Here is a 222,999-nt window from a genome sequence, read left to right as displayed (position 1 = left end):
CCACGCGCGGGGGCCCGGCTTTGGCCCCCCGGCCCCCCCCCCCCCCGGGCGGGGGGGTGGTGGGGGGGGGTGGGGGGGGGGGGGCGCGCCCCCCGGGGGGGGGGGGCCCCCCCCCCCCCGCCCCCCCCCCACCGCGCCGCCGTGGAGTACCGGAAGCCCGTCACCGGCTCTCGAGCCGCACGTGCAGCTCCCGCTCCTGGTCCCCCGACGCGGACGAAAGATCCCGCACCGTGAACGTCGAGTCCAACGTCTTCCGAAGCTTCTCGATGGCCCAGTACCCGCCCTGCGCGTCGATCTCGACGGAGGACGACAACGGGGCGGGCGGCGGGCAGGAACGCGCTTCGGTCACCTCGAAGGTCCCCAGCCACACCATCGGCCGCGACTCATGAAGCTGCTGCGGCACCTCGTCCGCACCCCGGTCCGACTCGAAACACGCGGCCAGCGTGTCGAAGACGATCCGCGCGTCCTCCGCGCTGCCTCCGCTGATCTCCAGGGAGACGGACTCCTCGTGCGCTTGCTCACGATCCATCGTGGTCGCTCCTCTCGTGGCGATGACCAGTCCGCCGGGTTCCCCGCGAGCCGCGCCACACCCCCAGAAAAGCACCACGTTTCCCGAAGCACTACCGACGGCGGTGTCAGCGGGTCCTCCGAGGCGGGCACGGGACGCGGCGGTCAGGAAGGCGCCGGGACGGTTGTGCCGCCGTCACATCCGGCCACAGGGGCCCCGCCATCGGTGCCGACCCCCATTCCGAGGAGGGCCGGCACCCGCCCGTCAGGGGCTCAACTCCTGGTGAAGCGGTACGTCTTGCTGTCCGTCAGCACACAGAAGCCGGGCGAGACGACGATCACACGCAGGGTTGCGGTACGGCGGTCGTAGTCGATGCCCTCCGCCTCGAACTCGCCCGAGCAGGAGCTCCTGAGGGGCAGCTGACGCAGTGCCGTGACATGCCCGGAGACGTTCGCCGAGCCGGTCGGGGCGGCGGACAGGTCGATCTGGAGGAGCGGCTTGGTGTAGCCGAAGAGCGTGCCCGCCGGGTCGTCGGAGGAGCACAGCAGCTGGGTGGCGCTCAGGAAGTCGCAGCCCTGTACGTCCCGGACGGCGTGGTCGAGGGTGACGGTGGCCGCCTGCGGAAGGTTCGCCGAGGGAGAGGTGCTCGCGTTGACGCCGGGCGTGGGGAAGACCAGGAAGCGGGTCATGGTGCCCCACTCACCGGACAGCATCCACTGTCCGTCGGGTGAGATCGCCACCCAGGAGTTGTTGAGCGCCTCGCCGGGGCTGAGCGAGTGGACGTACTCGGACCAGGTCCCGTCGGGCGCCTGCACCCGGAACATCTTCGCGGTGCCGGAGTCGGCCTGGTAGGGCTCGACGTAGTGGCCGTCGTAGGAGGCGTCCGGGTCGCCCACGTGGTTCCAGCCGCGGCTGGAGACGCCGATGGGGATGGTGCCGATGCCGGTGTACCGGTTGGCGGATCCGGCGGGGACCTCGACCGAGGTGAGGCCCTGGCTCTCGGTGAGCGGGTTGGCCCGGTCGGAACCGGTCTCGGTCCAGGTGTCGGCGGCGGAGGCCGGCGGTGCGGCGGCCAGGAGGGCCGTCGCGGTGAGGGTGACGAGGGCGGCGAGGAGCGCGTGACAACGCTGTCCGGCGCGCAGGGGCATGAAGGACTCCCGGGGCTCCTGGGGCGGGGGTGCGGTCGGTGACAGTCTGACGTGCCCACGACAGTCATGTACATACCAATCGAGCGGTCATGTACAGACCGACCGAACGAACGAGCGGCCTTCGTCACCCCGGCGCACTTCACCGGACGCGCGCCCCCGTGTTGAGGGATGGTGGAAGAACACGACCGCGTGGTCACGGAGACGGTTGAACGCGGTAGAACAAGGGGAGTCGGCACGGGGGTACGGCGTGCCGCGAGGACGGTCTAAGGCGGTTCGTGCAATGGGTGCAGCCGGAATACCCGCGTCAGAGGGCGGAGACCCCCCGCGCGGGGCGGTACGGCCGAGCGGGCTGCTCGACGAGTTGGGCATGGCCTCGGTGGTGCTGGACGCCCAGGGCCGCATCGTGCTGTGGAGCCCGCAGGCCGAGGAACTGTTCGGCTACACCGCGCCGGAGGCGCTGGGGCAGTACGCGGCTCATCTGATGATCCACGAGCAGCACGCCGACCTGGTCGTCAAGCTGTTCGCCGACGTCATGGAGACCGGCCAGAGCTGGGCCGGCGCGTTCCCCGTCCGGCGCAAGGACGGCTCCACCAAGCTGGTGGAGTTCCGCAACATGCGGCTGCTGGACGACCACGGTGACGTCTACGCGCTCGGGCTGTGCGCCGACCAGTCGACCGTGCGCCGCCTGGAGCGGGACGTGGCGCTGTCCGCCCGGATGGTCTCCCAGTCCCCGATCGGGCTGGCCGTGCTGGACACCGAGCTGCGGTACGTCTCGGTGAACCCGGCCCTGGAGCAGCTGAACGGTGTGCCGGCCGAGGAACACGTCGGCCGGAAGATCGGCGAGGTGCTGCCCCATCTCGACGTGGCCGCCTTCGAGGCCGCCGCCCGCGAGGTGCTGCGGACCGGCAAGCCACTGGTCGACCAGCACACGATCGGCCGTACACCCGCGGATCCCGACACGGACCACGCCTGGTCGGTCTCGCTGTACCGCCTGGAGGACGCGCTGGGGACCGTCCTGGGGGTGGCGGGCTCGGTGCTGGACGTGACGGAGCAGCATCTGGCGACCGTGGAGGCCGAGACGGCCCGGCGCCGCCTCGCGCTCGTCGCCGACGCCTCCGCCCGCATCGGCACCACCCTCGACCTGGACCGCACCGCCCGGGAGCTGGCCGACGTGGCCGTGCCGGAGCTCGCGGACGTGGCGGCCGTGGACCTGCTGGAGGCGGTGGTGCAGGGCAGGCCGAGCACCCTGCGGCCCACCGAACCCGCCGTGATGCGTCCCCTGGCCGTCGAGGCGGCCGGCGCCCCGGACGCCCTGGCCGCGGCCGATCCGCCCGGACAGGTCGCCCGGTACGCCCCCGAGCGCCTGGTCACCGAGTGCGTGCGCACGGGGAACCCGGTCCTGGTGGCTCAGGTCGGGCCCGAGGACCTCGTCCGCATCGCCCGCTCACCCGAGGCCGCCGCACAGCTGGCCAGGGCCGGCCTGCACTCCTATCTGGCCGTGCCGCTGATCGCGCGCGGCGAGGTGCTCGGCGCCCTCGACCTCAAGCGCATCCGCAACCCGGAGCCGTTCGGCGAGGACGACGTGCTGCTGGCGCGGGAGCTGGCGGCCCGCGCGGCGGTGCAGATCGACAACGCCCGCTGGTACCAGGACGCCCGCAACACCGCTCTGACCCTCCAGCGCAGCCTGCTGCCCAGCCACCCCTCCGTGACCGGCGGCCTGGAGGTCGCCTCCCGCTACCAGCCGGCCGGCGCCACCGCCGAGGTCGGCGGCGACTGGTTCGACGTGATCCCGCTGGACGAGGGCAAGACCGCGCTGGTCGTGGGCGATGTGATGGGCAGCGGCATCAACGCCGCCGCGACGATGGGCCGGCTGCGCACCGCGACGAACACCCTGGCCTCCCTCGACCTCGACCCGGCCAGGCTCCTCGAACACCTCGACCGGATCACCGAGGAACTGGACCACTCCATCGCCACGTGCGTGTACGCCGTGTACGACCCGCGGCTCTCGCAGTGCCGTATCGCCAACGCCGGGCACCTGCCGCCGGTACGGCTGCGCCCCGGCCGTCCCCCCGAGCTGCTCGAACTCCCCACGGGGGCGCCGCTGGGCGTGGGCGGTGTCGCGTTCTCCACGACCACTGTCGACCTCGCGCCCGGTGACCGGCTCGTGCTGTACACGGACGGTCTCGTCGAGACCCGCCAGCATCCGCTCGACGAGCGCCTGGACGCGCTCCTCGACCTGCTCGACACCCCCGACGGCCCGCTGGAGGACATCTGCGACCTGCTGCTGCGCACCCTGCACCAGCCGGACAACTCCGACGACGTGGCACTGCTGATCGCACGGGTGCAGACGCCTGTGACCTGAGGGCCGTGCGCCCGGCATACGGGGCGGGGGAAACGCACTCCGGTCGATCACCTGCGCCGGGGCCCCGGACGGGCTCCGACGGTACGACTCCGGGAGACCGCCTGGCGGTCCGGCGTCGTTGCCCTCGTCGGCGGCGGCACCGGGAGGACCGCCGCCCGGGTCCTCAGCGGCACCAGGGAGGCCCGGGCGCCCGCCGTCACGGGGACCCCGCCCGGGAGGGCAGGGCGTCCTGACTCGCGTCGGGTACGGCGGTGGGCCGCCGGGGCAGCAGCAGCGGGGTGGCCAGCAGCAGGAGGCCGGCCAGCGCGATCGCCTCACGCGTTCCGGTCAGCGTGGCCAGCAGGCCCCACAGCGCCGTCAGGGCCGCGGTGGTCAGCTTGCCCGTCACCGACCAGGCGGAGAGGGTGCGGACCACCCGGTTCGTCGGTGTCATCCGCAGCCGGTGGGTGGAGAACACCGGGTTGAAGACGGCACAGGAGGTGATCACCCCGAGCTCGACGGCCATCACGAGGAGCAGCCCGGCCGTACCGGGGCCGATGAAGGCCAGGCCGAGGGGCCAGCACGCGCGCAGGATGCCCGAGGTGATCAGGACGCGGTACTCACCGAACCGGGTGACCAGAGGGCGTGCCATCCGTGAGCCGAGCAGGCCGCCGAGGCAGGGCACCGAGAACGCGAGGGCGTACTGCCAGGGGGCGAAGCCAAGCGGGCCCAGCATGAGGACGGTCAGCAGCGGCACCGGCACCATGATCAGGGCGTTGACGAGGACCGTGTTGAAGAACAGGGGGCGCAGGGTGGGGCCGGCGAGGATGTGACGCCAGCCCTCCAGGAGGGACCCCTTCGCCGCCCCGGCGGTGGGGACGGGCCGTGGCTCGCCCGCGCCGATCGCGCGGATCCCCAGGGCCGACAGCAGGTAGCTGACGGCGTCTGCCAGCAGGGTCGTCACGGGGCCGAAGAGCCCTATGGCGGCCCCGCCGAGGGGAGGTCCGATCACGATGCTGGTCCAGTTCGTGGCCTCGAACCGGCCGTTGGCGACCAACAGGTCGTCCGGGCCGACAAGCGACTTGAGGAAGGCCCCGGAGGCGGCGGTGAACGTGATGTCGGCCGCCGCGACGACCACCGACACGGCCAGGAGCTGGACATAGCCGAGCGCACCCAGCGCGTACGCGGCGGGCACGCTCAGCAGGGCGGCGAAGCGGACCAGGTCCATCGCGACCATCACCGGTCTCTTGCGGCGGAACTCCACCCAGGGCCCGAGCGGTACGGCCACCGCCGCCCCGACCGCGAGCCCGGCGGCCGCCAGCGCGGACACCGCGGCGGGACCGGCGTGCAGCACCAGGACGGCGATGAGGGGAAAGGCGCCGAACGACAGCGAGGTGCCGAACGCGCTGACCGCGTAGGCCGCCCACAGCCACCCGAACCGCCGCCCCAGCGACCGTCTCGCACCCACGCCCGACCCCCCTCGCCGACAACTCCACGTTGACCGACGCCATCCAACCGAGTGCCGGGCCTGCCGATCAAACAACTACGGCACCGACCGGTCACAACCCCTGGTTGTGTCATGACGGCCTAGCCTTGCGTGCATGGATCTCGAGGCCGTACGCACCTTCGTCGCCGTGGCGGACGCGGGGCGGTTCCAGGAGGCCGCCGACGGGCTGGCGGTCACCCAGCAGGCCGTGTCGAAGCGGGTCGCCGCGCTGGAGAAGGACCTCGGGGCGCGGTTGTTCACCCGTACCCCGCGCGGGGCGCGGCTGACCATCGACGGACAGGCGTTCCTGCCGCACGCCCGCGAACTGCTCCGGGTCGCGGAACGGGCGGCCGCCTCGGTACGACCGGGCAGCCGGGCCCTGCGCGTCGACGTGATCGGCCGCCGGCTCGCCCCCGCGGAGCTGCTGCGCGCCTTCCACCGCGCGCACCCCGGGGTCGAGCTGGACGTCGTCACCCTCTTCGACGCCGACGCGGCGCTCACCGCCCTCCGGTCCGGCACGATCGACGCCACGTTCCGCGCCGTCCCGCACTCCGCGGGGCAGTCCACCGACGGCATCGAGTCCGTGCGGGTCTACGACGAACCGGTCCAACTGCTCACCGGCCCCGGTCACGCGTTCGCGGGAGCCCGCTCGGTGGAACTCTCCCGGCTGGCCGGGCACCGCATCTGGATGCCCGGCCTGGTCACCGGAACCGAGTGGGGCACCTACTACGACGACCTCGCCGCCGCCTTCGGCCTGACCATCGAGGTCACCGGCCCCGACTTCGGCACCGACCCCCTGCTCGACACCATCGCCGACTCCCCCACCCTCGCGACCCTGGTCGGCGAGCTGACCCGGCTGGTCTGGCTGTCCGACCAGGACCTGCGCCGCATCCCGGTCCACCGGCCCACGCCGGTCTACCCGCACTCCCTGCTCTGGCGCGCCGACAACCCGCACCCGGCGCTCGCCGCCCTCCGGGCCCATCTGCACACCACACGTCCCGACCCGCCGGATGTAGGGACGTGGGCCCCGAGCTGGGCCTAAGCCGCCCTGGTGCCGATCACGATATGGGCGTACAGCTCCTCCGAGACCGCCAGGCGGGGCGTCAGGCCACTGCGGGTGAAGGCGTCGAGGGCGGCGGCGGACTGGCGTTCGCTGGTCTCGACGAGGAGGCAGCCGCCGGGGGCGAGCCATCGAGGGGCCTCGGCCGCGACCCGGCGCAGGATGTCCAGGCCGTCCGTGCCCCCGTCGAGGGCGACCAGGGGCTCGTGGTCGCGGGCCTCGGTGGGGAGGAGAGCGACCTCGTCGGTGGGAACGTAGGGCACGTTGGCCGCGAGGATGTCGATACGGCCGCGCAGGTCGGCGGGGAGGGCCTCGAAGAGGTCGCCGGTGTGGACCCGGCCGCCCGCGTCGGCGGTGTTGCGCCCGGCGCAGTCCACCGCGGCCGGGTCGATGTCGGCGGCGTGCAGTTCGACCGGGCCCAGCGCGGCGGCGAGCGCGGCGCCGACCGCACCCGAGCCGCAGCACAGGTCCACGACGACCGAGGCGTCCGGCACCCGGGCGAGGGCCTGGTCGACGAGGAACTCGGTGCGACGGCGCGGCACGAAGACGCCGGGCGCCACGGTGATGCGCAGTCCCCGGAACTCGGCCCAGCCGACGACGAGTTCGAGGGGGTGGCCGATGACCCTGCGGTCGACCATGTCGGCCAGTTCGGCCGGGGTGCGGGCGGCGGCGAGGATCAGCCGGGCCTCGTCCTCGGCGAAGACACAGCCCGCGGTGCGCAGGGCGGCGACGACGGAGTCGGCGGAGGTGAAGCGGGGAGAGAGTGCAGGCATGAAGCCGGGAGCCTTTCGAGAGCCGAAGGGCGCTCCCGCGGTCACCTGGGCCTAACGGCGGTGATCCGCGCCGGTTCGAGGAGAGAGCACCCGATCTGACACAGCGTTGATGGGTCTCACCTCCTCGGTACCTCACGACTGGGACCGCCCTCAGCCGGAGGGCCACCCTACCCCAGGGCACGGCGAGTTGTACTCTGCAACCAGTCCTGCGAGGGAGGTCCGGTGGAAGCTGCAACGGCCGTGGAGACGATCCAGCGCGAGATGACGGTCTTCGCGCGACGGGCCCGGGCCTCGGCGGGCCGTCTGCATCCCGAGTTGTCGCTGGTGTCGTACACACTCCTCGGGCATCTGGAGGAGCGCGACGGCTGCCGCGCCACCGACCTGGCCGCCCATTACGCCCTGGACAAGTCCACGGTGAGCCGGCAGGTCGCCGCTCTGGAGCGGGCCGGCCTGATCGAGCGGCGCCAGGACCCGGAGGATCACCGGGTCCAGGTGCTGCATCTGACCGAGGCCGGCCGGCGCATCCTGGCCCGGGTCACGGTGAGCCGCCGCGTGGCCGTCGGCGAGCGGCTCGCGGAGTGGTCGCGGGAGGACCTGGAACGGTTCGCCGGGTACCTCGTGCGCTACAACGCCTGGTCCGGTCCGGAGGACGACGATGTCTAGGAGACCGCCTCCGGCAGCCGCTCGGGAGCCCGTGCGGCGAGGAACGCGGTGGTGCGCCGCAGGCGGAAGCCGAGGGACTCGTAGAGCCGGATGGCAGAGGTGTTCGCGGCGCTGGTGTGCAGGAAGGGCGTCTCGCCGCGCTGTCGTATGCCGTGGGCGACGGCACGGATGAGCCGGGTCGCGAGGCCCTGGCCGCGGGCGGCGGGGTCGGTGCAGACCGCGCTGATCTCGGTCCAGCCCGGCGGATGCAGCCGCTCCCCCGCCATCGCGACGAGGGCGCCGTCCCGGCGTATGCCCAGGTAGGTGCCCATCTCGATGGTGCGGGGCAGGAAGGGTCCGGGCTGGGTACGGGCGATCAGGTCGAGGATCTCGGGCACGTCGGCGGGGCCGAGGCGGACCGCCTCCGGGTCGGGCGCGGCGTCGAGACCGTCGTCGACCAACTGCACGCCCTCGATCTGGAAGGTGATCTCCCAGCCCTCGGGCACCTGACCCGCGTAGCCCGGCAGCGGCACCTCCGCGCCGGCACCCGCGAGCGCCGCGAGGTCGGCCCAGTCGCCGGCGTCGGGCTCGTCGGGCAGGGCGAGCCACGGCGAGACGTCGGTGGGGTAGCGCAGCACCCGGCCGCGCTTCTCGGCGAAGTGGGCGTGCGGGCCGGTCAGGGAGGCGAGGGCCGGGTTGTCGAGGACGTGCCGTGCGCCGGCGCTCATCGGGTGACCTCGATGACCGTCTTGCCGCGGGCGTGGCCTTCCTCGACCGTACGCAGCGCGTCGCCCGCCCTGTCGAGGGGAAACGTCTCGGTGAGGTGCGGGTCCAGGTCCCCCTCGATCACGAGCCGGGCGACCTCCTCCAGTACGGCCGCGTTGCGGGCCCGCGCCACCCGCGCGCCGCCCAGCCGCCGCACCTCCTCCTCCGGGGCGCCGGCGGTGATCAGCTTCGTGCGGTCGGTGAGCAACTCGGCGGCCTCGGCGAGCACCTGACCGCCCACCAGGTCGTAGACGGCGTCCGGTGCGCTCGCCCGGGCCCGCTCGGCCCAGCCGGGACCGGAAGCCACGTGCTCGGCGCCGAGCGACTCGACGAAGGCCTTCTTGCCCTCGCTCGCGACGCCGACGACCCTCAGGCCGAAGGCGCGGGCGATCTGTACGGCCGCCGCGCCGACTCCCCCGCCGGCGCCGGTCACCAGCAGCGTGGCGCCCGAGGGCAGGTCGAGCTGGCGGACGCCGTCGTACGCGGTCGCGGCGGCGACGGGCAGAGTGGCGGCCGCCGTGTGGGACAGCTCCGCGGGCTTGTGCGCGGCGATGGCGGCCGGCACCAGGGTGTACTCGGTGTAGCCGCCGGCCAGGGCGGTGCCGAAGACCGCGTCCCCGACGGCGAACCCCTCGACGCCGTCCCCGATGTCCTCGACGACACCGGAGACCTCGTTGCCGAACACGACGGGGAAGACGCGCTCATCGCTCTCGCCGGGGCGCCGGTAGCCCGTGCGCTGCTTCCAGTCCACGGGGTTCACGCCCGCCGCGTGGACGGCCACCAGAAGCTGTCCGGGGCCGGGACTCGGCCGGTCCACGTCCACGAACGCCTCGGTCTCCGGTCCGCCGTACCGCGTGAAGACGTACGCCTTGGGCATCTGCTTCCTCACTCTCTCGCGCTGTCACCGGGACACCGGCCCGGCACTCCAGCGCCAAGGAGCGGTGCGCGGCGGCTATTCCCGGTGGCGCACAGTGTTCATACGGCCGCAACGATCGGGGCACTGACCTGGGACGGAGCACGTCGCGACGACAGCGTACGGTTGATGCATGAACGTCACCCGAGGCTTCACCGGGCGCCCCCGCGTCCCGAACGGCGGGCTGCCACCCGGCCAGTACGACGCGGGCGACGACTGGCCCGTCCTGTCCGCGGAGGTCACGCCGGATCTGTCGCCGGCCGACTGGACGTTCCGGGTGGACGGACTGGTCGAACGACCCCACACCTGGGACTGGGACGAGGCGCACACGCTGCCCGCTTCGGCCTACGAGGGTGACATCCACTGTGTGACGAGCTGGTCGAAGTTCGGGGTGCGGTTCGCGGGTGTGTCACTGGACGCGTTCTTGGCTGTGGCGCGGCCACATGGGTCCGCCACCCATGCCGTCGCGTACTCGCACACCGGGTACACCACGAACCTGCCGCTCGCGGACCTGACCGGGGGGCGGGCCTGGATCGCGTGGGAGTACGACGGGAAGCCGCTGCCCGCCGAACACGGCGGCCCGGCGCGGCTGTTGGTGCCGCATCTGTACTTCTGGAAGAGCGCCAAGTGGGTCGCGGGACTGACCCTGCTCGACCACGACGAGCCGGGTTTCTGGGAGCAGAACGGCTATCACGCGCGGGGCAACCCGTGGGAGGAGCAGAGGTACTCCGGTGACTGAGGCGCTCTCCTCCCCCGCCTTCGCTCCGGTCACGCGGTTCGCGGTGCCCGGGCGGATCGCCGTCAGCAACCGGGCCGCCTCCGAGTGGCAGACCGCCACGCTCACCGAGGTCCGCCGCGAGACCCCCTACGCGTCCACGTTCCGCTTCGCCGTGCCCGGGTGGCAGGGGCACCTGCCCGGCCAGCACCTGATGCTGCGGCTGACCGCCGAGGACGGCTACACGGCCCAGCGCCACTACTCGCTCGCGTCGCCGCCGGAGGACTCCGGGCACATCGAGCTGACCCTGGACCATGTCGAGGGCGGCGAGGTCTCGACCTGGTTCCACACGGTGGCCGAGCCCGGTGACGAGGTCGAGGTGCGGGGGCCGCTGAGCGGTTTCTTCGCCTGGCCCGGCGACCGGCCCGCGCTGCTGATCGGGGCCGGTTCCGGGGTCGTACCGCTGATGTCGATGGTGCGCCACCACCGGGCGCGCGGGCTGTCCGTGCCGCTGCGGCTGCTGGTGTCGGCACGCAGCCCCGAGGAGCTGATCTACGCGCGGGAGCTCGGCGACGAGACGACCCCGGTGTTCACGCGGAGCGCCCCGGACGGGGTGCCCGTGGGACGTATGTCGGCCGCACATGTGGCGCCACTCCTGGCCGATCAGCCGGAAGCTGGATGGGAGGCCTATGTGTGCGGTTCCAACGCGTTCGCCGAGCATGCCTCGCGGCTGCTGGTGGAGGCCGGTCAGCCGGTGGACCGTATCCGGATCGAGCGCTTCGGCTGACGGTGGTGCGCAGGCGCACCGGACGCATATGTGCGCCCCACCACACGTGAACGACGTGGATGGAGGGGTACTACATCTGTAGGCCCACTCGCAGGGGTGCGGGGTGCGGAGGTCGACATGCGAACCCGGGTGCGCGGCTGGCGCTGGCGGCGCAATCCGCTCAGGCGCCGGTCGGACGTCGTCGAGGCGTGGACGGTGCTGGCCGTCGCTGTACTGATGCTGGTGGCTGCGCCGCTGATCGGCGCGGTGGTGGGCTGGTGGGCGCATGACGACGCCCGCGCGGTGGCGGCCGAGCAGCGCTCCGAACGCCATCGGGTCCGCGCGGATGTCGTCGGCAGGGTCCCGGAATCGCCGCCCACGGTCCAGGGCGGCCGGGAACGCTCCTACCGGGTGACCGTGCGCTGGACGGAGGCGGGCGGCACCACGAAGACCGCCACGGCCCGGGTCCCGGCGGGTACCGACCGGGGCGACACGGTCGACGTGTGGTTCGACTCCCGGGGCCGGAGCGTGACCGCACCTCCGGACGAGACGGCGATCTGGCAGCACACCCTGGTGATGGGCGCCTGTGGCGCGGGCGGCACGATCGCCGTGATCCTTCTCGGTCACTCGGTCGTCCGCGGTGTGGCGGACCGCCGCCGGCTCGTCGAGTGGGAACGCGACTGGGCTCTCACCGAGCCGCAGTGGACCCGCCGCCGGGCCTGACCACGTGGGCCCCGGGGCGCCCGCAAAAGCCTGGCGATTCGTCCGACGACACACGTACGGTGTGATCATCCGGCCCTGTCCCTTCGCAAAGGCGGTCCTGCATGGCCCTGTTCGACCTCCCCATCGACGAGTTGCGCGAGTACCGCAGCGACTCCACCGAGCCCGAGGACTTCGACGCGTTCTGGTCCAAGACCCTTCAGGAGGCCCACGAGCACGACCTGGACGCCCGCTTCGAACTCGTCGACACGGGCCTGTCCACCGTGAAGGTGTACGACGTGACGTTCGCCGGGTTCGGCGGCCACCCGGTCAAGGGCTGGTTCACGATCCCCGCCGAGGTCTCGGCGCCGGTCCCGGTGGTCGTGGAGTTCATCGGGTACGGCGGCGGCCGCGGTCTGCCCCACGAGCATCTGCTGTGGGCCTCCACGGGCCGTGCGCACTTCGTGATGGACACCCGCGGTCAGGGCAGTGCCTGGGGCGGCGGCGGTGGCACCGCCGACCCGGTGGCCGGCGCGCCCGCGTACCCGGGATTCATGACCCGGGGCATCGACGCGCCCGAGAACTACTACTACCGCCGCGTGTTCACCGACGGGGTGCGTGCGGTGGAGGCGGCCCGTTCCCACCCGCTGACCGACCCGGCCCGCACGGTCGTCCTCGGCGGCAGCCAGGGCGGTGGCATCTCGATCGCGGTCGGCGGCCTGGTCCCGGACCTGGCGGCGGTCGCCCCGGACGTGCCGTTCCTGTGCGACTTCCCGCGCGCGGCGACCCTCACGGACCGGCACCCGTACCGGGAGATCGCCCTCTACCTGAAGACGCACCGCGGCCGCTTCGAGGACGTCCTCGGCACCCTCGCCTACTTCGACGGCGTGCACTTCGCGAGCCGAGCCCGCACCCCGGTGCTCTTCTCGGCGGCCCTGGAGGACCAGACCTGCCCGCCCTCCACCGTCTTCGCGGCCTTCAACGCCTGGGCCCACGACGACAAGGCGATCGAGGTCTACGACTTCAACGACCACGAGGGCGGCGGCCCCTACCAGGAGGCGGCGAAGCTGCGCTGGCTGCGCGCGTACGCCTGAGTCCTGCCGGGCATCTTCCCTCCGGCCCGACCAGTCGGTATGTTCTCGGGACCCGGATCGCAGTGTCGCGGTCCGGGCTTCCGGCGACGACGGAGGGTCCATGTCCGAGCACCGGCCGGCTGTCCACGGCCACTGCGACGAGCGCTTCGCGGCAGTGCGGGCGGCGTTCGAGGAGAACTTCCGGGACCGAGCCGAGCTGGGCGCCGCGGTGAGCGTCACGGTCGACGGCGAGACGGTCGTGGACCTGTGGGGCGGCTGGGCCGACGCGGCCCGCACCCGCCCCTGGGAGCGCGACACGCTGGTCAACGTGTGGTCGACGACGAAGGGCCCGACCGCCCTGTGCGCCCACCTCCTCGCCGACCGGGGTCTGCTCGACTTCGACGCCCCGGTGGCCGCCTACTGGCCGGAGTTCGCCGCCGCGGGCAAGGAGAAGGTTCTCGTGCGGCACCTGTTGTCGCACCGGGCCGGCCTTTCCGGACTGCGCGAACCCCACACCCTCGCCGAGCTCTTCGACTGGGAACTGACGACACAGCGGCTCGCCGCCATGGAGCCCTGGTGGGAGCCCGGCACGGTGTCCGGGTACCACGCGTTCACGTACGGTTTCCTGGTCGGGGAGGTCGTCCGGCGGGTCTCGGGGCTGCTGCCGGGCGCCTTCCTCGAGCGGGAGGTGACGGGGCCGCTGGGCATCGACTTCACCATCGGCCTGCCGGAGAAGGAGGCCGGGCGGGCAGCCGAACTGGTGCATCCGCCGCTCGCGTCGACCGGTGAACAGGCCGCGGTCTTCGCCCAGTTGGCGCCCGCGGCGATCGCCGCCCTGACCAATCCCTTCGCGGGCGCCGCGGAGGCGAACACGCCCGAGTGGCGGGCCGCCGAGATCCCCGCCGCGAACGGCCACGGCACCGCCCGGGCCGTCACCGCGCTCTATGGGATCTTCGCGGGCCGGGGCACCCTCGACGGTCGGCGCATCCTGTCCCCGGAGGCCGCCGAGCGGGTCCGCGAGAGCCAGGGCAGGTGCCGTGACCTGGTGCTCGGCGCGGGGCTGGACAGCGAGACGGAACTCGGGCTCGGCCTGTGGCTCAGCGGGCCGAACGGCTCGTACGGGCCCAACCCTCGGGCCTTCGGGCACGACGGTTTCGGTGGGTCGTGCGGGCTGGCCGATCCCGAGGCGGGGGTCGCGCTGGGCTATGTGATGAACCGGATGGGGCCGCACATCGCCGACGATCCACGGAAGATGGCGCTGATCGAGGCGTTGTACAGCGCCCTGTGACAGACGGCCGCCAGGGCAACCGCGGCGACCGGTTAGAGGGGCCGCCTGGCCACGACCATCCGGACCCGCGGACTGCCGTCCCGGCGCACGCCGAACCCGGGCAGGGCGTGCAGCTCCACCTGAAGGCCGGCCCATTCCAGTTCCCGTCGTACGTCCCCGAGTCGGAAGGCCCGGTAGTACATGACGAACGGCGGTCGCCACAGGGCGTTGCGCACTCGCATCACGGCGTCGAAACCGAGGAGCATCCAGTAGGCGGGCGACGACGGCCGGGGTGGGGCGACGATCGGGAAGGCGAAGCAGCCGCCCGGCCGCAGCACCTCGCGGGCCTGGCCGAACAGGCCCGGCAGTTCGCTGGGCAGGAAGTGACCGAAGGCGCCGAAGCTCACGACAAGGTCGAAGGAGGCGGGGGCGAACGGCAGTGCGCGCGCGTCACCCCGCACCCAGGAGACGCGCGGCCCCCCGGACCGGGTCCGCTTCCGGGCCACGTCGAGCATCCCGGCGCTGAAGTCGATGCCGGTCACGCTCTCCCGGCAGACCCGCGTCAGCACCCGGGCCCCGGCACCCGTGCCGCAGCACAGGTCGAGGCCCGCATCGAAGGGGCCCATCCGGCGCAGCGCGGACGCGACGGCGTCCAGCACCGAGTCGGGCGTACGGAAGGGGGTGTGGTCGAACTTGGGGGCGAGCAGGTCGTAGCCGCGCTCGACGGAGGACAGCGCCTGGACGGCGAGTTCGCGGAGGCTGGGGCCTTCTGGGCTGAACATCCGGGTCAGCTTAGGGGAGCGCGGCGTTTCAGGATGCCGAGCGCGCGCTCGCACCAGCGGACGGTGGCCGTCTCCAGGGCGATTCCGCCCATGAGCGTGACGTAGGGGCCGATGCGGTCGGCCTCCGCGAGGTACCGCTCCTCGGTGCGGCCGTCGAGGAGCCGGTCACGCAGGCGCTCGTAGCGGGCGAGCTTCCCGCGCGCCCACGACATGCGCTCCTCGACCAGCGCCCGGGTGACCTCGGGGTCGACGGTGTCCATGGCCTGGATCTTGATCAGGAACTCGTCGCGGAGGGCGGCCGGCCTGCGGGGCGGCTCGGCGGCGAACGCGCTCAGCTCGTGTCGGCCGGTCTCGGTGAGGGTGAACAGCCGCTTGTTGGGCCGTCGTTCCTGCTGCACCACTCGCGCCTCGATCAGCCCGTCCTGCGCCAGTCGTTCGAGCTCTCGGTAGAGCTGCTGAGGGGTCGCGGGCCAGAAGTTCGCCAGCGAGACGTCGAAGGCCTTGGACAGTTCGTAGCCCGAGGCCTCGCCCTCCAGGAGGGCGGCCAGGACGGCGTACTTGAGCGACATGTGGACACGCTAGCAGCGGGTGATTAGTCTACTCCACACCTACTCAACAAATTGACTATGGAGGCGGCGTGCGAGCGTTCCGAGAAGCGGTCGAAGCGGGTGACCTCGGCGCTGTGGAGGCCTTGCTGGCCGAGGACGTGGTCTTCACGAGTCCGGTGGTGTTCAAGCCGTACCAGGGCAAGGCCATCACGGCGGCGATCCTGGGCACGGTCGTCGAGGTCTTCGAGGACTTCCGCTATGTGAGTGAGCTGAGCAGTGAGGACGGCCGTGACCACGCGCTGGTCTTCGCGACCCGGGTCGGCGAACGGGCGCTGGACGGCTGCGACTTCATCCACCTCGACGACGACGGCCTGATCGACCGGCTGATGGTGATGGTCCGTCCGCTGTCGGGCGCGCAGGCCCTCGCGACGGCGATGGGGGCGCGGTTCGAGGAGATCGCGAAGGAGGCCGCGACGAGGGCCGCCGCCTCCTGAATCCACGCCCATGGGGTCAGGGCGCCGCGTCGGAGCGATCATCCCCGCCGACAGGTCGACATCCGCCCCGCACAGGCCCGGCGTCGCGAGCATCGCCGGACCGGCGTCGTCCACCCGGTCACCAGGGCTTCCAGTACCGACCCCGGCCTTGGTGCGACGAACGCTCCTACGCCGACCGGCACTCCGCGAGCCGCCTTTCGAGGAAGTGCCGCTCGGCGTCGTTCTCCACCAGCTCCAGGGCCCGCTGGTACGCCTGCGCCGCCTCGGTCGTACGGCCGCTGCGGCGCAGCAGGTCGGCGCGCGTGGCCGGGAGCAGGTGGTAGCCGCTCAGCTCGCCCTCCCGCTCCAGTTCCGCGACGAGGGCCAGCCCCGCCTCGGGGCCCTCGGCCATGCCGACGGCCACCGCGCGGTTGAGGCGGACCACGGGCGAGGGCACGAAGCGGAGCAGCTCGCCGTACAGGGCGGCGATATCGGCCCAGTCGGTGTCCTCGGCCGTGGCGGCGGTGGTGTGGCAGGCGGCGATGGCGGCCTGGATCTGGTACGGACCCGGCCGGCCGCGGCGCAGCGCGGTCTCCAGCAGGGCGGCGCCCTCGTCGGCCTCGGCGCGGTCCCACGCGGTGCGGTCCTGGTCCTCCAGGGTCACCAGTTCGCCGTCCGCGTCCACCCGGGTCCCGCGGCGGGCGTCGTGCAGGAGCAGCAGCGCGAGCAGGCCGAGGGCCTCGGGCTCGTCGGGCATGAGGCGGGCCAGGACCCGGGCCAGCCGGATCGCCTCCGCGCACAGGTTCCGTCGTACGAGATCGGCGCCCGAGGTGGCCGCGTAGCCCTCGTTGAACAGCAGGTAGATCACGCCGAGCACGCCCGTCGTGCGCTCGGGCAGCAGGTGGGCGGGCGGCACGCGGTAGGGGATGCCGGCGTTGCGGATCTTCTTCTTGGCGCGCACCAGGCGCTGCGCCATGGTCGCCTCGGGGACGAGGAAGGCGCGGGCGATCTCCGGTGTGGTCAGTCCGGCGAGGGTGCGCAGGGTCAGGGCGACCCGGGCCTCGATGTGCAGCGCGGGGTGGCAGCAGGTGAAGATCAGCCGCAGCCGGTCGTCCTGGACACCGCTGTCGTCGTACGGCTCCCCGGGTGCCGTGAGCATGGCCGCCTCCCGTAGTTTGCGTGCTCCGACCGCCTCCCGGCGCAGTACGTCCATGGCCCGGTGGCGGGCGGTGGTGGTGAGCCAGGCGCCGGGGCGGCGCGGGACGCCGTCGCGCCGCCACCGGTCGAGGGCCTGGGCGAAGGCGTCCTGCGCGCACTCCTCGGCGAGGTCCCAGTCGCCGGTCACCCGGATCAGGGTGGCGACGACCTGGCCCCACTCCTCGCGGAAGGCGGCGGCGACCGCCTCTTCGGCGGTCACTCCCACACGGGCCGTACTTCGACGGAGCCGCCGCCGAGTGCCGCCGGATGCCGGGAGGCGAGGGAGATCGCCTCGTCCAGGTCGGCGACCTCGATGATGTCGATGCCGGCGATGTACTCCTTGGACTCGATGAACGGGCCGTCGGTGAGCAGGACCTCGTCGCCCCGGACGCGCACGGTGGTGGCGTCGGAGGCGGGGCGCAGGCGGGCTCCGCCCTTGACGAGGTCGCGGCCGCGGATCTCCTCGATGTAGGAGGTGAAGCGGGGGTCCTCGGCGATCTCGGCGGGGCTGAGTTCCTCGCCGGCGACGGGGGTGCAGATCAGCAGGGCGTACTTCATGACGTGGCCTCCGTGACGTGCTCGTGGACGATCAGCCAGCGGGGGCCGATGTCGCGGTAGCCGGTGGTGACGCGCAGCAGTGTGCCGTCGCTGCGGACGAGGGCGTGGCCGAAGGCGATGCTCTCGTCGACGTGGATCCGGAAATCCAGGACCTCGCGGATGGCCGGCCCGGTGGGCGTTTCGGCGAGGGCCTTGCGGAGCGCCTCGACACCCTTGTGGTGCCGGCCCTGCGTCACGACCTCCGCGTCCTGCGCGTAGCAGGCGATCCTCCGCTCGGTGTCCCCTGTGCGCGCCGCCTCCGTCAGTTCGGCGTCGAGGCGGCGGATCTGCCCCTCGGCGTCCTCGTCCTCCCAGAACGGCCGTACCTCCATGGCGCCGATGGTCGCCACGGGGTGCTTCGCGGCCGCCTCGATGGCCTCCTGAAGGCTGTCGCACTCCAGGATGTCGAAGCCGGCGACGTACTCCTTGGTCTCCGCGAAGGGGCCGTCGGTGCGCAGCACCTCGCCGCCGCGCACCCGCACGGTGACCGCGTCGGCGGGCTGGGCGAGCCGGTGCCCGTGCAGTCGTACGCGACGGTCGCCGAGTTCCTCGACCCAGGGTTCGACGGGGGCCATGCCCGAGGCGTCGTTGGTGTCGTCGCCGCAGACGAGCAGCATGTACTTCATGGTTCCTCCCGGTCCTCATGAGCTTCCTACACCCGGCCGACGAACGGGACCGGACCGAATCGACACCTGCGCGCAGAAAAAATGTGGGGCCGGATCTGCCGGGTGCGCGGTTGGATGGCGTCATGACGTCCGACGAGCACGCGCGGCTGATGCGGGTCAACCAGGCCAACTGGGACGCCCGCACCCCCGTCCACCTCGCCAGCCGGTTCTACGGCCTCGACCAGGACCTCGATCCCGAGCGCTGGTTCGCCGCCTTCGAGTGGGAGGACCTCGGCGAGCTCACCGGCCGTGATGTGCTCCACCTCCAGTGCCATCTGGGCACGGAGACCCTCGCCCTCGCCCGCCGCGGGGCCCGGGCGGTGGGCCTCGACTTCTCGGAGGCTTCCGTCGCGGCCGCTCACGGGATCGCGGAGCGGGCGGGCGTGGACGTCGAGTACGTGCGGGCGAACGTGTACGACGCCGTCCAGGCGCTGGGAGGACGGCAGTTCGACGTCGTGTACACCGGGAAGGGCGCCCTGTGCTACCTCCCCGATCTGGACCGGTGGGCGGCGGTGATCGCCCGACTGCTGCGCCCGGGTGGCCTGTTGTACGTCGTCGAGTTTCATCCGCTGCTCAACTCGCTGGGCCCCAAGCCCGCGCCGGACGAGGGGCCGGAGTTGCTGCTGCGCCACGACTACCTGGGCGGTGACGGTCCCGTGCACCGGGACGCGACCCACACGTACACCGACGGCCCGGCTGTCGAGGGCGCCACGGCGAGCTACGAGTGGATGCACGGAATAGGAGAAGTCGTCAACGCGTTGACGGGGGCGGGACTGAGGGTCCGGCACCTCCGCGAGAGCGACGAGCTGCCCTGGCCGCGTTGGCCGCAGATGGTGCGTACACCGTCCGGCTGGTGGCGCCTTCCCGCCCCGCGGATCCCGCTTCTGTACGCCCTTGCGGCCCACCACTGAGCCAACCTGTGCTACTCTCCGGCTAGCACTTGTGTACGCCTCATCTTGGGCGCCGGTGCCGATTACCACCTCCCGCTGACGGTCAGGTCAGCTCTTCTTCAGCACCACCTCGTGATCAGGGCTTCCACAGCCGTACCCGAGGCGCTGTCTCCCGCCGCCGAAGGCGTCGTCCGCCTTCCTTCTCGCGGCTTCCCCCCTTCCTTCCGCATGTCCCATGCCTTCCGTCCTCGAAAGGACAGACCATCATGACCACCACTCTCGAACGCCCCCCGGTACAGCAGCAGCCCCCGGTCCGCGCCGTCACCGGCGTCCTCGACATCGACTCCGGCGGGAAGGGTCACCTGCGCGCCGCGAGCCTGCTGCCCTCGCCCTCCGACCTCCAGGTCTCCCCCGCGCTGATCCGCAGGTTCAACCTGCGCAAGGGAGACGTCGTCGACGGCGTGCGCGGCACCCAGCGCGCCCTCACCGAGGTCGCCCGTGTCAACGGCCACGACCCCGACCGCAACCGGCGGAACTTCCACGACCTCACACCACTGCACCCGCGCGAGCGGATCCGGCTCGAACACCCGGCGTCCGCCCTGACCGGGCGGGTCGCGGATCTGATCGCGCCCGTCGGCAAGGGGCAGCGCGGGCTGATCGTGGCCCCGCCCAAAACCGGCAAGACGGTCCTGCTCCAGCAGATCGCGGCGGCCGTCGCCGGCAACCACCCCGAGTGCCGCCTGATGGTGGTGCTGCTCGACGAACGCCCCGAGGAAGTCACCGACATGCGGCGCTCCGTGCGCGGTGAGGTGTACGCCTCGACGTTCGACCGCACGCCCAAGCAGCACATCGCGCTGGCCGAGCTGGTCATCGAGCGGGCCAAGCGGCTCGTCGAGGCCGGTGAGGACGTCGTGATCCTGCTCGACTCCCTGACCCGGCTGTGCCGGGCCCACAACAACGCCGCCCCCGGCAACGGCCGCACCCTCAGCGGTGGCGTGGACGCGACCGCGCTGATCGGGCCGAAGAAGTTCTTCGGTGCCGCCCGGCTCGCCGAGGAGGGCGGCTCGCTCACCATCCTCGCCACCGCCCTGGTGGAGACCGGCTCGCGCGCCGACGACTTCTACTTCGAGGAACTCAAGAGCACCGGCAACATGGAGCTCCGCCTGGACCGCGACCTCGCCAACCGCCGCGTCTTCCCGGCCGTCGCGATCAACCCTTCGGGCACCCGCCGCGAGGAACTCCTGCTGGCCCCGGCGGAGTTGACCGCCGTACGAGGGCTGCGGCGGGTTCTCCAGAACGGAGACGGCCAGGGCAACCTCGAGACGCTCCTACAGCGGATGCGCGAGACGCCGGACAACGCGACCTTCCTGCGCCGCATCCAGCCGACCCTGCCCGCCGGCTGACGGGCCATCCCCCGTCCGGGTGCTCACGGGCCCCGCACGGCCCGGGCAGCGCGATGTACGGCGGGTCCGTTCCTAGCTTTGCGGTATGACTATCGGTTTTCCTTCTCGGATGGCCGTCTCGGCCTGCGCCCTGTGCACGACGGGCCTGCTCGTGTTCGCTTCCGCGGCGGCGGCCGCCGACCCGGGCTCCGACCCCGGAGCGCCCGGCGCCCCACCCGCCGCGGCCGCGCCGCCCGCCCTGCTGTACCGACCCGGCATCCAGGTCCGGCCGCACCCGGGCGTGCCCCCTGTCCCGGAGGTGTCCGCACTGTCGTGGGTGGTGGCCGACGCCCGCACCGGCGAGATCCTCGCGGCACACGACGCCCACCGCCGGCTGCCCCCGGCCAGCACGCTCAAGACCCTGTTCGCCCTGACCGTCCTGCCGGTGCTGCCCGGCGGCCTCCGGCACACGGTCGGCGAGGAGGAACTCGCCGGCATCGGGCCCGGCAGCAGTCTCGTCGGGGTCGCCGAAGGAGAGACCTACCAGGTGGCCGACCTGTGGCGCGGGGTCTTCCTCAACTCAGGCAACGACGCCGTGCACGTCCTGGCCGGGCTCAGCGGCGGCTGGAGCACGACGGCCGCCCGGATGCAGGCCAAGGCGCTCGCCCTGGGCGCCCGCGACACCCACGTCCGCTCCCCCGACGGCTACGACACCCCGGGCCAGGTCTCCTCGGCGTACGACCTCGCGGTGTTCGGCCGGGCGGGGCTGCGCAACGCGGACTTCGCGCGGTACTGCGGCACGGCCGAGGCGCAGTTCCCCGGCCGGGGCGGATGGTCGTACGGGATCCGGAACACCAACCGGCTGCTGACCGGTGCCGACGGGGTGGAGCCCTACTACGGGCTGATCGGCATCAAGAACGGCTACACGAGCCATGCCGGCAACACGCTCGTCGCCGCCGCCCGCCGGGGCGGGAGGACGCTCGTCGTGACGGTGATGAATCCTCAGTCGGGCGGTGGCCTCGCCGTCTACGAGGAGGCGCGCGCGCTGCTCGACTGGGGGTTCGGCGCGGCCGGGCGGGTGGACCCGGTGGGCTCGCTGGACGCGCTGCGGGTACGGCCCCGGCCGGGGCCCGAGGCCGCCGTGCCGGTCGCGGCGGCGGTCTCGCCGCAGAACGACGGGACCGGCCCCGGCTGGCTGGAGACCTGGGCCATCCTGGGCGCCGCCGGGCTCGGCGCGGGATCGATGGCCGTGGCGCTGCGGTCCCGGCTCGGGCGTCCGGCGCGGCGCTGACGCGCCGGGAGCCACAGCAGCAGGTGGAGGGTGATCCAGGTGCAGGCGTTGCCGCCGAGGATGCCGTCGACGCCCGACGCGTCGTCGAACCACAGCCACACCAGGTGGTGCACCCAGGTGATCGGGCACCGGTCACACCCCGGCCGGCACCCCGTCGCCTTCCAGCCACCCGCCACTACGACGCTGTCCGGCGCTCAGGGCGCCTCAGAACACGGACAGACCCGTCAGCGTCGTGAACCTGTCCAGGGCCGCCACCCCTGCCACGGAATTGCCGCGCTCGTCCAGGCCCGGGCTCCAGACACACAGCGTGCAGCGGCCCGGTACCACCGCGATGATCCCGCCGCCCACTCCGCTCTTGCCGGGCAGGCCCACCCGGTAGGCGAAGTCGCCCGCCGCGTCGTACGTGCCGCAGGTCAGCATGATCGCGTTGATCTGTTTGGCCTGGCTGAGGGTGAGCAGGCGGCTGTCGTCGGCGCGGATGCCGTGGCGGGCCAGGAAGCTGGTGGCCAGGGCCAGGTCGGCGCAGGACGCCCTGATCGAGCACTGACGGAAGTACTGGTCGAGCAGGACCGGGATGGCGTTGTCGATGTTGCCGTACGCGGCCATGAAGTGGGCCAGGGCGGCGTTGCGGTCACCGTGGGCGGACTCGGAGGCGGCCACCTCCTCGTCGAAGGCCAGCGCCGGGTTGCCGCTCTCCTCGCGCAGGAAGGACAACAACTCGCCCGCCGCGTCTCCGGTACGGCTGTGGAGGCGGTCGGTGACGACGAGGGCGCCCGCGTTGATGAACGGGTTGCGCGGGATGCCGTTCTCGTACTCCAGCTGCACCAGGGAGTTGAAGGGGTTGCCGGAGGGTTCGCGGCCCACGTGCTCCCAGAGTGCGTCGCCCTCACGGGCCAGGACGAGCGCGAGGGTGAAGACCTTGGTGATGGACTGCGTCGAGAACGGCTCGCGCCAGTCCCCGACGCCGTACACCGTGCCGTCCAGCTCCGCGACGGCCATGCCGAAGCTGCGCGGGTCGCAGGCGGCGAGCGCCGGGATGTAGTCGGCGGCACGGCCACGGCCCGGGCTGCGTCCGATCTCCTCGGCGATGCGCTCCAGGACCGGCTGGAAGGTGAGCGACGAGGTGGTTGTCATGATCACTATTGTGCCTCCGGGCCGGTCCTGGCGCGTGTCTCCACGGGTGGGGCCGTCAGGCCAGGGTGGAGCCGCTGCCCGCAAGGACCTCCGGGCGCAGCAGCTCGGCGAGGGTTTCGGCGGGCAACAGGCCCTTCTCCAGGACGAGTTCGGCCACTCCACGACCGGTGGCGAGGGCCTCCTTGGCGATGTCGGTGGCGGCCGTGTAGCCGATGTGCGGGTTGAGGGCGGTGACCAGGCCGATGGAGTTCTCCACGCTCGCCCGCAGCGCCTCGGTGTTGGCGGTGATGCCGTCCACGCAGCGCTCGGCGAGGGTCAGGCAGGCCGCCCGGAGGTGCGTGACGGACTCCGAGAGGGAGTGCAGGATGATCGGCTCGAAGGCGTTGAGCTGGAGCTGTCCGGCCTCGGCGGCCATGGTGATGGTGACGTCGTTGCCGATGACCTCGAAGGCGACCTGGTTGACGACCTCGGGGATCACCGGGTTGACCTTGCCGGGCATGATCGACGAACCGGCCTGTACGGGCGGCAGGTTGATCTCACCGAGGCCGGCGCGCGGCCCGGAGGACAGCAGCCGCAGGTCGTTGCAGCTCTTCGAGAGCTTCACGGCGATCCGCTTGAGCACGCCGGACATCTGGACGAACGCTCCGCAGTCCTGGGTGGCCTCGACCAGGTTGGCGGCGGTGACCAGCGGCAGCCCGGTGATTTCCGCGAGATGGCGGCGGGCGGACTCGGCGTATCCGGCGGGAGCATTGAGCCCTGTCCCGATGGCCGTGGCGCCCAGGTTGATCTCATGGATCAACTGGACCGCCTCGTCAAGACGGTGGCGGTCCTCGTCCATCATGACGGCATAGGCCGAGAACTCCTGACCGAGCGTCATGGGCACCGCGTCCTGCAACTGTGTACGGCCCATCTTGAGCACATCGCGGAACTCGACGGCCTTACGTGCGTACGCGTCCTGCAGTACAGCCATCGCGTTGAGCAACCCACGCACGGCGAAGACCGTGGCCACCTTGACGGCGGTCGGGTAGACATCATTGGTCGACTGGCCCAGGTTGACATCCTCGTTGGGGTGCAGGAACGAGTACTGCCCCTTCTCGTGGCCCAGCAGCTCCAACGCCCGGTTCGAGATGACCTCGTTGGCGTTCATGTTGGTGGAGGTGCCGGCCCCGCCCTGGATCACGTCGACCACGAACTGCTCGTGCAGCTTGCCGTCCCGGATCTCCCGGCAGGCCTCGACGATCGCGGCGGCCTTCCTCGGCTCCAGCAGCCCGAGCTCCTCGTTGGCGAGCGCGGCGGCCTCCTTGACGGCGGCCAGGGCGTCGATGAGGTGCGGGTAGGCGGAGATCGGGGTGCCGGTGATGGGGAAGTTCTCGGTGGCCCGCAGGGTGTGGACACCCCAGTAGGCGTCGGCGGGGACGTCGCGGTCGCCGAGGAGGTCGTGCTCACGGCGGATGACGGCGGCGGTCATGAGGGTACGGGTCCTTGTCTGCAGGGGATCAGGTGAGTTTGTTCAGGAGCCCGGGGCTGCCTCGGTATGCGGCTCCGCCGTGTGGGCGCGACCAGCCACCGACCCGCAGCCGCCGAGCGACAAGTGCGCCCGGGCCGCTAGGCGCAGGCCGACGCGGCAACCGGCTCCAGCGATCGAACGGGCCGCACACGCCCGACCTCGACACCGCCCCCGAGCAGCGCCTCCCCCTGGAACTCGGTGAGCAGGTCCGGCGAGACCCCGGACCACGCCAACGCCGCCGCAGCGACCGGCACCCGCGCCCGATTCGCCCCGTCGGAGATCTTCACGGCGACAGCGCGGCCGTCCGGCAGCGCGGCGACCTGGACGCCCTCGAAGCCGTCCTTCGCGAGCAGCCCGGGTACGGCCTTCATCAGCGCGGCAACGTCCCGCCCAGCCCCGGACGCCATCTCCGCGTGCTCCCGCATCGCATCGGCGACCCGGGCCTCGGGCGTACCGGGAGCCGCCGAGGTGATCCGTGCGGCGGCCCGGGCGAGACCGTGCAGCGAGACGGAGAACAAGGGGGCACCGCAGCCGTCTACGGTCACCCGCGCGATCCGCTGCCCGGTCAGGTCCTCGACGATCTCGGCGATCGCCTGCTGGAGCGGATGCGCGGGGTCGAGGTAGCCGTCGAGAGGCCAGTCGTTGAGCACGCACGTGTAGAGCATCGCCGCGTGCTTGCCGGAGCAGTTCTGGGCGAGCCGCGAGGGCCCGCGGCCCTCCCGGATCCAGGTGTCCCGGACGGCCGGGCCGAACGGCATGTCCGGGACGTTGCGCAGGTCGTCCTCGGACACACCCGCGAGCTCCAGGATCCGCCGGGCCCCGGCGAGGTGGCGTTCCTCGCCGGAGTGGCTGGCCGCGGTGAGCGAGAGGAGCTCGCCGTCGAGCGGCAGTCCGGCCCGGACCATGGCGACGGCCTGGACCGGTTTGAGCGCGGACCGCGGATAGAACGCGGCCTCGATGTCGCCGAGTTGGAAGCGGACGTCCCCGTCGCCGTCGAGGACGACGACGGAACCGTAGTGGGTGCCCTCGATCAGCCCACCGCGGATGAGGTGGGCGACGGGAGCGTGGAGGGGTTCACGGACCAGGGGTGCGGCCGCGACGGGACTGCTGTGCATCACTTCCTGCTTCTCCGGATGTCACGCGGATCACGCGTGCGTGCCGGTCGGTTGGGGCTCGGATTGCGCGCGTGCGGTCACGCGCTTGTCGATTCGCTCTCGGTGGAGGTACGGGACACCCTGCCGCGGACGGCGAACCAGCCCGCGACCAGGGCGGCGACGATCAGCGGGAGGCACAGCACGGTGGTGCGGCCGGCGCCGCCGTCGGCGTACATGAGGACCAGGACGGAGGCGAGGAAGGCCAGCGTCACGAGTTCGGTCCAGGGGGATCCCGGCAGTCGGTAGCCGGGGCGGGTCAGATCGCCCTTCTCGGTCTTCTGCCAGAAGAGCAGGTGACAGACCATGATCATGCCCCAGGTGGCGAGGATGCCGATGGCGGCGAAGTTCAGCACGATCTCGAACGCGTCGGCGGGGACCACGTAGTTGAGGCCGACACCGAGGACGCACATACCGCTGGTGAGCAGGATGCCGCCGTAGGGGACCTGGCTGCGGCTCATCACACCGGTGAACTTCGGGGCGGAGCCCGACATCGCCATGGAGCGCAGGATGCGGCCGGTGGAATACAGGCCGGAGTTGAGCGAGGACATGGCCGCGGTGAGGACGACGAGGTTCATCACGCCGCCGGCCGCCGGGATGCCGATGTTCGACAGGACGGTCACGAAGGGGCTCTCGCCGCCCGTGTACTTGTTCCAGGGCAGCAGCATCGACAGCAGGAGGACCGAGCCGACGTAGAAGACGCCGACGCGCCACATGATCGAGTTGATCGCCTTGGGCATGATCTTCTCGGGGTTCTCGGTCTCGCCCGCGGCGACGCCGACCAGTTCGACGGAGGCGTAGGCGAAGACGACACCCTGGATGATCAGCAGCATGGGCAGCAGGCCGTTGGGGAAGACGCCGCCGTTGCCGGTGATCAGGGACGGGCCGGGGTGGTGGCCGTCGATCGGGTGCCGGGTGGCCAGCAGGAAGACGCCGATCAGCATGAACGCCACGAGCGCGCCCACCTTGATGATGGCGAACCAGAACTCCAGCTCGCCGAACATCCGCACCAAGATGAGGTTGACGGTGAGGACGACCGCGAGCGCGACGAGGGCGATCACCCACTGCGGGATGTCGGAGAACATGCCCCAGTAGTGCGTGTAGAGGGCGACGGCGGTGATGTCGGCGATGCCGGTGGTGGCCCAGTTGAGGAAGTACATCCAGCCGGCGACGTAGGCGCCCTTCTCGCCGAGGAACTCCCGGGCGTACGACACGAAGGCGCCGGAGGACGGGCGGTACAGGACGAGTTCGCCGAGGGCGCGGACGACGAGGAAGGCGAAGACTCCGCAGACCGCGTAGGCGATGAACAGGGAGGGGCCGGCGTCGGCGAGGCGGCCGCCGGCGCCGAGGAAGAGGCCGGTGCCGATCGCCCCGCCGATGGCGATCATGTTGACGTGCCGTGACTTGAGGGACTTGCTGTAGCCCTGGTCTCCGGCGTCGACATGGCCGGAACGTTTCTGCACGCCGTCGTGCAGGGACTGCTCGCTCACGCCTGGGACTCGCCTTCCGTGGAGGTGTTCGTGCCCGTGGTCGGGGAACGCACGATGTCGGTGAGGGTGGTCTCGACGCGGTCGAGATGGTGGGACATCGCCTCTACCGCGTCGTGCTCGGAACCGTCGATCAGCGCCTCGACGATCGCGCGGTGTTCGCGGTTGGACTGTTCCCGGCGGCCGCCCAGTTCGTTGAGGAAGGCCGACTGACGCGCCAGTGCGTCCCGGATCTCCTCGATGACCCGGCGGAACACCGGGTTCTGAGCGGCCTCGGCCACGGCGAGATGGAAGAGGGTGTCCATCGCGACCCACGCCGTGGTGTCGGTCTCCCGTTCCATCCGGTCCAGGAGGTGGGCCAGGTGGTCGAGGTTCTCCGGGGTCCGGCGCAGGGCCGCGTACCCGGCGACCGGGATCTCGACGTGGCGGCGCACCTCCAGGAGGTCGCTGGCCGCGTAGTCGCCGAAGGTGGGGTCCTCCACCGCGTTGGCCACGACGAAGGTGCCCTTGCCGGTCTTGGAGACCGTCAGGCCCATGGTCTGCAGGGCCCTGAGGGCCTCGCGCAGGACGGGCCGGCTGATCTCCAGGGTGCGGCAGAGCTCCGCCTCGGAGGGGAGCTTGTCGCCGATGGCGTACTCCCCGCGCTCGATGGCGCCACGCAGATGCGCCAGCACCGCCTCCATGGCACTGATGCGCCGCGGAGGCTGACTGGCTGTCCGGCTGTCTGACAGGTTCACGTGAGTGATACTCCGGGCGACGGGAGGGTGCTGTCAAGGGGGGTGACTGAAGGGGTGCGGGCAACCCGGGGGCGCGTCACACCCGTGACGGCCACTTCTTCGGTGCCGCGACGGTCGTGCGCACCCCGCACCCCGCACCCCGCACCCCGTGACGGCCACTACCTCGGTCCCACGACGGGGTCGTGCCCGCACACCGCAACCAGTGACGGTCGGCACCCCGGCCCCCTGGCCGTCGCCGCCCCGCACCCCCGCAGCGCTCAGCTGTCGAGGGCCCCGGTCGTGAGCAGGCCGAAGAGGAGCAGGCCCACGATGATGCGGTAGATCACGAAGGCGTTGAAGGAGTGCTTGGCCACGAACTTCAGCAGCCAGGCGATGGAGCCGTACGCGACGACGAAGGAGACGGCCGTGCCGACGGCGAGCGGGGCCGCGCCCACGCCCGCGCCCAGGGCGTCCTTGAGCTCGTAGATGCCGGCGCCGGTGAGGGCGGGGATGCCGAGGAAGAAGGAGAGGCGGGTGGCGGCCACGCGGTCGAGGTCCAGGATGAGCGCCGTGGACATGGTGGCGCCGGAGCGGGAGAAGCCGGGGAAGAGCAGTGCGAGGATCTGCGAACTGCCGACCAGCATCGCGTCCTTGAACGAGGTGTCGTCCTCACCGCGCTTGTGCCGGCCCATCTGGTCCGCCGCCCACATCACACCGCTGCCGACGATCAGGGAGCCCGCGACCACCCACAGGGAGGCGAGCGGCCCCTCGATGAGCGGCTTGGCGGCGAGGCCGACGATGACGATCGGGATGGTCGCGGCGATCACCCACCAGGCGAACTTGTAGTCGTGGTGGTACCGCTCCTCCTTGTTGACCAGCCCTCTCCCCCACGCGGAGACGATCCGCACGATGTCCTTGAAGAAGTACACGAGCACGGCGGCGATCGCGCCGACCTGGATGACGGCCGAGAACCCGACGACGGCGTCGTCGTCGACGGGGATGTTCATCAGCCCCTCGACGATCTTCAGATGACCGGTGGACGATACGGGCAGGAACTCGGTCACCCCCTCGACGGCTCCGAGGACGACGGCCTGACCGACGCTGATGACGCTCATGGGATCCAGTTCTTCTCAGGGGAAGGCAGGTGCGGAGCCCACAGTCTTACTACACGCGGGCGAGAACGGATTCGCTACGCCCACACCACATCCGCCAGCGCCACCCCCGCGAACGCCGCCCCCAGCCCCGCCACCACGCTCGCCACCACGTTGGCGGCGGCATAGAAGCGTGCCCCGGTCTCCGTCAGCCGCAGCGTCTCGTACGAGAACGTCGAGTACGTCGTCAGCGCCCCGCACAGGCCGGTGCCCAGCAACAGCTGGAGGTGGGATCCGGCAGCCCCCGCCGTCACCGCGCCGGTGAGCAGGCCGAGGATCAGACAGCCCGTGACGTTGACGGCGAAGGTGCCCCAGGGGAAGACCGAGTCGTGCCGTGACTGCACCGCGCGGTCGGTGAGATAGCGCAGCGGGGCGCCGGCCATGGCACCCGCGACGACCAGTAGCCAGTTCACAACGACTTCTTACCCTTCATGCCCGCTTTGCCCTGGGTCTCGTCCTGGTTCGCGTCGCGGCCGACGTACCGGATGACCTCGCACGCGTCGAGGGTCACCAGGCCCTCGGTGACGAGCTCGTCGAGCTGCGGCAGAAACTCACGCACGCGTGGCTCGGTGTCGACGATGACGACGGCCACCGGCAGGTCCTCGCTGAGGGAGAGCAGCCGGGAGGTGTGGATGCGGGAGGAGGCGCCGAAGCCCTCGATACCGCGGAAGACACTGGCCCCGGCGAGACCGGCGGCGTGGGCGCGGTGCACGATCTCGGCGTAGAGGGGCTTGTGGTGCCAGGTGTCGTTCTCGCCGATGTGGACGGTCAGGCGCAGGGCGTTGCCGGTCAGCCTTGTCATGGCTGCCTCCACTTCAGGACGCGGCGGGCCGCCGTGGACGCGAGCCACACCGCTGTGAGGGCCGCGAGCAGGGTCGCGGCGAGGTAGGCCAGGCCGGTGCCGGGCCGGCCGTGGTCGACGAGTTTCTGGATGTCGACGGCGTAGGTCGAGAAGGTGGTGAAGCCGCCGAGGACGCCGGTGCCGAAGAAGGGGCGGACCAGGCGGTGGGCGGCCCACACGTCGGTGATGACCACCATGAACACGCCGATGACGGCACAACCGACGACGTTGGTCCAGAACGTCGCCCAGGGGAATCCGCCGGGCGGGGTGGGCCAGTGCAGGGCGAGGGCGTACCGGGCCGTGGCGCCCAGGGCGCCACCGAGCGCGACCACCGCGACAATGGGTGCCTGGCCCTGCAGGAGGGAGCGGCGTGGGGCTCTGGCGGGGGCTCGCACGCTCTCCGGGGCTGTCATCGTCGTGCTCTCCTACTCGCCGGGGCCCGGGCGTACGGGCACGTTCCCTCGCAAGTAGGGACCGTTGGCGGCGCCTTCGCCGCGGTTCGGGTACGGCGGGCCCCACCGCCGGTGTCGCGAGGGTGATCGCGACCGAGGACCAGGGTAACGCCGGGGCGCCGCCGGGGTCACTCCACGACGGCCGGCCCCCACAGGGCCTCGCAGACGCTGGTGACCATGCGCAAGCAGGCACCACCGGTGCGGCCGCTACCAGCCCTTCTCGAACATCCGGGCCACCTCGGCGCTGCGCATCTCGTCGCGCCGGTAGTACGTACGCCACCGGATTCTCCTGGTGCGCAGCAGACCGATGTCCACGAGGAGGCCGAGATGGGTCTGCGCGACCGAGCGGGACACGCCGAGCTTGGCCGCTACCGCGTGCGCGGTGACTCCGTCCTGGGCGGGATCGCCGTGCCGCTGCGGCGGGAAGTGCGCGGCGGGATCCTTCAGCCACTCAAGGATGTCCAGGCGCCTGTGGTTGGCCGGAGTCCTCAGCATCTCGTCCCCTCCGCCCCTCCTTCTGCGTGTGTCCACTGTCCCGCAGGAGAAGCCGCCCTGTCCCGGAGTCGCCGAGCTTGTCCGAGATCGATCGAACTCCCCTGTGACAGAAGGCCGTTCGCGCGTACCCGGGGCCGGGCCGGAGGCCGTGAAGGGGGTCCGGAGGTGAGGCCCCCTCCGCCCGCGGCTCGTGGTCTCGCGGGCGGAGGGGAGTCGGTTCAGCCGTCGAGTCGTACGACCCGCACGGCGCCCGCCGGGACGGCGAGTCGGCCCGCGGCACGTTCGCCGGTCAGCAGTTCGGTGCCCGCCGCGTCCAGGGGCACCTTGGCCTCCGACGCGGTGTGGTTGATCACGAAGACGTAGGAACCGGTCTCTCCGTTCCGCCGGACCACCTCGACGTCGTGGGGCAGGTCGGCGCGCGAGGGGAGCTGGGCGTCCTCGGCGGCCCAGCCGAGCAGCGCGTCCAGGCCCTGGGCGGCCAGGCGCGTGGAGACGTACCAGGCGGTGCCCTCGCCGTGCCGGTGCCGGGTGACGGCGGGGTGGCCGGCGGCCAGGCCGTCGGCGTACGTCCACACGGTCTCGGCCCCGCGCGGCACCACGAACTCGGTCCACACGTCGCCGGTGAGCTCGGAGCCGTCGGGGCCGGTGATGCGGACCAGCTGGTCCGGCAGCAGCGGCGAGAACTCCTCCACGGTCAGGCCCAGGACGTCCCTGAGCGCGCCCGGGTACGCGCCCGCGTGGACGGCGTCGTACTCGTCGACGATGCCGGAGAAGTACGACACGACGAGGGTGCCGCCGTTCGCGACGTACTTCTTGAGGTTGTTCCCCGCGGTCTCCGTCATCAGGTACAAGGCAGGGACGACGACAAGGGGATAAGCCGACAAGTCGGCTTCCGGGTGGGCGAAGTCGACCGTGAGGTGGCGGTCGTAGAGGGCCTCGTAGAAGGCGTCGGCGCGCTCGCGGGCGTCGTGGTCCTCGCTGGGGCGCCAGTCGAGGTTCTGTGCCCACCAGGAGTGCCAGTCCCACAGGACGGCCACGTCCGCCTGAGTGCGAGTACCGCGGATGGTGCTCAACGAGTCCAGAGAAGCGCCCAGTTCGACGACCTCGCGCCACACGCGTGTGTCGGTGCCGCCGTGCGGGACCATCGACGAGTGGAACTTCTCGGCGCCGCGCCGGGACTGGCGCCACTGGAAGAACATGGCGCCCTCGGAGCCGCGGGCCACGTGCGCCAGGGAGTTGCGGGCCATCTGACCGGGCGCCTTGGCGGGGTTGCGGGGCTGCCAGTTGACGCCCGAGGTGGAGTGCTCGAGCAGGATCCAGGGGGCACCGCCCGCGACCGAGCGGGTGAGGTCGGCGGCCATGGCGAGGTTGACGTGGGTGCGGCGGCCGTCGGTGATGAGGTAGTGGTCGTTGGTGACGATGTCCACCTCGCGGCCCCAGGCCCAGTAGTCGACGGAGTCGCACTGGCTGAGCGCGGTCATGAAGTTGGTGGTGACCGGGACGCCCGGGGAGAGCCGGTGCAGGATGTCCCTCTCCATACGGAAGTTCTCGCGCATGGTCGCGTCGGCGAAGCGCTTGTAGTCCAGCGCCTGGCCGGGGTTGCCGACGGTGGCCGCGGTGCGCGGCGGGTCGATCTGCTCGACGCTCGTATAGCGCTGGCCCCAGAAGGCGGTGCCCCATGCCTCGTTGACGCCGTCGACCCCGCCGTACGTCGTCTCCAGCCAGCGGCGGAAGTGGGCGGCGCAGGACTCGCAGTAGCAGGCGGAGACGGGGACGCCGTACTCGTTGTGCACGTGCCACATCGCGAGGGCCGGATGGTCGGCGTACCGCTCGGCGAGCCGGGTGGTGATGTTCGCGGCGGCCGCGCGGTAGGCGCTGTTGCTGTGGCAGATGGCGCCGCGGGAGCCGAACGCGAGGCGGGTGCCGTCGGCCGTGACGGGCAGCGCGTCGGGGTGGGCGCGGTAGAACCAGGCGGGCGGGACGACGGTGGGCGTGCCGAGGTCGACGCGGACGCCGTTCTCGTGCAGCAGGCCGAGGATCCGGTCCAGCCAGCCGAAGTCGTACACACCCGGTTCCGGCTCCAGGAGCGCCCAGGAGAAGATCCCCACGCTGACCATGGTCACCCCGGCCTCGCGCATCAGCCGGACGTCCTCGTCCCAGACACTCTCGGGCCACTGCTCCGGGTTGTAGTCCCCGCCGAAGGCAAGCCTGGTGAGGCCCCTGGGGGTGGTCTCCGGCATGACTCTCTCCCGTTTCGAGTAGGTGGGAACGTGCACACACGGCTCCTACAGCGTGCGCCCCAAGATAACCGCATAGAGGCAAAGCTTGCCAAGTGCCTTACGTGGGCCATTCCTGTGCACGATCCCAGTCTGTTCGCAGTCCTCGGGAACCGTCCCGCCGTACGAACGCCCCTCCTCGCCCCGGAGAGCCTTAGAGTCTTGACCATGAACAATGCGGGGGGCCGGCGCAAGCCACCGACGATCCACGACGTGGCCCGCGAGGCCGGGGTCTCGCGGGGCACGGTCTCGCGCGTGCTCAACGGCGGACACTACGTCAGCCCTCCCGCGCTGGAGGCGGTCAACGCCGCCATCCGCAAGACGGGGTACGTCGTCAACCGGCACGCCCGCTCGCTGATCACCGGCCGCTCCGACTCGGTGGGCTTCCTGCTCACGGAGCCCCAGGAGCGGTTCTTCGAGGACCCCAACTTCAACGTGCTGCTGCGCGGCTGCACCCAGGCGCTGGCCGCGCACGACATCCCGCTGCTGCTGATGCTGGCGGGGACCGAGGACGAGCGGCGCCGGATCAAGCGGTTCATCACGGCGGGCCACCTCGACGGCGTCCTGCTGGTGACCAGCCACTCCGCCGACCCGGTCGCCGAGGAACTGCACAAGGCGGGCGTGCCCGTCGTGCAGTGCGGCAAGCCGATGAGGTCCGGCTCGAAGGTGAGCTACGTGGCGGCGGACGACCGCGACGGCGCCCGTGACATGGTGCGCCATCTGCTGTCGCTGGGCCGCCGCCGGATCGGCATCGTGACCGGGCCGCTGGACTCGCCCGGCGGCGTCGACCGTCTCGCCGGCTACAAGGAGGTGCTGACGGAGGCGGGTGTCGAGATCGACGAGCGGCTCGTCGTCTCCGGTGACTACAGCCGGGCCGCCGGAGAGGCGGGCGCCGAGCGGCTGCTGGCCCAGGCCCCGGACCTGGACGCCGTGTTCGTCGCCTCCGACCTCATGGCGCTCGGCGCCCTGACAGCCCTGCGCCGGGCGGGCCGCCGGATCCCCGAGGACGTGGCCGTGGGCGGTTTCGACGACTCCATCGCGGCCACGGAGGCCACCCCTGCCCTCACCACGATCCGCCAGCCCTACGACCGCATCAGCGCCGAGATGGTGCGGGTGCTGCTGGCCCAGCTGGGCGGCGAGGATCCGTCGGCGGTGATCCTGCCCACGGAGCTGGTGCGACGCGAGTCGACGTGAGCCGGGAGTGAGGGTCGGGACGGGGCACACCACTCGGTCAGCGGCGCGGGCGGAGAGGCTGCCGGGCAACGGCGCGGGCAGCCCGAGGCACGACGATCAGATCGGCACGCGCGAGCACGCTCTCACGGGTCGGCCCGGGCGGGGGCGGTACGTCCTACGGGGGTGATACGTCCTACCGGGGCGACAACGGGGCGTGACTCCGCCAGAACCCGGTAGGGCTCGGTCGGTGCGGGAAGCACCGGCGCCGGCGCAGTAGCCCTGCATGCTGCGGTCCGCGAGGACAGTGCGCAGGCGGCCGAGGAAAGTGTCGGCCGTCCCCTGTCGCCCGGTCATGGGCGCGTCGGCCGCACGACGGGCATGGAGGCCGCCGTACGACATTCCGCGCTGCTCCGGCAGGCCGCCGCGGCCGAGACGTGACGTGACGTGACTGGTCAGGATCGGAGAAGCGCCTCTCCCCTCCCCCGGCCTAGCGTGAAACCACCGACACAGACCCGTCGGGGACACCACACGAGGAGCACACCATGACTGCCGGCCTCAAAACGATCATCTACCCCGTCAAGGACCTGGCCGCCGCGAAAGCCCTGTTCAGCGCACTGCTGGGCGTGGAGCCGTATGCGGACGAGCCGTACTACGTCGGCTTCAAGGACGCGGGGCAGGACGTCGGCCTCGACCCGAACGGGCACGCCAGGGGCATGACCGGCCCGGTGCCGTACTGGCACGTCGACGACATCCGGGCGACGCTCGCGGCGCTGGTGGCGGCCGGGGCCGAGACGCTGCAGGACGTCCAGGACGTCGGCGGCGGCAAGCTGATCGCCTTCGTCAAGGACGCGGACGGCAACCTGGTGGGGATCACCCAGGACCCGCAGGCCTGAGACTTAGTTGCATACGCAGTAGTTGCACAGGCAACAATGAGCGGATCGGTGTTACCGTGCATGTATGGCGGTGAACACGGTCTCGACCGGCCTCGAGCAGCGGTGGCGGGACATCCTGTCGGTGCACGCGCGCACGATGTGCGAGATCGACCGCGCGCTGCACCCCTACGGGCTGGGCGCGAGCGATTTCGAGGTGCTCGACATCCTCGCCACCGAGTCGCCCCGGGAGGGCGACCAGTGCCGGGTGCAGAACCTCGTCGGGCGGGTGCATCTGAGCCAGAGCGCGCTGTCCCGGCTGATCGGCCGCCTGGAGAAGGACGGCCTGGTGGAGCGGTCCATGTGCGCGGAGGACCGGCGGGGCGTGTGGGTGTCCCTCACCCGCAAGGGCCGTGACCTGCACGCCGAGGTGCTGCCGCTGCAGCGTGGTGTGCTGGCGGAAATGCTCCACGACTAGCAGGCCGTCCCCGCCGGATGGCCCGGTCTACGCCAGCAACTCCCGTACGGCGGCGAACGCGGCCTCGACGGTCGCCGGGTCCGCGCCCGGGCGGGCGAGCGCGCTCATGGGGATCGGGGTGACCTCGGGCAGGCCCTCGTACGGGGTCAGCCCGTCGGGCGCGGGTCCGACCGCCGCCAGCAGTGCCACTCCCTGCCCAGTGCGGGCGATGTCCAGGACCCCCGCGAGATAGCCCGCGTCCCCGACGACCGCGGCGGGAACCCCGCGCGCGGCCAGCGTCGCGATCGCCCGGCGCCGGATCGCGCACGGGTCCTCGATGGCCACCAGCGGCACCGGCGCGGGAGCCTGCGGCGGCTCCCAGCCGGGCATGGCGTGCCAGGTCAGCGGGAGCCCGCCCACCCGGGTGCCCTCGGTCGCGGCGGCCTCGGTGACGTACACCGCGACATCGACGCTGCCGCGCTCCACGGCCTCCACGAGCCGGGCGGAGCGGTCGATGCGGAAGCGGACGCGGCAGCCGGGGCGCACCTCCTGGACGGCGGCGGTCAGCCGGGGCAGGAACTGGTCGGCGGCGTGCTCCGTGGAGCCGATGGTCACGACGTCGCCTTCGGCACCGAGGAGTGTGCGTACGGCCTCGTCGTGGACGGCGAGGATCCTGCGGGCCTGTTCGAGCAGCAGGCGCCCCTCGGGGGTGAATCGGGTGCCGCGTCCCTCGCGCTCGACGACGGGACGCCCCAGGGTCTTCTCCAGCTTGCGGACGTGCTGGCTGACCGCGGACTGGCTCAGGGCGAGGACCTGGGCGGCGCGGTGGAAGCCCCCGCAGTCGGCTATCGCGGTCAGACTGCGCAGGGCTACGAGGTCCAGGACGGGCTGGGGCATGCCGCGACACTAACCGCTCGACGCGATCGATCTCGATTGCTGATCGGTTTCGATGCGGAATCGTCGTTGGACGCGATCCGTCACGGCCGGTCATGATGGGCGCATGCACACGACCGCTTCTGCTGCCTTTCTGACGCAGCGCCGAGTCATCGACTTCGGCGTGGCGTGCAGCGCGCGCTGTCGCTGACCTTCCCCGCGGTGCCCGCTCACCGCTGAACTGATCACGCATTCCTTCCGTCGCATTGCCGCGCTGACACGTGACAGCTCTCCCCGTCTGCTTTTCCCTCTGCCTCCTTTTCCCTGCCTTCTCAAGGGAGTTGCCCCCTCATGCCCTCACCCTCCTCCTGGGACGAACCCGAAGGTCTCGCCGCGCGCGGCACGCTGATCGTGCTGGCCGGCCGGGGCGAACACGGCGGTGTGTACGAGCGGTTCGGCCGCCGGCTCGCCTTCGACGCCTACCGGGTCCGCGCCCTCGGTGACGCGTCCGCCGATCCGTCCGTGCTCGACGAGGCGGCCAAACTGCTCGCCGACGAGTCGCTGCCCGGCCCGAAGGTGCTGGTCGGATCGGACACCGGTGCGCTGTACGCCGGCCGGCTGGCCGCCGAGCGGGCCGGGGACGTCGACGCCCTGATCCTGGCCGGCCTTCCCACCTCGCCCTGGAGTGGGGGCAGTTGGGAGGTAGAGGCCGAGGCCCGCACCGCCTGCCCGACCCACCAGGGGCGTCTGACGAACGACCCGGACTTCCGGCGCGGCGCGCTCGCCTCCGTCCCGGAGTTGCCCGCACCGCGCCTCGACCGGGTCACCGTCCCCGTCCTGGCCCTGCACGGCGAGGACGACGTGGTCAGCCCGCTCGATCAGGCACTGAGCGTCTACGGCGACGCGCGGACCGTGGTCTTCCACGGGGGCCGGCACGACGTCCTCAACGACGCCCTGCACCGCACCGCCGCCGCCACGGTCGTCCTCTTCCTGGAGCGGCTGCGCCTGTCCCCCGAGCTGCCGCTGATCGCCGAGGAGCGGGCATGACCGTCACGACCACCGTCGCGGAGCTCCGCGAGCTGCTCGCCTCCGACACTCCCCCGGTTCTGCTCGACGTCCGCTGGGCGCTGGGCGATCCGCACGGACGCGCGCACCACGCCGAAGGACACATCCCGGGCGCGGTGTACGTCGACCTGGACACCGAACTGGCCTCCGCCCCGAGCCCCGAGGGCGGCAGGCATCCCCTGCCCGCGATCGAGGACCTCCAGGAGGCGGCTCACCGCTGGGGCATCCGGCAGGACCAACCGGTCGTCATCTACGACGACTCGGGCAACACGGCGGCCGCCCGCGCCTGGTGGCTGCTGCGTTACGCGGGCCTGAGCCGGGTGACCTTGCTCGACGGCGCCCTCGGCGCCTGGCGTGCGGCCGGGCTGCCCCTGGAGTCGGGACCGCCCACCGGTCCGCCGCCGGGTGACGTCGTCCTGCGGGCGGGTGCGCTTCCCGTCGTCGACGCGGACGGAGCCGCCGAACTCGCCGTCTCCGGACTGCTGTTGGACGCGAGGGCGGGCGAGCGGTATCGCGGTGAGGTGGAGCCGGTCGACCCTCGGGCGGGCCACATCCCGGGCGCGGTCTCGGCGCCGACCGGTGAGAACCTCGCGGCGGACGGGACCTTCCTGCCGGCTGAGGAACTGCGCAAGCGGTTCGAGGAACGCGGCGCCGGTGCCGCGGACCGCATCGGCGTGTACTGCGGCTCGGGTGTCACTGCAGCCCATCAGATCGCCGCGCTGGAGATCGCCGGATTCGAGGCCGCCCTCTTCCCCGGCTCCTGGTCCGCCTGGTCGGCGGATCCCGGCCGCCCGGCGGCGACGGGAGGCCGGCCATGACGACGAAACCGCTGGAACTGCCCGCCCTGGAGACGCCCCCGCCCTCCACCCGGGTCACCATTCGCGGCGTCACCAGGAGCGACCGCCGCTTCACGCTCCCCCGCTCAGTGCGCCGGGCCGCCGGCCCCGTGGGACTGGTCCTCCTGTGGTTCCTGACCTCGGCCACCGGAGTCCTGCCCGAGTCCGTACTCGCCTCCCCGGTCGACGTGATCAAGCAGGCCGTCGAGTTGACCAGGAACGGTGAACTCCCCGACGCCATCGCCGCGTCGGGCCGCCGGGCCGCCACCGGCTTCCTGATCGGAGGGACGGTCGCCCTGGGACTGTCCCTGCTGGCCGGGCTGTTCCGGCTCGGCGAGGACGTCATCGACTCCTCCATGGGCATGTTCCGCGCGATTCCCTGGGTCGGTCTGATCCCGCTGTTCATCGTCTGGTTCGGCATCGAGGAGACCCCGAAGATCGCCCTGGTCGCACTCGGGGTGACCTACCCGCTGTACTTCAACATCTACGGCGGCATCCGCTCCACCGATTCCCAACTCGTCGAGGCCGCACGGATGATGGGCCTCGGCAGGCTCGGTCTCATCACGTACGTGATCCTGCCGAGCGCGCTGCCCGGCGCCCTCGTGGGGCTCCGGTACGCCCTGTCCACCGCCTGGCTGGCGCTGGTCTTCGCCGAGCAGATCAACGCGGACGCGGGACTCGGCTATCTGATGAGCAACGCCCAGCAGTACTTCCGCACGGACGTCATCGTGCTGTGCCTCGTCGTGTACGCGCTGCTCGGGCTCGCCTGCGACTTCGCCGTACGGATCCTTTCGCGCCGCCTGCTGACCTGGCGGGCCAACTTCGAGGGCGGGGCGTGAGTCTCATGGCCAACAGCGTGGAGATACGGGGCCTTTCGCGGGCCTTCGACGGCAACACGGTCTTGCACGAGCTCGATCTCGACATCCGTGAGGGCGAGTTCGTGGCCCTGCTAGGGCACAGCGGCTGCGGCAAGTCGACGCTGCTGAGGATCCTCGCCGGTCTCGACGAGGAGATCGGCGGCGAGGTGACCGTGCCCGCACGGCGCAGTGCCGCCTTCCAGTCCCCGCGGCTGCTGCCCTGGCTGAAGGTGTGGCGCAACGTGGTCCTCGGCCTGCCGGGCCGCCCGGACCGGGCGCTCGCCGACAAGGCGCTGGACGAGGTCGGCATCGCGGACCGCGCGACCGTCTGGCCCAAGACGCTCTCCGGCGGCCAGGCCCAGCGGGTCTCCCTGGCCCGCGCCCTGGTCCGCGAGCCCGAACTGCTGCTCCTGGACGAGCCGTTCGGCGCCCTCGACGCCCTGACCCGGGGCCGGGTGCAGCAGTTGGTGGCCGAGCTGTGGAAGCGGCACGGCTGCGCGATCCTCCTGGTCACCCATGACGTCGAGGAGGCACTGCTGCTCGCCGACCGTGTCCTGGTGATGGACGAGGGCCGCATCGCCCACGAGCTCACCGTCGACCTGCCCCGCCCCCGTGACCTGACCGCCCCCGAGTTCGTGACCCTGCGCGCCCGCCTCCTGAACTGGCTCGGCGTGACCCGCACCCTGGAAGGAACCCCCTCGTGATCCGCAGAATCGCCGCTGCCGCGCTCGGCTTCTCCGCACTGCTGACGCTGACCGCCTGTGGCGCGGACTCCTCCGCGGAGGCCTCGTCCTCGAAGCAGGTCACCCTCACCATCGGCGACCAGGCCAAGACCCTCCAGACCATCGTCGCCGCCTCCGACGCCCTCAAGGGCGCCGACTACAAGGTGAAGTGGGCCGAGTTCGAGGGCGCCGCCCCGCTCTACCAGGCCGTGCAGGCGGGTGCCGCCGACACCGGCTACTCGGCGGACCTGCCGGCGCTCCAGGCGCTCAGCGGCGGGGTGCGCGTCAAGAACGTGGCCGCGCTCCAGAACGACGGCAAGCATGTCGGCATCGTCGTCCGCAAGGGCTCCGGCATCGACAGTGTGAAGGACCTCAAGGGCCAGAAGGTCGTGGTGTCCTCGGCCAAGGGCAGTATCGCGGAGTATTTGCTGGCCAACGCGCTCAAGCAGAACGGCCTCAGTTACCAGGACGTCCACGTGCAGTACCTGCTGCCGACCGACGCCCAGGCCGCCTTCGCCTCCGGGAAGATCAAGGCCTGGGCCACCTTCGGGGTCTACCAGGCCGTCGGTCTGGAGCAGGGCGGCAAGCTCCTGGTCGACGGTGCGGGCGGCCGGGTCAGCGGCATCGGGTTCATCAATGCCTCCGACGACGCCCTCGCCAACTCGGCCAAGAAGGCCGCGCTGGCCGATTTCCTCAAGCGCCTCGGTACGGCCCTGCAGTGGACCAGCACCCACCAGGAGGCCTACGCGAAGGCGATCCAGGAGCGCAACGGTGCCGACGCCTCCGTGGCGAAGACGCTGGCCTCGGCGGCGTACGGCAAGGTCCTGCCGATCACGGACGACGTGAACCGGACCGTCCAGGGCGTGGCCGACCTCATGAACGGCATCGGGGTCCTGGAGCCGAACGTCGACGTGGCGAAGTCTGCCGACACGTCTCTTCTCAAGTAACCCTCACGACACGGGAGTTCTCCATGCCTGTCGAGTTCATCAGTGCCGTCCACACCGACTCCGGGGCCTCGGGTCCCGCCGCCGCGAGCCGTGCCGGCTTCGATCCGGTCTACCTGCGCAAGTACGCCCGCGCCCTGGACGACGGCAGCTTCGACCACACCCTGGTCGCCTACCACTCCGCCTCGCCGGACGCCTTCCAGGTCGCCCAGTTCGTCGCCACCCACACCGAACGCGTCAGCCCGATCCTGGCGCACCGGCCGGGCGTGATCTTCCCTACTCACGCGGCCCGCGCCCTGGCGACCCTGGACCGGATCAGCAACGGCCGGCTCGCGCTGCACATCATCTCCGGGGGCAGTGACGAGGAGCAGCGCCGCGAGGGCGACTACCTGGGCAAGACCGAGCGGTACGAGCGTTCGGACGAGTACATCCAGATCCTGCGGAAGGTGTGGCAGGCCGACGGACCGGTGTCGCACGAGGGCAAGTACTTCAGGTTCGAGGGCTACTACTCGGACGTGAAGCCCGTGAACGGGCTGATCCCGGTCTCGGTCGGCGGCTCCTCGCAGGACGCCTACCGGGTCGGCGGGCAGCAGGGCGACATCTTCGGCCTGTGGGGCGAGCCGCTGAAGGAGACCGCCGAGCAGATCGCCGCCGTGAACGCGGTCGCGGACGCGGCCGGCCGTCCCCGTCCCCGTATCTGGGTGTCCTTCCGCCCGATCATCGCGCCCACCGACGAGCTGGCCTGGGAGAAGGCGCACCGCACGCTCGGGGTGCTCAAGGACCAGGCCGCGAGCACCGGGTCGCTGCGTCACTACCGCACCGCCGGCCGCCCGGACAACGTCGGTTCGCAGCGGCTGCTCGACATCGCCGAGCGGGGCGAGGTCCACGACCGCTGCCTGTGGACCGCGCCCGCGGTCGCCACCAACGCGGCCGGCGCCTCCACCGCGCTGGTCGGCTCCCCGGAGACGGTGGCGAAGGCCCTCCTCGACTACGTCGACATCGGCTGCGACCTGCTCTCTATCCGCGGCTACGACCCGCTCAACGACGCCATCGACTACGCCCGTCACGTCCTGCCGCTGGTCCGGCAGGAACTCGCCCACCGCGCCGTCGGCGCCCACGCAGCCTGATGGAGACCCCGTGTTGTTCCGCCGTTCTCTGCGCACGTCCGCCGCCGCCCTCGCCCTGCTGCTGCCCTTCGCGGCGGCCTGCGGGGGCGCCGCCCAGGCCGAGTCCCCCACCGTCACCCTCACCGTGGGTGCCACGGGCTGGAAGGTCGAGGAGGCGGTGCTGAAGTACGCCCACCTCGACGATACCCCGTACAAAGTCAAGTGGAACCTCTTCCAGGGCGGGGACAAGCAGCTTCAGGCCATCCGGGCAGGGGCCCTGGACCTCGCCTCCTCCAGTGAGATCCCGCCGATTTTCGCCGCCGCCGACGGCAGCCCCAACTTCAAGGTCGTCGCCGTGCAGAAGGGCGCGACCCTCAACCAAGAGGTCGTCGTCCCCAAGGGCTCCGCGGTCACCGACATCGCCGGTCTGAAGGGCAAGAAGGTCGGCTACGTCCAGAACACCACCGCCCACTACTTCCTGTACGAGCTGCTCAAGCAGGCCGGCCTGAAGTGGTCCGACATCGACGCCAAGCCGCTGCTGCCCAACGACGGCCTGGCCGCCCTCAACGGCGGCGGCATCGACGCCTTCGCCTCCTACGGCACCTCGATCATCACCGCCCACCAGCAGGGCGCCACCACCGTCGGCTCGGGCAAGGACATCCTGTCCGGCAACTTCCTCTGGTCGGCGCGGGACAGCGTGCTGAAGAGCCCGGCCCAGAAGGCGGCCGCGGCCGATCTGATCGCACGGATCACCAAGGCCTACGCGTACGTCCGCGACGGGCACCTCGACGGCTTCGCGAAGGTCACCGCCGACGCCACCCACCAGCCACTCGCCCAGGCGAAGAAGGACCTCACGGACGCCCAGGCACAACGCCCGACCCAGGCCCGCACGGTGGGCGCCGACACCATCGCCTCGCAGCAGAAGGTCGCCGACGCGTTCACCGAACTCGGAGCACTGAAGGAGCACTTGGACGTGAAGTCGTTCTGGACCACCGCCCTCGACGCCGACCTGAAGAAGGCGCTGTGACCGAGCGCATCGCCGAACTGGCCGCGCAGTACGACCGATCGGCCGTCTTCCCCGCCGAATCCCTGCGCGTCGCCCACGAGGCGGGCCTGCTCACCGCCACCATCGGCGAGCGGTACGGCGGCCGGGGCGCGGGCGTCGAGGAGAGCGCGCGCATCCTGCACTTGCTGGGCCGGGGCGACCCGTCCGTCGCCCTGATCGCGGCAATGACGCTCGCGGGCCACGCCCGTCAGGCCGTACGGCCGCACTGGCCCGAGGAGTTGTACGCGCGGGTGGTCAAGGAGTCGTTCGCGCGTCCCGTGCTACTCAACCACGCGCGCGTGGAGCCCGATCTGGGCTCCCCCGCGCGGGGCGGGCTGCCCGCGACCCGGGCCAGGCGCACCGCCGACGGGTGGGCGGTCAGCGGCACCAAGCGGTTCGTGACGGGGGCCGAGGGGCTCGACTGGTTCCTGGTGTGGGCGACCACGGACGAGGAGGAGCCGCGGGTGGGCACCTTCCTGGTGCCCGGTGACTCGCCCGGTGTCGAGATCACCGGCCGCTGGGACCAGTTGGGGCTGCGGGCCAGCGGCAGCCACGATGTGACCTTCCGGGACGCCGAGGTGCCGTACGAGCACGTGATCGGGCTCGCGCCGCACGGACCGGCCGCCGAACAGGACAACCGGGCGGGCGCCGCCCTCCATCTCCCCCTTGCCGCCCTGTACTTGGGTGTGGCGCGGGCCGCGCAGGCGTTCTTCCACACCTTCGCCCACGCGCGGGTGCCCGCCAACCTCGGTCATCCGGTGGCCCGTACGGAACGCTTCCGCCGCACGGCCGGGGAGATCGAGGTCCTCCTCGCCGCCGCCGAGCAACTGGTGTTCGACGGTGCCGCGAAGCTGGACGCCGACGACCCGACGTACACCCCCGAACAGGCCCTGGGCGCCCGGGTGCTGGCCGACCGGCACGGGGTGCGGGCCGTGGAGCTCGCCGTACGGCTGCTGGGGAACCCGGGCCTGTCCCGGGGCAACCCGTTGGAGCGGCACTTCCGGGACATCCAGTGCGCACCCGTGCACGCGCCCCAGGAGGACATCTCCCTGCTCGCGATCGGAACGAAGGCACTGAACCCGTGACAGCAGCACCGGAAACCACCGTGTCCGCGCAGTTCCTGGGCCTGCTCGCCCGCGATCTGCCGCCCGACCGGCTGACCACCGACCCGGACGTGCTCGCCGCCCACGCCACCGACCGATCCGGGACGGCACCGGGCGGCGAACCCCTCGCGGTCGTGCACGCCCGGCGCACCGAGGACGTCACCGTCACGCTGCGGCACGCGCACGCCCTCGGGGTGCCGGTGGTGCCGCGCGGGGCGGGCACCGGCCTGTCGGGCGGGGCGACCGCGGGCGACGGCGTTCTCGTCCTGGACCTGTCCCGGATGAACCGCATCCTCGACCTGTCGGCCGACGACCAGCTCGCCGTCGTCGAACCGGGCGTCATCACCGCCGAGTTGGACCGGGCGGCGGGCGCGCACGGCCTGCGGTACGCGCCGGACCCGGCGAGTGCGGCTCTGTCCACGATCGGCGGGAACATCGCGACCAACGCCGGCGGCCTCAGATGCGCGAAGTACGGGGTGACCCGGGACAGCGTGCTGGGCCTGGAGGCGGTGCTGGCCGACGGGACGGTGATCAGCACCGGTCGCCGTACCGTCAAGGGGGTCACCGGCTACGACCTCACCGCGCTGCTGACCGGCTCGGAGGGCACGCTCGCGGTGATCACCTCGGCGACCCTGCGGCTCAGACCCGTTCCGGTCGCCACGGCCACGATCGCCGCGTACTTCGCCTCCTTCGAAGCGGCGGCCGAGGCGTCGTACACCCTCGCTCGGGCCGGGGTCGAACCCGCCCTGGCCGAGCTCGTCGACGGGCCCGTGCTGCACGCCGTCGACCCCGCGCTCCGGGAGCGGGGCGCCGCGCTGCTCGTGGTGCAGTGCGACGGTGCGGGCGCGGCGGCCGAGGCGGCCGCGGTCGCCCGGCTGCTGGGGCCGCTCGCCTCGACGGTGGAGGTGACCGAGGACCCGGCCGAGGCGGAGGCCCTGCTGTCCGCCCGCCGTCTCGCGCTGCCCGCGCTGGAGCGGCTGGGCCGCCCGCTGATCGAGGACATCGCGGTGCCGCGCTCCCGGCTCGCCGAGGCGGTGCGGGAGATCCGGGCGATCTCGGCCCGGCACGACGTGCCCGTGTTCACCATCGCGCACGCGGCGGACGGGAACCTGCATCCGATCATCGTCGTCGACCGGTCCCTGGACCGGCTGCCGGACGCCGCGTGGGAGGCGGCCGGCGAGATCTTCGCGCTGGCGCTTCGGCTCGGCGGGACGCTGACCGGCGAGCACGGGGTGGGGGTGCTCAAGCGGCAGTGGGTGGCCGAGGAACTCGGGCCCGCCGCCCACGCGTTGCAGCGACGGATCAAGGAGGTGTTCGACCCGCGGGGCATTCTCAACCCCGGGAAGGCGTTGTAGTCCCGGCTTGGGGTCATGCTGGACAGCAGACGCCGAAGACGCCGAGCTGGGAGGGAGTTGGGGACGCCGTGGCCGTGGGAGCAGACCTGGCGGCCGAGTTCAGCAGTTACTCGACGAACTCGCTGGACGAGGCGCACGACGCCATCGCGGCCCACTACTACGACCTGCGGCTCGAAGTCGTCGGTCACGCCTCGGAGTTCGCCACCCGGCTCAGTGTCGTGGAGCTCGGCGCGCTCACCGTCGGCGACATCCGGTTCGGCGCCGAGATGCGGATGAGCTTCGGCGAGCCTGGCGTGTACCACGTCGCCGTCCCCTTCGGCGGCCGCTTCAGCCTCCAGGAGGGGCGCGGGGACGTGGGGTTCGCCGACGAGCGGCGGGCGCTGGTGTTCGATCCGGCGCGGGACATCTACATCGACGCCTGGTCCGCCGACTGCCAGGCACTCACGGTCAAGATCGACAAGGCGGCCGTGCTCCGGCAGCTGGAGGTCCTGCTGGGCCGGTCGGTCCGGCGCCCGCCACGCTTCGGGCCCTGCATGGACGTCTCGCGGGGGCCGGGCCTGAGCTGGGTGCGCCTCGCGCTGTGGAGTCTGCTGGAGCGGGACGTCCCGCTCGGGCTGCTGAGCCATCCGATGATCCGTGGCCGTCTGGAGCAGACCTTGTTGGAGGGCATGCTGCTCGCCACCGACCACACCTTCCGCGCCGCGCTGGAGGCCCCTCCCCCACCGATGCGCCCGGCGTCGGTGAAGCGGGTCATGGACGCCGTGCAGGAGCTGCCCGCCGAGCCGTACGACGCGAACCGGCTCGCGGCCATCGCCCAGGTCAGCCTGCGCACCCTGCAGGAAGCTTTTCGCAGACATGTCGGCATGTCGCCCATGGCGTACGTCCAGGAGGTGCGGCTCCAACGCGTCCACCGGCAGCTGCGGGCGGCGGCGCCGGGGACGACGACCGTGACGGACGTGGCCCACGCGTGGGGGTTCGTCCATCTGGGCCGGTTCGCGCGGCGGTACCGGGAGCGCTTCGGGGAGGCGCCCTCGCAGACACTGCGCGCCGCCTGAGCCGGCCCGCCCGCCGATCCGCCGCGTTTTGCGGACATGCGCCACGTTTTCCGGAGCGACGGCCTGCCGGATCGGTCCTATGGTCGGGTCACGGCGATCGCACGGCGCGCGGGGATGAGCAGAGTCGGCGCCGCTCATCTCTGTTTCGCACGCGAGGACCACGGTGCGGCAGCGGGAGCAGGCCGCACCCCTGCGGGCCCGGCCGCTCCCTCTTTGTCGCACGTGGTGGCCGGGCCCCACTGTGGGGAGCCCGCGTGCGGCTCAGCCCTGGGGCCGCGCCAGCAGCGTGCGCACGCCCTCGGACGTGAGCGTCAGCGGGTGCGTGGAGCTGGCGTCGATCGACAGCGAGAGATCGCCGTCCGGCCACTGCGCGGCGAGCGCGCCCAGCGGCACCAGACGGTAGCGGGAGACGAACGGAAGCAGTTCGGCCATCTCCGTCTCCGAGGTGAACACGGGCACGATGGGAGCGCCGTCCTGCTGCTCCAGAACGGGCAGCGCCACGGTCGTGTCCTCGTCCGCGGCGTCGTCGGGCACCGGGATGAGCACGTCACTGGTCGCGAGCGTGTCCAGCGCCGTCACGTCCTCGGTGTTCTGCGTCAGCGCGTCCAGTGCCCGCTGGGCCGGTGTGGCGCTGTGGTCATTGGCGGGTGTGTCCATGGCAGATCCCCTGGTAGCGGCGGTCGTGCGGCCCGCCCGTGGGCATGATCGCCCAGGGCGCGGTGCTGCTCGCGTACCCGAGGGTGCCGAGAGCATGCGTGCGGGACGTCAGGGAATCAGCGCGATGTGCTCCGAGGGCAGACCGAGGGTGTCGCATCCGACCCGCCGCACGAGGGGCTCGTACATGCCGGGTCCGACATGGGTCCAGTACGTGGCCGCGTCCCGGAAGTAGCGCTGCATCCGTTCGCCGTCGCGCGCGTGGCGGGAGCCGGCCGTGCGGAACAGGATGCCCTGGAGGACGTCCCAGGCCATGCGGCCGGCGTTGAGGAACGTCAGGGCGAGCCGGTTGTCCTCGGCCGCGGTGAAGGGTGCCTCGCCGCTCACGTTGCGGCGGCAGGCCTCCATCCAGTCCTCGGCACTCTGCCTGAGGGCCGCCTCGGCCAGGTGGATCATGCCGAGGGCCTCGCCGAGGTGGCGCTGGTAGTCGGGCAGGTCCGCGCGGGTGCGCTCGGGTTCCAGGAGCAGGGGGCGGGCGGCGACGATCCGGGCGTACTCGTCGGCGGCGGCGTACGCGGTGCCGATCATGACGGCGGCCAGCTCGCCGTGGAAGAAGCTGGGCGCGCGTCCCGCGTACATCGCGTTGCCGTGCAGCTCGGAGCCGACGCTGCCGCCTTCCACCGGCAGGTCGAGCAGGCTTGTCTCGCGTGTGAAGTGCGCGGGGACACGGGCCTGTGCCATGCGGATGCTGTTGGATCCGGTGCCGCGCAGACCGAGCGAGCCGCGCCAGTCGTCGAGGACCGTCCACACCGAGCGCGGGGCGACGAACAGGACGGGCGGGCCGGGCGGGTCGCCGGGCTTCTCGGGGGCGCGCAGGGTCTGGCCGAGGTAGTGCGTGGAGTAGGGGGCGCCCGAGGAGTAGGGCCAGGTGCCGTCGAGGATGACGTGGTCGAGGCCGTCGGGCTGGGCGACGCCCACCGGCGCGGCGGTGGAGGCGGCCCGGAAGTCGCCGTCGGTGCAGAAGAGTTCGTCCTGGGCCTTCTCGTCGAAGACCGTGCAGGCCTGGAGCACATGGGCGGCGGTCAGGGACAGCGCCCAGCCGGTGGAGGGGCAGCCGCGGGCGATCTCGACGACCACGCGGTAGAAGACGGGCAGGCCGAACTCGTGGCCGCCGTAGCGGCGCGGCTGGAGGATCCGGTAGAACCCGGCTCTCAGGAAGTCGTCGTGGGTGGCCTCGGGGTAGTGCGTGAGCCGCTCGGTCTCCGCCTGGCGGGCGAGCAGCGCGGGCCTGAGGGCCACGGCCCGTTCGATGATCTCCCGCTCGGTGGGGCCGGGTCGGGGAGCGGCTGTCACGGTTCCTCCTGACAGGTGGGGCCGTCCTTCCGTGCTGCGCTACGAGTGATTCAACACGGCCGAGTGCCGTCCGGTACCGACCGGATATCGCCAAGTGCCGTCAGTTTCCGATCAGTTGATCCACCGTGACGACCCGGATCAGCGGCCCGTACGCCGCCATCACGTCCAGCGCCCTGGCGTGCGAGTCGTCGTCGGCCCCGGCGCAGGCGTCGGACACCACCAGGGTCTCGACGCCCGCGTCGGCGGCGGCGAGGGCGGTGGACAGGACGCAGCAGTCGGTACTGACACCGGCCAGGACCAGACGGCCCTCGGGCCCGACACGGGCGGCGAGTTCGGGGGTCCACTTGCCGAAGGTGGTCGCGTCCATGATGTGCGGCGCCCGGTCGGCGAAGTCGTCGGTGAGGCGCCACAGCGGGGCGTGCGGCGGCCGCAGGGCGAAGGGCCACCGCGCGTAGTAGGCCCGCCAGGCGCCGCTGGGCTCGGCCGGGGCGACGAAGCGGGTGAACGTGACCCGTTCGGCGAAGGCCGGCAGCAGTCGTCGTACACCTGCCGCCGCCTCGGCGTAACGAGGGGCGGCCCAGGGGCTGTCGGGCTCGGCGAAGGCGCGCTGCATGTCGATGACGGCGAGCGATCCCGTCGTCATACGCCGCCTTCCTGTGCGCGGACCCGCCCGCGGCCGAGGGCCAGCGTGCCGAGGAAGCCGACCGCGAGCGCGGCCAGCACGCCGAGGTTGGCGTACGCCCAGGCGCCGGACGTGCCGCCCAGGCCGAACGGGTCGAGGAGATAGCCCTGCCAGTCCAGCCAGCTGGCGGCCGAGTTGGTGACCAGGCCCCAGCCGAGGGCGGTGGCGAGGAGGGTCAGGATCAGCGGGGCGGGCGGTACGTCGCCGTAGCGGCCGCTCGGGCGGTAGAGGTCGGCGTCGTCGTAGTCACGGCGGCGCAGGCAGAGGTCGGCGAGCATGATGCCGCACCAGGCGGCGATGGGGACGCCGAGCGTGGTGAGGAAGCCCATGAACTGGCCGAGGAAGTCGTCGGCGAAGAACACGATGTAGATCGAGCCCGCGATCATCAGGACGCCGTCGACGAGGGCCGCCAGCGGGCGCGGGATCCTCAGGCCCGCCGAGAGCAGGGCGAGGCCGGAGGAGTAGATGTCGAGGACCGCGCCGCCGACCAGGCCGAGGACCGCGACGACGGCGAAGGGCACCAGGAACCAGGTGGGCAGGAGGGTGGTGAGCGCGCCGATCGGATCGGCGGCGACGGCGTCGCTGAGCTTGGTGGACGATCCGGCCAGCAGCAGTCCGAAGACCAGCAGGAGCAGCGGGGCCACGGAAGCGCCGAAGCTGGTCCAGCCGACCACGCCCCGGCTCGACGAGGTCCGGGGCAGATAGCGGGAGTAGTCGGCGGCGGCGTTGACCCAGCCGAGCCCGAAGCCGGTCATCATGAAGACCAGCGCGCCGATGAAGTCCTGGGCGGAGCCCGCCGGGAGGGCGCTGACGGTGCTCCAGTGGATGTGGTCGGCGACCAGCCCGACGTAGACGACGGTCAGTACGCCCGTCACCACGGTGATCACGGTCTGCAGCCGCATGATCAGGTCGAAGCCCATCACCCCGCCGACGACGGTGAGCCCCGCGACCACGACCAGGGCGATCACCTGGGTCTCGGTGCCCCCGCCCCAGCCGAGCCGTCCGAAGACGGTCGCCGTGGCCAGGGTGGCGAGGGCGCACAGCACGGTCTCCCAGCCGACGGTCAGCACCCAGGAGACGACCGACGGGAGGCGGTTGCCGCGCACTCCGTAGGCGGCGCGGCTGAGCACCATCGTCGGGGCGGAGCCCCGCTTTCCGGCGACCGCGACGAACCCGCACAGCAGGAACGAGAAGACGATCCCGATCACGCCGGCGACCAGCGCCTGCCAGAAGGAGATCCCGAAGCCGAGCACGAACGAGCCGTAACTCAGGCCGAGGACGGACACGTTGGCGCCGAACCACGGCCAGAACAGGGTCCGCGGGGTGCCCTTGCGTTCGGCGTCACCGATCACGTCCAGCCCGTGCGTCTCCACCTGGAGCTGCCGGGCGGTGGATCTGTTGTCGGGGGATCCCGAGGAGTCCGTCATCGTCGACCTGCCTGTTCGGACGTGTTGGGGCGACGGTAGGCAGGGGGCGCGGGGGCGTCAATCACGCGATCCCGTATCGCCGCGCCCGCACCTGTGCCAACTGCGGTGGCCGACCGGCGGGTTGGATGCCGGTGTCGGCGGTGTCCGTCCCGGGCCGGCTCAGCGGTGCTTGACGCCGGCCTCGGCGCCCGGGGCGAGGGTCGGTTCGGTGACGGGGACGTCACCGAGAGCCTGGTCGACGGCGGCGAGCAGGTCGTCGGAGAGTTCCACGCCGGAGGCGGCCGCGTTGGCGTGGACCTGGTCGGGCCGGGAGGCGCCGGTGATCGCGGAGGCGACCTCGCCGCGGCGCAGGACCCAGGCGAGCGCCAGGGTGGGCATGCTCAGTCCCGCCTCCTCGGCGATGGGCACGACGCGCTGGACCGCTTCGAGGATGGCGTCGTTGTAGACCAGGTCCTTCGAGACCGCCATGTCGGCGGAGGCGAACCGGCTGCCCTCCGGTACCGGCTGCCCCGGCTTGTACTTGCCGGTGAGCACGCCCTGGGCCAGCGGCGACCACACGATCTGCGAGATGCCGTTGGCCGCGCACAGACCGAACACCTCGGCCTCGGGGGCCTGCCACAGCATGGAGTACTGCGGCTGGGAGGAGACGAACAGTTCGGGACCGGCGAGGTCGATCGCCGCCCGGATCTGCTCCGGGGTCCACTCGCTGAAGCCGATGTAGCGGGCCTTGCCCTGTTCGACGACCTTCTGGAACGCCTCGACGGTGTCCTCGATCGGCACGGTGGAGTCGAAGCGGTGTGCCTGGTAGAGGTCGACGTGGTCGGTCTTCAGGCGGCTGAGGGAGGCGTCGATCTGCTGGGCGATGTGGGCCGGGGACAGTCCCCGGTCGGCCGGGTCGTCCGACATCGGGAAGTAGACCTTGGTGGCCAGGATGTAGGAGTCCCGGGGGTGGGCGGAGAGGATCTCGCCCCAGGCCGTCTCCGCGGCCCCCCGGCCGTAGGCGTTGGCGGTGTCGAAGAAGTTGATGCCCGCGTCGAACGCCGCCTCGGTACAGGCGCGGGTCGCGTCCGCCTCGACGCCGCCGGAGTAGGTGAGCCAGGATCCGAGCGAGATCTCCGAGACGCTCAGGTCCGAACTGCCGAGTGTGCGGTACCGCATGGTTGTCGCTCCTTGTTCCGGGCCGGCCGCCGTCGATGACCATGCCAGGCTCTCATCGATCCGGTCGGCCTGATTCACTCGGCTCGGCCTGTTTCACTCGGCGTCGAGCTGGTGGTCGGCCCAGACGTAGCTCTCGGGCAGCAGGTCGGTGATGCGCACGGTCCGGATGCGGGCGTCCGAGCCGACGATGACCTCGATGTCGGGGAAGTAGTCGAGCAGGACCTGCCGGCAGCGGCCGCACGGGGGAACGACCCCGCGGTCGCGGTCTCCCACGGCGACGATCGTGTCCAGCTCGTAGGCGCCCTGGGCGGCCGCCGCGCCGATGAGGACCAGTTCGGCGCACGGGCCTCCCGTGAAGTGGTAGGCGTTCACGGCGGTGACGATCCGGCCGTCCCGGACCCGGGCCGCGGCCGCCATGGTGTGGTTGTCGCCCCGGCACCGCGTGCGGGCGACCTGCGCCGCGGCCTGGACGAGTTCGTGGTCGACGGGGTCGGTCTGCGTGGTCAACTTCTCCTGCTTTCGTCGTGGGTCAGCCGACGTTGACCCGTGTGACGCGCGCCTGCAAGCGAATAAGGAGCGGCTCGAGAGCCGACCCCGCGCATGCCGCACGTGATCTTCACGCCTACTCTTCCTCTGTTCGAAACACCCAGGGACACGGCCAAGGCGGGGGACGACACATGGCTTATCGGCGCGCGGTGATACCGGCTCTGGTCGGCGGGCTGCTGATCACCCTGTTGCTGTGGTGGGCGGGAGCGAGCGCGCAGGCACTGCAACTGCGCGGCAGCACAAGCGTGTTCGACGTGGACTCGGTGAACGAACTCCGCCGCTGGCTCACGCCCTGGTCGTACGACTCCTCGGCGGCCCTCGGCTCCGACGGCGCCGCGGCCACGGCCCAGGGCACCCGGTACGCCGATCTGTACAGCACCGGGATGCAGATCAGGTTCGTGGCCCTCTTCGCGTTCTTCCTGGCCGGCGCACTGCTCCTGCTCCGCAGGATCCCGCCCGTGCAGGGCCGTACGCCGGCCACGCTGCTCGCGCTATGGGCCTGGGCGCCGGTGGCCGCGACCTCGGCCGTGACGGTCTCCGCGCCCTGGCTCATCGCGTCCCGGGGGCGCGGCGGCTACCGGGTCCTGCCGCAACTGGCGAGTGTCATCGCATCGAGCGGGCCGGTCGCGGTGTTCGCGGGCCTGGTGACCGCCCTGCTCACGGTGGTCGTGGCGCGTGTCACCGGCAAGGGCGCGGACCCACTGCCCCGGCGCAGTGGGCCGCCGGGTGCCGCGCGCCTGTCCGCGAGCGTCGGAACGGCGGTCGTCGCGCTGTCGCTGGTGGTTCTGTCGTACGACTCGGTGGCGGCCCGGATCCAGACGACGTTCAGCGGCGCGGGCATCCTGTCCGAGCCCGGTGACCTGCTGCGTCAGTGGCTCCTGCTCGGCGCCTGGAGCGGCCCGGCGACCACATCGCCCGTCCGGTGGCTGCTGTACCGGGCCGCCGACGTGCTCCTGCTGGCGGTGGTGTGGTGGTCGCTGCGCCTGCTGCCCGGCCTGCTCACCCGGACCACCGCGCCGGCGATGGCGGTGGGAACGGTCTGCGCGACCGTGCTGGGCCTGTTCGCGAGCCAGGTCCTGCACATGGCGATCGACGACACCGCCTCCGTGTGGGGTCCCGTGCACATGCTCTCCCCGCTCGGCGGGGGCGTCCCCGCAGCCCTCACCTTCGGCCTCACGGCAGGACTGGCGGCCTTCGCGACCCTGCGGCTGACAGGGGACCGAGACCCCGCCCCCTCGCCCGTTGTTCCTGCCTGAGTCCGCCGGCAGCATGCCGTGATGCGCATCAACACCGCCTACGAAGGCGCCCTCGGCGACCACTTCGCCGACAGCGCGACCGACGGCCCCTGCAACGCCCACACCGACCGGCCCGCCATGTTGGCCCTGGCCGGTGAGGTCACCGGGCTGCGCGTCCTCGACGTCGGTTGCGGCGCCGGGCACTACATCACGGAACTGCGGGCACGGGGCGCGGCCGAGGTGGTCGGGATCGAGGGCAGCGCGACCCTGTTGCGCCACGCCCGTGATCGCGTGGGCGACGACGACGCCGTCACCCTGCACCGCCACGACCTGGAGGCCCGTCGGGAACTGCTGGCCGAAGTCCACCGCGTCCTGCGTCCCGGCGGGCCCCTGCTGGTCTCCACGCTCCACCCGACCGCCGACCGGGTCTGGCACGGCGGCTCCTACTTCGACGAGGACCGTGTCGAGACGCGGTTCGGGGACAGCGGCACCACGCACTCGTACCGCCGTATGACGATGCAGACCTTCCCGGGCGAACTCCTCGATGCCGGGTTCGCCCTGGAGCGGTTCGTGGAGCCACGGGCCACGGAGGCGGCCCGCCGCGTGGACGAGAGTCGCTACCTCAAGACCCACCGGACGCCGTTCTTCGTCGCCGTCCGCATGCGGAAGCCCCCCCCCCACGCTCTCGTCTCCTGATCAGCCTGACAGCGGCCGTGGCGCCGGGCCACTCACCGCGGACCGCCTCACCGTCCGTCGTCCAACAGCGAGGCGGCGCGGCCGCACAGGGCGGCCTCCGCGTCAGGTCGTGGCCTCGCCGACCGTACCGTCCCGGTCCGCGGTGGGCTTGGTGGCGCGGACCATGGCCGAGTGCAGGCCGTCGGCGACCGGGTGGGTGGGGACGATCTCGACGCCGGTGAAGCCCGCGGCTTCCAGGCCCGCGCGGTACTCGGCGAAGGACAGGGCTCCCGCGATGCAGCCGACGTCGTCCCCGCGTCGTGCCCGCTGTGCGGCGGTGAGGGCGTCGTCGGCGACGACGTCAAAGACCCCGATGCGGCCGCCGGGCCTGAGCACGCGGAAGGTCTCCGCGAAGACGGCGGGTTTGTCGACGGACAGGTTGATCACACAGTTCGAGATCACGACGTCGACTGTGTTCGCGGGCAGCGGGATGGCCTCGATGGTGCCCTTGAGGAACTGCACGTTGGTGGCGCCCGCCTTCGCCGCGTTGGCCACGGCGAGGGCGAGCATCTCCTCGGTCATGTCCAGCCCGTACGCCCTGCCCGTCGGTCCGACGCGGCGGGCGGAGAGCAGGACGTCGATGCCGCCGCCGGACCCCAGATCGAGGACCCGTTCCCCCTCGCGCAGTTCGGCCACGGCGGTCGGGTTGCCGCAGCCGAGGGAGGCGGCGACGACCTCGGCGGGCAGCGTGTCGCGCTCGTCCGCGCCGTACAGGGTCGAGCCGAAGTTCTCGTCGGCCTCGACCGGCTCGGGCCCGCAACCGGCGTTGCCTTCTTCGGTGACCTGGGCGGCCGCCGCGGCGTACCGTCGGCGGACGGTCTCGCGCAGGTCGGTGGACTGCTCGCTCATGACCTCTCCTCCCCGCTGACTGCGTGGTCGCCGGATCAGCCGCCGTGCCGGGCGCCCTGGACATGGAAGTTGAAGTCGCCGTGGCCGAGCGTGCCGTACAGGCGCAGCCAGATCGGCAGGAGCATCTCCACGCCGCGGGCGCTGGTGATGTCGCCCAGGTCGATGACGCTCGCCTCGGGCCATCCGAAGGAGCCGAGCAGCGCGGTGACGGACTTCTTGGCGCCGGTGTCGTCGCCGCCGACGAACACGGTGTGCTCCCCCGGCACCCGGGACGGATCCACCATGACGAAACAGTTCATGGTGTTGAGCGTCTTGACGACCTTGGCCTCGGGAAAGGCGCGCTGGATGCGTTCGCCGAGGCTGTCGGTGTTGACCGGGTCCAGCGTCGGCGGCATCCCGGCGGAGAAGTCCAGCGGGTTGGCGACATCGATCAGGATCTTGCCGCTCAGATTGGCCGCGCCCGCCGACAGCAGTGCGGTGAGGCTCTGCCCGCCTGCCGTGGTGTTGACGACCGTCTCGCCGAACGCTGCGGCCGCCTCGAAGGTCTCCAGACGCACCTGGCCGTGGTCGGCGTGCCACTGGGCGAACGGCGGATTGCCCATGCCGTCGGGTTCGGTACGGGCGAGAGTGGACTCCGGATCGCGAGTGCCGATGACGACGTCGTGACCGAGGGAGGCGAGCTTGCCGGCGATTGTCCGGCCGACGATGCCGGTACCGAGGACTGCGTAACGCATACGAGTGGTCCTTCCGGGACTCGGGCGATCGGCCCCAGGGGCCGCGCCCATGACAATCCGAGCCAGGTCGTTCGCTGCCGCGTGATGACGGTAGCTGTCGAGACGTCGGCACGATCCCCTCTATCGTGGAAAATCACATCATGATGGCTCGTGTCGAGGCAGGCTGCACATGAGGAATCCGCAGATCGACTACGCGGCGGTATTCCGGGCCCTGCCCGGCATGATGGCGCTACTGACGCCCGAACTGGTGTACGTCGACGTCAACGACGACTTCGTACGCCTCACCGGTCGCGCCCGTGAGCAGCTACTTGGCCGCTACATCTTCGACGTCTTCCCCGAGAACCCCCATGACCCGGCCGCGGCCGGGATGCGGGAGACACGGGAATCGATGCTGCGCGCGGTGACCACCGGCGAGCGCGACACCATGGCGGTGGTCCGCTACGACATCGAGGACCACCAGCGTGTGGGCCACTGGCAGGAACACTTCTGGAGCCCGGTCAACGCCCCCGTCCTCGGCACCGACGGGAAGGTGACCCTCATCGTGCACCGGGTGGAGGAGGTCACCGAGCTCATCCGCGCCCACGGCGGACTGGGCGAAGGCGGCCGGGCCCGCGTGCTGGAGGCCGAGCTGTACACCCGGGCGAGGGAACTCCAGGAGGTGAACGAACGCCTGCGCAAGGCCCACGCCCGCGAACGCGAGGTCGCCCTGGCTCTTCAGGAGGCCATGCTGCCCGCCCCCAGACCCGTGGGCCACCATCAGGCGGCCGTCCGCTACCGGCCCGCCGTCGGCGCCCTCAACGTGTGCGGTGACTGGTACGACCTGGTCGACCTGCCGGGCGACCGGCTCGCCGTCGCCGTCGGTGACGTCGTGGGGCACGGTCTGGCGGCCGCCTGTGTCATGGGCCAGCTGCGCAGCGCACTGAGCGCCGCCGCCCGCGTCGCCGACGGCCCGGCCCGGGCCCTGGAGGCGCTCGGGCTGTACGCCCGCTCCGTGGACGGCGCCGAGTCGACCACGGCGGCCACGGCCTTCATCGACTGGGACGACCGCACCCTCACCTACAGCAGCGCCGGCCACCTGCCGCCCGCCCTGCTGCACCCGGACGGCACGGTGTCCTTCCTGGACCGGGCCACCGACCCGCCGCTCGGCGCCAGCCCCGAACACACCACCCGTCCGGAGGCGGTCTCGCCCTTCGACGAGGGCGCCACGCTGGTCCTCTACACCGACGGTCTGATCGAGCGCCGCACCGAGGACATCGACACCGGTCTGGCCCGTCTCACCGACGCGCTCACCCGCCACCGCCACGCCGGCCCCGAGGACCTGGCCGACGCACTCCTGACTGACCTGCTCCCGCCCACCGGCAACTCCGACGACACCGCTCTCGTCGTCATCCGCCTCTGAACGGACCCGCCGCGGCGGCCCGACGTCGTAGGGGCCCTCAGTTCTCCGCGGGCATCACGCGGGTCACCTTGCCCTTGGGGGTCGCGTCCAGATAGCCGGACTGGCTGTACTCGTTGCTGAGGTAGACGGCCATGCCGAGGGGGGTGTCGAAGGTGTCGTTGGGCTGTCTCACCAGCACGTAACGGGTGTTCGGGTGATCGACGTTGAGTTTCTTGCGGGCCTCTTCGAGGAGCTTGGGCACCTTGTTCCAGTCGAAGCCGTCGAGGTCGAAGGGCTGGTCGCCGCCGGACAGGGTGCCCTTGATGATGCCCTTCTCCACGCCCGTCCCCAGGCGGTAGGTGTAGGTGTCGTACTTGCTGTCGCTGCCGTCGACCATCATTTCGGCCGACGCGAAGTCGTCGTAGACGGTGAAGTCGCCGAACCTGTCCCGGCCGCTCTCCTGCTGCAACGCCTTGATGGCGGTGCGGATGCCGTCGGGGGTCAGCAGGGTCGTGGCCGTCGTGTCCTTCGACTGCCGGGCTGCCGGGGCCGCGGCCGGCGAGCCGGTCGACTCCGGGGCCGAGGAGGCGAAGGACGAGGCGCCGGTGCCCGTGGTGCCGCCCGAACCGCCCGAGTCTCCTCCGGAGGGCAGCAGCCACCACATCAGGAGCAGGGCGCTCGCGACGGAGGTTCCCGCGACGCCGAGCAGGAGGCCCGGTCCGGTCCGGTTCCCGCGGCCTGCCCGGACGGGTGAGGTCACCGGCCGGCCCGTTCCGGCGGGGGCACCGACGAAAGGAGTCGTGGGCTGATGCCACGCGGTCACCGGATCGCCCCGCCCCGACTCGATCTCGGCCAGCCACCGGTCCAGCACGGCGGACGACGGTCGCGCCGCTGGATCGCGTACGAGCACGCTCATGAGTACGTCGCCCAGGGCGCCGGAGCGCACCGGTGGCGGCACGCTCTCGTTGAGGACCGCGGCGAGGGTGGCGAGGGTGCTGTTGCGGCGCAGCGGGTGGTGTCCCTCCACGGCGGTGTACAGCATCATCGCGAGCGACCACAGGTCGGAGGCGGCTCCGCCCTCGTGGCCGGAGATCCGCTCCGGTGCCATGAAGTCGGGGGTGCCGATGATGGATCCGGTGGCGGTGAGGCTGGTCGTCTCGCGGATCGCGGCGATGCCGAAGTCGGTCAGGACGGGGCGCCCGTCGGATCTCAGCAGGACGTTCGCGGGCTTGACGTCCCGGTGCTGGATGCCGGCGTCGTGCGCGGCGGCCAGCGCGGCCAGCACGCCCCGGCCGATCCGTGCCGCCTCGGCCGGCGGCATCGGCCCCTGGGCGAGCCGGTCGGCGAGCGAGCCGCCGCTGACCAGCTCCATGACGATCCAGGGATAGGTGCCCTCGCCGCCGTCGACTATGTGGTGGATGGTCACGACGTTGGGATGGTCGATCCGGGCCAGGGCCCGTGCCTCGCGCAGCACCCGTTCCCGCAGCATCCGCGCGCTGACGGGGTCGTACTCGGCGAGGTCCCGGTCGGGCGGGCGGACCTCCTTGACCGCGACCATCCTGTGCAGCACCAGGTCCCTGGCCCGCCAGACCGTGCCCATCCCGCCGCCCCCGAGACGGGCCTCCAACTCGAAGCGCCCGTCGACAACTCGTCTGCCGGGGCCCTCGTCTGCCTCACTCATGGGCGGGAGCTTAGTGGCCCCCACCGACAGCGTTCGCCGCCTCCCCGATCACGACCGCGGAGCGCGGGAGGAGTCGGCGTTCGCGTGTTCCGGCTCGGGCGCATCCGTCCTCAAAGGCCTGGCCGACGGGCGGGTCAGACGGCGTACAGGAGCTCAGTGAGCCGGATTGGCCTCGGCCGTCCGCTGTGCTGCCGTCGGCTCTCCGGGCGCGGCCTGAACGGCCTGTGCGCTCTGCTCGGCGGGGGCGGCCGGGGCGGCGGTGCTCTGTGCGGTGCCGTCCTCCTTCATGGCCTTGGCCTCGCTCTTGAGGATGCGCATCGACTTGCCGAGCCCGCGGGCGGCCTCGGGCAGCTTCTTCGAGCCGAACAGCACGATGATCATGATCGCCACGATCAGCAGGTGCCAGGGCTCCAGTCCGTTGCGCAGCATGCCGCACGTCCCTTCTCGACGCTCATTGTTGCCAGCTTGCGCAACTGTACAACCACGGGCCCGGTCCCGGCCTCACTCGTCGGAGTCCTTCTTGTCGGTCGCCTCCGCGTACGCCTGTGCCGGTGTCATCGGCACCCCGTTGAGGGAGACCGTCTTGTAGGGGCTGACCTCGGCGCACTTCTTGGCCTCGTCGGCGGTCTGCGCGTGGGCGTTGGACACCGCGGCCTTGGTGTCCGTGGGCGCCGGGGAGGACGAACCGCCCGGAAACGTGCTGCCGCTCGTCCAGTCCCCGCCGATCACCAGCGTCAGGCCGGTTCCGGTGCCCTCCTTGACGTGCGAGGTGGGCAGTCCGAGCGCCTTGGCCGCCGTCTGAGCCTCGGCCTTCTGGCCGGTGCCGTAGGTGAGAGTGGTGGTCGTCGCGGGGCTCGGCGCGTTGGCGGTGGTCGTGGCGGAGCTGAAACCCTGGCCGGTGAGCGCGTTGGCGATGTCGGAGGCGCGGCCGGTGATCTCGGTGCCGTTCTCGACGGTCACGGCGATCTCGGAGGCCGGTACCGCCCTGGCCGTGGCAGTGGCAGTGGCGGAGGCCACCACGGACTTCTTGCCGGAGCCGGTGGTCAGGGACTGGTCGTCGGCGATGCTCGAGAAGAGGGCCTTGGCACCCGCGCCCACCACCACCCGGTTGGTGTCGTTCGGATCGGCGGCGGTCTGCATCGTGGTGAAGGTCATCCGCTTGGTGGGGACCTTGTTCACGTCGGCCGCGAGCCCGATCAGCTTCTTGACGCTGCCGAGACCGTCGTCCACGGTGAGCGCCTTGGTCGCGGCGTCGGCGAGGGCGTAGACCGCGGTGGGGTCGGTGAGCGTGCCCGCGCTCTTGAACTTCCGGATCATCGCGCTGAGGAAGATGTGCTGGGAGACCGTACGACCGAGGTCGCTGCCGTCCCCGAACCCGTGCCGGGAGCGGACGAACTCCAGGGCCGCCTCACCCTTGAGGGTGTGGTCGCCTCTGGACAGTTTCAGGTGGGAGTAGGTGTCGTACACGTCGTTGTTGACGCACACGGAGACACCGCCGACCGCGTCGGACATCTTGACCACGCCGGAGAAGTCGAGCTTGACGAAGTGGTCGATGGGGATGCCGGTGAGCTGGTGGATGGTGGCCACCTGGCAGGCGGGGCCGTACCGGAGGGCGCTGTTGATCTGGCCGTAGTAGCCGGACGTGGACTCGCCGTTCTCGGTGTCCTTGCAGGCCGGGACGTCGACCATGGTGTCGCGGGGGATGCTCATGACGGTGGCGTTGGAGCGGTCGGCGGATATGTGCACCACCATCTGTACGTCCGCGTTGCCGTTTCCGGTCTGCACGCCGGTCTGGGAGCAGCCGCCGCCCAGCTTGCAGTCCGCCTTGCTGGTCCGGCCGTCCGAGCCCATGACCAGGATGTTGATCGGAGTACGACCGAACGCGTCGGCCTTCTCCGAGCCGCCCTTGCCGTTGAGCGCGACGCTGTTGATGTTGCCGTTGAGGTGCTGGTAGAACCACCAGCCGGCCCCGGCCGTGCCCAGGACGAGGATCGCCAGACATATGCCGACGATCTTCAGCACCCGCCTGCCGCGCCGTACCGGACGAGCCCGGCGACGCGACCGCTTGCCCCCGTGCGAGCGTGCCGCCTCCCGGGCCGCGGCACGGCCGCCGGACCGAGATGCCGCGCCGGCCTCGTCCTCCCGCTGCCCCGGCACCCGGCCGGTGCGGCTGCGCGTGGCCTGACCGCCCGGGCTGTCCCACCGGTCGCTCATCTACCACTCCCACGAAACGGTCGGGCCCCTCAGGCCGGGCCATGGAGTGGGCGGCCGGGCGTGCGCGGCGGTGTAAAGCAGGCAGAGCGGGAAACTCGCCTAGGTTGCGTAGTTGCGCAATCTAACAAACCCCTGGCCCTGCCAGGACGGACACCATCGCATTTCACGGGTGAGAGATCTCATGGAGAAACGCGGCAACCTCCCAGACACCTCAGCCTTCGCCCACGGCTCTTGCCGCCTTCGCCCAGTTGGCACGCAGTTTGTCGAGGTAGGACTGGGCCTGGTTGCCGGGGGTGACGCCGCGCGCGAAGGCGAGCATGTTGCCCGCGCCGGTGTTGTAGCCGAGGGCCAGCAGCTCGTCCTCGGTATACGGGGCGGACCAGGTGGCGGGCAGTGCGGCCGCCAGGTCGTGCAGGTACCAGGCCTCGGCCTCGATGGCGAGGTCCCGGTCGTCGGGCAGCTCCTCCCAGCTGCGGTGCACGAAGTCCCGGCCCTTCTTGACCTCGTCGAACGTGGCGCGGTGCATGTTGGCGATACCGAAGGCCGCGTCCGGCTTGACCTTCTGCCAGGCCCGCTCCAGGGACGGGGCATGCGGTTTGTACGCCTCGTTGTAGAGGATCGCCATCAGCAGCCGGGCGTCGACACCGGCCCGCCGGGCACGGCTGCGGACCTGGGAGGCGTAGTCGGCGGGGTCGTACCGCGGAGAGGTTTTCGTGGAGACCGAAGGCGCCGCCGACGACGCGACCGAAGGCGGGGCTGAAGGCGGGGCCGAACGCGTGGTCGCGTCTGCCGTCGGGGTCGGTGTGGGGGTGTCCGTCGGAGCCGGAGCCGAGGAATCACCCTGCGAGTTGTTCGCCGCGCGCACGATGACGTACAGCGCGAGAGCGAGGACCACCACCGGGATCCAGCGCCGGAGCCTCGATACCCGGGCATCTTCCATGCCTCGCCCCCTCTCCCGCACCCTTCGTACAGGAGGCGGACTAAGAGCCGCGTGAGGCGGTGCTGTGCGCGCCGAGCGGTCCGGTACGGGCGGTGAGTTGGCCGACCATGACGCGGACCACGGTCACGATGTCGGGGTCGTCGATGTAATAGATCTGCCTACGGCCCTCGCGGCGGGACCGCACCAGCCCCGCGAGCTTCAGCTTGGCGAGGTGCTGGCTGACCGCGGGGAGCGCGCCGCCCACCCGGTCGGCGAGGTGGGTGACATCGCTCTCGCCCTGGGACAGCGCCCACATGATGTGCAGACGCGCAGAGGAGGCGAGGAGCCCGAACACCGCGGCCGCCTCGGTCAGCACCTCGACGGACGGATCCTCGAAGCCACCGGCGAGTGTCGCCACGGTCCCCTCCCCCTGCCCCGCCCCGGTCACTGTCGACGCACGTGTGCTGTCTCAGTGTAAGGGGCCGGGGCACAGCCCACGCGAACACCTCCACTTCATCGCTTGCGCAATGTAATAAGCGTGTGAGAGAACATCGACGACTTGTCACCAGCACCCCACGAGCCACTTTCCTCCCTGGTGCTGATCCATAAGCTTGCGCAATCAGGCAACTCAAGCGTCAAGGCCCCGGTGGATCCCGCCCGGCCGGACGCGACTGGAGGACTACCACGTGGGCATCATCGGCTGGATCATTCTGGGTCTGCTCGCCGGAGGCATCGCCAAGATCCTGCTGCCCGGCCGCGACCCGGGCGGCCTGATCGGCACCACCCTCATCGGGGTCGCGGGAGCGTTCATCGGCGGCTGGCTCTCCGCGCGTCTCCTCGACCGCCCGGTGGAGAGCCACTTCTTCGACCTCTACACCTGGGGCGCGGCGATCGGCGGCTCCCTGGTGCTGCTGATCGGCTACCGCCTGCTGTTCGGCAACTCGCGGAACTGAACCGCGAGTTGCACTCGGTGCTCCGGCAGGGTCTACCGGTCCGGGTGGTGCCGCCGCTCACGGGCCCGCTCCCCGCTGTTCGCCCCGGATGCCCGGCGCACAGCCCAACTCACCGGCGCACAGCGGCCGAAGCCCGCGGTGAGGACGACGAGGAGGGCGAGCGTCCACCCGGCCGTGGTCACCGACGGGCTCAGTCCACGACCGGGCCGGCGCGAATACGGCGACGGCGGACCGTGCGATTCCGTCGGCGGTGGGACATCTCGCGCGCGGCACCCCTCTTGGCTGCCCTGCGGCGCGCGCGGCCGTCGGCGGGCGAAATCTCCCGGTCCTCCTCGTTCGGCCCGAACGTGCCGCCGACGCAGGCTTCTTGCGCGGCGATCAGATGCTGACGCCGCGGTGGGACTCGTGAGCCGGCCCCCAGTAACGGGTTGACGCCTGTGCGGGCAAGGCCGTGGCCAAGGCTGTGGAGTGTGCCCCCGTTCGGCGGGCACTCGGGCGTCACCAACTACAGATGGGGTGACACCGCATGGAGATCTCAGGCGTGATCAGCGCGATTGTCATCGGCATCGTGATCGGTGTCCTCGGCCGACTCGTGGTCCCCGGGCGCCAGCACATCGGCATGCTGTGGACGATCCTGATCGGCATCATCGCCGCCTTCATCGGCACGGGCATCGCGGCAGGGCTCGATGTCGCCAACACCAAGGGCGTCGACTGGATCGAATGGCTGATCCAGATCGCCGTGGCCGCGCTCGGGGTGGCCGCCCTCAGCAAGGTGAAGGTGCGCCACTGACGAGCCGCCCGCAGGGCGTGACCGTCAACTCGGCGTCGCCTGCCGGGTCGTGCCGACCGTGCAGACCCGGCAGGCTCGCCCCGGCGGCCCGGCGGCGCGTTCACCCGTCGAGCACGGCGCCGGCCTTGAGTTGGCCCCTCTCCCTGCCGGTGCTCTCGACGAGGAACAACTGGTGCTCGTCCTACGGCAGGTCAGGGCGACCAACTCCGCCACCGCCGGACCCGGCCCTGTTCGAGGCCGGCGCGGCAGTGATGGGTGATTCTGGAGTCGCGTTCCCCCAGCCACTCAGCCATGTCCGTCACCCCGGACTGTCAAGGCACACGGCCACTTCCTCGATTACATGGCGATATGTCCCTTGCCCCCCGGGCAAGGGACTAGCCCGCAGTCCGTGGGCCAACAGCCAACGTCCGGGAGGAAGACCGTCCTCACCGCGATCACCCTGCCTGGACTCGCGTCCGGTGAGACCACGGGGAGCGGGAAGGGCGATGGGTGTGGAGGACGAGCAGCGCCAGGGCGCCGGTCGCTGCGGACCAGGTGAGGGAGAGCAGGCCGTGGGACCAGGGAATGTGCGGGGTGAGGGCTGAGCTCAGCGCCAGCTGGTTCACGCCGTACAGAGGAAGCGCGGACACGCCTGCCACATTCATGAGTGTGTTGAAGACGGGGTTCTGCAGTCCGGTGTCGATCAGGCTGAGCATGATGATGAGGAAGAAGCCCTCCAACTCGCCGTGGACCAGAGAGCCGAGCAGAAGACCGATCCCGCCGTAGGCGAGGCCCGCGCCTGCAAGGGCCAGTCCCAGGGCGCCTGCGTGGCGCACGGGCAGGGAGATCCACAGCAGGATCGTGGTGTAGAAGGCCAGCAGGGCGGCGGTGAGGGCGACGGCAGCAAGTTTGGCCAGGAGCATCGGAAGCCGAGGGTAACCGGCCAGCAGCAGACGGCGGTCCATCTGCCGGGACTGAAAGGTCTCCGTGAAGGTGATGAAGCCGGCGACCATGGTGACGGCGCCCAGCGCGCTGGCCACCTGACCCACCTGGCTGGCCGGGGCGGAGGCGGAGGCGCTGATGGCGGCCAGCCAGATGCGCACCAGTGCGTCGGAGGTGCACAGGCGTGCCACGGCGATCCAGAGCGGGATGAACGCCACCGCCAGTGCCAAGGCCAGCCGGTTGCGCAGATGGCCCAGCAGAGTGCAGCGCAGCAGTTCGGTGAATGCCGTCCAGGAGAGCCTCAACGGTCGATCTCCTCGAAGTGCAGACGCCCTTGGCGCAGATGAGCGATCGCGTCGAAGTGGTGCAGTTCGTGCAGCAGGTGCGACACCACGATGATCGAACGACCCTGATCACGCAGATGGGCGGCCAGGGTCCAGAACCGCTGATGGGTGTTCCAGTCAAAGCCCTGGTAGGGCTCGTCCAGGACCAGCAACTGCGGATCGTGTATGAGAGCGATCAGCAGGTTCAGCTTCTGTCGCGTTCCGCCACTGAGCTCGCCGACCTGCCGTCGTCGGCAGCCGGTCAGTGCCAGTAGTTCCATCAGCTCGTCGACGCGCTCCAGCGTCGGCAGCCGGTAGGCCATCTGGAACAACCGCAGATGCTGACCGACGGTGAACGCATCGTTCAGCACCGCTCGTTGCGGGCAGTACCCCACTGACCCGGCCCGTGTCACCGTTCCTCGGTCGGGTGCGAGGTGTCCTACAGCGATCTGCAGCAGAGTGCTCTTGCCCGCCCCGTTCTCACCGACGACTCCTACCAGTGTCCCGGCGGGCACATCGAGGTCGACGTCGCGCAGGACCTGCCTGCCGCCGTACTTCTTGCAGACTCGGCTGATCCGCAGCCGTGGCCGGTGGCGCGTCATTACCATCTGCACATAAGCCCCTCGTAAGATCGGACAGGCGTAACGCATCGGCTCGCAGAGGGCACCGGCAGACCAACACCTACCTGCCTCATCCGGGTCCTGGCCGGTCAGCTGCGCTCGGTGCGCGCTGCTGCGCGGTTCAACGAGTCCTTACCTGTGGTGTAACGGCAGCCACCGCATCAGCATCGCCACTCCACAGGCTTTATGCCTCCCAGTGGGGCGTGACGTGAGGCGCCATCTGCCGTTGTAGAAGGCGATGCCCCCGACACCACAGCCAGACTTCCACGTGTCCACGATCGTGATCGGAGCCGGTCCCCACGGCCTCGCGGCTGCCGCGCTACTGCGCCGCGCCGGCGTGGCGACCGTGATCCTGGAACGGGCGGACCTGGTGGGAGCGAACTGGACGCAGCGGTATGACCATCTGAGTCTGCACACCACCCCCGGCGCCTCGAAACTCCCCGGCCTGCCGGTGCCCCGCCGGGCGGGCCCATGGGTGAGGCGGGACGACTATGTGCGATACCTGAAGGACTACGTCGCCCATCACCGACTCGACGTCCGGGTGAGCACCCCTGTGCAACGCATCGAACGGGCCGAGCCCGGTTCGGGAGCACAGTGGCTGGTCCACACCCCGGACGGTCCCGTGCCCACTGGCGCGGTCGTGGTGGCCACCGGCCGCTGTCATACCCCGAACCTCCCCCATTGGCCCGGGCGTTCGACCTTCACCGGCACGCTGCTGCACTCGGCCCACTACCGCTCTCCGGTCCCCTACCGCGGGCAGCACGTCCTGGTGGTCGGCGCCGGCAACAGCGGTACCGAGATCGCGAGCGTCCTGGCCGGGGCCGGAACCGATCGGGTACGGATCGCGGTCCGTACCCCACCCAACATCCTGCCCCGCTCCAGCGCCCGATGGCATGCGGTCGGCCGGCTGACGGAGGTCCTCCCGCTCGCGTGGCGCGACCGCACCTCCCTGCTCACGCAACGTCTCGCGGTGCCCGACCTGACCTCGCGGGGACTGCCACGGCCCCGCACAGGCCTGTACACCCGCCACGCCCGCGAAGGCGTCAACCCGGTGCTCGACCACGGCTTCGTGGACGCCGTCCGGTCCGGGCGGGTCGAGCCTGTCGCGGCCGTCCAGGCGTTCGACGGCCCCGACGTGTTACTGGCCGACGGCACCCGACTGCGACCCGACGCGGTCATCGCAGCCACCGGCTACCGGCCCGACCTCCACGACCTGGTCGGGTCCCTGGGCGTACTCGACGAAGCCGGGCAACCCCTCGTCGTAGGGGCACAGACCCATCCCGAAGCCCCGCACTTGTACTTCGCCGGATACACCAATCCCCTCACGGGTGTCCTTCGCCAGGCGGGCATCGAGGCGCGCGCCATCACCCGCGCACTTCGACGTGAGACGGCGCAGGCACCCGTTCTCACCGCCCAGGCCGGTGACCGTACAGCCGACACGATGCTTCAGCGCCATGAGGGCACGTCCGTGCCGTCCACCGGCGTGATCCGATCGTCCCGGGGCGACCACTGCGGACGCCCCGCTCCGTCGAGAAGAAGAGATCACGCAGGCAATGGATCAACCCCTTCCGCTCTCCGGGTAACGTTCAAGGTATGAGTCATCCACACCCCGAACTGAAGGCCGCCCCGCCTCTTCCCGAAGGAGGGTTGCGGGTCATCGCCCTGGGCGGCCTGGGTGAGATCGGCCGCAACATGACCGTCTTCGAGCACGCGGGCAAGCTGCTCATCGTCGACTGCGGCGTGCTGTTCCCGGAGGAGACCCAGCCCGGCGTGGACGTCATCCTGCCGGACTTCACCTCGATCCGGGACCGGCTGGACGACATCGTCGCCGTGGTACTCACCCACGGCCACGAGGACCACATCGGCGGCGTGCCGTACCTGCTGCGCGAGCGGCGCGACATCCCCGTCGTCGGCTCCAAGCTGACGCTGGCGTTCCTGGAGGCCAAGCTCAAGGAACACGGCATCCGGCCCCGCACGGTGCGGGTACGGGAGGGCGACCGGCGTACCTTCGGGCCCTTCGACTGCGAGTTCGTCGCGGTCAACCACTCCATCCCGGACAGCCTCGCGGTCGCGATCCGCACCCGCGCCGGGATGGTGCTGCACACCGGCGACTTCAAAATGGACCAGTTCCCCCTCGACGACCGCATCACCGATCTGCGTGCCTTCGCCCGGCTGGGCGAGGAGGGCGTGGACCTCTTCCTCACCGACTCCACCAACGCCGAAGTACCTGGCTTCACCACCTCCGAGCGCGAGCTGAACCCGGCCATCGAGCAGGTGATGCGCACCGCGCCGCGCCGGGTCATCGTCTCCAGCTTCGCCAGCCATGTGCACCGCATCCAGCAGGTCCTCGACGCCGCCCACCAGCACGGCCGCAAGGTCGCCTTCGTCGGCCGCTCGATGGTCCGCAACATGGGCATCGCCCGAGACCTGGGCTATTTGAAGGTCCCCTCCGGTCTGGTCGTGAGCACGAAGGAGCTGGAGAAGCTCCCGGACCACAAGATCACTCTGATCTGCACCGGCTCCCAGGGCGAACCGATGGCCGCGCTGTCACGGATGGCCACCCGCGACCACCAGATCCGCATCGGCAAGGGCGACACCGTCCTGCTCGCCAGCTCCCTCATCCCCGGCAACGAGAACGCCATCTACCGGGTGATCAACGGGCTTACCCGGTGGGGCGCCCACGTGGTCCACAAGGGCAACGCCAAGGTGCACGTCTCCGGGCACGCCAGTGCCGGTGAACTCGTCTACTGCTACAACATCGTCAAACCCCGCAACGTCATGCCCGTGCACGGCGAATGGCGCCACCTGCGGGCCAACGGCGACCTCGCCATCCGTACCGGCATCGACCCCGACCGGGTCGTCATCGCCGAGGACGGTGTCGTCGTCGACCTCGTCGACGGCCGCGCCTCCATCACCGGCAAGGTCCCCGCCGGCAACGTCTACGTGGACGGCATGGAAGTCGGCGGCGCCACCGAAGCGTCCCTCAAGGACCGCCTCACCCTCGCCGAGGAAGGCGTGGTCACGGTGGTGGCGATCGTCGACGCGGACACCGGCGCCCTGGCCGAGGCTCCCGACTTCCTGGCCCGCGGCTTCGTCCACGACGAGACCACCTTCGAGCCGGTGATCCCCGTCATCGAGAAGACGTTGGCCACCGCTGCCGAGGAAGGCGTCGGGGACGCCCGTCAACTCGAACAGCTCGTTGCCCGCGCCGTGGGCAACTGGGCGTTTCGCACCCACCGCCGCAAGCCCCTCATCATCCCCGTCATCATCGACGCCTGAGCCACGGCCGGGCAGCACGGTCCCCGGTTCCGCTCGCGGTCTCGCCGGCATCGCAGCCGAGCACAGGAGTCGGCAGCAACCCTGGGAAGCCGGGGCGGCACCGAGCTTTTGGCGCCGCCCCTTCGCGCCGCCGGGAGACGGTCGTACGCACCGCCGGCGGCGGCGAGCAGCCGCACGATGCGCGTTCACTCCGCGACTTCGGCCGGGCCTCGCTCATGCAGCAGGCTCCGGCCCGCCGGGGCGACGGCACGCAAGCCAGGTGACCCGACGGGCAAGGCCGTGCGGGTCACCTGTGAGCGAGGGAGGCGATCAGGCCCAGGGGCTGACCGCCGTGAAGGAACTGTCGGCGCGGAAGGTGGCGTTGTCCTGGTAGGCGTCGACGCGCAGTTCGTAGTTGTAGTGGCGGAGGTAGCGGCCGGGGTAGTTGTAGGACTCCAGGCTGACCGAGCCGGTGGCCGAACCCGGCCGGGCGCAATAGGTGGCGTCCTTGTTGAAGAGCACTGTGCCGTTGCTCGCGTCGAAGCGGATCCGGAAGTCCTTGTGGCGCAGGTAGCGGCCGGAGGAGTCGCGGAACGAGTAGCAGTTGGAGTCGGCCAGGCCGGGGATGACGGTGAAGGTGGCGCTCTGCTTGACCGCGGCGGTGCTGGTGGAGGTCACCGGGTCGAGGTAGCCGAGGCTGTCGGTGCGGACGGTGGCGTAGCGGCCGGGGAAGTTGACGGACTGGAGTGAGCGGGTGGTGTTCACCGGCAGGGTGGTGCCGCCGGAGACCGGGGTGATGCTGCTCAGGGTGGGGACGACTTTCTTGATCAGGCCGTCGGAGTCGAACTCCATTTTGTCGATGGTGGTTTCGCGGTGGGTGCCGTCGCCGCCGGGGATGGCGAACCGGTGGTAGGCGATGTACCAGTCGTCGGTGCCCGGCACCTGCACCACGGAGTGGTGGCCGGTGCCCTTGATGCCGAGGGCGAGGTCCTTCTCCAGGATCACGCCTCGCTTGGTCCAGGGACCGGTGGGCGAGGACCCGGTGGCGTAGGCGACGCGGTAGTTCTCGTCCCGGGTGTCGTTCTCCGACCACATGAAGTAGTAGGTGCCCTTGCGCTTGACGACGAAGGAGCCCTCACGGAAGCCGCTGGTGGTGATGTCGGTGACCTTCGAGGCGTCGAAGGAGACCATGTCGTCGTTCAGCGGAACGACGTACGCCCGGCCGTTGCCCCAGTAGAGGTACGACTGGCCGTCGTCGTCGGTGAACACCGCCGGGTCGATCATCTGACCCGTGAAGGCGCCGCGGGCGATCAGCGGCTTGCCGAGCGGGTCCGTGAACGGGCCGGTGGGCGAGTCGGACACCGCGACACCAATGTTCGTGTCGGCGGAGTAGTAGAAGTAGTACTTCCCGTTCTTCGCGGTCATCGTCGGGGCCCAGGCCCGGGCGTCGGCCCAGCTGACGTCGGGTCCGAGGTCGAGGATGACGCCGTGGTCCGTCCAGTGGACGAGGTCCTTGGACGAGTAGGCCTTGAACTGCGTACCGCTCCATCCCGCGAAGCCATCGGTGGTCGGGTAGAGGTAGTAGGTGTCGCCGAACCGGACGATGTTCGGGTCGGCGGTCAGCCCCGGCAGGACGGGGCTCCTCATGATGAGCGCCGACACGGTCCAGGTGCGCTTCTGGCCGTCGGAGCCGGTCACCTCGTACGTCACGGGCGCGGTGAAGTCGCGCGGCGTGCCGGAGGCCGGGCTGATCGACGCGCCCTGGGCGAGGGTGAACTGCGGGGCGAGCGCGGTGAGGTCCGTGCCCTCCTTCACCGGCAGTGTGATCTTGCTGTTGGCGTCGTCGATGACGGCCGCGATCTTCAGCGAGGGGTGGGTGGCCGCGGCGATGCCCGTGGTGTTCCCGCTGACCTCGAGGACCTCGCCGGGAGTCAGCGCGCGGTTGTAGACCCGGAAGTCGCGCATCTTGCCCTTGAAGAACTTGTCACCGCTGTAGAGCGACTTGCCGATGGAGTTGGCCGTGGTGATGCCGGACCCGATGGAGCCGGGGGTGAGGGTGAGCGACGTGTTGCGGGCCACCTCCACGCCGTCCTGGTAGAGGACGCCCGTTGTGCCGGTCTGGGTGTAGGTGACGTGCTTCCATACCGACCGCGGCAGCGCGGCGGAGGCCTGGGTGTTCTGCTCGGTGGAGAAGCCCCCGGAGGCGATGGCGGTCCGCAGCGAGTTGCCGGTGGCGAACAGATACCCGTTGCCGGCGCCGTTGCTGGTGTTGCCGAAGCCGTAGAGGAAGTACGGCGTGGCCTGGGCGGCGTCGATCTGCACGTCCATCGAGACGGTGATCGAGTTCATGCCGCTCATGATGTTGTCCGGCACCTTGATGTAGGTGTCGGAGCCGTTGAACGAGAGCCCTTCGCCGGCCCCCGACCAGCCCGCGGTGCCGTTGACGGTGCCGTTGCGGCCGTTGCCCGAGGCGTCCACCGCCACGGTGCCCGAGGAGGCGTCGAGTTTGTACCAGAGAGCCAGGCCGTCCGTGATCTCCGCCGCCCGGGCGGGGGCCGCCGGGCCGACGACGGCCGCCAGGAGCGAGGCGGCGGCCGCGGCGGCCAGAGCGCCCGGCAGGAATCTTCGGCGGCTCTGAGGTCTGACGCTGCGCATGGGTTCACTTCCCCTGAAGAAGACGGCTTGCGAACAAAGCCCGATATGACGAACGACTTCTTCCGGCTCGACGACTCGCCGCGCCTGCGGGGCTCCTGACACGTTCGCCCGCCGGACGGTACGAGAGGTCTTCACCGTCGTTCGCTCTCGCTCACGAGGGCACTCGTGGTGGGGATGCCGGCGCCTTCCCCGTCGGCGGGTGGGAGGTGGCCCCGTGAGGGCGCCGGCATTCCTGTTGGCGCGGGTCAGCTCGTCACGCGGAAGGTGGCGTCGCTTCGCCCCGTCGCGGTGGTGATGGGGTCGAGCTTGAGTTCGTAGGCGTAGTGGCGGATGTAGCGGTCGGGGTAGTTGTAGGACTGGAACGACGACCATGTGGAGTCGGCGAGTCCGGCGACCTGGCGGAAGCTGGCGTCCGCGGCGAACCCGGCGGTGCCGTCGTTGTAGACGAGCTGGAAGTCGAACGCGGAGTGCCGCAGGAAGTACCCGGGGAAGTTCACCGACTCGAAGGAGACGGTGCCGGTCCCCGCCAGGCCGGTCCGCATCCGGAACTGGGAGTCCTCGCTGGTGCTGACGTTCTGGTCGATGCGCACGTCGAAGTTGGTGTGCCGCACGTACCGGTCCTGGAAGTTGAACGACTGGAGCCGGTTGGCCGGCGTGTTGGGCCAGCGGGCAAGGACGCGGCTCTCCTCGGCGGCCGTCAGGTTCATGATCCAGCCGTGGCGCTTCTTGGTGCCGCCCATGTTGTAGCTCGTCGACGCCTGCTTCTGGTAGGCGGCCGGGTTGGAGGGGTCGGTCGTCAGGACCGGCATGTAACCGCCGCCGGTGGCGTACTGGTCGAGGTAGAGGGCCCACTGGTTGGTGCCGTTGAACTTCATCCACATCGGGCCCTCGACCTGGGAGCCGCTGAGGCCGACGCCGGAGAGGTCGCCGAGGGTGGTCCACGTGCCCAGGATCGAGTTGCTGCCTTCGAGCGTGATCTGGCCGTCGCCGGAGGCCCGTACGTAGCGGTAGTTGCCGACGCCGGACGGCACCTCGATGATCTGGGTGTCGATGATGCCCTGGGTGCCGGGGCGGTCGATGTAGACCTGCGGGGTGGTGACGGTGCGGAAGTCCGTCGTGTGGGCGGAGTAGATGCGGTGCTTCGTCACGCCGTTCAGCGGCGCGTTCGTCGCCCAGTACAGGACGTAGTCATTGCTCGCCGGGTCCCAGATCGCCTCGGGCGCCCACGCGTCACCGGCGCCGGGGATCGCGTCGGCGACGTTCAGAAGCCGCGGCTGCGACCAGGTGACCAGGTCGGTGGACTCCCACACCACCAGGTTGCGGCTGCCGCTGGTCTGGGAGTCACCCCATCCCTGCCCGCAGCCGATGCACAGGTCGGTCGCGATGATCCAGTACTTGCTGCCGTCAGGGGACCTCACGAACGCGGGGTCGCGCACCCCCTTGGTGCCGACCGTGGAGCGCAGGACCATGCCGCCGCCGTTGAGGTCGTTCCAGTGCAGGCCGTCCGTGCTGTGTGAGAGGTACATCTGCTGATTGGTCGACCCCTCCCCGGTGAAGTGCACCATCAGGTAGCCCGGATCAGCGGCGGCGGCCTGCTGGGCTGTAGTCAGCGTCTGGGAGGTGAGGAGCAGGCCGACGGCGGCCAATACCGCCGCCAGCCGTGCGAGAAGAGCGCGCATGTACGTTCTCCGGTCTTTCTGCGGGTGCCCTGATCGGGTGAAGGTGGGGCAGAGGGGAAAGCTCGCGGTCGCGGTGCCTGCGGGACAGGACCTGCTGTCGCGTGACGCGGAACGTCGCGTGGGGCCCGGCAACGGCCGAGGAGCCGGGGTCATCGCCCGGGCGGGGCGGCGACCGCGGACAGCGCAGCGGCGGGCTGGGGGACGACTGAAGCGAGCAGGGCCGGCACAGGAGCCGAGAGAGTGAACCAGTAACGGGTGCGGTACAAGGACGTCCCCTTTGACGGCCAGCGGGTTCGACATTTCGAACGCCGTGCGTAACTTCGACAGGAAGATAAGTTTCGGCCAAGACCACGTCAATGGAAGTGGCCAAATCTGCTGACAAATATCCTGTGGGCGCACCTGGGGCCACGGCGCTCAGGCCCGGAAAGGGCCCTGTTCGCCCTTCACCCGAGCCCGCGAGCCCAGGAAGTGTGCGGGCTGTCGTCGGGCCCCCGTATGGGCGGGACCTTCGACGTTGCCGTCGCCGGTTGCCGACCGTCGATGGCGAGTCCCGTGGAGCGGTTGACGACGGGTGGGCGCCTCTCAAGCAGCCGCAAGACGGCGACCGGGTGGTAGCGGTCGGGCGTGAGCTGCGCGATCGCCATCGTTCCCGCCCCGTGTTACTGATACGACCCCGGGGCGGCGGGCCGTAGGCGTGCGGCCCTTCGAAGCGCCGGTTGTTGATCGAGGCCCCTACCCGGAGATACGGCACATACTGGCCAGTTTGTGCCACCGCCGACCCCCTACCGCCCCCTCCGGAGTCTGCCGTCCTCAGGACGTCACGTTCGGCGCCCGGCCCGGGTCCGCCGACGGTTCGGTCTGCCTGGAGTCGTGCGACTCAGGTGCCCGGACCGAGGGCCTTCCATCACTGCGCTTGACCTCGTCGGCGCCTCGGATCCGATCCGTCGGCCGGTCGCCGCCAGCACAGCATCGGCGGGGGGTCCCGTGACGGTTTGGTGGGCGTTCAGGTGGGTCTGGGTCACCGTGTTGCCCTGCCGGTCGACGAGAGGGCCTTGGGGCTGACCTTTCTGGGCTTGGCCGGGTGGGTGAGCCTCATGTGCCGCTTGCCGTTCGCACCGGTGTGCCCGCTGGCGTTCTTCCAGGGGTGGCCGCCGCCGTGACCGGACGGCGCACTTGGCGGCTGCCGGGCCCTGACCTCGATCGGGACGGTGAGGCGGGTGCCCGCCTTCGCCATGCCGCTGAGGCTGAGCCGGGGTGTGAGGCGGCCACGGACGACGGCAGCCGGGCGAGCGTGATGCCGGGAAACCTCGGTGGTCCGCGCCACCGGCCGGACAGCGTGGCCGAGGGTCCGGCCGACGCATGGACGACGCCCGCATCTGTCGGACACCCGCACTGGACGACGTCCCGATCCGCGCTTCGAGCCCAGCCCGCTCACGCCACGACGACGGCACCCCGCGCAGGCGCCAAGGGCGTGCGCGGGGCTGGGCCGGCCGGTGGCGGTCAGCTTACGCCTTGCCCTTGCTGACCACCCACTTGCCGTGGACCCAGTTGCCGACCGTCTCGTAGCCGGAGCGGAACGAGCCGAGCCAGTTCAGGGTCAGGTTCGCCTCCGCCGTGGACAGTACGGGGGTGTAGCTGCTCGCCTCGTCCGCCGGTTCGCCCGTGGTGTTCGTGGCGACGTACGGGAAGGGGTACGTGGGTCGGGTCGCGGTGGTCTTGCCGGTGCTGTCGACCGCTGTGGTGAGGAGGCTGTCGGGGGCCTGGCCCTCGGTGACCCAGTCGACGATCGCCGTCAGCGCGTCCAGCTTGTCCGGCCCCTGTCCACCGCCGCAGTGCGCGACACCCGGAAGCAGGAACAGCCGGGCGAAGCTGCTGGTGGCCGCCGCGCCGCCCATGACCTTCTGCACCGCCTTGTAGTACGCCATCGTGCCCACAGCCGGGATGTGCTGGTCGCCCAGACCGTGCCAGAGGATCAGCTTGCCGCCGGCCTTCTTGAACGCGGTCAGGTCAGGGTCGGTGGCGTCATACATGCCTTCGTTCGACTGCATGATCTTCTTGAAGTAGGCCGACGTGAACTTGACGTCCCTGTAAGTCAGTTCGGGGTGCGGCTCGTCGAAGACCTGGTAGCGGACGGTCTCCCGGACGAAGCTCATGTCGCCGGTGGTACCGGTCGCCGTCGTGGGCACGATGATCCCGGCCCAGTTCAGTTCCGAACCGCGCAACTGGTAGCCCGGGTAGAGGAGTTCGCCGTGCTCGTCGGTCGGACCGCTGTAGATGCGGCGCAAGGTGGTGACCTGGTCGGCGGTGAGGCAGAAGTCGGAGGCGGTGGAGGCCTGTCCTGCCTCGCACTTGATGCTCGCCGGGTCCCAGTCGCAGGCCAGCGGGTCGGCGACAATCCCGTCGGCGGGGGCGTCGCAGCCCTTGAGGACGGCCGCGTGGAGTGTGGCGAGGTCGGCCGTGGTGATGGTCGCCGGGCCGCCGTTCAGAAAGACGGACTGGGCAGTCCAGGCGTGCGAGAAGGTGTTCAGCGCCGTGAAGTTGTTGGCGGGAGCCCCGGCAACGATGCCGTCGAAGTCGGTCGGGTAGCGCTGGGCCTCGGTCAGGGCCTGGTGGCCGCCCTGCGAGCAGCCGTCGAAGTAGGAGTGGGTGGGGGGCCGGCCGTAGTACTGCTTGACGAGGACCTTGGCGACCTGGGCGAGCAGGTGGTCGGACTTGTACCCGAAGTCGGCGCGCAGGGTGGGGTCGGTGGAGAAGAGGCCGCCGCCCTGGTAGTGGCCCTCGTCGCTGGAGCCGACCGCGAAGGCGCCGTCGGTCAGCGGGACGCAGCCGTACGACGCGGCGGCGTTGCCCGTGTTGACGTTGCCGCACAGGCCGCCGCAGCCGAGCTGCAGATAGTCGGCCTGCCAGCCGGTCTGCGGCAGGCGCAGCTGGAAGTGGATCTGCGGGGCGATCACGCCCTGCACATTGCAGTACGCCCAGTTCCCGAGCGTGTTGTCGGCTGCGGCCACCTCCGCGGCCGAGGTGATCTCGAACGGCACACCGGGCACGGCGGCCGCCAGGTCCAGGGACGCCACCTGGGAGCAGGGAACGGCCGGCGCTGTACCGGACGTGGTGCTACTCGCCGCGCGGGCATCGACCGCTTCGACGGTCTGCGCAGCACCCGGGGAACCGGAGGCGAGCGCTGCGCTCCCACCGGTCACGAGGGCGAGCACGGTGGCCACAACGGCGGGAAGGGTGGCGGTTCTCCTGCGACACCAACGGGTGAATACGGGCATGCTTGGTCTCCGTTCCAACTCGGTGCGTGTGGGGGGCAATTGCGGCGCCTGTGCCGGGGTGCACTGCGCGGTCCGTCAGTACTCCGTGGCCTGGGAAAGCAGGTAGGCCTTGGGGAAGGCGAGCTGCGCCTCGCTGTCGGCGTGGGATCGGCGCGAAGCCGTCGCCGAGTTCCATCGACAGCGGCTTGCCGGTGCGCAGGGCGGCCCGTCGGAAGGGCGCGGCCGTTGGGGTTTCCGGTGGCGGCGAAACGGGCGGCGTACGAGGACGTGGTGTCGGCGATCTCGTGGTCCTGGTCCGTCCAGAGCCGGTCGGTGCCGTACAGGCTCCCGAAGAGGTAGTACTTCTCCGCCCGGCAGTAGGCACCCGCGCCGTCCGCCGACTCGATCGGGTTGGTGGTGTCCGTGCCCCGGGGGCGCGTGCGTACACCAGTAGTTGTAGGCCGGGCCGCGGTAGTGCCTGGAGTGCGTCGCCGACCAGCGCCTGACGCGCCTCGGCTTCGCGCCGGCCCTCGGCAGCACCGGCTGAGTCCGGCACGTGGGTCGACCGCACCTGCGGACCGGCCCGCTCTCTCACGGAATTGACCGGCTCACTTCTTCTTCTGCTCGAAGAGCCAGTCCCGGATTCCTTCGATGGTGTAGGCGGCCCGCCAGGTGCAGACGTGGTTGTCGACGGAGTTCTCCGTCAGGCCGGGCCAGACCACCGTGCCCTTCTTCAGCGCCACGAAGTTGACCGGGGTCTTCTTGGCCCGCATCCGGGCGGCGTACGGAGCGAACTCACCCGGTGTCAGCTGGCCGTCCCAGACCGCGCGGCTGATCCTCGCGCCCTCCTTCTCGATGGTGTCCATGATGCCGGTCATGCCGGGATATGCCTGCTCGTCACCCTCGGACACCACGGCCCAGATCTTCTGCTTGGCCAGCGGCTTGACCTGGGAGAGGTCGCCCCACTGGCCGGCCACGAGGAAGGAAGCGGCGAAGAGGTCGGGATAGGTGAAGTCGAGTGCGATCGACGTGATCGTTCCGCCGGACTGGCCGGTGGTGTACAGCCGCTTCTTGTCGATGCTGTACTTGCCGGCCAGCGAGTCGATGAGCCCCTTGATGGTCTTCAGGGCCGGTGCGTTGCCGTCGCTGCCCTCGTCGTCCTCGCCGGTGAACTGCGGTGCGAGGACGAAGCAATCGTGCTTGGCCTGCTCCGACGGAGTGGCCCAGATGACGGCCCCGAGCCCCTGGGCCAGCGTGATGAGCGGATTCGTGCCGGCCGTGCCCCCGTCGTGCATGAACAGCACCATGGGATACGACCTGGACTTGTCGTAGTCCTTGGGCACGAACAGGTTGTACTGCAGGGACCTGCCGGTGTCGGCGTCCGTGTACTTCAGCTGCTGGAAGTCGTCGACGATCAGGTTGTCGACCTTGCTCGTCGTCATCGCCGTGCTGTTCGCGGCGTACGCGTCGCCGCCGGTGGTGGTCACCGTGCCGACCTGGGTCACCTCGGCCGACGCCGTCTTCAGCGTGGGACTCTTCATGCCTCCGCCTCCGCCCGGGCCACCGGTCGGAGAGCCCGACGGCGAGACGGTCGCGGACGACGACGCCGAAGCCGAGGCGGAGGCGGTGGGCTGCTGCGAGGAGGACGACGAACCGGAGAAGCCGTCCTCGTACAGGCGGGCCGCCTCGTCCAGGGGCGAGAGCTCGATGATGACGTAGCGACCGTTGGTCCCGTGTCCCGCCTTCGCCGCGGCGGTGTTGGCGTAGACGTTGGTCACGGTCCTGTCGGTGACCTTGAACGTGGCCGGCGACAGCTTCGACGCGTCGATTTCCGTGTCGTACTCGAGGGCCACGGCGGTGAGCTTCTGCCCGTCCCCGAACACCTCGGTGATGGCTGTGCCCTCGACGATGTGCCCGGAGCTTGCGGCCAGTTGTGTCCCGGTGACGCTGGTGCTCGCCGAGCCGGAGGAAACCCCGGCCACGGCGGGAACGGCGCTTGCGGCGACGATTCCGGCAAGGAGACTTCGGCGTTTCACTGATCTTTCTCCCTTTCATATGCCGACCCGCACTCCTGCGCAGTGATGGAGACCCTAGGGTCGCTCCAAAGAATCGTCAACAATATCGTCAACTAACTAGAGGACTCACAGAGACAGAGAGGCTCCGCCACCCACAGAAACGCGGGCGAACCGGTCGAGTCCGCCCCAGGCCGGGCGGGCATCCCTGATGGCCGACTTGGGCTCACAACGCCGACAGCGGGATCACCCCGGGCAACGCCTCCCTGCTCGGCGGCGGAGATGGTGCCGAAAGAGCGCCCTCCCCTTCAACCACCCATCCGCTCACCAAGCGCCCGGTCGACCACTTCAAGGTGTTCTACGGCCCCGGCTGCACCCGATCTGCCATCGTCGACATGGAGGAACTCGACCTCCCCCGAAGACGCGAGCGGACCGCGATCCACGGAGCCACAGCCGCCGACTGCTCGACTCTCGGCTCTCCTGACGAGTTGCTCGGCCGGTGAGCGACGAGGACGGTCGGCGGTCCCCCTCCGTACGATCACCTGGCGGCCCACTCCCGGACGAGCCGCACCGTGCGCTCGGGCTGCTCCCGCGCACCCGGAAGTTCTCCTGTGCACCGGGCGGGACGTCGCTGTGAGCCGCCCACGAGGTCATATGGGTCCCCCATGAAACGAGCAGGATTGTTGGCATCATCGTCAACAATTCTTTACGTTCGCAGTAGCGGATCACTCGGTCCGCGACCATCCGTGAGCACCGGCGGGACACTTCCGGAGAGGACATCAAGTTGAAGCACAAGGCAATGAAGCGTAGGTCGGTCGTTCTGGGGATCGGTGCGACCGCCGGTGTCGCGGCGGTCGGCGGCATCGCCGTCAGCGCGCAGGCGTCGAGCGAGACCGCCTCCGACTCGTCGTCCTCCTCGTCCTCCTCGGACGGCCTGGTCTTCGATCCGGACGGCTACACCGAGATCACGACAACTCTCACGGACACCGGCGGCACCGCGCACGACGTGACCTACCACTTCTGGAAGGCCATCACGTACGTCTCCAAGCCGGTCGACGAGAAGTACCAGAGTCTGATCGTCAGCGTGCCCGTCGAGATCGACGGCAAGGCCGTGGACGCCTCGAACGCGCCCATCGTCCTGTCCAACGTCATCGCCGGTTACGTCGAGTCCTCCGTGGCGGCGGCCACCGGAATCGGTGGGGCGGCGATGGGCGGAACGCCCCCCACGGGTGGCGGCGGCCCGTCCGCGTCTCCGACGGCATCCGCCTCCGCGACGGCCTCCCCGGCCCCGCCCAGCGGCGGGGGGGCGGCCGCCATGCCGCAGATGGCGCTCCTGGCCGGCTACGTCGTCGTCGAGCCCGGCGCCCGAGGCCGCACGACGACGGACTCCGCCGGCGAGTACTACGGCACGGCACCGGCGGCGATCATCGACCTCAAGGCGGCCGTGCGGTATCTGCGCGCCAACAAGGGCCGCATCCCCGGCGACACCGACCGGATCGTCTCCGCCGGCGTGAGCGCGGGCGGCGCCCTGTCCTCGCTGCTCGGCGCCTCCGGCGACAGCCCGCTCTACGACAAGCTCCTCGAGGAGATCGGCGCCGCCGACGCCTCCGACGCGATCTTCGCCACCGGTGCCTGGTGCCCGATCACCGACCTGGAGCACGCCGACGGCGCCTACGAGTGGAACTGGGGCAGCAACGTCACCCAGTCCGCCGGCAAGGTCGTCGACCAGACGGTGTCCAAGGATCTTCAGTCGCAGTTCGCCGAGTACCAGGCGACGTTGAAGCTGCGCGGCCTGAAGGGCTCGGGCTTCGGCACGCTCACGGCCCGCAACTACGACGACTACCTGCTCAAGCAGTACCTGGAGCCCTCGGCCACCACCTACCTCACCGCCCTGTCGGACTCCGACCGCGAGACCTACCTGGCGAAGAACACCTTCATCACCTGGGCGAACGGCAAGGCGACCTTCACCTGGGCCGACTTCCTCACCCACGTCGGCGCCCGCAAGAAGACCACCCCGGCATTCGACGCCTTCGACCTGTCGGCGGGCGAGAACAACGAGTTCGGCGCGGGTACCACAAAGGCCCGCCATTTCACGGCGTACGGCGCCAAGAACGACACCACGGGCCTGACCACCAAGCGTGTCGCGAGCGACATCCCCGCCAAGCTCGACCTGATGAACCCGATGTACCACCTCGTAAAGAAGGCCAACCCGAAGCGGACCAAGCATTGGTGGATCCGCCTCGGCACCAACGACACCGACACCTCGCACGTCATCTCCGCGAACCTGGCGGCGGCCGCGGCGGCCCTCGGCGACGACGTCAACCACCTCTACTACTGGGACCAGGGCCACGGCGCCAACATCGACCTGCCCGACTTCGTGGCCTGGATCGCCAAGGTCACGGGCTACAGGAGCGCATAGAAGTAGCACCGACACCAAGAGCCGCCCGCCCGGGCCGGTCGGGGCTCGGGCGGGCGGATCCGCGCGTGGCGCCAGGTCTCAGACCAGAGGCCACAGCGCGGCGGTGAGAGCGAAGCCGGCGCAGCCCATGACGGTCGTCAGGACCGTCCAGGTGCGCAGGCCCGCCGCGCGTCGAGACCGGCGAGCTTGGTGAACGTCCAGAACCCGGCGTCGTCGATGTGGGACAGGGCCAGGGCGCCCGCGCCCATCGCCAGGGCGACCAGCGACAGCTGACCCGTCGACAGATCGGCGCGCTGGAGCAGCGGGGTGAGGATGCCGGCGGTCGTGATGAGGGCCACGGTCGCCGACCCCTGGGCCGCGCGCAGGGCGAGTGCGGTCAGGAAGCCGAGCACCAGTACGGGCAGCCCGGTGCGGTCCAGGACGTCGGCGATCGCGTCGCCGATGCCGCTGGCGACCAGGACCTTGCCGAAGACACAGCCTGCTCCGGCGACGAGGATGACCATCGCGACGGGCGGCAGTGCGGAGCCCATGACCTCGGCGATGTGCGCGCGGTTACAGCCTCGGCGGGCGCCCAGGAACCAGCCTCACAGGGCGACGTCGATGAGCAGGGCCACCATCGGGGCACCGAAGACGGTCAGGACGGCGCGCAGGGTGGAGCCCTCGGCGAGCGTGTTCTGGCCGACGGTGCAACTCGCTCTCGCCGACCGGGAGCAGTCCGTCGGCCGTCCGCATCCAGTGTCGGGAGCCGACGGTCAGCCGGCCCGCCTCGATGTAGGCGGGGACCAGCACGACCCCGTCCGGAGCTCCGACCCCCAGCTCGGTCAGCTCCTCGGCCAGGACGTCGGTCTCCAGGCGGAAGTGGCCGCGCAGGGTCGAGTCGCCGCGGCCGGCCAGGACGTAACCGGTGTCCTCGGCGGCCGCGGCCTCGTGAAGGGCGCGGACGACCTCGCGGTTGCGGGCGGCGGCGTCCTCGGGCGACAGGCTGCGGGTGTCGGTGAGGACGAAGAAGGCGGCGCTGTCCTGGCGCAGCGCCCAGCGCAGGTCGTCCGCCGTCCAGGAGGTCAGGACCGGGACGTCGGCGACCGTCTGGGTGCCGGTCGGGTCGCCGCCGAGGACGACGAGACGGGAGCCATAGGCGGGCGGCCACCTCGGCGGCACTCACCTGATGACAGGAACCTCTTCGTTCGGCGATCACATCTGACGTCAGACATCTGATGTCTATGCGTCGGAAACGACGACACCGGAGGCAGGACTCGTCAAGACCCCCGTCGGGAACGATCGTGGGATCATGGAGGCCGCTGCCACCCAGCCGCCGAGGCCCCCGCATCGCGCCTCGTCGACACGACGCCGAGCGCACCCGTCCACTCCCCTCTACCGCCCAGGGCCGCCTCGCGGTCAGCGCATCCGCGGTCAAGGTTGTCCAGGTAGGCAACGCACAAGTTCTGCCGCCATTGCGGCGCTGAGGAACAGGGCAATGGTGGTGGCGCAGACTGGGCACCGGCGGCTGCCCGGGCAATCCCGTACGTCGCGCGCCAAGCTGCATTCTGACCTGGACTTACGCACTCGCCCTAGACCAACTGGACGCCCGTGGATGGTTCCTACGACATGTGCCATGAAGTACCACCCACGCGGACGACACCCGTAACGCGTCACCCTTCCTGCTGTCCATAGTCACCTCCACTCATACGCAGGCCATGACAGCCAAACTCCAGCTATACACGGACCAACCGGTTCCGTAAGGCCGCCAAATACACCATCACCGCAGCTCAGGGGCTCCCAAGCGCTGTACTCCAGCCGACGAAGAGTCTGCTGGAAGGAACGCGCACCGCGCCCAGGCACAGCGCCTTGGCCGTGCTCACGGCGGCAGAGCGGCAAGGCCGGGCTGGGCCTCTCAACCCGGTCAGTGCCACACACCGACTGTGAGTCGATCGCCCAGATGCCCGAGTTCAACAGAGCGTAGTCAGCGCCACACCAGCCCCGAACCGCGTGTCCGTGAGTCGGCATGGTGGCCACACGTAGCCGACCCTCGATCTATGGTGTCCCGCCACATGTGCGCCTGACCTGCGAATTCCTACGGTATGGCAACACGAAAGCGTCCCCGCCAACCGCTTGGAAGTGGTACCGATGTCCTCCCCTTCGACCGCTCCCCCAGCCCCGAACACCCCCTCCAGCCTCAAGCGCATCGTCGCCGCCAGCCTCATCGGCACCACCATCGAGTGGTACGACTTCTTCCTCTACGGCTCAGCGGCCGCCCTCGTCTTCAACAAGCTGTTCTTTCCCGACTCCGACCCGCTCGTCGGCACGCTGCTCTCCTTCCTGACGTACGCCGTCGGATTCGCCGCCCGGCCGCTCGGCGCCCTGGTGTTCGGGCACTACGGTGACCGGCTCGGACGCAAGAAGCTGCTGGTCCTGAGTCTGCTGCTGATGGGCGGGGCGACCTTCGCGATCGGGCTGCTGCCGACCCACGCGACCGTCGGCGCGGCCGCTCCCGTGCTGCTGACCGTGCTGCGCCTGGTCCAGGGCTTCGCGCTCGGCGGAGAGTGGGGCGGTGCCGTACTGCTCGTGTCCGAGCACGGAGACGCCCGGCGGCGTGGCTTCTGGGCCTCGTGGCCGCAGACCGGCGCGCCGGCCGGGCAACTCCTCGCCACGGGGGTGCTGTCCCTGCTGACCGCCGTTCTGTCGGACGCCGCGTTCGGCAGCTGGGGCTGGCGGATTCCCTTCCTGCTCTCCGGCGTCCTGGTGGTCGTCGGTCTGTGGATCCGGCTGTCCGTCGATGAATCCCCGGTGTTCAAGCGGGCGTTGGCACAGGCGGACGCCCGTAAGGCGGCGCGGGACGGCGCGGCCGAGGAGCTGCCGGTCGTCTCCGTGCTGCGCCACCACTGGCGCGATGTGCTGATCGCGATGGGCGCGCGCATGGCGGAGAACATCAGCTACTACGTCATCACCGCGTTCATCCTCGTCTACGCCACCACGTCGGCCGGGGTCTCCAAGCAGACCGCCCTCAACTCGGTGCTCATCGCCTCGGCCGTGCACTTCGCGGTGATCCCCGCCTGGGGTGCCCTCTCGGACCGCGTCGGCCGGCGCCCGGTGTACCTGCTCGGCGCGGTCGGCGTCGGCCTGTGGATGTTCCCGTTCTTCCGGCTCGTCGACACCGGCGGCTTCGGCAACCTGATCCTCGCGGTGACCGTCGGACTCGTCCTGCACGGCGCCATGTACGCGCCCCAAGCGGCCTTCTTCTCCGAGATGTTCGCTACCCGGATGCGGTACTCCGGTGCCTCCATCGGCGCCCAGTTCGCCTCCGTCGCGGCAGGCGCCCCGGCCCCGCTCATCGCCACCGCGCTGCTGTCCGACTACGGCAGCTCCACCCCGATCGCCCTCTACGTCATCGCCGCGGCCGTTCTGACGGTCATAGCGGTCGGTGTCGCCAAGGAGACCCGTCACCGGGACCTGGCCGACATCGAGCCGGACGCCGAACCGGAGCCGGCGGCCACCTCCCACGCGGCGGACGCCCGGACCGTCTGAACCCCGCCCCGGACCGGCCGGCCCCCGTACGCCCGTGCGTGCGGGGGTCAGGGGCGTGTCGGCGCCGACAACCGGTGCAGCCGCAGCGCGAGTTGGATCTCCAAGGCGCGCGCGGGGCTCTGCCAGTCCCCGCCGAGCAGACGGCCCACGCGCTCCAGGCGCTGGGCGACGGTGTTCACATGGACGTGCAGTTCGTCCTTGGTGCGGGCCGGGCTCATCCCGCACGCGAAGTAGGCGTCGAGGGTGCGCAGCAGATCGGTGCCCCGCCGGTCGTCGTAGGCGACCACCTGGCCGATGGTGCGGTCCACGAAGCCCGCGATGTCCCGGTCACCGGCCAGGAGCAGACCGAGGAACCCGAAGTCCTCGGCGGCGGCCCCGTCTCCCGAGCGGCCCAGGAGCCGCAGCGCGTCGAGGCAGCGCCGACCCTCCTCGTAGGCGGCGGCCACGGCGTCCAGGTGGACGGCGAGGTCGCGGACCGGGGCCGAGGCTCCGACGGTCACCGCCTCGTGGACGGCTGTTCCGAGGTGCCCGGCGGTGCGGCGGGCCAGTTCGGTGGCCGTGTCCCCGGTGGTGAGGGGCAGCAGCAGGACGGTGCCGCCGTCGCGGGCGGCGGCCAGGCCGTGCCGGGTCGCGGCGAGGTGGGACGCCGCGGACCACAGGCGCCTGCGGGCGGCCGCCTCTTCGTCGGCGTCGGCCGCGGGGCCGTCGAGACGGGCGGCCAGCACGACGTGGGTGGCGTCGAGGTCGGCGTCCAGCCGGGCGGCCCGTTCGCGCAGCAGGCGGGGGTCGCGGTCGCGGGCGTCGAGCAGGTCGTCGAGGAGCTCGCCGCGGACCCGCTGTTCGGCCTCGGCGGCGGAACGCCTGGCCAGCAGGAGCAGCGAGGTGACCATCGCGGCCCGCTCCAGGGTGCGCTGGTCCACGGGGTCGAGCCCCGGATGGCCGCGCAGCACCAGCGCGCCGAGGAGTTCCCCGCCGGCGGCGACGGCGGCGATCCAGTCGTCGCCCTGCTGTACGGCGTGGCCTTCGGCTCGGGACGCCTCCAGTGCCTGGGCGGGTGCGATCTCGGCGAACTCGACCGTGCCGCCGAGGATTTCGGAGACGGCCGCCGCCACGTCGTGCACCCCGCCACCGCGCAGCACCAGTTCGGCGAGCCGGTCGTGGACGTCGGAGGCGCGCTCGATGACACCGCTGTGATCCTGGATGATCTCGTTGGCCCGCTCCAGTTCGGTCAGGGCCGAGCGGGTCTCGGTGAGCAGATTCGCGGTGTCGATGGCGGCCGCGGCCAGCGCGGCGAAGGAGCCGAGGAGCGCGATCTGCTCCCGCTCGAAGACGCGGGCGCGCCGGTCCGCCGCGAACAGCACGCCGATGACGTGGTGCCCCAGGGTCAGCGGCACGCCGAGGATGGCGACCAGCCCCTCGTCCCGTACGCCCGAGTCGATGGTGAGGGTGTGCTGGAAGCGGTCGTCCTTGAAGTAGTCGTCGGTGACGTAGGGGCGGGCGGTCTGGGCGACCAGTCCGCCGAGCCCCTCGCCCATCCCGAGCCGCAGCTGCTGGAAGCGGGCGGCGACCGAGCCCTCGGTGACCCGCATGTAGGTGTCGCCCCGCACCGGGTCGTTCAGGCTGAGGTAGGCCACGTCCGTGCCGAGCAGGGACCGGGCGCGCTGCACGATGGCCCGCAGCACCGCGTCCAGGTCCCGGAGCCCGGCCAGGTCGTGGGCGGTCTCGAACAGGGCGGACAGCTCGGCCTCCCGCCGCCGCCGGCCCTCCAGCTCGGAGCGCACGCGCAGGGCGACCGCCTTGGCCGCTTCGAGCGCGGCGATCCGCTCGGCCGGCCTTCCCTCGGCGCGGGCGATCAGCACCGGCTGCTCGTAGGCGTCGGCGGACGCGCCCCTGGCCAGCAGTTCGAGGAAGGGTGCCTCGGCACTGCCGGCGGGGCGCTCGACGGACTGCGCGTGATCGCTGGACATGCCCACAGGATTGCTCATCGCACGCTCGCCCCGTCAGGCCTGTGGAAAACTCCGGGCCGGGCTACGTGCGGCCGGATGCCGGTCAGTGCGCGGTCCAGCCGCCGTCGAGGACGAGCGACGTACCGGTGACGAAGGACGCGTGCGGGCCGCACAGGTAGGCCACGGCCTCGGCGACCTCCTCCGGCTCGATGAGCCGCTTGAGCGCGCTGTCCTGGAGCAGCACCTCGGACACCACCCGCTCCTCGGGGATGCCGTGCGCACGGGCCTGGTCGGTGATCTGCCGCTCGACCAGTGGGGTGCGCACATAGGCGGGGTTCACACAGTTCGAGGTCACTCCGTGGGGGGCGCCTTCGAGGGCGGCCGTCTTGGACAGGCCCTCCAGACCGTGTTTGGCCGCCACATAGGCCGCCTTGTAGGGCGAGGCGCGCAGACCGTGCACGGAGGACACGTTGACGATCCGCCCCCAGCCCTGCCCGTACATGTGCGGCAGGGCGCCGCGGATGAGTCGGAACGGCGCCTCCAGCATCACGGTGAGCACCGTGTGGAACACCTCGGGCGGGAACTCCTCGATGGGCCGCACCAGTTGGAGGCCGGCGTTGTTGACGAGGACGTCGGTGCCCGCGGCGGCGTGCTCGGCGGCGTCCAGGTCGGTGAGGTCGAGGACCTGTGCTTCGACGGTGCCCGCCAGCCCCGCGGACTGCTCGGCGAGTTCTTCCAGACCGGCCGCGTCCCGGTCGACCGCTCTCACCTTGGCCCCGGCCGCCGCGAGCCGCAGCGCACAGGCGCGGCCGATGCCGCCGGCGGCGCCGGTGACGAGGGCGGTGCGGCCGCCGAGGTCGAGCGTGGAGGCGTGGGGGCACGGGAGGGCGCTGCTGGCGGTCATGGTCCGACTCTAGGCAGCGCCCGCCGCGCACCACATGTGGTCACACCCCATACTTCACTCGGAACTCGTAGAGTCGAACCATGTGGGTTCGTCGGTCAGCGCCTGCTTGATCCGCTGCAGCCCGAACTCGTTCAGGTCCGGCAGGGCGTCCACCGCGAACCACCCCACCTCCAGCGACTCGTCGTCGTTGACCCGCGCCTCGCCGCCCACGGCCCGGCAACGGAACGAGATGTCCATGTACTGGCAGATGTCGCCGTTGTCGTACGTCACGGGCTTGAGCGCCTGGACCACGATCACCCGCTCGATGACGCAGTGCACGCCCGTCTCCTCCTCGACCTCCCGCACGGCACAGGCCGCGGGCTGCTCCCCCGGCTCCGGGATGCCGCCGATCAGCGACCACTTGCGGGTGTCCGAGCGGCGGTTGAGCAGCACTCTGCCCTCGTCGTCGAGGACGACGGCGCTGACGCCGGGGAGCCAGAGGAGGTCGTGACCGATGGACGTCCGAAGGGTGCGGATGAAATCAGGGGTAGCCATGCGCCGACCCTAACCGCGCTCGACGACGCCTCGGTGATCTTCCGGACGGCGCAGGACCGGCGTACGGTCACACGCTCTCGGCGCGACGCCCGCGCAGCCCCGAGCCGATCGCCCAGCCGAGCCCGCCCGCGGCGACCAGGACCAGGGCCATCTCGGGCAGGATGCCGAGCCGGGTCGCCGGGGTCTGCGAGGACCTCAGCGGCACCTTCTGCACCAGGGAGGCGGCCACGAACATGCCGGTCTTCTGGGTGATCCGGCCGTCCGGCATGATGATCGCGCTCACGCCGCTGGTCACCGGCACGGTCACGGTCCGGCTGTGCTCCACGGCGCGCACCCGGGACATGGCGAGCTGCTGGTAGGTCATCTCGCTGCGGTCGAAGGTCGCGTTGTTGCTCGGCACCGAGATCAGCTGCGCGCCGTCGGTCACCTCGGAGCGCACGGCCCAGTCGAACGCGGCCTCGTAACAGGTGACCAGGCCGACCTTGGCGTTGGCCATCCGGAAGACGCCCGGCTCGGTGCCCCGGCTGAAGTCCTGGCGGACCATGGAGGTCCAGTTCTTGTTGATCGCGCCGACGAGGGAGCGCAGCGGGAGATACTCGCCGAACGGCTGGATCTGCCGCTTGTCGTAGGTGTCGGTGGGGCCCTTGACCGGGTCCCACAGGATCTGCTCGTTGTAGAGCTTGCCGTCCCGCTCGACGACACCGCCGACGGAGATCGGGGCGTCGATGGCCTTGGCCGCCTGCTCGATGACCACGGCCGCCTCCGCGTCGGTGAAGGGGTCGACGTCGGAGGAGTTCTCCGGCCACAGCACGATGTCGGGCTTCGCGATCCTGCCGGCCTTCACCTCGGCGGCCAGCCGCTCGGTCTCGCGCGCGTGGTACTCGAGCACGGCCCGACGCTGGGCGTTGAACTCCAGCCCGGCGCGCGGCACGTTGCCCTGGATGGCCGCGACGGTCACGGTGCCGTCCTCGGCCTTGTCGCTCACCAGCGTCCGGGCCGCGAGCGCCCCGAGCACCGGTACGGCCACGCTCAGCAGGGCCACGGCCGCGGCGGGACGCCGTACGGCGCCGATGCCCCGCCGCTCCACCACCAGGCGGACGACGTCGTAGAGGCCGAAGCCGCACAGGACGACGGCGAAGCCCAGCACGGGCGTGCCGCCCAGCGCGGCGAGCGGCAGGAAGACGCCGTCGGCCTGGCCGAACGCGATCTTTCCCCAGGGGAAGCCGTGGAACGGCGCACGCGCGCGTGCCGCTTCTCCGGCGATCCACACGGCGGCGGCCCACACCGGCGCGCCGGGCAGCTTCGAGACGGCGGCGATGCCCACGCCGACCAACGCGACGAAGATCGCCTCGATCGCCACCAGCGCGAGCCAGGGCCCGGGACCCACCTCGACGCCGGTCCACACCAGCAGCGGCAGCAGGAAGCCCAGGCCGAAGAGATAGCCGAGACCGAAGGCCGCCTTCCAGCCACGGCCGCGCAGCACCCAGCCGAAGACGGCGAAGGCGGGCAGGGCCAGCCACCACAGGGGGCGTGGCGGGAAACTGACGTAGAGCAGCACTCCGGAGAGTGCCGCGGCGGCGGCCGGGACGAGACGGCGGAGCCGGAGAGCCCAGCGGGAGACGGTCGCGGACTGCGGTTCCAGCCGGTCCGACTCGTCCACGGAAGTTGCGGTGACGGTCACTCCGGGAGTGTACGGCGGTTGACCTCGGCGTCCACAGCGCGGTCCGCCGGCCGGCGCTGGCACCGCCCGCGCGCCTGGGCCGCGTAGATCCCGCACAACTCGTCCACAAATCACCCATCAGCCGTTACGGTGTGCCGGAGTCCCTGTCGTACGGGCCGACAGCGTCCGGGCGGCGGGGGCCACAGGTCGGGGGACCGGGTTTCGGGGGGCGGGGTGGGTTCCACGGGGATCACGTCTGTGGCCGGTTCCGAGCAGGACGGCGACAGACGAAACGTTTCGGATGTGGTGGGCGTACTGGTGCTCGGCGCCTGTGCCGCCTGGTCGCTGATCACCGCGGCCGCGCACGACGGGCGTCCGGAGGGCGTGCTGCTCGCCCTGCTGGCCGTCGCCGCGGGGTATGCGGCCGGCCGGATCTCGGGGGCGCTGCTGCCGGTCGCCGCCCCGTGCGCCGCCGCGCTGACCGGACTGGGCCTGGCGGTGGGACTCCCCCGTCTCGCGCCCGGACCGGACCTCGTCGGTCCACTGGGGCACGCGGGCGCCACGGCCGCCCTGCTGACGCTCGCCACCGGTGCCGCGTGCTGCGCCGCCTGGACCACCGGCACTCCTGCCCTGCGGCTCCTGCTGCGGCTGCTGGCCGCCGGCATCGCGGTGGCCTCGGCCGCCCTGGGGTCGGCGTCCGGCCTGGCCAGCTGCATCGCGGTGCTGTTGTGCTCGCTCGCCGCGGGCCGGATGCGCCGGCGCGGTCCGGGCATCGCCGGCCTCGCCCTGGCCGCGACCGCGGTGACCGGCCTGACCTGGGCGGTGGCCGGCAACGCGGTACCGGAAGGGTTCGCCGATGCCCTGCGCGGCCGGCTCACCCCGCACCGGATCGGCCTGTGGCGCGACGCCCTCCACCTGGCCCAGGAGAACACCGCCCTCGGGGTGGGTCCGGGCCGCTTCGGAGAGGTGAGCACCACGGCGGCCCAGTCCCTGCTGTCCGACGGGAAACCGCACTCGGCTCCGCTTCAGATCGCCGCCGAACAGGGGGTGACCGGGGCGCTGCTGCTGGTGGCGGCCTTCTGCTGGCTGCTGTACGCGCTGTGGCGCTCTCCCCGTCCCACGCCGGTCGTCCTCTCGGCGGGCGCGGCCCTGACGGCGCTGGCGGCGATCGCCGCGGTCGGCAACGCGCTGAGCTTCACGATGGTGTCGGTGGGCGTCGGATTTCTGGCGGGCCTGACGACGGCCCACCCGCTCATCGACGAACCGGCCGTGAAGTGACCCATCGGCCCGCTCTCAGCGGCGCGGACCCGTCGCCCGGGGCCGCAGCCGGTCGCGGATGATGCGTACGGCGGCCTCGGCGTCATCGACGGTCACGGTGAACGTGTGCCCGTCCCACAGTTGGAGGACCACGCCCTCGCCCCGGCGTACGACGACGGCGGTGCCCTTCTCGGGGCGCCAGCGGTAGCCCCAGCCGCCCCACTGCCGCGGAGTGACGTGCGGGATGAACTCGGCTCCGGCCACATGGTCCAGCGGGATCCGGCGGCGCGGCACCCCGATGTGACCGCACCGCACCTCCAGGGAGTCCATGTCGACCTTGAGGGCGACATGGACGAAGGCGAGCGTGAGGAAGAGGACCAGCAGCCCGGCCGCGATGCAGCCGACCACGGACATGACGAGCGGGGCGGCCCCTGAGGTCCACGTCGAGTCGACGGCGAGCTCGACGCCGAGCGCCAGGATCGCGGCGCCCCCGAGCGCCAGCAGCCACTGGATCCGGTTGGAGGCGCGGCCGGTCCAGACCTCGGTGTGGTGCGAGGTGTGCTCGCCCTGGGGGTGGTCCCTCATGCCTACGAGGTTACTCAGGTTTCGCCGCGCTGGTACCTCGTCGCACAGAGTGACTGCTCCGGACGGGGCTTTCCGGCCGTCGGCCGGTGGTCAGTGGGCAGGGGTGGCGGTCCGCAGGAGCCGGCCCTCCGCGTAGGCCAGGGCGGGTGCGGGCAGCGCGGCGCCCTCGCGTCCGCTGAGCAGCACCGTGAGGGTGCCGGTGGCCGCTGCCTCGGGCGCGGGCTGCTCACCGATCCGGCGCAGCGCCTGGGCGGCGACCGCTCCGGCGGAGCCGTGCAGGACGAGCGGCGGACGGCCGGGGCGCTGCACGGCGGCGCGGATGCGCTCGGCGACCAGTTCGTAGTGGGTGCAGCCCAGGACGACGGTCGTCACGTCCGCGGGGGTCAGGGCGGCGGCCGCGGCCACGGCGGCGTCGACGGCCGCCTCGTCGGCGTGCTCCACCGCCTCGGCGAGGCCGTGGCAGGGCACCTCGGTGACCGGCACCCCGTCGGCGAACTCCTCGATGAGACCGCGCTGGTAGGGGCTGCCGGTGGTGGCGGGGGTCGCCCAGATGGCGAAGGGACCGCCGGCCGCCGCCGCGGGCTTGATCGCGGGAACGGTGCCGATGACCGGCAGATCCGGTTCGAGACGGGCGCGCAGGGCGGTCAGGGCGTGCACGGTGGCGGTGTTGCAGCCGATGATCAGGGCCTCGGGACCATGGGCGGCGGCGGCCTCGGCGAGGGTCAGGGCGCGCCCGATGATGTCGTCCGGTGTGCGGGGGCCCCATGGCATGCCGTCGGGGTCGAGGGAGAGCACGAGATCGGCGTCGGGGCGCAGTCGCCGTACCGCGGCGGTGGCCGCCAGCAGACCGATTCCGGAGTCCAAGAGCGCGATCTTCACCCGGCCACGATAGACGATGAGCCCTTGGGGGCCGGTCGCGTGGGGCAGACTGCGGGCGTGAGCGCCATCGCGTGGACCGCCGCCGTATCCCTCGCCGCCTGGCTGTGGCTGCTGCTCTGCCAGGGCTCCTTCTGGCGCACGGACATAAGGCTCCCGCCGCAGCGCGATCCCGAGACCTGGCCCTCCGTGGCCGTGGTGGTGCCGGCCCGCGACGAGGCCGAGGTGCTGCCCGTGAGCCTGCCCTCTCTCCTGGCCCAGGACTATCCGGGACGGGCAGAGATCTTCCTCGTCGACGACGGCAGCACGGACGGCACCGGAGAACTGGCCCGCGAACTGGCGCGCCGGTCCGGCGGACTTCCGCTGACGGTGTCCTCACCGGGTGAGCCGCCGGCGGGGTGGACGGGCAAGCTGTGGGCCGTAGGCCATGGCATCGCTCTGGCACGCGCGCGTGGGCCCGAGTACCTGCTGCTGACGGACGCCGACATCGCCCATGAGGCGGACAGCCTGCGGCGGCTGGTCGCCGCCGCGCACGCCGGTGGGTTCGACATCGTCTCGCAGATGGCCCGGCTGCGGGTGGAGAGCCTGTGGGAGCGGCTCGTGGTGCCGGCGTTCGTCTACTTCTTCGCGCAGCTGTATCCGTTCCGCCGGATCGGCAGGAGGGGCGCGCGGACGGCGGCCGCGGCGGGCGGCTGCGTCCTGCTGCGCGCCGACACGGCCGAGCGGGCGCGGATCCCGGACGCCATCCGGCACGCCGTCATCGACGACGTGGCCCTCGCGCGGGCCGTCAAGGGCGGCGGCGGCCACATCTGGCTGGGCCTCGCCGAGCGCGTGGACAGCGTGCGCCCCTATCCCCGGCTGCACGACCTGTGGCGGATGGTGTCGCGCAGCGCGTACGCCCAGCTCCGCCACAACCCCCTGGTGCTGCTGGGAACGGTGGCCGGGCTGACGCTGGTCTATCTGGTGCCGCCCGTCGCCGTCCTCGCCGGCCTGGCGACGGGCAGTGCGGCGACCGTGCTGCCGGGTGCTCTCGCGTGGCTGGTCATGACGGGGACGTACGCCCCGATGCTCCGCTACTACCGGCAGCCGCTGTGGCTCGCTCCCCTGCTGCCGTTCACCGCGTTCCTCTATCTCCTGATGACGGTCGACTCGGCGGTGCAGCACTACCGGGGCCGCGGCGCGGCCTGGAAGGGCCGCACCTACGCGCGCCCGGACGCCGTCGTCGGCGAGGAGCGGTGAGGCCTCACTTGCGGCCCGGTGTCCAGTTCATGCCCCAGCCGTAGACCTGGTCCACCGTCCGCTGCGGGCTCACCCCGCGTTCGGGCACCAGGTAGCGGGCCTCGCGCTGGACGACCAGGTCGTCACCGGTGTTGGTGATCAGGGCCAGGGCGCACACCGTCGAGGGCACCGTGCACTCGTCGAGGGAGAAGTCGATCGGGGCGCCGTACTGCGGCTGGAGGGTGACCGTGGCGTGCAGGTCGGCGAAGGAGCGCGCGCCCTCGTAGATGGTCACGAAGACGAGGATGCGCCGGAAGTCGCGCTTGTGGTCGAGATTCACGGTGAGGTTCTCACCGCTCGCGAGCGCACCGGTGCGGTCGTCGCCGTCGAGGTGGATGTAGGGCGGCTGGTGCAGGGCTCCATAGGCGTTGCCGAGCGCCTGTACGACCCCCTTGCGGCCGTCGGCGAGTTCGTACAGGGCGCACAGGTCGAGGTCGAGGTCGGCGTGCATGGGCACTGCCCGGCCGCGCTTGCCGCTCCAGCCCGAGAACTGTTTGTGCACTTGCCAGTTGAGGTTCACGCGCATCGCGCCCGAGGTGCCGCCCTGTTTGGCGAGGGAAACGGAGGGAGCCGACTTGGTCAGCGTGACTTTGGAGAGGCGGACCGGTTGCGAGGAGGGGGCGGGCGGCGACGTCACCGGTGCCGTCTGCTGGGGCTCGTCCACGGTGATGCCGAAGTCCGTTGCGAGACCTTCCAGTCCGCTGTCGTAGCCCTGACCGACGGCACGGAATTTCCACGCGCCCTGACGGCGATAGAACTCCCCGAGTACGAAAGCGGTTTCTACCGTCGCGCCCGTGCTCTCGAACCGCGCCGCCACAGTGCCCTGCGTGGCATCTCGCACCTCGATGTAAAGATCCGGGATTTGGGCGAAGGTCCCGCCGTCCGCGGAAGCGGCGAGCACGACGGTCTCCACCGACGGCTCCACGCGCGCGAGATCGACGAGCAGCGTGTCGGTCACCCGGCCGCCGTCGGTGCGTTTGCCCTCGTGGCGGACAGCTCCGGAGGAGTGCTGCGGCTGGTTGTAGAAGACGAAGTCGGCGTCCGAATGGACCTTCCCGCCGGCGAGCAGCAGGGCCGAGGCATCCGCGGTGGGGACCCCCGGCCCGGTACGCCAGCCCAATTCGACGCGCAGTGCCGTCGTGGGCACCGGAGCGTTCGAGCCTTTCGGCATTGACATGTCTGCCCCCATCAGGTGTCGGCAGGCCAGGACGCGCCCCGGCGGTCCTTCGAGTTCTACTCGCTCAACCTATTCCCCCGGGACAGCGAACTCCCATCCCGCGCACAGGAAGATCACCCGCCAACCCTCGGTAACCCCTCCGGAACTCGGCCTTTACACGGATGGGACCCGGATTGGCGTCCTTTTTTGCCGAGTTCGCTCGCATTGGGGAGCCCACGTCACTGCCGACACGGAAAACAACCCTCTTATCGGTCTCCCCAACCAGCACATCGTGGGCTTAACTTATGTGCCATGACCTCCCCCCGCTCCACTTATGGCGGCGGCTACTACTCCGCCTCCTTCCCGGACACTCCGATCTACGACTCACTCGTGGCCGAGCGGGGCACCCCGCAGATCGCCCCGATCCGGGTCCCGGCCGCGTACGCGTACGACGCCCCGGCAAACCACCTGCCCGCGCTGCCGTCCGCGCTGCCCGCTCTTCCCGCCGGTCCCTCCTACTCCTCCTACGGCTACCCGCAGGCGCAGCAGCCCGCTCCGCTGCAGCAGGCGCCCGGGGCGTACATCCCGCAGCAGGCCGCCGCGCCTCGCGGTTATCCCGGGCCGCAGCAACAGCAGCCGCGTCCGGCCGCCCCCGGCATGGGCACGGGCTACGAGGCGATGCGCCCCGCGGCTCCCCGGCCCGCTCCGGCGGCTCCCTACCAGGACCCGTACAACAACCAGCAGTACCGCGGGTACTGATTCCCCTCCCGGGCTGTCGGCGCCGCCTGGCACGATGGCCTCATGGGGAATGCGCAGCTGTTGTCGATACATGTCCATCCGGTCAAGGCGTTCCGGGGTCTGGCACTCCGGGAGGCCGAGGTGGAGCCCTGGGGGCTGGCCGGTGACCGGCGCTGGGCGCTGGTAGACGACGGGGGAAAGGTCGTCACCCAACGACAGCAGCCGCGCCTCGCGCAGGCCGCCGCCGAGCTGATGCCCGGCGGCGGCGTCGTTCTGTCCGCGCCCGGTCTGGATCCGCTGACCGTGCCGGTCCCCGAGCCGGGCGAGACCGTCACACTGGACATCTTCGGGGACAAGGTCGAGGGGGTGCCCGCCGCCGACGCGGACGCGCACGAGTGGTGCAGCGAGTACCTCGGTGCCCGGACCCACCTGGTCCACCTGGACGACCCCGCCACCCGCCGCCCGGTCGAGCCCGAGTACGCGCTGCCGGGCGAGACCGTCACTTTCGCCGACGGATATCCGCTGCTGCTGACCTCCGCGGCCTCCCTCGACGCCCTCAACTCCCTGATCTCCGAAGGCCGGCACGCGGCCGAGGGCCCCCTGCCCATGAACCGTTTCCGGCCGAACGTGGTCGTGAGCGGCGCCGACGCCTGGGCCGAGGACGACTGGTCGCTCATCGCCATCGGGGACGTCACCTTCCGGGTGGCCAAGATGTGCGGGCGGTGCGTGGTGACCACCACCGACCAGGACCGGGCCGTCCGCGGCAAGGAGCCGTTGCACAGCCTGGGCCGGCACCGCCGCTTCGGCGGCAAGCTCGTCTTCGGGCAGAACCTGGTGCCCCGCTCCCGTGGCACGATCCGGGTCGGTGACCCGGTGACGGTTCTCGCCTAGGAAGCGAGCAGCACGGGAACACCGCCCGGGGGCATGCACGTTGGGGCTTTCGTGAGGAGTTCATGAGAGGCCCGGCCGCAGGTGATTTCGCTCTCTCTTCGGCCGGTCCCGCGCGTGAACGACTCCGTCGGGGGTTATCACGGAGCGGGAAGGGGGTGCGGACGGTGCGAGCGATCAGTGGACTGTGGCGTTGGCGGCGCAACCCGCTGCGCCGCGGGACCGACCTGGCCGAGGCCTGGGCCGGCCTCCTGGCCCTGCTGCTGATCCTGGTCGTAGCACCGGTGATCGGCTCCGGCACCGGGGGCGCGGCCCAGAGAGCGCTGCAGCAGTCGGTCCGTGAACAGCAGGATTCGCGTCGGCTGGTGACGGCGACCGTGATCCGCAGGATGGAGCGTTCGCCGCTGGACGCCGACCCCGAGGCCGCGTCGGGGCGGGAGGTGCGCAGCCGAGTGGTGGCCGGCTGGACCGCGCCGGACGGCACCGCGCACCGGGGCACGGTGATGGCCGCCCTCCAGACCCCGCACCGCGGCGACCACTTCCGCATGTGGACGGACCTGCACGGCCGCGCAGCGGCCCGGCCGCTGGACTCCGCCACCGCCACCACCCACGCCGTCCTCGCGGGCACCGGAGCGGCCCTGCTGACCGCGGGCCTGGTCGAGTGCGCCAGACGGCTCGCCGTCTGGCGCATGGTCCGTCGCCGGTACGCCCGTTGGGACCAGGCATGGGAGCGCGCGGGCCCGGACTGGGGCCGGACCGGCACCGGCAGCTGACCGCCTCACGGCTCTGGTCAACCCACCACCCGCGCGCACGCTACGGTGGACCGGCCGAGGTTCCTCGGCAGCACAAACCCGCGTACGACGAGGTGGGGGCACAGCAACGCCATGGCACAGGGCACGGTCCAGGTGACGCACACCGGTACATCAAGGTGGCGGCGCCGCACGGGTGAGTACGCGTCACTCGCCGCTGCCCTGGAGGCCGCGGCGGACGGGGACGTCCTCACGGTCGCGCCGGGCACCTACCGGGAGAACCTCGTCGTGCAGCGGGCGGTGACCCTGCGCGGCCCCGAGGGTTCCCCCGGTTCCGTGCGCATCGCGCCCCTGGACGGGGTGCCGTTGACCGTGTGTTCCTCCGCCGTGGTGCAGGACCTGCACGTGGAGGGCCAGGACGCGGCCGCGCCCGCCCTGCTCGTCGAGGAGGGCACACCGGAGCTCACCGACATCCGGATCGTCACGCGGTCGGCGGCCGGCATAGAGGTACGCGGCGGCGCGCGCCCGACCGTGCGGCGCTGCACCGTCGACAACCCGGCCGGCATCGGCATCGCCGTACTGGACGGCGCGGGCGGGGTGTTCGAGGAGTGCGAGATCGTGGCGGCCGGCCAGTCCGGTGTCTCGGTGCGCGGCGGCGCCCACCCCCGCCTGGAACGCTGCCGGGTCCACCACACCTCGGGCGCGGGACTGACGGCGACCGGCGAGAACTCCGCGCTGGAGGCCGTGGGTTGTGAGGTCTACGAGGTTCGCGGCAGCGGGGTCCAGATCACCGGCCGGGCCACCGCGCACCTCACCGACTGCGATGTGCACCGCACCACGGGCGACGGCGTCACCCTCGACACCGACGCGGTGCTGACCCTGGCCGACTGCCGTATCCACGACATCCCGGAGAACGCGGTCGACCTGCGCTCCCGCTCGGTGCTCACCCTGACCCGTACGACGGTCCGTCAGTTCGGGCGCAACGGCCTGTCGGTGTGGGATCCGGGCACGCGCGTGGACGCCAACCAGTGCGAGATCTTCGACAGCACCGGCGACTATCCGGCCGTCTGGATCAGCGACGGCGCCACCGCCGTACTGGACTCCTGCCGGGTGCACGACGTGCCGGACGCCCTGTTCGTCCTCGACCGCGGCTCCCGCGCTGACGTCGTCGACAGTGACATCTCCCAGGTCCGCAACACGGCCGTGTCCGTGAGCGACGGCGCCACCGCGCAGCTCGACGACTGCCGGATCCGGGACGCGGCGACCGGCGCCTGGTTCCGTGACCACGGCAGCGGCGGCACCCTCAACAACTGCACCGTGGACGCCACCCAGACCGGCGTGATCGTCACCAAGGGCGCCGACCCGACCATCGAGCGCTGCACGGTCGACTCCCCCGCCGAGGCGGGCTTCTATGTGTCGGCGGGCGGCCGTGGCAGCTTCCTGAACTGCCGGGTGACGGGCAGCGGCGGCTACGGCTTCCATGTCATAGACGGCTGCCGTACGACCCTCAAGAAGTGCCGCACGGAGCGCTGCGCGCGCGGCGGCTACGAGTTCGCCGACGCCCCCGACGCGGCGGCCGGAGCGGGCCCCGTCGTCGAGGACTGCACGAGCGACGAGAGCGGGGGCCCGACGCCGCCCGCGGCGCGCGAGACGGCCGTACTGACGGAGTCCCGCTCCCCCGGTCTGCTGATCCCCGGGCAGCGGGTCACCGAACAGGAGCCGCCGGCCGTCCCCGCCGAGCCGGAGAAGCCCTCGCGCACCTCGAAGGCCGTTCTCGGTGAGCTCGACGCCCTGGTGGGCCTGGACAGCGTCAAGCGCGAGGTGCGGGCGCTCACCGACATGATCGAGGTGGGCCGGCGGCGCCAGGAGGCGGGCCTCAAGGCGGCGTCCGTCAAGCGCCACCTGGTCTTCACCGGCTCCCCCGGCACCGGCAAGACGACGGTCGCCCGGCTCTACGGCGAGATCCTCGCCTCCCTCGGTGTCCTGGAGAAGGGGCATCTCGTCGAGGTGTCCCGCGTCGACCTGGTCGGCGAGCACATCGGTTCCACCGCGATCCGCACCCAGGAGGCCTTCGACAAGGCGCGCGGCGGAGTGCTGTTCATCGACGAGGCGTACGCGCTGTCGCCGGAGGACTCTGGCCGGGACTTCGGCAAGGAGGCCATCGACACGCTGGTGAAGCTGATGGAGGACCACCGCGAGTCGGTCGTGGTGATCGTCGCGGGCTACACCGCCGAGATGGAGCGGTTCCTGTCGGTCAACCCGGGTGTGGCCTCCCGTTTCTCGCGGACCATCACCTTCAGCGACTACAACCCCGAGGAACTCCTCCGCATCGTGGAGCAGCAGGCCGAGGAGCACGAGTACCGGCTGGCACCGGGCGCTCCGGAGGCTCTGCTGAAGTACTTCACGGTGCTGCCCAAGGGGCCCGCCTTCGGCAACGGCCGTACCGCGCGCCAGACCTTCGAGGCGATGGTGGAGCGGCACGCGAGCCGGGTCGCCCAGGTGGACGACCCGACCACGGACGATCTCACCCTGCTCTACGCCGAGGACCTGCCCGAGTCCTCCTGAGACCGCGGTACCGGCACGTCCGGCTGGAGCCGGCCCAGCAGTTTCGCGCGTTCCTCGGCGAAGACCGGGTCGGCCTGGTAGTCGGAGTGGCCGAGGATCGGCGCGGGCAGCGGGTGGAGATCGGTGCGGCCGTAGGCGAGCGGGTCCTTGAGGGGCTGCCGGTCCACCTCGGGACCGCAGTCGCCGGGCAGCCGGACCGGGCCGCCGATGGGGTCGGTGAGCCGGTAGAGGTTGCGCCAGCAGTCCACGTCGTGGTGCAGGGCGGTGAGCGCGGCCGGGCCGAAGTGGGCCGGGAACCAGCGGCCGTAGAGGCGCTCCAGCGGGGAACCGTAGGTCAGCAGGCCGACGCGTTTGCGGACCGTCGGCTCCAGCTGCCAGGCCGCGGCGGCCGCCAGGACACTGCCCTGGGAGTGGCCGGAGATGACCAGCCGGCCGCGCGTGGCCCGGGTCCAGGTCGCGATCCGCCAGGTCAGGTCCGGTACCGCGCGCTCGGCGTAGCAGGGCGGGGCGAAGGGGTGGGCGGCGCGCGGCCAGAAGGTGCCCACGTCCCAGAGGATGCCGATGGTCCGGCGCGCGGAGGGGTCCTTGTAGGCGCGGCGTCCCCAGGTGACGAACAGGATGAAGCCGAGGCCGATCAGCCAGGAGCCGAGGGCCTGCGCGGTGTCGGCGGCGCCCTGAACGAAGACGTACGCCCCCTCGGCGGCCTGCGCCGGTGTCCTGCGGGAGGTGAGAGCGCCGACAAGGGCCCCGGCTCCCAGGAGCAGGGTGCTGGCCGACGTCACTCCGAGCAGGCGCGGTCCCCGGTCCGTCAGCGCCGCCACCGCGCGGGTGCGGGCGATACGGCGGGTGCGTGCCGCGTCCTTGGGCTCGGCGGGGTACTCACTCTCGACCGTGCCCAGTTGGGCCCGTCCGGAGCGCCAGGTGCGCCGGCCGAGCCAGGCGCAGTGCGCCAGCAGCACGAGAAGGACCAGCGGGATCACGGACGCCTGCCAGGTCAGCAGGACCGGCGGGCCGAGGATGGTGGCGCCGGTGCCGTCCAGCCAGTCCGACACCCGCTGCGAGACGCCGCCGGACATCACGCCGCCCAGTGCGCAGGCCAGTGTCGCCACGGCGGGTCCGGCGAGCCCGCGCATCGCTGCGCGCGGGTCGGGATGCGTGCGGTACAGCAGGTGGGCGACCGCGGCCAGGGCGACCACCAGCAGACCCTGCACGAAGGCGATGCCGCCGAAGGTGGCGTCCCCCGACAGCCGGCCGTGCGACTGCCACCCCGGCCGCTCCCACCCGGCGTACACCGCGGCGAGGGCGAGCAGGAGGAGCGCGGCGAGCGGCAGGCGCCGTACGAGACGCTCGTCGAGCTGCCGGTCGAGATACCTCTCGCTGCGTCCTCGGCGGCACACCACCCAGACGACGGCGACCCCGGCGGCGACGAGAGCGGCCAGCAGGAGCCGGCCGAGCGTGTCGAGGAGCGCGGGGCCGCCGGGTTCGCGGTCGAAGCGGGCCGCCGTGGAGCTGACGGCGGCGGCGATCGTCAGCAGGCCCGCGGCGGTGTGCGCGGCGCGCAGGCGGGCGACCAGGCGGCGGCCGTACCAGAAGCCGGGACGGCTGAGCGCGGTGCGGCCGTGGTCCTCCTCGGGCTCGCCCCCGCGGGACATGGGCTGCTGGGACTCGTAGGCGCTCCAGGTGCGGTGGGACAGGTACCAGAGCAGACCGGTCAGCGCGGCCGGGACCAGGGCCGCGAGGGCGAGGCGGCGACCGGGCCTGCTCCACCAGCCGGCCTCCGACACGTCGGGCGACAGGAAGCCCAGCCAGGTGTGCGACTCGGCGCACGCGCGTGTGCCCGCGCACTGCCAGGCCGCGAGGTCCAGGGCGACCTCGCAGGCGGCGGCGACCAGCAGAACGGTCAGGGTCAGGCCCGCGAGCCGGACCAGGAGGCCGTAGAGGCGCACCGTCCGTTTGCGGCCGCGTGCGGTGGGGCGCATCCAGTGGGCGAGGTTGACCACCATGAACGGCAGTAACAGCAGCCACAGGGCGCGGGTGCCGTTGCCGGAGGTGAGGTTGCACCAGACGTACGCCTCGGGCACCGGGCCGGTGCGGGCGTCGCGCGGTCTCCGCTCGGCGTCGACGTCGTCGGCGCGCCGGAAGACGGCCGCGATGTCGTCGCCGGTGATCCGCACCGTGCGCGGATCGTCGAGCATTTTCTCCGGCGTGGTGCCGCCCACCCCGTGGACCAGGAGTTCCAGGGCGGTTCCGGATGCTTCGGGCCGGGCGGGCGAGCCGTCCGCGCCCATGGTCGGGACACGTTCCACTGTCTTTGCACTTCCCCCGTGACGCGCTGTCGGCATCTGTCCGTGCGGGAACAAGGATCTCCCGTTCGGCGCGTCGCGCACACCACTCGTCACGGAATCTCCCCGATCCGGGCGACAGCCGGAGCCCGGGTGTCGCCCCGGTGGCACGAGTGAGACGGGGCGGTCGGTGGCGCTCCGGGTGGGGGCCCGTGCGAGTATGGGTCGTCCCGCGCACCGGAGACGGGCAAAATGTGCTTGTCGGAGAGGGTGCGCAGGGCGTGTCGGACAGCCGCAGGCGAAAGGACCGGAGCGTACGTGAGTGAGAATCAGAACCTCCTCGCGGAGCAGCGGCGCGCCCTGATCCTGGACGAGGTCCGGCGCCGAGGCGGGGTGCGCGTCAACGAGCTGACCCGCAAGCTCGGCGTGTCGGACATGACCGTACGGCGCGATCTCGACGCACTGGCCCGCCAGGGTGTGCTGGAGAAGGTGCACGGCGGCGCGGTCCCGGTGGTCGAGGCGAGCACCCACGAGCCGGGCTTCGAGGCGAAGTCGGGTCTGGAGCTGACCGCCAAGGAGGACATCGCGCGGTCCGCGGCGGAGCTGGTCGCCCCGGGCACCGCGATCGCCCTGTCGGGCGGTACGACGACGTACGCGCTGGCGCACCATCTGCTCGACGTGCCGGATCTGACCGTCGTGACCAACTCGGTGCGGGTGGCCGACGTCTTCCACGCGGCGCAGCGCACCACGGGCCCCCGTCAGGGCGCGGCGACCGTCGTGCTGACCGGCGGTGTGCGCACCCCCTCCGACTCGCTGGTGGGGCCGGTGGCCGACCAGGCGATCGGGGCGCTCCACTTCGACGTGCTCTTCCTCGGTGTGCACGGCATATCGGTCGAGGCCGGCCTGTCGACACCGAACCTCGCGGAGGCCGAGACCAACCGGCGTCTGGTGCAGTCGGCCCGGCGGGTCGTGGTGGTCGCCGACCACACCAAGTGGGGCACGGTGGGCCTGAGTTCGTTCGCCTCGCTGGAGCAGGTCGACACGCTGGTGACGGACGCGGGGCTGCCGGCGTCGGCGCGCGCGGAGATCTCGGAGCATCTGCGGCGGCTGGTCGTGGCAGGCGACTCCGTTGACGGTACAGACATCTGACGGAGCGCCAGCTAGGGTGACCCTTCCCGTTCACACCTGAGGGGGTTGTCCATGGCTCACCAACTGCGCGAGGTGGGGCTCGACTTCATCGCGACCGCGCCCGTACGGCTGGTGTTCGTACAGCAGATGTCGGCTCCGCCGGAGGCGGTCCACCGGGCGCTCGCCGAGGACGTACCGGGCTGGGAGGAATGGTTCTCCGCGGTGACGCTGGCCCGCTCGACCGGGGACGGCTCGACCCGGGAGATCCACCTCAGGGGCGGCGGGCGCTTCCAGGAGACCGTCCTCGCGGCGAAGGCCCCCGAGCTGTACGCCTACCGCGTCGACGTGGCCAACGCTCCCGGTGCCCGCGCCATCGCCGAGGAGTGGCGGCTGACTCCCGCCGGGGCGGGCACCCATGTGCGCTGGACCTTCGCCGTCGACGGCACTGCGGTGTTCCGCCTGGTAGCGAAGCTGGGGCGGGCCGGCCTTGGGCGGGCCTTCCGGGACGCGGTCCGGACGCTGGACCGGCGGCTCGGGGTGCAGGGCCCCTAGCGGGGGTGCAGGGCTCCTGGCCGGGGTGCAGAGCTCCTGGCCGGGGTGCAGGTCGGCCCGCCTTCTGCGGCTTGTCGACGAGACCAGGCCCTTCTGGTCCAGCTTGCCGTGCCGGCGCCGGCGAGGCCGTACAGCTTCTGTCCGCTAGGGGCCGGCGGGAGCGACCTGGCCGGGCCAGACCCCCGTCTCCAGCAGTGCGGCGATCGCCGCCGTGTACGGCTCGATGTCCAGGCCCTGCTCGGCCAGCCACGCGTCCGAGTAGTACTTGTCCAGGTACCGGTCGCCGGGGTCGCAGAGAAGGGTGACGACGCTCCCCCGGCGGCCCTCGGCCACCATCTCGGCGACGATCTTCAGCGCGCTCCACAGTCCGGTGCCCGTCGAGCCGCCCGCCCGGCGCCCGATGGCTCGGTCCAGGGCGCGCACGGCGGCGACACTGGCCGCGTCCGGGACCTTCATCATGCGGTCGATCGCCCCGGGCACGAAGCTCGGCTCCATGCGCGGTCGGCCGATGCCCTCGATGCGCGAGCCGCAGTCGCACGTGACGTCCGGATCGCCGGTGCTCCAGCCCTCGAAGAAACAGGAGTTCTCCGGATCGGCCACACAGATGCGGGTGTCGTGCTGCATGTAGTGGACGTACCGGGCGAGGGTCGCCGAGGTGCCGCCGGTACCGGCCGTGGCGACGATCCACGCGGGCTCCGGGAAACGCTCCAACTCCAGTTGCCTGAAGATGGATTCGGCGATGTTGTTGTTGCCGCGCCAGTCCGTGGCCCGTTCCGCGTAGGTGAACTGGTCCATGTAGTGGCCGCCCCTCTCCACCGCGAGGCGGGCCGACTCCTCGTACATGGTGCGCGGGTCGTCCACGAAGTGGCACCGCCCGCCGTGGAACTCGATCAGGCGGATCTTCTCGGCGCTCGTCGTGCGCGGCATGACCGCGATGAAGGGCACGCCGATCAGTTTCGCGAAGTACGCCTCGGACACGGCGGTGGAACCACTGGACGCCTCGATCACCGGGCGGCCCGGCCTGATCCAGCCATTGCAGAGGCCGTAGAGGAACAGCGAGCGGGCGAGCCGGTGCTTGAGGCTGCCCGTGGGGTGGGTCGACTCGTCCTTGAGGTACAGGTCGATGCCCCACCTCTCCGGGAGCGGGAAGCGCAGAAGGTGCGTGTCGGCCGAGCGGTTGGCGTCGGCCTGGACCTTGCGGACTGCTTCTTTCAGCCAGCCGCGGTAGGCGGTGTCACTGTGGTCGACATCGAGGGTGTCGCCGGTCCGGGTCTGCTGAGGGGTGCTCACGGCGGGGCTCCTAACACTGCGCGCCGACGGCGCGTCGCGCGGCCGATGTCTCGATCATAGACACCTTCCGCACGCTTCTCACCTGCATAAACACACCTTTGAGCGCCCCAAAGACAGCCTGGGGTCGCAGCGGAGCGCGGCGGCGGGGGCGCATTCGAACGAGTGCTCCGGGCGCCCCCGGCGAGATGTCATGCGCACTGGTGCTCGACGCCCGTGGCGGGCAGACTGCACCGGGCGGGACGGACGTCTCGAACGGGGGCGCGCACACTGGATCACGACAGAAGCCGGCTCTCGGCCCACACGGGAGCAGGAGCCGGCACACCGACGCGCACAAGGGGGCGGGGCGGCATGGCGGAGCCGGAGTTCACGGCTATGGGCGTGCGGATCGGGAAGAGGTTGCGCTCGCTCACCCGGGCCGGCCAGGTCCGGATCAACGACGGCAGGCTGGAACTGCTCACCAGTTACGGCAGCGAGATCGACAGCGCGCCGGTACAGGCCGTGCGCGCTTCCAAGCCCTGGTTCGCCGCGGACGACCGGGCTCTCGCGGACCTCAACGGCAACCGGTATCTGCTGACCCTGGGCGAGAAGGATCCCGCGCCGGGCGAGCCCGGGCCGCCCGCGGCACGCCGGTTCATCGAGGCCGTACGCAGGGCTGCGGGGCGTAGCGACTAGGTCACCGCGAGTTGCGAAGTCGCACCTCCTGCGTCACGCTGGTCTCACATCACTCTGGGTTTACCGGCGATCACGCTGCACACCAGCCCGCCGGGCACGACGGCAGGCGGCCGTTTCACGCAGGCACCTGCCGGATCGATCCGAACTCCGTGTTCTTCCGGACCTCACGTCGGGGAGTCGCAGCCGTGATCAGTCACCCAAGCAGGCATTGCACAGTGGAGCTTCAGGCTCTGCCGGCGCGGATCGGCCAGGTCCGCAGAATCCTTTCCGCACAATTGCGCTACTGGCATCTGGATCCCCTCATAGACCGGGCCGTGCTCGGTGTGACGGAGCTGTTGACCAACGTCCACCGCCATGCCCAGCCCGACAAGACGTGCACCGTGAAGATCGAGCTGCTGCTCGACCGGCTCATGGTCTCGGTGCACGACCACGACCCGCGTCTGCCGGTCGTGGCCGACATCAAGGACACCGAGCCGCTCGCCACGTGCGGGCGAGGGCTCGCGATGGTCGCCGCGGTCAGCGAGAGCTGGGGCGTACGGCCGGACGGCGAGTCGGGGAAGTTCGTGTGGTTCACACTCCCGACGCCCTCCGCCGCACGGCCACCGCGTCGCACCGTCCTCGACAAGTCCGCGCTCAGGTTCGCCGAGGTGCGGGTCGACGGCCGCAGGCCCGAACACGCTCCCGCCCGGTCGGCCGTTGCCGGCTGACCGGGCGGTGACGCCTTCTCCTTCCGCTCGTGCGCCCGCGGGGCGCGCCCCTCCCGGGCTCCCGCGGCCGACGCGCCGGCTCAGTGACCGTCGGCGGGCTCCTGGCAGCCTCACTCGGTGGCGATCGCCCGCAGTACGTCGAGACGGGCGGCACGTTGGGCCGGGCGCAGGCCCGCGAGGGCTCCCGCGGCGAGGCCCACCAGGGCGACCACCGCGAGTTGCAGCGGTGGCATCGCGAAGGCGAAGGTGCTGTCGCTCGTCCCGTCCGAGGCCTTGACGAGGACCCAGCCCAGGAAGGCGCCGAGGGTGAGTCCACCGACCGTGCCGAAGGCGGCGACCAGGACGGACTCCCAGCGGACCATGGCGCGCAGCTGGGAACGGGTCTGGCCCACGGCCCTCAGCAGGCCCAGTTCGCGGGTGCGCTCGTGGATCGCCAGGGTCAGTGTGTTGGCGATGCCCAGCAGTGCGATGAGGACCGCGAGGGCGAGCAGCGCGTAGACCAGGGTCAGCATCATGTCGATGCCGCCGGCCGAGGACTGCGCGTACTCGTCGCGGGTCTGCACCTCGGGATGGCCGTACCGTGCCGCCACCTTCTCCACCGCCGCCTTGCCCGCGCCGGTGCTCACGCCGTCCTTGAAGGAGACCGCGACGAGCGTGTCGGCGTCCTGCGTGCGGTGCGGGGCCCAGGCCGCGCGGGTGATGACGTAGTCTCCCGCCAGCTCGGACCGTCCGTAGACCGCGCGGACCGTGAACATGTCCTTCTCGCCGTCCGTGAAGGTGAGTCGGGCCTTGTCGCCGGTCGTGAGGCCCTGCTTTCGCGCCTCCGCCTCGGTGATGGCGATGCCGTCGGTACCGAGGTCACGCAGGGAGCCCCGCACGGTGCCGAGGTCGAAGGTGCGCTCCAGGGCGAGCGGGTCGGTGACGGTCAACGCCCGTCCCTGGCCGTCGACTTCGGCGACACCGCGTCCGAGACCCACGGCCGTGTCCACCTCGGGCAGGCGCTGGACGGCTCCGGCGAGCCGGGGGCTCAGTCCGCTGCCGCCCGCCCCGAACGACGGTGTGCTGACGGCGACATCGCCCGCGAAGGACCGGGACACGGTCTGGTCCATGGTGGCCTTCAGGGATGCCCCGAACACCGTGAACAGCGAGACCACGGCCACGCCGATCATCAGCGCGCCGGCGGTGGCGGCCGTCCTCTTGGGGCTGCGCAGGGCGTTGCGCCGGGCGAGGGAGCCGGTGACACCGCGGAGCCGGTCGAGGGGACCGCCGAGCACACGTACGGCGGTCGTGGAGGCGACCGGGCCGAGGACCACGAACGCGACGAGCGCCAGGAGGGCGCCGGTGCCCGCGAGCCAGAGGGACGGTGACACCAGGACGCCGGTGAGGGTGACGGCCACGGCCAGTGCGGCCAGGCCGGCTCCGGTGACGGCACGGACGCGGGAGGCGTCCGACCGGTCGACGGCCGTCTCGCGCAGTGCGGCGAGAGGTGCGGTGCGGCCGGCGCGTACGGCGGGCAGCAGCGCGGAGCCCAGGCAGACCACCACGCCGACCGCGAGCGGCAGCAGCATCGACAGCGCGCTGATCACCAAGTCGCCCTCGGGGAAAGGGAATCCGATCGCCGGGAACAGTGCCTGGAGGCCGGCGGCGATCCCGATGCCGCCCGCGAGGCCCGCGGCGGAGGCGGTGACCGCCACGACGCTCGCCTCGGTGAGGGTCGATGCGGTGACCTGGCGACGGGAGGCGCCGAGTGCTCGCAACAGGGCGTTCTCGCGGGCGCGTTGGGCGACGACGATCGCGAAGGTGTTGTGGATGGAGAAGGTGGCGACGAGCAGGGCCACGCCCGAGAACACCAGCAGGAAGGCCGTGAAGACGGTCAGGAACTGGCTGGCGATCATGTCGGTGTTCTCCTCGGTCGACTCCTGACCGGTGATCGCCTCAACACCCTGGGGCAGCACGCGCGTCAGCCGGTCGACGAGCTCCCGCTGGCTGACACCGGGACCTGCGCGCACCTGGATGCTCGACGCCTCGCCGGGCCGGGCCGTGAGGTACTTCTCGGCGTCGGCCCGGGTCATGCCCGTGAAGGTCACCTGGGCCATGCCGTCTGCGCCGCCGAAGGTCGCGAGACCGACGATGGTCACGTCGACAGGGTCGGGTGTGCGCAGGATCGTCGTGTCGCCGATCCTCAGGTCGCCCTTCTCGGCGGTGCCGCGGTTGACGACGACCTCGCCGTGCCTCTTCGGCGCGCGGCCCTCGGCGAGTTGATACGGGTTGAGCTTCGGGTCGTCGATCCAGTTGCCGGCGAGGGTGGGCGGACCCTGGCCGCCGATGGGCTTGCCGTTCCTGCCGACGAGTTGGCCGGCGCCCTGGATGTCGGGGGCGGCGGCCGCGACGCCGGGTACCTGTTCGACGGTCTCGACCAGGTCGGTGGCGACCGGCTCGCGCACTCCCTCGCTCTCACCCGGCGTGGTGATGGCCTCGGCGCTGCGGACCACGGCGTCGGTGCCGCCGGTCGCGTTGCCGAACATGGTGTCGAAGCCGGCGCGGAGGGTGTCGCCCATGACGAGTGTTCCGGCGAGGAAGGCGACCCCGAGGAACACGGCGAGGAAGGTTCCGGCGAAGCGGCGCTTGTGGGCGCGCAGGGAGGACACGCTCAGACGGAGGGAGGCGTTCATGAGGGATCCTCCGTCCGGGTCGGAGAGGGGGTCTCCGGTCCCGTGGTCGGAGAGGGAGACTCCGGTCCCGGGAGGGATCGGGTCCGCGAGGGCGTCTGTGGCTGCGTGGGGGCTTGCGTGCGTGGGGGCGCCTCGGTCCGGGAGGACGCCTCCGTCTGGGGCGTCGGCTCGGACCGGGAGGCAGCCTCCACCCGGGAGGTCGGCTCGGACCGGGAGGCACCCTCCACCCGGGAGGTCGGCTCGGACCGGGAGGGCACCACCGTTCGGGACGACACCTCCGGCCGAGAGGGCATCCCCTCCCCGGAGGGCACCCCCGCCCGGGAGGGCACCTCCGCCCCGGAGGGCACTACCGTCCGGGACGACACCCCCGCCCGGGACGTCACCTCGAAGGCCTTCAGGCGGTCCAGGACCCTGTCGGCGGTCGGGGACTCCATCCGGTCCACCAGGCGTCCGTCGGCGAGGAAGACGACCTCGTCGGCGTGGGCCGCGGCCACCGGGTCGTGGGTGACCATGACGACCGTTCGGGCCGTCTGACGCACGGCCCTGCCGAGGAGGCCGAGGACCTCTCCGCCGGAGCGGGAGTCGAGGTTTCCGGTGGGCTCGTCGGCGAAGACGACGTCGGGCCGGCCGGCGAACGCCCGGGCCACGGCGACGCGTTGCTGCTGCCCGCCGGAGAGCTCGGAAGGCCGGTGACGGAGCCGGTCGCGCAGGCCGACCACGTCGATCAGCGTGTCGATCCACTCGGGGTCCCCCTTGCCTCCCGCGAGGTCCAGCGGCAGTCGGATGTTCTCCTCGACGGTCAGCGTCGGCACCAGGTTGAACGCCTGGAAGACGAAGCCGACGCGGTCCCGGCGCAGGAGGGTCAGGCGGCGGTCGTCGAGGGAGCCGAGATCGGTGTCGCCGATGTAGGAGGTGCCCTCGGTGAGCGTGTCGAGGCCGGCCGCGCAGTGCATGAGGGTGGACTTGCCGGAGCCGGAGGGCCCCATGATCGCGGTGAAGCGGCCGGCCGGGAAGTCGACGCTCACCCCGTCCAGGGCCCGCACTCCGGTGTCGCCGCTGCCGTACACCTTCACGGCGTCGACCACCCGGGCGGCCGGCAACGTCCTCGTCGAGGCGGTCGCGGCGGTCATGCCGCACCGCCCTTGCCCGCCGCACGGCCGAACTGCTCGTCCAGGACGGACAGCCGGCGCCAGTACTCGTCCTCGTCGATCTCGCCGGAGGCGAAGCGGCGGCCGAGCATGGCGATCGGCGAGTCCCCGGAGGGGCCGGCGTCGGCCGGCGGGCGCCAAGGGCCGCGGCGGCCGCGCCAGGCGGTGCGGCGCAGGACCGTGACGACGCCGAGCACGACGGCCGCCCAGATCAACGGGAAGAAGAGGATCCACGGGCCCGGGCCACCGTCCCAGTTCGCGAGAGTCTGCATGTCGGTTCATCTCCCTGGAGTTTCTGAACGTGTCGTTCGGTGCTGCTTCGAGACTGGCTCCGGGGAGGGGGTCGGGTCGTCGTACGGCCAGCGGCAGTGCCTGTACCTCACGGGGAGTACGCGGAGGTCTTCCGTCTGCTCCCGGGGGCCTCGACTTCTGTAACTACTAGTATGTACAGTGAGGTCATGAGCACCTCGGACCGACTGATCGAGTCCACCCGTGAGCTGCTGTGGGAGCGCGGCTATGTGGGGACGAGCCCCAAGGCCATCCTGGAGCGGGCGGGGGCCGGACAGGGCAGCATGTACCACCACTTCAAGGGCAAGCCCGACCTCGCTCTCGCCGCGATCCGGAGGACCGCCGAGGAGCTGCGCGCCACCGCCGAGGGAGTACTCGGCGGGCCCGGCACGCCGTACGAGCGCATCGAGGCGTATCTGCGGCGTGAGCGCGACGTGCTGCGCGGCTGCCCGATCGGCCGGCTCACGATGGATCCGGATGTCGTCGCCAGCGACGAACTGCGCGCGCCGGTCGACGAGACGATCGACTGGATCCGTGAGCGCATCGCCGGGATCGTCGAAGAGGGCAAGGAACAGGGCCAGTTCGCGGCGTCGCTGGATGGCGAGGAGATCGCGGCGACCGTACTCGCGACCGTCCAGGGCGGCTATGTTCTGGCCCGTGCGTCCGGCTCGCCCGCCGCGTTCGACACGGGTGTGCGGGGTCTGCTCTCGCTGCTCACCCCCCAAGCGCCGTAGAGGAGGCGACCGATGCACGCGATGGAGTACGCACTCACCCTGCCCGCCGACTACGAGATGGAGGTCATCCGCGCGCGCGTGGCCCGGGTCGGGCATGTGCTGGACGACTGGGAGGGGCTCGGTCTCAAGACGTATCTGATGCGCGAGCGGGGCGTGAACGGCTCGCCCGTCAACCAGTACGCACCCTTCTACCTCTGGAACACCGTGGAGGGCATGAACACCTTCCTCTGGGGAGGCGCCTTCCAGGGGCTCAGCGACGACTTCGGGCGGCCGTCCGTGCGTCAGTGGACAGGCCTGTCGTACGAGGAGGGAGGCGCCGTCGGCTCTCCTGCCCGGTGGGCCGTGCGGCGGTGTCAACCGGTGCCGCAGGGCGTGGAGTTGGCCGAGGCGATGGCGGGCGCGGTGGGTGAGACGGAGCGGCTGGCCGGGCAGGACGGCGCGGTGCTCGCGGCGGCCGTGGTGGACACGGCCCGCTGGGAGCTCGGCCACTTCTCGCTCTGGGCGCATCAGCCGTCCGGGGCGGACGGCGAGGTGTTCGAGGTGCTGCATGTGTCGGCACCGGGCCGGGGGCGGCTGCCGCGGGGACGACAGTGGTGAGCGCGGTCGCGGTCCGTACGGTGGCCGGTGACGTGCCCGCCGAGCAGCTCGGGGTGTGCGACGCTCACGACCATCTGTTCTTCGGCAGTCCCCGACTGCCGGGGCAGGAACTGCGGAGTGTCTCGGCGGCGCGGGCCGAGCTGGCGGCGTTCGCCGCGCAGGGCGGCGGCACCGTGGTGCAGTGGACGCCGTACGGGTTGGGGCGGCGAGCCGCAGATCTGCCGCCGCTGGCCCGGGAGACCGGGGTGCGGATCGTCGCCGCCACCGGGCTGCACCAGGCGATCCACTACGACGACGACACGCTCTCCGGGCTGCGTGGTCGTCTCGCCGAGGTGTTCGTCGGCGAACTCACCGACGGCATCGGCCCGTCCGGCGTCCGCGCAGGGCTGATCAAGGTGGCGGGCGGTTTCCACGCTCTGGACGCGCACGCCCGCTGGACCATGTCCGCGGCGGCCGAGGCCCATCGTACGACGGGGGCGCCGATCGCCGTCCACCTGGAGCTGGGGACCGGTGCGCTGGACGTACTGGACCTGCTGTGCGGGGAGTTGGGGGTGCCACCGCGGCGGGTGATCCTCGGCCACCTCAACCGCTCCCCCGACCTCACCGTGCACGCCCAGGCCGCCGCGTCGGGCTGCTACCTCGCCTTCGACGGGCCCTCGCGCGCCAACCACGCAACGGACTGGCGCATGCCGGACGCCGTACGCGCCCTCGCCGAGGCGGGTCATGGGGACCGTCTGCTCCTCGGCGGCGACACCACGACCGCGGCCGCCCGGTCGGTCGACGGGGGCCCCGGTATGCCGTATCTGCTGCGCCGGGTGCGTCCGCGACTCGCCGTCGAGCTGGGTGAGGAACTGGTGCGGCACATCTTCGTCGACAACCCTGGTCGGGCCCTGGCCGTGGAGTGGAGCCGCCCTTGACGCCGCTCACCGGCCGGGCACTCACCAGGGAGGGCACTCACCGGCAGAGGGCGTCGATGTCCTCGGAGAAGGCCGGGAACTCGGAGCGGGCGGAGGTGACGATGTCGCGGGTGGGGCGGCGCGGGGTGCTCGCGTGACGCTCGGCGAGTTCGGTCAGTGCCGGGTTCGGGCGGGCGTCGCACTGCTCGTGCTCCACCACCTCCATCGGGCCCAGGCCGTCGGCCAGTACCCAGAGAAAGTGGGACAGGTTCGCCGCGACCACACCGCGCTCGCCCTCCGAGCCCAGGAACACCACCGGCTGCTCGGCGAGGGGCCGCCCCGGCCGCACGCGCCACAGGGCGGCGAGGCCACCGGTACCGTCCTGTCCGAAGACCCGGTAGGCGTCGCCGTCCAGTTCGTGGTTGCCGGTCCAGTGGCGCAGCCAGTCGGTGGTCTCCTCGGCGGAGTCGAAGGCGTCGTACGGCTCGAAGTCGACGCCTTCGCCGTCGGCGTAGTCGAACTCCACGCGGGCCACGTCGACCAGGGCGGGCGGGAAGGCGCGGTCGTCCTCAGTCGTGTCGATCATGCCCGCAGGCTAGTCGCCGCCACTGACAACGGCCCTGGCCACAAAGATGTCCACCGAGGGCCGGCGCAGGTCGGCTCAGGGGCGCTTGACGGCACCGTCGGGGGCCCAGCCAGACTGACCTGACCGGCCTGACAGCGATGGGATGAACATGCGAGTCGTCGTGATCGGCGGAAGTGGGCACATCGGCACCTTCCTGGTCCCCCGCCTGGTGCGGGCCGGCCATGAAGTGGTCAACATCAGCCGCGGCACGCGCACCGCCTACGCCGAAGCCCCCGAATGGCAGCAGGTGCGTCAGGTGGTCGCCGACCGGGAGCGGGAGGACAGGGAGGGCGGCTTGGGGGGCCGGGTGGCCGGGCTGGGCCCGGATGTCGTCGTCGACCTGGTCTGTTTCACCCTGGACTCGGCCACCGCTCTCATCGAGAAGTTGCGCGGCGAGGTCGGGCATCTGCTGCACTGCGGCAGCGTGTGGCGCCACGGCCCCGCCGACAAGCTGCCGATCTCCGAGACCACGGGGACCCCGCCCGTCGGGGAGTACGGCATCCAGAAGGACCGGATCGCCCGGATGCTGAAGGAGGAGACCGCTTCCGGGGGCCTGGTGACCACGTCCCTGCACCCCGGGCACATCGTGGGCCCCGGCTGGCACCCGGTCGGCCCACTGGGGAACTTCGACCCCGCGGTCTGGTACGCGCTTTCGGCGGGGCAGCCGCTGCGGATCCCCGGCAGCGGTGTCGAGCTGATGCACCATGTGCACGCGGACGACGTGGCGCAGGCCTTCGAGCGAGCGATCGAGCACCGGGACGCGGCGGCGGGAGAGGACTTCAACGTCGTCGCTCCCAGCGCGCTGAACGTCCGCGGATACGCCCGCGTCGCGGCCGGCTGGTTCGGCCGGACCGCGACGCTGGAGCCGGTGACCTGGGAGCAGCTGCGCAGGACCACGGCCCCGGAACACGCCGACGTGAGCTGGGAGCACCTGCACCGCAGCCAGTGCTTCACCATCGAGAAGGCCAGGGCCCTCCTCGGGTATGCCCCGCGCTACGAACCGGAGGCCGCCGTACTGGAGTCGGTGCGATGGCTGATCGACCACGGGGAGCTGAAGGTGGCGGGCGCGCTCGGCGCCTGACCGGAACGCGCGCTTCTAGGACCGGCCGGCGTCCAGGCGCTCCACCCGGGCCACGTTCTCCCGGTCCTCGGCGTCCTCGCTCGGTTCGGCGGTGAACCAGGCGTCGAGGATCTCCTTGAGGAGCGGCTCGGAGGTGAGGCGGAGGCTGAGCGCAAGGACGTTCGCGTCGTTCCAGCGGCGGGCGCCGTCCGCGGTGTAGGCGTCCGTGCACAGGGCGGCCCGTACGCCGGGGACCTTGTTCGCGGCGATGGAGGCGCCGGTGCCGGTCCAGCAGCACACGACGGCCTGGTCGGCCGTCCCCGCGGCCACCTCACGGGCCGCGGCCTCCGAGCAGACGGCCCACTGCGGTTCGGCGCCGGGGCTCAGGGCGCCGTGGGCGACCACTTCATGGCCTCGCGCGCGCAGCTCTTCGACGAGGGTGCGCGCCACTGGTTCGTCCATGTCCGAGGAGACGGAGATCCGCATGTCACGAGCCTACTCGGCGGTTCGCCCAACGGACGACGGGTTCCAGGTAGGAGACGTGCGGGCCGGTGAGGTCCGGCAGGTCGGCGGGTGAGCCGACGAGGGCGATCCGGTCGAACTCCGGGGTGTGGCCTCGTGCCGTCTCTGCGGCCACGAGTGCCTCGAAACGCTCGTGGAGGCGGGGCGCGGACAGGGGCGGCGCCAGGTAGTGGACACCGACCTGTCCGTCCTCGCCGTGGGTGATCAGACAGCGGGTGAGGTCGGCGGCCGGGTGGTCGGTGCCCGTCTCCTCGGCGAGTTCCACGGCCGCGTGGCGGCGCAGTGCGTCCTCGTCGAGCGGCGCGTCGCCGGTGGGTGGTTCCACCGAGCCGCCGGGGAACTGCCAGCGGCCGGGCGTGGCGGTGGACGACGACATACGGCCCACCAGTACCCGTCCGTCCCGCGTCGGCTGCACCACGCTCACGAACAGGGACCGCAGGGCGGTGGCGCCCGGGACGCGGCGCAGGACGAAGTAGCGATAGGTGACGCGGGACCAGGAGACGAGCAGGGTGTCCGGGGCTTCCCGGGTCAGTCCCGCGCAGACCGCCACCGGACCGTCGAAGAGCGCCGGGTTGGCCAGGACCGCCCGGTCCCACTCGCGGTCCATGGCCGTCCGCGTCCCGGCCGGGACCACCGGGGGCGCCACCTCGACCAGACGCAGTCCCTGCGTCTCCAGCAGCAGCTCAGCCACGGGTCAGTGCCCGCAGCGGATCGTCCAGCACCGGCTGCCACGCCAACTCGGCCGCTCCGACAAGGCTGTTGTGGTCCAGGGTGCAGGCCAGGATGGGGACGCCGCCGCTCTGTCCCCACAGGCTGCGCTCGGCGACGACGGCCCGCAGGCGCTCGGGGTCGGCGTCCAGGAGGGTGCGGTGGAGGCCGCCGAGGATGATGCGGTCCGGGTTGAGGATGTTGACGAGTCCGGCGAGGCCCAGGCCCAGGCGGTCGATCAGCGACTCGGCCGCCGTGCGGACGGCGGGGTCGTCGTAGTGGTCGCGGACGAGGTCGTCGGCCTGCCGGAGCAGGGACTGTTCGGGGCCGGGGTCGAGTCCCGCCGCCGTGAGCAGGGCCAGCGGGTCGGCCTCGACGTCCAGGCAGCCGCGGCTGCCGCAGTAGCAGGGACGGCCCTCGGGGTTCACGGTGAGGTGGCCGACTTCCAGGGCCAGGCCCGAACTGCCCGTGTGCAGACGCCCGTCGAGCACCAGCGCCCCGCCCACACCGCGGTGTCCGGTCGCCACGCACAGCAGGTCCCGGGCGCCGCGGCCCGCGCCGTGCCGGTGCTCGGCGAGGGCGGCGAGGTTGACGTCGTTGGCCGCGAAGGCCGGTCCGGTGATGCCCGCGGCACGCACGCACTCGCCGAAGATGCGGCGGACGGGGGCGCCCGCGGGCCAGGCGAGGTGCAGGGGGTTGAGGGCGAGTCCCTCGGGTTCGGCGACCGCGGACGGCACGGCGAGTCCGGCGCCGACGCAGCGTCTGCCGGTCGTGCGCAGCAGGTCGGCGCCCGCCTCCACGACGGAGCCGAGGACCTTCGCGGGGTCGGCGTCGACGGTCTCGCAGCCGGGGGCGGTGGCGACGATACGGCCGCCCAGCCCGACCAGGGCGGCCCGGAAACCGTCGGCGTGCACCTGCGCGGCCAGCACGACAGGCCCCTCCTCGGCGACCGCGAGGCGGTGCGAGGGCCTGCCCTGGGAACCGGCGGCCGCGGTGGGCCGGGCGTCGACGCGGATCAGTCCGAGCGCCTCCAGTTCCGCGGCGACCGCGCCGGCCGTCGCCCGCGTCACCCCGAGCTCGGCGGTGAGCACGGCCCGGGTGGGGGCGCGCCCGGTGTGCACGAGCTCCAGCGCGGGCCCGAGCGCACCGCGCCCCCGGTCCAGCCGCGCCCTCGAGGTGGTCCCTTCCCCCGCCGGCCGGGGGTCCGCCTTGCCGCTCATGAGGGCGAGTCTCCCATGATCCCTTCGTCACTCCGGTCAGAGGCCGCTGACGCGCAGCGTGATGTTGAGCCGCCCGGTCAGCCCCAACTCGGGCGTGGCGGTGCCCGGATGCACGCGGGGCACCCCGTGGTACGCGAGTCTCGACGGGCCGCCGAAGACGAACAGGTCGCCGCTGCGCAGCTCGACGTCCGTGTACGGCTTGGTCCGGGTCTCGGTGTTGCCGAAGCGGAAGACACACGTGTCGCCGAGGCTCAGGGAGACCACGGGGGCGTCCGACTTCTCGTCGCTGTCGCGGTGCATGCCCATGCGGGCGTCGCCGTCGTAGAAGTTGATCAGTGCGATGTCGTAACCGGAGACGTCGGTGTCCAGGGCGGCCCGCACCGCGTCCCGGCCCAGGTCGCCCAGCCAGTCGGGGAAGGGCTTCACCGGTGCCCCATCGCCGTCGACGACCGTGGGGGCGTAGCCGTACGGGTACCAGTGCCGGCCCAGGCAGACCTGCCGGGCGGTCATCGTGCCGCCGCCGGGCGTGCGGACCGTGCGCAGTCCGGCGGGCGGGCGCGCCCACTCCCGGCAGGCCGCGAGCAGCGCGCGCTGCCGCTCCGCGTCCAGCCAGTGCGGCAGGTGCACCGCGCCCGGCGCGATCTGCGTGCGGGCTCTGGGGAACAGCTCGGCTTCCATGGTTCCATCCTGCCCGAGCGGGCCTGAGCTGCGGCTCGGCTAGCCTGGACGCACGATGGACGACCGAATGACGACGCCCTGGGGCGAGCTCGCCCTCACCCGCTTCCCCGAGGACCCCCGTGACCGGCTGCGCGCCTGGGACGCCTCCGACGCGTATCTGCTGAGGCATCTCGCGGACGAGGGGGTGCCGCTGTCCGGCACGGTCGTCGTGCTCGGCGACCGCTGGGGCGCCCTGGTGACCGCGCTGGCCGCGCACCGGCCGGTGCAGATCACCGACTCCTTCCTCAGCCAGGAGGCGACCCGCGCCAACCTCGAACGCGCAGGTGTCGAGCCCGGTACCGTCCAGCTGCTCACCACGCAGGACCCGCCGCCCGGCCGCGTCGACGTCCTGCTGGTGCGCGTTCCGAAGAGCCTGGCCCTGCTGGAGGACCAGTTGTCGCGACTGGCGCCCGCGGTGCACGAGGGCACCGTGGTCGTCGGCACCGGCATGGTGAAGGAGATCCACACCTCCACGCTCCAGCTGTTCGAGCGGATCCTCGGGCCGACCCGTACCTCGCTCGCCGAGCAGAAGGCCCGACTGATCTTCTGCACACCGGAGCCGTCGTTCGACCGGCCCGGCAACCCCTGGCCGTACGGCTACACCCTCCCTGACGGCATCGGTGCCGCCTCCGGGCGGACCGTCGTCAACCACGCGGGCGTCTTCTGCGCGGACCGGCTCGACATCGGCACCCGGTTCTTCCTCCAGCACCTGCCGGACAGCCGCGGCTCCCGGCGGATCGTGGACCTGGGCTGCGGCAACGGAATCGTCGGTACGGCCGTGGCCCTGGCCGACCCCGAGGCCGAGGTGCTGTTCGTCGACGAGTCCTTCCAGGCCGTGGCCTCGGCCGAGGGGACGTACAAGGCGAACGGGGTGCCGGGGCACGCGGAGTTCCGGGTCGGGGACGGCCTGACGGGCGTCCCGGCGGGCAGCGTCGACCTCGTGCTCACCAACCCGCCGTTCCACTCCCACCAGGCCACCACCGACACGACGGCCTGGCGGATGTTCACGGGAGCGCTCAGGGCGCTACGGCCCGGCGGCGAACTGTGGGTCGTCGGGAACCGGCACCTCGGGTACCACGTGAAGCTGCGGAAGCTGTTCGGCAACAGTCAACTGGTCGCCAGTGACCCCAAGTTCGTGGTCCTCAAGGCGGTAAATAGGTCGAGTGACTGATTCCTCGGCGCGGGACTTCTACGACTCGCTGGCTCCGGACTACCACCGGATCTTCGCGGACTGGGACACGAGCATGGCGCGGCAGGCGGCGGTACTGGGCGCCCTGCTGGGGCCGGGCCCGCACCGGGTGCTGGACTGCTCGTGCGGGATCGGGACCCAGGCGATCGGGCTGGCGCTGGCCGGGCACCGGGTCGTCGGCAGCGATCTCAGCCCCGTCGCCGCGGCCCGCGCCGGCGCGGAGGCGGCAGCGCGCGGGGCCCGACTGCCGACGGCGGCCGCGGACATGCGGCGACTGCCGTTCGTGCCGTCCGTCTTCGATGTGGTCGTCTGCGCCGACAACTCCCTGGCGCATCTTCTGACGGCCCCGGACGTGGAGGCCGCGCTCGCGGAGATGCGGCGGGTTCTGCGGGACGGGGGTCTGCTGCTGCTCACCCTCAGGGACTACGACAAGATCCGCCGGACCAGGCCCGGGGCCGCACCTCCGCAGGTCTCCGAGAGCCCCGACGGCCGGATGATCACCTTCCAGCTGTGGCACTGGCACGAGGACGGCGAGCACTACGACCAGGAGCACTTCCAGCTGCTGCCCGGCGACCGGGACGACTGGGCCGTCCGCGTCCGGCGTACGACCTCGTGGGCGCTGACCCGCGCGCAGCTGACGGAGTTCGTGACCGCGGCCGGGTTCGTCGACGTGCGCTGGCACGATCCGGCCGCCGGCGGGTTCTACCAGCCCGTCCTCACGGCCCGAGCAGCCGGATGATCCGCCGGGCCGCCTCGACCATGGCGTCCCGCCCCGCGCTCAGGTACTTCCGGGAGTCCACCACCTCGGGGTGAGCCGCCAGGAACTCCCGGATCGCGCCGGTCATCGCGAGGTTCAGCGCGGTGCCGACGTTGACCTTGGCGATGCCGCCCGCGACGGCCGCGGTGAGTTCCTCGTCGCGGACTCCGGAGGAGCCGTGCAGGACAAGGGGGACATCCAGGGTCGTGGAGAGACGTTCGAGGAGGTCGTGGTCGAGCGTGGCGGTGCGCTCGGTCATCGCGTGGGCGCTGCCGACGGCCACGGCGAGGGCGTCCACACCGGAGTCGGTGACGAAGGCGCGGGCCTCCGTGGGGTCGGTGCGGGCGCCGGGGGCGTGGGCGTCCAGCGGGGGCCGGCCCTGCTTGCCGCCCACCTCCCCCAACTCCGCCTCGATCCAGAGCCCTTGGGTATGCGCCCAGTCGGCCGCGGCTCGGGTCGCCGCGAGGTTCTCGGCGTAGGGCAGGTGGGCCGCGTCGTACATCACGGAACCGAAGCCGGCGTCGGCGGCCTGGTGGAGCAGGTCGTCGCTCTGGACGTGGTCGAGGTGCAACGCGACGGGTACGGCGGCGTGTTGGGCCGCGGTGACGGCGGCGCGGGCCAGCGGGAGGAGGCGGCCGTGACGGAACTTGACGGCGTTCTCGCTGACTTGGAGGACGACGGGCGCGTCCAGGGACTCGGCGGCGGCGATGACGGCCTCGACGTGCTCCAGGGTGATGACGTTGAAGGCGGCGACGGCGGAGCGGGTGGCGGCGGCGCGGCTGACGAGCTCGCCGGTGGTGACCAGGGGCACGAGTCTCCTAGGGCCTGTGGTGTGTAACAGGTCGACTGCGAGGGACGGGGAGCGGAGGAGGGAGTCGCCGCCGCGCTCACCCCGACAGGGCTTTCGGCCCTAGGGGCGGGCGAGGATCACCGAGCGGGTGAGGTGGCGGGGTCGGTCCGGGTCGAGGCCGCGGGCCGCGGCGACGGCGACCGCGAGGCGCTGCACGCGGACCAGTTCGGCGAGCGGGTCGAGGGCGCCCGGCACCCACAGTGCGCCGGTCTCCCGGACCTGTGCGGCCAGACCCTCGGGCGCCTCGCCGAGCATCCAGGTGGCGGTGCCGTGGGTGGTGATGCTGATGGGGCCGTGCCGGTACTCCATCGCCGGGTAGGCCTCGGTCCAGGCGAGGGAGGCCTCGCGCATCTTCAGCCCGGCCTCGTTGGCCAGCCCGACCGTCCAGCCCCGGCCGAGGAAGGTGAACTGCGTGCACCCGACGAGGCCTTCGGGCAGGGGCGTCGAGAGCGCGGTGCGGGCGTCGGTGACGACGGCGTCGGTGTGCAGGCCCAGGTGGGCGCGGAGCAGGGTGAGGGCGGTGGTCGCGAACCTCGTCTGGACGACGGAGCGTTCGTCGGCGAAGTCGAGGACGACGACCTCGTCGGCAGCGGTCATGACCGGGGTGGCGGGGTCGGCGGTGAGGGCGGTGGTGCGGGTCCCTCCTCCCTTCAAGTGCCCCAGCAGGTCGAGGACTTCGGTCGTCGTGCCGGAGCGGGTGAGGGCGACGACACGGTCGTACGAGCGGCCGCGCGGGAACTCCGACGCGGCGAAGGCGTCCGTCTCGCCCTGGCCGGCGCCCTCGCGCAGCGCCGCAACCGCCTGCGCCATGAAGTACGAGGTGCCGCACCCGACGATCGCGACCCGCTCACCGGCCGCCGGAAGCGCGCGGGCGTGATCCGCGGCCTCCGCCGCCGCCCGGGTCCAGCACTCGGGCTGGCTGGTCAGCTCGTCCTCGACATGAGTCATGCCGTACCTCTCTGTCACCGTGATTACTCTTGCAAGATATAGCCATCTTTCGAGCACAAGCAAGCATTCACGCGCAGACGCTGCGCACCCCGTAGTGCTCGGGCCGTTTCCGTGACACCCACGGCCGATCCTGCATAGGCTGATCCGCAGGAGGCTGCGATGAGCGGATCACCTGGGGATCACACGGGCTACCTGCCGATCGCCGAGCACGGTCTGATCGGCGATCTGCGCAGTGTGGCGCTGGTCGGGACCGACGGCACGATCGACTGGTACTGCTGCCCGTCCTTCGACGCGCCGAGCGTCTTCGCGTCGATCCTGGACGCGGAGCGCGGGGGCGCCTTCGAGCTGGCGGCGGCCGTGCCCGCGCGGACCAAGCAGTTCTACTTCCCCGACACCAACGTCCTGATCACCCGGTTCTACACCGAGGACGGGGTGGGCGAGGTCCAGGACTTCATGCCGGTCGACGGCGACATGGTGGAGACCGACCGGCACCGGCTGATCCGGCGGGTGGTGTGCGTCCGTGGCTCGATCCCGTTCCGCACCCGCGTGGCACCGCGCTTCGACTACGGCACCCAGCCGCACACCCTCCGCATGGTCGGGGACGTCGCGGTCTTCGAGTCCCCCAAGCTGTCGTTGGGCCTGACCGCGACCGTGCCGCTGGAGACCGAAGGGCCGGACGCACGCGCCGACTTCAAGCTCTCCGAGGGCGAGTCGGCCGTGTTCGCACTGGACCAGGTCGGCGGTGAGGTGACCCCGCGCCGGTGCGCGCGCACCGAGGCCGAGGAGCAGTTCAACAGCACGGTCGCCTACTGGCGGCACTGGCTGTCCGCCTCCAAGTACCGGGGCCGCTGGCGGGAGATGGTGCACCGCTCCGCCCTCACCCTCAAACTGCTCACCTACGCGCCCACCGGCGCCATCGTGGCCGCGCCGACCACGAGCCTGCCCGAACAGCTCGGCGGGGAGCGCAACTGGGACTACCGGTACGTGTGGGTGCGCGACGCCGCCTTCTGCGTGTACGCGCTGCTGCGGCTCGGCTTCACCAGCGAGGCCGAGGCGTTCATGGACTTCCTGATCCGGCACGTCAGCCCGTCCGCTGACGGCCACGCCGGGCCGTTGCAGATCATGTACGGCATCGACGGCCGCACCGATCTGACGGAGCGTGAACTCGGCCATCTGGAAGGACATCGGGGATCCGCGCCGGTCCGGGTCGGCAACGCGGCCGCCGACCAGCTCCAACTCGACATCTACGGCGCCCTGATCGACTCGATCTACCTCTACGACAAATGGGCCAAGCCGATCTCCAGCGGCCAGTGGGACGACGTGTGCACGCTGGTGGAGTGGGTGTGCGAGCACTGGGACCAGCCCGACGAGGGAATCTGGGAGACCCGCGGCGGCCGCAAGAACTTCCTGTACTCGCGGCTGATGTGCTGGGTGGCGATCGAGCGGGCGATCCGCATGGCGAACCGGCGCGGGCTGCCCGCCGACCTGAACCGCTGGCGGGAGTGCCGCGACACGATCTACCGGCGGATCATGGACCGGGGCTGGTCGGAGACCCGGCAGGCGTTCGTCCAGCACGAGGACGGTGACGTGCTCGACGCGGCCGTCCTGATGATGCCGCTGACCAAGTTCATCGCGCCGACCGACCCCAAGTGGCTGTCCACGCTCGACGCGCTGACCGAGGAGCTGGTGTCGGACTCCCTCGTCTACCGCTACGACCCGACGGCGAGCCCCGACGGACTGCGCGGCGACGAGGGCACCTTCTCGATCTGCTCGTTCTGGTACGTCGAGGCGATGGTGCACGCCGGGCGGATCGACGAGGCGCGCCTGGCCTTCGAGAAGATGCTCACCTACGCCAACCATCTGGGCCTGTACGCCGAGGAGATCAGCAACACCGGCGAGCAGCAGGGCAACTTCCCGCAGGCGTTCACGCACCTCGCCCTGATCAGCGCGGCCTTCAACCTGGACCGGGCCCTGGGCTGAGGACCTGGTCGGGGAATAGCTGTCGGCCCGCCTCTCGTTTCTTTCGGCATGACGACGAACGCGCCGCGCACCGAGGTCCTGCGGTACACCGCCTTCTCCAGCAGCCCCGAGGGCGGAAACCCCGCCGGAGTTGTACTCGACGCCTCCGCCCTGGACGACGGCGAGATGCTGGCCGTCGCCGCCGAGCTCGGATACTCCGAGTCCGCGTTCCTCACCGCGCCCCCGGAGGGGCTGGCCGGGCCGGAGGGGCGAGTGTTCACCATCCGTTACTTCAGTCCCAAGGCCGAGGTGCCGTTCTGCGGGCACGCCACCGTCGCGACCGCTCTCGCGCTGGCGGAGCGGATCGGACCCGGAGAGTTGGTGTTCGCGACGCGCGCCGGGACCGTACCGGTGGCGGTGACCGAGGAGGGCGGGACGGCCGTGGCCACGCTCACCAGTGTCGAGCCGCACGTCGAGGCGGTCTCCCAGGCCGACCTCACCGAGGCGCTCGCCGCGCTCGACTGGCCGGCGGCCGATCTCGACCCGGCGTTCCCGCCCGGGATCGCCTTCGCCGGCGCCCGCCACCTGGTCCTGGCGGCTGCGACCCGGGCCCGCCTCGCGGACCTGGCGTACGACTTCGCCCGCCTTGAAGCCCTGATGCACCGACTGGACCTGACCACTGTCCAGCTGGTGTGGCGGGAGTCGGACACCGTCTTCCACGTGCGTGACCCGTTCCCCGTCGGCGGCGTCGTCGAGGACCCGGCCACGGGAGCCGCGGCCGCCGCGTTCGGTGCGTACGTCCGCGAGTTCGGCCTGGTCCCCGAGGACGCCGTCCTCACCCTGCACCAGGGTGAGGACCTGGGCCGCCCCGGCGAGCTCACGGTGACCCTGCGCACGGGCGACCCCAGGATCCGGGTGAGCGGCGCGGGGACGCGCATCGGCTGAGGGCCGGGGACCGTGCTCGCCGGGGGACTCGTGGGGAGCCCCAGGCCCTCACCCTGACGCAGAGAGGACCTCGGCCGCAGCGCCAGCTCCCGGCTGATGCCAATGGACGCGGCGTGGGAGAGGCCGACGGCTATCTGGAAGACGATGTGGACGAGCTGGTTGACGGCGGTGTGCGCGGCCGTTTCACGGCAGGATGCCTGCGGTGCGGGCGGCGGCCAGCCAGTCCGGGAATTCTTGCAGTAGCTGGTCGAAGAGTTCGTGGTCTGGGATGGCTTGCGGGGTGCGGCCGGCGTGGAAGTAACCTGCATTGTCGACGATGCGGCGGGCCGGGACGGCGAGAGTGTCCATCTTGCGCAGGAAGGCGAACTCGTTGTCGTCGGGGTCGCCGAAGCCGATGAACTGCCAGAACAAGGGAAGGCGAGCGGCCTTGCACAGGTAGCGTTCGGCAGCGAACTTGCTGGTAGGGCCGCCGTCGGTTTGGAAAATGACCAGGGCGGGGCAATGGCTGCCGGATTCCATGTAGTGGTCGATGACCTCGTCCATGGCCCAGTGATAGTTGGTGCGTCCCATGTGACCGAGGTTTTCGTGCAGCTTGTTGATTCGCCCGCGGTATCCGCTGAGCGTCAGGTCCGTGGATCCGTCGACGTCGGTGGAGAAGAACACCACGGGAACGGTGCCGTCGTCATCGAGGTGAGCCGACAGCGACAGAACCTGCTCAGCCAGGTGCTGCATGGTGCCGTTTCGGTAGTAGGGCCGCATCGACCCGGAGCGGTCCAGCACGAGATATACCGCCGCCTGCACGTCCTGCAGCCCATGCGTGCGCACGCTGGTACCCGCCGCCTTGTACAGACTGACCAGATCAGGTGCCCTCTCCTGCACCTTGGTCAGACTGATGGCCGTGGCGCGCTCAATGCTGTTCGTCGGGATCACTCCTCCATGGTGGTGCCCTGAGCTTCCGAGCAGGTGATCAGTGCAGCTTGCCTCAGATCGGCCCAACCTTCAGTGAGACAGGTCAGTTGATGGAGCAGAGCCGGGCCGCTGAACGGGAGGCGCGGCGGCCGGTCTGCCAGGAGTGCGGGGAGAAGTTCACCGACCAGCGCTGGAAGACCGACTACCTCGCAGGCAGGAAAGCTGCCGCCGAAGCCGCCCGCGTCCAGGCCGCCGCACCTGCCCTCGCGGCGATGGGAGCGCGCCCGACCACCTCGGCCTCGGCATCGCGGACGATCACGGTCTGGTCGAACTTCGGTATGAACAGCGACATTCCTGGACCCCCTGACATCGGCACGGACCTGCTCAGACGAGGAAGAGCAGCACGGCACTGATCAGTACAACGACCGCCGTGGCGAAGTGGATCCCGAACGCCACGGCCTTGGTGCCGCCGTGCCGCAGCACTATCAGGGTGTCGCCGAGCGGGGTCAGCGCCACGACGAGCATGTACCAGGCCTCGGCCCGGGCGCCCACGAAGAGCAGGAGGGCCAGGCCCAGGACGCCGTAGGTGGCGTCCCGCAACCCCTTGATCGCGAGGTAGGCGGCGTCGCCGTCCGGCTTGGCCGGCACGCCGTAGCCGGCGGCGGCAAGGCGGGGCTGGAGCAGGAAGCGGGCCCCGATGAACAGGATGAACAGGTTGAGCAGAACGGCGACGGTGTACGCGGTGGCAGTCATGCCGAGCTCCGTTTTTCTAGCAGCGCTAGGGGCAGGATCGACGCTAGCAGGGCATCGACATATTTTCTAGCATTGCTAGCATCTCTGTACGTCGATCCAGACGCGCCGGGAGCGCGAACGAGCAAGGACGTCAGATCGGACACCGCCCGCGAGGGCCGGTGTCCGCGTAACTCGGGCCGCTGGCAGGCGAGCTGCACACCGTACGACCTGGGGAACCTGCTGCGACGGGGTGGCGACCGGCGGTGTCCTGTGCTGCGATGGACCTCAACGGGTGTTCGGCGTACGGGAGTTCGCGGTGACCGACGGGGTCGGAACGACGAAGGTACGGGACGTGGTGCGTGCGGTGGTGACCGAGCGCGCGCCGAACGAGCTGCCCCTCGTCGAGGGGCTGTTTCGGTTCGACGACCAGGAGGCCGTGCGCGTCCTCGCCGGGCGGGGACCACGCAGGGAACCGCTCGGATTCGGTCTGGCCGAGGCCACGGCCCTGGTCACCACCGTGGTGTGGCTGACCCTCGACCAGGTGGCCCGGCGCGCCCTCGACGCCGCCGCCGACGGTCTGCTCGCACGGTGCCGCTCCGGTCTGCGCCGGGTCCTGCGCCGGGGCGCCGCCGCTCCTCCGTGCACGCTGCCCGAGCTGGACCGTGCCCAACTCACCCTCGTACGCGCACAGATCCTGCGGCTCGCGACCGAGCGCGGTATCGACACGGACGAGGCGGCCTCGCTGGCGGACGCGGTGGTGGTCCACCTGGCGACGGCGGATCCGGGGGCGGACGGGGCTTCCGGCAGCGCTGACACGGGCGGCGAGGTCGACCGGTCGGTCGCCGGCACCGATTCGTGAACGCGGTGAACACGCCCGTCGGCGGGGCGGCCTTAGGACCGCACAGACCCCGGCGGCGCGGCCTCGCCGACACTGGGCCCCGTTTCGCGCTGCTGATGACCGTCGTGACAGCGTCCAGCGTGAGCATGCTGGACACCGTCCTGACGCCGAAGCCCAACGACACTCCGGGCGACCCGCTGGGCTGTCTGCTCGCGGCCGGAATGGACCCCGACGGCCGCAACCTGGACAACGTGCTGATCACCATGCGCAGCTCCGAGGCGCTGTCGAAGTGCATGTCCGGGGTACCGACGTTCGAGTACTGGAAGGGCATGGCCGCGACGCTGCTGCTGTTGGCGGTTGCGGCGGCGGTGTACTGGTGGACACCACGGCTGCGTGAGCTCAGGCAGCGCACGGTCCCGGTCGGGGACGTGGACACCGACGGTACGCTGGCCGCCGAACTCGCCGAGCTGCGCGCCCGCGCCGGCATCACCTACGGCCTGGCGTTCCGGGTGGAACCGGCCCGGACCACCGCCGGTGCCGTCGTGTACGGACGGTTCGGCAACTACACGGTGTGCCTGCACGCCGGCCTGCTGGTGCGGCGCGGTACGGACCCGGAGGGCTTCCGCGCGGTCGTCCTGCACGAGCTCGCCCATATCCGTAACCGCGACGTGGACTTCGCCTCCGCCAGTACGGCCCTGTGGCGGGTGTTCGTGGTGCTCGCGCTGCTGCCCTACCTGTACCACGAGGGCCGCCTGCTGTTGAGGGGCCTGTTCGGCACGGCCGATTCACCGTTCTGGCCCGGGACCGCGTCAATGCTGGCGTACTCCCTGCTGGCCGGTCTCGTCCTGGTGGGCCTGGTGCACCTGGCCCGCGCCGACCTGCTGCGCCGCCGCGAACTGCACGCCGACGCCGGGGCCGTCGACTGCGGCGCGTCGCCCGCCGCATGGCAGCACCGGGACCCGCCCGGCACGGTGGCGGCCTCGGTGCGCCGTGTCACCGCGCTGCTGCGGACGCACCCGACATGGGCCGAGCGGCGCCGCGCGCTCGCCGACCACACCCGGCTGTCGGGGGTGGGCGCACTGTCCATGTTCCTTGTCGGAGTGAGCGCCACGCTGCTGGTCAACGCGCTGCAGGTGGTGCCGGGGCTGTCTGCGGACAGCGGCGCCGCATGGTGCACGGCTGCTTTCATGGCGCCGATGCTCTGGTTCCCGTTGGCGCGTTCGGTGGCCGCGTCCCCGGGGCCGGGGCAGGGCGAGTCCGGCGTGCGGTCGGGGATGTGGCTCGGCTGCGGCCTGGTCCTGGGCGAATTCGCGCGCGGCAGGCACGGCAACGAGTGGCTCGCCCCCGAGCCCTGGTTCCTGCTCGGCCTGCTGCTCGCCGCGACGGTCGCCGCGGTGTGGTCGGCACAGTGCACATGGCTGGCGCTCGCCCTGCCGCGCAGATGGGCGCGGCGGGCGGCGGGCCTGCTGAACCTGCTGGTCGTCGCGGCGGTGCTGGGGGCCGGGTTGCGCTGGTGGTACTGGGCGGGCCAGTACCTCGCGGTCGGCGTGTACAACCGGACCGACCTGTTGCGCCACCGGGTGACGTCGATGTACCCGGGCACGTGGCGGGCCTACTCCCGGGAACTGTCTGCCTACGTCACGCTGCAACCCAACCTCGTGGCCTTCACGAAGAGCATCCCGGCCGAGGCCGCTGCCCTCGCTCTGTGGCTTCTCCCGCTCGTGGTCTGGGCGTACACCGGCACCCCGGGACTGCGGGTTTGCCGGACACTCCTGGCCGGCCTGGCGGGTGGTGCGCTGTGCTGGGCGGGGCTGCTCGCGGTCGGCTACGTCCAGCACGGCCGCCGCCCCGGCTCCTGGGCGGAACGCACCGGTGCGTACAGCTTCTTCCACACCTGGCTGGTGATGTGGGCCATCGTCGCCTCAAGCCTGCTCACGGCCGCCGCCGTGGCGGCCGTCTCCCGACACTTCTGGCTCCCCCGCGCCCTGCTGGCGGCCGCGGTGGCCGAATTCCTCGGCGTAGCCGGGTGGTTCGTCCTCTTCTCGGCCGACGGCTGCCTCGGCCGGTACAGCGTCCTGACCGACCGTTGCCGGTGGGTGCCGGCCCTCGGTCTGAACCATCTCGACCTGATCACCCAGGCCATCCTGGCCCCGACGATCCTCCTCGCGGGGTGCGCGGGGCTGGTCGGTGCCGGGGTGGGGTGGGGCGTACGACGGTTGCGGCGCGGGTGGCACGTACGGCCGGCCCTGGCCGATCACCCGGACGAGACACCGGGCCGGGCGCAGACACCGCCCCCGCCTCCTGCCGTCCCCGCGCCGCGACGGCCAAGGCTGCTCTCCTCGGGCGTGGTCCTCGTGCTGGCCGTCTCCGCGTCACTGCTCACAGTGGCGGCGCACAAGTCCTCGTCCGGTGCGAAGCCGGCCAGTGCATCGGTGCCGGTCGACACCGCGGGTGACAGGGTCGACGATCTGGTCGACTCACCACCGACGGCGAGGACGGCGAAGATCCGTGAGTGGCAGGCGCTGGCCTGGCTCCAGCACGGCGGCTTGACGCACTCCAAGCGGATCGTCGACGCCGCACAAGACATCAGCCACGCATATACCGCCGCCGTGCAGAAGCCGCGCGACAACGGAAGGATCATGCTGGAGACCAAGAAGTTCGGCCGACTCTGCGGGGCCCTGGCGACACGAGCCGACGACGCCCTGGCCTACTTCCCCGTGCCGGACAAGAAGCTGCAGAAGACCTGGCCCGTGACGTTGAAGGGGATCGCCCGGCAGGGCCGGATCTGCCAGGACGCGATGACCCCCGGCGACGACGACCCGTACACGACGGAAGCGGACCGGGCGCGGGCCTTCGACCAGGCCCTCGACGAGATATTCGACGCCTTGGACTCCCTCGGCTCCATGATGGAAGAGATCACGAAGGTGGCGACGAGCTCGACCTGACGACCGCATACGCTCAGGCCGGACACGTGCTCCGACTGAGGGGCCTTTCACCATGCGCGCCTGGCTGACAAACAGGCGAGGCCCATAGCCGCCCGCCGTCCGGCCCTCCCGCCGCCGGTCATCGTAGAGCTGCTCACGGACACCGACTGGCAGGTGGTGGAAGCGGCGGCCGCCAACCCGTCGCTGCCGCTCGCCGTGATGTCGGATCTGGTGCCCCAGCTGTAATTGCAGCGCTAGCCCGCCAACCGAAGCGGTCAGTCACAACCGAGTGTGACCAGTGCTTGAGTTGGCGGATTCCGTCAACTCAAGCACTCAACCGCGTTCGATGGTGCGTCACGCCGGTTCGACGGGAAGCCATAGCTCGCAGGTCGCGGAGCTGAAATCGTCCGCGCGCTCGAGGACCGCGACGACCGAGGGCCCCGGCCGCAGCCGCCACGGGTTGGAGGGGAACCACTCGGTCGCGGTCGCCGCCCAGGTCGTCTGCAGGGCCTGCGGATGCGGCCCGCTGGTAAGGAAGACTGCCCACTTTCCAGGTGGTACCTCGATGGCGTCGAGCCCGTCCGGGACCGGCGTGTCCCGGCTGAGGGCGACTCCGTGCAGGTAGGTCAGTTCACTGCCCTCTCGGCCGTCGGGATCGAGGTCGTCGGTGACCTGCAGCAGGCCCTTGGGTTCGGTGTCGCTGAGGGCCTTCAGCCGCAGATGCTCCTGCGGCGGTAGCGCAGTGATGTGCTCCTGGATGTGCGGGTTGACGCCCTGGTGAATAAGCGGAACCCGGGTTGCGTGCCCGGCCAGCCGGAATGCAGGGCGGTCGACGAGGCGGGTGTCCATGGGGATACTCCCTTCAACAGTCAGGCGGAACCTGAGCTTCGGTTGTGTGCGCAAGGGGCCTCCATTACGGCGCACGTCACTGGGGCCGGCACCGTGGACTGCCCGGAACGCGCGTCCGAACGCCTCGCTCGAGCCGTATCCGTGCCGGACGGCGATGCCCAGCAGATCCCCCTTGCCCTGCACGATGTCGGCGGCGGCAACTGTCATGCGGCGCCGCCGCACGTACTCCGACAGCGGCATACCGGCCAACGACGAGAACATCCGACGCAGGTGGTACTCGGTGGTGCCGAGCGCCCCGGCCAACTTGTCGACGTCGAGCTCCTCGGCGAGGTACTCCTCGACGAGATCGACAAGTTGGTTGAGTGCCGAGATCATTAGGAAGCCTCCGTTTCGACTCCCACCCTGGCAGCAGACACCCCGGCAATACCCGACCGCTGCGATCCGATCTGGTCAGGCGCCTGGACCGAGACCGCGTTTGAGATCTGCTCTGTCTCGTGGACGAAGTGCCGCCGGAATGCCGCACCCTCGGCACGATCCGGTCCCGCCTCTTCCGGGCCTTCGCCCACAACGTCGCCGCCCATCAGCTCCGGGACATGACCGGCAGCCGGACCTGGACCGCGGTCAGCGCCAACGCCAGCGGGCCGGGTGCCAGGAGGGCCAGCGGTACCAGCATCCAGGCGCACAGGGCCGCCGTGGCCACCGCGAGCAGCACCAGGGCGCTCCCGCCGACATCCCGTACGGCGTCCCCGGCTGCCTGGCGCACGGCGCTCCGCCAGTCGGTGAGCGACTCGGGGCGGGCGCAGGCCCGCAGGCCGACGACGAGGGCGCCCGCGCCGATCGCCGCGGCCACCACCGCGAACAGCGGTGCCCCCGGCAGCCCGGCCCCGGCCAGCGCGAGGTCCGCCAGGAGCAGCAGCGCACCGGCGAGGGCGACGGCTCCCGCCGCCAGGTCGCCGGCCCGCAGCCGTCGCCGCAGGACCGCGAAGTACCGTCCGGCGGTGGCGGGTTGCCCCTCCCCCGCGCCCCGCAGCACCGCGCACGCCGTCGACAGCGCGGCCGGGGCCGTCACCACCGGCAGGGACACCACCGTGGTTGCCAGGCCGACGCTCAGCATGTCGGCGAACAGGGTCATCCTGGGCCCGAAGACCTCGCCCGGTTCACGGGTACGCATCCCGCTCATCCCTTGAGTCCCGAACTCGCCATGCCCTCCACCAGGAACCGCTGGAAGGCGAGGAAGAACAGCACGATCGGCAGCAGCGCGATCACCGACATCGCGAACATCGGGCCGAACGCCGACTGGCTGGAGGCGTCCACGAACGACCTGAGGGCGAGCGTGAGGGTGAACTTGTCCGGGTCGAAGAGGTAGATGAGCTGGGTGAAGAAGTCGTTCCAGGTCCAGATGAAGGTGAAGATCGCCGTGGTGATCAGCGCGGGCCTGGTCAGCGGCAGCACGATGAGGAAGAAGCTGCGGAAGGGCCCGCAGCCGTCGATTCGGGCGGCTTCCTCCAGCTCACGCGGCAGACCCCGCATGAACTGCACGATGAGGAACACGAAGAACGCCTCCGTGGCCAGGAATTTGGGCAGGATCAGCGGCCAGTAGGTGTTCACCAGGCCGAGCTTGTTGAAGATGATGTACTGCGGGATCAGGATCGCGTGGTGCGGCAGCATGATCGTGGCGATCATGAACGCGAACATCGGCCCGCGGAAGCGGAACCGCAGCCGGGCGAAGGCGTAGGCGGCGAGCGAGCAGCTGATGACGTTGCCGAGGACCGCGCCGCCCGCGATCAGCAGGGAGTTGGACAGCAGCCGCCAGACGGAGACGTCGTTGACGCCCTCGAAGGCGGTCTCGTAGTTGGACCACTCAAGGTGGCTGGGCAGCAGGTCGAGGCTCGCGATGACCTCGTCCGCGGGTTTGAGCGAGGTGGCCAGCAGCCAGGCCAGCGGGTAGAGCATGACGAGCAGGGCGGCCAGACACCCCAGGTGCAGGGCGACCCGGCTCCAGCGAACGGGTTTGCGTGCGGCGGCAGGTGACATGGATGTCATCGGTCCCCCTCGGACGCGTAGAAGACCCAGGAACGCGAGGTGCGGAACAGCACCGCCGTGACGACACCGATGACCAGCAGCAGCACCCAGGCCATGGCGGAGGCGTAACCCATGTGGGAGGCGACGAAGCCCCGGTCGTAGAGGTACATCGTGTAGACGAGCGTGGAGTCGGCGGGGCCGCCCTTGCCCGCGCTCACCGCGAAGGCGGGCGTGAAGACCTGGAAGGCCTGGATGGTCTGCAGCACCAGGTTGAAGAAGAGCACCGGGGACAGCATGGGCACGGTGACCGACAGGAACTGCCGCCACCGGCCGGCCCCGTCGACCGCCGCCGCCTCGTACAGCTCTGCGGGGATCTGTTGCAGGCCTGCCAGGAAGATGACCATCGGTGCGCCGAACTGCCAGACCGTCAGCAGGGCCACGGCCAGCAGCGACCAGCCGGGCTTGTTGACCCAGCCGCCGGTGCCGAACAGGTTGTCCACGGTGCCGCCGTCGTTGAAGACGGCCCGCCAGACGAGCGCGATCGACATGGACGCGCCGAGCAGTGAGGGGGCGTAGAACGCGGACCGGTAGAAGGCCTTGCCGTGCTTCATGGACTTCAGGGCGAGCGCGACGACCAGCGCCAGTGCCAGCTGCAGGGGCACTGCTATGACGACGTACGTCACCGTCGTGAGGACCGAGCGCCAGTACCGCGGGTCCTCGGCGAACATCTGCGTGTAGTTGCGCAGGCCGACCCAGTGGGGCGGGTCGAAGAGGTTGTAGTCGGTGAAGGACAGATACAGCGAGACGGCCATGGGCAGCAGGGTGAGGACGCTCGCGCCGAGGACCCATGGGGAGAGGAACACCCAGGCGGCGCCCTCCCGTTCGCGCTTGGGGCGGCGCTTCGACGTGGTGGCGGTGGCGCGCTTGTTCGCCGTCGGGATCGCGGTGGTGGTCATGACCTCAGCTCCGCCTTCGCCTCGGTGACATAGTTCTCGGCGGCCTCGCGGGGTGACATGCGCTCGTAGGACACCTGGTCGTAGTCCCGCTGGAAGGTGCTCTGCAGGGCGTTGTCACCGGAGGGCGGGGCCTGCGGCGGATCCTTCAACTTCCCTTCCAGGGACGCCTGGTAGTCGGCCACCGTCTTGTCGAAGTCCTTGAGCAGTGGTGCTGTCTCCTTGCGGATGGTCTCGTTGACGGGGATGCCCCGGGTGGCGCCGAGGATCTTCGCCGCGCCCTTGTCGTTGAGGAGGAAGTCGACGAGCTGGGCTGCCTCCTCGGCGTGGCCGGTGTGGGCGGAGACGCCGAGGAACATCGACGGCTTGAAGTACTGGCCGGGCGTGCCGTCGCGGCCGGACGGCATCGGCGCGAGGGCGATGCCCGTGGGGACCAGCGCGAGGTAACCGCTCGACGGGGCGTCCCAGTTGGTGTCGGAGACGGCCTTGCCGCGGCCCAGCGGGGTGTTCTCCACGGATCCGTCGAGCTGGGTGGTCTGCTCGGCCGGGGAGACGGCCCCGTCGCGCCTCAACTCGTCCGTGAAGGTCCACCACTTGGTGAGGTCGTCCGCGGTGAAACCCAGTCCGCCCTCCTTGGTGTAGAGGGCCTTGTCCTGCCCGCGCAGCCAGACCTCGAAGGCGTCCTCGCTCTGACCGGGGTCGGTGGCGCCGGCTTCACCAGTCCTGTTCTTGAGCGCGCGCACGGCTCCGGCCCAGTCGTCCCAGGTCCAGCCCGCGCGCGGGAGCGGTACTCCGGAGCCCTTCCACGCCTTGACGTCGTAGACGACGGTCTCGGTGCCCCGGCCCTGCGGGATCGCGTACTGGATGTCGTCCACGCGGCCGGTGGCGAGCAGCCCCGGGTCGATCTCGGAGGTGCGCAGGACGGCCTTCTGCTTCGCGAGGTCGAGGAGGACCCCGCCGGAGGCGTACTGGTCGATCTGGCGGTAGTCGAGCTGCATCACGTCGGGTGCGTCGCCGCCCGTGGCCTGGACGGCGAGCTTCTGCTTGTAGGCGTCGTAACCCGAGAACGACGTCTGTATGGATATGTTCGGGTGCTGCTTCTCGAACAGGGCGACGGCCTGTTCGGTGCGCTCCGCGCGGTCGGGGTTGCCCCACCACGTGTAGCGGAGCACGACCTTGCCGCCGCCGACCGATTCCCCGGATCCCCCGCAACCGGCCGCCAGCGCGCAGAGCGCCAGTGCGACGGCCGAAGCGCAGAACCCCTTTGTCCTGTGTCCGGGCATGCCGAGGTCACCTCATCCCTTCCTCGGACTTTCTACGGCCCCCCTCGGAACTCCCCCCAGAACAACCGGTGTTACTCGCCCGGGGACGGCAGTGTCGTCCCCGGCAGGTTGTACTCGTCGCGTCTGCCGCACATCCCGAAGCCCCCGAGCCGGGTCGGCGCGGCCTCATGAGCGGTCGCCTCGCCGAGGTACGACGGTTCCCCGGACGCCAGTGCGTCGAGCTGGGCGCCGGTGCGCTCGGCGGTGGCCAGGGCGCCGGCCTGCCACAGCTCGCGCCAGTGGGGCACCTTGTCCCGCACCAGGCGGGCGGCGGCCCGCTGGAACTCCAGGTACAGGCCGTTGTCGCCGTCGGCCAGCGCCTCACGCAGCCCGAGGTAGCCCTCGACGGCGAGGTCCCTGCGGCGCCGGGCGGCGGCGGCCGTGTCCGGACCGGTGCCGGGCGGGAGCCGGGCCGCCTCGGCGTACCGCGCGGGGTCGGCGAGCACCTCGGGCGGGAAGGTGAAGACGGCGTCCCCGGCCTCGGGCAGGCCGCTGTTCTGCATCAGTACGGTGATGCGCAGATCGCCGCCCTGGACCATGCGGTGCACGGTGCCGGGTGTGAACCAGGCGATCGAGCCGGGCTCCAGGGGGATCTCGCGGTATCCGTCGGGGCTCAGGGTCTGCACCGCACCCAGGCCGCCCGTGACGACGTACGCCTCCGTGCACACCAGGTGCAGATGCGGGCTGCCGCCGCAGACGCCGTCGGCGGCCTCCCAGTCGTAGGCGCTGAGGTGGGACAGGCCCACGGCGCCCGGCAGCGGGTGGGGAAGGCCGGGCTTCACCAGGACAGGCCTTCCAGACACGAGGACACGCGTTCCTCGTCCCAGGCTCCGTCGGCCACGACCAGCCGGTAGCGGTACGCGAAGGACTCCCCCGACGGCAGCTCGAACTCCTCGAAGAACGCCCAGGAGAACGCGACCGTCGGGAAGGGCTGGGAGCGTACGAACCAGTGCGACTCGTGGATCGTGTGCCGCGGGTCGAGGTTCTCGGGGGCGTGCGCGAAGACGAGCGTGGAGTGGGCGTCCACGTCGTCGTGTTCGGTGGTGAAGGCCAGCCAGGGGCTCTGGCTGCCCATCAGCTTGTCCGCGTCGCCGTCCGTGTCCGGGCCGAAGACCGCGCCGCCGGTGAAGTCGCGGGGGCCGCGCCACTGGAGTCCGGTGTAGCCGGCCATGTCACGGCCCGCGGTGGTGGGGGAACCGAAGGCGAGCGGCTCGGCGCGCAGATTGGTGAGCCGGATCGACCAGTCGAGCGCCCAGGAGCCGGTGGCCTCGTCGACCGAGTGCACGGCCAGGCCGCGCTCCTCGCGGGCCCACTCCGCGCCGCCGTTCTCCACCCAGGTCAGCGCCTCGGTGACGTCCAGTCGGTCCTCGGAGACCGTGAACCCGGTGAAGCCGTCGTGCCGCATGGAGCCGACGCGCTCCGGCAGGGGCAGATAACCCTGGCCGTGGACATAGCAGTTGCCGCCCCAGAAGTTCTGCCCCGAGAGATGACTCGCCGTCATCTGCAGGCCCTTGTGCCAGCGGTGGTCGTTGGGACGGTAGCCGGTCACCGTGCGTCCGCCGAGGGTGCGCACCGGATGGGCGTAGGGCTTCTTGGCCTCGAAGGCCTCGGGGTCGGGTCGGTAGACGTAGCGGAGGATCTCCGTGCCGTTCGCCGCCTCGACGGCGATGTGCTCGCCGTGGACGTGGCTGACGCGGATGCTCATGCGCGCTCCTTGGGGGCCCAGTGGGGGTGGTCGCCGTGCATGGCCGGGTAGAAGGGGTCACCCGGCGCGATCTCGCCCGCCCGCACGGGCCGCCCCGTGAAAGCGGACTTGTAGAGCGCGGCGGCGAACTCGAGGGTGGCACGCGCGTCGGCGCCGCTGCCGGGGGGCCTGACACCGTTGTCGTACGCGTCGAGGAGCGCGCCGAGCTGGGCGGTGTGCGAACTGGGCACGTCGGCGGCGGGCGTGCGCCAGGCGTCGACGCGGTCGGCGGCCACGTGGGGGGCGGGCGTGTAGGTCCAGTCCTCGTTGCGGTGCCCGTACAGATGGGTGAGTTCGACGGTCGCGTCGGCGCAGTCGATGCGGATGCGGCTCACCTCGTCGGGTGACAGCACACTGTTGACGACGGTGGCGAGGGCGCCGTTCTCGAACCGGACGAGGGCCGTGGAGACGTCCTCGCTCTCGGTGTCGTGGACCAGGCGGGCCGCCATCGCGCGGATCTCCGCCCACGGGCCGAGCAGATGCAGGAGAAGGTCGTACTGGTGGATGCCGTGGCCCATGGTGGGGCCGCCGCCCTCGCTGGCCCAGGTGCCGCGCCAGGGTACGGCGTAGTAGGCGGCGTCACGGTGCCAGGTGGTCTGGCAGTGCGCGACCCGGGGGGCACCCAGCTCGCCGCTCATGATGAGCTCGCGCGCGTGGGCGGCGCCGGAGCCGTAGCGGTGCTGGAAGACCACGGAGGCGTAGGCGCCGGACGCCTCCTCGGCCGCGGCGATCTCGTCGTACTCGGCGAGCGACAGGGTCAGCGGCTTCTCGCACAGCACCCAGGCACCCGCCTTGAGGGCCGCCACCGTCTGCTCCCGGTGCAGTGAGGGCGGGGTGCCGATGAGGACCAGGTCGGGGCGTACGGCGTCCAGCATCCCGGCCATCGAGGTGTACCCGGCGACCTCGCCGCCCGCGAGTTCCCGGAAGGCGTCGAGCCGGCCCTGGTCCACGTCGACGGCGGCGACCAGTTCTGTGCGCTCGGCGTGGGCCCTGAGCGCGGGCAGATGGCTGCCGCTGACGATGGCGCCGGTGCCGACGACGGCTACGCGGCGGCGGGCTGGGCGGGGCATACGGGTCCTCCTCGGACGTCCGGCAAGGGGACGCTGACGTGCGGGGAAAGCGCTTGCTCCCCGGAGTCGACCCTAGATCCCCGGCGATTGTCCTAACAAGACCCCGGGCGGTGATATCGGTGACCACGCCACGCACACAACTCGGAGATCCCGGGCGGAGAGCCCGGTCAGAGAGCGGCGAAGAGGTCGTCGAGCGGGGCGGGTACGCGGTCGGGGTCGAGGGCCTCGACGAGGACGCGGCCGTAGTGGATCTTGCGGCCCTTCTTGGTGCCGAGGAAGCGCCGCAGTTGCTGCTGTGGGGCGCGGCCCCGCTGGGCGGGCTGGGACAGGAAGGTCTGCAGGGGCCGCAGGTCGCCCTCCTCGCGCACGAGTTCCGTCACCCGTGGCACACCCAGCGCGCGGATCAGCTCGTCCTCGAGGTCCGCCGCGCAGACGAAGTACCCCTCCGGTGCCGCGCCGGCCCGCTCCCAGCCCCGGTCGTAGAAGGGCCGCTCCCGCTCGTCGCACAGGCCCGTCAGGCGCAGGCCCAGGCCGGACGGGCCGAGCAGGTGGGCGAAGCGTCCTACGCTCATCGCCCCGCCCATCGCCAGGACGCAGAGCCCCTCGGCGGCCAGGTCCCGGTCCCGGCTCGCGGCGAGCGCGTCGACCGCCGCCACGTCGCTCGGTCCTTCGAGCAGGACGACGGTCCGGACGGACAGTCGGGCGGCCAGCTCGCGTGCCGGGTCGCCCGGACCACCGGCCGCCCACGCCGTGACCGCGTCCCGGAACTCCCCCATGTCGTCCATGGCACGAGTCTGTGCCCTCACCGGCCCCGACGGTAGGCAATTTCCCCCGGCCGACCGCCTCCCCGGCTCGCCACTCCGTGCGGGGGCTTTTCCCTGTCACCCATGAACCGGGCTCACAGCCGGTGTTACTCGGCCGCGACCGCGTCCCGGAACTCCGTGGGCGCGGTCCCTGGCGCTCACCGGCTCGCCGCCCGTGCGGGGGTGCCTCCCAACCGCCCGTGAACCGCAATCCCAGCCGGTGCCGCTCCGCCGTGACCGCGTCCCGGCCCCCCCTTCAGCCACGGAAGCATCCTGCGCGGACCTACCCCCCCCCCGCCCGTAGGCGCGCGCAGGTTCGCCTGCCCGTGCGGGGGGGGGAGGCTCCCAACCGCCCGTGAACCGGGCCCACAGCCGGTGGCGCTCCAGCGTGACCGCGTTTCAGAACTCCCCACGTCGGCCACGGAACCGACCTGCGCGGACTACCCGCCCCGGCCGTAGGCGCATTCCCCAGGCGCTCACCGGGCCACGTCCCCGTGCGTCACGCGGATCTTGGACTGGCCGTGCGGGAGTTTCTCCCAGTCGTGCATGAAACGGGCGCGCAGTCCGTGCTTCTCGGCCAGGGACACGAGTGTCTCGACGCGGTAGTAGAAGTCCTCCCGGAGCACATGGTGTTCCTCGCCCTCGGTGCGGTCGAAGGTGAAGTCGAACCAGCCGCCCGGTGCGAGGACCCGGCCGACATGGGCCAGGCACTCCTCGATCACCGGCAGCGGTGAGTGCGAGAAGACGCTGTGCGCGTGGACGACGTCGAAGTGCGCGTCCGGCAGGAAGCGCAGCGTCAGGTCGCGGACCGGGGTCAGGTTCGGCAGCCGCTTCTGGAGGGACATCTCGGCGATCGTGTCCTGCGCGGCGAAGAGGATGTCGGGCGAGATGTCGATGCCGTGGTAGTGGCCCGGCTCCAGATGGCGGATGAAGCGCCAGCCGCCGCGCAGGTTGCCGCAGCCGATCTCCAGCATGCGGTGTTCGGGCCGCAGACCGTGGCCGAGCAGGTAGTCGAACTGCATCGCGCCGAGCGCCAGCCAGCGTTCCCGGCTGCGGCTGCCGACGGCCGCGTCCGGGTCGGCGCGGGTGTCCGAGCGCATCACGGCACGGTAGTAGGAGATGTGGTCCGGGTGCCGGCGGCGCAGCCACAGGTCGCGGGCGGCGCGGGCCAGATGGCGGGGCACGCGGCCCGGGTGGCGCAGGGCGTAGCCGACACGGTGGCCGAGGGTGGCGCGGTTGGCGGTGAGGTTCTTGGCGGGCATCGGGAGCCTTTCGGAGGTCTTCGCTCTGCTGCCAAGCCTCGGTGCGTCGGGCGGGCCTCCGGCTCGGTCAACAGGCTTTCGCCCCGGGGAGGTTCGGGTGACCGGCATGTCAGCCGATCGGCTGATGCGGCTGGGCGTCCGGCACGTTAGACACGGAACATGAACCACACCGATCCGGACGAGCGCTGGCTGGGCGCGGTCGTGCACGGCGCGTTCTTCGTGCTGCTCGGCTCGTCGTTCGTCCGCTTCCTGAGCCGCGACCAGGGCGGGGCACGCGCCGGCTGGACGGTGGCGCTGTTCGCCTTCTTCTGTGTGCTGTACGTCCTCGGACATCTGCTGGCCCCGCCGCCCCGCCCGGGACTGCCGCCCACCCGGCGTCATCTGGTGTGGCTGGGCTCGGCCACCGGCGTCTGGGGCGTCCTGCTCGTGCTCGCGCCGAGCGCCACCTGGTGTGTGATGCCCCTGCTGTTCGCCGGACTGCACGCCCTGCCGCCGAGGATCGCGGTTCCGGCGGCGGCCGTGCTCACCGCGCTGGTCGTGCTCTCGGAGATACGGGTGGCCGACGGGCCGCTCAACCCGAACATGGTCGTGGCGCCGCCCGCCGTCGCCGCGGTCGCCACCGCCGTACTCGTGCATCTGCAACGGCAGGGCGCCCGGCAGCGCGTGCTGATCGAGGATCTGGTGCGCACCCGGCACGAACTCGCCGCCACCGAGCGGCGGGCCGGTGTCCTGGCGGAGCGGCAGCGGCTGTCCGCGGAGATCCACGACACCCTCGCGCAGGAGTTGTCCAGTCAGCGGATGCTGCTCCAGGCCGCCGATCGGGTGTGGGGGACCGATCAAAGGGCTGCTCGGGAGCACGTCACGGCGGCGGCGGAGATCACCTCGCGCAGCATCGCCGAGGCCCGCCGCTTCGTGCACGACCTGGCCCCGGCCGACCTCGCGGAGCGTTCCCTCACACAAGCCCTCGGCGAACTCGCCCGGCGCGCGAGCGGCCCGGGGCTGACCGTGGAGTTCCGGCTCGACGGGGACCAGGGGCCGCTGCCGGAGCGGGTCGCGGCGGCGCTGCTGCGGATCGCCCAGGGCGCGCTGGCCAACGTACGGGAGCATGCGGCGGCGACCCGGGCCGCGCTCACGCTGACGTGGCTGGAGGACCAGGTCTCGCTGGACATCGCCGACAACGGGCGGGGATTCGAGCAGACCGCCGAACCGGAGGCGTTCGGATCGACTACGCGTGGGCACGGGCTTCCCGCCATGCGGATCCGGGCCCGCCAGGCCGGCGGCTCGCTCACCGTGGAGTCCACGCCGGGAGAGGGCACCGTGGTGTCCGCCGCCGTCCCGCTCGTCGTCAAGGAGCCCGCCCTGTGAGCACGTTGCCGCCCTCCTCGCCCGTCCGGCTCCTGCTCTGCGACGACCATGCCGTCGTACGCGCCGGACTGCGCGCCCTGCTCTCCAGCGCGGACGGCATCGACGTGGTCGGGGAGGCCGCGACCGGCGAGGAGGCGCTCGCCATGGCGGCCCACCTGAACCCCGATGTCGTACTGATGGATCTTCAACTGGACGACGGCATGGACGGGGTGACGGCCACCCGGCGGTTGACAGCGGGAGGCTCTCCAGGTCCCCGCGTGCTGGTGCTCACCATGTTCGACACCGACGCCGACATCACCCGGGCCATCGAGGCGGGCGCCACCGGCTATCTCCTCAAGGCGGAACAGCCCGAGGAACTGTTCTCCGCCATCCGTGACGCGGCGTCGGGCCGCAGCACGCTGTCCGCCCCGGTGGCCGACCGGCTGCTCACCCGGCTGCGCAGCCCGCGCCCGGCCCTGTCCGCCCGCGAGCACGAGATCCTCGCCCAACTCGCCCGTGGCCTCGGCAACCGGGAGATCGCCCGGGCCCTGTTCATCAGCGAGGCGACGGTGAAGACCCATCTGGGACGGATCTACGGCAAGTTGGGGGTCGAGACCCGGGCGGGCGCGGTGGCCGTCGCCAAGGAGCGACGGCTGCTGCCGTGACCGGCGGCGGGAACCGGGGACGTCCGATCCGCACTCTTCCGTTACGGCATGCACTCTTGACAGCATGCGTACTGTTTGGCGACGTTTGATCCTTGCCGGCACTTCGACCGGCGGGACGCGGACGCCGCGTCGTGGGGGGAAACTGGGGGGAACGGTCGCCCATGCGATCCATGAGCAGTGATACGGACATATCCATCCACAGACCCGAGGAACTCGCCGCCTCGCTCCGCACGGCCTGGCACCGGGCGATGGACGAGTCGCCCGAGTACGCCAACCCGTTCCTGGCGCCGGAGTTCGCGGCCGGGATCGGCAGACACCGCGGCGGCGCCCGGGTGGCCGTACTGCACCAGCGCGGCGAGGCCGTGGGCTTCCTCCCGTACGAACGGGGCGCCTTGGGCGTCGGCCGGGCCATCGGGCTCGGACTGTCCGACTGCCAGGGCCTCGTGCACCGCCCCGGGGTCACCTGGGACACCCCGGCCCTGCTGAAGGCATGCCGGCTCTCGGTGTTCGAGTTCGACCACCTCGTCGAGGAGCAGCAGCCCTTCGCCCCCTACGTCACCGGGATGTTCGCCTCCCCGGTGATCGATCTGAAGGTCGGCAGCGACAGTTACCCGGAGTGGCTGCGCGGGGCGTACCCGGGGCTCGCCAAGACGACCCTGAAGAAGGAGCGCCGGCTCACCCGCGACCTGGGCGAGCTGCGGTTCGTCTTCGACGAGCGCGACCCGGGTGCGCTGCGCACGCTGATGCGGTGGAAGTCGGCCCAGTACCGCAGGACGGGCCGGATGGACCGGTTCGCGCGACCGTGGATCGTGCACCTCGTGGAGGACCTCTTCCAGGTCCGCGAGGAGCACTTCACCGGGGTCCTGTCGGTGGTGTACGCCGGTGACCGGCCGGTGGCCGCCCACTTCGGGCCGACCTCGCGCACGGTGTTCGCCCCCTGGTTCACCGCGTACGACCCCGAGCTGCGCTACTACTCCCCCGGCCTGATCATGCACCTGCGGATGGCGGAGGCGGCGGGCCGGCGCGGGGCCCGGCTCATGGACATGGGGCGCGGCGACAAGGAGTGGAAGGACTGGCTCAAGACCCGCGAGCTGCGCGTGGCGGAAGGATTCGCCACCCGTCCCCACCCGGTCGCGACGGCACACCGCCTGTGGCGCCGCCCGGTACGGGGTCTGCGCAACACGGTCAACGCCCACCCGGCCCTGCGTCAACCCGCCGACCGCCTCCTGAAGACGGTCGGCACCCTGCGCACGTCCGGGCACCGCTCGGACTCCGACCGCGCGGGCCCGCCGGCGAGCTGAGGCTGTCGGCTCAACTTCCCCCAGCGGGCGCGTTGTTCTCCTTCAGGGCCCTTTCCTGGCCCATCGACACAAGGGGTGCCGATGCCGTACGGCTCGCGGCTGGCCGCGACGATGACCCGGCGACTGGGACGCGAATGCGTCTACACGCCCTCGGCCCGGCTGGCCCTGTACCTGGCGCTCCGGCGCTGGTGCCGGCCGGGCGCGCGGGTGCTGATGTCACCGGTGAACGACGATGTGATCCTCTTCGTGGTCCTCGCGGCCGGGCTGCGCCCCGTGCAGGCGCCCGTGTCCGTGTGGGACGGCAACATCGACCCGGCCGCCGTGCCGGAGTCGACCTGGCGCAACGTGGACGCGGTCCTGACCACCAACCTGTACGGCGTGCCCGACCGGGTGCTCGAACTGCGGCGCCGCTGCGATCAGTTGGGGATCCCGCTGTTCGAGGACGCGGCGCACGCGATCGGCAGTCATGTGGACGGGCAGCCGGTCGGGACCTTCGGCAGGGCGGCGGCCTTCAGCCTGTCCAAGCACGTGGCCGGGATGGCGGGCGGTTTTCTCGCCGTCGAGGACGCGCGCACCCGCCGGGAGCTGGAGCTGCTGCGGGACGACCTGCTGACCCCCGGCCGATTGCGGGAGGACCTGACCACCACCCTGCGCCCGCTGGCCCGGTCCGCCGTCCGCTCGCTCCATCTGGTGCGCCCGGTGTGGCGGACCATGGAGCGGCTCGGGCTGATGGAGCGCGACGCGTTCCGGATGGACCTGCACGCACCGCGGCTCGCTGCCTCCGCCCGGGAGGCACCGAGCCTGACCGCCTACGAGCGGTGGGTCCGGGTCGATCTGCACGGCTACCGCTCCCGGCACGGCTCGCTGGTCCGCGGCCAGCTGAGCCTGCGGATGGCCCGGCTCGACGAGGACCTGGCCCGGCGCAGGGCCGGGGTGGCCCTGCTGGCGGGCACGCCGTGGGTCTCGCCGGCGCTGCGCGACCGGACGGTGCACGACGGGCCCCTGCCCCTGTTCCGGGTGCCGCTCCTGGTCCACGACCGCGACTCCCTTGTCCAGCGGCTGGTACGGCACGACGTGGTCTGCGGCTACATCTACGACCCGCCGCTGGACGACTACGCGGGCGCGGAGTTCGTCGAGCCCTCCCCCGACCCGGCGCCCGCCCGCTGGTTCGCCGCACACACGCTGCCGGCCGATCCGCTGCTGGCCCGCAGGATCGTGGCCGCGTTCACGAAGGAACGGGTGGCCGACGCACACCCCTCGCTGCTGCGGCCGGTCCCGGACGCCGCACCGCCGCGGCTGCTGGGCCAGTGAGCCGTGACACCCCGCCGATCGATCACCACATCAGGGGGTTAGCATATGAGCGCCGCCTAGCTCGAAAGAGAATTCTGTGACTGTCAAGGACGACTCGTTCACCGACTGGAAGAACCGCGAGGAGATCGCGGAATCGATGATCCCGATGATCGGGAGGCTGCACCGGGAGCGGGATGTAACGGTTCTCCTGCACAGCCGTTCCCTGGTGAACAAGTCGGTGGTCAGCATCCTCAAGACCCATCGGTTCGCCCGGCAGATCGCCGGCGAGGAGCTCTCCGTCACCGACACCCTGCCCTTCGTCCAGGCCCTCACCACGCTGGACCTCGGCCCCTCGCAGATCGACATCGGCCGACTGGCCGAGATCTACCAGGCCGACGACCGCGGCCTGTCGGTGGCCGAGTTCACCGCCGAAGCCGTGGCCGGCGCGACGGGCGGCAACAAGATCGACCGCCGTGAGCCGCGGGACGTCGTCCTCTACGGCTTCGGCCGCATCGGCCGCCTGGTGGCCCGGCTGCTGATCGAGAAGGCGGGCTCCGGCAACGGCCTCCGGCTGCGCGCCATCGTGGTCCGCGGGGGCGGCGACCAGGACATCATCAAGCGCGCCTCGCTGCTGCGCCGGGACTCCATCCACGGCCAGTTCCAGGGCACGATCACCGTCGACGAGGCCGAGAGCGCGATCATCGCCAACGGCAACACCATCAAGGTGATCTACGCGAACGACCCGTCCGAGGTCGACTACACGGCGTACGGCATCAAGAACGCGATCCTCATCGACAACACCGGCAAGTGGCGTGACCGCGAGGGTCTCTCGCAGCACCTGCGCCCCGGTATCGACAAGGTGGTGCTGACGGCGCCGGGCAAGGGCGACGTCCCCAACATCGTGCACGGCGTCAACCACGACACGATCAAGCCGGACGAGCAGATCCTGTCCTGCGCGTCCTGCACCACCAACGCGATCGTGCCGCCGCTGAAGGCGATGGCCGACGAGTACGGCGTGCTGCGCGGCCATGTGGAGACGGTCCACTCGTTCACCAACGACCAGAACCTGCTGGACAACTACCACAAGGCCGACCGCCGGGGCCGTTCGGCGCCGCTCAACATGGTCATCACGGAGACGGGCGCCGCCTCCGCCGTCGCCAAGGCGCTGCCCGACCTCAAGGCGCCGATCACCGGCAGCTCGATCCGGGTCCCGGTGCCGGACGTCTCCATCGCGATCCTGAGTCTGCGCCTGGGCCGTGAGACCACCCGCGAGGAGGTCCTCGACCACCTCCGGGACGTCTCGCTGACCTCCCCGCTCAAGCGCCAGATCGACTTCACCACGGCCCCCGACGCGGTCTCCAGTGACTTCATCGGCTCGCGCCACTCCTCGATCGTCGACGCCGGCGCCACCAAGGTCGACGGGGACAACGCGATCCTCTACCTCTGGTACGACAACGAGTTCGGCTACTCCTGCCAGGTGGTCCGGGTCGTACAGCATGTGACCGGCGTGGAGTACCCGACCTATCCGGCGCCGGCGGTCTGACCCGTCCGTCGCGTGTGTCACCGACCGTCCGACCACGACGGGCCCCGGATCGGACGATCCGGGGCCCGTGGCAGGTGTGCGGTCAGTTCACGCCGACGTGCGCGGTGACGCCGAGCGCGACGCCCTCGGCGGAGACGAGGGCGCCGGCGTCGGCGCAGACCTCGAGGTGCGCCACGCGCAGGTGGAGACCGGCAGCGGTCGCGGCGGTGACGCCACCGGAGACGTTGTCCAGGTCGGCGTCGCTGAGCTCGGCGGCCTCGATGTGGGGGGTGACGTTCATGGCGCGCGGTTCCTTTCGCATGAGCAATCCTCGAGGAGGGGGGACACCGGATGGAAGCACGCCGGACATGGACACGGCCACTCAACCGACCGCGTCTCACGGCACGTTCCGGTCGCCGCCTTCACCGGTGTCGCCACACGGTCACCCAACACACCCGTTTCTTCACAGGATTTGCAGGAGCAGGGTCCCGGTCCGGTGCGGCCATGGCCACTCTTCGGTTTCCGCGTGACCGAGGGGTGAACGGTGTGCAGGTTCACCGGATTTTCGATGCGCCTCGCTCCTGGCCCCTGGGACGGAAAACGTTTTATACGCGACCGGGGTAGACTTGCGTCGCCCATGGGGAGCAGCGAGGGGGTGGACGTCATATCGGTTCGCCCCGCCCGTATCCAGGACGTCGCGGCCGCCGCCGGGGTCTCGGTCTCCACGGTGTCGAACGTCCTGAACCGGCCCGAGCGGGTCAACGCGCGCACTGCCGAGCGGGTCCGCGTCGCGGTCGCCGCGCTCGACTACGTCCCCCATCCGGGGGCCGCCGGTCTGCGCACCGGCCACTCGTCGTCGATCGGCCTGGTGCTGCCGGACGTGGCCAACTCCTTCTACTCGCGCGTCGCGCGCGGCGCCGCGGACGCGGCGTACGAACACGGCTACTCCCTCGTCCTGTGCGACAGCGGGGACGCGCCGGAGCGCGAGCAGGGCTACTTCACGATGCTCGTCGAACAGCGGGCGGTCGGCGCGGTGGTGGTCCCGCTCAGCGCCGACCCCACACGCCTGTCGCGGCTGCGCGAGCGCGGCATCCCGCTGGTGCTGGCGGACCGCGCGATGCCCGCCCAGGAGGGCTGTTCGGTCTCCGTGGACGACATCGCCGGCGGCCGCATCGCCGTGCAGCACCTCCTGGACCGCGGGGCCCGCGACATCCTCGTGGTGAACGGCGAGCGCACGATCCGTCAGTGTGCCGACCGCTACCAGGGCGCCCGTCAGGCCGTGCGCACCCGGCGCGAGGCCCGCCTCGGCCAGGTCGTCGCCGAGGAGATGACGGTGGCGTACGGCAGCGAGATCGCCCACGGCCTCGACGAGCTGCCCGACGGCGTGTTCTGCACCAACGACTTCCTCGCGGCGGGCCTGTGCCGGGCGCTGGGCGAGCGCGGTGTGAAGGTCCCGGAGGACGTACAGGTGGTCGGCTACGGCGACCTGGACATCGCGAGCATCGTGGGCACACCCCTGACGACGGTCCGCCAGCCGGTCGAGGAACTCGGCCGGGCGGCCGTCGAGATGCTCCTGGACGAGGTGGAGGCCCGCGCCGAACACGCCCATGAGGCAAGGGTGTTCGCGCCGGGACTGGTCCTGCGGGACTCCACGCGGACTTCCTCAGACGCGCCTTTCTAGCCGCACCGGCCCCAGCAGTCCCGAGGGAAGCTGGGAGGGAAAGGCCCAGGCGGTCGGCGTGGCCTCGGCGAGGTACGGGGCCAGGGTGTTGTGGACGGTCACTTCGAGGCGGACGGTACGCCCGGCGGTGCCGCTCAGTTCGAAGCGGTACGGCGCGCAGAACGCCTCGCCGACGGGCTCGCCGTCGACACACACCTCGACACTGCCGCGCACCCGCCCCAGATCCAGCACCGGGTCCGGCCCGGCCGGCACCTCCAGCGTCCGGGCGTAGGTCACGCCCCCGCTCCAGCCGCCCAGGCCCAGCTCGCCCCACTCCCCCAGCGGCAGGGGCGCCGGTACCGTGCGCACCCGTACGGGTCCCCGCCAGGCGGAGCCACCGCGCAGAAAGGCCGTAGGGGCGGTGACGACTTCACACTCGGCCGCCTTGCCGAGTGGCCGGTCCAGCGTCAACTCATCCTCGACGAGGGACAGTTCGCGGCCGCCGTCGATCCTCACCCGCGCGGGAAGCTCCAGGGGCAGGTCGAGTGACACGGTCCCCGCCGGCAGGGTGAACCGGAAGCGCTGCCCGGCCTCCCGGAGCTCGTCGGTGGACCTCAGCGGCAGTACGGCGGAGCCGAGCACCGGGGCGCCGGCCAGCCACTCGGCCCCGGGCAGCGGGTGGGGCCGTACCGCGGCGGCACAGTGCTGCAACTCCCCCCAGCGGCCCTCGTGTTCGACGGTCCGCCCGTGCCACTCCCCCGTCCGGGCTTCCCAACCCGGGCCGCTCACCAGGGCGGTCGTGCCCGCCACGAGGTCGACGTAGATCCCGTCCCGCGCGTCGGTGCTGTCGACCACCAGGTCAAGGACGTGATCGCCGCCGGTCGGCGTCAGTTCGTGCCGGAAGAACGCGGGGACCGCGCCCCAGTCGGACTCGTAGTACTCGACCTTCTCCTGCCGGGCCACGACGGCTCCGTCCAGCAGGACGGTCACGCCCACCGCGGCCCCCACGACGAGGACCGCCGCCGCTCCCCGGTCCGGGGCGGTGATCCGGCCGCGGTAGGTCACGCTGCCGTCCGGTCGTACGCCGTCGGGCAGGCGCATGAACAGCGGGCGCGGCGCGAACCCGTCCGGGCGGGACAGACAGAAGTAGCTGCCCAGCGGGGTGTCGGCGGCACCCGAGATGGTCTGTGGCCGGTCCTGGGCGTCGGACAGTTCGTACTCCAGCACGTTGCGGGCCCGTCCGACCTCCACCCGGGCCGACGCCAGATAGCCGCCGCCGCTTTCCAGCAAAGCGCCGTTCCACCACACGCGTTTGACCGCCGCCGCGCCGACATGCAGGTCGGCAGGTCCGCGGTGGTCGGTCTCCACGACGGCCCTGACCCGGGCGACCGTCCCGCTCACGGGCACCGGAACCCGCACGAACTCCTCCGGCACCAGGCCCTTGTTGCCGAGCAGACCGTCGGGGTCCGGAATGCCACGACTCGACGAGTACAGCGAGACATCCCAGTCCGCCGGAGCCAACTCCCGTTCCCCGGCGAGGACTTCTTCGACGGCGGCACTGTCCAGAGGCGCCGGCGCCTGCGCGCGGGCCACGGGCGCCAGGACGCGGACCCGGTTGCCGTAGGTGGCCCGTACCGGCTCCCAGGAGGCTTCGGTCTCGGTCCACCGCATGGTCCAGATCTGCGGTTCGGCCAGGGCGGATCCGGCGGGCAGGGCCAGGTCGCCCCAGGTGTTGTCCATGGTGGGAGCGAGACGGCCCTCCCAGCCGGTCGACAGGTCGACGGACTCCGTCGGCCCCGCGGACGGCGGGGGTACGTCGTCCGCCGGAGGGCCTTCGCGCCATACGACGAGGACGGCGGGGGCGCCCTCCAGCGGCACCTCGATGGTCGAGACGCCGTCGGTGACGGTGACGTGTCCGGGGCGGCGGGTGCCGGTCGCCGGGTTCCAGATCTCGGCCTCGGCGACCGGGGCCCGCACGGTGACGGAGGAGGTGCGGGCGTAGCGGGCGGGGTCGATCTCGTGGTGGTCCCCCGGCGGATGCGTCCGGGCGTCGGGGAACGCCCCGGTGACCAGCGCGACCGCCGCGTCGCCCTTCCTCCTGACGAGCAGCGGCACCTGGCCCGTCGCGTATCCGGCGGGGTCGGCCACCGCCGCGGCACCGGCCTCGGCGTCGGCCACCCGCTCCAGGCGCGGATGCTCCAGCAGCGCGGCCACGACGGAGTCGTCGCCGGCGAGCCCGGCCGCCCGTGTCGGAGGGCGGCCGACGACCACGACCCGTCCTCCGGCGTCGAGGAGTTCGGCCAGCCGGCGGGCCGTCTCGTGCTCCAGGACGCTCGCCGAGGGCAGCAGCACCGCGGTGTACGCCAGATCCCTGAGGCGCAGGGCCCCGTCGCCGGCCTTGGCGCCCTGGATCGAGGCGTCGTCGATGACGTCGAAGGAGACGCGGTGGCGGTCGAGGGCTCCGACGGCGGGCCTGAGCCAGTTGTTGGTGCCGCACAGCTCCAGGTAGTGGCGCTGGGTCTCGTCGACATCGGCGTGGGCCTCGCCGAGGCGGCCGTCGCCGAAGTGCTGGACGGGGGCGTCGAGGGGGATGAGGGACTGCATGGTGGCGGTGGGGTGCAGAACCGCGACGTCGGCGCTGTAGGTGCCCCACGACAGGATCGAGCAGATCCGGGCGACGGCCCGGGAGAAGGCGGGGTACTGCCGCCAGTAGGGCTGGCGCCAGTCGGTGGACGGCGGCGCCCACTCGAACCAGCCGCCCGCGGTGCCGAAGTAACTGGCGTGCGGGTTGTAGAGGTTGGCCCCGCTGCGCAGGAACGGCAGCAGCCAGTCGTAGGTCTCCTCCAGGGTGCCGCCCCAGCCGGAGGAGTGGAACGACTCGATCCAGACGCGCTCGTGGCCGTAGAGGTGGGCCATGGAGGAGTGGACCTTGGCGTCGCCGTGATGGTCGCTGCCGGCGGCGCTGTACCAGCGGTGGGTGCGGAAGTAGTCCGTGTAGAGCTGCGTCGACTGGGCGGGGAAGCCGGAGCGGGCGGGGTGGCTCTGGTCGCAGCCCAGGAGCAGGCCGCGCTCCTCGTGCCAGGCGGCGAGGGGGCGGAAGAGGGCCTCTTCGGTGAGTTCGGCGCGGACGGCGTAGTAGTCGGCGCGGATCCTGCCTGCCCGGTCGGAGTCGTCCCCCGTGAAGAGGGCGGGGAGGTGGTCGAGGAGGTCGTAGCCGCGCCGGGAGCGGAACTCCTCGGGGAAGCGGCCGGTCCAGGAGTTGGTGGCGGGCAGCTCGTCCTGGAAGCTGCCGGCGATGACGTTGCCCAGGTGGTCGGGTACGCGGCGGTCGTACTCGTGGTGGATGGCGTCGAACAGGAGACCGACGGCTCCGGGGTTCAGATAGTCGAAGGCCGTGGGGACGGCGAGGACCAGGCGTACCTCGGTGCCGTCGGGGGCCTCGATCCGTGGCGGTCCCGCAGAGCCGGCGGGGCCGGGCCGCCCCGACGCCGGAGCGGTGACCGACAGGCGTGCGCCCGTGCCGTCGTACGCGCCCAGCAGTGTCTCCGTGCCCTTCAGCGCGACCGTGCCGCCGGTGACGACCGCCCGGCGCGAGCGCAGGGCGCGGCCCGCCGCCTCGGGGTGCCGGCGGGTGATGCCGCCCTGGACGTTGGCGCCGGAGAAGCCGATCTGGTCGTAGAACCACAGGCGCGTGCCCAGGTCCCCGGCGATCTCGCAGGCGTCCTGGAAGCGGGCCCACCACTCCTCGCCGAACCAGACCGGGTCGTCGGTGCGGGCGCCGAAGGTCGGGCCGGCCGGTGCGAGGTTGATCACCACGAGGTTGTGGACGCCGCCGTCCGCGAACCGGCGCAGCTGCCAGGCCAGACGGTCACGGGTGACCTTCGCGCCGGACCACCACCACAGCGGGGTGGGGCCGAAGTCCCGGGGCGGGTTGTCGAACAGCTGTCGCAGGGCTGGAGAGATCACGGATGGGTCCTTCCGAGTACGGCCCGGACACTCTCACGGATCAAAAACGTTTTACGTCAGCCTCACCGTAGGACACCCCCACGGCCCCCACCAGAGCTGCGGGGCCGTCAGGTAGTTTCCACGGATGGCCGCATGACGTCTTGTTGGAACGTTTTTACCCTCCTATAGTCGCTGGACATCGGCCGAGAACAGCGACGTCCCCCTCCGCTCGGACCCCTCTCCCCAGACGGAGCCGCATCATGGCCCGAACCTCGCCTGCCCCGAACCAGCCGGAACCGCCCATCGAGAAGCGCCTGTGGAAGGTCGCGACCCTCTCCGGCATGGCGTCCTACCTGGATGCCGCACTCATCGTCAGCATCGGTGTCAACCTGGCCATCTACCGCGACGCCTACGACATGGGCGTCTGGATGGCCGGCGCCATCAGCGCGATCGTCACCATCTGCATCGCGGTCGGCTCCCTGGTCGGCGGACGTCTCGCCGACGTCTTCGGCCGCCGCCGCCTCTACAACCTGGACATCCTCTGTTACGCCGTCGGGGCGATCGTCATCACGCTGGCGCCCGACGACATCACCCTGTTGGTGGGTGTCCTGCTCGCCGGTCTCGCGGCCGGTGCCGACCTGCCGACGTCCCTTGCCGTGGTCTCGGACGCGTCCCCCGACCACGCCCGGGGACGGCTCATCGCCTTCACACAGGTCATGTGGATGCTGGGCATCATCGTCGTGGTCTTCGTCGGCTTCGCCCTGTCGGACACCGGCATGCTCGGGGCCCGCCTCATCACCGGCCATCTGGCGGTGGCCGCGCTGGTCACCTGGCATCTGCGCTCCCGGCTGGAACTGGCCACCGGGCCGGATCCGGAGCAGGACCAGGTCCCGGCCGAGCAGGGTGTCGCGCTGAAGAACGTCTGGACCCGGGCCGCTCTGGTGCCGATGCTCGCGACCTTCGCCTTCTACGTCACCTGGGGTCTGGGCGCCAACACCATGGGCCAGTTCACGACGTATCTGCTGGTCACCGTCAGCGGGGCCTCGCAGAGCGTGGCGACCGGCATCAATCTCGCCTGTCTCCCGATCGGTCTGGTGCTGACGCTCGCCTTCGTCAAGATCGCCGACGGCCCGCGGCGCGACCGGATGTTCTACATCGCCACGGTCGTGCAGATCGCGGCCTTCGCGATCGCCTCGCTCACCGTGGGCGCCATCGTCGGCTTCCTCGTCTTCTACATCCTCTACCAGCTGTCCTATCCCTTCGCGGGCGAGGCCAACTACAAGGTGTGGTCGCAGCTGACGCTGCCCGCGGAGACCCGGGGCACCACGCAGGGGATCACCTACGCCGTCTCACGCGGGGTCTTCGCGGGCGTCGCGTTCGTCACGCCCGCGCTCCTCGACCGGAGCCCCAGTCTGCTGCTCTGGGTGATCACCGGCTGCATGGCGCTGTCGGCCGTCGCGGGTCTCTACATCGTGCGTGTCCTCGTTCCCCGCTCGTCCGCGGCCGCCAGCGCGCCGGCGGACCTGAAGGTCGCGCAGGCCTGAACCGAATCCGAAGGAGCGCCGACCATGGCGACGACCGAATCCACCACGACGTACGCCGGTGAACGGGAGGCCGGTCTGGGCGAGTTGCTCCCGCCCGTGACCCGGCGCCGCCCGCGGATCGGGCTGGTCTCCGGCGGGCTCGGCACGTACTGGCCGCAGTTCCCCGGACTGCTGCCCCAGCTGAAGGAGTCGGCGGCCTATGTCGCCGAGCGGCTGGGGCAGTTGGACGCCGAGGTGACGGACGCCGGGTTCGTCTCCGACGCACAGGAGGGCGCGGCCGCCGCCGAACGGCTCCGGCAGGTGGACTGCGATCTGATCGTGCTGTTCCTGACGACCTATCTGACCTCGTCGATGGTGCTGCCGATCGCGCAGCGCACGCACACACCGGTGCTGGTCGTCGACCTCCAGCCGTCCGAGCGGATGGACCACGCCTCCTTCGACACCGGCGACTGGCTGGCGTACTGCTCGCAGTGCTCGGTGCCGGAGGTCGGCAACGTCTTCCGCCGGGCCGGTATCCCCTTCCGGTCGGTGTCGGGCTGGCTGCGGCAGGAGGCGGCGTGGCGGCGCATCGAGCGGTGGGTGCGGGCCGCGCACGTCCGGGCCGCGCTCCGGCACGCCCGGCACGGACTCATGGGGCATGTGTATCCCGGGATGCTCGACGTGCAGACCGATCCGACGCTGCTGTCGGCGACGTTCGGCTCGCACGTCGAGGTGCTGGAGTTCGACGATCTGCGGCACCGGGTGGAGAAGGTGACCGAGGCTCAGACCCGGGAGCGGGTGGAGCTCGCCCGGCGCATCTTCACCGTCGACGACAGCGTGGTCGACGAGGACTTCGCGTGGGGCGCGACCGTGTCGGTGGCTCTCGACCGGCTGGTGGAGGACTTCGGCCTCGACACCCTCGCGTACTACCACCGGGGGCTCGACGGCGAGCAGCACGAGCGGCTGGGCGCGGGCATGATCCTGGGTGCCTCGCTGCTCACCGCCCGGGGTGTGCCCGCGGCCGGCGAGTTCGAACTGCGCACGAGTCTGGCCCAGTTGGCCTCGCAGAGCGTCGGTGCCGGGGGCTCCTTCACGGAGATCCAGGCGCTGAACTTCGAGGACGGGGTGGTGGAGATGGGCCATGACGGACCCGCCCACCTCGCGCTGAGCGCCCGGGACCCGCTGCTGCGCGGCCTCGGTGTCTATCACGGCAAGCGCGGCTGGGGTGTCAGCGTGGAGTTCGACGTCCGGCACGGCCCGGTGACCCTGCTGGGCCTCGGCCAGGACGCCGACGGCAGCCTGTCGTTCATCACCTCCGAGGGCACGGTCGTCCCCGGGCCGCTGCTGGAGATCGGCAACACCACCAGCAGGGTCGACTTCGGCCGGGACCCCGGTGAATGGGTGGACGCGTGGAGCGCGACGGGGGTCGGGCACCACTGGTCGCTGGCGGTGGGTCACCACGGCGCCGATTTCGGGGCCGCGGCGAGTCTGCTGGGGATCGATCACCGGGAGGTGTAGCCCAGGTCAGGAAGGTTCGGCCGCCCGTACCCGGGCCAGGACCTCCCGGATCATGTCGGCGCTGATCATGAAGTGCTCCCGGGCTATCCCCTCGGCGCGCTCCGGCTCGCCCGCCGCGACGGCCTCGTAGAGCGCCGTGTGCCCGTGACCGGCCCGTTCATGGTGGGAGCGCTCGCCTTGCCCCCAGGGTTCGACCGGGAAGCCCAGACTGACCCTGGTCAGCAGGTCCCTGCTGAGCCGGTCGATCTGCGGATTGTGGGTGGCCGCGCAGACAGCCCGGTGGAACGCGCTGTCGGCGGCCTGCTCCTCACGGGGTGTGGCGGCGGAGAGATGCGCCGTCAGGGCCACGCGCATCGGCTCCAGGTCCTCGGGGCGCCGGCGCCGGGCGGCCGTCGCGGCCACCATGCCCTCCACCAGCCCGCGCAGGTCGAAGAGTTGCTCGAACTCCTCCCAGCGGGGCAGCAGCGTACGGCGGACCGCGGCGCCGGAGGACTCGGTCCAGCTGTCGCGGACGAAGGCTCCGCCGTTGCGGCCCCGGCGGATCTCGATGACGCCCAGGGCCTGGAGGCGTGCGACCGCCTCGCGCACGGTGGGGCGGCTGACGTGCAGCAGTGCGGTGAGCTCGCGTTCGGCGGGCAGCCGCTCGCCGGGCAGGAAGTCTCCGACGGCGATCGCGGTGAGCAGCCGGTCGGCGACCTCGTCGACCGCCGAGTTCACCCGGACCGGACGCAGCGAGGACGACGGACTGTCGCCGCGAAGGACACGGTCGAGAACGCGAGAGAACTCGTCAGCGGGTTCAGGTGCGGATGTCAGTTGTCCTCCTGCGAGTCGCCGTTCCTGTAAACGCGCGCGGGCCACGTGAACCCGCTGTTACTTCTTGCCCTCACCCCGTTAAAAGGTCTTGTGGACTGACCTTTTGCCCGCTCACTATCGCATCCATCCGTCACACCCCAACGATTTGCAGACAGCGGTCGGCTGGTTCCGACCGGTCTGGGAGGCTTCCGCGTGGCGATCCCCGAACCGAACCACACCGGAACCGTCGACTTCAACGGCCATTCCACCTGGTACCGGATCACGGGCGAACCGGGCAGGACACCCCTGGTGGTCCTGCACGGCGGGCCCGGCGCCGGCCACCACTACACGCTCAGCATCGCGGGCATCTCCGAGCAGGGCCGCCCCGTGATCCACTACGACCAGCTCGGCACCGGGTTCTCCACCCATCTGCCCGGCAGGGGCGCCGACTTCTGGACCGTCCAGCTCTTCCTCGACGAACTCGACAACCTGCTCGGCAAGTTGGGCGTCGCCGACGGCTACCACATCCTGGGCCAGTCCTGGGGCGGCATGCTCGCCGCCGAGCACGCGGTACGCCGCCCGCCCGGGCTGCGGGGACTGGTCATCGCCAACTCCCCGGCGTCCATGCAGCTGTGGCTCAAGGCGGCCGCCGAACTGCGCGCCGAGCTCCCCGAGGAGGTCCAGCACACCCTGCACGCCCACGAGGCGGCCGGGACCACGGACCACCCCGACTACCGGGCGGCCGAACAGGTCTTCAACGAGCGTCATGTGTGCCGTCTGACACCCAACCCACCCGAGGTGCAGGCCACTTGGGACAACATCGCGGCCGATCCGACCGTGTACCACACGATGAACGGCCCGAACGAGTTCCATGTCGTCGGCACCCTCAAGGACTGGTCGGTCATCGACCGGCTCCACCTGGTCGAGGTGCCGACCCTGCTGGTGTCCGGGCGCTTCGACGAGGCGACTCCCGAGACGCTCCGTCCCTTCGCCGACCGCATCCCCGATGTGCGCTGGCACATGTTCGAGCATTCGAGCCACATGCCGCACGTCGAGGAGGAGGACCTCTACCTCCGGGTCGTCGGCGAGTTCCTCGACTCCACCGACTGACCGACCCGGGAGTTCCCAGCCATGTCCCGCACCTCCAGACGGGGCGCGCTCGCCGCCGCCACCGTAGCCCTCACGCTCACCGCGGCCGCCTGTTCGTCCTCCTCCGACCCGGGCTCCTCCTCCGGCCCGAGCACATCCACCTCCGGGTCCTCCGCCTTCCAGGCCCAGCACAAGGGCGGCACCCTGAAGCTCGTCGCCCACGCGGCCGCGGGCAGCTTCGACCCGCAGGTCAACTACACGCTCCAGTACTGGCAGTTGTTCCAGTCGATGTACGACGGGCTGCTCGCCTTCAAGAAGGTCGATGGGCAGGAGTCCTTCACCGTGGTCCCCGACCTGGCCACGGCCATGCCGAAGGTGACGAACGGCGGCAAGACCTACACCTTCACCCTCCGCAAGGGCGTCACCTTCTCCAACGGCAAGGCCCTGACCACCGACGACGTGGTGGCGTCCTTCCAGCGCATCTTCAAGGTCTCCAGCCCCACCGCGGGAACCTTCTACAACGGCATCGTCGGCGCCGACGCCTGTCTGAAGACGCCGGCGTCCTGCACCCTGTCCAAGGGCGTGATCGGTGACGCCAAGGCCAGCACGGTCACCATCAACCTGACGGCCGCGGATCCCGAGTTCGAGTACAAGCTGGCCGTCCCGCACGCCGTCGTCGTACCGAAGGACTCGCCGACGAAGGACGCCGGGACCAGGCCGCTGCCGTCGACCGGGCCGTACATGGCGGCGTCGTACGACCCCAACCGGGCGCTCAAGCTGGTCCGCAACCCCCACTTCAAGGAGTGGTCGCGTCAGGCGGAGCCGCAGGGTTACCCCGACGCCATCGACTACACCTTCGGCCAGACCGTCGAGTCCGAGGTGACCGCCATCGAGAACGGCCAGGCGGACTGGATGTACGACGCGCCGCCCGCCGACCGTCTCAACGAGATCGGCACCAAGTACGCCTCGCAGGCGCATGTGAACCCGCTGACGGCGTTCTGGTACGCGACGCTCAACGTCAACATTGCTCCGTTCAACAACAAGTCGGCGCGTCAGGCGATCAACTGGGCCGTGGACCGGTCCGCCGTGGTGCGGCTGTACGGCGGCACCAACCTCGCCTCTCCCGCGTGCACGGTCCTGCCGCCCGGCTTCCCCGGGCACATCGAATCGTGTGCCTACACCAAGGGCGGCGGTACGACCTGGAAGGCCGCCGACCTCGCCAAGGCCAAGGCGCTGGTCAAGCAGTCCGGCACCGCGGGGCAGGAGGTCGGCATCGTCGTCCAGGACGACGACGTCAACAAGTCGATCGGGCAGTACCTGCAGAGCCTGCTCACCCAGCTCGGCTACAAGGCGACCCTCAAGCCGCTGTCGGGGAACATCCAGTTCACCTACATCCAGAACACCAAGAACAAGGTGCAACTCGCCCTGACGTCCTGGTACCAGGACTATCCCGCGGCCTCCGACTTCCTCAACGTGCTGCTCTCCTGCGCGAGTTACCACCCGGGCAGCGATTCCAGCATCAACATCTCGGGGTTCTGCGACAAGGGCGTCGACGCGAAGATGCAGGCGGCGCTGAAGACCTCGCAGACCGACAAGGCGGGTGCCGACAGGCAGTGGGGCGCGATCGACCAGACGGTCATGGGCCAGTCGCCGGTGGTACCGCTGATCAACCCGAAGCTGATCGACTTCACGTCGACGCGGGTCGGCAACTACCGGTTCAGCAAGCAGTTCTACATGCTGGTCGGGCAGTTGTGGGTGAAGTGACCCTCTCCCCGTCGCCAGGGGCCCGGCGCTCGCCGGGCCCCTGGCGGACCGCCGCCGGCGACCTGCTGCACAACAGGACGGCCCTGGCCGCCGCCGCGGTGCTGCTCCTCGTCGTGCTGGCGAGCCTGTGCGCCCCGCTCTACGCGGACCACATCGCCCACACGGACCCCTTCCAGTCCCATGTCTCCGGCACCACGGTCGTGGACGGAAAGACCGTGCCGGTGCTCACTCCGAGCAGCACCGGCCTCGGCCTCGGTGTCACCCCGATCGGCCCGACCTGGGACCCCTCCCACTACTTCCTCGGCGCCGACAACCAGGGCCGGGACGTGCTGGCCCGGCTGCTGTACGGCGGCCGTACGAGCCTGTTCATCGGGTTCACGGCGGCGCTGCTGACCTGCGTCGTGGGTACGGCCGTGGGGGTCGTCGCCGGGTACGCGGGCGGGGTCGTGGACGCCGTCATCTCGCGGGTCCTGGACGTCGTCTGGGCGTTCCCGGTGTATCTGCTGGCCATCTGTCTGTCGGTGGTGCTGCTCACCAACGGTCTGAAGCTGGGCCCCGTCACCGTCGACGCGGGAAGTCTCTGGCTGCCCGTCACGATCATCGCGGCGATCTATGTGCCGTACATCGCACGGCCGTTGCGCGGTCAGGTGCTGGTGCTGCGCAACAAGGAGTACATCCAGGCGGCCGTCGGCTCCGGCGCGCCCACCCGGCGCATCCTGCGCCGGGAGGTGCTGCCGAACGTGGTGCCGACGGCGATCGTGTTCGTCCCGCTGATGACCGCGCTCGCCATGCTCACCGAGTCGGCGCTGTCCTTCCTGTCCGTCGGCGTCCAGCCACCCGACGCCAGCTGGGGCACGATCATCGAGGACGGCCTGGGGCTCCTCTACACCCGGCCCGCCGTGACCATCGCGCCCGGTCTGCTGATCGCCCTGACCACGGCCGCGCTCAACGTCCTCGGCGACGGGGTGCGCGACGCGCTCGACCCGAGCGCCCGGCTGCGCGGAGGGGTGTGACCATGCTCGTCTTCGCCCTCAAGCGCTTCGGCTCGGCCCTGCTGGTGATGTTCGCGATCAGCGTGCTGGTGTTCCTGATCTTCTTCGCCACCCCGGGAGTCGACCCGGCGGCACGCATCGCGGGCCGCAACGCCGACCCGGCCACCCTCGCCCAGGTGCGGCACTCCTTCGGCCTGGACCGGCCGATGCCGGTCCGCTATCTGCTGATGATGCGTCACCTGCTGGTCGACCGGGATCTGGAGTCGTTCGTCAACCGCGGCTCCCGGGTCATCCCGCAGATCATCCAGGCCACCCCCGTGACCCTGTCGTTGGTCATCGGCGCGGCCCTGATCTGGATGACGGCCGGCATCCTCATGGGCACGGCCGCGGCGACCCTGCGCGGCCGGGCCGCCGACCCGCTGATCATGCTGGTGGGCGTGGTCGGCGTCTCGCTCCCGGCCTACTGGCTCGGCGAGGTCGTCAACCTCCTCACCCAGAAGCAGCTGCACGACTCGCTCTTCTCCTGGGTGCCCCCGCCCGGCTACGTCGGTCTCGGCCAGGACCCCGGACAGTGGGCGCTGCACATGCTCTTCCCCTGGCTGACGCTCGCCCTGCTGTACGCCGGGATCTACGCCCGGCTGCTGCGCGGCGAGGTCGTCACCGCGCTGAACGAGGACTACGTCCGTACGGCCCGCGCCAAGGGGCTGTCCGAGCGGCGGATCCTGCTCCGGCACGCCCTGCGCTGCTCGCTGATCCCGATCGTGTCGCTGTTCGGCCTGGACTTCGGCGCGCTCGTCGGCGGGGCCGCGCTCCTCACCGAGGTGGTCTTCGGCCTGCCCGGCATCGGCAAGCTCACCTTCGACGCCCTGCAGAACCTGGACCTGCCCGTGATCATGGGCACGGTGCTGTACGCGGCGTTCTTCGTGGTCCTCGCCAACGCCCTGGTGGACATCCTGTACGCGCGACTCGATCCGAGGGCCCGCCATGCCTGAACCACTGCTGGACGTACGTGACCTGCGCGTACGCTTCCGCACCCGCCAGGGTCTCGTCACCGCCGTCGACGGTCTCTCCTTCACGGTCGCTCCCGGCGAAGTCCTGGGCGTGGTGGGCGAGTCGGGCTCCGGCAAGAGCGTGTCGATGCTCGCCGTGCTGCGGCTGCTGACCAACCCGAACGTGAGCGTGTCGGGTGACGTCCGCTTCCGTGGCCGTGACTTGCTCGCCCTGCCCGACAAGGAGATGCGGGCGGTGCGCGGCCGGGAGATCGCGATGGTCTTCCAGGACCCGATGACCGCCCTGACCCCGGTGTACACCGTGGGCTGGCAGATCGCCGAGGCGATCCGGGCGCACGAACAGGTCTCCCGCAAGGAGGCACACGCGCGTGCCGTCCGGCTGCTCTCGGACGTCGGCATCCCCGACGCGGCCTCGCGGGTGGACGCCTATCCGCACGAGTTCTCCGGCGGCATGCGTCAGCGCGCGGTCATCGCGATGGCGCTCTCCTGCAGCCCCTCACTACTGATCGCCGACGAACCGACGACGGCACTGGACGTCACCGTCCAGGCGCAGATCCTCGATCTGATGCGGGACCTCAACGCAGGGGGCTCCGCGATGGTGCTCATCACCCACGACATGGGCGTGGTCTCCCAGATCGCCGACCGGGTCCTGGTCATGTACGGCGGCCGGGCGGCCGAGGAGGGCCCGCGGCGGGCGGTGTTCCACGGTCCGCGGCACCCGTACACCTGGGGTCTGCTCGACTCGGTGCCCCGGGTGGGCGGTCCCCGGCTCCGGCGGCTGCCCACCATCGCGGGGGTGCCGGTCGCACCGGGTGGGGTTCCGGAGGGGTGCGCGTTCGCGCCGCGTTGCCGGCTGCGGCACGACCTCTGCGACGAGCGGCCCGTTCTGTCTGGTGACACCCATCTCGACGCCTGCTGGCTGCCGTCCGGCGACCGGGCCGGCCTGAGAGTGAGCGCGAGAGACACGGAGGCGGCGTCGTGACGGCACAGGACATCGTGGCGGTGGACACGGACGCACCGCCCGCCGGAGAGGTCCTCCTGAGGGCCACGGACGTCACCAAGCACTACCCCGTGCGCGGAAGGCGTCAGGTGCTGCGTGCCGTGGACGGCGTCTCCCTGGCGGTGCGCGGCGGTGAGACCCTCGGCGTCGTCGGGGAGTCCGGCTGCGGCAAGTCCACGCTGGGCCGGTGCCTGGTCCGGCTCACCGAACTCACCGGTGGGCGTGTCGAGTTCGACGGGCAGGACATCTCGACACTGTCCGCGCGACGGCTGCGTCCGGTACGGCCGGGCATGCAACTGGTCTTCCAGGACCCGCAGGCCTCGCTCAACCCCCGGCGTCGTGCCGGGGACATCGTGGCCGAACCGCTGCTGGTGCACCGGTACGGCAACGCGTCGGCGGTCCGCCGCAGGGTCCGGGAGCTCTTCGACGTCGTAGGACTGGCGGCGGCCCATCTGGACCGCTACCCGCACGAGTTCTCCGGCGGTCAGCGCCAACGGATCGGTATCGCCCGCGCCTTGGCGACGAATCCGAAGCTGATCGTGGCCGACGAGCCGGTGTCCGCGCTGGATGTGTCGATCCAGGCGCAGGTGCTGAACCTCTTCGCCGATCTCCAGGAGGAGTTCGGACTCACGTACGTCTTCATCGCGCACGATCTCGGCGTGGTCCGTCATGTGTCGGACCGGATCGCCGTCATGTATCTGGGCGAGATCGTCGAGCTCGCCCGCACGGAGGAGCTGTTCTCGGACCCGGCTCATCCGTACACGCAGGCCCTGCTGTCGGCGGTACCGGACATCGACGACGGGGCGTTCGCGGAGGACGGGCCGCGCCGGGAGCGCATCGTGCTGACCGGTGAGGTGCCCAGTCCCGCGGACAAGCCGACGGGGTGCCCTTTCCGCACGCGCTGTCCGTACGCCAAGGGTCTGTGTGCGGTGGAACGCCCGCGGCTCACGGCGAACGCCTCCGGCCGTCAGGTGGCCTGTCACTACCCGCTCGCCGGTTGAGGTGGTGAGGTCGGGCCCGGGGTCTGCAGCCCCCGGGCCGGTCACCCGGCCGTCAAGTTCAGGTCCTCAGCTTGAGGTCATCAGCTTGAGGTCCTCAGCTTCAGGTCCTCAGGCTCAGCCGAACTGACCGACCACGTAGTCGCCGGCCGGCTGCTGGGTCAGGACGTTCAGCCGGTTGAAGGCGTTGATGACGGCGATCAGGGAGACCAGGGCGAGGAGTTGGTCCTCGTCGTAGTGCTTGGCGGCGTTCTCCCAGACCTCGTCCGAGACGCCGGTCCCGTCGGCGAGGCGGGTGCCGTGCTCAGCCAGCTCCAGCGCGGCCCGCTCGGCCTCGGTGAAGACCTTGGCCTCACGCCACGCGGCGACCATGTGAAGACGCTGCGCGGTCTCGCCCGCGGCGGCGGCCTCCTTGGTGTGCATGTCGAGGCAGAACCCGCAGCCGTTGATCTGGCTCGCGCGGATCTTCACCAGTTCCTGGGTCGTCATCGGCAGTCCCGAGTCCGTGACCACCTTCCCCGCGGAGGCGAAGTGCTTCAGCAGCTTGCCGGCGAGCGGGCTGGCGAAGACGTTGAGCCGGGCTTCCATGGTGTGCTCCTTCTGCCGTTGTCGATGGCTACACACCTATGACCGAATGGACCGGCGGATTGTGACAGGCCCAGATGTGACCTGCGTCTCCCTGGGACGGGTCCCCTAGCCGCCGTACGCCTTCTTCCAGCGGGCTCGATGCCGGGCGTCGCCCTGGCCACGGCCGTTCACCGGGCCCAGCGACACGAGGGAGGCCCCGTTGTTCCACAGGCCGAGGAGGTCGCGGTGCACGGCGAGGATGCCGTGCTCCAGCGCGAACCTCTCGGAGGGGCCGGTGAAACGTGAGGTCGTCACGAACACGGCCACGTCGGCGCGGAAGTGCACCCGGGCACCCAGCAGATCACGCAGCTCGCGGTTCGGGATCGCCCTGCTCGGTGCGTACCGCTTGCACTGGACGACCATCGTGCGGCCGTCCGGCAGCCGCCCGAGGACATCGGCGCCGTTGTCGCCCGCGCCGCCCACCCGGCGGACCTCGGTGCACCCGTCCCGCCGGCACAGCCCCGCGACCAGTTCCTCGAACTCGGTGCCCGTCATGACGTCCACCTCGGCGAGAGTCCGGCGGCCCGCCTCCACCGCGTCCTCCTGACGCCAGCGGCGGTCCCGGCCGCGCAGAAGCCGGTCCGTCCGCCACAGCCACCACCCGATCGACCCGGCGACACCGACCAGCAGGAAACCCAACAGATACGGCCACACGCTCGCCCGGAACACCACCAGGAGGACCAGCGCCACCGCGCCGCCCCCCGCGCCCCACTTGATCCTCAGCGCCCGCTGTCTGCGAGCGGCCGTACCCCGTCGACGCCTGGCCACGGCGGCCTCCCCCCGGTGTCCCTGTCCAGGAGTCTGGGCAGTGCGGGAGGGCGTGGGAAGGGCGCGAGTCGGCCATGTCCGCACAGCCGCCGTGGACAACGGCCGGCCGCGGTACCCGAAGGCACCGCGGCCGCCGGGGAACGGGTCAGCCCTTGACGGGCTTGCCGCGGCCCCAGGCCCAGGCGAGGCGGTCGGCGCCCGACTGGTTGGTGGTCTCCAGCCACGGCTTGCCGGGCGGCCCGACAAGCTTCTGCACCGAGTAGATGTCGTCGGTGCGCAGGCCCGGCCAGTACACCGAACCCATCTTCAGCTCGCGGAAGGTGTCGGTGACGGCCTGGATGAAGTTGACGAAGTTGTCGTCCGGGGTCTTCACGTTGTAGTTCAGACCGGTCGTCATCGGCGCGCCGAACTCGTCCGCCACGGTCCGGTTCGCGCAGTCGCCGATGCGGACCTTCAGGTCGGCCACCCACTCGTCGTAGGTGGCGTACGACTTCCAGAAGCCGTAGTGGTGCAGCGACAGGTAGGTGCCCTTCAGGCGCGGGTCGGCACAGACCGTGGTGACGTGATCGTTGTAGCCGGCGCCGCTGACGAAGACGCGGTTGCGCGGCACCGACTTGTAGGTGTCCAGCCACTTCGCGGCGATGTCGGCCCACTGGGTGTCCGTGTAGCCGTGCGGTTCGTTCATCGGCTCGAAGTAGACCCGGGAGTTGTTCTTGTAGGCCTTGACGACGGTGTTCCACATCGGCCAGTAGGTGGCCTCGTCGTCGATGAAGCCGTCCTTGCGGTCGCCCGTGCCCTCCCAGTACGACACGATGACCTTGAAGCCGTGGGCGGTGGCCGCGTCGATGACGCCCCGGTACGACTTCCAGTAGGAGCCGTTGACGGTGTACGGGTTGATCGGCAGCCGGACGGTGTTGGCGCCGAGGTTCGCGCGGAACGCCGAGATGATGCGGCTCGCCTTGGTGTACGTCTGGGCGTAGGTGTCGGTGGTCGACAGGCCCGACAGCTGGAGCTCGTCGTCGGCGAAGTTGTCGCGCGGGTCGGCCCAGTTGACGCCCTTGAACTGGGTCGTGTCGGTGGTCGGCGCGGCGGCGGAGGCGGGGCTGCCGGTGAGGGTGGCGCCGCTGACCGCGGCGATCGCGAGGGCGACGAGCGAGGCACGCAGCCTCGGGGCCCGACGGGTGCTGACGGGGGTCTTGCGCATCGACCAAACCCTTTCGGAATGACAGCATGTTTACGTAAACATGACGGCGCCGGAATCGTGGCATCCGCCTCGGCGACCGTCAAGGTTTCCCACACGTAACATCCGGTGCGACACGCAACACGTTCGTGTGCGGACGAAGGAGGCAGCAGTGGTGGAGCGGGGCGGTTCCGGTGTCCCCGGAGGCCGGCGCAAGCAGCGCGTGTCCATGGCGGACGTGGCCAAGCTCGCGGGCGTCTCCTCGCAGACCGTCTCGCGGGTCGCCAACGGTCAGCCCGGGGTGATCGACTCCACGCGCGAGCAGGTGCTGGCTGCGATGCGGGAACTGGGGTACCGGCCCAACAGTGCCGCGCGGGCGCTGCGGTACGGCCAGTTCAACACCATCGGCGTGATCCTGTTCAGCCTGTCCTCCACGGGCAACAGCCGGACGGTGGAGGCGATCGCCACCCACGCGGCGGCCGAGGGGTACGCGATCACCCTGATTCCCATCGACGTCCCGACCCAGGACAACGTCCTGGGCGCCTTCACGCGCATGGGCGAGCTGGCCGTCGACGCGGTCATCGTCATCATGGAGATCCATCTCCTCGACACCGGGACGGTGCAGCTGCCGCCCGGGGTGCATGTCGTCGTGGTGGACTCCGACGCCGGTGACCGCTACAGCGTGGTCGACACCGACCAGGCCGACGGCGCGCGGCAGGCCGTACAGCACCTGCTCGACCTGGGCCATCACACCGTGTGGCACGTGACCGGCCCCCAGGAGTCCTTCGCGGGGCAGCGCCGGACCCAGGCCTGGCGTGCGGTGCTGCGGGAGGCCGGGCGGCCGGTGCCGCCCGCGCTGTACGGGGACTGGTCGGCCGAGTCCGGTTACGCGGCCGGGCTGGTGCTCGCCGAACCGCCGGACTGCACGGCGGTGTTCGCCGCCAACGACCAGATGGCGCTGGGCCTGCTGCGCGCGTTCCACGAGCGGGGGCTGTCCGTGCCGTACGACGTCAGCGTGGTCGGTTTCGACGACATCCCCGACGCGGCGTTCTTCGTACCGCCGCTCACCACCGTCCACCAGGACTTCGCGGAGGTGGGCCATCGCTGCGTCCAGAAGGTCCTTCAGCAGATCCGCGCAGGCGGAACCGGACAGCCCGGCACCGACCTCGTCCCGACCCGCCTGGTGGTGAGGGCGAGCACCGCGTCACCGCGGGGGTGAGTGGGGTGGCGGATCTTCATGCATGATCCGACCAGGGGTGCTGTTCGCGAGGACCGGGGGTTCCGGCTGTGATCGTGTGGGTGAACGGGGCGTTCGGCAGCGGCAAGACGACGCTCGTGGAGGAACTGCGGACACGGTGGCCCCAGGCCCTGGTCTTCGACCCGGAGACGGTCGGCTATGTGCTGCGCGAGATCGTGGACGTGCCGACCGGTGACTTCCAGGACCTCCCGCTGTGGCGGCGGCAGGTCGCCCACCTGGCCGTCGGCCTGGTCGAGGAGTACGGGCGCCCGGTCCTGGTCCCCATGACACTGGTGAACCCGGCCTATCTGGACGAGATCTTCGGCGCTCTGGAGGACGCGGACGTCGTCGTCCACCACTTCTTCCTCAAGGTCGCGCCGGACGTCCTGGCTCGGCGGATCGACGCGCGGAGCTTCTTCCCCGACGACCCGGCCAGGGAGGAGCGGGTGCGGGCATGGTGCAAGGCCCGCATCGAGGCCTGTACGGCCGCGGTCGACACCCTGCCCGGCGACACGGTGTTCCTCGACGGCGAGTCGACCCCCCGGGAACTGGCCGGCCAGGTGCTCGCCCACATCGGTTGACCTTGCCCCAAGGGGAGCCCGCAGCATCGCTGCATGGTGCGCAGCAGAGGGCTGATGGTCGGCGTGGGGCCGCTGCGGGCGGGCGCGTTCCGGCGGTTGTGGGTGGCGGGGATCGTCACCGCCCTCGGGGCTCAACTGACCGCGGTCGTCGTGCCGTTGCAGATCTACGAGTTCTCCGGTTCGTCGGCCTGGGTGGGTCTGGCCGGTCTGGTGGGCCTCGCCCCGATGGCCACGGCGGCACTGTGGGCAGGGGCGCTCGCCGACGTATGCGACCGGCGGCGCGTGCTGCTGTCGACCACGATCGGCGTCGGGGTGACGTCGTTGCTGCTGTGGGCGCAGGCGTGGGCGAATCTGCGGTCGGTGGCCGTGCTGCTCGTGCTGGTCGGTGTCCAACAGGCCCTGTTCGGCGCCCACTCCACGGTGAGCAGGGCCGTGACACCGCGTCTGGTGCGGCCCGGGCTGCTTCCCGCTGCCAACGCGCTGCAGTCGATGGTCCTCCTGTCGGCCGGGATCGCCGGACCGCTGCTGGCCGGCGGCCTGCTCCCGGTCGTAGGGAGCCGGACGCTGTACCTGGCGGACGCTGTCGCCGTCTGCGCGACGGTATGGGCGGTGTGGCGGCTGCCGGCTCTACCCCCGGTCGCCGGCGGTGAGCGGCGACAAGGCGCGGTTCTGCGGCAGATCGCGGACGGCGTACGGTTCGTGACGGAGCGTCAGGTGCTACGGACGGTCTATCTCTGCGACTTCGCCGCCCTGACCCTCGGCCTGCCCACGGCACTGTTCCCGCAACTGGCGGCGGAGACCTTCCATCCGTCGGACATCGGGGTGCTGTACGCCGCCGTCTCCGCCGGCGGTGTGCTGGCGGGGTTGTTCTCCGGGGCCTTCGCGCGCGTTCACCGACACGGTGTCGCGGTGGCGGTGTCGGTCGGGCTATGGGGCCTGGCGGTGGCAGGGTTCGGGTCGGCCCACTCGCTGCCCGCCGCGGTGGCGTGGCTGCTGCCGGCCGGCGGTGCGCTCCTCGCGCTGGGCGTGTTCCGGAAGACGGTGCTGCAGACGGCCGTTCCCGACGGGATGCGCGGCCGGCTCCAGGGGATCGACACGGTGGTGGCGGTCGGAGGGCCACGGCTGGGCGACCTCCTGCACGGCACGGTCGGCGCCGCCCTGGGTGTCACCTGGACCGTCACGGGCGGCGGCGTCCTGACCGTCGTGGCGGCACTCGCCCTCCTCCTGTTCTTCCCGGGGTTCCGGCGCCATCGGGCACCGGCCGGGAGCGAACAGGAGGCGCTCGGCGCGTGAGTCGCACTTCGGGGTCGGCGGCAAGGAGTTGCATCAGCCGCACCACGAACTCCCGTGCCCCCCGACTCAGGGTGGCCGGGGCGGGCCGGCCCCGCCTCGGGAACGAGCACCGCGTCCGCCGGCGTCCCCGCCACCTCGCGGCGCTACTCCCGGCCCTCCCATGGCGGTCGCCCTCAGACGTTGCGGCGGTACTGGCCACCCACCTCGAAGAAGGCCTCCGTGATCTGCTGGAGGGAGCAGACGCGGGTGGCGTCCATGAGGACGGCGAAGACGTTCTCGCCGCGTACCGCCGCGTCCTTGAGGGCGTCCAGGGCGGCCCGGGCCTCCTCGTGGTGGCGGGCGTGGAAGTCACGTACGCGTGCCAGCTGGGACTGCTTCTCCTCCTCGGTGGCGCGGGCGAGTTCGACGACGCCGGGCTCGGCGGTGTCGGCGTGCGGGTTGCGGAAGGTGTTGACGCCGACCAGGGGCAGGGAGCCGTCGTGCTTGCGCTGTTCGTAGAGCATCGACTCGTCCTGGATGCGACCGCGCTGGTAGCCGGTCTCCATCGCGCCGAGCACACCGCCGCGTTCGTTGATCCGCTCGAACTCCTGGAGCACGGCCTCCTCGACCAGGTCGGTGAGTTCGTCGATGATGAACGACCCCTGGAGCGGGTTCTCGTTCATCGCCAGGCCCCACTCCCGGTTGATGATCAACTGGATGGCCAGGGCCCGGCGTACGGACTCCTCGGTGGGGGTGGTGACGGCCTCGTCGTAGGCGTTGGTGTGCAGGCTGTTGCAGTTGTCGTAGATGGCGATCAGGGCCTGGAGCGTGGTGCGGATGTCGTTGAAGTCCATCTCCTGCGCGTGCAGGGAGCGCCCGGAGGTCTGGACGTGGTACTTCAGCTTCTGGCTGCGCTCCCCCGCGCCGTACTTCTCCTTCATCGCCACCGCCCAGATACGACGGGCGACCCGGCCCAGGACCGAGTACTCGGGGTCCATTCCGTTGGAGAAGAAGAACGACAGGTTCGGGGCGAAGTCGTCGACGCGCATGCCGCGCGCGAGGTACGCCTCGACGTAGGTGAAGCCGTTGGCGAGGGTGAAGGCGAGCTGGCTGATGGGGTTCGCGCCGGCTTCGGCGATGTGGTAGCCGGAGATGGACACCGAGTAGAAGTTGCGGACCTGGTGGGCGATGAACCACTCCTGGATGTCGGCCATCATCCGCAGGCTGAACTCGGTGGAGAACAGGCAGGTGTTCTGGCCCTGGTCCTCCTTGAGGATGTCGGCCTGCACGGTGCCGCGCACGTTCGCCAGCGCGTGTGCGCGCAGCTGGGCCGCCTCGTCGGGTGAGGGGTCGCGGCCCTCCTCGGTGCGGAACCGCTCGATCTGCTGGTCGATCGCGGTGTTGAGGAAGAACGCCAGGACCGCGGGCGCGGGACCGTTGATCGTCATGGAGACCGAGGTCGTGGGCGCGACCAGGTCGAAGCCGTCGTAGAGCGCCTTCATGTCCTCCAGGGTGGCCACCGAGACGCCGGAGGTGCCGACCTTGCCGTAGATGTCGGGGCGCTCGTCGGGGTCACGGCCGTAGAGGGTCACCGAGTCGAAGGCGGTGGACAGGCGGGTCGCCGGCTGGCCCTGCGAGAGGAGCTTGAAGCGGCGGTTGGTGCGGAACGGGTCGCCCTCGCCGGCGAACATCCGCGCCGGGTCCTCGCCGTCGCGCTTGAAGGGGAACACTCCTGCCGTGAAGGGGAAGTGGCCCGGCAGGTTCTCGTTCCGCCAGAACCGCACCAGCTCGCCGTGGTCGGTGAAGCGGGGCAGGGCGACGCGGGGGATCTTGTTGCCCGACAGGGACTCGCGGGTCAGCTTGGTGCGGATCTCACGGTCGCGGACCTTCACGACCTGCTCGTCGCCGGAGTAGGAGGCGATGACGGAGGGCCAGTTCTCGATCTGCCGGACGATGTCGTGCGGGAGGCGGGTGCGGGCGTCGTCGAGCAGCGCGTGCACGTTCGCGGCGTCGGAGCCGGCGTCGGTGAGCTCGGCCCCGACCAGCTCCAGGCGCTGCACCCGCCGGGCCGCCTCGGCCAGCCGCTCGGTGTCGGCGTGGTAGGCACGGACGGCCTCGGTGATCTCGGCGAGATAGCGCACCCGGTCCGGCGGAACCACCTGCCGGATGCCCGAGGAGTGGCGTACGTCGACCCGCGGCAGGGTGCCCTCGGGCAGCGGCAGTCCCTTCTCCGCGAGGACCGCCGTGAGGTACTGGTGGAGAGCGGTGACGCCGTCGTCGTTGAAGGTGGCCGCGGAGGTGCCGTAGACCGGCATGTCCTCGGGCCGCCGGCCGAACGCCTCGCGGTTGCGGACCAGTTGGCGGCCCACGTCCCGCAGGGCGTCCTTGGCGCCGCGCCGCTCGAACTTGTTGATCGCCACGACATCGGCGAAGTCGAGCATGTCGATCTTCTCCAACTGCGAGGCCGCGCCGAACTCCGGCGTCATCACGTACAGGGAGGCGTCGACGAACGGCACGATCGCCGCGTCGCCCTGGCCGATGCCCGGCGTCTCCACGATGACCAGGTCGAAGCCGGCGGCCTTCACCACGTCGATCACGTCGGAGAGGTGCTCGGGCAGCTCGCGGCTGCCGCGGGTGGCGAGGCTGCGGAAGAACACCCGGTCGCCGTCGAGGGAGTTCATCCGGATCCGGTCGCCGAGCAGCGCACCACCGCCCCTGCGCCGGGTCGGGTCGACCGCGATCACGGCGATGCGCAGGGTGTCCCGCTGGTCGACACGGAACCGGCGCACCAGTTCGTCAGTCAGGGACGACTTGCCCGAGCCGCCGGTTCCGGTGATTCCGAGCACCGGCACCCGCCGCGTCGCCGCCGTGGCCCGCAGCTCCTGACGGAACTCCTCGGACAGCTTGCCGAGTTCGGCGCCGGTGAGAGCGCGGGCGATGGCGAAACGGTCGCCGGCCAGGACCGCGGTGAGGTCGGCCGGCTTGCCGTCCCAGAGGTCGAAGTCGCAGTCCTTGACGACCGTGTTCACCATCCCCGCGAGCCCCAGCCGCTGGCCGTCCTCGGGCGAGAAGATCGTCACCCCGCTCTCCCGGAGCCGGGCGATCTCCTCCGGCACGATCACCCCGCCACCGCCGCCCACCACCCGGATGTGTTCCGCGCCCTGCTTGCGGAGCGAGGCCACCAGGTACTCGAAGTACTCGACATGTCCGCCCTGATAGGACGAGACCGCCACGCCGTGCGCGTCCTCTTCGAGAGCCGCGTCCACGACCTCGCGCACGGATCGGTTGTGCCCGAGGTGGATGACTTCGGCGCCCTGCGACTGGAAGATCCGTCGCATGATGTTGATCGAGGCGTCGTGCCCGTCGAACAGCGCCGAGGCGGTGACCAGGCGGACGGGGTGGACGGGGCGATGCAGATCGCTCATGGCGGAGCCTTCCCGGGGCACATCGGAAAAACGCGGGCTGAGAAAATAGTAGGACGTCCTAGTAAATATAGAGGGGTCCGGGTGACGAGAAGCACAGCGGCATGCGCATGGATGCCGGACGGACCGGACGGACCTGATCCGGCCGCGGGTACCCGCAGGCGCTGAGCACCCCACCCGATGGTCCCGTTCGGCGCGCAAGAGGCGCGCAGGGTGCCGTCAGGCGGGCCATCGGGGGCGCCGCGGTCCCGGTCCCCCGTCCGGCCGACACATCGGCCGGTTCAAACTGACTCCCGGTCAAGCGATCTCGATCCTTGATCTCTACGATGAGAGCTCAAGACAACCATTCCGGCCGGTCCAACGGGGGGACCCTGAGGGACCGGCCGGGGGTCGCCGATGCCAGGGTCCGCTCCCCGGGCTGCGGTGATCTTCCTTCCCAGGAGGACCTTCCGCATGTTCCGAAGTATTGGCAACGCTGTCGTCCGACATCCCGTCTGGACGATCGTTGCGTGGTTGATCGCTGCTGTGGCGATCGTGGCCACCGCTCCGAGCCTGCCCTCGAACAGTGACGAGAGCAGTTTTCTCCCCAGAAGTTATGAATCCATCAAAGCGGCGGAACTTCAGGAGAAGGCGTTCCCCAGCGCCTTCACCCCGTCCGCGATCGCGCTGTACAAGCGCACCGACGGCGGCAAGCTGACCGCCGCCGACCAGAAGGATGTCGCCCGGATCACCTCCGAGCTGGGCAAGAAGAAGATCGACCAGGTGCAGAAGGTCATCCCCGGCCAGCCGTCCTCCGACGGCAGGTACGCCCTGACCCTGGTCCAGATGGACAGCAAGAACGCCGGCCAGCCGAAGCAGGCCGACGCGGCCGAGGTGCTGCGCGACGACGTCAAGAAACTTGCCAAGGGCACGAACCTCGACGTCAAGCTCGGCGGCTCCGCCGCCCAGGCCCTCGACCAGCAGGACTCGTCCAAGCGCGGTGAGGCGCTGATCGGTATCGGCACCTTCCTCATCATCCTGGTGACGCTGCTGATCATCTTCCGGGCGCCGATCCTGGCGTTCCTGCCCCTGATCACGATCGGGTTGGTGTCGGCGATCGCGAACGGGCTGATCGCGTACGCCACCAAGCTGTTCGACCTCCAGGCCAACAGCTCGATCTCGTCGATCCTGATCGTGGTGCTCTTCGGCGTGGGCACCGACTACTTCCTGTTCCTGATGTTCCGCTACCGAGAACGTCTGCGACTCGGCGACGAACCGAAGCAGGCCATGATCAACGCCGTCGACCGGGTGGGCGAAGCCATCGCCTCCGCCGCCGGCGCGGTCATCATCGCCTTCCTCGCGCTGGTCCTGTCGACGCTGGGCTTCCTCAAGCAGATGGGTCCGGCGCTCGCGATCGCGGTCACCGTCACCCTGATCGCGGGCCTGACGCTGATCCCGGCCATCGTCTCCCTGATCGGCCCGAAGGTGTTCTGGCCGTCCAAGTCCTGGCAGCGCGAGCCGGAGAACGCCCGGTTCGCCGCCCTGGGCCGCGGCGTGCGGAACCGTCCGGCGCTCACCGCCGGGCTCTCCGGGCTCATCCTGGTCGCGCTGTCGCTCGGGACGTTCGGCTACAACGCCACGTTCGACCTGGCGTCCGGCTCCATGCCCAAGACCAAGGAGTCGATGGTCGTCCAGGACGAGATGCAGAAGGCGTACTCGGCGGGTGCCGCCGCGCCGACCGACGTCTATCTGTCCAGCACCGACGGCAAGCCGATCGACACGACGGTCTTCGACGGGTACGTGAAGAAGCTCGGGGCCGTGGACGGTGTGGCGAACGCTCGCCTGTCGCAGTTGAACAAGGACGGCACGACCGTCGACTTCACGGTCACCCTCAAGTACGAGGCGTCGACGGACAAGGCGATCGAGACGGTGGGCCGGGTTCGCGAGGTGGCGCACTCCGACGCCCCGGAGGGCACCGAGGCCGTGGTGGGCGGCATGTCCTCGATCTTCAAGGACATCGATACGGCGGTCAATCACGACTACCGGACGGTCTTCCCCGTCGCCGCCGCGCTGATCATGCTCATCCTGGGGCTGCTGCTGCGCAGCGTGGTCGCTCCCTTGTACCTGATGGCGTCGGTGGGCCTCGGCTTCGGCGCGACCCTCGGTGCCACGGTCTGGATCTTCCAGGAGGGCCAGGGACACTCGGGTCTGATGTTCATGCTGCCGGTGATCATGTATCTGTTTGTGGTCGCCATCGGCACCGACTACAACATCCTCATGATCGCCCGGCTGCGGGAGGAGGCCCGCGAGGGCCGCGAACCACGTGAGGCAGCCGGTATGGCGCTGCGGCACGCCGGTCCCACGGTGGCCGCGGCGGGCTTCATCCTGGCGGCGACCTTCGCCACGATGATGCTGGCGGGCAACGCACTGCTCACGGAGATGGGCTTCGCGGTCTCCTTCGGCATCGCCGTCGCCGCCTTCGTCATGGCGATGTTCTTCACGCCCAGCCTCACCGCCCTGATCGGCCATGCGGCCTGGTGGCCGGGGCACGCGGACCGGGCGAAGACACCGACCGCGCCCGCACCGGTCTCCGGCGATGACCGCGACGCCGCGGTGCAGGATCCGGCCGGTCGCCGCAACTGACGCCGAGGTGACGGGAGGGACGGCGTCCGCCGGGCCGCACGGCTCGGCGGACGCCGTCCCTTCGTCCCGAGCTGCCGTCTCTTCCTCCCGAGACACCCCCGCCCGGCCGGATGCGGCGGTTCTCTGCCACCCTGGACCCCGTGCCGAACCCCGCTCCCGTCACCCCGGACGCCCCCTCCCTCGTACGGGTCCCCCTTCTCACCCAGCAGTGGCTCGACCTCGCCTTCATCCACTGGGCCGTCGAGCCGGGCGTCGTGGCGGGGCTGTTGCCGCGTGGCACGGTCCCCGACACCCACGACGGGCTGACCTACGTCGGGCTGGTCGCGTTCCGGATGCACCGGGTCGGCTGGCTGGGGCTGCCGGGGGTGCCGTATCTCGGGACGTTCCCGGAGACGAACGTGCGCCTGTACTCGGTGGACGGGCACGGGCGGCGTGGCGTGGTGTTCCGCTCGATGGACGCCTCCCGGCTGATCCCGGTGGTGATGGGACGCGTCGGCTTCCGGCTGCCGTATCTCTGGTCCCGGATGAGCGTCCGCACGGCCGGTGACACCGTCACCTACACCAGCTCGCGCCGCTGGCCCGGCCCGCGCGGCGCCCGCAGCCTGATCACGGTGCGGACCGGCGAACGCATCGAGGAGCCGACCGGTCTGGAGCACTTCCTCACCGCCCGCTGGGGCATGCACAACGCCTTCTTCGGCGGATCCGAGTCGCCGGCCTACCTGCCCAACGACCATCCGCGCTGGCCCCTGTACCGCGCCGAGCTCCTCACCTGCGAGCAGGACCTCGTCACCGCGGCCGGTCTGCCCGCCCCGACCGACCCCCCGGTCAGCGTCCTGTACTCCCCGGGCGTCCCGGTCCGCCTCGGCCGTCCGGCCCGCCCGGCAGGCATCCCCACGCCCTGACCGCGGGGGCGGCGTGTTCCGGGGCCGGTAGGCGATCTCCGGCCGACGCGCCCTCGAGCCGGCCGGACGGCGGCAGCGGCCATGTCGAGGTCGTACCCATTGCGCGCGCCCGGGCCACCGCGGCGAGGAACTCGCCGGCCACTCCACGAGCGAGAGATCTATCCGGCTGGTCCCGGCCCCCGACAGGAACGTCGTTCCTCGGACATTCACGCCGGGATCACGTCCGAGCACTTGAACCGGTCCGTGAGCTCACTAGCGTCTGTGTACGTCCGACCCACACGAGTGAGGTGTCGATGCCCGCGAGACATGTCCTCGCCGGCCTGGCGCTGGTGCCGGTGCTCGCACTGCCGGCCGCCACCCCCGCGGCGGCGTACGGCGGTCACCAACTTCAGGCGCCCAAGCCGCACTTCGACCTGCAGGCCCACCGCGGCGGCCTCGGCATGACGACCGAGGAGTCCCTGGAGGGCTTCGGGAAGGCGATGCGCCTCGGGGTGTCCACGCTGGAGCTGGACACCCATGTCACCAAGGACCGCAAGGTCGTCGTCAACCACGACCGCCAGATCAGCGCGGTCAAGTGCCGTGACACGGGGCTGGTGACGGCCGGCGACCCGATGTACCCGTATGCCGGCAAGTACATCAAGGATCTGACGCTGGCTCAGATCAAGACCCTGGACTGCGGATACCAGCAGCTGCCCGGCTTCCCGGAGCAGGAGGTGGTCAAGGGGTTCCGGATGGTCGAGCTGAAGGACGTGCTGAACCTGGTCAAGAGCTACCGCGCCAAGAGGGTCAAGCTCAACATCGAGACGAAGGTCGAGGCCGGCGCGCCCGAACAGACCGCGCCGCGCGGGGTGTTCGTGCGGCGCGTGTACGAGGAGATCCACCGCTCGGGCATCGAGAGGCAGGTCACCGTCCAGTCCTTCGACTGGGGCGCGCTCAGGGCGATGCACGAGCTGGCCCCGAAGTGGCCGCTGGTCGCGCTCACCAACTACGACTTCCTCCAGGTCGGCAAGGCCGGCGCGTCTCCGTGGCTCGGCGGGATCGACGCCGACGACTACGGCGGCGACTTCGTCAGGGCGGCCGCCACGATCCCCGGCGTCAAAACCCTCTCCCCCAACTACGGCTTCCCGCAGAGCGGCAAGGTCGGCGACCCCGACTTCCGCTTCTACGCCGACCGGACGATGGTCGAGGAGGCCCATGCCCGGGGCCTGAAGGTCGTTCCGTGGACCTGCGACGACCCGGCCACCGTGGAGGCGCTCATGGACATGGGCGTCGACGGCGTCATCACCGACTATCCGAACCGCGTACGGCAGATCATGGCCGAGCGCGGCATGCCTCTGCCGAGGGCGTACCGGCCCCGCTGACGCGGTGGCGCCACCGCGAGCCCGGCGCGGCGCCACCGCCGGCCCGGCGGCCATGACACTGTGCCGTCGGGCCCGTCGGGCTCGTTCTACAGTGTCCACAGGCCCGTTCTGCGAGCTTGACGCCGCGACTGGCGCCAGCAAGAATCCCCGAATGAATGTGACCGGTCACACAAGGAGTTCCGCGAGCATCCGGGATGTCGCCGCGGCCGCCGGGGTCTCGTACCAGACCGTCTCCCGGGTGATCAACGGTCACCCGAGCGTGCGGCAGTCGACGCGGGAGCGGGTCCTCGCCGCCATCGACGAGCTGGGTTTCCGGCGCAACGCCACCGCGCTCGCCCTGGCCAGGGGTCGCAGCAGGGCCGTGACCGTGCTCACCGCCGACACCACCCACTACGGCTACGCCTCGATCCTCCAGGGCGTCGAGGAGGCGGCCCGCGCGGCCACCTACTCGGTCGGCGTGGGTGTCCTCGAATCGGCCGACGAGGCCGCCGTCGTCGCAGAGGTGCAGCGGGCCGCGGACCTGGGCGGCGGACTGATCGTGATCGCCTACGATCCGGCCGGCGTCCGGGCCCTGGAGGCGGTCCCGGCCGGGCTGCCGGTCGTCGGCGTGGTCGAGACCCCGGCGAGCGCGCCCACCGACAACCGGCCGTGGGTGTGGACCGACGACCGCGAGGCCGCCTACGAGGCGACCCGGCATCTGCTGTCCCTGGGCCACGAGACCGTGCACTACGTCGCCATCCCCTCCGGCACCCGGCGCACCAGCACCCGTACCGGTGGCTGGCTGCAGGCCCTGAAGGAGGCCGGTGCTCCGGAACCCCGTCCGGTGCAGGGCAGTTGGGGCCCCGCCGGAGGTCATGCGGCCGGCCTGGAACTCGCCCGGGACCCGTCCGTCACGGCGATCCTGTGCGGCAACGACGACCTGGCGCTCGGTGTGCTGCGCGCTCTGCACGAGGCGGGCCGCCCGGTGCCGGGCGAGGTCAGCGTGGCGGGGTTCGACGACGCCCCGCACTCCGCCTATCTGACGCCGTCCCTGACGACCGTGCGCCTGGACTTCACGGGCCTGGGCCGGTCCGCGTTCGCTCTGCTGCACGCGGCACTGGAGGAGTCCGCGCCGATCACCCCGCACCCGGTCTCCGCGCCGGAACTGGTGATCCGGGAGAGCTCGGGACGGCCGCCCGCCTGACCGTCCCTCGCACGCATGGCAGTGGAGAACCCGCCCCGCTCCGCCCGGCATGACAACGACACGCCTATGGGCGGTAGTCGACCGCCGGGAGGGCCGGTCTCGGGGCGGGGCGCCTGCTCGCCCATCCGTACAGGACCACCGAGCAGACCGCCGCCAGCGCGCACCAGGTCGACACGAATTCCAGCCGCCACAGCAGCCAGCACACCAGCGCGCCCGCCCCGGCCAGGACTCCGAGCCCGGTGAGCCACCGGTCGCCGGAGAGCAGCAGCGCGCCGACCGTGGCGATCAGGTAGCCCGCGACGAGGAGTTCGGCCCGGGGCAGCCCGATGACGTAGGCCATGGTGTGGCCGCGGATCTCGGCCCGGACCGGGCGGGTGGTGAGCCCGTGGGCGAGGAAGGCGGCGGTCAGCGCCCCCACCGCCACGAGCGCCGCGACCCGGCGTCCGGCTCGGCGCGGGGCGGCGCACCACACGCCCACCGGCACCCACACGACGAGCACGGGCAGGGCGATGACGGCCCAGGTGACGGTGGCCGCACCGGTCCCGCCCCCCACGTGCCAGATCCGGGCCTCGACCAGTTGGTGGGCGCCGAGCAGCAGGGGCAGCGCGGCGAGGGGCAGGTCCCCGGCGCGGCGGGTCCGGATCAGGCAGGCCGCCCCGACGGACGCGATGGCCGCGCCCGCCACGACGTCCGCTGTCGCACTCCAGCACATGACACCACCATGTCAGGCCGTGCCCGGCCGTGCGCTCCGCCACGACACGCACACGGCGGACCGCTCACGCGCAGATGCTCTGCGGTGGCCGGAACGAACGGTCGGTGCCGGAGTCCGAGTTCACCTGGACGCGTACGGTCTCCAACTGCTGGAGCAGTGAGTCGAGTTGCCGCTGGGTCGGGTCGCGGAAGAACTCCAGGACCGCTCGGTGGAAGGCGTCCCGCAGTTCGGGCGGCATCACGTCGGAGGCGTCGAAGCACAGGATGCGGGCGCGGGAGGTGAGCAGGGAGTCGATCTTCCGCTCGACCGGCGTCGCGGCGGTCGACGGGGACAGCCCGGCCGTGTCCGGGAACAGCGGCCGTACCGGGGGAGTCGCCTGCTCCCGCCAGAGCTTCCTCCCGGCCGGGCTCGACAGCCGCTCCACCAGTTGCTGTGCGTCCGGTTCGTCGCTGAAGACGGCTGCCATGTCACCCGCGACCTCGAAGGCGTCCTGGTATGCGGGCTCTCCGTCCAGATAGCGGGCCGACGGCTCGACCTTCACGTCGTCGCCCGTGTAGACGTACCGGATGAAGGCGCTCTGGTGCTCGTGCGTGCAGTCGAATCCGGGTGAGCCGAGCAGGCCGCGCGGGTGCCCGCCGGGGCCGGACACGCCCTCGAAAGACGTGGTCAGGGACTGTTCCACCGACTGCGGCAGACGCTTGCCGAGCATCCGCGCCCACGTGGTCCAGGCACGCTCGACGGCCGGGTCACGCCAGTCGAGGAGGCCCCTGGCCCACGCGTCGTAGAGGGTGGGGCCCGCCTGGTGGAGCACCAGGTCCTCGATCCAGTCGGTGCCGGGCCAGCCGGAGGTGGCCTGGGAGGCGAGCCCCACGCACCAGGTGGGCCTGTCGTCGGGCGCGTCCCGCCTGCTCCACACCAGGCTCTTGAGGTCGGCCTTCAGCGGCACCCAGTACGAGCGCGCCTTGTTGTCCACGATCATGGTCGGCACCCAGGGCGGGTAGGCCCGCTGGGTGGTCTCCGCGTCGAGCGGCTTCAGCTGGTCGCGGCGGGCGTACTCGGTGAGTTCGCCGATGCTGTTGAGGACCGCGACGTCCGGCGGGTCGTCGGCCTCCAGTTGTGAGACGAGCGTCTCGCGCAGTGAGCGGGTGCCCTCGTAGGTGTACGTCCGTCCGGTCCCGTCGTCCAGCTTGTCGAGGACGGCTTCGAAGGCCTTGCCCTCCTCGCCGGTCCAGGGGCCGAGGACGACCAGCGGGTCGCGGGTGTCCGAACCGCAGCCGGGGACGAGGGCGAGCAGACACGCCACGAGCAGGACGCGCAGGACACGGCTCACGCGACGGCTCCCGGGCGGGCGACGACCAGGTACTCGCGGCGGTAGGCGTGCAGCGTGCCGGCGATCACGGCCGCGCCGGCGAGGCCCGTGGGGAACACGAACGGGGCGATGCCGTCGAGGACGGCGAGCCGCCCTTCCGCCAGGTCCTCGTCGATCCGGGCCCGGAGCGTCTCGATGGCCTGCGGCTCCGGTCCGGCGAAGGGCCTTTGCTCGGCGACCGTCTCCGTCGCGGGCGAGGTCCGCTTCGCCAGCGCGTCCGCGACGGGGACGGTCTCGTGCTGGGCGTCCAGGGCCAGCAGGGCGTCAACCGTCAGGAACGGTACGGCGAGCAACGGCAGGGCGGCGGCCGCGAGGGGGATGCTCAGCCGGATCCGGAAGCGGTGGCGCAGGAAGGACACCGTCCGCCACAACCCGACGGCGAGCAGGGCGAAGGCGAGCGCGGCGATCACCGCCGCGGCGATCGTGTCCGCGCCCCAGGCGGCCCGGTCGGCGAGCCGTGCGCGCAGCCGCCCCTCCAGCCCGCTCACCCGGTCGACGATCGTGGTCGCGGCGGATCCGGTCTCGGCCGGACAGCTCGGATAGGGGTTCTCGCCGGTCGCTGCGACGGCCTGCGAGCAGAGCATGCTGCGCGCGTAGGTGAGTTCGGCGTCGCGCAGGACCGGGTCGGTCGCATGGCCCTGCGCCCGGCCGATCCAGCCGGTGTAGTCGACGACCAGCGCGGACACGACCCGTAGTTTCTGCTCCTCGGCGACGGTGAGGGCGCCGCTGCGGGTGACCTGGTTCAGGCTCTGCGTGGCGCGGGCGATCCGGGTCCGGTACCGCTCGCTGAGTCCGCTGAGCTCGGCCGCCCGTCCCTCGGCGAGGTTCCGCTCGGCCTCGCTCTGCGCGATGAGCAGCGAGGCCCGGGCGTCCGCGAGGTCGACCAGCGCGGGCGCCGCGCGTTCCCGGATGTACGCGGAGTCGCCGCGCACGCCGGCGTAGACCCAGCCGAGCGCGCCGAAGGCCACCACGGCGAGCAGCGGCAGCGCGACGAGCCGGTCCCTCAGGTAGGCGCGGTTGCGGTGGCCGACGTCGGAGGGCCAGCCGTAACGGTGGACACGGCGGACGAGTTCGCCGGTTACGGCGGCGACTGCCCGCGTGAGGCGGAGGGTGTCCTGTGTGACGGCGCGTGTGCGACCGTACGGAGCCAGTCGGCGACTCTCTTGCCGAGCCATGGGCTGTCCCTGTGGTGTCGGTAGGCGAGGGGGCGGATCTCGTAGGCGCGGTCCAGGAGGATTTCGGCCACGGCCGCGTCCTCGGGCGCGGCGGAGCGGGCGGCCTGGTGGGCGAGGGTGACGTAACGGCGGGACAGGTCCTCCCGCAGGCCGTGCTCGTCGGGCGGGAGGCCGAGCCGGGGGTCGGCGCCTGCGGACAGGGCCGCGAGGCCCGGCGCGTCGAGGGCGCCACGGGCGAGGGCGCCCTGTACGGCCTCCCAGACCTCGACGGTCATCCGCACCCTGGCCTCCTCGTCGGTCAGGCCGTGCGCGTGAAAGAGCAGAGCGAGGCGCTCCAGTGCCTCGCTCAGCCGCTGCGGCACCTCGTCGTCGTGCCCGGCCCTGCGCACGTACTCGATGCCGATGCGCACGGCCGCGGTCCGCGCGGCGGTCCGGTGCCGCGAATGCTGCGGTACGGCGTCCAGTTCGCGTACGGCCTCCTCGCGCGCCCTTGCGCCGTCCAGCGCGAGCCGGGCCCGGGCGGCGCCGAAGGCCGCGCTGCCCAGGGACGGGTTGCGCAGCCGGACCGCCTCGTAGAAGGTCAGGGCCTCGTGCCGGCGGCCGAGGCGTTCCGCGCAGTGTCCGAGGGCCAGCTTGGGCGCGTACTCGCCGGGGATCGCCGCGTACACCCGGTCGAAGTGCCGCCGGGCCGTGGCGACCTGGTCGCGGGCGAGGGCGAGGAGCCCGTGGTGCCAGTCCAGCCGCCAGTCGTAGGGGGCGCGTCGGGGGCCGATCCGAGCTTCGGCCGCCCGCAGTTCCCGTTCGGCCGCTTCCGGTCCGTCGGCCGGGTTCCGCAACCGCAGCCGGCAGCGCAGGAGATGGACCTCCGTGGAGTCCCGCCAGTCACCGATGTGCTGGAGCAGGGCCTCCGGGGCGGCATCGGCGAGTCTGCTCAGTTCGGCGTGGTGCTCGTCGTGGGGGTCGGGGCGCGGGACGGGTAGGCGCTGGGCGACTTCGGCGGGCGAGGGCGGGGCGAACGGGGACGGGGCGTCGAGGGCGGCCCAGTGGGCGAGAGGTGGCGCGGAGCCGAGGGCGCCGTCGAGGGCGTAGGCCGACTGGAGGAAGAGCGGCGAGGGCTCGAAGGTTTCGGCACCGGTACGCAGCGATCTCAACTCGCGGAAGACGCCCCGTAATTGCTGCTCCATCTCCCGCGCGTCGGCGAACCGAGCGGCGGGCCGGCTCAGCGTGGCGCGGTGCAGGACCCGGGCGAGCGAGAGGAGCCCGAGCCCGCGGGGCACGGGGGCGGTGGCGTCACCGGGCACCCATGGTTCCTTTCCGGGCCCTTCCCCGTCCCCCGACAGATCCTCGGCGTCACCGGGTGCCTCTCCGTGGCCGGACAGGTGTCCGGAGTCCGACGCCGCCCCGGCGTCCGGCGTCTGGAGGGGGCCCGGAGAGTCCGGGTCGTTCCACGACTGCGCGGGCGCGGGGACTGGTGCCCGGCCCACGCCCGAGCCCTCACCGAGCCGCCGTGCCGCACTGGCGCCGGGCCCCTGGTCGACACCCGCCGCCTGGCGGCCACCCGACGGTCCCTCGACACCCGGCGCTTCAGCCACACCCGAGGTCTCACCGACGCGCGATGCCTCCTCGCCGCCTGGCATCACCCCGCGGCCCGGACCCCCCACAATGCCCGGCATCACCCCGACACCTGGCGTCTCTGTCGCGCACGAGGTTTCGTCGCCGCCCAAACTCCCCTCGACGCCCGGCGTTTCGGCCACGCCCGACGCCTCACCGACGCCGACCCCCTCCTCGCCGCTCGGAACCCCTTCGCCGCCCGGCGCTTCAGTCACACGCCAAGCCTCACCAACGCCCGGCGCCTGGACGTCTCCCGACCTCTGGCCCACGCCCCCTCTCGGAGCCGCACTCGACGCCTCACCGACGTCCGGTGCCCCCTCAGCAGCCGTCCCCTGCGCGAGGGCCGTCGTCTCGCCCGTCGCCAACGCGACCTCGACAACCCGCGTCCGTTCGGCGGCCGACAGGGCGCCCACAGCCGCCTGGGCCACCTCCGCAACCGACGCCGTTCCGGCATCCGCCCCCGCTGCCCTTCCGGCACCCGGCCCGCTCGGCCTTCTGAAGCCCTCCCCCGCCGCGTTTCCGACGTCTTCCCCGGCCGGCCCCCCGACACCCATCCCCGTCGACCCGCCGGACCCCTCCTCCCCCTCCCCCAACGTCCCAAGGTCCCCCAACCGGGCCAAATCCTTCGCCGACGTACCGAGCCCGCTCAGTCGGCGCAACGTCTCGCCCAGGCTGAACAGGTCGTCCTGTTGCCGGGACTCGCCGTTCGGGCCCACGGTCGGGGCCTTGAAGCCCGCGGTGGTCATCCCCGGCGCCCCGGCCGGGCGCACGCTGCCCACATCGATGATCTTCGTCGTGGTGCCGTCGTGCATGACGTTGTCCGGCTTCAGGTCGCCGTAGACCTTGCCGGGCCGGTCGGCGTGCAGATACGCGAGGGCGGACAGGATCCGCACACCGTAGGCGAGCACGAACTCGTGGAAGCGTTCGTCGCCGAACTCCCCCGGGTTCAGTTTCGCGCGCGCCCGCACCTCCTCCAGCGTCAGCCCGTCCACGTACTGGAGGACGAGGAAGTCACCGACCCCCGGGTGGTGGCCGTAGTTGAAGACGCGGATGATGTCGTCGTGGCCGAGGTCGACGAGGGCCCGCCGCTCCCGGGCCAGGGCCGCCGCCGCGGTCGCCGCCTGATCCGGGTGCAGCATCTTGATGGCGACCTCACGGTTGTCGACCTTGGTGTCGAGCGCGAGGTACACCTCCCCCATGCCGCCGTAGCCGAGCGGCCGGATCAGCCGGTACTGGCCTGCGAGCAACTGCCCTGGGTGCAGCGGCAGTTCCCCGGGGTCACTGCCGGGGCCCCAGCCGCGTCCCAGGAGCGTGATCGTGGGCAGCACGGTCGGATCGGGGTTCTCCGCGGGAAGGTCGACATGCGCCGCCCTCAGATACATCGGCGGTCCGGCGACGACAAGCGGACCGAACGACCCCTCGGATTCCGGTACTTCACCGAACGCACTCCCGCCCCGAGCCCCCTTCATGCCTCCTCAGAATAGGGCCAGGTGCCGGGATCGACCCCTCGCGTTCCCCTTGAGACCCGGATGTCGCCGGGTTCGGCCGGTCGCAAGGCCGGGATCGGCGTCCCTCTCGCGGCGGCGCCCCTCTAGAGTGAGGGGTCCCTGTCAGAAGCGTCCGGACCGCAGCCGTCCTGGCCAGCAGCGGTGAAGGAGACACGGTGACCCTGCGCGAGAGCGATCCGGAGTCTGTCGGCGGCTACCGGATCGAATCGCGGATCGGGACCGGCGGCATGGGTGTGGTCTATCTCGGCCGGTCGGCCTCGGGACGGGCCGTCGCGGTGAAGGTCGTCCACACGCGGTACGCCGACAACCCCGAGTTCCGGGCCCGGTTCCGGCAGGAGATCGCCGCCGCCCGCCGGGTCAGCGGCGCGTTCACGGCGCCGGTCGTCGACGCGGATCCGGAGGCGGCACGGCCGTGGATGGCCACCGCGTTCGTCCCGGGCCGTACCCTCGCGGAGCTGGTCGACGAGTCGGGACCGCTGGACTGGCCCGCACTGCGCCGCCTCGGCACCGAACTCGCCGAGGCGCTGCGGGAGATCCACCGCGCGGAGGTCGTGCACCGGGACCTGAAGCCGAGCAATGTGCTGCTCCTGGAGACCGAGGGCGACGACGGTGCCGTACGCGTCATCGACTTCGGCATCTCACGCGCGGCCGACAGCGATGTCCGTACCCAGACCGGCATGGTGATGGGCTCGCCGCCCTTCATGGCACCGGAACAGTTCAGCCGCCCGCACGAGGTCGGCTCGGCGGTGGACGTCTTCTCGCTGGGCGCGGTGCTCGTGTACGCGGCCACCGGGCACAGCCCCTTCGAGGCGGAGAACGCCTATCTGGCCGCGTACAACACCGTGCACGGCGAGCCGCGGCTGGGGGAAGTGCCCGAGCAGCTGCGCCCGTTGGTCTCGCGCTGTCTGGCGAAGGAACCCGCGGACCGGCCGACGTCGGGCGAGGTCCTGGAGAGGCTGGCGGGCCTCCCGGAGGAACTGCCCGCCGGGACGCCGGCCGACGAGCCGTCCCGGGCCCCGGAGGCCGGGACGACTCAGACGGTGACCTCGCCGCTCGGTGCCGGCGGGACGGTCCCCCGCAGGCGCCGCGGGAGGAGACTGTGGGCCGCCGTCGCCGTCGTGGCGCTCCTCGGCGGGGCAGGGGCGGCCGCGGTCGCCGTGGTGGGCGAAGAGCCGGCGGGCACGGTCGACGAGTTCGACGCCCTCGCCCCGCGGACGACGCCCGTAACGACGGCACCCGCGGGCTGGCGGCCCTGGCACAATGCGCTGGGGTCGGACGGGAAGGACCAGCCGATGGGGATCGGCCCGTCGTGCACTCCGGACGCGCTGGGCGTCTTCTGCGCCTCCGAGGAGGTCGCCCTGATGCGGCTGGACCCGGCGACGGGAAACGTCGACTGGACGAAGTCCATGAGCCGCAAGCAGGTCAGCAGCTTCTCGGTGCGCAGGCCCGTCGTCCATGACGGTGTGGTGTTCGTCTACGGCACGGACCGCTCGCAGGGCATCGACGCCTATGACGGGAAGACCGGCAAGCGGCTGTGGCAACTGAAAGGCCCGCTGGGCGAGTTCGATGCACTGGGCGGAGTGCTGCTCGTGCCCCTGGACGAGCCGAGTCCCTCCAACACGGCACGCTATGCGGCCTATGAGCCTCGCACGGGCAAGGAGTTGTGGCGGCGGGAGCTGGCCTCCACCTCGTCGAGCCCCTTCTACGAAGGCCCCGGGGACACGCTCTACGCCGATCTGCGCGGCGGCGAGGGCGGCATCGCCCGTCTCGACGCGCGGACCGGCAGGACACTGAGCAGTGTCGACGCGCCCAAGGGCGACCTGTGGCTGGCGACGGTCCACGACGGCACGGCGTACTACGCGCGCTGGGAGGACGACTCCGGTGTGTCCGCGGCCTTCTTCGTCCAGGACCTCGCCAGCGGGAAGACCCGCCGGATCGACTTCCCCTGGAGCGTCGAGCCGGAGGCGCCACCGCTGGTGCAGGGCGACACCATGTACATCTTCGACTACGGCAAGGAGACCCTGCTCGCCCTAGACGTGAAGCGGGGCAAGCCGCTGTGGTCCAGCTCGCGCGACCTGCGCGTGTTCAGTGAACCGGCCTACCACGCGGGCCGGTTGTACGTCACGATGCCGGACACCCGCATCGTGGCCCTCGACCCGAGGACCGGCAAGGAGATCGGCCGCACCGCCCCGTCCTTCGACACGGCCGGCCGCTCCTTCGAGGAACTGTCGCCGACTTCGGTGCCGCCGCTGCTGGTGGGGGACGTGCTGTACGGGGTCAGCGGCCCGGGGATCTTCTCGGTGGCCGACGTCACCTGAGCCGGGCGCCGGTCGCGCGGGGGTGGGCCCGGCCCGAAGGCCGGACCCACCCGGACGCTCAGGCGGTGTGCAGGGTCAGGCCGTACCTGTTGAGGATCTCGTTGACGGGCTGGAACCACGTCTCGCCCCCGCTGGAGCAGTTGCCCCAGCCGCCGGAGGTGACGCCCTGTGCCTGGTCGCCGCTGATGAAGGAGCCTCCGGAGTCGCCGGGTTCGGCGCAGACGCTGGTCTTGGTCATCTGGTGCACCGCGCCCTGGCTGTAGTTGACGGTCTCGTTCATGGCGAGGACCGTGCCGCAGTGCCAGTGGGTGGTCGAGCCCGAGCGGCAGATCGAGGAGCCGACGGGTGCCACGTTGGAGCCGCGCACGAGCTGGTCGGAGACGGTGCCCCAGCCGAGCACGACCGGGACGGTCCACCAGCCGCTGCCGACGTTGACCCAGGCGTAGTCGTTGTCGGGGAACGACGAGCCCTGGAAGTTGCCGACGTAGCTGCGGTCCCAGCCGTAGACGCTGCCGGTGTGCTGGTCGCAGTGGCCGGCGGTGATGAAGCCGCCGTGGACCGAGAAGCCGATGGAACAGCGGACGTTGCCGGTGTAGTAGGGGTCGCCTCCGACGGTTCCTGCGGCGAAGGTGGTCGGCGCGGCGGCCACCTCCCGCACGGTGACGGGACCTGCCTTGCGGGCGCGGGCGACGAACGTCCGGACATCGTTGTCAGCCTGTCGGCCGCTGACGACGTTCACCACCACCGCGCCGGCCTTCGGGTCGACGTGCCAGCTGCTGACGGCGTCCGGTGCGGGGAGTTCGTCGATCCGGGCCTGGGTGGCGGAGAGTTCCCGGGCGCTGTGGGCGGCGGTGCGGACCGTGGCGCCGGTCGCGCGTATATCGCGCAGGGCGGCGGTGGAGGCGTCGGGGGTGACGGCGACGGTCAGCGTGCCCTTGGCGGCGTCGAACCAGGAGCCGCCGTACGAACGGCCCGCGGCCCGGCGGACCTTGGGTTCCAGAGCCGTGGCTCGCTGCTCGGCGGCGAGCCTCGCCTCGGCCTGGGCCTTCGTGAGGTGGAAGTCCCGCTGCATCGCCGTGAGGAGTCCGGCCGAGGCGGGCTGCTTCTCGTCGGCGGCCGCGGGGACCGTGCCCGCGGTCGCTCCGACACCGAGCAGGACCAGCACGGCCAGGCCCGCGCGCATGATTCGGCTGCGTCTCATGGAGATTGCCCTTCGTCGTTCCAACTGAGTGGGGGTGGAACAGCAGAGTTCTCTGAGAGCGCTCTCAGTGGTGTGGCTCGGCAGAGCCTAGCCACTCATGATTGGCAGGTCCATACCAATACCGAGGTTGTCGAAATCCTGGTCCCCGGAACGGGGATTTCGCCGGGCCCGTGCGGGGGAACTCCCCAGGAGCCCTTTCCTGCCTCACGAAGGAAGAAGATGACACGTAAGAAAGCCCTTGTGGTCCGCGGCGGTTGGGAGGGACACCAGCCGGTCAAGGCCACGGAGCTGTTCCTGCCCTTCCTGGAGGGCAACGGCTACGACGTGCGGATCGAGGAGTCGACCGACGTCTACGCCGACACCGCCGAGATGGCCGCCACCGACCTCGTCGTGCAGTGCGTGACCATGTCCGAGATCACCGCGGAGCAGGTGTCGGGGCTCAGCGCGGCCGTCGCGGCCGGCACCGGCCTCACCGGCTGGCACGGCGGGATCGCCGACTCGTTCCGCGCCTCTTCCGACTACCTCCACCTGGTGGGCGGCCAGTTCGTGACCCATCCGGGCAAGGAACCGTGCGAGCGGCGCGGAGGCGAGGAGGACAACTTCCTGCCGTACACCGTCACCCTCACCGAGCTCGGCCGCGAGCACCCCGTCACCGCGGGCCTCGAGGACTTCGAGCTGAACACCGAGCAGTACTGGGTACTTCACGACGACCTGATCGACGTCCTCGCCACCACCACCCACCCGGCACAGCCGTGGCAGCCCTGGCACCGCCCGGTCATCTCCCCGGCGGTCTGGACCCGTCAGTGGGGTGCCGGACGGGTCGTGGTGACGACTCCCGGGCACAGCCTCGACGTCCTGGAGAACCGCGACGTCCGTACCGTCATCGAGAGGGGCATGTTGTGGGCGACGCGCACCGCATAGGTGTCATAGGGCTCGGCGTCATCTCCCGCGCCTATCTGGACACGCTCGTCGGCCACTCCGCCGTGCGCGTCACCGCGGTCGCCGACCTGGACGCCTCCCGCTCGGCCGCCGTCGCCGCCGAACTGCCCGGGGTGCGGGCGCTGTCCGTCGAGGAACTGCTGAGCAGTCCGGACGTCGACACGGTGCTGAACCTCACCGTCCCCGCCGCGCACGCCGAGATCGCCCTCGGAGCCATCGGCCACGGCAAGCACGTCTACGGCGAGAAACCGCTGGCCGCGCAACTCACCGACGCCCGTGCCGTGCTGGAGGCCGCGGCGAAGGCGGCGGTCGGGGTGGGATGCGCGCCGGACACCGTCCTCGGCACCGGCGTCCAGACGGCACGGGCGGCGGTGGAGGCCGGAGCCGTCGGCCGCCCCCTGTTCGCCTCGGCCGTCATGGTCACCCCGGGCCACGAACGCTGGCATCCGCACCCGGACTTCTACTACCAGGACGGTGGCGGCCCCCTGCTGGACATGGGGCCGTACTACCTGTCCTCCCTGGTGCATCTGCTGGGGCCGGTACGGGCCGTGATCGGGGCGTCCAGCCGACTGCGCACCGAGCGGGTGATCGGGTCCGGCCCGCGCGCGGGCGAGCGGATCCCGGTCGAGGTGGACAGCCATGTCTCCGGGGTCCTGGAACACGAGGGCGGGGTCCTGACGACGATCACGACGAGCTTCGACGGTGTCGCCGCCACGGCCGCGCCGATCGAGGTCCACGGCGAGACGGGCACCCTCACGGTCCCGGACCCGAACCACTTCGACGGTGAGGTACGGCTCCTCGAACTCGGTGCGGACCAGTGGCGCACGCTCCCGCCCTCGGCCGGATACGTCGGTGCCGCGCGGGGCGTCGGACTGCTCGACTTCGCCGCCGCGGACGGGCACAGGGCGCCGCGCGCGAGCGGTGAACTCGCCCTGCACGTACTGGAGACGATGACCGCGCTGCTGCGTTCGTCGGCCGAGGGGCGGCGGATCGAGCTGTCGACGTCGGTGGAGCGGCCCGCGCCGATGCCGTTGACGCCGTCGGAGGAGTGGCGCTGATCAGTCCACGGGCCAGGTGTGCGCGGGTGCGTTGAGGTGCATGTAGTCCATGTACATCATCGTCATCCGCCGCAGCGCCTCCTGGCGGTCACAGCCCCCCTTCTCCAGATGGTGGACCGTCTCCGCCTGCCACAGGGCGCCGTTGCGGCCGGTGACGCACCGCTGCTCGATGACGCCGAGCAGGGGCTCACGCCACTCCGCGTCCATGCCCGCCAGCTCCAGCCCCCGGTGGGCGAGGGGCAGCAGCCGTCGCAACACCAGTTCCGTGACCGGCACTTCGCCCACTCCCGGCCAGTACAGGCGGGCGTCGATGCCGTCACGGGCGGCGGTGTGCAGGTTCTCCTCGGCGACCGAGAAGGACATCCGCGTCCACACCGGCCGGTCCTCGTCGACGAGGGCGCGGGTCAGGCCGTAGTAGAAGGCGCCGTTGGCGATGATGTCGGCCACCGTGGGTCCGGCGGGCAGCACCCGGTTCTCGATGCGCAGGTGCGGGCCGCTGTCGGTGACGGCGTAGATCGGGCGGTTCCAGCGGTAGATCGTGCCGTTGTGCAGGGTCAGTTCGCCGAGTTCCGGGACCCCGCCGCTGTCCAGTGCTTCCTGCGGGTCCTCGTCGTCGCAGATCGGCAGGAGCGCGGGGAAATAGCGCACGTTCTCCTCGAACAGGTCGAAGACGCTGGTGATCCACCGCTCCCCGAACCACACCCGGGGCCGTACGCCCTGCGCCTTGATCTCCTGGGGGCGGGTGTCGGTGGCCTGCTCGAAGAGCGGGATGCGGGTCTCGCGCCACAGCTCCTTGCCGAAGAGGAACGGCGAGTTGGCGGCGAGGGCGATCTGCACGCCCGCGACGGCCTGTGCCGCGTTCCAGTAGGCGGCGAACTCCTTGGGGGCGACCTGGAGATGGAACTGCGTGCTGGTGCAGGCGGCCTCGGGGGTGATGGCGTCGGCGTACATCGCGAGGCGGTCCACGCCGTCCACCTTGATGTGCAGGTCCTCGCCGCGCGCCGCGAAGATCTGCTCGTTGAGCAGCCGGTAGCGCGGATCGCCGGACAGGGCGGTCTCGCCGACGTCCGTCTCGCCCAGCGTCGGCAGGATGCCCACCATGATCAGGTGCGCGCCGACCGCCGAGGCGCGTTCCTCGGCGTGGTTGAGGGCGTCGCGGATCTCCTGCTCCCAGGAGCCGGGGCCTCCCGACAGCAGACGGCGGGGCGGGATGTTGATCTCCAGGTTGAAGCGGCCCAGCTCGGTCGACCAGGCGGGGTCGGCGATCGCCTGGAGCACCTCGGTGTTCCGCATCGCCGGGCGCCCGTCCTCGCCCACCAGGTTGAGCTCGATCTCCAGCCCGACCTGCGGCCGCTCGCTCTCGAAGCCGGACTCGCGCAGCATCTGCGCGAGGACGTCGAGGCAGGTGTGCATCTTGTCCCGGTACCGTCGGCGGTCCTCCCGCGTGAACACCAGAGCCGGCACGTCACGTCCCATCGGGCCCTCCCGAGTCCCCTCGGCGGATACCTCTCCCGTCCCAGAGTCCCACCTCCGCAGCACCCCGGACAGTCGGCGCACAGCACCCGGGCGGTGCGCGACCCGCCGCTCACAGAACGTGCGCCCCTGCTCGCAGCCAGAGCGGCGCGGCGGTGAGGGGGATCCGGACCCGGCGCCAGGCGGGACCGGTGATCGGCCCGCCGGAGCCCGCGTACGGCAGCCACTCCCCCGGCGGGAACCACACCTGTCTGCGCCCACCCGGCGCGTACAGGGGGGCGACCAGCAGATCCGGACCCAGCAGGTACTGCAGGTCGGCCGCATGGGCGTCCGGGCGGTCGGGGTGGTCCAGGGCCATGGGGCGGGCGAGCGGCTCACCGGTGCGGACCGCGTCGGCGGCGGCCGAGTGGAGGTACGGCAGCAGACTCCTGCGCAACCGGGCCGCGTGCAGGACGGCCGCGTACGCCTCCTCGCCGAAGTCCCAGGGCAGCCGGGACGTCATGCCGTGGAACCGGCTGAGGGGCGACAGCAGGCCGAACTGGGCCCAGCGGGCGAAGAGTTCGGGGTCCGGTGTGCCGTGGAAGCCGCCGATGTCATGACTCCAGAAGGGGTGACCGGAGAAGGAGAGCGAGAGGCCCGCGCGCAGGGTGGAGGCCAGGTCCTGCCAGCTCGCGTCGGGGTCGCCGGTCCACTTGGCGCCGTGTCGCTGGCCACCGGTCCAGGTGGAGCGGCCCCAGGTCAGGCCGTGGCCCGCGACCTCCCGGGTGACCTTGGCGACCAGGTCGTTGAAGAGGAGGGGGTAGAGGTTGTGCAGTCGGTCCCCGGTCATGCCGTTGTACGCCACCGCCGCCACGGGGACCGCCTCACCGAAATCGGTCTTCAGGACCGACACCCCGGTGGCCAGTACCCGGCGGACCCGGCCCCGGAGCCAGTCGGCGGCGCCTGGGTGCGTCAGGTCGAGGACGGCCGAGTCGGGGTGTGCGCCGCCCCAGACCTGTCCGATCCACGTGCCGCCCGAGGCGGTGTGCAGGAACCAGCCGTTACTGTCGGCCTCGGCGAAGTGCGGGCTGTCGACACTGAGGTACGGGTTCATCCAGAGCGAGACCTGAAAGCCCTGTCCGGTCAGGTCGGCCATCAGCCCCTGGGGGTCCGGGAACGCCTCGGCGTCCCACTCCATGTCCGACCAGCAGCCGGGGCGCTGCCAGTAGGTGTCGATGTGCAACACGTCGCAGGGGAAGCCGAGTTCGCGGATACGGCGGGCCCGCTCGCGTACCTCGTCAGCGCTGTCCCGGCGGAAGCCGCCGGAGATCCAGGGACCGAAGGCCCAGTGCGGGGGCAGCAGGGCGGGGCCGGTCAGGTCGCGGTAGGTGCGCAGGCACTCGCTGGGGGTGCCGGTGATCAGGTAGTAGTCGAGTTCCTCGTCGGGGACGGTGAGCGACCAGGCGCCGGTGTTGTGGTGGGCGAGGTCGAAGGAGGCCGCGGCCGTGGTGTCCACGAGTACGGCGTAGCCCCGGCTGGAGAGCAGGAACGGAACGGCCTTGTAGGAGCGGGTGCCGGTCGAGCCCTGGGCGTCCTCGACCCAGCAGTCGACGCGTTGGCCGCGCAGGTCGGGGCCGGTGAAGCGTTCGCCGAGACCGTAGAAGTGCTCGTCGGGCTCGGTGAACCAGCTGTCGTGGTAGGCCGGTTGGCCGTCGGCGAGTTCGGTGACGCCGAGCGGGAGGACGGTCCTGCGACCGCTCGGGTCGCTCACGTCGGTCGCCTGCCGGAGGTGAGGGTCGGTCAGTTCGAGCGCCAGGGGCGAGAGATGGATGTCCAGACGCAGGGCGTCGAGTCGGAGGATGAGTGTGTCCGGTGACCGCTCGACCAGGCAGCCGGCGTCCGCGGGCGCGGTGACGACGGAGACCCAGGGTGTCGTGGGTACGCCGTCCAACCGCAGGGTGATCCGCAGGGAGTTGCGCGTCGCCGGGCGCAGGCGGAGCGTGCCCGTACGTCCGGCCGCCGTGCGTACGTCGAGGGTCACGCCGGCCGTGTCGGCGACGGCGACGCAGGCACCGGCCAAGGGGTCCAGCAGGGCCGGGACCAGGAGCGGAGGCGGTGCCACCCAGGGCGTGCGGTCTCGAGGATGCATGGCGTTCAGCCCCTCACGCTGCCCGTGGTGAGCCCGCCGACGATGAAGCGCTGGAAGACGGCGAAGACGCAGACCACCGGGATGCTGATGAGGGTGGCGGTGGCCATCAGGGCGCCCCACGACGTCCCGTGCTGCCCGATGAAGGCGTTCAGCAGGACGGTGACGGGCTGGACGTCGGGGTCCTCGGCGAGCGTGAGCCCGAACAGGAACTCGCCCCAGCCGATCAGGAAGGACAGCCCGGCCGCCGCGACCACACCGGGCACCACGAGCGGCAGCACGACCCGCAGCAGCACACCGGGCAGTCCGCAGCCGTCGACCAGGGCGGACTCCTCCAGCTCCGGAGCGACGCTGCGTATCACCGGACGCAGCACGATCACCGTGAAGGGCAGCGTGAGCGTGGTGTCGGCGGCGATCAGACCCAGGTAGGTGTCGGTGAGACCGGCCCGGCGTTCGAGGATGAACAGCGGGGCCGCCAGCACGATGGCGGGTGGGAGCTGGGCGACGAGGAGCGCGAGCACCATCGCGCCCGAGCCCCTCATCCGGATCCGGGCGAGGGCGTAGGCGAGCGGGACGCCGAGCAGCAGGGTGAGCGCGACCACCCCGCAGGAGATGACGAGACTGTTGAGCAGGGCCCGGGTCAGGCCCTCGTAGCCCAGGGCCGTGGAGTAGTTCTCGCCGGTGACGGGAGTGGGCACCCATTGCGGGTCGGGGGTCTGGATGCGGTCCGGGCGGGTGAGGCCGGTCTTCACCATCCAGTACACCGGCAGCAGGAAGACGGCGGTGATCAGCGTGGCGAGCGCGGTCAGCAGCCAGGGCCGGCGTGGTGGTCTCATCCGGCACCTCCCGCCGGGGCCTCGTCCTCGCGCCGCAGCCGTCGTACGTACCAGGCACCCGCCAGCAGGGGTACGACGAGCAGCAGCAGGCCCGCCGCGGCTCCCTGGCCGAACCGGAAGAACGTGAAGAACACCTCGTAGACGTAGAGGGAGAGCACGCGGGTGGCGTCGACGGGGCCGCCGCCGGTCATCACGAAGACGAGGTCGAAGACCTTGAAGGTGTAGAGGAGGCCGAGGAGGAGGACGGTCACCGAGACGGGCCGCATCAGCGGGAGGGTGATGTGGCGCAGGCGCTGCCAGGCGCTCGCTCCGTCGATGGCGGCGGCCTCGTGGAGTTCGGGGTCGATGGTGTGCAGTCCGACCAGGAGCAGCAGCATGTTGAAGGGCACGCCGACCCAGACGTTGGCGAAGACGACCCCCGCCATCGAGGTGGACGGGTCGGTGAGCCAGTCGTGGGACAGGCCGGCCGGCTTCAGCAAGGCGTTGTAGGCGCCGGATTCGGCGTCCAGCATCCAGCGGAAGAGGGTGCCGCTGACCACCGGGGGCAGCAGCCAGGCGACCAGCAGCAGGGAGCGCAGGAGGCCGCCCAGGGGGAACGGGCGGGCGAAGAGCAGGGCCAGGGCGAAGCCGATGGTGAACTGGAGCAGCAGCGAGCCCAGGGTGAAGACCAGGGAGAGGCGTACCGAGTGCCAGAAGGCCGGGTCGTCGGCCACGGTCCGGTAGTTGTCCAGTCCGTTGAACCGCGCGTTTCCGCCGAGGAGTTGGCCCAGGTCGACGTCGTGGACCGAGGTCCACACGGTGTAGAGGAGCGGGTAGGCCAGGAAGAGGGCGAGGAAGGCCATGCCCGGCAGGCAGAACAGGTAGCCGGTGCGGCGGCGGTGCGCGGAGAGCGAGAGGGGTTGTCTCATTGCTCGCCCAGAGCTTTGTCGATCTTTCCGGCCGCGGTCCTGGCCGCGGCGGACGGGGACGCGGACCCGGTGAGGACGGCCTGCTCCGCCTCCGCGACGGTCTGCGAGGCCTCGGCGTAGTGGGCGCCGTACTGGCGTGGCCGGGCCAGGGGCAGCTGGCTGAGGAAGAGCCTGAGGGCCGGGTCGGAGGCCCAGCTGCCCCGGCCGGCGAGGTCCTTGCGGGCGGGCAGCTCGCCGAAGGACACCAGGTACGGCACCAGGACCGAGGGACGCTGCGTGTACTCCAGGACCTCCCACGCCTTGTCGACGTGCTTGCTGTTCGCCATCACGACCCAGTTCTCCCCGCCCAGGCAGGTGGCGGCCTCCTTGTCGCGGGGCAGGGCGACGACGTTCCAGTCGAAGTCGGCCTTCTTCAGGGTCGGGATCTGCCAGGGGCCGTTGATCTGCATCGCGGCACGCTGGTTGAGGAAGCGGGTGTTGACGTCCTGCTGGGTCCAGCCCACGCACTGCTCGGACAGGGAGCCCTTGGCGATCAGCTCGTCGAGGAAGGTGAGCGCGGTGGCGCCGTAGGTGCTGAAGGTGTCCAGGTCGCCGCCCGCCTGCCAGAGGAACGGCAGGAACTGGAAGACACCTTCCTCGGTCTTGATCGCGCTCAGGGCCAGGCCGTAGCGATCGCCGCTGGTCAGTTTCTGGGCAGTGGACGCCAGCTCGTCCCAGGTGGTGGGGGGTTCGACGCCGGCGGACTTGAGCATGCGGGTGTTGTAGTAGAGGGCGAGGCAGTTGCTGTTGTTGGGGATGCCGAGGGTCTTGCCGCCGACCTGGCAGCCCTCCCACGGGCCTTTGTAGTACTGGTCGGCCTGGCCCCACTTCTCGACTCTGGCGGTGAGGTCGGCCAGGAGCCGGCTGCCGCCGAGGGTGTTCATGGCCACGTTGTCGACGATGGCGAGGTCGGGGAGGTCGCCGGAGATCGCACCCAGGGTGATCTGCCGTTCCAGCTCGGCGAAGGGGAAGGTGCGGCGCTCGATCCTGATGTCCGGGACACCGGCCTCGATGTCCTTGATCAGGCGGTTCATCCCGGGCTGGAAGTTGTCCAGGGTGAAGTAGTCCCACCAGCGCAGGGTCACCGGTCCCGACTCTTCGGAGCTGCACGAGGTCAGACCGAGGGCGGCGGTGGCCGCCGCCACGCCGGTGACACGCAGGAAGTCACGGCGGTCGACGGGGTACGACATGGTCTGCTCCCAGAGGTTCGATGATCGGGCACAGAAACCGACGTATCAGAAATCCAGGTCGATATCGGGGAAATCGGGCAGGTCGGGGAGGTCGGACTCGGGCTCCGAGCCGGGCACCGGTCGGCAGCGTCCCGTGCTCCCGCGCAGGGTGATCAGCGGCTTCAGCAGGACGTGCCGGGCGGGCGCGTCCGGTGAGCGCAGCCGCCGCACCATCAGGTCCACGGCGACCCGGGTCATCTCCTTCGCGGGAATCTCGGCGGCGGTCAGGGGCGGGTTCACCTGTTCGGCCCAGGGGCTCGCCGCCACGCCGACGACGGAGAAGTCGCGCGGCACGCTGCGGCCGTTGCGGGTGAGTCCGCGGTAGACGCCCTCCAGGGCCGCTTCGTTCATGGTGACCAGCGAGGTCGTCGCCGGGTCGTCGCTCAGGATCCGCTCCACGACCTCCTCCCCCGAGGCGACGTCGTCGCCGCACAGATAGGCGTGCGGGGTGAGCAGCAGTTTCTTCATCGCCTCGGTGTAGCCCTCGTCCCCGAGCCGGGCGAAGCCGTAGCCGCTGTCGAAGAGCTGCTCGGACCGGTTGACGAAGGCGATCCTGCGATGGCCGAGATCGGCGAGGTGCTGGACGCAGCCGCCGGCCAGACCGGCGAAGTCCAGGTCGACCCAGCCGGCCGCGTCGGCCCGGTGGTTGCGGCCGATGGCCACGAACGGGAACCCCGCCTCGGCCAGGAACTCGACGCGGTCGTCCTCCCGGCGGATCTCCATGACGATGACGCCGTCCACCCGCCGGTCGTCGACCATCCGGGGGAACGAGGGGTCGTCATGGGCGCCGGCGGGTGCGAGCAGCAGGTCGTAGCCCTGCGCGGCGGCGGCCTCGGCCACCCCGCCGACGAAGGCGAGCTGCATGGTGGTGTACTCGCCCAGGCGGCCGGCGGGCGGGTAGAGGAGCCCGAGCGTGTGCGTGCCACGGCCGGGGTCGTCGGTTCCGGGTCGCTCTGCCATGGTCAGCCGGCCGGGAGGGACTGTTCGGCCCAGATGGTCTTGCCCGCGGGGGTCTGGCGGGTGCCCCAGCCCTGGGTGAGCTGGGCGACCATGTGCAGCCCGCGACCGCCCTCGTCGTAGGTGCGGGCGCGGCGCAGATGCGGGGCGGTGTTGCTGGCGTCGGAGACCTCGCAGATCAGGGTCCGGTCGCGGATGAGCCGGAGGCCGATCGGTACGGCGCCGTAGCGGATGGCGTTGGTGACCAGCTCGCTCACCACCAGCTCGGTGACGAACGCCGCCTCCTCCAGGCCCCACGCCCTGAGCTGGCGGGTGACCTGGGCGCGGGCGTCGGCCACGACCGACGGGTCGGAGGGCAGCGACCAGGCGGCGACCTGGTCGGCGTGCAGGGCACGGGTGCGGGCCAGGAGCAGCGCCACGTCGTCGGAGGGGCTCGCGGGCAGCAGGGCCTTCAGGATGGTGTCGCAGGTGGCCTCCAGCGAGGTGGCGGGGCCGGACAGCGCTTCGCAGAGTCTTTGGAGCCCCAGGCCCACGTCGCGGTTGCGCGTCTCGACCAGGCCGTCGGTGCAGAACGCCAGCAGACTGCCCTCGGGCAGCTCGATCTCGGTGCACTCGAAGGGCAGCCCGCCGACGCCGAGCAGCGGGCCGGGCGTCAGCTCGACCACGCGGGCCGTCCCGTCGGGGAGCAGCACGACGGGCGGGACGTGACCGGCGCTGGCGACGGTGCACACCCGGGACACCGGGTCGTAGACGGCGTAGAGACAGGTCGCGCCGATCTCGCCGCTGACGAGGTACGGCTCGTCCGGGGCGATGTCCTCCTTGTCCGTGGCGAGGTGCGTGACCAGGTCGTCGAGGTGGGTGAGGAGTTCGTCCGGGGGCAGGTCGACGTCGGCGAGGGTGCGGACGGCGGTGCGCAGCCGGCCCATGGTGGCGGAGGCGTGGATGCCGTGGCCGACCACGTCCCCGACGACCAGGGCGACCCGGGTCCCGGACAGCGGCACCACGTCGAACCAGTCGCCGCCGACGCCCGCGCCGGTCCCGGCGGGCAGATAGCGGTACGCCACCTCGACGGCCGCCTGCCTGGGCAGGTCCCGGGGCAGGAGGCTGCGCTGGAGGGTGAGGGCGTTGGTGCGTTCGCGGGTGTAGCGACGGGCGTTGTCGACGCCGACCGCCGCCCGGCCGGCGAGCTCCTCGGCGAGGAGCAGGTCGTCCGGTTCGAAGGGCGGGGAGCCTTTGACCCGGGCGAACACCGCGACGCCGAGGGTGATGCCCCGGGCGCGCAGCGGGGTGGCCATGACCGAGTGGAAGCCGAACTCCGCCACCCGGGCGGTGCGCGTCTCGTGCCCGGCGATCCATGCCTCGAAGTCGGGGTCGTCCACGCCGCTGAGCACCGGTTTCCCGTCGGCCAGGCAGCGGGCGGGCGGTGAGAACGGCGGGTAGGTGTCCATGTCGCCCAGGTCGATGGCGGCCTCGGGGACGTCCTCTCCCTCGGCGGTGGACTGATGGGCCGCCCTGCGCAGCACCACGGCCGCGTCGACCGGTCCCGGTACGGGTTCGTCGCCGCGCAGCACGGAGTCGAGGAGATCCACGCTGACGAAGTCGGCGAGGCGGGGCACGGCGAGGTCGGCGAGCTCCTGGGCGGTGCGGGTCACGTTCAGGGTGGTGCCGATGCGGGCGCCGGCCTCCTGCAACAGCGCCAGCCGCTGCCGGGCCGCGTGCTGGTCGGTGCTGTCGAAGGCGGCGGTGCCGACCCCGACGACCTCACCGGTGCCGGGGTCGCGGACGGGCCACAGCTCGATGACCCAGGCGCGGTGGTGGGTGGAGGTGAGGAGGGGGGTGGCGGGTGTGGCCCCGGGTGCGCAGGACGGCTCCGGGGCCAGACACTCGTAGCGCAGCGGGACGCCTTCGTCGGCGACCCGGCGCACACTCCGCAGAAAGCCGTCGTCGGCGAGGGCGGGTGCCTGCCGCTCGCCGTCCGTCTCGGGAGCGCCCTCGCCTCCGCCCTGGGCGACCGCGTTCCGCTGCCATGCGCCGGACGCCGTGGCGTGGGTCGAGAGCGCGATCGAGGACTGGTCGAAGGCCCACTGCACCAGGGGCGGGCCGGTGTGCGGGAAGAGGGTCACCACGAAGCACCGGGCCCTGCCGTCGGCGTCCAGCGAGGGCTGGGCGTGCAGGGTCGTCTCGACGCGGTGGCCGTCCCGATGCCGTAGTGCGGCCGTGCCCCGCCATTCCTGGGAGCCGGTGGGGGAGAGCCCGGTCGCCTCGGGAGCCGCCGCACCGTGGAGCAGATCGGTCGCGGCGCGCCCTACGACCGCGGGGGCGCGGTGGCCCAGCAGCCGTCGAGCGCCCTCGCTCCACCCGGTGACCACGCCGTCCAGGCCGAGGGTGACCGTCGCGACATCGGATGACCACCCGCTGTGACCATTGCCTTGATCAAAAGTGGCCATTCTTGCTCAATTCGCGCGGTGAGGTGCCTCACAGACCCAGGGTGCGCGCCGCACCGGAATCGGACAAGTCAGACCCTTCACAGCTCGGCCCCCGGATCGCAGCACCCCTCACGCCGCATCTGCCGGCTCACCTCGAGCCATTCCGCGTCGGAGGACGCGCCAGGGGACGCGTCGGAGCGCCGCACGGAGTCGAAGGCGTCCACGAGGTCCGCCTGCTCGAAGGGCACACCCCCGCGCAGTACCACCACCGTGCGGATCAGAGTGTCGAAGTCGGTGAAGGGATCACCGTCCACGACGGTGAGATCGGCGAGCTTGCCCTCCTCCAGGGTGCCCAGCTCGGCGTCCGCGCCGAAGACCCGGGCGGGCAGCAGGGTGGCGGTGCGCAGGGTCTCGGCCGGCGAGAGGCCGCCGCGGTGCAGCGCCCGCAGGGCGAGGTGCAGATGCAGTCCGACCGGCACGAGGGGCTGGTCGGTGCCGAGCGCGACGAGACCGCCGTCGGCGAGGATTCGCCGATAGATGGCCAATTCCCGGTCGAGCGTCGCGAGTTGGGCGGACGTGGGGGGCAGCCCGGCCTGTTGACGGACCAGCGCGGTGTCCCACGGCGGCATCAGCGTGGTGACACGGCGGTCCTCGGCGAGCGCGGGGTCCGCGCCCAGCAGGGCGAGCGCCGTGAACGGGGTGGCGATCAGGTGGAAGCCCGCCTCGGTGTAGATTTCCCGGACGTCCTGGTGGGCGCGGCCCGTGGCGGTGGTCGCATGCCCGAACTCCAGCCGCTGCGTGGCCTGCAGATGGGTCGTCAGGTCCTGCCCGAGCTGCACGCCCGGCGTACAGAGGTGGCTGCCGCTGCGCACCCCGAGCCTCTCGTGCGCGAAGTCCGCGGCCTCCTTCATCAGCCAGCCCGGGGCGCGGACGTACGTCTTCACGAAGTCCCAGTCCAGCGCCGCCGCACGCGCCAGTGAGCGGCGCAGCCCTTCGGGAGTGCGGTGGGCGCGGCCCATGCTGTAGGCGACGCGGGCTCCGTCGAGCAGTTCGCCGGTGGTCAACAGCCGCGGCCCGGCGAGCGCGCCCGCGGTGACCGCCTCGCGGATGCGGGCCTGCTCGTAGGCGAAGCCGCCCAGGGAGACGGCGGTCGTGATGCCGTAGGCGAGTTGGAGCGCGGTCTGCCGTCCGCCGTAGGTGCTCTGCCAGGGGTGGGTGTGCGCGTCCCACAGTCCCGGGAGCACGGTGCGCCCGCTCGCGTCGACCCGTCGTGCGGCCGACCGTCCGGCGCGGTGCGGGGAGACCTCCGCGATACGGCCGTCACGGATCAGGAGGTCGATGTCCTCACGGACGTCCTCCCCGGTGCCGTCCCAGAACCGGCCGGCGTGCACGAGGGTGTCGGCGGGGCGGGGGCGCCGGTAGCTCAACGGCACCTTGACGGTACGGGACTTGCCGCTGCGGACGTCGATGAGGCGCGGGGTGCCTGCGGAGAGGTAGAGCAGGGTGCGGGCGTCGGCGGACCAGGAAGGGTGGTCGGCGGGCTCGGTGGTGAGGCGGCGGGGCGTCCCCTCGGGGGTGCCGTCCGCGCGGACCGGGAGCAGCCACAGGGCGGACTCGGTGACGACGGCCATCCAGCGGCCGTCCGGCGACCAGACCGGGCCCGAGTCGTAGCGGTCGGACAGGGAGGTGTGCGGGGCGAGGGCGTGCAGGGCGGCGGTTCCGGTGGTGGTGTCGATGACCCTGATGAGGTTGTAGCCCTCGCGGAAGCGCTGGTTGAGCCGGTTGCGATCGCACAGGGCGACATACCGGCCGTCCGGGGACCAGCTGGGGCGGCCGGGCAGCCCGCCCGCGCCGAGCGGGGCGACGAGGGTGCGTTCGTCGCCGTCCGGCAGGTCGCGCACGATCAGGTTGCCGGACATGTCCAGGCAGGCCAGCCGGGTCCCGTCGGGCGAGAGCGCGGGGAGGACCCGGCCGCCGTCGGCGAGCACGGTCTCCTCGCCGGAGTCGAGGTCGCGGCGCCGTACGGCGAACAGCCCGTCGCGGTCGTCGCAGTACAGCAGGGCGGTGCCGTCGGGTGTCCAGGCCGGTCCGGAGACATAGCGGGTGGGCGGGACGTGGAGGATCTTCCGGGGCGGGCGGCCGCCCGATGTCCCGGCGGTCCACAGGGAGTTGAGTGCGGCGAAGGCGATGCTGCGGCCGTCGGGCGAGAGCGCGGGCAGGTGCAGGGCGCGCACCCGCCGGATGCCGGTGCCCTCGAAGTCGTAGGCCTTGCCCCGGTAGCGGGGCCGTTCGACGGGCATCCGAGCCGTGAACGGGATCTCCTCCGCCGCCGCGGGCGCCCCGGAGTCGAGGAGGCGGAAGTGGCCGTCCACCGCGAGCAGGAGCCGTTCGCCGTCGGTCCAGCGGGGCGGAGCGGGCAGGACGTCACCGTCGACGGCGACCGGCGTGCCGTCCACGACGAGGGTGCACGAGGCGCTGGGGGCGGGCGTGGTGCGCAGATACGCGAGCGTGCCGCCGGACGAGACGGCCGGGGTCATGAGCTGGGCGCCGGAGTCGTCGGTGTGCTCCACGGTGACCGGTCCCGAGCCGTCGGCCGCGATCGAGGCGACGGTGTCGGCGCGCAGGGCGCCCGAGGCGGTGACGGCCGCGCGGACGAACAGCACGCGCTCGCCGTCCGGCGACCAGGTGGGGTCGAAGTCCTCCCAGGCACCGCCCTGCGCCGGGCCGTGCTGTCCGGGGTGCCCGGTGAGCCGCGTCAGGGCTCCGGAGCGCACGTCGACGACCCAGATGCGGTACGGACTGCCGGTGACGGTGTCGCCGCCGCGCTCGGAGGCGAACGCGATCCGGGTGCCGTCCGGCGACCAGGCCGGGGCGCGGTCGTCCCAGGGCCCGTCGGTGAGCTGTCGTACGTCGCCGCCGTCGGACCGCAGCGTCCAGAGGTGGAAGCCGCCGCCGCGGTAGGCGCACACGACGAGCCGGCTGCCGTCGGGCGAGAACTGCGGGCGGGTGGGTTCCAGGCCGGGCCGGGTGAGCGCGCGGGCGGTGCCGCCGGTGCGCGGAAGGGACCAGAGCACGTTCTGCACCTCGGCGACGAGCCGGTCACCGGCCGGGGAGAGCGTCGCGGAACCGCCGGTGACGGCGGTCAGGGTGAGGGTGGCCGTGGCCTTGTGGGAGGGGTCCGCCGAGGCGGGTGGGGCGGCGGCCGCGACGGCGGTGGCGGTGGCCGTCACACCGGCGGCCTGGAGGAATCTGCGCCGGGAGAGCGGGCCGGGCCGGGAAGTGTCGTGGGTGCCGTGGGCGTCCAAGGGAGCCTCCAGTGGGCGCGGGTGAGGTGCCGGACGACAGGGCCCTTCCCCACGGGGACCGGTCCTGCGCACCAGCACGGTGTCCGGGGACGTTTTTCGCCCCCGGACACCAACCGCTCAGCTCACAGACCGTCACGCACCATCGCGGCGACGATCCGCACGTGGCGGTCGGCCGCGGCACCGGAGAACTCGTTCTCGTAGTTGAGTCCGTAGGGCCAGAAATGCCCGCCGCCGGTGCTCAACTTGGCCGAGGAACCGTCGAACTGCCGGACCAGAGCGGTCGCCTGGGCACCGGTCCAGGTGCCGCTGCCACCCAGGGAGGACCAGCCCGAGCTCGTGCCCACGCCGATGGTGTGGGCGATCTCGTGCAACGCGGTCCGCTCGGTCATGTAACTGCGGTTGCCGCCGAAGCGGATGGTTCCGTTGATGTTGCCGTCCGCGGTGGGCACGCTCGGGTCGTAGCGGACGGTGAGGGACTTCCCCAGGTCGCTGAGGTTGTTGTAGCGGGCCACCGCGGCGTTCATCGCCGAGGTGATCAGGGTGTACGCCGCCTGCTGGTCCGCGGTGGGGTTGCTCGCCCGCTCCAGGGTCCAGGTGATGGTGGCCGCCGCGACCTGCTCGTGGGGTGCGGGCGCGGCGGGCGGGGCGGCGTGGGCGATGCCGGGGCCGGCCAGGAGCAGGGCGGCGAGCGCTGCTGCCACCGCGGTCTTTCGTGGGTTCATGTGGGGGTCCTCTTGTGGGGGTGGATCCCGTGGGGGGGGGATCCCGTGGGGGGAAAGTCGAGGCATGAACATTGGGAAAGCGCTTTCCAAGTGGCACGGATGTTAATGATCTGACTTGCTCACGTCAACGAGTTCGACCACAGGGAACTCAGCGCACCAAGCACGGCCGCTTCGCGTCGAACGTCCAGCCCTTGATCAGGTACTGCATCCCGGCGGCATCGTCACGACCCGCCGAGGCCACCTCCTCGTACAACTCCTCCGCGGCCCGGAGCCGGTCGCGGTCCAGCCGGACGCCGAGGCCGGGGGTGCCCGGGACGGCGACCTCGCCGCCGCTGATCCGCGGCGGTTCGACGGTGAGCCGCTCCATGCCCTCCTGCCAGATCCAGTGGGTGTCGAGGGCGTTGTACTCCCCCGGGGCGGCGGCACCGCAGTGCGCCATCATCGCGAGCGAGATGTCGAAGTGGTTGTTGGAGTGGCAGCCCCAGGTCAGCCCCATGGCGTGGCACAGCTGGGCGACCCGGACCGAGCCCTGCATGGTCCAGAAGTGCGGGTCGGCGAGCGGGATGGACACGGACTGGAGGGCCAGGGCGTGGGTCAGCTGCCGCCAGTCCGTGGCGATCATGTTGGTGGCGGTGGGCAGCCCGGTGGCCCGGCGGAACTCGGCGAGGATCTCCCGGCCGGAGTAACCGCCTTCCGCACCGCAGGGATCCTCGGCGTAGGCGAGCGTGCCGACGAGCGGACGGCACAGCTCGACCGCCTCCCGCAGGGACCACGCGCCGTTCGGATCGAGGGTGATCCGGGCCTCGGGGAACCGCTCCTTGAGGGCGCGTACGGCCTTCACCTCCTCGCTGCCGGGCAGGACACCGCCCTTGAGCTTGAAGTCGCGGAAGCCGTAGTGGTCGTAGGCCGCTTCCGCCTGGCGGACGATCGCCTCGGGGGTCAGCGCCTCCTCGCGCCGGACGCGGTACCACTCGACGTCCGCGCCGGGCTCACGGACGTAGCCGAGGTCGGTGCGGGCCGGGTCGCCGACGTAGAAGAGATAGCCCAGGACCCTTACCGCGTCGCGTTGTTGGCCGTCACCGAGCAGGGCCGCGACCGGGACGTCGAGGTGCTGTCCGAGCAGGTCCAGAAGCGCCGACTCGACGGCGGTGACCGCGTGCACGGTCGTACGGAGGTCGAAGGTCTGGGCGCCGCGGCCGCCCGAGTCACGGTCGGCGAAGGTGTCGTGGATGGTGCGCAGGACGCGTTTGTAGTCGCCGACGCGAGCACCGACGACCAGGGGCTCGGCGTCGCGGAGAGTCCGGGTGATGGCATCACCGCCCGGCACCTCGCCGAGGCCGGTGCGTCCCTCGGAGTCCTCGAGGACGACGACGTTCCGGGTGAAGTACGGAGCGTGGGCGCCGGAGAGGTTCAGGAGCATGGAGTCCCGGCCGGCGACGGGGTGGACGGAGAACTTCGTGACGACGGGTTGGCTCATGGCGGGGCGGTGTCCTTCTGAGGGGTGATGAGGGGGAGGTCAGACGTTCAGGGCGTCCAGCACCTGTTCCAGGACCAGTACACCGCCGAGGCCCAGGAGTGCGAGGACCGTCGTGTACGTGGTGCGTGCCTTGATCGCGTCGATGACGGACAGGTTGAAATACTCCTTGAACATCCAGAATCCCGGGTCGTTGACATGCGAGAAGGCGATCGACCCGCAGGAGACGGCGAGCACCATGACCTCGGCGTGGACCCCGCTGCCCGCGAGCAGCGGCAGTGCGACGCCGGAGGCGGTGACGACGGCGACGGTCGCGGAGCCGAGGGCCACGCGCAGGATCGCGGCGATCAGCCAGGCCAGGATGATCGGTGAGATGGACCAGCCGTCGGTCGCGTCCTTGATGTAGTCGGATATCCCGCCCTCGACGAGAACGTTCTTGAAGGCACCGCCCGCGCCGATGACCAGCAGGATCATCGCCATCGCCTGGGCGGCCTCCTTGCACGAGGTGCTGACCTCGGCCAGGCTGCGACCCATGCGCGGCCCGAAGACCCAGACGGCCACGAGCAGCGTGAGCAGCAGGGCGATGGGCGCGGAGCCGATGAAGGCGACGAAGTGCAGCCCGGCGCTGTCCCCCGAGGTGGCCAGGTCGGTCACCGCGGCACCGGCGATCAGCACGACGGGCAGCAGGGCCACCGCCAGCGACCAGCCCATGCCGGGCATCTCCTCCTCCTCGAAGACCCGTTCGCTGACCAGGCCCTTGGGGATCTCGGGGTTCATCCGCCGGACGAACGGCAGGCGCGGCCACAGCAGCGCGATGAAGGCGCCGACCGGGACTGCGATGAACAGGCCGTAGAACAGGGTGAGTCCGACGGAGGCGTGGAAGGTGGCCGCCACGGCCGTGGGGCCCGGGTGGGGCGGCAGGAAGCTGTGCATGGTGGACAGGGCGATCGACATCGGCAGCCCGACCCAGAGCAGGTTGACCCGGGTGACCCGGACGAGGGTGAAGGCGACGGGCACGATGATGACGAAGGCCACCTCGTAGAACATGGTCACGCCGATGAGCATCGCGGACAGCACCATGGCGACCTGCACCCAGCGCGGGCCGCACACGTCGAGCAGTCTGCCGGCGATCCGTTGGGCGGCGCCGGAGTCCCCCATCACCCGGCCGACCATGGCGCCGAGCCCGATGGTGAGCATCGTGTCGCCGATCTGGCCGCCGATGCCCTCCGACAGGACGTCCGGTATCTCCTCCAGCGCTATCCCCTGGACCAGGGCGACACCTACGGCGACCAGGAGGAGGGCGGCGAAGCCGTTCAGTCTCAGCTTCGTCATCAGAAAGAGCAGGACGAGGACGCTGATCCCGACCACGACGAGCGGCATGTGTCAGTTCTCCCTTGAACCGGCAGAGCGGTGAGGAGAGTTCGGCGGAGTAGCCCGTGAGTCACCCCACTGAACTCGGTCCTCATACAAAGACATCGTCTACATATGAGGACGGAGGCTAGATGTAGGGATCATCGAAGGTCAATGGGTGGGCGCACATCACCTTGCGATCGGCCAACGCCGGAGGGCGTCGGCGTCCCTGCGGTGGGGTCGGCGGGTCGTGTCGCCGCGGTGCTCGAGCTGCTCGCGGGGCGGAGCGCGCTCACGGGGGCACCGGGGGTTCCTCGGAGCGCGCGTGCGTTTCCTTTGCGGACCGTTGTCGAGTGCGGCTGAGTCAGCCGGTGCCGACGAGCCGTTGGGGGCGTTCACGGGCTCGGTCGGCCTGAAGGAGCGGGCACCTGGCACGGGCAGAACGTGGGTTGGCGGCTGCCCTCGCATGCCGGGGCGTCCGGGGAGGCACGCACCGACGCCGAACTCCCCGTCGCGGACGAGCCATTGGAGGCGTTCTCAGGCTCGGTCGACCGGCAGGAGCGGGCATCTGCGCGCACGATCAGCCGCGCGGGCCAGTGGCGGCCCTCGCATGCCGGGGCGCCCTGGGAGGCACGCGCCGATTCCGAACTCCCCGTGGCCGAGCAGCTGTTGGAGGCAATCACAGGCTCGGCCGACCGGCAGGAGCAGACATCTCCGCACGATCAACCGCGTGCGCCGGCGGGTACTCGCGCACGCCTCGGCACCCGGAGACGCACGCGCAAATGCCGAACTCCCCGTGGCCGAACAGCCACTGGAGGCATTCACAAGCTCGGCCGACCCGCAGGAGCAGACATCTCCGCACGAACAGCCGCGTGCGCCGGCGGGCCCCGTATGCCGGGGCGCCCGGGGAGGCACTGTTCGCGGAGCGAACCGATGCCGAAACTCCCTGTCGAGGGCGAGCTGTTGGGGGCGTTCACGAGTTCGGTCGACCGGGGGAGGCAGTCGTCGGGATCGTCGGGTTCGGATTCGCCTTGCGCTACGACACGACCACCGTCGACGCGTTCAGCTGCTCGGTGTGGCGGGAGGTTCGTTCGATGCTCGGATCGGCGGGGCTGCTCCGCGAGGCAGGGGCGAGGGCGGGGCGCGCGGTCTCTTCGACTGCGGCTCCGCGCGGGCGGAGCCGCGTTTCGCTGCGGACCGGCTTCAGCGAGGTCGTCGCGCCCCGGGCCTCCCCGGACAGCGTCCCGGACATCTGCCCCGCTCCCCTCGAGCCCGCCCGGCTCGGCGTCGAGGTGATGATGCACGGCGACGACGACGGCCTGCGCGTCCCGCCGCGGCTCGCGCAGACCCAGGTCGTCGTGCTCGCGACGGCTGCGCGAGGCCTTCGGTCTGCCCCATCCCCGCGTGAGCGTCACCTCGTCGACACCGGTGTGCTGTCAGTCGCAACCGACCCGTCCCGTCGACGACGACAGTCCGCGCGGCGTGCTGGGGCTGTGCCGTCACGACCGCAGGACCGACGGTGCGGTCTGGCAGTGGGTCATCGAATCGACGGCGCTTGCCTCAGTGCCGCTCCCCCGGGACCGCAGTGTGTCCACGGCCGCCTTCTCGGCCGTGGACACCGCTCACTGCTGGCCTACGCCGGGACGTTCGGTGTGCGCCCGCCGCTCAGTACCAATTCCTTCGCCCTGCGGAACTCGTCCTCGGTGATGTCACCGCGAGAACGGATCTCGGACAGCCGGGCGAGTTCGTCGACGCTGCTGGACCGGCTGTCGGCACTGCCCGCCGTCTGCCGGATGTAGCTGTCGAAGGACTCCTGCTGAGCCCGCGCCTGCGCAACCTCCCGGCTGCCCATGTGCTTGCCGCGTGCGATCACGTACACGAAGACGCCCAGGAACGGCAGGATGATCACGAACACGAGCCAACCGGCCTTCGCCCAGCCGCTCATGGCATCGTCCCGGAAGATGTCGACCACGATGCGGAAGAGCAGGACGAACCACATGATCCACAGGAAGAACAGCAGCATGCTCCAGAAGACGCTCAGGAGCGGGTAATCGTACGCGAGGTACGTCTGGGCGCTCATGTCTCTCCCCTTCTCTACCGGGCGACCGCCCGGTAGGAGTTGTCTCCTGTCACAGCGTGCGCATGGCGAGAACGGACCTGCCTCACCCGAGGCGGGTGAGCGCGCTCGCCGTCCCCCGTGGCCGCAGGCCGCCGCGTCACCCATGACGGGTGATCCATACGCACGGCGGCGGAGATGAAGTGGGGCCGGACGTCTGCTCCAGGCCAAGGAGGCGCAGGAATCGGTGCTCTCCGCCCACGTGGGCGGAGATCCGTACGACAACCAGGGCCACCGTGTCGTCGCGGGACAGCATCTGATCCAGGCGACCAGTGACACTTCCTGGGCTGGACGCACGTCGTGGGTCTCGACGGCAGGGGCCGGGACTTCTACCTACGTCAACTGCGGGACTGGAAGGAAATCGCACAGCCCGAGAGCATGGAGCCCCGCCTGCTCTCGTTCTTCGGGCGGCTGTGCGGGGCCTCCCTGGCCCGCGCTCACGCCCGCTCGGGCGACCCCGTCGCGATCTCCGCCTACCTGGGCGGCGGCGACCGCTTCGACCGTGCGCTCACGGAGTTCGCCCAGTCCTACGCCGACCGGAACCAGCGCGACTTCGAAGCCCTGGGAGCCGCCGCCCGGTCCGGCAGGATCACCGCACTATGGCTCTGACGCCACCGGCGGGGAACCGTCCGGGGTCGGCGCGCCGGGCCAGTACATCGGGTCGGCGCGCCGGGTCAGTGCGTCAGAAAGATCTTGAACAGGACGATCAGCAGACCCAGCAGCAGATTGACGAAGGCGGTGACCGCCATCAGACGCCGGCCGGCGCCCGCGCGATGTGCCGCGAGGGTCGACCAGCCGACCTGTCCCGCGACGGCGACGACGAGCGCGAGCCAGAGACCGCCTTGTACGCCGATGCCGAGCAACGGGCTCACGGCCACGGCGACGGCGGGCGGCACGGCGGCCTTGACGATCGGCCATTCGTCCCGGCACACCTGCATCACGACCCGGCGGTCGAGGGCTTCCCGGGCCAGCCGTGCCCCGAACAGCTGGGCGTGTACATGGGCGATCCAGAACACCAGCCCGGTGAGCAGAAGCAGCAGCACCAGTTCCAGGCGTGGAAACTCGCCGAGTGTGCCCGCGCCGATCACCACGGAGGCGGCCAGCATGGACCCGTAGACACCGCCGGTGTAGTCGGTGTGCCGAGGATCCCGGACGCCGCTCTCGGGTCGTCCCGTATCGATCTCGCTCCTGGGCATGCTCACCACCCTTCGCGCGGTGTCCGCGCCGTGCCGACCGGCCCATCGCAGCCGATGGGAGGCGCCGTCCGGCTCACCCGCCGCGGGCGAGCCGGACGGCGCGCGGTTCACAGCAGCCCGAGCTCTCGCGCCCGGCGTACCGCGTCGTTGCGCCGGTTCACCGCCAGCTTTCGGTAGACGCTCTTGAGATGGGTCTTCACCGTGTTCACGGAGACGAACAGCTCGGCGGCGATCTCCTCGGTCGACATCATCAGGGCCAGACGCTGCAGCACGTCGCTCTCCCGCCCGCTCAGTTCTTCCACCACCAAGGGCGGGGACGGGTCCAGGAACTGGGGATGGCTGCCCGGACGCGGTGGTGGCCCGGCTGTCAGCCAGCCTGCCGCTAGGCCCTGGCAGGGCTCCGCGGTCAACAGGCGACGCATCCAGGAGCCGGCCTCCAGGAAGGGCCGCCGCAGCCGCTCGTGCCGGGCTGCGGTGAGTGCCTGGACGACGAGCCCGCGGGCGGTGACGCGGTCTCCGCCGTCCTCCGCCGCCTGCGCCCGCACCAACAGGGCTCCGACGGTCACCGCGGGGCCGCTGGGGCCTTTGGCACGCAGCCCGTCGAGCGTGTCGATGGCCGCACGGGCATTCCCCGTGGCGAGCTGAGCCCGAGCGGCTTGCACGGCACAGACCTGCTGGTCCTCGGGGGCGTCCAGCAGCACCTTCGCGGCCGTGTCCGGCCGTCCCTCGGCCAGATGCACGGCTGCGGTGGCGAGGGCCGACTGCCCGCGTGCCCAGGGCGAGACCTCGACGGCGGGCACGAGGTGGTCCAACGCCGCCGCGGCCGCGGCCGGTTCGCCCTTGGCGAGCAGCAGACGCGCGGTGGCCACCGACCGGCCGGCCAGCGTCACCGGATCCCGCAGCGCCCCGCCCGAGTGTGCCGCCTGGTCCAGATAGGCCTGCGACTCGGTCAATTCGTTGCGGTCGGCGGCCACGGCGGCCAGGACCAACTGCTCGATACCGGAACCGGACGGCGTGGCCAGGCCGTACCGCGCCGTCTCGGTCATCGCCGCCAGTGCCTTGCGCTCCGCCCGGCCGAGCCAGCCGTTCAAGTAGTCGATCAGCGCCAGATGCCCCAGGGACTCCTCCCGCAGCGGCGCCGTCAGGGCTCCGCCGGCGGAGTCGGCCACGGTACGCAGCGCGGCGCGCGCCTCCTCGAACCGTCCGGCCCACACCCGTGTGGAGCCCAGGTGGGTCAGCAGGAGAGCGGTGAGTTCGGGATGCTTGTCCAGAAGGTGGGCGGGCACCTCCTGCCGCAGTTCCTCCGCGGCCTCCGCCGCCTTCTCCGCCTCGCACGGCGAACCGGTCAGCCGGGCCGCCAGGGTTTCCAGCAGGGCACAGCTGAGCCGGCCCGTCGCGGGCTCGGACTCTTCCGCGGCCAGCCCCGCCTCGGCATGGTGCAGGTGGGCCAGGCCGTGGTCGATGTCGGACCGGGACAGGTCCCGGGCCGCGCGGACCAGGTCCGTCGTGGGGCTCGACGACTCGGGACCCATCCGGGAGAACAGTTCGGTGATGTCGTCGGCGCCCCGTCCGGTGAAGAGCCGGCCGATCGCGAGATCCTCCACGAAGGCGCGCGTGGTGAACTCCCAGTCGCCCGCGGCGGCTCCGTGCACCAGGGTCTCGGTGAGTGATCCGGAACTGCGCAGCCAGTGTGCGGCCCGCCGGTGCAGCTCCGGCTCCAGGTCGGGAGAGCGCAACCGCAGACGAGCCCGCAGGATTTCGCCCAGCAGCGGATGAAGACGGTGCCATCCGTGCCCGAGATCCTCGACGAACGCGTTCTCGCGCCGCAGCCCGTCCAGAAGGGGTGCGGCGTCGGTGCGGCCGGTCAGGGCGTTCGCCAGGTCGGGGCAGAACCGGTCCAGGACGCTGACGCGCATCAGGAGGTCCTGGGTCACGGCCGACTGCCGGCCGAGCACCTCGGCCAGCAGGAAGTCGGCGACCGTGCTCCGGTCCGCCTCGAAGTCCTGCAGATAGGCCTCCGGATCCCCGCTCTCCTGGGCGGCCAGGGCACAGAGCCTCAGTCCGGCGGCCCAGCCACGGGTGCGGTCCACGACGGCACGCACGGCGGGCGGGAGCAGGCTCAGGCCGTGGAGATCGAGCAGTTCGGCGGCTTCCTCGGGGGTGAAGGCCAGTTCGCCGTCCCGGATCTCGGTGATCTCGCCGGCCATCCGGTAGCGGTGCAGTGGCAGCAGTGGTTCGGAGCGGGTGACGAGGACCAGGCGGAGTCCGGATCCCGCGTGGTGCAGGACGAACTGGAGCTGTTCCTGGGTCTGCGAGGCGGTCACCCGGTCGTACTCGTCGAGCACGACGATCGCGGGAAAGGGACGACGGCTGAGATCGGCGGCCAGTCGGGCCAGCAGTTGGTGGTCGATCCGGTTCGCTTCCACCGGGGAGCCGACCTCGTCGGACACCGGCAGGCCCGAGGCACGCAGGGCTTCGAGCAGGTACGCCCAGAACATCCCGGGGCCCTGCCGGCCGGCGTTCGCGTCGAGCCAGGCGACGGGCCGGTCCAGGTTCTCGGCCCAGTCGGCGACCAGCAGGGTCTTGCCGGCGCCCGCCGCGCCGTTGACCATCGTCAAGGGAGTGTGGAGAGACTGGTCGAGGTGCCTGACCAGGCGCTCGCGCCGCAGGAAGGTGGGAGGTCTGGCCGGCACGGCGAACCGCATGCGCAGATAGGGGTCTCCCAGGGGATCGAGACAGGGAGCCGTCGGTTCCCGGGCCTTGTCGTCCCTCGTACTCATGGCGCTCACTCCCAGTGTCCTTGGGTGGCGCTCCCCCTCAGCAGCTCTCAGCATTACCGTACATATGCTTTCTGCATGGGGCCTCCCGGGACGGGACCGGCTCGTCCCCTCACCCGTGACGGATGATGTCCTCGCGGCGCCGTGCTGGTGCGATGGCGGGGTGACCGGAAACAACGGCGTGGGACTTGCCAGGGCGGTGGCGCGGCTGCCGCTTCGCGTGCTGGGTGTCCTCGCCGGGGGTACGGATGTCCTGACGCGCAGGCTGGTGACCGCCGTCGTGGACCGGATCGACCTGGACGACGTGGTTTCCCGGGTGGACGTGAACAAGGTGGCCGACCGAGTGGACATCGCGCGGGTCGCGGACCGGGTGGACGTGAACCGGATCGCGGCCCGGATCGACGTGGACGACATCGCCGGCCGGATGGACGTCGACCGGATCGCGGCCCGAATCGACCTCGACGGCATCGCCGGCCGGATGGACGTGAACCGGATCGCCGACCGGATCGACGTGGACCGGGTCGCCCGGCGGCTGGACGTCGACGCGGTCGCCGGGCGTATCGACGTCGACGCCGTGATCGCCCGCGTCGATCTGGTCCCGCTGACCTTGGGAGTGCTGACGCAGATCGATCTGGGACGGATCGTCAAGGACACCGGCGGCGGAATGGCCCAGGAGACGATCGACGCCGTCCGTGTCCGCGGCCTTCGGGGCGACCGGCTGGTGAACCGGGTGACGGACCGGCTGCTGCGCAGGACGGGTCTGCCCGAGGCGCCGACCGAGATGCCGACGCCGCCGTGACGTCTGTCGGGCGGGCGCGGCCACGGGGGTTCCTGGGGTCCCCGGCCGGACTGGTCTCCCGTGCGGTCGCGGCCGGTGTCGACGCGGTCGTGGTGGCCGGCCTCGGACTCGTCGCCCAGCTGTGCGTCGGGGCCGCCCGGCTGCTGGTCACCGGACCGCCGTTCCGGTACCCCGACCCGCCGGACTGGCTCACCGCGACGGGCGGCGCGGTGATCGCCGTCCTGTATCTCACCGGCAGTTGGGTGTCGGCCGGGCGTACCGTCGGAGACCGGTTGATGGGCCTGCGCGTGACCGCCCGAACCGGACGGGAACTCGGCGTCCCGCGCGCCTTGTCGCGCGCGGTGCTGTGCCTGGTGTTCCCGCTGGGACTGCTGTGGGTCCCGGTCAGCGCAACCCGCTCGTCGGTGCAGGATCTCCTCGTGTCCAGCGCGGTCCGCCACGACTGGCGCTGAGCGCGCGTCCGCCGCCTCCCCCGCGCGGGGTGGTGCGGTCACTTCCCGCCCACCGCAGCCTGATCCCGGCGACCCCGACGAAGGGGTGATCCCTGGCGCTCGATGAGAAGCTCGACCGGGCGCAGCAGTAGCCGGGCCTCGCGAAAGCGGGGCGTACGGTCACCGAGGGGGCCCGGTCCGCGGCAGCTTCGCCGCCGCGACCAGCCCGCCGCACCCGATCACGACCAGCACGATCAGCGCCGCCGCGTACGCCCCGAAGGCGGGGTCGGCGACGAGGATGGTGCCGGCGATCGCGGTGCCGAAGGACGATCCCAGGTTGGACACGCTGCGCGACAGGCCCGAGATCTCGCCCTGCTGCTGCTCTCCGAAGCTGGACTGCACCACGTTCACCGACGGGGTCAGCATGACGCCCAGTCCCAGCCCGATCAGCAGCAGCCCGGGCACGAACGCCCAGGCGCTCGTCCAGGCGTTCACCAGGACGATGAGCAGCCCGATCCCGCAGATCGTGACGGCGAAGCCCGTCATGACGAGCGTCCGCTGCGACCACTTTTTCGCGAGGCGCTCGGCGCCGAGCGAGGCCGCGAGGAGGCCGGCCGTGGCCGCCGTGAAGACCACGCCGGTCCGGATCGCGTCGTACCCGCGGACGACCTGGAGGTAGGCCGCCGCCACGAACGACACCCCCATGAGCATCAGCCACTGGGCGTTCTGGGTGATGAGGCCGAGATTGGACGTGCGGTCGCGGAACAGGCTCGTCGACAGCAGCGGCTCCGCGCCGGAGCGTTCCCTGGCGCGTATCCACCGGTAGAACCAGACGAGCACCAGCGCGCCGACGACGAGCAGACCGGCCGCCAGCCAGCCGTTGTCGTCGATGGCCAGGATGCCCATGACGACGAGGACGAGCCCGACGGCCGACAGGACGGCACCGCCGGTGTCGAAGACCCGCGTCGGATCGGGCGGCAGCGGATCCGTGATCCGCCGGCTCAGCAGGATGATCACCACGATGACCAGGGCCTGGAAGACGAAGGCGGCCCGCCAGCTGAGTGCCGAGGTGATGAGCCCGCCGATCAGCGGTCCGGCGGCGGCGCCAATGCCGGCGAATGCCATGACCGTTCCGAACGCGCGGGCCCGGGCCACCACGTCCGTGAACAGAAGTGTGGTCAGGATGTAGACGGGCGGGATGAGCAGGGCCGTACCGACGCCCTCCAGCAGGGAGTTGCCGAGGATGAGGACACCGAGGTTGGGCGCGGCCGCGCTGAGGAGGGCTCCGACGCCGTAGACGGCGAGGCCGATCAGGAGGCACCGCTTGCGGCCGAGGCGGTCGGTCAGCTTGCCGCCGGGGATCATCAGGGCCGCCATGACCAGCAGGAAGAGCGTGATCGCGAGCTGCACGCCCTGCACGGTGGTGTCGAGGTCCTCGCTGATGTCGTTGATCATCACGTTCATGTTGGAGCCGGCGAAGCTGCACACGAACTGGGCGAGCGCGAGCGGCGCCAGCACCGCGCGCGCGGTGGCCGGTGACCGGCCCGCCGTACCGCCTCCGGTGGGGCTGTGCTGTACCCGCATGTCTTGCCTCCGGCTGCTGGGTTCGCCTCATCGTCGCCAGTCGGCGCCCCACCGGTCGTCACCCCCCGAGGGTGAGGACAGAGGCGCCCCACCTGGAGCGACACTCGTGGGCGTAGCGCTGCAACCAGTGCCGGAACCGAAGACGGAGGTATCTTCCATGGCCACTACCACCACTTCGCACCACCGTTCGGCAACCACCGTTTCCGCCGCCGGCGGCTTGACGGTCTTCGCCGCCGTGATGCTGTTCCTGGCCGGCGTCCTCGGCATATTCCGGGGGATCATGGCGATCGCCGAGGACGAGGTCTTCCTGAACACCCGCAATTACGTCTTCAAGTTCGACCTGACGAGCTGGGGCTGGATCCACCTCGCCCTCGGGGTGATCGCGGTGGCGGTGAGCCTGGGCCTGTTCGCGGGGGCCACCTGGGCCAGGGTGTGCGGGGTGGGCATCGGCGGGCTGGTGATCATCGCCAACTTCCTGTCCCTGCCGTACTACCCGTTCTGGTCGCTCACGCTGATCACGATCAGCGGATTCATCATCTGGGCGCTGTGCGTGGTGAGGCCGGACGACCTGCACGACTAGCGGTCCGGATGCGGTCCGGTGGTACACGACCCGGGGGAGGTGGTGAGCGTGCGCGACTTCGTGCCAGGGCTGCGGACGTTCTCGGCCTACCGGCGGGAGTGGCTCCTCAAGGACGCCGTCGCCGGCGTTGTCCTCACCACACTGCTGGTGCCGCAGGGAATGGCGTACGCGGAACTGGCGGGGCTGCCGCCGATCACCGGCCTGTACACCTCCGTGCTGTGCCTGCTGGCCTACGCGGTGTTCGGCCCGTCGCGGTTCCTGGTGCTCGGTCCCGACTCCTCGCTCGGGCCGATGATCGCCGCGACGGTCCTGCCCCTGATCGCCGCCGGCGGGGACCCGGGGCGGGCGGTCGCGCTCGCCTCGGTGCTCTCCCTCATGGTCGGCGCGATCACGCTCCTGGCCGGTGTCGCCAAGCTCGGCTTCATCGCCGACCTGATCTCCAAGCCGACCATGATCGGTTACATGAACGGGCTGGCCCTGACCATCCTGATCGGCCAGTTGCCGAAGCTGTTCGGCTTCAGCACGGACGCCGACGGGCTGGTGCACGAGCTGGACGCGTTCGTGCGAGGCGTCGCCGACGGCGACACCGTGCCCGCCGCGCTGGCGGTCGGTGCCACCGGCATCGTGCTGATCCTGCTGCTGCAACGCGTGCTGCCGAAGGTGCCGGCGGTGCTCGTCATGGTCGTGGCGGCCATCGGGGCGACGGTGTTCTTCGGTCTGGGCGAGCGCGGGGTCGACCTGGTCGGCACCCTGCCCGAGGGTCTGCCGCCGCTCACGATCCCCCACGTCGGCCTGGACGACCTGGGGCCGCTGTGCGTCGGCGCCCTGGGCATCGCCCTGGTGTCCCTGGCCGACGGCATCTCCAACGCGACGGCGTTCGCGGCCCGCACCGGGCAGGAGGTCCGCGGCAACCAGGAGATGATCGCGATCGGTACGGCGAACGCGGCGGCCGGTCTCTTCCAGGGCTTCCCGGTCAGTACCAGCGGATCACGTACGGCCGTGGCCGAACGGGCGGGCGCCAGAACGCAGTTGACCGGTGTGGTCGGGGCGGGGCTGATCGTCCTGATGCTCGTGCTGGTCCCCGGTCTGTTCCGCAATCTGCCGCAGCCCGCGCTGGCGGCGGTCGTCATCACGGCGTCCCTGTCGCTGGCCGACCTCCCGGGCGCGGCCCGGCTGTGGCGGCAGCGCAAGGCGGAGTTCCTGCTGTCGACGGCGGCCTTCCTCGGGGTGGCGCTGCTCGGTGTGCTGCCCGGGATAGCGGTCGCGGTGGGCCTGTCCATCCTCAATGTCTTCCGGCGGGCCTGGTGGCCCTACAGCACGGTCCTGGGGCGGGTGTCGGGTCTGGAGGGCTACCACGACATGCGCTCCCACCCGAACGCCCAACACCTGCCCGGCCTGGTGATGCACCGCTTCGACGGCCCCTTGTTCTTCGCCAACGCCAAGGCCTTCCGCAACGGTGTCGTCCGGCTGACCCGCTGCACCCCACGGCCCCGGTGGGTACTGCTCGCCGCCGAGCCCGTGACCGACGTGGACACGACCGCTTCCGACGTGCTGGAGGATCTCGACGAGGCGCTCGACGAGCGCGGCATCAGCCTGGTCTTCGCCGAGCTGAAGGATCCGGTGCGGCGCAAGATCGAGCGCTACGGGCTGACCCGCACCATCGACGCGGACCGCTTCTATCCTACCGTCGAGGCCGCCGTCGCCGCGTTCCGGGAGCAGACGGGCGCCGAGTGGGCACCGGTCCCGCCGTCGCCCGAGCAGCTGACCGACCAGGACCCGAACACGCGAGAGCCGACACCCGGCAGGTCGCGGGCCGCGTGGTAGCTCCTCGCCCCAGCGGCCAGGCAGGCGAGCGGGCCGGGGCGTGCGGTCCCTGCAGCCCCCATGGGCCCGGCTGCCTCCTCACGCGCTTCCCTCCGTGCCGGGAGCTGCTCCGGCGACCGTCTCCGCAGGCGGTCCTGTCGCGGCTTCACCTTCCACGGGCGAGGCGGTCCGGCCTGCCATGTGGATGACTTTGGCCTCGTACGACGCCAGTGGCACCGCCACCACGAGCGACGGCGTGTGCCGCCGTCCCTCGTGGGCCATCGGCGTCGCACCCCGTGTCCACGGCCGCGGATGTTTCCTCACCTGTCGCGGGTGACGCGAGGGCGGGCGCGCTGCTGCTGGATGAGGAGGGATGGTTCCGCCGAAGGGAGTTGTCGTGAACAGCATCGGACCGGTCCAGCTGTTGACCGTCGAGTTCGGCCCCGACGCGAAGTTCGAGGGCCGTATCGTCGAGGAGCTGGACATTCTGGAGGCGAACGGGCAGATCTGCGTCCTGGACATGCTCTTCGTGGGGAAGGGGCCCGGCGGTGCACTGTTCGCCCTGGACTACCAGGCCGAGGGCATGGGCGAGACCGTGGCCGCGCTGCTCGGACTTCCCAGCGAACGCATCCAGTCCGCCGTGGCCACCTACCCGTCGCTTGCCGAGGGCAACGCCTTCGGACTCACCCCCGACGAGATCAGGCAGACGGCCGAGTCCCTGGACCCCGGGAGCTCGGCGGGGTTCATCCTGCTCGAACACGTCTGGGCGAAGTACCTGAGGAGGGCGATCCGCGACGCGGGCGGCGTGCCGGTGGCCGAGGGGTTCCTCACCGAGGAGGCGCTGCGACCGGTGACCGCGGAACTCGTCGCCTCGGCCCGGCGGGTGGACTGACCCCCTCGCCGGGTGATCCGGCAGCCGGTCCGGTCAGGGCCGTCGGTGATGCCCGCCGGTGGACCGGGCCAGTCCGAGCCCGGCGACCCGGCGCCAGTCGAGCGGCGGCCGGACCCGGCGCAGGCCCGGCCGCTGCCGGGGCACGATCACCCGCAGCGCCCGGGGCCGCAGCTCGCAGCGCACCGGCACGGGCAGCCGTACCGCCTCTCCGTCGATGCCGACCGGGATCCACGCCCGGTCGGCATCGACGACGACGTCCCGGGCGGCGGCCCGCGTCAGTTCGGTGGACTTCCGTGTCCGCAGCAGTCCTACGACCCTGACCGCACCGGTCACATGGACACCGACCACGCCCAGCTCGCCGCCGTCGAGTCGTCCCCGGCGGCCGAGACCGGCGAAGTCGCCGGTGCCGCAGGGATTGTTGCTCACCAGCAGGGCCTGCGGATCGGCGATGGTGACCTCGCCGACCCGGGCGCTGAGGTGTGCGCCCTGATGACCCGTGAGGAGGTCGGGGAGCAGTCCCAGGGTGGTGCGGGTCTTGTCGTCGCGGTAGGAAGGGCTCTGGACCACCTCCGCGTAGGCACCGAGCGACACGTTGTTGACGAAGGGGCGGCCGCCCGCGCGACCGAGGTCGACGTGGAGTTCCACGCCGTCGTGCAGGGCGTCCAGCGCCTTGGCGGGGTCCTCGCGGTCCAGGCCGAGGTCGAGGGCGAAGTGGTTGCGGGTGCCGGCCGGGATCACCAGGAAGGGCACGCCGAGCGTGGCGGCGACATCGGCGACCAGCGCCTGTGTCCCGTCCCCGCCGGCGACGCCGAGCAGGTCGGCGCCCTCCGCGACGGCCGTGCGGGCCAGCGCGGCCACATCGGTGTCGCCGCCCCGCTCCAGGATCAGCACCTGCGCTCCGAGCGCCTCGGCCCGCTCCTGAAGGGCGAACCGGCCTACTTTCCCGCCGCCCGATCGCGGATTCATGATGAGCACGGGGTGACGGATTCCCGGTGCGGGGAGTTCGGGCATCGGGACGGGCACGTCGTCCCGCGCAAGGGCGGCCCGCCCCGCTGCGACCGCGACCAGCCACAGTGCTCCCGAAAGAGCGACAACCCAGGCCAGATGGGCCCTGGTGAACATCACCAGCACCCACGCGGGCGCGGTCAGGGCCAACAGGACGGCGAGCGTCCGCAACAGCCCCCGCCTGGTCAGGGCCCACCAGATCGCGGCTCCCGTCATGACGAGGCCCGCGATCGCGACGCCCGCGAGGGCGAAGGTGCGCAGCCCCGCGAGACACCCAGGGTCAGCACGGCCGCCGCGGCCGCGGCCAGCGAGAGGCGAGCCTGCCACGGCCGGCTCCGTACGGTCGGTTCCATGGCGCCACCGTGACGTGCCGGGCCGGGGCGGTCCTCACCCCCGAAGGGCGATCCCGGTGCCGTCCGAGGAGGCCGGCGCGTCCTCGCGCAGGCCCGGTGTCCGAGCGGCCGCGGCGCGATACCAGCGGCCGTAGCGCCCGGCCAGGACTCCGGCGCTGACACCGTGGGCGTACACGCTGATCGTCACGGTCAGTGCCACGACCGCCGAGACCTGCTCGGTGCCGGGTATCCGCTCCTCGAGGACCAGCAGCCCGAGCACGATGGAGGCGAGACCCCGGGGCCCGAACCAGGCGACGTAGGCCACCGTGGGCGGACGGAGCCCCGAGCGGGCCAGACTCAGCGCGACGGGCAGCCCGCGGATCACGGTGAGACTCAGCACCGCGTAAACCGCCATCCGCCAGGTGAGCTCGTTCAGCGCCGGGGCGAGAAGGAGCGCGCCGAACGCGAAGAAACTCAGCATCGCCAGCAACGCGCCGAGCCGTTCGGTCAGTTCGCACTCCGGGTCCGGTGTTCCGCGCTCGGTGGGATGGCGCCGTACGGCGTTGCCGTAGGCCAGGCCGGCGACCCAGGCGGCGATGAACCCGCTGCCCTCCAGCGCGGCGGCCGCCGCGAACGAGCCGAAGGCGATCATCGCGGGCAGGAGCTGCCGCCACTCGCCTGCCGCCCAGCCGCGGCGCCGCGACCGCACCAGAGCCCACCCGGCGGGCAGCCCGAGCCCGATGCCGCACACGGTGGACAGAAGCAGGGCCCGGACCACCACCTCACCGGCGCCCGGTGTCCCCGCCCGGCCCGCCTCCTGGCCCGCGGCGGCGAGGAAGAGGACGAAGAAGGGCACGCACAGACCGTCGTTGAGTCCGCTCTCGACGTTGAGTCCCTGCCGGACGAGCGCCGGGACCCGGCGGTCGGTGATCGCGGGTTGCCCGAGGGCGGCGTCGGTGGGCGCCAGGATCGTGCCGACCAGAGCGAGCCCCCAGACACCGAGGCCCGGCAGCAGCGGCCATGCCGCCAGCCAGCCGAGGCCGATGGTCAGCGGCAGCCCGATGCCGAGCAGCCGTACGGGCAGGAAGTCGTCGCGGCGCAGCTCCCGCGAGTGCACGCCGGCGGCGTCGGTGAACAGCACCAGTGCGAGGGCGGCTTCGAGCAGCGCCCGCACGGGTTCCACGTCGTGTGCGGGACTGACCAGACCGAGCCCGGGCTCGCCCAGAGCCGTGCCGACCGCCACGAAGATCATGGGGCCGGACACCGCCCATGCGGCTGCTCGGGCCGACACCAGGGCGTATCCCGCGACGACCGCCGCGACGACGAACACCGCCCAAGCCGACATGAGCCGCTCCGCTCCGCCTTCCGTGTCCTGCGAGCCCTCCGTGTCCGGGGCCGAGGCCATCCTGCGGGCCGGGGGCGTCCCGGGGCCTCACTCGCGGAAGGTGAACCGGGCCCGGTCCCGGCCTGCGCGGCGGCTGGAGGAGACCCGGTCAGCGGCTCGGCAAGAGCAGGTCCGCCACTTCCGCTCACCCGAACACCCTTGCCCACAATCGAGCACACGCCTACCCTGACTTTGTGCCGCTGATAAACAAACTGCGTACGCGCATCGCCGTGCCGGACAACTCCCTCACCCGACTCCGTATCGCCCTCACCGTCTTCTTCGCCGTCGACGGCTTCATCTTCGCCGGGTGGGTCGTCCGTATCCCCGCGATCAAGGAGCAGACCGGCGCCTCCGCCAGCGCCCTCGGCCTCGCCCTCCTCGGCGTCTCGGCCGGCGCGGTGATCACCATGACGCTCACGGGACGGCTGTGCCGCCGCTACGGCACCCACCGGGTCACCGTCGTCTGCGCCGTCCTGCTCTCCCTCAGCGTCGCCCTGCCGCCGCTCACCCACTCCGCGCCGGCACTCGGCGCCGTACTGCTCGTCTTCGGCGCCGCGTACGGCAGCATCAACGTGGCGTTCAACAGCGCCGCGGTCGATCTGGTGGCCGCGCTGCGGCGGCCGATCATGCCCAGCTTCCACGCGGCGTTCAGCCTGGGCGGAATGCTCGGTGCCGGGCTCGGCGGGCTGGTCGCCGGGGACCTGTCACCCACGCGGCACCTGCTCGGTCTCACCGTGATCGGTCTGCTCGTCACCGCCGTCGCGGGCCGGACCCTGCTGCGCATCCAGCCGCCGGCACCCCCGCAGGACACGCCGCGGCACAAGTCCGCACCCCGTCCGCCGGGCACCGGCACCGGCACCCGCATCCGCGGCCTCGTCATCACCTTCGGCCTGATCGCCCTGTGCACGGCCTACGGCGAGGGTGCCCTGGCCGACTGGAGCGCCCTGCACCTGGAGCACGACCTGGACGCCACGCCCGGCGTCGCGGCGGTCGGTTACTCGTGTTTCGCACTCGCCATGACCATCGGCCGGCTGACCGGCACCAGACTGCTCGAACGTCTCGGCCAGACCCGCACGCTGGTGGGCGGCGGCACCGTCGCCGCGCTCGGCATGCTGCTCGGCGCTCTCGCCCCGTCCGTCTGGGCAGCACTGCTCGGCTTCATGATCACGGGGCTCGGTCTCGCCAATCTCTTCCCCGTCGCCGTCGAGCGGGCGGGCAGGCTGGCCGGGCCGGACGGGGTCGCCATCGCCTCCACCCTCGGCTACGGCGGCATGCTCCTGGGCCCGCCCGCCATCGGCTTCATGGCCGACTGGTTCTCCCTCCCCGTCGCCCTCACCAGCGTCGCGGCACTCGCCGCCACCGCCGCGGTGATCGCCGCGCTGACCCGACGCGCGGCAACAGCCTGACCGGGCTCCCCCCAGGTCACCGCCACGACGAGGCACAGTCCGGCGCCCCGGCCCCGATCACCACCGGACCCCGAAGCGCTCTTCGACCTCCGCCAAACCCGGGGTCATTGCACCGCACGCCTGACGCACGACAGCAACCTGACCACACCCCGGCCGGACCATCACCACCACGAGGAACAATCCGGCACCCCGGCCCCGATCACCACCGGACCCCGAAGCACACCCCGACCTCCGCCAAACCCGGGGTCATTGCACCGCACGCCTGACGCACGACAGCAACCTGACCACACCCCGGCCGGCCCATCACCACCGCGAGGAACAATCCGGCACCCCGGCCCCGATCACTGCCCGAGTGCGCAAGCGCCGCGCCCTCCGCCAACCCTCACCACCGCGCCAACCCTCACCACCGCGAAGAAGCTCCAAGACGCCGCGGCCACCCCGCTCTCCCCGGCCTCCACGCGACGAATGGCTCATCCGGATCACTCCGGATGAGCCACCGCATCCTTCTGCAACTGCACGGCCGCCAACAGGCTCAGCTTCGGCTCCGCCTTGCGCAGGGCCCGGACGGCCGCGACCGAGGTGATGTCGCCCGTGAAGCCGACGGCGGCCAGCCGGGAGCGGACCCAGCGGGCGCGCAGCACCGTCTCGGTGGCGGCGGCGGTGGACTCGACGAGGGCCACGGCGCGTTCCAGCCCGGGGCGTTCCTCCGGCGGGGCCTCGGCCAGCGCCTGGCGCAGGG

192 protein-coding genes and 2 pseudogenes (1 of these 194 cut by a window edge) are annotated in these 222,999 nt (G+C 71.4%); 86 read left to right on the top strand and 108 right to left on the bottom strand.

Annotated features, from left to right (window positions below; translation table 11 throughout):
- Positions 1-160 precede the first annotated feature (160 nt).
- Both ACGFWE_RS23625 and ACGFWE_RS23620 read right to left on the bottom strand, forming a co-directional pair.
- On the bottom strand, positions 161-529 hold the full coding sequence (locus ACGFWE_RS23625) for a hypothetical protein (protein WP_352386163.1): 369 nt from the start codon (positions 527-529) through the stop codon (positions 161-163).
- Between the two features lie 251 nt (positions 530-780).
- Entirely contained in the window at positions 781-1,656 is an 876-nt protein-coding gene (locus tag ACGFWE_RS23620; protein ID WP_393601486.1) for a hypothetical protein, read from the bottom strand.
- 280 nt (positions 1,657-1,936) lie between these two features.
- On the opposite strand from ACGFWE_RS23620, the gene ACGFWE_RS23615 reads away from it, so the two are divergent.
- Positions 1,937-4,018, top strand: a complete 2,082-nt coding sequence (locus ACGFWE_RS23615; RefSeq protein WP_393601484.1) for a SpoIIE family protein phosphatase — start codon at positions 1,937-1,939, stop codon at positions 4,016-4,018.
- A 196-nt stretch (positions 4,019-4,214) separates the two neighbouring features.
- Here ACGFWE_RS23615 and ACGFWE_RS23610 read toward each other — a convergent pair whose 3' ends face one another.
- Positions 4,215-5,465, bottom strand: coding sequence for an MFS transporter (locus ACGFWE_RS23610; RefSeq protein ID WP_393601482.1), 1,251 nt, complete (start codon positions 5,463-5,465; stop codon positions 4,215-4,217).
- Between the two features lie 133 nt (positions 5,466-5,598).
- Between ACGFWE_RS23610 and ACGFWE_RS23605 the strand changes: the two genes are divergently transcribed.
- Complete coding sequence (locus tag ACGFWE_RS23605; protein ID WP_393601480.1) at positions 5,599-6,525, top strand: LysR family transcriptional regulator; 927 nt, start codon at positions 5,599-5,601, stop codon at positions 6,523-6,525.
- Here ACGFWE_RS23605 and ACGFWE_RS23600 read toward each other — a convergent pair.
- Positions 6,522-7,316, bottom strand: coding sequence for a putative protein N(5)-glutamine methyltransferase (locus tag ACGFWE_RS23600; protein WP_393601478.1), 795 nt, complete (start codon positions 7,314-7,316; stop codon positions 6,522-6,524). The two genes, ACGFWE_RS23605 and ACGFWE_RS23600, sit on opposite strands and share 4 nt — an antisense overlap.
- A 222-nt stretch (positions 7,317-7,538) precedes the next feature.
- On the opposite strand from ACGFWE_RS23600, the gene ACGFWE_RS23595 reads away from it, so the two are divergent.
- Positions 7,539-7,979, top strand: a complete 441-nt coding sequence (locus tag ACGFWE_RS23595; protein ID WP_352386174.1) for a MarR family winged helix-turn-helix transcriptional regulator — start codon at positions 7,539-7,541, stop codon at positions 7,977-7,979.
- Here the strand turns inward: ACGFWE_RS23595 and ACGFWE_RS23590 are convergent.
- On the bottom strand, positions 7,976-8,686 hold the full coding sequence (locus ACGFWE_RS23590) for a GNAT family N-acetyltransferase (RefSeq protein WP_352386175.1): 711 nt from the start codon (positions 8,684-8,686) through the stop codon (positions 7,976-7,978). The genes ACGFWE_RS23595 and ACGFWE_RS23590 overlap by 4 nt on opposite strands.
- Positions 8,683-9,600 (bottom strand): NADP-dependent oxidoreductase, encoded by a 918-nt coding sequence (locus ACGFWE_RS23585; protein ID WP_393601475.1) that lies wholly within the window; start codon positions 9,598-9,600, stop codon positions 8,683-8,685. Before ACGFWE_RS23585 ends, ACGFWE_RS23590 begins: the two co-directional genes overlap by 4 nt.
- Positions 9,601-9,769: 169 nt before the next feature.
- Between ACGFWE_RS23585 and ACGFWE_RS23580 the strand changes: the two genes are divergently transcribed.
- The 5 genes from ACGFWE_RS23580 to ACGFWE_RS23560 all read left to right on the top strand — a co-directional run bounded on the left by ACGFWE_RS23580 (position 9,770) and on the right by ACGFWE_RS23560 (position 14,177).
- Positions 9,770-10,375 carry a sulfite oxidase-like oxidoreductase gene (locus tag ACGFWE_RS23580; protein ID WP_352386179.1) on the top strand — a complete coding sequence of 202 codons (606 nt, stop codon included), beginning with the start codon at positions 9,770-9,772 and terminating at the stop codon, positions 10,373-10,375.
- Positions 10,368-11,138 (top strand): ferredoxin reductase, encoded by a 771-nt coding sequence (locus ACGFWE_RS23575; RefSeq protein ID WP_393601473.1) that lies wholly within the window; start codon positions 10,368-10,370, stop codon positions 11,136-11,138. The genes ACGFWE_RS23580 and ACGFWE_RS23575 overlap by 8 nt, the downstream gene beginning before the upstream one ends.
- Before the next feature lie 117 nt (positions 11,139-11,255).
- Complete coding sequence (locus ACGFWE_RS23570) at positions 11,256-11,840, top strand: DUF3592 domain-containing protein (protein WP_393601471.1); 585 nt, start codon at positions 11,256-11,258, stop codon at positions 11,838-11,840.
- A 101-nt stretch (positions 11,841-11,941) separates the two neighbouring features.
- Positions 11,942-12,910, top strand: a complete 969-nt coding sequence (locus tag ACGFWE_RS23565; RefSeq protein WP_352386185.1) for an acetylxylan esterase — start codon at positions 11,942-11,944, stop codon at positions 12,908-12,910.
- A 100-nt stretch (positions 12,911-13,010) separates the two neighbouring features.
- The gene (locus ACGFWE_RS23560; RefSeq protein ID WP_352386187.1) at positions 13,011-14,177 is read left to right on the top strand and encodes a serine hydrolase domain-containing protein; all 1,167 of its coding nucleotides are present in this window, start codon (positions 13,011-13,013) and stop codon (positions 14,175-14,177) included.
- A 32-nt stretch (positions 14,178-14,209) separates the two neighbouring features.
- Here ACGFWE_RS23560 and ACGFWE_RS23555 read toward each other — a convergent pair whose 3' ends face one another.
- Both ACGFWE_RS23555 and ACGFWE_RS23550 read right to left on the bottom strand, forming a co-directional pair.
- Positions 14,210-14,938 (bottom strand): class I SAM-dependent methyltransferase, encoded by a 729-nt coding sequence (locus ACGFWE_RS23555; protein WP_352386189.1) that lies wholly within the window; start codon positions 14,936-14,938, stop codon positions 14,210-14,212.
- Between the two features lie 5 nt (positions 14,939-14,943).
- Entirely contained in the window at positions 14,944-15,507 is a 564-nt protein-coding gene (locus tag ACGFWE_RS23550) for a PadR family transcriptional regulator (RefSeq protein ID WP_352386191.1), read from the bottom strand.
- Positions 15,508-15,575: 68 nt separating this feature from the next.
- Between ACGFWE_RS23550 and ACGFWE_RS23545 the strand changes: the two genes are divergently transcribed.
- The gene (locus ACGFWE_RS23545; protein WP_352386192.1) at positions 15,576-15,980 is read left to right on the top strand and encodes a nuclear transport factor 2 family protein; all 405 of its coding nucleotides are present in this window, start codon (positions 15,576-15,578) and stop codon (positions 15,978-15,980) included.
- 166 nt (positions 15,981-16,146) lie between these two features.
- On the opposite strand, the gene ACGFWE_RS23540 is transcribed toward ACGFWE_RS23545, so the two are convergent.
- Genes ACGFWE_RS23540 through ACGFWE_RS23530 form a run of 3 tightly spaced genes read right to left on the bottom strand, consistent with a single transcriptional unit; the run spans position 16,147 to position 18,379 of the window.
- Positions 16,147-17,376, bottom strand: coding sequence for an RNA polymerase sigma factor (locus tag ACGFWE_RS23540; RefSeq protein ID WP_393601468.1), 1,230 nt, complete (start codon positions 17,374-17,376; stop codon positions 16,147-16,149).
- On the bottom strand, positions 17,373-17,714 hold the full coding sequence (locus ACGFWE_RS23535; RefSeq protein WP_393601466.1) for a YciI family protein: 342 nt from the start codon (positions 17,712-17,714) through the stop codon (positions 17,373-17,375). Before ACGFWE_RS23535 ends, ACGFWE_RS23540 begins: the two co-directional genes overlap by 4 nt.
- Entirely contained in the window at positions 17,711-18,379 is a 669-nt protein-coding gene (locus tag ACGFWE_RS23530) for a YciI family protein (RefSeq protein WP_352386198.1), read from the bottom strand. The genes ACGFWE_RS23535 and ACGFWE_RS23530 overlap by 4 nt, the downstream gene beginning before the upstream one ends.
- Before the next feature lie 122 nt (positions 18,380-18,501).
- Between ACGFWE_RS23530 and ACGFWE_RS23525 the strand changes: the two genes are divergently transcribed.
- From ACGFWE_RS23525 to ACGFWE_RS23515, 3 genes are all read left to right on the top strand, one after another.
- Positions 18,502-19,329: a class I SAM-dependent methyltransferase gene (locus tag ACGFWE_RS23525; protein WP_393601464.1), complete on the top strand. Its 828-nt coding sequence runs from the start codon at positions 18,502-18,504 to the stop codon at positions 19,327-19,329.
- Between the two features lie 245 nt (positions 19,330-19,574).
- Complete coding sequence (gene rho / locus ACGFWE_RS23520) at positions 19,575-20,711, top strand: transcription termination factor Rho (protein WP_393601462.1); 1,137 nt, start codon at positions 19,575-19,577, stop codon at positions 20,709-20,711.
- Between the two features lie 85 nt (positions 20,712-20,796).
- A complete protein-coding gene (locus ACGFWE_RS23515; protein WP_352386203.1) occupies positions 20,797-21,981 on the top strand; it encodes a D-alanyl-D-alanine carboxypeptidase in 1,185 nt (394 codons plus the stop codon).
- A gap of 204 nt (positions 21,982-22,185) precedes the next feature.
- Here the strand turns inward: ACGFWE_RS23515 and ACGFWE_RS23510 are convergent, their stop codons facing one another.
- The 11 genes from ACGFWE_RS23510 to ACGFWE_RS23460 form a co-directional block, all read right to left on the bottom strand.
- Positions 22,186-23,115, bottom strand: a complete 930-nt coding sequence (locus ACGFWE_RS23510; protein WP_393601460.1) for a glutaminase — start codon at positions 23,113-23,115, stop codon at positions 22,186-22,188.
- Positions 23,116-23,170: 55 nt separating this feature from the next.
- Positions 23,171-24,583 (bottom strand): aspartate ammonia-lyase, encoded by a 1,413-nt coding sequence (gene aspA / locus ACGFWE_RS23505; protein WP_393601458.1) that lies wholly within the window; start codon positions 24,581-24,583, stop codon positions 23,171-23,173.
- Positions 24,584-24,720: 137 nt separating this feature from the next.
- Positions 24,721-25,737: an asparaginase gene (locus tag ACGFWE_RS23500; RefSeq protein ID WP_352386208.1), complete on the bottom strand. Its 1,017-nt coding sequence runs from the start codon at positions 25,735-25,737 to the stop codon at positions 24,721-24,723.
- A 77-nt stretch (positions 25,738-25,814) separates the two neighbouring features.
- Positions 25,815-27,263 carry an amino acid permease gene (locus tag ACGFWE_RS23495; RefSeq protein ID WP_393601456.1) on the bottom strand — a complete coding sequence of 483 codons (1,449 nt, stop codon included), beginning with the start codon at positions 27,261-27,263 and terminating at the stop codon, positions 25,815-25,817.
- Positions 27,260-27,943: a FadR/GntR family transcriptional regulator gene (locus ACGFWE_RS23490; protein WP_352387094.1), complete on the bottom strand. Its 684-nt coding sequence runs from the start codon at positions 27,941-27,943 to the stop codon at positions 27,260-27,262. The genes ACGFWE_RS23495 and ACGFWE_RS23490 overlap by 4 nt, the downstream gene beginning before the upstream one ends.
- 311 nt (positions 27,944-28,254) lie before the next feature.
- A complete protein-coding gene (locus ACGFWE_RS23485) occupies positions 28,255-29,091 on the bottom strand; it encodes an undecaprenyl-diphosphate phosphatase (protein WP_393601454.1) in 837 nt (278 codons plus the stop codon).
- A gap of 74 nt (positions 29,092-29,165) precedes the next feature.
- Positions 29,166-29,540 carry a fluoride efflux transporter CrcB gene (gene crcB / locus ACGFWE_RS23480; protein WP_352386213.1) on the bottom strand — a complete coding sequence of 125 codons (375 nt, stop codon included), beginning with the start codon at positions 29,538-29,540 and terminating at the stop codon, positions 29,166-29,168.
- Complete coding sequence (locus tag ACGFWE_RS23475) at positions 29,537-29,929, bottom strand: DUF190 domain-containing protein (RefSeq protein WP_393601452.1); 393 nt, start codon at positions 29,927-29,929, stop codon at positions 29,537-29,539. The genes crcB (ACGFWE_RS23480) and ACGFWE_RS23475 overlap by 4 nt, the downstream gene beginning before the upstream one ends.
- Positions 29,926-30,381, bottom strand: a complete 456-nt coding sequence (gene crcB / locus ACGFWE_RS23470; protein ID WP_352386217.1) for a fluoride efflux transporter CrcB — start codon at positions 30,379-30,381, stop codon at positions 29,926-29,928. Before crcB (ACGFWE_RS23470) ends, ACGFWE_RS23475 begins: the two co-directional genes overlap by 4 nt.
- A 246-nt stretch (positions 30,382-30,627) precedes the next feature.
- Positions 30,628-30,915, bottom strand: a complete 288-nt coding sequence (locus ACGFWE_RS23465) for a winged helix-turn-helix domain-containing protein (RefSeq protein ID WP_352386218.1) — start codon at positions 30,913-30,915, stop codon at positions 30,628-30,630.
- A gap of 218 nt (positions 30,916-31,133) precedes the next feature.
- Positions 31,134-33,155, bottom strand: coding sequence for a beta-galactosidase (locus ACGFWE_RS23460; RefSeq protein ID WP_393601450.1), 2,022 nt, complete (start codon positions 33,153-33,155; stop codon positions 31,134-31,136).
- A 198-nt stretch (positions 33,156-33,353) separates the two neighbouring features.
- Here ACGFWE_RS23460 and ACGFWE_RS23455 point away from each other — a divergent pair, with 198 nt between their 5' ends.
- From ACGFWE_RS23455 to ACGFWE_RS23445, 3 genes are all read left to right on the top strand, one after another.
- Positions 33,354-34,385 (top strand): LacI family DNA-binding transcriptional regulator, encoded by a 1,032-nt coding sequence (locus ACGFWE_RS23455; protein WP_352386222.1) that lies wholly within the window; start codon positions 33,354-33,356, stop codon positions 34,383-34,385.
- 521 nt (positions 34,386-34,906) lie between these two features.
- On the top strand, positions 34,907-35,257 hold the full coding sequence (locus tag ACGFWE_RS23450; protein ID WP_007380018.1) for a VOC family protein: 351 nt from the start codon (positions 34,907-34,909) through the stop codon (positions 35,255-35,257).
- 64 nt (positions 35,258-35,321) lie between these two features.
- Positions 35,322-35,711 (top strand): MarR family transcriptional regulator, encoded by a 390-nt coding sequence (locus ACGFWE_RS23445; RefSeq protein WP_352386224.1) that lies wholly within the window; start codon positions 35,322-35,324, stop codon positions 35,709-35,711.
- Positions 35,712-35,738: 27 nt separating this feature from the next.
- On the opposite strand, the gene ACGFWE_RS23440 is transcribed toward ACGFWE_RS23445, so the two are convergent.
- The gene (locus ACGFWE_RS23440; protein ID WP_352386226.1) at positions 35,739-36,587 is read right to left on the bottom strand and encodes a LysR family transcriptional regulator; all 849 of its coding nucleotides are present in this window, start codon (positions 36,585-36,587) and stop codon (positions 35,739-35,741) included.
- A 327-nt stretch (positions 36,588-36,914) separates the two neighbouring features.
- Between ACGFWE_RS23440 and ACGFWE_RS23435 the strand changes: the two genes are divergently transcribed.
- The 10 genes from ACGFWE_RS23435 (at position 36,915) to ACGFWE_RS23390 (ending at position 46,651) form a co-directional block, all read left to right on the top strand.
- Complete coding sequence (locus ACGFWE_RS23435; protein ID WP_393601447.1) at positions 36,915-37,610, top strand: alpha/beta hydrolase; 696 nt, start codon at positions 36,915-36,917, stop codon at positions 37,608-37,610.
- On the top strand, positions 37,607-38,446 hold the full coding sequence (locus ACGFWE_RS23430) for a sulfurtransferase (RefSeq protein WP_393601445.1): 840 nt from the start codon (positions 37,607-37,609) through the stop codon (positions 38,444-38,446). Before ACGFWE_RS23435 ends, ACGFWE_RS23430 begins: the two co-directional genes overlap by 4 nt.
- On the top strand, positions 38,443-39,303 hold the full coding sequence (locus ACGFWE_RS23425) for an ABC transporter permease (protein ID WP_352386232.1): 861 nt from the start codon (positions 38,443-38,445) through the stop codon (positions 39,301-39,303). Before ACGFWE_RS23430 ends, ACGFWE_RS23425 begins: the two co-directional genes overlap by 4 nt.
- Positions 39,304-39,308: 5 nt before the next feature.
- The gene (locus ACGFWE_RS23420) at positions 39,309-40,025 is read left to right on the top strand and encodes an ABC transporter ATP-binding protein (protein WP_389993357.1); all 717 of its coding nucleotides are present in this window, start codon (positions 39,309-39,311) and stop codon (positions 40,023-40,025) included.
- Positions 40,022-40,990, top strand: coding sequence for an aliphatic sulfonate ABC transporter substrate-binding protein (locus tag ACGFWE_RS23415; RefSeq protein WP_393601443.1), 969 nt, complete (start codon positions 40,022-40,024; stop codon positions 40,988-40,990). The genes ACGFWE_RS23420 and ACGFWE_RS23415 overlap by 4 nt, the downstream gene beginning before the upstream one ends.
- A gap of 23 nt (positions 40,991-41,013) precedes the next feature.
- Entirely contained in the window at positions 41,014-42,114 is a 1,101-nt protein-coding gene (locus ACGFWE_RS23410; RefSeq protein WP_393601441.1) for an LLM class flavin-dependent oxidoreductase, read from the top strand.
- Positions 42,115-42,124: 10 nt separating this feature from the next.
- Positions 42,125-43,120 carry an ABC transporter substrate-binding protein gene (locus ACGFWE_RS23405; RefSeq protein WP_393601439.1) on the top strand — a complete coding sequence of 332 codons (996 nt, stop codon included), beginning with the start codon at positions 42,125-42,127 and terminating at the stop codon, positions 43,118-43,120.
- The gene (locus tag ACGFWE_RS23400; RefSeq protein ID WP_393601437.1) at positions 43,117-44,223 is read left to right on the top strand and encodes an acyl-CoA dehydrogenase family protein; all 1,107 of its coding nucleotides are present in this window, start codon (positions 43,117-43,119) and stop codon (positions 44,221-44,223) included. The genes ACGFWE_RS23405 and ACGFWE_RS23400 overlap by 4 nt, the downstream gene beginning before the upstream one ends.
- Positions 44,220-45,596 carry an FAD-binding oxidoreductase gene (locus ACGFWE_RS23395; RefSeq protein WP_393601435.1) on the top strand — a complete coding sequence of 459 codons (1,377 nt, stop codon included), beginning with the start codon at positions 44,220-44,222 and terminating at the stop codon, positions 45,594-45,596. Before ACGFWE_RS23400 ends, ACGFWE_RS23395 begins: the two co-directional genes overlap by 4 nt.
- Before the next feature lie 68 nt (positions 45,597-45,664).
- Positions 45,665-46,651 carry an AraC family transcriptional regulator gene (locus ACGFWE_RS23390; protein WP_393601433.1) on the top strand — a complete coding sequence of 329 codons (987 nt, stop codon included), beginning with the start codon at positions 45,665-45,667 and terminating at the stop codon, positions 46,649-46,651.
- 261 nt (positions 46,652-46,912) lie between these two features.
- On the opposite strand, the gene ACGFWE_RS23385 is transcribed toward ACGFWE_RS23390, so the two are convergent.
- The 6 genes from ACGFWE_RS23385 to ACGFWE_RS23360 all read right to left on the bottom strand — a co-directional run bounded on the left by ACGFWE_RS23385 (position 46,913) and on the right by ACGFWE_RS23360 (position 52,432).
- Positions 46,913-47,308 (bottom strand): SseB family protein, encoded by a 396-nt coding sequence (locus ACGFWE_RS23385; RefSeq protein ID WP_352386245.1) that lies wholly within the window; start codon positions 47,306-47,308, stop codon positions 46,913-46,915.
- Between the two features lie 108 nt (positions 47,309-47,416).
- Entirely contained in the window at positions 47,417-48,658 is a 1,242-nt protein-coding gene (locus ACGFWE_RS23380) for an acyl-CoA dehydrogenase family protein (protein WP_393601431.1), read from the bottom strand.
- 100 nt (positions 48,659-48,758) lie between these two features.
- Entirely contained in the window at positions 48,759-49,301 is a 543-nt protein-coding gene (locus tag ACGFWE_RS23375) for a cysteine hydrolase family protein (protein WP_393601429.1), read from the bottom strand.
- Entirely contained in the window at positions 49,298-50,767 is a 1,470-nt protein-coding gene (locus ACGFWE_RS23370; RefSeq protein WP_393601427.1) for a purine-cytosine permease family protein, read from the bottom strand. The genes ACGFWE_RS23375 and ACGFWE_RS23370 overlap by 4 nt, the downstream gene beginning before the upstream one ends.
- A 159-nt stretch (positions 50,768-50,926) precedes the next feature.
- Complete coding sequence (locus ACGFWE_RS23365) at positions 50,927-51,925, bottom strand: aldo/keto reductase family protein (protein ID WP_393601425.1); 999 nt, start codon at positions 51,923-51,925, stop codon at positions 50,927-50,929.
- Positions 51,926-52,018: 93 nt separating this feature from the next.
- A complete protein-coding gene (locus ACGFWE_RS23360; protein ID WP_352386254.1) occupies positions 52,019-52,432 on the bottom strand; it encodes a cytidine deaminase in 414 nt (137 codons plus the stop codon).
- 170 nt (positions 52,433-52,602) lie between these two features.
- Here ACGFWE_RS23360 and ACGFWE_RS23355 point away from each other — a divergent pair, with 170 nt between their 5' ends.
- Together ACGFWE_RS23355 and ACGFWE_RS23350 are read left to right on the top strand one after the other, a co-directional pair.
- Entirely contained in the window at positions 52,603-53,727 is a 1,125-nt protein-coding gene (locus ACGFWE_RS23355) for a hypothetical protein (protein WP_393601423.1), read from the top strand.
- A gap of 21 nt (positions 53,728-53,748) precedes the next feature.
- Entirely contained in the window at positions 53,749-54,402 is a 654-nt protein-coding gene (locus ACGFWE_RS23350) for a class I SAM-dependent methyltransferase (RefSeq protein ID WP_393601421.1), read from the top strand.
- Positions 54,403-54,504: 102 nt separating this feature from the next.
- Here ACGFWE_RS23350 and arsM read toward each other — a convergent pair whose 3' ends face one another.
- Together arsM and ACGFWE_RS23340 are read right to left on the bottom strand one after the other, a co-directional pair.
- Complete coding sequence (gene arsM / locus ACGFWE_RS23345) at positions 54,505-55,290, bottom strand: arsenite methyltransferase (protein WP_393601420.1); 786 nt, start codon at positions 55,288-55,290, stop codon at positions 54,505-54,507.
- A gap of 35 nt (positions 55,291-55,325) precedes the next feature.
- Positions 55,326-56,024 (bottom strand): NADPH-dependent F420 reductase, encoded by a 699-nt coding sequence (locus ACGFWE_RS23340; RefSeq protein ID WP_393601418.1) that lies wholly within the window; start codon positions 56,022-56,024, stop codon positions 55,326-55,328.
- 169 nt (positions 56,025-56,193) lie between these two features.
- Between ACGFWE_RS23340 and ACGFWE_RS23335 the strand changes: the two genes are divergently transcribed.
- A complete protein-coding gene (locus ACGFWE_RS23335; protein ID WP_393601416.1) occupies positions 56,194-57,423 on the top strand; it encodes a PP2C family protein-serine/threonine phosphatase in 1,230 nt (409 codons plus the stop codon).
- A 37-nt stretch (positions 57,424-57,460) separates the two neighbouring features.
- On the opposite strand, the gene ACGFWE_RS23330 is transcribed toward ACGFWE_RS23335, so the two are convergent.
- The 5 genes from ACGFWE_RS23330 to ACGFWE_RS23310 all read right to left on the bottom strand — a co-directional run bounded on the left by ACGFWE_RS23330 (position 57,461) and on the right by ACGFWE_RS23310 (position 62,634).
- Entirely contained in the window at positions 57,461-59,083 is a 1,623-nt protein-coding gene (locus ACGFWE_RS23330; protein WP_393601414.1) for a serine/threonine-protein kinase, read from the bottom strand.
- A 153-nt stretch (positions 59,084-59,236) separates the two neighbouring features.
- Entirely contained in the window at positions 59,237-59,512 is a 276-nt protein-coding gene (gene tatA / locus ACGFWE_RS23325; protein ID WP_393601412.1) for a Sec-independent protein translocase subunit TatA, read from the bottom strand.
- Positions 59,513-59,584: 72 nt separating this feature from the next.
- On the bottom strand, positions 59,585-61,297 hold the full coding sequence (locus ACGFWE_RS23320; RefSeq protein ID WP_393601410.1) for an LCP family protein: 1,713 nt from the start codon (positions 61,295-61,297) through the stop codon (positions 59,585-59,587).
- 211 nt (positions 61,298-61,508) lie between these two features.
- Complete coding sequence (locus tag ACGFWE_RS23315) at positions 61,509-62,237, bottom strand: transglycosylase SLT domain-containing protein (RefSeq protein ID WP_393601408.1); 729 nt, start codon at positions 62,235-62,237, stop codon at positions 61,509-61,511.
- Positions 62,238-62,277: 40 nt separating this feature from the next.
- On the bottom strand, positions 62,278-62,634 hold the full coding sequence (locus ACGFWE_RS23310) for a metalloregulator ArsR/SmtB family transcription factor (RefSeq protein ID WP_352386272.1): 357 nt from the start codon (positions 62,632-62,634) through the stop codon (positions 62,278-62,280).
- Between the two features lie 268 nt (positions 62,635-62,902).
- Here ACGFWE_RS23310 and ACGFWE_RS23305 point away from each other — a divergent pair, with 268 nt between their 5' ends.
- On the top strand, positions 62,903-63,169 hold the full coding sequence (locus ACGFWE_RS23305) for a GlsB/YeaQ/YmgE family stress response membrane protein (protein WP_393601406.1): 267 nt from the start codon (positions 62,903-62,905) through the stop codon (positions 63,167-63,169).
- Between the two features lie 32 nt (positions 63,170-63,201).
- On the opposite strand, the gene ACGFWE_RS23300 is transcribed toward ACGFWE_RS23305, so the two are convergent.
- Entirely contained in the window at positions 63,202-63,351 is a 150-nt protein-coding gene (locus tag ACGFWE_RS23300; protein ID WP_393601404.1) for a hypothetical protein, read from the bottom strand.
- Positions 63,352-63,695: 344 nt separating this feature from the next.
- Between ACGFWE_RS23300 and ACGFWE_RS23295 the strand changes: the two genes are divergently transcribed.
- Positions 63,696-63,959: a GlsB/YeaQ/YmgE family stress response membrane protein gene (locus ACGFWE_RS23295; RefSeq protein WP_352386275.1), complete on the top strand. Its 264-nt coding sequence runs from the start codon at positions 63,696-63,698 to the stop codon at positions 63,957-63,959.
- Positions 63,960-64,393: 434 nt separating this feature from the next.
- Here ACGFWE_RS23295 and ACGFWE_RS23290 read toward each other — a convergent pair whose 3' ends face one another.
- Both ACGFWE_RS23290 and ACGFWE_RS23285 read right to left on the bottom strand, forming a co-directional pair.
- The gene (locus ACGFWE_RS23290; RefSeq protein WP_393601402.1) at positions 64,394-65,185 is read right to left on the bottom strand and encodes a hypothetical protein; all 792 of its coding nucleotides are present in this window, start codon (positions 65,183-65,185) and stop codon (positions 64,394-64,396) included.
- Complete coding sequence (locus ACGFWE_RS23285; RefSeq protein ID WP_393601976.1) at positions 65,182-65,805, bottom strand: ABC transporter ATP-binding protein; 624 nt, start codon at positions 65,803-65,805, stop codon at positions 65,182-65,184. The genes ACGFWE_RS23290 and ACGFWE_RS23285 overlap by 4 nt, the downstream gene beginning before the upstream one ends.
- Before the next feature lie 286 nt (positions 65,806-66,091).
- On the opposite strand from ACGFWE_RS23285, the gene ACGFWE_RS23280 reads away from it, so the two are divergent.
- Both ACGFWE_RS23280 and ACGFWE_RS23275 read left to right on the top strand, forming a co-directional pair.
- Complete coding sequence (locus ACGFWE_RS23280) at positions 66,092-67,420, top strand: flavin-containing monooxygenase (protein ID WP_393601400.1); 1,329 nt, start codon at positions 66,092-66,094, stop codon at positions 67,418-67,420.
- Positions 67,417-69,102, top strand: a complete 1,686-nt coding sequence (locus ACGFWE_RS23275) for a ribonuclease J (RefSeq protein WP_352386281.1) — start codon at positions 67,417-67,419, stop codon at positions 69,100-69,102. The genes ACGFWE_RS23280 and ACGFWE_RS23275 overlap by 4 nt, the downstream gene beginning before the upstream one ends.
- Positions 69,103-69,411: 309 nt before the next feature.
- Here the strand turns inward: ACGFWE_RS23275 and ACGFWE_RS23270 are convergent, their stop codons facing one another.
- The 5 genes from ACGFWE_RS23270 to ACGFWE_RS23250 form a co-directional block, all read right to left on the bottom strand.
- A complete protein-coding gene (locus tag ACGFWE_RS23270) occupies positions 69,412-71,736 on the bottom strand; it encodes a family 43 glycosylhydrolase (RefSeq protein ID WP_352386282.1) in 2,325 nt (774 codons plus the stop codon).
- 245 nt (positions 71,737-71,981) lie between these two features.
- Positions 71,982-73,415: a glycoside hydrolase family 43 protein gene (locus ACGFWE_RS23265; protein ID WP_352386284.1), complete on the bottom strand. Its 1,434-nt coding sequence runs from the start codon at positions 73,413-73,415 to the stop codon at positions 71,982-71,984.
- 1,018 nt (positions 73,416-74,433) lie between these two features.
- On the bottom strand, positions 74,434-74,649 hold the full coding sequence (locus ACGFWE_RS23260; protein ID WP_352386286.1) for a hypothetical protein: 216 nt from the start codon (positions 74,647-74,649) through the stop codon (positions 74,434-74,436).
- A 271-nt stretch (positions 74,650-74,920) separates the two neighbouring features.
- Positions 74,921-76,489, bottom strand: a complete 1,569-nt coding sequence (locus ACGFWE_RS23255; protein WP_393601397.1) for a tannase/feruloyl esterase family alpha/beta hydrolase — start codon at positions 76,487-76,489, stop codon at positions 74,921-74,923.
- A gap of 788 nt (positions 76,490-77,277) precedes the next feature.
- Positions 77,278-78,705, bottom strand: coding sequence for a PHB depolymerase family esterase (locus ACGFWE_RS23250; RefSeq protein WP_352386289.1), 1,428 nt, complete (start codon positions 78,703-78,705; stop codon positions 77,278-77,280).
- A gap of 775 nt (positions 78,706-79,480) precedes the next feature.
- On the opposite strand from ACGFWE_RS23250, the gene ACGFWE_RS23245 reads away from it, so the two are divergent.
- Positions 79,481-81,100 carry a subtype B tannase gene (locus tag ACGFWE_RS23245; RefSeq protein ID WP_393601395.1) on the top strand — a complete coding sequence of 540 codons (1,620 nt, stop codon included), beginning with the start codon at positions 79,481-79,483 and terminating at the stop codon, positions 81,098-81,100.
- A 137-nt stretch (positions 81,101-81,237) separates the two neighbouring features.
- On the opposite strand, the gene ACGFWE_RS23240 is transcribed toward ACGFWE_RS23245, so the two are convergent.
- Both ACGFWE_RS23240 and ACGFWE_RS23235 read right to left on the bottom strand, forming a co-directional pair.
- Positions 81,238-81,630 (bottom strand): hypothetical protein, encoded by a 393-nt coding sequence (locus tag ACGFWE_RS23240; protein ID WP_393601393.1) that lies wholly within the window; start codon positions 81,628-81,630, stop codon positions 81,238-81,240.
- A 22-nt stretch (positions 81,631-81,652) separates the two neighbouring features.
- Positions 81,653-82,258 (bottom strand): four-carbon acid sugar kinase family protein, encoded by a 606-nt coding sequence (locus ACGFWE_RS23235; protein ID WP_352386293.1) that lies wholly within the window; start codon positions 82,256-82,258, stop codon positions 81,653-81,655.
- Between the two features lie 966 nt (positions 82,259-83,224).
- Here ACGFWE_RS23235 and ACGFWE_RS23230 point away from each other — a divergent pair.
- Positions 83,225-84,622 (top strand): MFS transporter, encoded by a 1,398-nt coding sequence (locus tag ACGFWE_RS23230; protein ID WP_393601391.1) that lies wholly within the window; start codon positions 83,225-83,227, stop codon positions 84,620-84,622.
- A gap of 47 nt (positions 84,623-84,669) precedes the next feature.
- On the opposite strand, the gene ACGFWE_RS23225 is transcribed toward ACGFWE_RS23230, so the two are convergent.
- From ACGFWE_RS23225 to lnt, 4 genes are all read right to left on the bottom strand, one after another.
- Complete coding sequence (locus ACGFWE_RS23225) at positions 84,670-86,589, bottom strand: GAF domain-containing protein (RefSeq protein ID WP_352386296.1); 1,920 nt, start codon at positions 86,587-86,589, stop codon at positions 84,670-84,672.
- 82 nt (positions 86,590-86,671) lie between these two features.
- On the bottom strand, positions 86,672-87,472 hold the full coding sequence (locus ACGFWE_RS23220; RefSeq protein ID WP_393601389.1) for a 3-hydroxybutyrate dehydrogenase: 801 nt from the start codon (positions 87,470-87,472) through the stop codon (positions 86,672-86,674).
- Between the two features lie 54 nt (positions 87,473-87,526).
- Positions 87,527-88,006: an NUDIX domain-containing protein gene (locus tag ACGFWE_RS23215; RefSeq protein ID WP_393601387.1), complete on the bottom strand. Its 480-nt coding sequence runs from the start codon at positions 88,004-88,006 to the stop codon at positions 87,527-87,529.
- 67 nt (positions 88,007-88,073) lie between these two features.
- Entirely contained in the window at positions 88,074-89,687 is a 1,614-nt protein-coding gene (lnt, locus tag ACGFWE_RS23210; protein ID WP_352386302.1) for an apolipoprotein N-acyltransferase, read from the bottom strand.
- Between the two features lie 285 nt (positions 89,688-89,972).
- Between lnt and ACGFWE_RS23205 the strand changes: the two genes are divergently transcribed.
- Positions 89,973-90,944, top strand: coding sequence for an O-antigen ligase family protein (locus tag ACGFWE_RS23205; RefSeq protein ID WP_393601974.1), 972 nt, complete (start codon positions 89,973-89,975; stop codon positions 90,942-90,944).
- A gap of 15 nt (positions 90,945-90,959) precedes the next feature.
- Here ACGFWE_RS23205 and ACGFWE_RS23200 read toward each other — a convergent pair whose 3' ends face one another.
- Together ACGFWE_RS23200 and ACGFWE_RS23195 are read right to left on the bottom strand one after the other, a co-directional pair.
- On the bottom strand, positions 90,960-91,508 hold the full coding sequence (locus tag ACGFWE_RS23200) for a hypothetical protein (RefSeq protein ID WP_393601385.1): 549 nt from the start codon (positions 91,506-91,508) through the stop codon (positions 90,960-90,962).
- Positions 91,509-91,598: 90 nt separating this feature from the next.
- Positions 91,599-92,387, bottom strand: a complete 789-nt coding sequence (locus tag ACGFWE_RS23195) for a glutamate racemase (RefSeq protein ID WP_393601383.1) — start codon at positions 92,385-92,387, stop codon at positions 91,599-91,601.
- A 57-nt stretch (positions 92,388-92,444) separates the two neighbouring features.
- On the opposite strand from ACGFWE_RS23195, the gene ACGFWE_RS23190 reads away from it, so the two are divergent.
- Positions 92,445-93,623, top strand: coding sequence for a glycosyltransferase (locus tag ACGFWE_RS23190; protein ID WP_393601381.1), 1,179 nt, complete (start codon positions 92,445-92,447; stop codon positions 93,621-93,623).
- A gap of 4 nt (positions 93,624-93,627) precedes the next feature.
- Here the strand turns inward: ACGFWE_RS23190 and ACGFWE_RS23185 are convergent, their stop codons facing one another.
- A complete protein-coding gene (locus ACGFWE_RS23185; protein WP_393601972.1) occupies positions 93,628-94,833 on the bottom strand; it encodes a TerD family protein in 1,206 nt (401 codons plus the stop codon).
- A 297-nt stretch (positions 94,834-95,130) separates the two neighbouring features.
- On the opposite strand from ACGFWE_RS23185, the gene ACGFWE_RS23180 reads away from it, so the two are divergent.
- The 4 genes from ACGFWE_RS23180 (at position 95,131) to ACGFWE_RS23165 (ending at position 99,758) form a co-directional block, all read left to right on the top strand.
- A complete protein-coding gene (locus ACGFWE_RS23180; RefSeq protein WP_352386311.1) occupies positions 95,131-95,577 on the top strand; it encodes a DUF6643 family protein in 447 nt (148 codons plus the stop codon).
- 42 nt (positions 95,578-95,619) lie between these two features.
- The gene (locus ACGFWE_RS23175; RefSeq protein ID WP_352386313.1) at positions 95,620-96,447 is read left to right on the top strand and encodes an MOSC N-terminal beta barrel domain-containing protein; all 828 of its coding nucleotides are present in this window, start codon (positions 95,620-95,622) and stop codon (positions 96,445-96,447) included.
- Between the two features lie 164 nt (positions 96,448-96,611).
- Complete coding sequence (locus tag ACGFWE_RS23170) at positions 96,612-97,217, top strand: hypothetical protein (RefSeq protein WP_393601378.1); 606 nt, start codon at positions 96,612-96,614, stop codon at positions 97,215-97,217.
- A 111-nt stretch (positions 97,218-97,328) separates the two neighbouring features.
- Positions 97,329-99,758 (top strand): right-handed parallel beta-helix repeat-containing protein, encoded by a 2,430-nt coding sequence (locus tag ACGFWE_RS23165; protein WP_352386316.1) that lies wholly within the window; start codon positions 97,329-97,331, stop codon positions 99,756-99,758.
- Here ACGFWE_RS23165 and ACGFWE_RS23160 read toward each other — a convergent pair.
- Complete coding sequence (locus ACGFWE_RS23160) at positions 99,728-102,046, bottom strand: hypothetical protein (protein ID WP_352387103.1); 2,319 nt, start codon at positions 102,044-102,046, stop codon at positions 99,728-99,730. The two genes, ACGFWE_RS23165 and ACGFWE_RS23160, sit on opposite strands and share 31 nt — an antisense overlap.
- A 312-nt stretch (positions 102,047-102,358) precedes the next feature.
- Between ACGFWE_RS23160 and ACGFWE_RS23155 the strand changes: the two genes are divergently transcribed.
- Positions 102,359-103,189 carry a DeoR/GlpR family DNA-binding transcription regulator gene (locus tag ACGFWE_RS23155; protein ID WP_352386317.1) on the top strand — a complete coding sequence of 277 codons (831 nt, stop codon included), beginning with the start codon at positions 102,359-102,361 and terminating at the stop codon, positions 103,187-103,189.
- Between the two features lie 51 nt (positions 103,190-103,240).
- Positions 103,241-103,720, top strand: coding sequence for an SRPBCC family protein (locus ACGFWE_RS23150; RefSeq protein WP_393601376.1), 480 nt, complete (start codon positions 103,241-103,243; stop codon positions 103,718-103,720).
- 144 nt (positions 103,721-103,864) lie between these two features.
- Here the strand turns inward: ACGFWE_RS23150 and ACGFWE_RS23145 are convergent, their stop codons facing one another.
- On the bottom strand, positions 103,865-105,010 hold the full coding sequence (locus ACGFWE_RS23145) for a PLP-dependent cysteine synthase family protein (RefSeq protein WP_352386320.1): 1,146 nt from the start codon (positions 105,008-105,010) through the stop codon (positions 103,865-103,867).
- Between the two features lie 348 nt (positions 105,011-105,358).
- On the opposite strand from ACGFWE_RS23145, the gene ACGFWE_RS23140 reads away from it, so the two are divergent.
- Both ACGFWE_RS23140 and ACGFWE_RS23135 read left to right on the top strand, forming a co-directional pair.
- Positions 105,359-105,682: a hypothetical protein gene (locus ACGFWE_RS23140; protein ID WP_352386322.1), complete on the top strand. Its 324-nt coding sequence runs from the start codon at positions 105,359-105,361 to the stop codon at positions 105,680-105,682.
- Positions 105,683-105,867: 185 nt separating this feature from the next.
- Entirely contained in the window at positions 105,868-106,389 is a 522-nt protein-coding gene (locus ACGFWE_RS23135; protein WP_352386324.1) for an ATP-binding protein, read from the top strand.
- A gap of 110 nt (positions 106,390-106,499) precedes the next feature.
- Here the strand turns inward: ACGFWE_RS23135 and ACGFWE_RS23130 are convergent, their stop codons facing one another.
- The 3 genes and pseudogenes from ACGFWE_RS23130 to ACGFWE_RS23120 form a co-directional block, all read right to left on the bottom strand.
- A complete protein-coding gene (locus tag ACGFWE_RS23130; RefSeq protein WP_393601373.1) occupies positions 106,500-109,061 on the bottom strand; it encodes an ABC transporter permease in 2,562 nt (853 codons plus the stop codon).
- A 374-nt stretch (positions 109,062-109,435) separates the two neighbouring features.
- Positions 109,436-110,191, bottom strand: a pseudogene (locus ACGFWE_RS23125) (ABC transporter ATP-binding protein); the annotation flags it as partial.
- The gene (locus ACGFWE_RS23120; protein WP_352386330.1) at positions 110,188-110,481 is read right to left on the bottom strand and encodes an SHOCT domain-containing protein; all 294 of its coding nucleotides are present in this window, start codon (positions 110,479-110,481) and stop codon (positions 110,188-110,190) included. The gene ACGFWE_RS23120 and the pseudogene ACGFWE_RS23125, both read right to left, overlap by 4 nt.
- A 171-nt stretch (positions 110,482-110,652) precedes the next feature.
- Between ACGFWE_RS23120 and ACGFWE_RS23115 the strand changes: the two genes are divergently transcribed.
- From ACGFWE_RS23115 to ACGFWE_RS23105, 3 genes are read left to right on the top strand one after another with little or no spacing between them, the layout of a single operon-like run.
- Positions 110,653-111,231, top strand: coding sequence for a TetR/AcrR family transcriptional regulator (locus tag ACGFWE_RS23115; protein ID WP_352386332.1), 579 nt, complete (start codon positions 110,653-110,655; stop codon positions 111,229-111,231).
- A gap of 12 nt (positions 111,232-111,243) precedes the next feature.
- Complete coding sequence (locus ACGFWE_RS23110) at positions 111,244-111,828, top strand: DUF4865 family protein (RefSeq protein WP_393601371.1); 585 nt, start codon at positions 111,244-111,246, stop codon at positions 111,826-111,828.
- Entirely contained in the window at positions 111,822-112,745 is a 924-nt protein-coding gene (locus ACGFWE_RS23105) for a phosphotriesterase (RefSeq protein WP_393601369.1), read from the top strand. Before ACGFWE_RS23110 ends, ACGFWE_RS23105 begins: the two co-directional genes overlap by 7 nt.
- A 37-nt stretch (positions 112,746-112,782) precedes the next feature.
- Here ACGFWE_RS23105 and ACGFWE_RS23100 read toward each other — a convergent pair whose 3' ends face one another.
- On the bottom strand, positions 112,783-113,310 hold the full coding sequence (locus tag ACGFWE_RS23100; RefSeq protein ID WP_393601367.1) for an SMI1/KNR4 family protein: 528 nt from the start codon (positions 113,308-113,310) through the stop codon (positions 112,783-112,785).
- A 142-nt stretch (positions 113,311-113,452) separates the two neighbouring features.
- Here ACGFWE_RS23100 and ACGFWE_RS23095 point away from each other — a divergent pair, with 142 nt between their 5' ends.
- Positions 113,453-114,430, top strand: a complete 978-nt coding sequence (locus ACGFWE_RS23095; RefSeq protein ID WP_393601365.1) for an NAD-dependent epimerase/dehydratase family protein — start codon at positions 113,453-113,455, stop codon at positions 114,428-114,430.
- Between the two features lie 15 nt (positions 114,431-114,445).
- Here the strand turns inward: ACGFWE_RS23095 and ACGFWE_RS23090 are convergent, their stop codons facing one another.
- Genes ACGFWE_RS23090 through ACGFWE_RS23075 form a run of 4 tightly spaced genes read right to left on the bottom strand, consistent with a single transcriptional unit; the run spans position 114,446 to position 117,537 of the window.
- Positions 114,446-114,895, bottom strand: a complete 450-nt coding sequence (locus ACGFWE_RS23090; RefSeq protein ID WP_393601363.1) for an RpiB/LacA/LacB family sugar-phosphate isomerase — start codon at positions 114,893-114,895, stop codon at positions 114,446-114,448.
- 1 nt (position 114,896) lies between these two features.
- Positions 114,897-115,622: an NUDIX hydrolase gene (locus ACGFWE_RS23085; RefSeq protein WP_393601361.1), complete on the bottom strand. Its 726-nt coding sequence runs from the start codon at positions 115,620-115,622 to the stop codon at positions 114,897-114,899.
- The gene (locus ACGFWE_RS23080; RefSeq protein ID WP_393601359.1) at positions 115,615-116,859 is read right to left on the bottom strand and encodes an ROK family protein; all 1,245 of its coding nucleotides are present in this window, start codon (positions 116,857-116,859) and stop codon (positions 115,615-115,617) included. Before ACGFWE_RS23080 ends, ACGFWE_RS23085 begins: the two co-directional genes overlap by 8 nt.
- A 36-nt stretch (positions 116,860-116,895) precedes the next feature.
- Positions 116,896-117,537 carry an alpha-ketoglutarate-dependent dioxygenase AlkB family protein gene (locus ACGFWE_RS23075; RefSeq protein WP_393601357.1) on the bottom strand — a complete coding sequence of 214 codons (642 nt, stop codon included), beginning with the start codon at positions 117,535-117,537 and terminating at the stop codon, positions 116,896-116,898.
- A gap of 67 nt (positions 117,538-117,604) precedes the next feature.
- On the opposite strand from ACGFWE_RS23075, the gene ACGFWE_RS23070 reads away from it, so the two are divergent.
- Both ACGFWE_RS23070 and ACGFWE_RS23065 read left to right on the top strand, forming a co-directional pair.
- Positions 117,605-118,747 (top strand): methyltransferase, encoded by a 1,143-nt coding sequence (locus ACGFWE_RS23070; RefSeq protein WP_393601355.1) that lies wholly within the window; start codon positions 117,605-117,607, stop codon positions 118,745-118,747.
- Positions 118,740-119,504 (top strand): class I SAM-dependent methyltransferase, encoded by a 765-nt coding sequence (locus ACGFWE_RS23065; RefSeq protein ID WP_393601353.1) that lies wholly within the window; start codon positions 118,740-118,742, stop codon positions 119,502-119,504. Before ACGFWE_RS23070 ends, ACGFWE_RS23065 begins: the two co-directional genes overlap by 8 nt.
- On the opposite strand, the gene ACGFWE_RS23060 is transcribed toward ACGFWE_RS23065, so the two are convergent.
- Together ACGFWE_RS23060 and ACGFWE_RS23055 are read right to left on the bottom strand one after the other, a co-directional pair.
- Positions 119,482-120,333: a ketose-bisphosphate aldolase gene (locus tag ACGFWE_RS23060; RefSeq protein ID WP_393601351.1), complete on the bottom strand. Its 852-nt coding sequence runs from the start codon at positions 120,331-120,333 to the stop codon at positions 119,482-119,484. The genes ACGFWE_RS23065 and ACGFWE_RS23060 overlap by 23 nt on opposite strands.
- A gap of 99 nt (positions 120,334-120,432) precedes the next feature.
- Positions 120,433-121,320, bottom strand: a complete 888-nt coding sequence (locus ACGFWE_RS23055; protein WP_393601349.1) for an SIS domain-containing protein — start codon at positions 121,318-121,320, stop codon at positions 120,433-120,435.
- 159 nt (positions 121,321-121,479) lie between these two features.
- Here ACGFWE_RS23055 and ACGFWE_RS23050 point away from each other — a divergent pair, with 159 nt between their 5' ends.
- Both ACGFWE_RS23050 and ACGFWE_RS23045 read left to right on the top strand, forming a co-directional pair.
- Entirely contained in the window at positions 121,480-123,300 is a 1,821-nt protein-coding gene (locus tag ACGFWE_RS23050; RefSeq protein WP_352386353.1) for a glycoside hydrolase family 15 protein, read from the top strand.
- A 48-nt stretch (positions 123,301-123,348) separates the two neighbouring features.
- On the top strand, positions 123,349-124,224 hold the full coding sequence (locus ACGFWE_RS23045) for a PhzF family phenazine biosynthesis isomerase (RefSeq protein WP_393601347.1): 876 nt from the start codon (positions 123,349-123,351) through the stop codon (positions 124,222-124,224).
- Between the two features lie 183 nt (positions 124,225-124,407).
- On the opposite strand, the gene ACGFWE_RS23040 is transcribed toward ACGFWE_RS23045, so the two are convergent.
- Positions 124,408-125,154 carry a VWA domain-containing protein gene (locus tag ACGFWE_RS23040; RefSeq protein WP_352386357.1) on the bottom strand — a complete coding sequence of 249 codons (747 nt, stop codon included), beginning with the start codon at positions 125,152-125,154 and terminating at the stop codon, positions 124,408-124,410.
- Positions 125,155-125,243: 89 nt separating this feature from the next.
- Here ACGFWE_RS23040 and ACGFWE_RS23035 point away from each other — a divergent pair, with 89 nt between their 5' ends.
- The gene (locus tag ACGFWE_RS23035) at positions 125,244-125,546 is read left to right on the top strand and encodes a hypothetical protein (protein WP_393601345.1); all 303 of its coding nucleotides are present in this window, start codon (positions 125,244-125,246) and stop codon (positions 125,544-125,546) included.
- Here ACGFWE_RS23035 and ACGFWE_RS23030 read toward each other — a convergent pair.
- The gene (locus tag ACGFWE_RS23030; protein WP_393601343.1) at positions 125,518-125,886 is read right to left on the bottom strand and encodes a DUF4267 domain-containing protein; all 369 of its coding nucleotides are present in this window, start codon (positions 125,884-125,886) and stop codon (positions 125,518-125,520) included. The two genes, ACGFWE_RS23035 and ACGFWE_RS23030, sit on opposite strands and share 29 nt — an antisense overlap.
- A gap of 295 nt (positions 125,887-126,181) precedes the next feature.
- On the opposite strand from ACGFWE_RS23030, the gene ACGFWE_RS23025 reads away from it, so the two are divergent.
- A complete protein-coding gene (locus tag ACGFWE_RS23025; protein ID WP_393601341.1) occupies positions 126,182-126,724 on the top strand; it encodes a hypothetical protein in 543 nt (180 codons plus the stop codon).
- A gap of 95 nt (positions 126,725-126,819) precedes the next feature.
- Positions 126,820-129,648 carry a M48 family metalloprotease gene (locus ACGFWE_RS23020; protein WP_393601339.1) on the top strand — a complete coding sequence of 943 codons (2,829 nt, stop codon included), beginning with the start codon at positions 126,820-126,822 and terminating at the stop codon, positions 129,646-129,648.
- Between the two features lie 333 nt (positions 129,649-129,981).
- On the opposite strand, the gene ACGFWE_RS23015 is transcribed toward ACGFWE_RS23020, so the two are convergent.
- The 10 genes from ACGFWE_RS23015 to ACGFWE_RS22970 all read right to left on the bottom strand — a co-directional run bounded on the left by ACGFWE_RS23015 (position 129,982) and on the right by ACGFWE_RS22970 (position 139,652).
- Positions 129,982-130,851, bottom strand: coding sequence for an AraC family transcriptional regulator (locus ACGFWE_RS23015; protein WP_352386361.1), 870 nt, complete (start codon positions 130,849-130,851; stop codon positions 129,982-129,984).
- A 205-nt stretch (positions 130,852-131,056) separates the two neighbouring features.
- Positions 131,057-131,656 (bottom strand): hypothetical protein, encoded by a 600-nt coding sequence (locus ACGFWE_RS23010; RefSeq protein ID WP_352386363.1) that lies wholly within the window; start codon positions 131,654-131,656, stop codon positions 131,057-131,059.
- A complete protein-coding gene (locus tag ACGFWE_RS23005) occupies positions 131,653-132,519 on the bottom strand; it encodes a carbohydrate ABC transporter permease (RefSeq protein WP_393601336.1) in 867 nt (288 codons plus the stop codon). The genes ACGFWE_RS23010 and ACGFWE_RS23005 overlap by 4 nt, the downstream gene beginning before the upstream one ends.
- Entirely contained in the window at positions 132,516-133,454 is a 939-nt protein-coding gene (locus tag ACGFWE_RS23000) for a sugar ABC transporter permease (protein ID WP_352386367.1), read from the bottom strand. The genes ACGFWE_RS23005 and ACGFWE_RS23000 overlap by 4 nt, the downstream gene beginning before the upstream one ends.
- Positions 133,451-134,734: an ABC transporter substrate-binding protein gene (locus ACGFWE_RS22995; RefSeq protein ID WP_393601334.1), complete on the bottom strand. Its 1,284-nt coding sequence runs from the start codon at positions 134,732-134,734 to the stop codon at positions 133,451-133,453. The genes ACGFWE_RS23000 and ACGFWE_RS22995 overlap by 4 nt, the downstream gene beginning before the upstream one ends.
- Before the next feature lie 71 nt (positions 134,735-134,805).
- Entirely contained in the window at positions 134,806-135,576 is a 771-nt protein-coding gene (locus ACGFWE_RS22990) for a cupin (RefSeq protein ID WP_393601332.1), read from the bottom strand.
- The gene (locus tag ACGFWE_RS22985) at positions 135,552-136,478 is read right to left on the bottom strand and encodes a PmoA family protein (RefSeq protein WP_393601330.1); all 927 of its coding nucleotides are present in this window, start codon (positions 136,476-136,478) and stop codon (positions 135,552-135,554) included. The genes ACGFWE_RS22990 and ACGFWE_RS22985 overlap by 25 nt, the downstream gene beginning before the upstream one ends.
- The gene (locus ACGFWE_RS22980) at positions 136,475-137,587 is read right to left on the bottom strand and encodes a Gfo/Idh/MocA family protein (RefSeq protein WP_393601328.1); all 1,113 of its coding nucleotides are present in this window, start codon (positions 137,585-137,587) and stop codon (positions 136,475-136,477) included. Before ACGFWE_RS22980 ends, ACGFWE_RS22985 begins: the two co-directional genes overlap by 4 nt.
- A gap of 167 nt (positions 137,588-137,754) precedes the next feature.
- Positions 137,755-138,372 carry a TOPRIM nucleotidyl transferase/hydrolase domain-containing protein gene (locus tag ACGFWE_RS22975; protein WP_352386377.1) on the bottom strand — a complete coding sequence of 206 codons (618 nt, stop codon included), beginning with the start codon at positions 138,370-138,372 and terminating at the stop codon, positions 137,755-137,757.
- Positions 138,373-138,866: 494 nt separating this feature from the next.
- Entirely contained in the window at positions 138,867-139,652 is a 786-nt protein-coding gene (locus tag ACGFWE_RS22970) for a class I SAM-dependent methyltransferase (protein ID WP_393601326.1), read from the bottom strand.
- Between the two features lie 159 nt (positions 139,653-139,811).
- Here ACGFWE_RS22970 and ACGFWE_RS22965 point away from each other — a divergent pair, with 159 nt between their 5' ends.
- From ACGFWE_RS22965 to ACGFWE_RS22945, 5 genes are all read left to right on the top strand, one after another.
- Positions 139,812-141,017, top strand: a complete 1,206-nt coding sequence (locus tag ACGFWE_RS22965; RefSeq protein WP_352386381.1) for a sensor histidine kinase — start codon at positions 139,812-139,814, stop codon at positions 141,015-141,017.
- Positions 141,014-141,661: a response regulator gene (locus tag ACGFWE_RS22960; RefSeq protein WP_393601324.1), complete on the top strand. Its 648-nt coding sequence runs from the start codon at positions 141,014-141,016 to the stop codon at positions 141,659-141,661. The genes ACGFWE_RS22965 and ACGFWE_RS22960 overlap by 4 nt, the downstream gene beginning before the upstream one ends.
- Positions 141,662-141,822: 161 nt before the next feature.
- Complete coding sequence (locus tag ACGFWE_RS22955; protein WP_393601322.1) at positions 141,823-142,962, top strand: GNAT family N-acetyltransferase; 1,140 nt, start codon at positions 141,823-141,825, stop codon at positions 142,960-142,962.
- An 81-nt stretch (positions 142,963-143,043) separates the two neighbouring features.
- The gene (locus ACGFWE_RS22950) at positions 143,044-144,273 is read left to right on the top strand and encodes a DegT/DnrJ/EryC1/StrS family aminotransferase (protein WP_393601320.1); all 1,230 of its coding nucleotides are present in this window, start codon (positions 143,044-143,046) and stop codon (positions 144,271-144,273) included.
- A gap of 76 nt (positions 144,274-144,349) precedes the next feature.
- On the top strand, positions 144,350-145,795 hold the full coding sequence (locus ACGFWE_RS22945; RefSeq protein WP_352386389.1) for a glyceraldehyde-3-phosphate dehydrogenase: 1,446 nt from the start codon (positions 144,350-144,352) through the stop codon (positions 145,793-145,795).
- Between the two features lie 82 nt (positions 145,796-145,877).
- Here the strand turns inward: ACGFWE_RS22945 and ACGFWE_RS22940 are convergent, their stop codons facing one another.
- Positions 145,878-146,075: a hypothetical protein gene (locus ACGFWE_RS22940; protein ID WP_352386390.1), complete on the bottom strand. Its 198-nt coding sequence runs from the start codon at positions 146,073-146,075 to the stop codon at positions 145,878-145,880.
- A gap of 354 nt (positions 146,076-146,429) precedes the next feature.
- Here ACGFWE_RS22940 and ACGFWE_RS22935 point away from each other — a divergent pair, with 354 nt between their 5' ends.
- Complete coding sequence (locus ACGFWE_RS22935; protein ID WP_393601970.1) at positions 146,430-147,455, top strand: LacI family DNA-binding transcriptional regulator; 1,026 nt, start codon at positions 146,430-146,432, stop codon at positions 147,453-147,455.
- Here ACGFWE_RS22935 and ACGFWE_RS22930 read toward each other — a convergent pair.
- Entirely contained in the window at positions 147,438-151,400 is a 3,963-nt protein-coding gene (locus ACGFWE_RS22930) for a glycosyl hydrolase (RefSeq protein WP_393601317.1), read from the bottom strand. The genes ACGFWE_RS22935 and ACGFWE_RS22930 overlap by 18 nt on opposite strands.
- A gap of 239 nt (positions 151,401-151,639) precedes the next feature.
- On the opposite strand from ACGFWE_RS22930, the gene ACGFWE_RS22925 reads away from it, so the two are divergent.
- Together ACGFWE_RS22925 and ACGFWE_RS22920 are read left to right on the top strand one after the other, a co-directional pair.
- Positions 151,640-152,923, top strand: a complete 1,284-nt coding sequence (locus ACGFWE_RS22925; protein ID WP_352386393.1) for an MFS transporter — start codon at positions 151,640-151,642, stop codon at positions 152,921-152,923.
- 24 nt (positions 152,924-152,947) lie between these two features.
- Positions 152,948-154,420, top strand: a complete 1,473-nt coding sequence (locus tag ACGFWE_RS22920) for an arabinose isomerase (protein WP_393601315.1) — start codon at positions 152,948-152,950, stop codon at positions 154,418-154,420.
- Between the two features lie 6 nt (positions 154,421-154,426).
- Here ACGFWE_RS22920 and ACGFWE_RS22915 read toward each other — a convergent pair whose 3' ends face one another.
- Positions 154,427-155,137 carry a FadR/GntR family transcriptional regulator gene (locus ACGFWE_RS22915; protein ID WP_393601313.1) on the bottom strand — a complete coding sequence of 237 codons (711 nt, stop codon included), beginning with the start codon at positions 155,135-155,137 and terminating at the stop codon, positions 154,427-154,429.
- A gap of 288 nt (positions 155,138-155,425) precedes the next feature.
- On the opposite strand from ACGFWE_RS22915, the gene ACGFWE_RS22910 reads away from it, so the two are divergent.
- From ACGFWE_RS22910 to ACGFWE_RS22885, 6 genes are read left to right on the top strand one after another with little or no spacing between them, the layout of a single operon-like run.
- Complete coding sequence (locus ACGFWE_RS22910; RefSeq protein ID WP_352386399.1) at positions 155,426-156,322, top strand: proline iminopeptidase-family hydrolase; 897 nt, start codon at positions 155,426-155,428, stop codon at positions 156,320-156,322.
- Positions 156,323-156,343: 21 nt separating this feature from the next.
- Complete coding sequence (locus tag ACGFWE_RS22905; protein WP_393601310.1) at positions 156,344-158,065, top strand: ABC transporter substrate-binding protein; 1,722 nt, start codon at positions 156,344-156,346, stop codon at positions 158,063-158,065.
- Positions 158,062-159,078, top strand: coding sequence for an ABC transporter permease (locus ACGFWE_RS22900; RefSeq protein ID WP_393601308.1), 1,017 nt, complete (start codon positions 158,062-158,064; stop codon positions 159,076-159,078). Before ACGFWE_RS22905 ends, ACGFWE_RS22900 begins: the two co-directional genes overlap by 4 nt.
- A 2-nt stretch (positions 159,079-159,080) precedes the next feature.
- On the top strand, positions 159,081-160,049 hold the full coding sequence (locus tag ACGFWE_RS22895) for an ABC transporter permease (RefSeq protein ID WP_393601306.1): 969 nt from the start codon (positions 159,081-159,083) through the stop codon (positions 160,047-160,049).
- A complete protein-coding gene (locus ACGFWE_RS22890) occupies positions 160,042-161,049 on the top strand; it encodes an ABC transporter ATP-binding protein (protein ID WP_352386406.1) in 1,008 nt (335 codons plus the stop codon). The genes ACGFWE_RS22895 and ACGFWE_RS22890 overlap by 8 nt, the downstream gene beginning before the upstream one ends.
- Positions 161,046-162,068: an oligopeptide/dipeptide ABC transporter ATP-binding protein gene (locus ACGFWE_RS22885; protein WP_352386408.1), complete on the top strand. Its 1,023-nt coding sequence runs from the start codon at positions 161,046-161,048 to the stop codon at positions 162,066-162,068. The genes ACGFWE_RS22890 and ACGFWE_RS22885 overlap by 4 nt, the downstream gene beginning before the upstream one ends.
- Positions 162,069-162,182: 114 nt before the next feature.
- Here ACGFWE_RS22885 and ACGFWE_RS22880 read toward each other — a convergent pair whose 3' ends face one another.
- The 3 genes from ACGFWE_RS22880 to ACGFWE_RS22870 all read right to left on the bottom strand — a co-directional run bounded on the left by ACGFWE_RS22880 (position 162,183) and on the right by ACGFWE_RS22870 (position 164,664).
- Positions 162,183-162,653: a carboxymuconolactone decarboxylase family protein gene (locus ACGFWE_RS22880; protein ID WP_352386410.1), complete on the bottom strand. Its 471-nt coding sequence runs from the start codon at positions 162,651-162,653 to the stop codon at positions 162,183-162,185.
- Between the two features lie 105 nt (positions 162,654-162,758).
- Positions 162,759-163,409 (bottom strand): restriction endonuclease, encoded by a 651-nt coding sequence (locus tag ACGFWE_RS22875; RefSeq protein ID WP_393601968.1) that lies wholly within the window; start codon positions 163,407-163,409, stop codon positions 162,759-162,761.
- Between the two features lie 196 nt (positions 163,410-163,605).
- Positions 163,606-164,664, bottom strand: a complete 1,059-nt coding sequence (locus ACGFWE_RS22870; protein WP_393601303.1) for a glycoside hydrolase family 5 protein — start codon at positions 164,662-164,664, stop codon at positions 163,606-163,608.
- A 148-nt stretch (positions 164,665-164,812) separates the two neighbouring features.
- Between ACGFWE_RS22870 and ACGFWE_RS22865 the strand changes: the two genes are divergently transcribed.
- From ACGFWE_RS22865 to ACGFWE_RS22855, 3 genes are all read left to right on the top strand, one after another.
- Positions 164,813-165,859, top strand: coding sequence for a LacI family DNA-binding transcriptional regulator (locus ACGFWE_RS22865; protein ID WP_393601966.1), 1,047 nt, complete (start codon positions 164,813-164,815; stop codon positions 165,857-165,859).
- A 68-nt stretch (positions 165,860-165,927) separates the two neighbouring features.
- Positions 165,928-166,458, top strand: coding sequence for an AAA family ATPase (locus ACGFWE_RS22860; protein WP_393601301.1), 531 nt, complete (start codon positions 165,928-165,930; stop codon positions 166,456-166,458).
- Positions 166,459-166,491: 33 nt separating this feature from the next.
- On the top strand, positions 166,492-167,751 hold the full coding sequence (locus ACGFWE_RS22855; RefSeq protein ID WP_393601299.1) for an MFS transporter: 1,260 nt from the start codon (positions 166,492-166,494) through the stop codon (positions 167,749-167,751).
- Positions 167,752-167,924: 173 nt separating this feature from the next.
- On the opposite strand, the gene icmF is transcribed toward ACGFWE_RS22855, so the two are convergent.
- A complete protein-coding gene (gene icmF / locus ACGFWE_RS22850) occupies positions 167,925-171,155 on the bottom strand; it encodes a fused isobutyryl-CoA mutase/GTPase IcmF (RefSeq protein WP_393601297.1) in 3,231 nt (1,076 codons plus the stop codon).
- A 450-nt stretch (positions 171,156-171,605) separates the two neighbouring features.
- On the opposite strand from icmF, the gene ACGFWE_RS22845 reads away from it, so the two are divergent.
- The 4 genes from ACGFWE_RS22845 (at position 171,606) to ACGFWE_RS22830 (ending at position 177,220) form a co-directional block, all read left to right on the top strand.
- A complete protein-coding gene (locus ACGFWE_RS22845) occupies positions 171,606-173,774 on the top strand; it encodes an MMPL family transporter (RefSeq protein WP_352386417.1) in 2,169 nt (722 codons plus the stop codon).
- A gap of 110 nt (positions 173,775-173,884) precedes the next feature.
- A complete protein-coding gene (locus ACGFWE_RS22840) occupies positions 173,885-174,676 on the top strand; it encodes a YqjF family protein (protein ID WP_393601295.1) in 792 nt (263 codons plus the stop codon).
- A gap of 293 nt (positions 174,677-174,969) precedes the next feature.
- Positions 174,970-176,037 carry a glycerophosphodiester phosphodiesterase family protein gene (locus tag ACGFWE_RS22835; protein ID WP_393601293.1) on the top strand — a complete coding sequence of 356 codons (1,068 nt, stop codon included), beginning with the start codon at positions 174,970-174,972 and terminating at the stop codon, positions 176,035-176,037.
- Positions 176,038-176,188: 151 nt separating this feature from the next.
- On the top strand, positions 176,189-177,220 hold the full coding sequence (locus ACGFWE_RS22830; protein WP_393601291.1) for a LacI family DNA-binding transcriptional regulator: 1,032 nt from the start codon (positions 176,189-176,191) through the stop codon (positions 177,218-177,220).
- 64 nt (positions 177,221-177,284) lie between these two features.
- On the opposite strand, the gene ACGFWE_RS22825 is transcribed toward ACGFWE_RS22830, so the two are convergent.
- From ACGFWE_RS22825 to ACGFWE_RS22810, 4 genes are all read right to left on the bottom strand, one after another.
- Positions 177,285-177,932, bottom strand: a complete 648-nt coding sequence (locus ACGFWE_RS22825) for a DUF6629 family protein (protein ID WP_393601289.1) — start codon at positions 177,930-177,932, stop codon at positions 177,285-177,287.
- A gap of 64 nt (positions 177,933-177,996) precedes the next feature.
- On the bottom strand, positions 177,997-179,262 hold the full coding sequence (locus ACGFWE_RS22820) for an extracellular solute-binding protein (RefSeq protein WP_393601287.1): 1,266 nt from the start codon (positions 179,260-179,262) through the stop codon (positions 177,997-177,999).
- A complete protein-coding gene (locus ACGFWE_RS22815) occupies positions 179,259-180,476 on the bottom strand; it encodes a hypothetical protein (RefSeq protein WP_352386429.1) in 1,218 nt (405 codons plus the stop codon). Before ACGFWE_RS22815 ends, ACGFWE_RS22820 begins: the two co-directional genes overlap by 4 nt.
- On the bottom strand, positions 180,380-183,469 hold the full coding sequence (locus ACGFWE_RS22810; RefSeq protein WP_393601964.1) for a tetratricopeptide repeat protein: 3,090 nt from the start codon (positions 183,467-183,469) through the stop codon (positions 180,380-180,382). Before ACGFWE_RS22810 ends, ACGFWE_RS22815 begins: the two co-directional genes overlap by 97 nt.
- A 281-nt stretch (positions 183,470-183,750) precedes the next feature.
- Between ACGFWE_RS22810 and ACGFWE_RS22805 the strand changes: the two genes are divergently transcribed.
- On the top strand, positions 183,751-185,913 hold the full coding sequence (locus ACGFWE_RS22805) for a PQQ-binding-like beta-propeller repeat protein (protein WP_393601285.1): 2,163 nt from the start codon (positions 183,751-183,753) through the stop codon (positions 185,911-185,913).
- A gap of 58 nt (positions 185,914-185,971) precedes the next feature.
- On the opposite strand, the gene ACGFWE_RS22800 is transcribed toward ACGFWE_RS22805, so the two are convergent.
- Complete coding sequence (locus ACGFWE_RS22800; protein WP_393601283.1) at positions 185,972-187,114, bottom strand: alpha-lytic protease prodomain-containing protein; 1,143 nt, start codon at positions 187,112-187,114, stop codon at positions 185,972-185,974.
- A 219-nt stretch (positions 187,115-187,333) separates the two neighbouring features.
- On the opposite strand from ACGFWE_RS22800, the gene ACGFWE_RS22795 reads away from it, so the two are divergent.
- Together ACGFWE_RS22795 and ACGFWE_RS22790 are read left to right on the top strand one after the other, a co-directional pair.
- Positions 187,334-188,035, top strand: a complete 702-nt coding sequence (locus ACGFWE_RS22795; RefSeq protein ID WP_393601281.1) for a ThuA domain-containing protein — start codon at positions 187,334-187,336, stop codon at positions 188,033-188,035.
- Positions 188,014-189,111: a Gfo/Idh/MocA family protein gene (locus ACGFWE_RS22790; RefSeq protein WP_393601279.1), complete on the top strand. Its 1,098-nt coding sequence runs from the start codon at positions 188,014-188,016 to the stop codon at positions 189,109-189,111. Before ACGFWE_RS22795 ends, ACGFWE_RS22790 begins: the two co-directional genes overlap by 22 nt.
- Here the strand turns inward: ACGFWE_RS22790 and ACGFWE_RS22785 are convergent, their stop codons facing one another.
- The 13 genes from ACGFWE_RS22785 to ACGFWE_RS22725 all read right to left on the bottom strand — a co-directional run bounded on the left by ACGFWE_RS22785 (position 189,112) and on the right by ACGFWE_RS22725 (position 208,035).
- Positions 189,112-190,587, bottom strand: a complete 1,476-nt coding sequence (locus tag ACGFWE_RS22785; RefSeq protein ID WP_393601277.1) for a glutamate-cysteine ligase family protein — start codon at positions 190,585-190,587, stop codon at positions 189,112-189,114. It abuts the gene before it with no gap.
- 109 nt (positions 190,588-190,696) lie between these two features.
- Positions 190,697-192,712: a TIM-barrel domain-containing protein gene (locus ACGFWE_RS22780; RefSeq protein ID WP_393601275.1), complete on the bottom strand. Its 2,016-nt coding sequence runs from the start codon at positions 192,710-192,712 to the stop codon at positions 190,697-190,699.
- A gap of 5 nt (positions 192,713-192,717) precedes the next feature.
- The gene (locus ACGFWE_RS22775; protein ID WP_352386442.1) at positions 192,718-193,545 is read right to left on the bottom strand and encodes a carbohydrate ABC transporter permease; all 828 of its coding nucleotides are present in this window, start codon (positions 193,543-193,545) and stop codon (positions 192,718-192,720) included.
- A complete protein-coding gene (locus ACGFWE_RS22770) occupies positions 193,542-194,453 on the bottom strand; it encodes a sugar ABC transporter permease (RefSeq protein ID WP_352386444.1) in 912 nt (303 codons plus the stop codon). Before ACGFWE_RS22770 ends, ACGFWE_RS22775 begins: the two co-directional genes overlap by 4 nt.
- Positions 194,450-195,682: an extracellular solute-binding protein gene (locus ACGFWE_RS22765; RefSeq protein ID WP_393601273.1), complete on the bottom strand. Its 1,233-nt coding sequence runs from the start codon at positions 195,680-195,682 to the stop codon at positions 194,450-194,452. The genes ACGFWE_RS22770 and ACGFWE_RS22765 overlap by 4 nt, the downstream gene beginning before the upstream one ends.
- Before the next feature lie 45 nt (positions 195,683-195,727).
- Complete coding sequence (locus ACGFWE_RS22760; RefSeq protein WP_352386448.1) at positions 195,728-196,681, bottom strand: substrate-binding domain-containing protein; 954 nt, start codon at positions 196,679-196,681, stop codon at positions 195,728-195,730.
- Positions 196,682-196,683: 2 nt separating this feature from the next.
- Positions 196,684-199,125 carry a SpoIIE family protein phosphatase gene (locus tag ACGFWE_RS22755; protein ID WP_393601270.1) on the bottom strand — a complete coding sequence of 814 codons (2,442 nt, stop codon included), beginning with the start codon at positions 199,123-199,125 and terminating at the stop codon, positions 196,684-196,686.
- Positions 199,126-199,202: 77 nt separating this feature from the next.
- Positions 199,203-202,409, bottom strand: a complete 3,207-nt coding sequence (locus tag ACGFWE_RS22750) for an amidohydrolase family protein (RefSeq protein WP_393601268.1) — start codon at positions 202,407-202,409, stop codon at positions 199,203-199,205.
- Between the two features lie 122 nt (positions 202,410-202,531).
- Positions 202,532-203,131, bottom strand: coding sequence for a hypothetical protein (locus ACGFWE_RS22745; protein ID WP_352386454.1), 600 nt, complete (start codon positions 203,129-203,131; stop codon positions 202,532-202,534).
- Between the two features lie 148 nt (positions 203,132-203,279).
- Positions 203,280-204,608, bottom strand: coding sequence for an enolase C-terminal domain-like protein (locus tag ACGFWE_RS22740; RefSeq protein WP_352386456.1), 1,329 nt, complete (start codon positions 204,606-204,608; stop codon positions 203,280-203,282).
- A gap of 39 nt (positions 204,609-204,647) precedes the next feature.
- Positions 204,648-205,985 (bottom strand): gluconate:H+ symporter, encoded by a 1,338-nt coding sequence (locus tag ACGFWE_RS22735; protein WP_393601266.1) that lies wholly within the window; start codon positions 205,983-205,985, stop codon positions 204,648-204,650.
- Between the two features lie 1,006 nt (positions 205,986-206,991).
- Positions 206,992-207,207, bottom strand: coding sequence for a hypothetical protein (locus ACGFWE_RS22730; RefSeq protein WP_393601999.1), 216 nt, complete (start codon positions 207,205-207,207; stop codon positions 206,992-206,994).
- 381 nt (positions 207,208-207,588) lie between these two features.
- Positions 207,589-208,035, bottom strand: a complete 447-nt coding sequence (locus ACGFWE_RS22725; RefSeq protein WP_352386460.1) for a PLDc N-terminal domain-containing protein — start codon at positions 208,033-208,035, stop codon at positions 207,589-207,591.
- A gap of 193 nt (positions 208,036-208,228) precedes the next feature.
- On the opposite strand from ACGFWE_RS22725, the pseudogene ACGFWE_RS22720 reads away from it, so the two are divergent.
- A pseudogene (locus ACGFWE_RS22720) lies at positions 208,229-208,680 on the top strand (DUF2252 family protein); the annotation flags it as partial.
- 65 nt (positions 208,681-208,745) lie between these two features.
- Here ACGFWE_RS22720 and ACGFWE_RS22715 read toward each other — a convergent pair.
- Together ACGFWE_RS22715 and ACGFWE_RS22710 are read right to left on the bottom strand one after the other, a co-directional pair.
- On the bottom strand, positions 208,746-209,267 hold the full coding sequence (locus ACGFWE_RS22715; protein ID WP_352386462.1) for a hypothetical protein: 522 nt from the start codon (positions 209,265-209,267) through the stop codon (positions 208,746-208,748).
- A 107-nt stretch (positions 209,268-209,374) separates the two neighbouring features.
- Positions 209,375-212,047: a LuxR C-terminal-related transcriptional regulator gene (locus ACGFWE_RS22710; RefSeq protein WP_393601263.1), complete on the bottom strand. Its 2,673-nt coding sequence runs from the start codon at positions 212,045-212,047 to the stop codon at positions 209,375-209,377.
- A gap of 160 nt (positions 212,048-212,207) precedes the next feature.
- On the opposite strand from ACGFWE_RS22710, the gene ACGFWE_RS22705 reads away from it, so the two are divergent.
- Both ACGFWE_RS22705 and ACGFWE_RS22700 read left to right on the top strand, forming a co-directional pair.
- Positions 212,208-212,843: a hypothetical protein gene (locus tag ACGFWE_RS22705; protein ID WP_393601261.1), complete on the top strand. Its 636-nt coding sequence runs from the start codon at positions 212,208-212,210 to the stop codon at positions 212,841-212,843.
- Positions 212,840-213,295, top strand: coding sequence for an RDD family protein (locus ACGFWE_RS22700; protein WP_352386467.1), 456 nt, complete (start codon positions 212,840-212,842; stop codon positions 213,293-213,295). The genes ACGFWE_RS22705 and ACGFWE_RS22700 overlap by 4 nt, the downstream gene beginning before the upstream one ends.
- Before the next feature lie 159 nt (positions 213,296-213,454).
- On the opposite strand, the gene ACGFWE_RS22695 is transcribed toward ACGFWE_RS22700, so the two are convergent.
- Positions 213,455-214,858 carry an MFS transporter gene (locus tag ACGFWE_RS22695; protein ID WP_393601259.1) on the bottom strand — a complete coding sequence of 468 codons (1,404 nt, stop codon included), beginning with the start codon at positions 214,856-214,858 and terminating at the stop codon, positions 213,455-213,457.
- Between the two features lie 157 nt (positions 214,859-215,015).
- On the opposite strand from ACGFWE_RS22695, the gene ACGFWE_RS22690 reads away from it, so the two are divergent.
- From ACGFWE_RS22690 to ACGFWE_RS22680, 3 genes are all read left to right on the top strand, one after another.
- The gene (locus tag ACGFWE_RS22690; RefSeq protein ID WP_352386471.1) at positions 215,016-215,438 is read left to right on the top strand and encodes a hypothetical protein; all 423 of its coding nucleotides are present in this window, start codon (positions 215,016-215,018) and stop codon (positions 215,436-215,438) included.
- A gap of 48 nt (positions 215,439-215,486) precedes the next feature.
- A complete protein-coding gene (locus tag ACGFWE_RS22685) occupies positions 215,487-217,262 on the top strand; it encodes a SulP family inorganic anion transporter (RefSeq protein WP_393601257.1) in 1,776 nt (591 codons plus the stop codon).
- A gap of 376 nt (positions 217,263-217,638) precedes the next feature.
- Positions 217,639-218,133, top strand: a complete 495-nt coding sequence (locus ACGFWE_RS22680; protein ID WP_393601255.1) for a DUF1269 domain-containing protein — start codon at positions 217,639-217,641, stop codon at positions 218,131-218,133.
- Positions 218,134-218,166: 33 nt separating this feature from the next.
- Here the strand turns inward: ACGFWE_RS22680 and ACGFWE_RS22675 are convergent, their stop codons facing one another.
- Both ACGFWE_RS22675 and ACGFWE_RS22670 read right to left on the bottom strand, forming a co-directional pair.
- Positions 218,167-219,465 (bottom strand): diacylglycerol/lipid kinase family protein, encoded by a 1,299-nt coding sequence (locus tag ACGFWE_RS22675; protein WP_393601253.1) that lies wholly within the window; start codon positions 219,463-219,465, stop codon positions 218,167-218,169.
- Positions 219,466-219,525: 60 nt separating this feature from the next.
- Entirely contained in the window at positions 219,526-220,815 is a 1,290-nt protein-coding gene (locus ACGFWE_RS22670) for a cation:proton antiporter (protein ID WP_393601251.1), read from the bottom strand.
- 269 nt (positions 220,816-221,084) lie between these two features.
- Between ACGFWE_RS22670 and ACGFWE_RS22665 the strand changes: the two genes are divergently transcribed.
- The gene (locus ACGFWE_RS22665; RefSeq protein ID WP_393601962.1) at positions 221,085-222,260 is read left to right on the top strand and encodes an MFS transporter; all 1,176 of its coding nucleotides are present in this window, start codon (positions 221,085-221,087) and stop codon (positions 222,258-222,260) included.
- Between the two features lie 479 nt (positions 222,261-222,739).
- Here ACGFWE_RS22665 and ACGFWE_RS22660 read toward each other — a convergent pair whose 3' ends face one another.
- On the bottom strand, positions 222,740-222,999 hold the 3' portion of the coding sequence (locus ACGFWE_RS22660) for a hypothetical protein (protein ID WP_352386480.1). Its footprint extends 76 nt past the window's final position; only the last 260 of its 336 coding nucleotides appear in the window; its start codon lies beyond the right edge, outside the window; it ends in the stop codon at positions 222,740-222,742.

The organism is Streptomyces sp. NPDC048523, assembly GCF_043199815.1.
Taxonomy (GTDB): Bacteria; Actinomycetota; Actinomycetes; order Streptomycetales; family Streptomycetaceae; genus Streptomyces.
Note: the sequence above shows the minus strand (reverse complement) of the source record. Positions and strands in the feature narration are given on the sequence as shown.

Coding starts and splice junctions, on each gene's coding strand:
- ACGFWE_RS23370 (WP_393601427.1), bottom strand. CDS start 50,767: ATGACGGACTCCTCGGGATCCCCCGACAACAGATCCACCGCCCGGCAG.
- ACGFWE_RS22985 (WP_393601330.1), bottom strand. CDS start 136,478: ATGAGCATCCGCGTCAGCCACGTCCACGGCGAGCACATCGCCGTCGAG.
- ACGFWE_RS22770 (WP_352386444.1), bottom strand. CDS start 194,453: ATGAGACAACCCCTCTCGCTCTCCGCGCACCGCCGCCGCACCGGCTAC.
- ACGFWE_RS22725 (WP_352386460.1), bottom strand. CDS start 208,035: ATGAGCGCCCAGACGTACCTCGCGTACGATTACCCGCTCCTGAGCGTC.
- ACGFWE_RS22735 (WP_393601266.1), bottom strand. CDS start 205,985: ATGCCGCTCGTCGTGGTCGGGATCAGCGTCCTCGTCCTGCTCTTTCTG.
- ACGFWE_RS23220 (WP_393601389.1), bottom strand. CDS start 87,472: ATGACCGCCAGCAGCGCCCTCCCGTGCCCCCACGCCTCCACGCTCGAC.
- ACGFWE_RS23100 (WP_393601367.1), bottom strand. CDS start 113,310: ATGATCGACACGACTGAGGACGACCGCGCCTTCCCGCCCGCCCTGGTC.
- ACGFWE_RS22855 (WP_393601299.1), top strand. CDS start 166,492: ATGGTGCGCAGCAGAGGGCTGATGGTCGGCGTGGGGCCGCTGCGGGCG.
- ACGFWE_RS23120 (WP_352386330.1), bottom strand. CDS start 110,481: ATGCAGACTCTCGCGAACTGGGACGGTGGCCCGGGCCCGTGGATCCTC.
- ACGFWE_RS22835 (WP_393601293.1), top strand. CDS start 174,970: ATGCCCGCGAGACATGTCCTCGCCGGCCTGGCGCTGGTGCCGGTGCTC.
- ACGFWE_RS23240 (WP_393601393.1), bottom strand. CDS start 81,630: ATGGGCTCCGCACTGCCGCCCGTCGCGATGGTCATCCTCGTCGCCGGA.
- ACGFWE_RS23045 (WP_393601347.1), top strand. CDS start 123,349: ATGACGACGAACGCGCCGCGCACCGAGGTCCTGCGGTACACCGCCTTC.
- ACGFWE_RS23270 (WP_352386282.1), bottom strand. CDS start 71,736: ATGCGCAGCGTCAGACCTCAGAGCCGCCGAAGATTCCTGCCGGGCGCT.
- ACGFWE_RS23585 (WP_393601475.1), bottom strand. CDS start 9,600: ATGCCCAAGGCGTACGTCTTCACGCGGTACGGCGGACCGGAGACCGAG.
- ACGFWE_RS22795 (WP_393601281.1), top strand. CDS start 187,334: ATGACACGTAAGAAAGCCCTTGTGGTCCGCGGCGGTTGGGAGGGACAC.
- ACGFWE_RS23365 (WP_393601425.1), bottom strand. CDS start 51,925: ATGCGGTACCGCACACTCGGCAGTTCGGACCTGAGCGTCTCGGAGATC.
- ACGFWE_RS22880 (WP_352386410.1), bottom strand. CDS start 162,653: ATGGAAGCCCGGCTCAACGTCTTCGCCAGCCCGCTCGCCGGCAAGCTG.
- ACGFWE_RS23175 (WP_352386313.1), top strand. CDS start 95,620: ATGGGGAATGCGCAGCTGTTGTCGATACATGTCCATCCGGTCAAGGCG.
- ACGFWE_RS22975 (WP_352386377.1), bottom strand. CDS start 138,372: ATGGACGACATGGGGGAGTTCCGGGACGCGGTCACGGCGTGGGCGGCC.
- ACGFWE_RS23130 (WP_393601373.1), bottom strand. CDS start 109,061: ATGAACGCCTCCCTCCGTCTGAGCGTGTCCTCCCTGCGCGCCCACAAG.
- ACGFWE_RS23570 (WP_393601471.1), top strand. CDS start 11,256: ATGCGAACCCGGGTGCGCGGCTGGCGCTGGCGGCGCAATCCGCTCAGG.
- ACGFWE_RS23090 (WP_393601363.1), bottom strand. CDS start 114,895: ATGCGGATCTCCGTCTCCTCGGACATGGACGAACCAGTGGCGCGCACC.
- ACGFWE_RS23055 (WP_393601349.1), bottom strand. CDS start 121,320: ATGACTCATGTCGAGGACGAGCTGACCAGCCAGCCCGAGTGCTGGACC.
- ACGFWE_RS23590 (WP_352386175.1), bottom strand. CDS start 8,686: ATGAGCGCCGGCGCACGGCACGTCCTCGACAACCCGGCCCTCGCCTCC.
- ACGFWE_RS23535 (WP_393601466.1), bottom strand. CDS start 17,714: ATGAAGTACGCCCTGCTGATCTGCACCCCCGTCGCCGGCGAGGAACTC.
- ACGFWE_RS23355 (WP_393601423.1), top strand. CDS start 52,603: ATGGCTTATCGGCGCGCGGTGATACCGGCTCTGGTCGGCGGGCTGCTG.
- ACGFWE_RS23615 (WP_393601484.1), top strand. CDS start 1,937: ATGGGTGCAGCCGGAATACCCGCGTCAGAGGGCGGAGACCCCCCGCGC.
- ACGFWE_RS23115 (WP_352386332.1), top strand. CDS start 110,653: ATGTACAGTGAGGTCATGAGCACCTCGGACCGACTGATCGAGTCCACC.
- ACGFWE_RS23555 (WP_352386189.1), bottom strand. CDS start 14,938: ATGTTCAGCCCAGAAGGCCCCAGCCTCCGCGAACTCGCCGTCCAGGCG.
- crcB (WP_352386217.1), bottom strand. CDS start 30,381: ATGACAGCCCCGGAGAGCGTGCGAGCCCCCGCCAGAGCCCCACGCCGC.
- ACGFWE_RS23350 (WP_393601421.1), top strand. CDS start 53,749: ATGCGCATCAACACCGCCTACGAAGGCGCCCTCGGCGACCACTTCGCC.
- ACGFWE_RS23080 (WP_393601359.1), bottom strand. CDS start 116,859: ATGAGCGGCAAGGCGGACCCCCGGCCGGCGGGGGAAGGGACCACCTCG.
- ACGFWE_RS23335 (WP_393601416.1), top strand. CDS start 56,194: ATGAGGAATCCGCAGATCGACTACGCGGCGGTATTCCGGGCCCTGCCC.
- ACGFWE_RS23140 (WP_352386322.1), top strand. CDS start 105,359: ATGGCGGAGCCGGAGTTCACGGCTATGGGCGTGCGGATCGGGAAGAGG.
- ACGFWE_RS22760 (WP_352386448.1), bottom strand. CDS start 196,681: ATGGCAGAGCGACCCGGAACCGACGACCCCGGCCGTGGCACGCACACG.
- ACGFWE_RS22745 (WP_352386454.1), bottom strand. CDS start 203,131: ATGAACCCACGAAAGACCGCGGTGGCAGCAGCGCTCGCCGCCCTGCTC.
- ACGFWE_RS22800 (WP_393601283.1), bottom strand. CDS start 187,114: ATGAGACGCAGCCGAATCATGCGCGCGGGCCTGGCCGTGCTGGTCCTG.
- ACGFWE_RS23580 (WP_352386179.1), top strand. CDS start 9,770: ATGAACGTCACCCGAGGCTTCACCGGGCGCCCCCGCGTCCCGAACGGC.
- ACGFWE_RS22810 (WP_393601964.1), bottom strand. CDS start 183,469: ATGTATCTGAGGGCGGCGCATGTCGACCTTCCCGCGGAGAACCCCGAT.
- ACGFWE_RS23435 (WP_393601447.1), top strand. CDS start 36,915: ATGCCCTCACCCTCCTCCTGGGACGAACCCGAAGGTCTCGCCGCGCGC.
- ACGFWE_RS22730 (WP_393601999.1), bottom strand. CDS start 207,207: ATGTCCGGGACGCTGTCCGGGGAGGCCCGGGGCGCGACGACCTCGCTG.
- ACGFWE_RS23515 (WP_352386203.1), top strand. CDS start 20,797: ATGACTATCGGTTTTCCTTCTCGGATGGCCGTCTCGGCCTGCGCCCTG.
- ACGFWE_RS23215 (WP_393601387.1), bottom strand. CDS start 88,006: ATGGCTACCCCTGATTTCATCCGCACCCTTCGGACGTCCATCGGTCAC.
- ACGFWE_RS23200 (WP_393601385.1), bottom strand. CDS start 91,508: ATGAGGGACCACCCCCAGGGCGAGCACACCTCGCACCACACCGAGGTC.
- ACGFWE_RS22845 (WP_352386417.1), top strand. CDS start 171,606: ATGTTCCGAAGTATTGGCAACGCTGTCGTCCGACATCCCGTCTGGACG.
- ACGFWE_RS22830 (WP_393601291.1), top strand. CDS start 176,189: ATGAATGTGACCGGTCACACAAGGAGTTCCGCGAGCATCCGGGATGTC.
- ACGFWE_RS23375 (WP_393601429.1), bottom strand. CDS start 49,301: ATGACGACGGGATCGCTCGCCGTCATCGACATGCAGCGCGCCTTCGCC.
- ACGFWE_RS23600 (WP_393601478.1), bottom strand. CDS start 7,316: ATGCCTGCACTCTCTCCCCGCTTCACCTCCGCCGACTCCGTCGTCGCC.
- ACGFWE_RS23420 (WP_389993357.1), top strand. CDS start 39,309: ATGGCCAACAGCGTGGAGATACGGGGCCTTTCGCGGGCCTTCGACGGC.
- ACGFWE_RS23510 (WP_393601460.1), bottom strand. CDS start 23,115: ATGACAACCACCTCGTCGCTCACCTTCCAGCCGGTCCTGGAGCGCATC.
- ACGFWE_RS23225 (WP_352386296.1), bottom strand. CDS start 86,589: ATGTCCAGCGATCACGCGCAGTCCGTCGAGCGCCCCGCCGGCAGTGCC.
- ACGFWE_RS23330 (WP_393601414.1), bottom strand. CDS start 59,083: ATGAGTGAGGCAGACGAGGGCCCCGGCAGACGAGTTGTCGACGGGCGC.
- ACGFWE_RS23605 (WP_393601480.1), top strand. CDS start 5,599: ATGGATCTCGAGGCCGTACGCACCTTCGTCGCCGTGGCGGACGCGGGG.
- ACGFWE_RS23385 (WP_352386245.1), bottom strand. CDS start 47,308: ATGGACACACCCGCCAATGACCACAGCGCCACACCGGCCCAGCGGGCA.
- ACGFWE_RS23490 (WP_352387094.1), bottom strand. CDS start 27,943: ATGGAGGCGGTGCTGGCGCATCTGCGTGGCGCCATCGAGCGCGGGGAG.
- ACGFWE_RS23445 (WP_352386224.1), top strand. CDS start 35,322: ATGGCGGTGAACACGGTCTCGACCGGCCTCGAGCAGCGGTGGCGGGAC.
- ACGFWE_RS22980 (WP_393601328.1), bottom strand. CDS start 137,587: ATGCCCCGCCCAGCCCGCCGCCGCGTAGCCGTCGTCGGCACCGGCGCC.
- ACGFWE_RS23500 (WP_352386208.1), bottom strand. CDS start 25,737: ATGCACAGCAGTCCCGTCGCGGCCGCACCCCTGGTCCGTGAACCCCTC.
- ACGFWE_RS22890 (WP_352386406.1), top strand. CDS start 160,042: ATGCCTGAACCACTGCTGGACGTACGTGACCTGCGCGTACGCTTCCGC.
- ACGFWE_RS23015 (WP_352386361.1), bottom strand. CDS start 130,851: ATGATCTCGGCACTCAACCAACTTGTCGATCTCGTCGAGGAGTACCTC.
- ACGFWE_RS23625 (WP_352386163.1), bottom strand. CDS start 529: ATGGATCGTGAGCAAGCGCACGAGGAGTCCGTCTCCCTGGAGATCAGC.
- ACGFWE_RS23315 (WP_393601408.1), bottom strand. CDS start 62,237: ATGGAAGATGCCCGGGTATCGAGGCTCCGGCGCTGGATCCCGGTGGTG.
- ACGFWE_RS23560 (WP_352386187.1), top strand. CDS start 13,011: ATGTCCGAGCACCGGCCGGCTGTCCACGGCCACTGCGACGAGCGCTTC.
- ACGFWE_RS23440 (WP_352386226.1), bottom strand. CDS start 36,587: ATGCCCCAGCCCGTCCTGGACCTCGTAGCCCTGCGCAGTCTGACCGCG.
- ACGFWE_RS22940 (WP_352386390.1), bottom strand. CDS start 146,075: ATGAACGTCACCCCCCACATCGAGGCCGCCGAGCTCAGCGACGCCGAC.
- ACGFWE_RS23320 (WP_393601410.1), bottom strand. CDS start 61,297: ATGAGCGACCGGTGGGACAGCCCGGGCGGTCAGGCCACGCGCAGCCGC.
- ACGFWE_RS22765 (WP_393601273.1), bottom strand. CDS start 195,682: ATGTCGTACCCCGTCGACCGCCGTGACTTCCTGCGTGTCACCGGCGTG.
- ACGFWE_RS23460 (WP_393601450.1), bottom strand. CDS start 33,155: ATGCCGGAGACCACCCCCAGGGGCCTCACCAGGCTTGCCTTCGGCGGG.
- ACGFWE_RS22905 (WP_393601310.1), top strand. CDS start 156,344: ATGTCCCGCACCTCCAGACGGGGCGCGCTCGCCGCCGCCACCGTAGCC.
- ACGFWE_RS22950 (WP_393601320.1), top strand. CDS start 143,044: ATGCCGTACGGCTCGCGGCTGGCCGCGACGATGACCCGGCGACTGGGA.
- aspA (WP_393601458.1), bottom strand. CDS start 24,583: ATGACCGCCGCCGTCATCCGCCGTGAGCACGACCTCCTCGGCGACCGC.
- ACGFWE_RS23160 (WP_352387103.1), bottom strand. CDS start 102,046: ATGGGCGCGGACGGCTCGCCCGCCCGGCCCGAAGCATCCGGAACCGCC.
- rho (WP_393601462.1), top strand. CDS start 19,575: ATGACCACCACTCTCGAACGCCCCCCGGTACAGCAGCAGCCCCCGGTC.
- ACGFWE_RS23465 (WP_352386218.1), bottom strand. CDS start 30,915: ATGCTGAGGACTCCGGCCAACCACAGGCGCCTGGACATCCTTGAGTGG.
- ACGFWE_RS23425 (WP_352386232.1), top strand. CDS start 38,443: ATGACGACGAAACCGCTGGAACTGCCCGCCCTGGAGACGCCCCCGCCC.
- ACGFWE_RS22840 (WP_393601295.1), top strand. CDS start 173,885: ATGCGGCGGTTCTCTGCCACCCTGGACCCCGTGCCGAACCCCGCTCCC.
- icmF (WP_393601297.1), bottom strand. CDS start 171,155: ATGAGCGATCTGCATCGCCCCGTCCACCCCGTCCGCCTGGTCACCGCC.
- ACGFWE_RS23275 (WP_352386281.1), top strand. CDS start 67,417: ATGAGTCATCCACACCCCGAACTGAAGGCCGCCCCGCCTCTTCCCGAA.
- ACGFWE_RS23010 (WP_352386363.1), bottom strand. CDS start 131,656: ATGAGCGGGATGCGTACCCGTGAACCGGGCGAGGTCTTCGGGCCCAGG.
- ACGFWE_RS22870 (WP_393601303.1), bottom strand. CDS start 164,664: ATGCGCAAGACCCCCGTCAGCACCCGTCGGGCCCCGAGGCTGCGTGCC.
- ACGFWE_RS22920 (WP_393601315.1), top strand. CDS start 152,948: ATGGCGACGACCGAATCCACCACGACGTACGCCGGTGAACGGGAGGCC.
- ACGFWE_RS22755 (WP_393601270.1), bottom strand. CDS start 199,125: ATGGCCACTTTTGATCAAGGCAATGGTCACAGCGGGTGGTCATCCGAT.
- ACGFWE_RS22715 (WP_352386462.1), bottom strand. CDS start 209,267: ATGCCCAGGAGCGAGATCGATACGGGACGACCCGAGAGCGGCGTCCGG.
- ACGFWE_RS23095 (WP_393601365.1), top strand. CDS start 113,453: ATGAACATGCGAGTCGTCGTGATCGGCGGAAGTGGGCACATCGGCACC.
- ACGFWE_RS22670 (WP_393601251.1), bottom strand. CDS start 220,815: ATGTCGGCTTGGGCGGTGTTCGTCGTCGCGGCGGTCGTCGCGGGATAC.
- ACGFWE_RS23150 (WP_393601376.1), top strand. CDS start 103,241: ATGGCTCACCAACTGCGCGAGGTGGGGCTCGACTTCATCGCGACCGCG.
- ACGFWE_RS22780 (WP_393601275.1), bottom strand. CDS start 192,712: ATGCATCCTCGAGACCGCACGCCCTGGGTGGCACCGCCTCCGCTCCTG.
- ACGFWE_RS23430 (WP_393601445.1), top strand. CDS start 37,607: ATGACCGTCACGACCACCGTCGCGGAGCTCCGCGAGCTGCTCGCCTCC.
- ACGFWE_RS23185 (WP_393601972.1), bottom strand. CDS start 94,833: ATGCCGAAAGGCTCGAACGCTCCGGTGCCCACGACGGCACTGCGCGTC.
- ACGFWE_RS23450 (WP_007380018.1), top strand. CDS start 34,907: ATGACTGCCGGCCTCAAAACGATCATCTACCCCGTCAAGGACCTGGCC.
- ACGFWE_RS23295 (WP_352386275.1), top strand. CDS start 63,696: ATGGAGATCTCAGGCGTGATCAGCGCGATTGTCATCGGCATCGTGATC.
- ACGFWE_RS23550 (WP_352386191.1), bottom strand. CDS start 15,507: ATGTCGCTCAAGTACGCCGTCCTGGCCGCCCTCCTGGAGGGCGAGGCC.
- ACGFWE_RS23070 (WP_393601355.1), top strand. CDS start 117,605: ATGACGACGCCCTGGGGCGAGCTCGCCCTCACCCGCTTCCCCGAGGAC.
- ACGFWE_RS23020 (WP_393601339.1), top strand. CDS start 126,820: ATGACCGTCGTGACAGCGTCCAGCGTGAGCATGCTGGACACCGTCCTG.
- ACGFWE_RS22955 (WP_393601322.1), top strand. CDS start 141,823: ATGCGATCCATGAGCAGTGATACGGACATATCCATCCACAGACCCGAG.
- ACGFWE_RS22965 (WP_352386381.1), top strand. CDS start 139,812: ATGAACCACACCGATCCGGACGAGCGCTGGCTGGGCGCGGTCGTGCAC.
- ACGFWE_RS22785 (WP_393601277.1), bottom strand. CDS start 190,587: ATGGGACGTGACGTGCCGGCTCTGGTGTTCACGCGGGAGGACCGCCGA.
- ACGFWE_RS22815 (WP_352386429.1), bottom strand. CDS start 180,476: ATGGCTCGGCAAGAGAGTCGCCGACTGGCTCCGTACGGTCGCACACGC.
- ACGFWE_RS23035 (WP_393601345.1), top strand. CDS start 125,244: ATGGAGCAGAGCCGGGCCGCTGAACGGGAGGCGCGGCGGCCGGTCTGC.
- ACGFWE_RS23050 (WP_352386353.1), top strand. CDS start 121,480: ATGAGCGGATCACCTGGGGATCACACGGGCTACCTGCCGATCGCCGAG.
- ACGFWE_RS22925 (WP_352386393.1), top strand. CDS start 151,640: ATGGCCCGAACCTCGCCTGCCCCGAACCAGCCGGAACCGCCCATCGAG.
- ACGFWE_RS23075 (WP_393601357.1), bottom strand. CDS start 117,537: ATGGAAGCCGAGCTGTTCCCCAGAGCCCGCACGCAGATCGCGCCGGGC.
- ACGFWE_RS23265 (WP_352386284.1), bottom strand. CDS start 73,415: ATGCGCGCTCTTCTCGCACGGCTGGCGGCGGTATTGGCCGCCGTCGGC.
- ACGFWE_RS23245 (WP_393601395.1), top strand. CDS start 79,481: ATGAAGCGTAGGTCGGTCGTTCTGGGGATCGGTGCGACCGCCGGTGTC.
- ACGFWE_RS23030 (WP_393601343.1), bottom strand. CDS start 125,886: ATGACTGCCACCGCGTACACCGTCGCCGTTCTGCTCAACCTGTTCATC.
- ACGFWE_RS23475 (WP_393601452.1), bottom strand. CDS start 29,929: ATGACAAGGCTGACCGGCAACGCCCTGCGCCTGACCGTCCACATCGGC.
- ACGFWE_RS22740 (WP_352386456.1), bottom strand. CDS start 204,608: ATGAGCCAACCCGTCGTCACGAAGTTCTCCGTCCACCCCGTCGCCGGC.
- ACGFWE_RS23260 (WP_352386286.1), bottom strand. CDS start 74,649: ATGGCGAAGGCGGGCACCCGCCTCACCGTCCCGATCGAGGTCAGGGCC.
- ACGFWE_RS23340 (WP_393601418.1), bottom strand. CDS start 56,024: ATGCGTTACGCAGTCCTCGGTACCGGCATCGTCGGCCGGACAATCGCC.
- ACGFWE_RS22775 (WP_352386442.1), bottom strand. CDS start 193,545: ATGAGACCACCACGCCGGCCCTGGCTGCTGACCGCGCTCGCCACGCTG.
- ACGFWE_RS23485 (WP_393601454.1), bottom strand. CDS start 29,091: ATGAGCGTCATCAGCGTCGGTCAGGCCGTCGTCCTCGGAGCCGTCGAG.
- ACGFWE_RS23285 (WP_393601976.1), bottom strand. CDS start 65,805: ATGACGCGCCACCGGCCACGGCTGCGGATCAGCCGAGTCTGCAAGAAG.
- ACGFWE_RS22970 (WP_393601326.1), bottom strand. CDS start 139,652: ATGCCCGCCAAGAACCTCACCGCCAACCGCGCCACCCTCGGCCACCGT.
- ACGFWE_RS23565 (WP_352386185.1), top strand. CDS start 11,942: ATGGCCCTGTTCGACCTCCCCATCGACGAGTTGCGCGAGTACCGCAGC.
- arsM (WP_393601420.1), bottom strand. CDS start 55,290: ATGAGCGAGCAGTCCACCGACCTGCGCGAGACCGTCCGCCGACGGTAC.
- ACGFWE_RS23410 (WP_393601441.1), top strand. CDS start 41,014: ATGCCTGTCGAGTTCATCAGTGCCGTCCACACCGACTCCGGGGCCTCG.
- ACGFWE_RS22695 (WP_393601259.1), bottom strand. CDS start 214,858: ATGCGGGTACAGCACAGCCCCACCGGAGGCGGTACGGCGGGCCGGTCA.
- ACGFWE_RS22690 (WP_352386471.1), top strand. CDS start 215,016: ATGGCCACTACCACCACTTCGCACCACCGTTCGGCAACCACCGTTTCC.
- ACGFWE_RS23000 (WP_352386367.1), bottom strand. CDS start 133,454: ATGACCACCACCGCGATCCCGACGGCGAACAAGCGCGCCACCGCCACC.
- ACGFWE_RS23530 (WP_352386198.1), bottom strand. CDS start 18,379: ATGAAGTACATGCTGCTCGTCTGCGGCGACGACACCAACGACGCCTCG.
- ACGFWE_RS22995 (WP_393601334.1), bottom strand. CDS start 134,734: ATGCCCGGACACAGGACAAAGGGGTTCTGCGCTTCGGCCGTCGCACTG.
- ACGFWE_RS23525 (WP_393601464.1), top strand. CDS start 18,502: ATGACGTCCGACGAGCACGCGCGGCTGATGCGGGTCAACCAGGCCAAC.
- ACGFWE_RS23165 (WP_352386316.1), top strand. CDS start 97,329: ATGGCACAGGGCACGGTCCAGGTGACGCACACCGGTACATCAAGGTGG.
- ACGFWE_RS22825 (WP_393601289.1), bottom strand. CDS start 177,932: ATGTGCTGGAGTGCGACAGCGGACGTCGTGGCGGGCGCGGCCATCGCG.
- ACGFWE_RS23005 (WP_393601336.1), bottom strand. CDS start 132,519: ATGACATCCATGTCACCTGCCGCCGCACGCAAACCCGTTCGCTGGAGC.
- ACGFWE_RS23110 (WP_393601371.1), top strand. CDS start 111,244: ATGCACGCGATGGAGTACGCACTCACCCTGCCCGCCGACTACGAGATG.
- tatA (WP_393601412.1), bottom strand. CDS start 59,512: ATGCTGCGCAACGGACTGGAGCCCTGGCACCTGCTGATCGTGGCGATC.
- ACGFWE_RS23180 (WP_352386311.1), top strand. CDS start 95,131: ATGACCTCCCCCCGCTCCACTTATGGCGGCGGCTACTACTCCGCCTCC.
- ACGFWE_RS23230 (WP_393601391.1), top strand. CDS start 83,225: ATGTCCTCCCCTTCGACCGCTCCCCCAGCCCCGAACACCCCCTCCAGC.
- ACGFWE_RS22895 (WP_393601306.1), top strand. CDS start 159,081: ATGCTCGTCTTCGCCCTCAAGCGCTTCGGCTCGGCCCTGCTGGTGATG.
- ACGFWE_RS23620 (WP_393601486.1), bottom strand. CDS start 1,656: ATGCCCCTGCGCGCCGGACAGCGTTGTCACGCGCTCCTCGCCGCCCTC.
- ACGFWE_RS22710 (WP_393601263.1), bottom strand. CDS start 212,047: ATGAGTACGAGGGACGACAAGGCCCGGGAACCGACGGCTCCCTGTCTC.